Origin of the sequence: Thermocoleostomius sinensis A174, assembly GCF_026802175.1 — a bacterium.
Lineage (GTDB): Bacteria > Cyanobacteriota > Cyanobacteriia > Elainellales > Elainellaceae > Thermocoleostomius > Thermocoleostomius sinensis.
On the sequence record NZ_CP113797.1, the window covers coordinates 4379763 to 4610448 of the forward strand.

Annotated in this window: 190 protein-coding genes, 2 tRNA genes, 4 pseudogenes and 2 riboswitches (2 of these 198 only partly in view); of the genes and pseudogenes, 103 read left to right on the forward strand and 93 right to left on the reverse strand. The window is 48.6% G+C overall.

The annotated features are described in order from the left end of the window. Nucleotides 1-245, reverse strand: the start of a protein-coding gene (locus OXH18_RS18900) for a sigma-70 family RNA polymerase sigma factor (RefSeq protein ID WP_268608914.1). Its footprint begins 403 nt before the window's first position; 245 of the gene's 648 nt are visible here — the first part of the coding sequence; it begins with the start codon at nucleotides 243-245; the stop codon falls past the left edge of the window. Between the two features lie 134 nt (nucleotides 246-379). Here OXH18_RS18900 and OXH18_RS18905 point away from each other — a divergent pair, with 134 nt between their 5' ends. Continuing rightward, the gene (locus OXH18_RS18905; protein WP_268608916.1) at nucleotides 380-853 is read left to right on the forward strand and encodes a hypothetical protein; all 474 of its coding nucleotides are present in this window, start codon (nucleotides 380-382) and stop codon (nucleotides 851-853) included. A gap of 401 nt (nucleotides 854-1254) precedes the next feature. Here OXH18_RS18905 and OXH18_RS18910 read toward each other — a convergent pair whose 3' ends face one another. Further along, nucleotides 1255-1719: a hypothetical protein gene (locus tag OXH18_RS18910; protein ID WP_268608919.1), complete on the reverse strand. Its 465-nt coding sequence runs from the start codon at nucleotides 1717-1719 to the stop codon at nucleotides 1255-1257. After that, the gene (locus OXH18_RS18915) at nucleotides 1712-2605 is read right to left on the reverse strand and encodes a pirin family protein (RefSeq protein ID WP_268608921.1); all 894 of its coding nucleotides are present in this window, start codon (nucleotides 2603-2605) and stop codon (nucleotides 1712-1714) included. Before OXH18_RS18915 ends, OXH18_RS18910 begins: the two co-directional genes overlap by 8 nt. A 142-nt stretch (nucleotides 2606-2747) precedes the next feature. On the opposite strand from OXH18_RS18915, the gene OXH18_RS18920 reads away from it, so the two are divergent. Beyond that, complete coding sequence (locus OXH18_RS18920) at nucleotides 2748-3314, forward strand: PadR family transcriptional regulator (protein ID WP_268608924.1); 567 nt, start codon at nucleotides 2748-2750, stop codon at nucleotides 3312-3314. Nucleotides 3315-3673: 359 nt separating this feature from the next. Here the strand turns inward: OXH18_RS18920 and OXH18_RS18925 are convergent, their stop codons facing one another. Further along, nucleotides 3674-3871 (reverse strand): hypothetical protein, encoded by a 198-nt coding sequence (locus OXH18_RS18925; protein ID WP_268608926.1) that lies wholly within the window; start codon nucleotides 3869-3871, stop codon nucleotides 3674-3676. Between the two features lie 809 nt (nucleotides 3872-4680). Here OXH18_RS18925 and OXH18_RS18930 point away from each other — a divergent pair. Further along, nucleotides 4681-5475 carry a phosphatase PAP2 family protein gene (locus tag OXH18_RS18930; protein WP_268608928.1) on the forward strand — a complete coding sequence of 265 codons (795 nt, stop codon included), beginning with the start codon at nucleotides 4681-4683 and terminating at the stop codon, nucleotides 5473-5475. On the opposite strand, the gene OXH18_RS18935 is transcribed toward OXH18_RS18930, so the two are convergent. After that, nucleotides 5448-7259, reverse strand: a complete 1812-nt coding sequence (locus OXH18_RS18935) for an ABC transporter ATP-binding protein/permease (RefSeq protein WP_268608930.1) — start codon at nucleotides 7257-7259, stop codon at nucleotides 5448-5450. The two genes, OXH18_RS18930 and OXH18_RS18935, sit on opposite strands and share 28 nt — an antisense overlap. A gap of 484 nt (nucleotides 7260-7743) precedes the next feature. Between OXH18_RS18935 and OXH18_RS18940 the strand changes: the two genes are divergently transcribed. The 5 genes from OXH18_RS18940 (at nucleotide 7744) to OXH18_RS18960 (ending at nucleotide 12614) form a co-directional block, all read left to right on the forward strand. Continuing rightward, nucleotides 7744-8103 (forward strand): STAS domain-containing protein, encoded by a 360-nt coding sequence (locus OXH18_RS18940; RefSeq protein WP_268608932.1) that lies wholly within the window; start codon nucleotides 7744-7746, stop codon nucleotides 8101-8103. A gap of 182 nt (nucleotides 8104-8285) precedes the next feature. Beyond that, on the forward strand, nucleotides 8286-8999 hold the full coding sequence (locus OXH18_RS18945; protein ID WP_268608933.1) for a cyanoexosortase B system-associated protein: 714 nt from the start codon (nucleotides 8286-8288) through the stop codon (nucleotides 8997-8999). A 15-nt stretch (nucleotides 9000-9014) separates the two neighbouring features. Further along, the gene (locus OXH18_RS18950; RefSeq protein WP_268608935.1) at nucleotides 9015-10253 is read left to right on the forward strand and encodes a polysaccharide biosynthesis/export family protein; all 1239 of its coding nucleotides are present in this window, start codon (nucleotides 9015-9017) and stop codon (nucleotides 10251-10253) included. Nucleotides 10254-10267: 14 nt separating this feature from the next. Then, nucleotides 10268-10402: a hypothetical protein gene (locus OXH18_RS18955; protein ID WP_268608937.1), complete on the forward strand. Its 135-nt coding sequence runs from the start codon at nucleotides 10268-10270 to the stop codon at nucleotides 10400-10402. Continuing rightward, the gene (locus OXH18_RS18960; RefSeq protein WP_268608939.1) at nucleotides 10383-12614 is read left to right on the forward strand and encodes a GumC family protein; all 2232 of its coding nucleotides are present in this window, start codon (nucleotides 10383-10385) and stop codon (nucleotides 12612-12614) included. Before OXH18_RS18955 ends, OXH18_RS18960 begins: the two co-directional genes overlap by 20 nt. Before the next feature lie 123 nt (nucleotides 12615-12737). Here OXH18_RS18960 and OXH18_RS18965 read toward each other — a convergent pair whose 3' ends face one another. After that, nucleotides 12738-14312 (reverse strand): mechanosensitive ion channel family protein, encoded by a 1575-nt coding sequence (locus OXH18_RS18965; protein WP_268608940.1) that lies wholly within the window; start codon nucleotides 14310-14312, stop codon nucleotides 12738-12740. A 133-nt stretch (nucleotides 14313-14445) separates the two neighbouring features. Next, complete coding sequence (locus OXH18_RS18970) at nucleotides 14446-14805, reverse strand: DUF4359 domain-containing protein (RefSeq protein ID WP_268608942.1); 360 nt, start codon at nucleotides 14803-14805, stop codon at nucleotides 14446-14448. A gap of 668 nt (nucleotides 14806-15473) precedes the next feature. On the opposite strand from OXH18_RS18970, the gene OXH18_RS18975 reads away from it, so the two are divergent. From OXH18_RS18975 to OXH18_RS18990, 4 genes are all read left to right on the forward strand, one after another. Next, the gene (locus OXH18_RS18975; RefSeq protein ID WP_268608944.1) at nucleotides 15474-19100 is read left to right on the forward strand and encodes a hypothetical protein; all 3627 of its coding nucleotides are present in this window, start codon (nucleotides 15474-15476) and stop codon (nucleotides 19098-19100) included. 475 nt (nucleotides 19101-19575) lie between these two features. After that, nucleotides 19576-20931 carry a nicotinate phosphoribosyltransferase gene (locus OXH18_RS18980; protein ID WP_268608946.1) on the forward strand — a complete coding sequence of 452 codons (1356 nt, stop codon included), beginning with the start codon at nucleotides 19576-19578 and terminating at the stop codon, nucleotides 20929-20931. Nucleotides 20932-20991: 60 nt separating this feature from the next. After that, nucleotides 20992-21606 (forward strand): nicotinate-nucleotide adenylyltransferase, encoded by a 615-nt coding sequence (locus tag OXH18_RS18985; RefSeq protein ID WP_268608948.1) that lies wholly within the window; start codon nucleotides 20992-20994, stop codon nucleotides 21604-21606. Beyond that, nucleotides 21552-22298 (forward strand): NUDIX hydrolase, encoded by a 747-nt coding sequence (locus tag OXH18_RS18990; protein ID WP_268608950.1) that lies wholly within the window; start codon nucleotides 21552-21554, stop codon nucleotides 22296-22298. Before OXH18_RS18985 ends, OXH18_RS18990 begins: the two co-directional genes overlap by 55 nt. 88 nt (nucleotides 22299-22386) lie before the next feature. Here the strand turns inward: OXH18_RS18990 and OXH18_RS18995 are convergent, their stop codons facing one another. The 3 genes from OXH18_RS18995 to OXH18_RS19005 form a co-directional block, all read right to left on the reverse strand. Next, nucleotides 22387-23406 carry a PAS domain-containing protein gene (locus tag OXH18_RS18995; protein WP_268608952.1) on the reverse strand — a complete coding sequence of 340 codons (1020 nt, stop codon included), beginning with the start codon at nucleotides 23404-23406 and terminating at the stop codon, nucleotides 22387-22389. 649 nt (nucleotides 23407-24055) lie between these two features. Then, nucleotides 24056-26206, reverse strand: a complete 2151-nt coding sequence (gene glyS / locus OXH18_RS19000; protein WP_268608954.1) for a glycine--tRNA ligase subunit beta — start codon at nucleotides 26204-26206, stop codon at nucleotides 24056-24058. Nucleotides 26207-26395: 189 nt separating this feature from the next. Beyond that, entirely contained in the window at nucleotides 26396-26734 is a 339-nt protein-coding gene (locus OXH18_RS19005) for a Dethiobiotin synthetase (protein WP_268608955.1), read from the reverse strand. Between the two features lie 128 nt (nucleotides 26735-26862). Here OXH18_RS19005 and OXH18_RS19010 point away from each other — a divergent pair, with 128 nt between their 5' ends. The 6 genes from OXH18_RS19010 (at nucleotide 26863) to OXH18_RS19035 (ending at nucleotide 34307) form a co-directional block, all read left to right on the forward strand. After that, the gene (locus OXH18_RS19010; protein WP_268608957.1) at nucleotides 26863-27120 is read left to right on the forward strand and encodes a hypothetical protein; all 258 of its coding nucleotides are present in this window, start codon (nucleotides 26863-26865) and stop codon (nucleotides 27118-27120) included. Nucleotides 27121-27135: 15 nt separating this feature from the next. Beyond that, nucleotides 27136-28317: a DegT/DnrJ/EryC1/StrS family aminotransferase gene (locus OXH18_RS19015; RefSeq protein ID WP_268608959.1), complete on the forward strand. Its 1182-nt coding sequence runs from the start codon at nucleotides 27136-27138 to the stop codon at nucleotides 28315-28317. A gap of 147 nt (nucleotides 28318-28464) precedes the next feature. Beyond that, the gene (gene crtB, locus OXH18_RS19020; RefSeq protein ID WP_268608962.1) at nucleotides 28465-29409 is read left to right on the forward strand and encodes a cyanoexosortase B; all 945 of its coding nucleotides are present in this window, start codon (nucleotides 28465-28467) and stop codon (nucleotides 29407-29409) included. A 36-nt stretch (nucleotides 29410-29445) separates the two neighbouring features. Then, the gene (locus tag OXH18_RS19025) at nucleotides 29446-30036 is read left to right on the forward strand and encodes a Maf family protein (protein ID WP_268608964.1); all 591 of its coding nucleotides are present in this window, start codon (nucleotides 29446-29448) and stop codon (nucleotides 30034-30036) included. Between the two features lie 462 nt (nucleotides 30037-30498). Next, nucleotides 30499-32547 (forward strand): elongation factor G, encoded by a 2049-nt coding sequence (locus OXH18_RS19030; protein WP_268613216.1) that lies wholly within the window; start codon nucleotides 30499-30501, stop codon nucleotides 32545-32547. A gap of 143 nt (nucleotides 32548-32690) precedes the next feature. After that, on the forward strand, nucleotides 32691-34307 hold the full coding sequence (locus tag OXH18_RS19035) for a serine/threonine protein kinase (RefSeq protein WP_268608966.1): 1617 nt from the start codon (nucleotides 32691-32693) through the stop codon (nucleotides 34305-34307). A gap of 2 nt (nucleotides 34308-34309) precedes the next feature. On the opposite strand, the gene OXH18_RS19040 is transcribed toward OXH18_RS19035, so the two are convergent. Together OXH18_RS19040 and OXH18_RS19045 are read right to left on the reverse strand one after the other, a co-directional pair. Beyond that, nucleotides 34310-35335 (reverse strand): zinc-dependent alcohol dehydrogenase, encoded by a 1026-nt coding sequence (locus OXH18_RS19040; protein ID WP_268608968.1) that lies wholly within the window; start codon nucleotides 35333-35335, stop codon nucleotides 34310-34312. A 65-nt stretch (nucleotides 35336-35400) separates the two neighbouring features. Then, entirely contained in the window at nucleotides 35401-36927 is a 1527-nt protein-coding gene (locus OXH18_RS19045; protein WP_268608969.1) for a phospholipid carrier-dependent glycosyltransferase, read from the reverse strand. 349 nt (nucleotides 36928-37276) lie between these two features. Here OXH18_RS19045 and htpG point away from each other — a divergent pair, with 349 nt between their 5' ends. The 4 genes from htpG to OXH18_RS19065 all read left to right on the forward strand — a co-directional run bounded on the left by htpG (nucleotide 37277) and on the right by OXH18_RS19065 (nucleotide 42367). Beyond that, nucleotides 37277-39289 carry a molecular chaperone HtpG gene (gene htpG / locus OXH18_RS19050; RefSeq protein ID WP_268608971.1) on the forward strand — a complete coding sequence of 671 codons (2013 nt, stop codon included), beginning with the start codon at nucleotides 37277-37279 and terminating at the stop codon, nucleotides 39287-39289. A 215-nt stretch (nucleotides 39290-39504) separates the two neighbouring features. Then, nucleotides 39505-39576, forward strand: a tRNA-Gly gene (locus tag OXH18_RS19055). Between the two features lie 1105 nt (nucleotides 39577-40681). Beyond that, a complete protein-coding gene (locus tag OXH18_RS19060) occupies nucleotides 40682-41092 on the forward strand; it encodes a hypothetical protein (RefSeq protein ID WP_268608973.1) in 411 nt (136 codons plus the stop codon). 12 nt (nucleotides 41093-41104) lie between these two features. After that, complete coding sequence (locus OXH18_RS19065) at nucleotides 41105-42367, forward strand: glutamate-5-semialdehyde dehydrogenase (protein ID WP_390904398.1); 1263 nt, start codon at nucleotides 41105-41107, stop codon at nucleotides 42365-42367. A 27-nt stretch (nucleotides 42368-42394) separates the two neighbouring features. On the opposite strand, the gene OXH18_RS19070 is transcribed toward OXH18_RS19065, so the two are convergent. From OXH18_RS19070 to OXH18_RS19080, 3 genes are all read right to left on the reverse strand, one after another. After that, the gene (locus tag OXH18_RS19070) at nucleotides 42395-42898 is read right to left on the reverse strand and encodes a hypothetical protein (RefSeq protein ID WP_268608976.1); all 504 of its coding nucleotides are present in this window, start codon (nucleotides 42896-42898) and stop codon (nucleotides 42395-42397) included. A 256-nt stretch (nucleotides 42899-43154) separates the two neighbouring features. Continuing rightward, a complete protein-coding gene (locus OXH18_RS19075; RefSeq protein ID WP_268608978.1) occupies nucleotides 43155-43976 on the reverse strand; it encodes an acyl-CoA desaturase in 822 nt (273 codons plus the stop codon). Nucleotides 43977-44025: 49 nt separating this feature from the next. After that, a complete protein-coding gene (locus OXH18_RS19080) occupies nucleotides 44026-44841 on the reverse strand; it encodes an acyl-CoA desaturase (protein WP_268608979.1) in 816 nt (271 codons plus the stop codon). Nucleotides 44842-45074: 233 nt separating this feature from the next. Here OXH18_RS19080 and OXH18_RS19085 point away from each other — a divergent pair, with 233 nt between their 5' ends. Next, nucleotides 45075-46391 carry a methionine gamma-lyase family protein gene (locus OXH18_RS19085; RefSeq protein ID WP_268608980.1) on the forward strand — a complete coding sequence of 439 codons (1317 nt, stop codon included), beginning with the start codon at nucleotides 45075-45077 and terminating at the stop codon, nucleotides 46389-46391. Here the strand turns inward: OXH18_RS19085 and OXH18_RS19090 are convergent. Both OXH18_RS19090 and rsgA read right to left on the reverse strand, forming a co-directional pair. After that, nucleotides 46371-46703 (reverse strand): DUF7693 family protein, encoded by a 333-nt coding sequence (locus OXH18_RS19090; protein ID WP_268608982.1) that lies wholly within the window; start codon nucleotides 46701-46703, stop codon nucleotides 46371-46373. The two genes, OXH18_RS19085 and OXH18_RS19090, sit on opposite strands and share 21 nt — an antisense overlap. A gap of 4 nt (nucleotides 46704-46707) precedes the next feature. After that, nucleotides 46708-47811 carry a ribosome small subunit-dependent GTPase A gene (gene rsgA / locus OXH18_RS19095; RefSeq protein ID WP_268608984.1) on the reverse strand — a complete coding sequence of 368 codons (1104 nt, stop codon included), beginning with the start codon at nucleotides 47809-47811 and terminating at the stop codon, nucleotides 46708-46710. A 454-nt stretch (nucleotides 47812-48265) separates the two neighbouring features. Between rsgA and OXH18_RS19100 the strand changes: the two genes are divergently transcribed. Together OXH18_RS19100 and OXH18_RS19105 are read left to right on the forward strand one after the other, a co-directional pair. Beyond that, entirely contained in the window at nucleotides 48266-48445 is a 180-nt protein-coding gene (locus OXH18_RS19100) for a hypothetical protein (protein ID WP_268608986.1), read from the forward strand. A gap of 293 nt (nucleotides 48446-48738) precedes the next feature. Further along, on the forward strand, nucleotides 48739-50574 hold the full coding sequence (locus tag OXH18_RS19105; protein ID WP_268608988.1) for an aspartate kinase: 1836 nt from the start codon (nucleotides 48739-48741) through the stop codon (nucleotides 50572-50574). Nucleotides 50575-50608: 34 nt separating this feature from the next. Here OXH18_RS19105 and OXH18_RS19110 read toward each other — a convergent pair whose 3' ends face one another. From OXH18_RS19110 to OXH18_RS19160, 11 genes are all read right to left on the reverse strand, one after another. Further along, the gene (locus OXH18_RS19110) at nucleotides 50609-51403 is read right to left on the reverse strand and encodes an SDR family oxidoreductase (RefSeq protein ID WP_268608990.1); all 795 of its coding nucleotides are present in this window, start codon (nucleotides 51401-51403) and stop codon (nucleotides 50609-50611) included. 54 nt (nucleotides 51404-51457) lie between these two features. Next, on the reverse strand, nucleotides 51458-52285 hold the full coding sequence (locus OXH18_RS19115) for a sulfite exporter TauE/SafE family protein (protein WP_268608992.1): 828 nt from the start codon (nucleotides 52283-52285) through the stop codon (nucleotides 51458-51460). A 214-nt stretch (nucleotides 52286-52499) separates the two neighbouring features. Then, complete coding sequence (locus tag OXH18_RS19120) at nucleotides 52500-53960, reverse strand: class I adenylate-forming enzyme family protein (protein ID WP_268608994.1); 1461 nt, start codon at nucleotides 53958-53960, stop codon at nucleotides 52500-52502. 94 nt (nucleotides 53961-54054) lie between these two features. After that, the gene (locus OXH18_RS19125) at nucleotides 54055-55080 is read right to left on the reverse strand and encodes a beta-ketoacyl synthase N-terminal-like domain-containing protein (protein WP_268608996.1); all 1026 of its coding nucleotides are present in this window, start codon (nucleotides 55078-55080) and stop codon (nucleotides 54055-54057) included. Continuing rightward, on the reverse strand, nucleotides 55055-56263 hold the full coding sequence (locus OXH18_RS19130) for a beta-ketoacyl-[acyl-carrier-protein] synthase family protein (protein ID WP_268608998.1): 1209 nt from the start codon (nucleotides 56261-56263) through the stop codon (nucleotides 55055-55057). Before OXH18_RS19130 ends, OXH18_RS19125 begins: the two co-directional genes overlap by 26 nt. 80 nt (nucleotides 56264-56343) lie before the next feature. Next, complete coding sequence (locus OXH18_RS19135; RefSeq protein WP_268609000.1) at nucleotides 56344-56601, reverse strand: acyl carrier protein; 258 nt, start codon at nucleotides 56599-56601, stop codon at nucleotides 56344-56346. A gap of 32 nt (nucleotides 56602-56633) precedes the next feature. Next, nucleotides 56634-57083, reverse strand: coding sequence for a hotdog family protein (locus tag OXH18_RS19140; protein ID WP_268609002.1), 450 nt, complete (start codon nucleotides 57081-57083; stop codon nucleotides 56634-56636). Nucleotides 57084-57834: 751 nt separating this feature from the next. Next, on the reverse strand, nucleotides 57835-58497 hold the full coding sequence (locus OXH18_RS19145; RefSeq protein WP_268609004.1) for a chemotaxis protein CheW: 663 nt from the start codon (nucleotides 58495-58497) through the stop codon (nucleotides 57835-57837). Between the two features lie 11 nt (nucleotides 58498-58508). Next, on the reverse strand, nucleotides 58509-58874 hold the full coding sequence (locus OXH18_RS19150) for a response regulator transcription factor (protein WP_268609006.1): 366 nt from the start codon (nucleotides 58872-58874) through the stop codon (nucleotides 58509-58511). A 175-nt stretch (nucleotides 58875-59049) separates the two neighbouring features. Further along, the gene (locus tag OXH18_RS19155; RefSeq protein ID WP_268609008.1) at nucleotides 59050-60213 is read right to left on the reverse strand and encodes a response regulator; all 1164 of its coding nucleotides are present in this window, start codon (nucleotides 60211-60213) and stop codon (nucleotides 59050-59052) included. Between the two features lie 80 nt (nucleotides 60214-60293). Continuing rightward, nucleotides 60294-62693 carry a tetratricopeptide repeat protein gene (locus OXH18_RS19160; protein ID WP_268609010.1) on the reverse strand — a complete coding sequence of 800 codons (2400 nt, stop codon included), beginning with the start codon at nucleotides 62691-62693 and terminating at the stop codon, nucleotides 60294-60296. A gap of 399 nt (nucleotides 62694-63092) precedes the next feature. Between OXH18_RS19160 and OXH18_RS19165 the strand changes: the two genes are divergently transcribed. From OXH18_RS19165 to OXH18_RS19190, 6 genes are all read left to right on the forward strand, one after another. Then, nucleotides 63093-64967 (forward strand): AAA family ATPase, encoded by a 1875-nt coding sequence (locus OXH18_RS19165; RefSeq protein WP_268609011.1) that lies wholly within the window; start codon nucleotides 63093-63095, stop codon nucleotides 64965-64967. Between the two features lie 111 nt (nucleotides 64968-65078). Continuing rightward, entirely contained in the window at nucleotides 65079-65297 is a 219-nt protein-coding gene (gene gvpA, locus OXH18_RS19170) for a gas vesicle structural protein GvpA (protein WP_268609013.1), read from the forward strand. Between the two features lie 62 nt (nucleotides 65298-65359). Continuing rightward, on the forward strand, nucleotides 65360-65695 hold the full coding sequence (locus tag OXH18_RS19175) for a gas vesicle protein (protein WP_268609015.1): 336 nt from the start codon (nucleotides 65360-65362) through the stop codon (nucleotides 65693-65695). A 122-nt stretch (nucleotides 65696-65817) separates the two neighbouring features. Then, entirely contained in the window at nucleotides 65818-66294 is a 477-nt protein-coding gene (locus OXH18_RS19180) for a gas vesicle protein K (protein ID WP_315874761.1), read from the forward strand. 4 nt (nucleotides 66295-66298) lie between these two features. Further along, nucleotides 66299-67039, forward strand: a complete 741-nt coding sequence (gvpF, locus tag OXH18_RS19185) for a gas vesicle protein GvpF (RefSeq protein ID WP_268609020.1) — start codon at nucleotides 66299-66301, stop codon at nucleotides 67037-67039. 4 nt (nucleotides 67040-67043) lie between these two features. Then, complete coding sequence (locus OXH18_RS19190; RefSeq protein WP_268609026.1) at nucleotides 67044-67283, forward strand: gas vesicle protein GvpG; 240 nt, start codon at nucleotides 67044-67046, stop codon at nucleotides 67281-67283. Between the two features lie 38 nt (nucleotides 67284-67321). On the opposite strand, the gene OXH18_RS19195 is transcribed toward OXH18_RS19190, so the two are convergent. Then, nucleotides 67322-67756, reverse strand: a complete 435-nt coding sequence (locus OXH18_RS19195; protein ID WP_268609028.1) for an SRPBCC domain-containing protein — start codon at nucleotides 67754-67756, stop codon at nucleotides 67322-67324. Between the two features lie 205 nt (nucleotides 67757-67961). Here OXH18_RS19195 and OXH18_RS19200 point away from each other — a divergent pair, with 205 nt between their 5' ends. The 4 genes from OXH18_RS19200 (at nucleotide 67962) to OXH18_RS19215 (ending at nucleotide 71947) form a co-directional block, all read left to right on the forward strand. Next, nucleotides 67962-69353 (forward strand): NAD-dependent malic enzyme, encoded by a 1392-nt coding sequence (locus OXH18_RS19200; RefSeq protein ID WP_268609030.1) that lies wholly within the window; start codon nucleotides 67962-67964, stop codon nucleotides 69351-69353. Nucleotides 69354-69443: 90 nt separating this feature from the next. Then, a complete protein-coding gene (locus OXH18_RS19205; protein ID WP_268609032.1) occupies nucleotides 69444-69668 on the forward strand; it encodes a hypothetical protein in 225 nt (74 codons plus the stop codon). Between the two features lie 673 nt (nucleotides 69669-70341). Then, nucleotides 70342-71298 (forward strand): RNA polymerase sigma factor, RpoD/SigA family, encoded by a 957-nt coding sequence (locus OXH18_RS19210; protein WP_268609034.1) that lies wholly within the window; start codon nucleotides 70342-70344, stop codon nucleotides 71296-71298. 199 nt (nucleotides 71299-71497) lie between these two features. Further along, nucleotides 71498-71947, forward strand: coding sequence for a thiol-disulfide oxidoreductase DCC family protein (locus OXH18_RS19215; protein ID WP_268609037.1), 450 nt, complete (start codon nucleotides 71498-71500; stop codon nucleotides 71945-71947). Between the two features lie 90 nt (nucleotides 71948-72037). Here the strand turns inward: OXH18_RS19215 and OXH18_RS19220 are convergent, their stop codons facing one another. Beyond that, the gene (locus tag OXH18_RS19220) at nucleotides 72038-73018 is read right to left on the reverse strand and encodes an ABC transporter ATP-binding protein (protein WP_268609039.1); all 981 of its coding nucleotides are present in this window, start codon (nucleotides 73016-73018) and stop codon (nucleotides 72038-72040) included. Nucleotides 73019-73199: 181 nt separating this feature from the next. Between OXH18_RS19220 and OXH18_RS19225 the strand changes: the two genes are divergently transcribed. After that, nucleotides 73200-73592 (forward strand): hypothetical protein, encoded by a 393-nt coding sequence (locus OXH18_RS19225; protein WP_268609041.1) that lies wholly within the window; start codon nucleotides 73200-73202, stop codon nucleotides 73590-73592. A gap of 41 nt (nucleotides 73593-73633) precedes the next feature. On the opposite strand, the gene OXH18_RS19230 is transcribed toward OXH18_RS19225, so the two are convergent. The 3 genes from OXH18_RS19230 to OXH18_RS19240 form a co-directional block, all read right to left on the reverse strand. Further along, nucleotides 73634-74701 (reverse strand): LOG family protein, encoded by a 1068-nt coding sequence (locus OXH18_RS19230; RefSeq protein ID WP_268609043.1) that lies wholly within the window; start codon nucleotides 74699-74701, stop codon nucleotides 73634-73636. 284 nt (nucleotides 74702-74985) lie between these two features. Then, nucleotides 74986-75309 (reverse strand): thioredoxin, encoded by a 324-nt coding sequence (gene trxA, locus OXH18_RS19235; RefSeq protein ID WP_268609045.1) that lies wholly within the window; start codon nucleotides 75307-75309, stop codon nucleotides 74986-74988. Nucleotides 75310-75945: 636 nt separating this feature from the next. Next, entirely contained in the window at nucleotides 75946-77109 is a 1164-nt protein-coding gene (locus OXH18_RS19240) for a GuaB3 family IMP dehydrogenase-related protein (protein ID WP_268609046.1), read from the reverse strand. Between the two features lie 178 nt (nucleotides 77110-77287). Here OXH18_RS19240 and OXH18_RS19245 point away from each other — a divergent pair, with 178 nt between their 5' ends. Further along, entirely contained in the window at nucleotides 77288-78175 is an 888-nt protein-coding gene (locus tag OXH18_RS19245) for an SPFH domain-containing protein (protein ID WP_268609048.1), read from the forward strand. After that, complete coding sequence (locus tag OXH18_RS19250) at nucleotides 78172-78360, forward strand: ribbon-helix-helix domain-containing protein (RefSeq protein ID WP_268609050.1); 189 nt, start codon at nucleotides 78172-78174, stop codon at nucleotides 78358-78360. Before OXH18_RS19245 ends, OXH18_RS19250 begins: the two co-directional genes overlap by 4 nt. A 145-nt stretch (nucleotides 78361-78505) precedes the next feature. Here OXH18_RS19250 and OXH18_RS19255 read toward each other — a convergent pair whose 3' ends face one another. Both OXH18_RS19255 and OXH18_RS19260 read right to left on the reverse strand, forming a co-directional pair. Next, complete coding sequence (locus OXH18_RS19255) at nucleotides 78506-79270, reverse strand: anti-sigma factor (RefSeq protein WP_268609051.1); 765 nt, start codon at nucleotides 79268-79270, stop codon at nucleotides 78506-78508. Nucleotides 79271-79313: 43 nt separating this feature from the next. Beyond that, nucleotides 79314-79901, reverse strand: coding sequence for a sigma-70 family RNA polymerase sigma factor (locus OXH18_RS19260; protein WP_268609053.1), 588 nt, complete (start codon nucleotides 79899-79901; stop codon nucleotides 79314-79316). 244 nt (nucleotides 79902-80145) lie between these two features. Between OXH18_RS19260 and OXH18_RS19265 the strand changes: the two genes are divergently transcribed. Further along, on the forward strand, nucleotides 80146-80808 hold the full coding sequence (locus tag OXH18_RS19265) for a ferritin-like domain-containing protein (protein ID WP_268609055.1): 663 nt from the start codon (nucleotides 80146-80148) through the stop codon (nucleotides 80806-80808). Nucleotides 80809-81237: 429 nt separating this feature from the next. After that, nucleotides 81238-83205 (forward strand): sulfite reductase, ferredoxin dependent, encoded by a 1968-nt coding sequence (sir, locus tag OXH18_RS19270; RefSeq protein WP_268609057.1) that lies wholly within the window; start codon nucleotides 81238-81240, stop codon nucleotides 83203-83205. Nucleotides 83206-83340: 135 nt separating this feature from the next. Here sir and OXH18_RS19275 read toward each other — a convergent pair whose 3' ends face one another. From OXH18_RS19275 to OXH18_RS19290, 4 genes are all read right to left on the reverse strand, one after another. Further along, nucleotides 83341-83958 carry a hypothetical protein gene (locus OXH18_RS19275; protein WP_268609059.1) on the reverse strand — a complete coding sequence of 206 codons (618 nt, stop codon included), beginning with the start codon at nucleotides 83956-83958 and terminating at the stop codon, nucleotides 83341-83343. A 46-nt stretch (nucleotides 83959-84004) separates the two neighbouring features. Next, a complete protein-coding gene (pyrF, locus tag OXH18_RS19280) occupies nucleotides 84005-84730 on the reverse strand; it encodes an orotidine-5'-phosphate decarboxylase (protein WP_268609061.1) in 726 nt (241 codons plus the stop codon). Next, on the reverse strand, nucleotides 84730-85164 hold the full coding sequence (locus tag OXH18_RS19285) for a hypothetical protein (protein WP_268609063.1): 435 nt from the start codon (nucleotides 85162-85164) through the stop codon (nucleotides 84730-84732). Before OXH18_RS19285 ends, pyrF begins: the two co-directional genes overlap by 1 nt. A gap of 521 nt (nucleotides 85165-85685) precedes the next feature. Then, nucleotides 85686-89576: a DUF4347 domain-containing protein gene (locus OXH18_RS19290; RefSeq protein WP_268609066.1), complete on the reverse strand. Its 3891-nt coding sequence runs from the start codon at nucleotides 89574-89576 to the stop codon at nucleotides 85686-85688. Nucleotides 89577-89943: 367 nt separating this feature from the next. On the opposite strand from OXH18_RS19290, the gene OXH18_RS19295 reads away from it, so the two are divergent. The 5 genes from OXH18_RS19295 to OXH18_RS19315 all read left to right on the forward strand — a co-directional run bounded on the left by OXH18_RS19295 (nucleotide 89944) and on the right by OXH18_RS19315 (nucleotide 96131). After that, a complete protein-coding gene (locus OXH18_RS19295) occupies nucleotides 89944-91371 on the forward strand; it encodes an ATP-binding protein (protein WP_390904399.1) in 1428 nt (475 codons plus the stop codon). Between the two features lie 48 nt (nucleotides 91372-91419). Next, complete coding sequence (locus OXH18_RS19300; RefSeq protein WP_268609070.1) at nucleotides 91420-92643, forward strand: metallophosphoesterase family protein; 1224 nt, start codon at nucleotides 91420-91422, stop codon at nucleotides 92641-92643. 297 nt (nucleotides 92644-92940) lie between these two features. After that, nucleotides 92941-94167 carry a cation:proton antiporter gene (locus OXH18_RS19305; protein WP_268609071.1) on the forward strand — a complete coding sequence of 409 codons (1227 nt, stop codon included), beginning with the start codon at nucleotides 92941-92943 and terminating at the stop codon, nucleotides 94165-94167. A 106-nt stretch (nucleotides 94168-94273) separates the two neighbouring features. After that, nucleotides 94274-95107: an aldo/keto reductase gene (locus OXH18_RS19310; protein ID WP_315874606.1), complete on the forward strand. Its 834-nt coding sequence runs from the start codon at nucleotides 94274-94276 to the stop codon at nucleotides 95105-95107. A 133-nt stretch (nucleotides 95108-95240) separates the two neighbouring features. Then, entirely contained in the window at nucleotides 95241-96131 is an 891-nt protein-coding gene (locus tag OXH18_RS19315) for an ABC transporter permease (protein ID WP_268609075.1), read from the forward strand. A 69-nt stretch (nucleotides 96132-96200) separates the two neighbouring features. On the opposite strand, the pseudogene OXH18_RS25625 reads toward OXH18_RS19315, so the two are convergent. Continuing rightward, a pseudogene (locus OXH18_RS25625) lies at nucleotides 96201-96605 on the reverse strand (DUF4912 domain-containing protein); the annotation flags it as partial. A gap of 837 nt (nucleotides 96606-97442) precedes the next feature. Next, a pseudogene (locus OXH18_RS19325) lies at nucleotides 97443-100118 on the reverse strand (DUF4912 domain-containing protein); the annotation flags it as partial. A gap of 185 nt (nucleotides 100119-100303) precedes the next feature. On the opposite strand from OXH18_RS19325, the gene OXH18_RS19330 reads away from it, so the two are divergent. Further along, nucleotides 100304-100747, forward strand: coding sequence for a pre-16S rRNA-processing nuclease YqgF (locus OXH18_RS19330; protein ID WP_268609077.1), 444 nt, complete (start codon nucleotides 100304-100306; stop codon nucleotides 100745-100747). Between the two features lie 118 nt (nucleotides 100748-100865). Here OXH18_RS19330 and OXH18_RS19335 read toward each other — a convergent pair whose 3' ends face one another. Then, nucleotides 100866-103154 (reverse strand): glycosyltransferase, encoded by a 2289-nt coding sequence (locus OXH18_RS19335; RefSeq protein ID WP_268609079.1) that lies wholly within the window; start codon nucleotides 103152-103154, stop codon nucleotides 100866-100868. Nucleotides 103155-104095: 941 nt separating this feature from the next. On the opposite strand from OXH18_RS19335, the gene OXH18_RS19340 reads away from it, so the two are divergent. Further along, the gene (locus OXH18_RS19340; protein WP_268609081.1) at nucleotides 104096-104839 is read left to right on the forward strand and encodes a DUF4079 domain-containing protein; all 744 of its coding nucleotides are present in this window, start codon (nucleotides 104096-104098) and stop codon (nucleotides 104837-104839) included. Nucleotides 104840-104896: 57 nt separating this feature from the next. Here the strand turns inward: OXH18_RS19340 and OXH18_RS19345 are convergent, their stop codons facing one another. The 3 genes from OXH18_RS19345 to psb32 all read right to left on the reverse strand — a co-directional run bounded on the left by OXH18_RS19345 (nucleotide 104897) and on the right by psb32 (nucleotide 107634). Then, nucleotides 104897-105760: a class I SAM-dependent methyltransferase gene (locus OXH18_RS19345; protein ID WP_315874607.1), complete on the reverse strand. Its 864-nt coding sequence runs from the start codon at nucleotides 105758-105760 to the stop codon at nucleotides 104897-104899. Between the two features lie 175 nt (nucleotides 105761-105935). Beyond that, nucleotides 105936-106388, reverse strand: a complete 453-nt coding sequence (locus OXH18_RS19350; RefSeq protein ID WP_268609085.1) for a hypothetical protein — start codon at nucleotides 106386-106388, stop codon at nucleotides 105936-105938. Between the two features lie 649 nt (nucleotides 106389-107037). Then, nucleotides 107038-107634 (reverse strand): photosystem II repair protein Psb32, encoded by a 597-nt coding sequence (gene psb32, locus OXH18_RS19355; protein WP_268609087.1) that lies wholly within the window; start codon nucleotides 107632-107634, stop codon nucleotides 107038-107040. Nucleotides 107635-108093: 459 nt separating this feature from the next. Here psb32 and OXH18_RS19360 point away from each other — a divergent pair, with 459 nt between their 5' ends. The 3 genes from OXH18_RS19360 to OXH18_RS19370 all read left to right on the forward strand — a co-directional run bounded on the left by OXH18_RS19360 (nucleotide 108094) and on the right by OXH18_RS19370 (nucleotide 112567). Further along, entirely contained in the window at nucleotides 108094-108684 is a 591-nt protein-coding gene (locus OXH18_RS19360) for a DUF3038 domain-containing protein (RefSeq protein WP_268609089.1), read from the forward strand. Between the two features lie 292 nt (nucleotides 108685-108976). Then, nucleotides 108977-110425 (forward strand): DUF4335 domain-containing protein, encoded by a 1449-nt coding sequence (locus OXH18_RS19365; RefSeq protein WP_268609100.1) that lies wholly within the window; start codon nucleotides 108977-108979, stop codon nucleotides 110423-110425. A gap of 153 nt (nucleotides 110426-110578) precedes the next feature. Next, on the forward strand, nucleotides 110579-112567 hold the full coding sequence (locus OXH18_RS19370; protein WP_268609102.1) for a protein-arginine deiminase family protein: 1989 nt from the start codon (nucleotides 110579-110581) through the stop codon (nucleotides 112565-112567). A gap of 34 nt (nucleotides 112568-112601) precedes the next feature. Here OXH18_RS19370 and OXH18_RS19375 read toward each other — a convergent pair whose 3' ends face one another. The 4 genes from OXH18_RS19375 to OXH18_RS19390 all read right to left on the reverse strand — a co-directional run bounded on the left by OXH18_RS19375 (nucleotide 112602) and on the right by OXH18_RS19390 (nucleotide 117860). Next, complete coding sequence (locus OXH18_RS19375) at nucleotides 112602-113564, reverse strand: isopenicillin N synthase family dioxygenase (protein ID WP_268609104.1); 963 nt, start codon at nucleotides 113562-113564, stop codon at nucleotides 112602-112604. 213 nt (nucleotides 113565-113777) lie between these two features. After that, on the reverse strand, nucleotides 113778-115532 hold the full coding sequence (locus OXH18_RS19380) for a ribonuclease J (RefSeq protein ID WP_268609106.1): 1755 nt from the start codon (nucleotides 115530-115532) through the stop codon (nucleotides 113778-113780). Between the two features lie 235 nt (nucleotides 115533-115767). Next, nucleotides 115768-116661, reverse strand: a complete 894-nt coding sequence (dapA, locus tag OXH18_RS19385; RefSeq protein WP_268609108.1) for a 4-hydroxy-tetrahydrodipicolinate synthase — start codon at nucleotides 116659-116661, stop codon at nucleotides 115768-115770. Nucleotides 116662-116810: 149 nt separating this feature from the next. After that, nucleotides 116811-117860, reverse strand: a complete 1050-nt coding sequence (locus tag OXH18_RS19390; RefSeq protein ID WP_268609110.1) for an aspartate-semialdehyde dehydrogenase — start codon at nucleotides 117858-117860, stop codon at nucleotides 116811-116813. Nucleotides 117861-118523: 663 nt separating this feature from the next. On the opposite strand from OXH18_RS19390, the pseudogene tig reads away from it, so the two are divergent. The 7 genes and pseudogenes from tig to OXH18_RS19425 all read left to right on the forward strand — a co-directional run. After that, nucleotides 118524-119915: pseudogene (gene tig / locus OXH18_RS19395) on the forward strand (trigger factor); the annotation flags it as partial. Nucleotides 119916-120434: 519 nt separating this feature from the next. Beyond that, on the forward strand, nucleotides 120435-121085 hold the full coding sequence (gene clpP / locus OXH18_RS19400; RefSeq protein ID WP_290428467.1) for an ATP-dependent Clp endopeptidase proteolytic subunit ClpP: 651 nt from the start codon (nucleotides 120435-120437) through the stop codon (nucleotides 121083-121085). A 9-nt stretch (nucleotides 121086-121094) separates the two neighbouring features. Continuing rightward, nucleotides 121095-122438 carry an ATP-dependent protease ATP-binding subunit ClpX gene (clpX, locus tag OXH18_RS19405; protein ID WP_268609114.1) on the forward strand — a complete coding sequence of 448 codons (1344 nt, stop codon included), beginning with the start codon at nucleotides 121095-121097 and terminating at the stop codon, nucleotides 122436-122438. Nucleotides 122439-122516: 78 nt separating this feature from the next. Then, nucleotides 122517-123419 (forward strand): alpha/beta fold hydrolase, encoded by a 903-nt coding sequence (locus tag OXH18_RS19410; RefSeq protein WP_268609116.1) that lies wholly within the window; start codon nucleotides 122517-122519, stop codon nucleotides 123417-123419. 68 nt (nucleotides 123420-123487) lie between these two features. Beyond that, nucleotides 123488-124222, forward strand: a complete 735-nt coding sequence (locus tag OXH18_RS19415) for an HAD family hydrolase (RefSeq protein ID WP_268609117.1) — start codon at nucleotides 123488-123490, stop codon at nucleotides 124220-124222. Further along, nucleotides 124213-124285 (forward strand) — tRNA-Ala (locus tag OXH18_RS19420). The genes OXH18_RS19415 and OXH18_RS19420 overlap by 10 nt, the downstream gene beginning before the upstream one ends. A 388-nt stretch (nucleotides 124286-124673) precedes the next feature. Continuing rightward, nucleotides 124674-126089, forward strand: coding sequence for an MFS transporter (locus OXH18_RS19425; RefSeq protein ID WP_268609118.1), 1416 nt, complete (start codon nucleotides 124674-124676; stop codon nucleotides 126087-126089). A gap of 377 nt (nucleotides 126090-126466) precedes the next feature. Here the strand turns inward: OXH18_RS19425 and cutA are convergent, their stop codons facing one another. The 4 genes from cutA to ndhL form a co-directional block, all read right to left on the reverse strand. Beyond that, nucleotides 126467-126817 carry a divalent-cation tolerance protein CutA gene (cutA, locus tag OXH18_RS19430; RefSeq protein ID WP_268609119.1) on the reverse strand — a complete coding sequence of 117 codons (351 nt, stop codon included), beginning with the start codon at nucleotides 126815-126817 and terminating at the stop codon, nucleotides 126467-126469. Between the two features lie 115 nt (nucleotides 126818-126932). After that, nucleotides 126933-127730 (reverse strand): tryptophan synthase subunit alpha, encoded by a 798-nt coding sequence (gene trpA / locus OXH18_RS19435; protein WP_268609121.1) that lies wholly within the window; start codon nucleotides 127728-127730, stop codon nucleotides 126933-126935. Next, nucleotides 127730-128068 carry a DUF3007 family protein gene (locus OXH18_RS19440; protein WP_268609122.1) on the reverse strand — a complete coding sequence of 113 codons (339 nt, stop codon included), beginning with the start codon at nucleotides 128066-128068 and terminating at the stop codon, nucleotides 127730-127732. The genes trpA and OXH18_RS19440 overlap by 1 nt, the downstream gene beginning before the upstream one ends. A gap of 6 nt (nucleotides 128069-128074) precedes the next feature. Further along, complete coding sequence (gene ndhL / locus OXH18_RS19445; RefSeq protein WP_268609123.1) at nucleotides 128075-128308, reverse strand: NAD(P)H-quinone oxidoreductase subunit L; 234 nt, start codon at nucleotides 128306-128308, stop codon at nucleotides 128075-128077. A gap of 292 nt (nucleotides 128309-128600) precedes the next feature. Here ndhL and OXH18_RS19450 point away from each other — a divergent pair, with 292 nt between their 5' ends. After that, on the forward strand, nucleotides 128601-128777 hold the full coding sequence (locus OXH18_RS19450) for a hypothetical protein (RefSeq protein WP_268609124.1): 177 nt from the start codon (nucleotides 128601-128603) through the stop codon (nucleotides 128775-128777). 301 nt (nucleotides 128778-129078) lie between these two features. Continuing rightward, nucleotides 129079-129671 (forward strand): annotated as a pseudogene (locus OXH18_RS19455) (HD domain-containing protein). 95 nt (nucleotides 129672-129766) lie between these two features. Here the strand turns inward: OXH18_RS19455 and OXH18_RS19460 are convergent. The 4 genes from OXH18_RS19460 to rpsU form a co-directional block, all read right to left on the reverse strand. Further along, nucleotides 129767-130996, reverse strand: coding sequence for a DUF445 domain-containing protein (locus OXH18_RS19460; protein ID WP_268609126.1), 1230 nt, complete (start codon nucleotides 130994-130996; stop codon nucleotides 129767-129769). Nucleotides 130997-131232: 236 nt separating this feature from the next. Then, the gene (gene ubiE, locus OXH18_RS19465) at nucleotides 131233-131937 is read right to left on the reverse strand and encodes a bifunctional demethylmenaquinone methyltransferase/2-methoxy-6-polyprenyl-1,4-benzoquinol methylase UbiE (protein ID WP_268609127.1); all 705 of its coding nucleotides are present in this window, start codon (nucleotides 131935-131937) and stop codon (nucleotides 131233-131235) included. A 61-nt stretch (nucleotides 131938-131998) separates the two neighbouring features. Beyond that, nucleotides 131999-132964, reverse strand: a complete 966-nt coding sequence (locus tag OXH18_RS19470) for a response regulator (RefSeq protein ID WP_268609128.1) — start codon at nucleotides 132962-132964, stop codon at nucleotides 131999-132001. 401 nt (nucleotides 132965-133365) lie between these two features. Continuing rightward, nucleotides 133366-133545 (reverse strand): 30S ribosomal protein S21, encoded by a 180-nt coding sequence (rpsU, locus tag OXH18_RS19475; protein ID WP_058881784.1) that lies wholly within the window; start codon nucleotides 133543-133545, stop codon nucleotides 133366-133368. A 199-nt stretch (nucleotides 133546-133744) separates the two neighbouring features. Here rpsU and OXH18_RS19480 point away from each other — a divergent pair, with 199 nt between their 5' ends. Then, nucleotides 133745-135130, forward strand: coding sequence for a UDP-N-acetylmuramoyl-tripeptide--D-alanyl-D-alanine ligase (locus OXH18_RS19480; RefSeq protein ID WP_268609129.1), 1386 nt, complete (start codon nucleotides 133745-133747; stop codon nucleotides 135128-135130). A 67-nt stretch (nucleotides 135131-135197) separates the two neighbouring features. Here the strand turns inward: OXH18_RS19480 and OXH18_RS19485 are convergent, their stop codons facing one another. Then, complete coding sequence (locus OXH18_RS19485) at nucleotides 135198-135815, reverse strand: class I SAM-dependent methyltransferase (protein ID WP_315874764.1); 618 nt, start codon at nucleotides 135813-135815, stop codon at nucleotides 135198-135200. 355 nt (nucleotides 135816-136170) lie between these two features. Between OXH18_RS19485 and OXH18_RS19490 the strand changes: the two genes are divergently transcribed. From OXH18_RS19490 to OXH18_RS19515, 6 genes are all read left to right on the forward strand, one after another. Beyond that, nucleotides 136171-137706 (forward strand): NupC/NupG family nucleoside CNT transporter, encoded by a 1536-nt coding sequence (locus OXH18_RS19490; RefSeq protein WP_268609131.1) that lies wholly within the window; start codon nucleotides 136171-136173, stop codon nucleotides 137704-137706. A 158-nt stretch (nucleotides 137707-137864) separates the two neighbouring features. Then, nucleotides 137865-138152: a hypothetical protein gene (locus OXH18_RS19495; protein ID WP_268609132.1), complete on the forward strand. Its 288-nt coding sequence runs from the start codon at nucleotides 137865-137867 to the stop codon at nucleotides 138150-138152. A 257-nt stretch (nucleotides 138153-138409) separates the two neighbouring features. After that, nucleotides 138410-139324, forward strand: a complete 915-nt coding sequence (locus OXH18_RS19500) for a branched-chain amino acid transaminase (protein ID WP_268609133.1) — start codon at nucleotides 138410-138412, stop codon at nucleotides 139322-139324. A 45-nt stretch (nucleotides 139325-139369) separates the two neighbouring features. Next, a complete protein-coding gene (locus OXH18_RS19505; protein WP_268609134.1) occupies nucleotides 139370-139699 on the forward strand; it encodes a four helix bundle protein in 330 nt (109 codons plus the stop codon). Between the two features lie 276 nt (nucleotides 139700-139975). Next, on the forward strand, nucleotides 139976-140173 hold the full coding sequence (locus tag OXH18_RS19510) for a hypothetical protein (protein WP_268609135.1): 198 nt from the start codon (nucleotides 139976-139978) through the stop codon (nucleotides 140171-140173). Nucleotides 140174-140271: 98 nt separating this feature from the next. Next, the gene (locus OXH18_RS19515; RefSeq protein WP_268609136.1) at nucleotides 140272-140751 is read left to right on the forward strand and encodes a Tic20 family protein; all 480 of its coding nucleotides are present in this window, start codon (nucleotides 140272-140274) and stop codon (nucleotides 140749-140751) included. Between the two features lie 47 nt (nucleotides 140752-140798). Here the strand turns inward: OXH18_RS19515 and OXH18_RS19520 are convergent, their stop codons facing one another. Continuing rightward, nucleotides 140799-141632 carry a fumarylacetoacetate hydrolase family protein gene (locus OXH18_RS19520; RefSeq protein WP_268609137.1) on the reverse strand — a complete coding sequence of 278 codons (834 nt, stop codon included), beginning with the start codon at nucleotides 141630-141632 and terminating at the stop codon, nucleotides 140799-140801. Between the two features lie 145 nt (nucleotides 141633-141777). On the opposite strand from OXH18_RS19520, the gene rpsF reads away from it, so the two are divergent. Further along, nucleotides 141778-142092 (forward strand): 30S ribosomal protein S6, encoded by a 315-nt coding sequence (gene rpsF / locus OXH18_RS19525; RefSeq protein ID WP_268609138.1) that lies wholly within the window; start codon nucleotides 141778-141780, stop codon nucleotides 142090-142092. A 538-nt stretch (nucleotides 142093-142630) separates the two neighbouring features. Here the strand turns inward: rpsF and OXH18_RS19530 are convergent. After that, nucleotides 142631-142864, reverse strand: a complete 234-nt coding sequence (locus OXH18_RS19530) for a photosystem II protein, Psb35-related (protein WP_268613218.1) — start codon at nucleotides 142862-142864, stop codon at nucleotides 142631-142633. Nucleotides 142865-143071: 207 nt separating this feature from the next. Here OXH18_RS19530 and OXH18_RS19535 point away from each other — a divergent pair, with 207 nt between their 5' ends. From OXH18_RS19535 to OXH18_RS19550, 4 genes are all read left to right on the forward strand, one after another. Next, a complete protein-coding gene (locus OXH18_RS19535; RefSeq protein WP_268609139.1) occupies nucleotides 143072-143887 on the forward strand; it encodes a 16S rRNA (uracil(1498)-N(3))-methyltransferase in 816 nt (271 codons plus the stop codon). A 168-nt stretch (nucleotides 143888-144055) separates the two neighbouring features. Then, nucleotides 144056-145141 carry a tetratricopeptide repeat protein gene (locus OXH18_RS19540; RefSeq protein WP_268609140.1) on the forward strand — a complete coding sequence of 362 codons (1086 nt, stop codon included), beginning with the start codon at nucleotides 144056-144058 and terminating at the stop codon, nucleotides 145139-145141. Nucleotides 145142-145301: 160 nt separating this feature from the next. Next, nucleotides 145302-145901 (forward strand): thylakoid membrane photosystem I accumulation factor, encoded by a 600-nt coding sequence (locus tag OXH18_RS19545; RefSeq protein ID WP_268609141.1) that lies wholly within the window; start codon nucleotides 145302-145304, stop codon nucleotides 145899-145901. 40 nt (nucleotides 145902-145941) lie between these two features. Further along, nucleotides 145942-146643, forward strand: coding sequence for an HAD family hydrolase (locus OXH18_RS19550; RefSeq protein WP_268609142.1), 702 nt, complete (start codon nucleotides 145942-145944; stop codon nucleotides 146641-146643). Here the strand turns inward: OXH18_RS19550 and OXH18_RS19555 are convergent. Continuing rightward, entirely contained in the window at nucleotides 146633-146887 is a 255-nt protein-coding gene (locus tag OXH18_RS19555; protein WP_268609143.1) for a hypothetical protein, read from the reverse strand. The two genes, OXH18_RS19550 and OXH18_RS19555, sit on opposite strands and share 11 nt — an antisense overlap. 439 nt (nucleotides 146888-147326) lie before the next feature. Here OXH18_RS19555 and OXH18_RS19560 point away from each other — a divergent pair, with 439 nt between their 5' ends. From OXH18_RS19560 to thiC, 3 genes are all read left to right on the forward strand, one after another. Next, entirely contained in the window at nucleotides 147327-148355 is a 1029-nt protein-coding gene (locus OXH18_RS19560) for an aspartate carbamoyltransferase catalytic subunit (protein ID WP_268609144.1), read from the forward strand. 100 nt (nucleotides 148356-148455) lie between these two features. Beyond that, entirely contained in the window at nucleotides 148456-153435 is a 4980-nt protein-coding gene (locus OXH18_RS19565; protein ID WP_268609145.1) for a two-partner secretion domain-containing protein, read from the forward strand. Nucleotides 153436-153576: 141 nt separating this feature from the next. Continuing rightward, a riboswitch (TPP riboswitch) is annotated at nucleotides 153577-153676 on the forward strand. Between the two features lie 6 nt (nucleotides 153677-153682). Further along, on the forward strand, nucleotides 153683-155041 hold the full coding sequence (gene thiC, locus OXH18_RS19570) for a phosphomethylpyrimidine synthase ThiC (protein ID WP_268609146.1): 1359 nt from the start codon (nucleotides 153683-153685) through the stop codon (nucleotides 155039-155041). A gap of 89 nt (nucleotides 155042-155130) precedes the next feature. Here thiC and OXH18_RS19575 read toward each other — a convergent pair whose 3' ends face one another. Then, entirely contained in the window at nucleotides 155131-155853 is a 723-nt protein-coding gene (locus OXH18_RS19575; RefSeq protein ID WP_268609147.1) for an amino acid ABC transporter ATP-binding protein, read from the reverse strand. Beyond that, entirely contained in the window at nucleotides 155846-156409 is a 564-nt protein-coding gene (locus OXH18_RS19580) for an amino acid ABC transporter permease (RefSeq protein ID WP_268609148.1), read from the reverse strand. The genes OXH18_RS19575 and OXH18_RS19580 overlap by 8 nt, the downstream gene beginning before the upstream one ends. A gap of 48 nt (nucleotides 156410-156457) precedes the next feature. Here OXH18_RS19580 and OXH18_RS19585 point away from each other — a divergent pair, with 48 nt between their 5' ends. Continuing rightward, nucleotides 156458-157249 (forward strand): IS5 family transposase, encoded by a 792-nt coding sequence (locus OXH18_RS19585; protein ID WP_268607476.1) that lies wholly within the window; start codon nucleotides 156458-156460, stop codon nucleotides 157247-157249. 525 nt (nucleotides 157250-157774) lie between these two features. On the opposite strand, the gene OXH18_RS19590 is transcribed toward OXH18_RS19585, so the two are convergent. The 3 genes from OXH18_RS19590 to OXH18_RS19600 form a co-directional block, all read right to left on the reverse strand. Further along, nucleotides 157775-158578, reverse strand: a complete 804-nt coding sequence (locus OXH18_RS19590; RefSeq protein WP_268609149.1) for a transporter substrate-binding domain-containing protein — start codon at nucleotides 158576-158578, stop codon at nucleotides 157775-157777. 501 nt (nucleotides 158579-159079) lie between these two features. Next, nucleotides 159080-160186, reverse strand: coding sequence for a Gfo/Idh/MocA family protein (locus tag OXH18_RS19595; RefSeq protein WP_268609150.1), 1107 nt, complete (start codon nucleotides 160184-160186; stop codon nucleotides 159080-159082). A gap of 81 nt (nucleotides 160187-160267) precedes the next feature. Then, nucleotides 160268-160798, reverse strand: a complete 531-nt coding sequence (locus OXH18_RS19600) for a hypothetical protein (RefSeq protein WP_268609151.1) — start codon at nucleotides 160796-160798, stop codon at nucleotides 160268-160270. A gap of 235 nt (nucleotides 160799-161033) precedes the next feature. On the opposite strand from OXH18_RS19600, the gene OXH18_RS19605 reads away from it, so the two are divergent. The 6 genes from OXH18_RS19605 to OXH18_RS19630 all read left to right on the forward strand — a co-directional run bounded on the left by OXH18_RS19605 (nucleotide 161034) and on the right by OXH18_RS19630 (nucleotide 167813). Beyond that, nucleotides 161034-161840 carry an ABC transporter permease gene (locus OXH18_RS19605; RefSeq protein WP_268609152.1) on the forward strand — a complete coding sequence of 269 codons (807 nt, stop codon included), beginning with the start codon at nucleotides 161034-161036 and terminating at the stop codon, nucleotides 161838-161840. 63 nt (nucleotides 161841-161903) lie between these two features. Next, a complete protein-coding gene (locus OXH18_RS19610) occupies nucleotides 161904-162998 on the forward strand; it encodes an ABC transporter ATP-binding protein (protein ID WP_268609153.1) in 1095 nt (364 codons plus the stop codon). Nucleotides 162999-163569: 571 nt separating this feature from the next. Then, nucleotides 163570-163953 carry a hypothetical protein gene (locus tag OXH18_RS19615; protein ID WP_268609154.1) on the forward strand — a complete coding sequence of 128 codons (384 nt, stop codon included), beginning with the start codon at nucleotides 163570-163572 and terminating at the stop codon, nucleotides 163951-163953. Between the two features lie 139 nt (nucleotides 163954-164092). Then, nucleotides 164093-164695, forward strand: a complete 603-nt coding sequence (locus tag OXH18_RS19620) for a glutathione S-transferase family protein (RefSeq protein ID WP_268609155.1) — start codon at nucleotides 164093-164095, stop codon at nucleotides 164693-164695. A 547-nt stretch (nucleotides 164696-165242) separates the two neighbouring features. Next, entirely contained in the window at nucleotides 165243-166952 is a 1710-nt protein-coding gene (gene ureC / locus OXH18_RS19625; protein ID WP_268609156.1) for an urease subunit alpha, read from the forward strand. Between the two features lie 105 nt (nucleotides 166953-167057). Next, nucleotides 167058-167813, forward strand: coding sequence for a lipoate--protein ligase family protein (locus OXH18_RS19630; protein ID WP_268609157.1), 756 nt, complete (start codon nucleotides 167058-167060; stop codon nucleotides 167811-167813). A gap of 56 nt (nucleotides 167814-167869) precedes the next feature. Here the strand turns inward: OXH18_RS19630 and OXH18_RS19635 are convergent, their stop codons facing one another. Further along, on the reverse strand, nucleotides 167870-169207 hold the full coding sequence (locus OXH18_RS19635) for an ArsB/NhaD family transporter (RefSeq protein ID WP_268609158.1): 1338 nt from the start codon (nucleotides 169205-169207) through the stop codon (nucleotides 167870-167872). Between the two features lie 248 nt (nucleotides 169208-169455). Next, nucleotides 169456-169630, reverse strand: a riboswitch (cyclic di-AMP (ydaO/yuaA leader). Between the two features lie 141 nt (nucleotides 169631-169771). Here OXH18_RS19635 and OXH18_RS19640 point away from each other — a divergent pair. Next, the gene (locus tag OXH18_RS19640; protein WP_268609159.1) at nucleotides 169772-171202 is read left to right on the forward strand and encodes a cryptochrome/photolyase family protein; all 1431 of its coding nucleotides are present in this window, start codon (nucleotides 169772-169774) and stop codon (nucleotides 171200-171202) included. Here the strand turns inward: OXH18_RS19640 and OXH18_RS19645 are convergent, their stop codons facing one another. From OXH18_RS19645 to OXH18_RS19665, 5 genes are all read right to left on the reverse strand, one after another. Continuing rightward, nucleotides 171203-171652, reverse strand: coding sequence for a hypothetical protein (locus tag OXH18_RS19645; protein WP_268609160.1), 450 nt, complete (start codon nucleotides 171650-171652; stop codon nucleotides 171203-171205). A gap of 184 nt (nucleotides 171653-171836) precedes the next feature. After that, nucleotides 171837-173954: an FHA domain-containing protein gene (locus OXH18_RS19650; RefSeq protein WP_268609161.1), complete on the reverse strand. Its 2118-nt coding sequence runs from the start codon at nucleotides 173952-173954 to the stop codon at nucleotides 171837-171839. Between the two features lie 420 nt (nucleotides 173955-174374). Continuing rightward, a complete protein-coding gene (locus OXH18_RS19655; RefSeq protein ID WP_268609162.1) occupies nucleotides 174375-174908 on the reverse strand; it encodes an FHA domain-containing protein in 534 nt (177 codons plus the stop codon). Nucleotides 174909-175018: 110 nt separating this feature from the next. Next, on the reverse strand, nucleotides 175019-175210 hold the full coding sequence (locus OXH18_RS19660; protein ID WP_268609163.1) for a hypothetical protein: 192 nt from the start codon (nucleotides 175208-175210) through the stop codon (nucleotides 175019-175021). Between the two features lie 41 nt (nucleotides 175211-175251). Next, nucleotides 175252-175977: a Bax inhibitor-1/YccA family protein gene (locus OXH18_RS19665; RefSeq protein ID WP_268609164.1), complete on the reverse strand. Its 726-nt coding sequence runs from the start codon at nucleotides 175975-175977 to the stop codon at nucleotides 175252-175254. A gap of 354 nt (nucleotides 175978-176331) precedes the next feature. On the opposite strand from OXH18_RS19665, the gene OXH18_RS19670 reads away from it, so the two are divergent. Beyond that, a complete protein-coding gene (locus OXH18_RS19670; protein ID WP_268609165.1) occupies nucleotides 176332-177117 on the forward strand; it encodes an RNA polymerase sigma factor SigF in 786 nt (261 codons plus the stop codon). Nucleotides 177118-177193: 76 nt separating this feature from the next. Here the strand turns inward: OXH18_RS19670 and OXH18_RS19675 are convergent, their stop codons facing one another. Further along, nucleotides 177194-178177, reverse strand: a complete 984-nt coding sequence (locus OXH18_RS19675; RefSeq protein ID WP_268609166.1) for a CHAD domain-containing protein — start codon at nucleotides 178175-178177, stop codon at nucleotides 177194-177196. Nucleotides 178178-178578: 401 nt separating this feature from the next. Between OXH18_RS19675 and OXH18_RS19680 the strand changes: the two genes are divergently transcribed. The 5 genes from OXH18_RS19680 to OXH18_RS19700 all read left to right on the forward strand — a co-directional run bounded on the left by OXH18_RS19680 (nucleotide 178579) and on the right by OXH18_RS19700 (nucleotide 185047). After that, on the forward strand, nucleotides 178579-180381 hold the full coding sequence (locus OXH18_RS19680; RefSeq protein ID WP_268609167.1) for a polysaccharide deacetylase family protein: 1803 nt from the start codon (nucleotides 178579-178581) through the stop codon (nucleotides 180379-180381). Continuing rightward, on the forward strand, nucleotides 180378-181319 hold the full coding sequence (locus tag OXH18_RS19685; protein ID WP_268609168.1) for a M15 family metallopeptidase: 942 nt from the start codon (nucleotides 180378-180380) through the stop codon (nucleotides 181317-181319). The genes OXH18_RS19680 and OXH18_RS19685 overlap by 4 nt, the downstream gene beginning before the upstream one ends. 421 nt (nucleotides 181320-181740) lie before the next feature. Further along, on the forward strand, nucleotides 181741-182424 hold the full coding sequence (locus OXH18_RS19690; RefSeq protein WP_268609169.1) for a hypothetical protein: 684 nt from the start codon (nucleotides 181741-181743) through the stop codon (nucleotides 182422-182424). Between the two features lie 41 nt (nucleotides 182425-182465). Further along, nucleotides 182466-183113, forward strand: coding sequence for a response regulator transcription factor (locus OXH18_RS19695; RefSeq protein ID WP_268609170.1), 648 nt, complete (start codon nucleotides 182466-182468; stop codon nucleotides 183111-183113). A gap of 29 nt (nucleotides 183114-183142) precedes the next feature. After that, nucleotides 183143-185047 carry a sensor histidine kinase gene (locus tag OXH18_RS19700; protein ID WP_268609171.1) on the forward strand — a complete coding sequence of 635 codons (1905 nt, stop codon included), beginning with the start codon at nucleotides 183143-183145 and terminating at the stop codon, nucleotides 185045-185047. Nucleotides 185048-185071: 24 nt separating this feature from the next. Here the strand turns inward: OXH18_RS19700 and OXH18_RS19705 are convergent, their stop codons facing one another. Both OXH18_RS19705 and OXH18_RS19710 read right to left on the reverse strand, forming a co-directional pair. Further along, a complete protein-coding gene (locus tag OXH18_RS19705) occupies nucleotides 185072-186850 on the reverse strand; it encodes a DUF3352 domain-containing protein (RefSeq protein ID WP_268609172.1) in 1779 nt (592 codons plus the stop codon). 146 nt (nucleotides 186851-186996) lie between these two features. Continuing rightward, on the reverse strand, nucleotides 186997-188562 hold the full coding sequence (locus OXH18_RS19710) for a DEAD/DEAH box helicase family protein (RefSeq protein WP_268609173.1): 1566 nt from the start codon (nucleotides 188560-188562) through the stop codon (nucleotides 186997-186999). Nucleotides 188563-188872: 310 nt separating this feature from the next. Here OXH18_RS19710 and OXH18_RS19715 point away from each other — a divergent pair, with 310 nt between their 5' ends. Next, a complete protein-coding gene (locus tag OXH18_RS19715) occupies nucleotides 188873-189430 on the forward strand; it encodes a DUF2267 domain-containing protein (protein WP_268609174.1) in 558 nt (185 codons plus the stop codon). Nucleotides 189431-189669: 239 nt separating this feature from the next. After that, nucleotides 189670-191631 carry a tRNA uridine-5-carboxymethylaminomethyl(34) synthesis enzyme MnmG gene (gene mnmG, locus OXH18_RS19720; RefSeq protein ID WP_290428418.1) on the forward strand — a complete coding sequence of 654 codons (1962 nt, stop codon included), beginning with the start codon at nucleotides 189670-189672 and terminating at the stop codon, nucleotides 191629-191631. 71 nt (nucleotides 191632-191702) lie between these two features. On the opposite strand, the gene OXH18_RS19725 is transcribed toward mnmG, so the two are convergent. The 6 genes from OXH18_RS19725 to OXH18_RS19750 all read right to left on the reverse strand — a co-directional run bounded on the left by OXH18_RS19725 (nucleotide 191703) and on the right by OXH18_RS19750 (nucleotide 195822). Further along, a complete protein-coding gene (locus tag OXH18_RS19725) occupies nucleotides 191703-192209 on the reverse strand; it encodes a cell division protein SepF (protein ID WP_268609175.1) in 507 nt (168 codons plus the stop codon). Nucleotides 192210-192352: 143 nt separating this feature from the next. Next, on the reverse strand, nucleotides 192353-192910 hold the full coding sequence (locus tag OXH18_RS19730; protein ID WP_268609176.1) for an NUDIX hydrolase: 558 nt from the start codon (nucleotides 192908-192910) through the stop codon (nucleotides 192353-192355). Between the two features lie 37 nt (nucleotides 192911-192947). Continuing rightward, nucleotides 192948-193478, reverse strand: a complete 531-nt coding sequence (gene folK / locus OXH18_RS19735; protein ID WP_268609177.1) for a 2-amino-4-hydroxy-6-hydroxymethyldihydropteridine diphosphokinase — start codon at nucleotides 193476-193478, stop codon at nucleotides 192948-192950. After that, complete coding sequence (locus OXH18_RS19740; RefSeq protein WP_268609178.1) at nucleotides 193459-193698, reverse strand: 2Fe-2S iron-sulfur cluster-binding protein; 240 nt, start codon at nucleotides 193696-193698, stop codon at nucleotides 193459-193461. Before OXH18_RS19740 ends, folK begins: the two co-directional genes overlap by 20 nt. A 10-nt stretch (nucleotides 193699-193708) precedes the next feature. Beyond that, nucleotides 193709-195214 carry a cobyric acid synthase CobQ gene (gene cobQ / locus OXH18_RS19745; protein ID WP_268609179.1) on the reverse strand — a complete coding sequence of 502 codons (1506 nt, stop codon included), beginning with the start codon at nucleotides 195212-195214 and terminating at the stop codon, nucleotides 193709-193711. Between the two features lie 197 nt (nucleotides 195215-195411). Next, nucleotides 195412-195822 (reverse strand): Npun_F0494 family protein, encoded by a 411-nt coding sequence (locus OXH18_RS19750; protein ID WP_268609180.1) that lies wholly within the window; start codon nucleotides 195820-195822, stop codon nucleotides 195412-195414. A 363-nt stretch (nucleotides 195823-196185) separates the two neighbouring features. Here OXH18_RS19750 and OXH18_RS19755 point away from each other — a divergent pair, with 363 nt between their 5' ends. The 4 genes from OXH18_RS19755 (at nucleotide 196186) to OXH18_RS19770 (ending at nucleotide 201495) form a co-directional block, all read left to right on the forward strand. Next, nucleotides 196186-196659 carry a bis(5'-nucleosyl)-tetraphosphatase gene (locus OXH18_RS19755; protein ID WP_268609181.1) on the forward strand — a complete coding sequence of 158 codons (474 nt, stop codon included), beginning with the start codon at nucleotides 196186-196188 and terminating at the stop codon, nucleotides 196657-196659. A gap of 89 nt (nucleotides 196660-196748) precedes the next feature. Continuing rightward, nucleotides 196749-197747 carry a DUF6929 family protein gene (locus OXH18_RS19760; protein ID WP_268609182.1) on the forward strand — a complete coding sequence of 333 codons (999 nt, stop codon included), beginning with the start codon at nucleotides 196749-196751 and terminating at the stop codon, nucleotides 197745-197747. Nucleotides 197748-198386: 639 nt separating this feature from the next. Next, nucleotides 198387-199988: an NAD(P)H-quinone oxidoreductase subunit 4 gene (locus OXH18_RS19765; RefSeq protein WP_268613220.1), complete on the forward strand. Its 1602-nt coding sequence runs from the start codon at nucleotides 198387-198389 to the stop codon at nucleotides 199986-199988. A gap of 283 nt (nucleotides 199989-200271) precedes the next feature. Beyond that, on the forward strand, nucleotides 200272-201495 hold the full coding sequence (locus OXH18_RS19770) for a DUF790 family protein (protein ID WP_268609183.1): 1224 nt from the start codon (nucleotides 200272-200274) through the stop codon (nucleotides 201493-201495). Nucleotides 201496-201572: 77 nt separating this feature from the next. Here OXH18_RS19770 and OXH18_RS19775 read toward each other — a convergent pair whose 3' ends face one another. Next, nucleotides 201573-204101, reverse strand: coding sequence for an EAL domain-containing protein (locus OXH18_RS19775; RefSeq protein ID WP_268609184.1), 2529 nt, complete (start codon nucleotides 204099-204101; stop codon nucleotides 201573-201575). A 366-nt stretch (nucleotides 204102-204467) separates the two neighbouring features. Then, on the reverse strand, nucleotides 204468-205280 hold the full coding sequence (locus OXH18_RS19780; RefSeq protein ID WP_268609185.1) for an N-acetylmannosamine-6-phosphate 2-epimerase: 813 nt from the start codon (nucleotides 205278-205280) through the stop codon (nucleotides 204468-204470). A 197-nt stretch (nucleotides 205281-205477) separates the two neighbouring features. Here OXH18_RS19780 and OXH18_RS19785 point away from each other — a divergent pair, with 197 nt between their 5' ends. The 5 genes from OXH18_RS19785 to OXH18_RS19805 all read left to right on the forward strand — a co-directional run bounded on the left by OXH18_RS19785 (nucleotide 205478) and on the right by OXH18_RS19805 (nucleotide 210858). Further along, nucleotides 205478-206527 (forward strand): glucokinase, encoded by a 1050-nt coding sequence (locus tag OXH18_RS19785; protein ID WP_268609186.1) that lies wholly within the window; start codon nucleotides 205478-205480, stop codon nucleotides 206525-206527. A 139-nt stretch (nucleotides 206528-206666) separates the two neighbouring features. Then, nucleotides 206667-207119 (forward strand): type II 3-dehydroquinate dehydratase, encoded by a 453-nt coding sequence (gene aroQ, locus OXH18_RS19790; RefSeq protein WP_268609187.1) that lies wholly within the window; start codon nucleotides 206667-206669, stop codon nucleotides 207117-207119. A gap of 119 nt (nucleotides 207120-207238) precedes the next feature. Further along, nucleotides 207239-208759 carry a circularly permuted type 2 ATP-grasp protein gene (locus tag OXH18_RS19795; protein ID WP_268609188.1) on the forward strand — a complete coding sequence of 507 codons (1521 nt, stop codon included), beginning with the start codon at nucleotides 207239-207241 and terminating at the stop codon, nucleotides 208757-208759. 138 nt (nucleotides 208760-208897) lie between these two features. Further along, nucleotides 208898-209848, forward strand: coding sequence for an alpha-E domain-containing protein (locus tag OXH18_RS19800; protein WP_268609189.1), 951 nt, complete (start codon nucleotides 208898-208900; stop codon nucleotides 209846-209848). Between the two features lie 128 nt (nucleotides 209849-209976). Continuing rightward, nucleotides 209977-210858, forward strand: coding sequence for a transglutaminase family protein (locus OXH18_RS19805; protein WP_268609190.1), 882 nt, complete (start codon nucleotides 209977-209979; stop codon nucleotides 210856-210858). 74 nt (nucleotides 210859-210932) lie between these two features. On the opposite strand, the gene OXH18_RS19810 is transcribed toward OXH18_RS19805, so the two are convergent. After that, nucleotides 210933-212930, reverse strand: a complete 1998-nt coding sequence (locus OXH18_RS19810) for a protein kinase domain-containing protein (RefSeq protein WP_268609191.1) — start codon at nucleotides 212928-212930, stop codon at nucleotides 210933-210935. 314 nt (nucleotides 212931-213244) lie between these two features. Between OXH18_RS19810 and OXH18_RS19815 the strand changes: the two genes are divergently transcribed. The 3 genes from OXH18_RS19815 to OXH18_RS19825 all read left to right on the forward strand — a co-directional run bounded on the left by OXH18_RS19815 (nucleotide 213245) and on the right by OXH18_RS19825 (nucleotide 216075). Next, nucleotides 213245-213604: a hypothetical protein gene (locus tag OXH18_RS19815; RefSeq protein WP_268609192.1), complete on the forward strand. Its 360-nt coding sequence runs from the start codon at nucleotides 213245-213247 to the stop codon at nucleotides 213602-213604. Nucleotides 213605-213795: 191 nt separating this feature from the next. Next, complete coding sequence (locus OXH18_RS19820) at nucleotides 213796-214167, forward strand: rhodanese-like domain-containing protein (RefSeq protein ID WP_268609193.1); 372 nt, start codon at nucleotides 213796-213798, stop codon at nucleotides 214165-214167. Nucleotides 214168-214299: 132 nt separating this feature from the next. After that, nucleotides 214300-216075 (forward strand): ABC transporter substrate-binding protein, encoded by a 1776-nt coding sequence (locus tag OXH18_RS19825; RefSeq protein ID WP_268609194.1) that lies wholly within the window; start codon nucleotides 214300-214302, stop codon nucleotides 216073-216075. 113 nt (nucleotides 216076-216188) lie between these two features. Here the strand turns inward: OXH18_RS19825 and OXH18_RS19830 are convergent, their stop codons facing one another. From OXH18_RS19830 to OXH18_RS19865, 8 genes are all read right to left on the reverse strand, one after another. Further along, the gene (locus OXH18_RS19830) at nucleotides 216189-216719 is read right to left on the reverse strand and encodes a DUF4231 domain-containing protein (RefSeq protein ID WP_268609195.1); all 531 of its coding nucleotides are present in this window, start codon (nucleotides 216717-216719) and stop codon (nucleotides 216189-216191) included. Between the two features lie 349 nt (nucleotides 216720-217068). Next, nucleotides 217069-218373: a sensor histidine kinase gene (locus OXH18_RS19835; protein ID WP_268609196.1), complete on the reverse strand. Its 1305-nt coding sequence runs from the start codon at nucleotides 218371-218373 to the stop codon at nucleotides 217069-217071. An 82-nt stretch (nucleotides 218374-218455) separates the two neighbouring features. After that, nucleotides 218456-220282 (reverse strand): two-component system response regulator, encoded by a 1827-nt coding sequence (locus OXH18_RS19840; protein ID WP_268609197.1) that lies wholly within the window; start codon nucleotides 220280-220282, stop codon nucleotides 218456-218458. Next, nucleotides 220279-223641 carry an MHYT domain-containing protein gene (locus OXH18_RS19845; RefSeq protein WP_268609198.1) on the reverse strand — a complete coding sequence of 1121 codons (3363 nt, stop codon included), beginning with the start codon at nucleotides 223639-223641 and terminating at the stop codon, nucleotides 220279-220281. Before OXH18_RS19845 ends, OXH18_RS19840 begins: the two co-directional genes overlap by 4 nt. A 73-nt stretch (nucleotides 223642-223714) precedes the next feature. Further along, on the reverse strand, nucleotides 223715-224878 hold the full coding sequence (locus OXH18_RS19850) for a phage tail protein (RefSeq protein ID WP_268609199.1): 1164 nt from the start codon (nucleotides 224876-224878) through the stop codon (nucleotides 223715-223717). Between the two features lie 216 nt (nucleotides 224879-225094). Then, a complete protein-coding gene (locus tag OXH18_RS19855; protein WP_268609200.1) occupies nucleotides 225095-227407 on the reverse strand; it encodes a putative baseplate assembly protein in 2313 nt (770 codons plus the stop codon). A 2-nt stretch (nucleotides 227408-227409) separates the two neighbouring features. Then, entirely contained in the window at nucleotides 227410-227826 is a 417-nt protein-coding gene (locus OXH18_RS19860; RefSeq protein ID WP_268609201.1) for a GPW/gp25 family protein, read from the reverse strand. A 753-nt stretch (nucleotides 227827-228579) separates the two neighbouring features. Further along, nucleotides 228580-229515, reverse strand: a complete 936-nt coding sequence (locus OXH18_RS19865; protein ID WP_268609202.1) for an amino acid ABC transporter substrate-binding protein — start codon at nucleotides 229513-229515, stop codon at nucleotides 228580-228582. A 145-nt stretch (nucleotides 229516-229660) separates the two neighbouring features. Between OXH18_RS19865 and rnc the strand changes: the two genes are divergently transcribed. Next, nucleotides 229661-230341, forward strand: coding sequence for a ribonuclease III (gene rnc, locus OXH18_RS19870; protein WP_268609203.1), 681 nt, complete (start codon nucleotides 229661-229663; stop codon nucleotides 230339-230341). A 203-nt stretch (nucleotides 230342-230544) separates the two neighbouring features. Here rnc and petD read toward each other — a convergent pair whose 3' ends face one another. Beyond that, nucleotides 230545-230686, reverse strand: the 3' end of a protein-coding gene (petD, locus tag OXH18_RS19875; protein ID WP_268609204.1) for a cytochrome b6-f complex subunit IV. 341 nt of this gene lie beyond the right edge of the window; only the last 142 of its 483 coding nucleotides appear in the window; its start codon lies off the right edge, out of view; it ends in the stop codon at nucleotides 230545-230547.

A 230686-nucleotide genomic window follows, 5' to 3' on the forward strand; every position in this document is an offset into this window, starting at 1 on the left:
CACGTTGCCACACTGCCCTGATTGGGGTCATACTTTGCACCCGTCTTGCCCTCGCAGACATTCTGACAAAAATATACCCAAGTTTGTTGCAAGGCATCGGCATAGTAGGGGGAACTGTCTTTCCATAACTTCCGTACCACCAACCGAATCACTTGGGTCAGGGCCCGTTGTCGCTTCAGGCTTCCCGGGGGATGACTACAGGCTTCTATGACTAACTGCCGCAACTGTTCATCAAACTCGCTCATTGGAACCTCAAACCAAAAAGTTCAATTATTTTTTATGAATACGATCCTGAATTTGTTAATGTCCGTTAGAATGAAGCATCCAGTGAACTGTTTAGTTTCTTTACCTTTGATTGAATATTGAGGAATTAACCATTATGCCACCGACCAAGGGCAGATCTGCTGCTAAGTCTACTACTCGATCGACCACGAAATCTACACGAGGCGGCAAGCGCACCACCAAAGCAGAACAGCCAGTTTCGTCCGAAGAACCAACGACTGTTGTCACCGAAGAGGTAGCAGACACCACCGCCACTCCCACAAGAGCACGCTCTCGAAGCACCAAGGCTGTGTCTCAAGCCTCATTGAGTGCCGCAAAATCAGCCCTTGAGTCGGTTCCTGTGAAAGAAACCCAATCGCTGAATCTGCTGCAAACGATCGCCCAACTCCAGTCCAGCATTGAAGGAGCCTTAGACAAAGGCTATACTCATGCAGAAGTTGCAGAAATGCTGGGCAGCCAAGGCATCGAAATCAGTGGTTCCACCCTTAAACGCTATCTTAGCGTCAGTAAACCTGCCAGCGCCAAACGAGGTGGCGGTCGTCGTGGTTCGCGTAAATCATCAGCCAAGTAGACCCACTAATCGAAAAAACCAAGGCCCGATCGTCGCGAGTGATGCAGCCGTGATCGAGCCTTGAATCGAGTTGGTACGAAAGCACTACCTAGTCACCCGGCAATGGTTGTGAAGACCTCTCCCCTCCTCTCCCTCAATTCTTCTGCCAAAGGGCGAGGAACTCTAATCTGGCTCCTCTACTCCCTGCTTGGAGGAAGTGATTAACCCGGCAATTTGATCTTGCATTCCGCCCCCCTCATCCCCCAGCCCCTGCTCCCAGAAAAGAAGAAGGGAAGCCGGATCGGAAGTCCCTCTCCCAGAGATTGAGGGATTTAGGGTGAGGGCAGATGTCATGACAACAGTTGCCGGGTTAATAGGATGGTGATTGAGGTAATCATCCATCCACTCATCTACTTGTTCATCTAGCCTTGCTTCACCGTAAGCAGTGGCACAATATCTGCATGAGCCAATACTGCATCTGGATTGCGCTGTAGAGATAGATGATACTTGGTCCCAAATTCAGGAGGATCTGGGGAAAGAATTAACTGACGAATGCGATCAATCAAGGACTCAATCTCCTCGGAGGCGATCGGCTCATCGGTTCTCAAGGTTTCATCGATTTGCACAATCAACTCAGACAGCGGGTGCAACCAAGCAAACTGCTCATGGTGAATCACTAATTGAAGCAATTCGCCACTATTAGCAACTCGTCCACGCACTTGTTCATACGTGAGCCGTTCTCCATCTAGCAATACACGATGAAGCCTTAATAGGGCTGTGCGTAGGGACTGTAACTGTTGACGGACAGCGGATGAAAGCAATGTTCCAGTATAAGATTGGGCTGTACGCCAGGATCTGTGCGATCGAGCGGTTGAAGGCTTAAACATGAATTGTACCCATCCTTCCGTGGCGGTAATCTTCAATGGCTTGGACAATTTCAGCGTTGGTGTTCATCACAAACGGGCCATAGCGCACGATCGGTTCATTTAGCGGTACGCCCGCAATCAACAATACATTCAACTCAGTGTGACTTGCTGCTGGATTAGCAATCGTGACTGTATCACCATTGGAGGCAAACAGCACCATCTTGCCATCCCCAGCCAGTTCTTGATCGACTCCAAAGCGTCCCTCTCCGTCTAAGACGTAGGCAAATGCATTGTAGTGACTAGGGATGGGTTGAATGATCGTCGCACCCGGTTGTAGTGTCCAATGTAAATAGACAATTGGCGTTCGCGTTTCAATGACGGCTTTGGCTCCTAAGGCTTCTCCAGCAATCACTTTAACGGTGGCTAAGCCATCTTCTGTTTGAACGGTGGGAATACGATCGGCAGCAATGTCTTGATAGTGTGGGGCGATCATTTTGTCGCGTTGGGGTAAGTTCACCCACAATTGAAGTCCGTGCAAATGTCCACCCGTGCGGACAAAATCGGAGGCTGGCATTTCCGAGTGCACCACACCGGCCCCAGCCGTCATCCATTGCACATCTCCGGGGCCCAGTTTCCCAGTGTGCCCCTGAGAATCTTTGTGCTCTAACTGACCCGCAAGCAAATAGGTCACGGTTTCAAATCCACGATGTGGATGATCAGGAGCGCCTTTGGCTTCACCGGGCTTGAGGTCAACTGGGCCCAATTCATCCAATAGCAAAAAGGGATCGAACTCCGAGAAGCTGCTTTTTGGAAAGGGACGGCGAACAATAAATCCTGCCCCTTCCATCGTCTCAACGCTGCTAACTGTTCCAGCCACCGTGCGACCGAGTTGCATTGGCGTGGTCATGACGTTCCTCCTAGGTTACTTCTAGCGGAGTGATCCTTGATGAATCCTTTCCCATATATGACTAATCATATATTAGCCAGTTCAGTTATAAAATTGATTAACGATACGGCTCTCCTACCCTTATCGAGACGGAAAACTAGCCATGTCCCTTGCTCATGTGATTTTAGGGCTGCTGCAACAACAGCAACGCACAGGTTATGACCTCAAAACCGAGTGTTTCAACCAAACGATCGCCCATCTTTGGCCAGCCGACCAAGCCCAAATCTATCGCACCCTTGACAAGCTGGAGTCTCAAGAGTGGATTACCTGTCAAGTCGAAATTCAAATCGATCGCCCCAATCGCAAAGTGTACAGTCTGACTGCTGCCGGGGAAGCTGAACTACAACGGTGGTTACAGACACCTCAGCCATTAACACCCGGGCGCGATCCTCAACTGATTCAGCTATATTTTGCCGGACAGTTACCTGAGGCGACGATCGCAAAAATTCTACAGCAACAATTGAGTGCCCATCGCCAAAAGCTAGCTGAATGCGAGGCTATCGCGTCTCGATCAGAGGTTCCTCGTCTTGTAACCGATGCGCAACTGTGCGCTCGTCAACACTCGATACAGCAACTAGTTTTAGATTGGCTGGTTCAGCGGGAACGAGCACAGATTTTCTGGCTAGAAACCCTACTCGATCGGTTCAATCAGTCTTCCTCTGGTTCATAACCTGGCTGACTGGAATCTCGTTATGAAGCCCTCACTCAAAGGCTGGTTGGCAAATATTTTTGTGATCTGTTTCAACGGTGATTCCTCACCGAGTTCATGAAAAAGGGAGCGTTGCTGCATCGAGTAATGAACCGCACGATCGGCTCTCTCTACTAAGCAGAGCAAGAATAGACAAACTAGCTCTTGCTTCCTTGGGCAGAAGAACAGAAACTGCGGACCCTTACCTAGATTCAGCAACGCTCAGAGAGCGACTGCAATGGAACGTGTAAATAGGCAGATCGGGTAGATTGGATCAACATGCAATCGCTAAACATACACCCCTACCCGCGTTTGGCGACGATCGCATCGCTAATTCCACCTTAATCTGACGTTACCGGATTTGCGTAGTGTTCAACGATAAATTGCTTTAAATGAGGTTGTTCGGGATTTAATCCTAGTTCTTCTGCTTTAGACAGAACTTGCTCTAAGGTAAATCCCTCTTGAATTGCCGTTGCCACTAGCGCGATCGCACTGGCTCTCATCATCGTACCACTGTCACCTAACATTGGCTTGACCACGTTAACACCTCCGGTCTGCACTCATGATTTGGGTAGCATTGATTTGAACTAACTGAGAGAAACGATGTCGCTCAGTTTCCCGAGTAATTTTTGAACCTACAGCAATTTGCGGCTGGATGCAATGCGGTTTTTCGGTAGATACTTAATCACACAAAGCTTCTCCGTATATTTGAAGCTAAAACGTGCTCAATTCCTGAACTAAAAAGAATTACCTGATAGATCAACTCGATATTCTAGTATAAATTACTTCAATAAGCTTGCCCATAGCCAAGCGTTTATTTGAGGGCTTTGACCCCTCACCCATCATTCTCCTTCGTTTACACAGGGTATACGAACCTAAAGAATAAATTCGTTTCCAACAGAGAAGTCTGAACTAGTGCCAGTGATATCACCTCTTTGGCTTTATGGATGTCTCTAAATATCCCTCTGGTCAGCATCTCTAATTTGTCACTTGTTTCCGTTGATTCAGATGAACTCGATTATTTGAATGTGATTTGAATCATCGTTCAGAAGTAAGTAATCAAATTCAAACCAGTGTTTTTTAATATCAAATTTAAATTGAGAACGTGACAGAGCGGGTAAGGGCGATTCACGAATCGTTCTTACGAGTGGTTCATCTGTTGCGAAGAATTGTTTCAAGCAGCGTAGGTCTGCACTTCCTGACAATGCTGTTAAGGCAAGTATTTTAATTGGCCCTATCAACCAACTGCGAACTCCGGTCTTGGCAGTTTGTAATACACCTTTACTTAAGGCTGAAATGTCACAATGAGCAGAGTACCCGTAGCAGTAGTGTCATCACCCATCGGAAAATGCTTGAATTTGTTTGGCAGCAATTTTGGAAGCGATTAAAAACCTTTACAGATTTTGGCAAGCGTTGGTGGGCTGGACACGGACAATTTCTACTGGTTCTGTTTTTGGGAGTTTACGTACCACTTTCGATTTTTGGGCTATTGGCAGTCAAAATCTGGCAGCACGAGGGGGGACTGAATTGGGATGTGACAATCATGTTAGCAATTCACCAAACTGCCCAGTCTGACCTCGATCGGGTGGCGTCCCTACTGACAAACTTTGGTACAAAGTGGGGGGTATTTCCAGGCAGTGTTCTAGTCGCGTTGATCCTCTTGAGTGTCCGACGCTGGCGATCGCTCCTCTATTTTTTAGTGACTGTGCTGGGTGGTGGTACTATCAATCGACTGGAAAAAGCATGGCTGCATCGGGTTCGCCCTACCCTCTGGGACTATGCTCCCGTTCCTGATTTTTCCTTTCCCAGTGGTCATGCCATGTCTAGCATGGTGTTTGTGGCTGCCTTAGTGATTCTAATGTGGGGCAGTCGTTGGCGGTGGTTGATCGTGGCAATGGGCGGCGTTTTTGTGGTGACAATCGGGTGGACACGGGTTTACCTGGGCGTTCACTATCCCAGCGATATCATCGCGGGTTGGATGATGGCGATCGCCTGGGCTGTGTTGGTCAGCATTGTCGTCAAACCACAACTAACAGCCGCTAATCCGCAAGAAGATGCGATTGACCAGTCTAATTCTCCGCCTTCCGCTCAGCATGAAGTAAATTCAGCTAACCACTACGACAGTTCCAGCAATTCTGTTTGACCTTGCTCTGGCGGTTGCAGCGTAACCTCATCACGACGTTTGAGTTGCCAAGCTTTGTCCTGAGCCAGTTCCAAAACTGCTTGATGATAGTGTGCTAATGTTGCTCGATGTCCCACGCTCAGAAACGTTGTGCCCATTGCTTGCAGGTGTTGGTATAAGCGTTCCTCGTTGTTTAGATCTAGGGCACTAGTGGCTTCATCAAGAATGGCATAATTCGGTTTGTTGAGCAGCAGTCGAGCAAAGGTGAGCCGCTGTTGTTCACCCAGCGACAGCACATCACCCCAGTCTTGCTGAGCATCAAAGCCGCCAAAGCGTTCATCCAAATCGGCTAGGTTTACCTGTTCCAGCACTTGTTTTAAGTACTGCTCGTCTACATCTAAGTCAGTATGAGGATAAAGCAGTTGATCGCGCAAAGTGCCCAACACCATATAGGGACGTTGTGGCAGAAACAGAATTTGTTCTAGCGGAGGACGAATAATTGTGCCGCTGCCCGCCTTCCACAGTCCTGCGATCGCCCGCAACAACGAACTTTTACCGCAACCACTGGGACCCATCACCAACAATCCTTCGCCATTAGACAACGTCATCGACAAATCCTCGATGAGGACACGCTGATATTCTGGAGTTTGCAACGTCAGATGTTCCACTGCCAAACGTTGTTCAGTTGTATTTTCTAAATCAGTTTGTTCGATCGTTTGAATCACAGATGGTTGCACAGATAGATTCTCTTGAGAATCATCCGATCGCTGGTTAGCTGAAGAAGTAGAGCCTTTTGTAGATTCCTCTAGGAAGGTTGCAAAACTGTACAACCGATTGATTCCGGCTCCAAATGTAGTCAGAGCTTGGAAACGAGCCACTACCACATTGAGCGAGAAAAACACCCGTACAAAGGCTCCTTGGGCTTCACTAACCTTACCAACTTCTATATCTCCAGCAAAAATTGCCGGTGCTACAACCAAGGCTGGAAGAATAAATGGAATAAATTCGTATGCATTCGTTAATCCATTCAAACCGAGTTCCCACACCAGTAGCCGCTTGACATTATCAAACACATCTAGAAATCGTTGCTTGACCTGGTTTGCTTCGCGGTCTTCTCCTCGATAAAAGGCGATCGCCTCGGCATTTTCGCGCACGCGCACTAAACTAAAACGGAAATCGGCCTCTCGTTTCAATTGTTCAAAATTCAGCCGTACAAGTGGCTTACCAAACACGATCGTTGTCACCAGTGTGCCAATCAACGCGTATAACACCAGAAACAACACTAGCGGTCTAGAAATGCCCCACAGAACACCGCTGAAGGCAATCACTGCTAGAACAGATTCCACCAACACCAGCAGAAACGCCAGTGATTCTTGGGTGAAACTGCGCACATCTTCAGCAATGCGCTGATCGGGATTATCGATTTCAGCGTTGAGATGTTGCAAGTTGTAATAGGCTCGATCGCGAAAATAATTATCTAGGAACCGATGGGTCAACCAACGCCGCCATTGTAAACTGAGACGATCGCGCAAATAGTTATAGCCCGCCAAAAGGGGGGCATAAACAATCAGCACGCCAAGAAAAATGATCACTGTTTGCCAAAATCGGGATTCATCTTGGGCAGAAAGCGCTGAAATTAGCACTCCCCGCTTATTATTGAGCACCACGCTTAAGCCAGTATATGCCAGTAAACACAGCACTACCCCCAACAAAAACCCTCGGGCCTGCCACTTTTCATCGCTAAACCAATAGGACTTGGCGATCGTCCAAAATTGTTGCAGTACATTGAAATTGAACCGATCCATCAATCTACGTTCCTTTTGCGTTGCTTCTAATCGGGTTTGAATATCAACGTTGGATATCAACAGCAGTTTTGGCTTGTCCAACGGCTTGTCTAACAGCGACTTCCCCATCGTTTACTGTAAAAGCATTTACACCCAAGCTTAGTCTGTCATTAGACACAGAAGGCAGAGATTTCCACGGTTAGGATGAGATGACAAAAGCTAACGTTCAAACTCCAGGCTACATCTTCTGGTTTTCTCTCGGGCCATGTAGAGAACGGCTCTAGTTATGGGCATCCTAATAGGGTAATCAGGGATTGACCTAGGCAAAACCGGGCGGATGTTTCAGGTGAATCGGGTGCAATGCAATGGAGCTTCAAGGCGATGAAGACTTGAGGCAGAAGAACCTAGCGGGAACCCACCCGATCGATCGCTCACCCCTGATTTCCGTCCTGTTTATTCCATTGACTCAATCATCTGTAAGTCCCAGGGGAGGATAACAATCCACATGGAACAGACCATACATCAAGCTCAGGATGGCAAAACCGTAATCGTTCTTACTCCTACAGGGCGACTGGACATTACAACCGCGTGGCAATTTCGCCTAAAACTACAGGACTGTATTTCCAAAATAAGCCCTCACGTTGTTGTGAATTTGGGGCAGGTTAATTTTATCGATAGCTCTGGGTTAACCTCGTTGGTTGCAGGCATGCGCGATGCCGACAAAGTTAGCGGCAGCTTTCGCATTTGTAATGTTCATCCCGAAGCTCGGTTAGTCTTTGAGGTCACCATGATGGACTCGGTGTTTGAAATTTTTGAAACCGAGGATGAAGCCTTGGAGGGAGTGCCTCGCGAAATCATGACCTGATCTCTAAACCTATGCTAGTTGAAAGAGATAGGAAAGGACTAACTTGTTGAAACGGCTAACGAAATTTAGATAGCTCCTTACTTGGCTTCTTGCGTGGCTGATACTGTAACAGCCTCCGCTCCAGTAACTTTAATTTCTACAGAATTATTTTCCACACTCAAGCCGTGATTTGTTCTAATCTAATGCAACGATCGCCACGCTACAAACTCCTGCTAGTGATGCTTATTTTGGCGATTGCGGTCGCCAAGGTGATTCCTAACTATGGCAGCGGAAATTGGACATGGAGCCACCGTCCTGCATTAGAACCCATTCAAACCCTCAAAATTATTCAGCAACAAGGATTAGCGATACCAGGCTGGCAGACGTTGGAACAACAGGTTGGGGAAGTGGGTGGGCACAAGTGGTCGATGCAAACCCTGACCCCTGATGCTGCAAACAAGACACCACAGCCCTTCATGCTCTTGATGTTGCGACCCCAAACCTGGCACCGCGATTTACCACAGGTAGATTGGATGGACATCCACGGTGCACGCGGTTGGACAGAAGATTCTCAAAGACGCCTAACCTTCACAGTGACAGCAATCAACGATCGATCCTTCCAACCGCCGATTCGAGTCAACGCCCGGTTTTTTCGAGGCTGGGATCGAGAGCGCACCTATGCAGTGCTCCAATGGTATGCCTGGCCAACCGGAGGCAATGCATCTCCCAGTCATTGGTTTTGGGTCGATCAAGCGTCACAGTGGCACAATCGCCAGCGTACTCCTTGGGTTGCCGTTAGCCTATTGATTCCAATGCAACCGTTGGGCAACCTTGAAAGCACCCAATCACAAGCGATCTCGTTGGGGCAACTTGTACAAGCTACCCTCACGCAAGCCCTTCTCTCTCACTCCTTGTAACTCCTACTCTTCCTCATGTTCCCCCCGTATCAACGCTACTCTCGGTTCTGGAGCCTATTCCTGGCGCACCTCTATGTCACTTGGTCTAGCTTGCCGCTTGCCTTGGGGCTGTGGTTAATGCAGGGAGCCGCGTTTTCGCCAACCTTCGGGCAACCTTTGGTGCCTGCACCGCCATCAACTCGCCAGCTTTTAGAAGAAGCTAGAGAACGACTGCTCGATCGCGAGGGGGCACCGCCTCATGAAGGAAACTCAAGCGAATCCCAGCATCAGCAGTCCGCAACAGAGTTCGATCGCTATCGTTTAGGACCGGGCGACTCAATTTTTGTCAACGTGCTACGATTTGCCGATTTATCCTTCCAAGGAACACTGGATTTGTCGGGAAATGTGCTGGTGCCACTGGTCGGCACGATGAATTTTCAAGGAATGACCGTAGAGCAGGCGCGAGAACAAATTCGGGCGGCCCTCGATCGCTACATTGTGAATCCGCAGGTAGATGTCATCTTAATTGCGCAGCGACCTGTGCAAGTCACGCTCTTGGGTGAAGTCGTGCGTCCAGGCTTGTATCCATTACCGGCTCCTCAGCTTTCAACAGCCATCATTGCGGCTGGAGGATCTACAGGATTTGCCGATTTGCGCACAGTCCGCATCCGTCGATCGCTGCCCAACGGGTCTACCGTGGAACAGGATTTTGATTTATTTACCCCGCTGCAAACGGCTACCGAAATTCCGGATGTGCAGCTAGCGGATGGCGATATTATCATTGTGCCGACCCTGACGGCGGAAGATCGCCAAACTTACGATCGCACCTTAGTAGCACGGTCAACGCTGGCTCAGCCCCAAATCAATGTGCGCTATTTGAACTATGCAGCCGGAAAAGGAGGGGTCATTAGCAATTTGGTCTTGCCCAACGGCAGCAGTTTTGTAGATGCGATTGCGGCCATTTCACCTGGTTTAGATGCTGCTGATATGCACAACATTGCCCTGATTCGCTTTGATCTACAGCAAGGGCAAGCCGTGGCACAAGAACTCGATGGCAAAGACGCTTTTATGGGTGACACGTCACAGAACCCTATGTTGGAAAACAATGATGTCATTGTAATCGGGCGCAACTTTGTAGCGCGGCTGACGTATTTTCTCAACACCTTCACGCAACCATTTCGCGATGTTTTAGGCTTTCTGCTGTTCTTTGATTCGTTAACCACCACAGCAACCAACTTATTTAGACCCGCAGGTGGTTCAAGAGAGTCTGAATAACCACAGACATGGGCATGGCAGGAAAACAGGCGATCGATCGCTCACTGCTGCTGGGTAACTTAACTATGAGTCAGCACGATGAGTCGGCGAAGCCCCACTTGACGAATTCCTCTCTTTTCCTTTCCGCCTATGGTTCCACCGATTGTTAAACGCTACTTGATTGCCCTCGATCGCCACAAATGGGTTGGATTAGCTAGCTTGATTGGCGTAACCGGAATTTCCGGCATCATGGCACTTCTGCAACCGCCTCCCTCTGTCACCTTTGTTGCCCAAGGCATTTTGGCGTACAGCGCTCCACCGGAAACGTTTTCTGCTACTGGAAACGCCATTCAGCAACAGGCTCAGGCGGTGACGAAGGAAGCATTGCTATCGGATGCGGTGTTAGAGAATGCATCACAACAACTGGCAGTGCAGGAAATCGATCGATCGCCTAAAGTTCTGCAACAGCGCTCGAAAGTGGTGACGAATAATCCGGGAACCGGAGAAGCAGGGGCGGGAGCGGCTCTATTGCGCGTGTCGGTTGCCTATTCAGACAGCAATGAAGAAGTCGCTAAGGCAGTGGTCAAGGCGTTGATGGAAGCTATGATTGAACAAAGCCGTCAGTTCAATAGCCAGCAACTTGATCGCATTTTGGCTAACCTCAACCAACTCTTGCCCAAAGTTTCGCAAGAACTGGAAGTGGCAGAACGTCAGCTAGAAGAATTTATCCGCTTGGAAGGAACGGCTTTACAAGCGGCACGCAGTGGAGCTTTAGTGAATTCAATTACTGCCAGTCAGCAACAGCAGCGAGAGCTACGCCTGAACCTAGCCGGGATTGATGCCCAACTCAGTAGTTTGCAAAATCGACTGGGATTGACCCCCGATCAAGCCTATGCCTTTTCTGCTTTGAGCGCTGATCCAATTATTGCTGACCTGCGATCGCAAATTTACCAAGCCGAAGCGCAACAAGATTTACTCCGCAAAACCTTGCGCCCCGATCATCCTGCAATGGTGGAGTTGCAAAATCAACTGGATACCTTCGAGCAGTTACTCCAAGCGCGGGTTACAGAAGTGATAGGCAGTGGACAAGCGGCCCCCTTGGTTGCCTTCGATGTTATTCGTCAGGCCAGCAGTCTTGACCCGGCACGGCAACAATTAGCCGCAACGCTAGTCAGTTTGCAAACGCAGCGTGATTCCTTGCGCGAACAATTAATGAATATTGTGCGATCAGAACAGGAATTACGCCAAGAATATGCCAGAATTCCGGATCAGCAATTGGAACAACAGCGATTACAACAGCAGGTGTCGCTGAAGCGATCATTTTATGACCAAATTCAAGCACGTTTAGCCGATGTGCGATTGGCTCAAGAAGAAACAGTGGGTAGTTTAGTTGTTGCGCAATCCCCGCAGGTCGAAGCTCAGCCCTCGACCGGACCCAATAGTCTGGTGATTCTGCTGATTGGTGGTTTCATGGGGCTAGGGGTCAGTGGTGGCTTGATATTTCTGTTGGGGTCACTTGACTCAACACTGCATACCCTAGAAGATGTGCAATCTACTCTGCGTCAGCAAGATGTGCCAATCCTGGGATTGTTGCCCCTGTTGCCCGAAGCGGGTTCTGATGACATTGCTCCGCCCTTACTGCCCGTTATTGAAGCGGTCAATTCACCCTATATTGATGCTTATGAACGACTGCGCGGCAACTTACAACGCGCCAGTGGTGGCAGACTGTTGAAATTGCTTATTGTCACTAGCACGATCGCCGCTGAAGGCAAATCAACCGTGGCATACAATTTGGCCATTGCTTCGGCTAGAGCAGGCAAACGCACCTTACTAATTGAAAGTAACTTACGATCGGCCTCGCAATCTGCATCACTGCATGTAAGCCTCGATCCAGGCAGGATGCTGGAACCTTTGCGCTACTACGGCAATTTGATTGACTGTGTGCAATTATCGCCGATCGAAAACCTGTACCTTGTGCCTAGTGTTGGGCCGCAGCAACACGCGGCGGCCATTATTGACTCCAGCGAAATGCGGCGATTATTGGACGATGGGCGCGGACGATTTGATCTAGTCATTCTAGATACACCAGCCCTGAGCCGTTATAACGATGCGCTGCTATTAGAACCCCAAACCGATGGGCTGCTACTGGTAACGCGGCCGGGCTATAGCGAGGAAACCGTGCTCAATGAAGCCATGCAGGAATTGATTGATTCTGAGCAGATTAAGTTTATTGGTGCGGTGATCAATGGCATAGATGGACTGATGCAACCATTGCCGCTGGAACAGCATCTAGAACCCTATGAGGTTGACCATCATAGCGATACGAACTGCCACCATAGAGAGAGTGAACTCATCTCGAAAAGATTGATGAATTTTGGTTAGTACTCAGTTGGTATGGTCATATTAGAATGGTGCAAGCTATTAAAGTACGGTCAACTCATCAAAGATTAAGTTTCTGAAATTAGGATTCCGCATAACTTTAGAAAAGTCGCACATGGCGTTAGCCTACTTCATTTCGATCGATTGCACTAAGGCAATTTCTTGTTGATCAAAGGCAAACTTTAACCTGCCGCGTAGCAATCGCTGAATGTTCAAATGCTTACCTGGTTTTACTTTAGTTAGAGTGCGAAGAACTAAATTTTCCTCACCAAAATTTTCTAATCCATCAACATAGGTTGGCTCTAAAACATCTAGTGACTCAAGCTTTAGTTGTTGTCCCACCTCTTCAATAATTTGATAAACCCGATCGAGATTAATGTGATGGGGAACGGGAACTTCTACTTTTGCATAGATATATTGCTTGGAGTAGTTTACCACAGATCCCACTTCGCCGTTGCGGATAATTTGCAATTGCCCATCGGGGTGACGAATGTGTGTTGTTCGTAGCTCGATCGCTTCAACAACTCCTTCGACAGTTCTCTCCTCTATTCGTCCTGTTTCAATATAATCTCCTACCAAGTAATAGTTTTCAAACAGGATAAAAAAACCTGAAACAATATCATTAATTAGATTTTGTGCGCCAAATCCGATTGCCAATCCTAAAATTCCTGCTCCTGCTAAGATTGGAGTTGGATCAATTTGTATAAGTTTTAACACAGCAAGGACGGCTGTGAAATAAACTGTATATTTCAAAAAACTTTTAAACAATGGAATAATTGTTAGTCGTCGCTTTCGTTGTAAATCACTCAGGTTCTCTGTCTGTAAAACTAAATCCTCTAAAATGATATTTCCAAACTCAACTACAACACCACTTAGAAAATAAATAGCGATAATTTGAACGATTTCATCTGCATAAGCAACAATCCAAGCGATGAATTCAATATCTTGAACAACTAGTGTTGCAATGCCCACGTACAGAACATATTCCAAACATTTTTTGAGGGCAGGAACAAGATGGCGGAACCGTTCGTAATAGCGCAGTATATTATCTAGGTTAGAGAATTGTGCACTCAAAGCATCTAGGGTATCAATCAAGGCAGAAATCACTTTAACAACTAACCGCCCTACAGAGATAGCCAAGTATGCCTTCAAAATTACCCATAGGTATCTAGAAATAATGCTAGGTAGTTGCAGGAATTGAGCACAAAGAAGAATCGCAAATAGCCAAGCGCTATTCGTCAGGGCCTTTTTCAAAGCAGAAAAGAATGCAGCAATGCTGTCATCGTTTGCCTTAATCCGATCGTAGTTTTTGGCAAATTCACATGCCCAATCTAACAACCTATGCAAATAGGGAATGCTCAGTTTAACCAGCAACAGCAATAGCAAGCATTTGGTGATAGCAACGGCTAGTCCAGTCCATACAGTGGTTGGAATGCTTTGGAGCAAACCAAGCTGATAGTCCAAAACACTCTTGCCCTGATAAATTAGCGCACCATTAACAGCAACGACTAGAAGGCATAACCCAATACATGTAACGAGTAAAATCAGTCCTGCATTTTGGCGTAGAGCGGCTAGTTGAGCAGACTTATTGGGCAACACTTTAGTTGCTATGGTGGTTGTTGCAATGCCAATTAGCCAATTCAACACCGAGAAGGTGAGAATGAGAGTCGCAACCTCAGCAAGCGTTAGGAGAATATCCACGATCGTTTAAACAGCATATTGTGAACCTTAGAGGTGAGAATCATATCGCACGACGGTGCCAACTGTTGGTTCTTGCCGAAACAGTCGAGGCAAATTATGCCCTCTTGACTGTTAAACTTGCTAGCTGAACGTCCTAACTACTCAAGTTAATTTCGCCAGCTTCTGCATCCCGTGGTAGTGAAGACTCTAATTCAATGAAATGACCGCCTACCCCTAAACTGACATCCCGAACCAGAGGTGAATCAACTAGATAGATGCTGAACAACCAGTAATTGCGACGGCGGACATACTGATCAACCACCCATTGTCCAGAGGGACGAGGCAGCGCCCGAATCGTAGTGCAAGCGGCTTGAACCGCTGGAGGGCGATCGGCTTGGCGGCAGGTTTTATAGACCACATAATCTCGATAATCTTTGCGCGTAGGATTAGTGAGAATCGCGATCGCCATTAGCCCAACTGTGACGATTCCAGCTTTGACTATCGTCCTAACCACAATCATGCTCCTTGCTTTGAGTAGCCGATAAATCTGAATCGATTCGGTAGCGGAGTTAGTTGGATGGTAAGCAGATCTTTCCCTAAATTGGGTTTCTTAAACGGGAAGTTCTGGCTATTCCTGGTGTTTTCAACCTAGACATTGACTTCTTTCGATCAAAAAATAAAGAATTTGCGAAGATTGCGGCAGGATTTGCTCCTGTTGCAGATAGAGGTGTACGATGATAGCCTGTGGTCTATTCTGATGATGTAGATATCTAGCTGGGTCGTTTTTTCAGTTCTCACCGATAGAAAAGCGGCATTACTCAGACAGGAGACATAGCCTCCTCAAAGCCACGTGTGCTTGTTCCAAACAATGCCGCCACCTAGGTCATTCCGTCTATCGCTAAACGGTAATTCAGATTTTACATAGTCAATCTCTAGCGCTGGCTTAGAATGGCGCAGGATTAAGCTACACTCGTGACCCAAAAACAACCAGAACTGAGATTCTCTAGGTATTAAGAAATACCGAAAATAGAGAAGTCTTCCTATTTTTGTGATTTAAGCTACAAAGTGCCTGGGACTCTCTGGTTGAAATAGATGACATAACTGTTGATCCTCATGCTCATCTGATGGAACTTAAAGAATTATTAAGTCCTGAGCAGTTTTTTAGGTTTTCGGGTGCTTTGCATGGAAAACGAGAAAGGTAAGCGGCGAACTGATAAGTTTAAAGAGCACGATGAATGCCGCACGCGAGAATTGTATGTCTATTTAGTTGGGACGCTGGCTCGCGGCAATCGGGATGGTCGTAAGGAAATGGAAGAAGCATTTGGGGGACGCAACTTCTTCGAAAAACTTAGCGATGATAAACCCGGAACTATTGCTACTGGTGAGTTGGCTCACCATCTAGCACAACTGAAACAGTTCTTTGAGAAAACTAGAAGAACCAAACCCAAGCCCAGTGACGTAGGCTCACCCAGAATATTGACTTCACAAGAAATTCAACTGGCGTTTCTGAAGTTGATTGAATTAACGCCCAATGAGCGAGAACAGCTTGGTTTAACTCATAGTGATGAACAATTGCTGATGCAGCAGGCTTTGCTTCACATATGGGGAGAACAAGATCAACAAGATTATGAACAAATTTTACGGTTTTATAATGCTTCAATCGGACTATCATTTGACAGCAATGAACCACTAAGAAGTTACACGGATGAAGACCTGCAAGAAACGGTTCAAGATATTGCATTAAAGCATTTAGGTTATGTTGAATCTAAACAGGGAGAAGCTAGGCAAAGCCACCATGCCGATCGCAATGCTACCATCCGAAAGATCATCGATGAGTATCGCTTAGTAAGTTTAGTAAAGAGTGAAATCAACCGCATTATATTGAAAGTGGGGGTAGGCCAAATTCGTTTACCCAACATTCAAGGGCGACAGGACTATGGACGAAAATATCTACCACGTGAGTTCATCAAACGATTAACTAAAACAGTAATTGATAATGAGCTATTGAATCAGGAATTTCCTGTTTTTATTAAAGCAGTAGCTATTCAAGAATGCGGGCCTTTCCCACTAACTGTTTCTGTACAACATCACGATCAAGATGAAATATCTAACCAGAATGAACTGGGACTAGATCATGCATCTCTTAATGGAGATCTGTTGGAACTCGATCGATATGAACTCGATCGCGAAGAAGAAGAAGACTATAACCATTGTGCTGACATTGCGACACAATATGCCTATCGAGTCACGATTGATTTTTATGTCCGTATTCGCCGCAATAGCCTCAGCAAAAAATTTCCAGAAGTTTATGAGGAATTAAAGCGCGACGATGAAGAACCCGATTTTGAACGCATCATTTTCTCTCTTACTAGTACCGGCATCGGTGGTTCTCTCTCTCACATCACTAAAGTAATCAATCACGCCGTTCTTAATGATATCAGCGTTGATCCACCTGCTAGAACGTCTAGACAAGCAAAAGGATGTGTGGTCAATCTGCGCAAAGACTATTTCACGATTGCCCATGATGTCTTAATTGAACATCACTTTCCCCGCAGCAATGTGTCCTCGCCAGTCTGGTCGCATAGCCTTGTCATGCTGTGTAAAAACGAAGTACTCGGCAAAGTGATGGATTCAAGCCGATGGGCAGGCAAACTGTTTCACTATACCGATATGTCCTTTGGCGATCGGGTGGGATGGGGCGACTACTGCGGATTTGATGGCTTGCTATGTGGAGCAAATGCTGCCCTACAAGCTCGATTACGGGCAATTCGATATACCGGTATTGGTGCACCTGATTATGTTCAAGCTCTCTACAACCGGATTGAACGTACCTATCTGCTGGAAACTGCACAATCTTACGTTACTTCGTATCCATTCTCGTCCTTTGCTCAGGAAAGCGCTTTACACATTACTTTTCTGCGAGATCTGAATCGCTCGCTCACTGATGACGATCCATATACGTTCTTCAAAGCTTATTTGAAAATGGCAGAGACGTTTCTTAATGAAGGTATTTATCGCGTTGCCTGGATATATTTAGAAAAAGTATCCAATGTTTTATCTAGAAGTACAGACTGGCATGATTATTTTGGTAAAACAAAATCAAATGTCAGTTCTTTTAGGGTGTTTTCAGGTTCGCTGATTGTTAGTTATACGCTTTGCTTAGCACACTATTTCATGCTGGTAGACAGCAAAGCAGAAGCACAAGAAATCGCTGCCCATGGAGCCAGCCCGTTTTTGCCTTTTAAGATTGCTTGGGAACGAGAAGACCCTCTTACCTGGAATCGAGATGAAACACAACTACATCAAAGTTTGATTCGGCGATCGTGGCAAGCACTGGAAGCAGCCGAAAAACATCTATCCATTCGGCTAGCAAAATACTTTATTATCAACGAAGAATCACAAGGTACGTTTCATCCTCACTACAAACTACTGGCACAGATCTATTTTCTAAGAGCAAAACTGTTCATCTTTTTTCCAGGGGATGTTCCAGCTAATTCAGACTTCTATACCCCTCCAACCGACGATGTTAGCAGCATGCAAGACCGGGTTTCGAGCGCCAAAGAATCTGTGATTCATGCCAATCGTCTTTACTTAATGGAAAAAGCTAGATTGTATGCTGCTAGTGATGGTGATAGTGAAAGCTACGCTTGTTATACAGCATGGCAGTGTTGGATCTACCTAATGGCTGCTTTTGTGTCAGGAGGAGTTCCGATTAAAACAATTGGTAGTTTTCAACAAACCAAACTGTCACCCTCTGATTGTCGGCGTTGGGGGCGTCAACTCCGGGATGATGCACTGCTGGCGTATGCCGAAACAGGACGGCGCTGTTACCTAAAGATTAAAGAAAAAAGCGGAGTTTCAAGAACTCTATACGAACAACGCCGGGTACGTTATGCAGAATATGGCGATGTACCAATTGAAGTAATTCCACCTTTACGGGAAACCTATAAAGAAGGCGGCTCACGGGTTGTTGGTCAAGGTGATAACAGATTGCTGGAATTGGATATGTCGGTTTTGGCGTTGGGAAGAGCACAGCTAGGAGCGAGCAGTCATCAGGATGCAGGCAGTGTTGTCTATTTGTTTGGGCCTAATGCTTGTTATCTATTTTTTGCCCGTGCTATGTATCGCTTGTGTAGTGATGATCTCTATGAGTTTAGTCCGTCCGATTGCTCTTCGCCTCCTCTAGCAGAAACCGTGTCGGACTGGGACACCAAGTTTGAAGAAGCTTACCGGTTGTTTAACTATGCTTGGGCGATCGCCGACGATGGTGGAGAAATTGCAGAAATTTCAGCGGCTGGTACCATATCTAGTCTAGAAAACCCGCATCACGGATTTGGTATCATTCGACCATTTGCCGTAGCTGGTTCAGAAACATTAGAAGCATTCAACGAAGTGGCAGCCATTCGCGATTTATATCCTTTAAGAATCAGCGGTATCGCCGATTTAGGTCGAATTTTTGCGGCTGGTTGCGCACTGTTGCGGCTATATACACAAACTGACGCATTAGAACGGCAAAAGCGCAAAGCTGAAATTCAGTGGTTGCTTAGTGATCTTCAACGGGAAGAACACTGTCAGCACTTAAACACCTTCCAAGTGCAAAACAGAGAGGCAGGGTTGTTGAATGGACAAAAGCGGTATAACGGTTATTTAACTCACTATTTGAATCAGTGTCGGCAATTTTTGCAGCATGAATGCCTGACTGCTGAACAACTAGAACGTGATGAAGTGAACGATCGTGCTACCCTGCAAATCGAGAAACGACAAGAAATCTTCAAGCAATTATTTGATGCATTTCAATTCAGTGCGTAACTTAGAAAAACTTACCTTATACGCTTTTGAACGAATTGAGATCTAGAGAATTGACTTAATTAAGCCCCAACTAACCTGAGTCATTATTTAGTTGATTTCAATAAAACAGAAGTTTACATACTTTTGTGCCTTGCCCTATCTGGCTCAGTTTACCGTTACAAACGCCATTTTTCGGCAAATTTCTTGGTCTTAAGGTCCCTGAGGATACCTTAGAAGCGATCTTGCCCATTTCTTCAGTCACGATCAAATAGTTAAAGACACTTTCCTTTTCATTTTGGTGAAAGCAACTATAATAAAGCAACTATAATTAAGAACAAAGCGATTGCTATTTGCTTTCCACGAACTATAAACCGAATGAATACTCATTGTTAAACACCCATCCTTAGAAGCTGTCCATTCACCGGGGAATTTCTACCATCGCCTGTCTATTTGTTTCATTCTTTCTTTAGTGCAACTGCCGATCGTCGAGCGACCTATGGAAGAGACACTGCTCCTCTGTCCACAAGACTATAGCCTCCTAACCGATCTCTATCAACTGACAATGGCTGCTTGCTATGTGGGGGAAGGGCTTGATCAGCGTCAGGCTAGCTTCGAATTATTTACCCGTCGGTTGCCACAGGGATTTGGCTATCTGGTTGCAATGGGACTGGCGCAAGCTCTGGAATACCTGGAACAATTTCGTTTCAATGCTGAACAAATTGCTGCTCTGCAAGCCACCGAAATTTTTGACCATGTGCCTAGCCAATTTTGGGATTTACTAGGCACGGCTGAGTTTACTGGCGATGTTTGGGCTGTACCGGAGGGAACGATTGTCTATGCCAACGAGCCACTGCTGCGAATTGAAGCCCCCCTGTGGCAAGCGCAAATTGTGGAAACCTATCTGCTCAATACCCTAAATTACCAAACCCTCATTGCCACCAAAGCAGCCCGACTGCGTGATGTTGCCGGAGAAGCTACGCTGCTAGAATTTGGTACTCGTCGTGCCTTTAGTCCACAAGCATCTTTATGGGCCGCCCGCGCCGCCCTAGCGGGTGGGTTAGATGCCACCTCGAATGTCCTAGCTGCCCTCAAATTGGGACAGGTTCCTAGTGGCACGATGGCCCATGCCTTGGTCATGGCCCTCTCCGCTCTAGAAGGTGGCGAAGACGAGTCCTTTACTGCCTTTCACCGCTATTTTCCAGGAGCCGCACTGCTAATTGACACCTACGATACCATTGCTGCCGCCAAACGATTGGCAGAACACGTCCGATCGGGTGAAATGACGATCAAAGCCGTTCGTTTAGATTCGGGCGATCTCGTTTCCCTCTCTCAACAGGTGCGACACTTGTTGCCAGAGGTGTTAATTGTGGCCAGCGGCGATCTCGATGAGTACGAAATCGATCGCCTCCAAACCGCCGGAGCCACAATCGACAGCTATGGACTGGGAACCAAACTGGTGACGGGCGCTCCGGTCAATGGTGTATACAAGCTAGTTGAAATTGACCAAATTCCTGTCATGAAAGCCTCCAGCGGCAAAGTAACCTATCCAGGGCGCAAGCAAATTTTTCGGCGCTACCAGCAAGACCAACTAGCAGGCGATCGCTTGGGATTAATTCACGAACCCCCTCAGCCCAACGAAACCCCTCTCTTGCAACTCGTCATGAAGCAAGGTCAACGGCTTCAACCGCCTGAACCCCTCCGCATCATTGCCGACCGCACCCGTACCGCCGTCAGCCGTCAACCTCCTGCCATTCGTCGCCTCCATCAACCCGCTACCTTGCAACCCGCCATCTCAGCAGACCTGCAAACCCTGACAGAGCACACGCACGCAAGGTTCAAGTCCAACGGCTAAAAATTTTCGATTCCCCGCTCCTGCTTTCCGCTTCCTATCCCCCAACTCCTACTCCACCCTATGACTTCGATCGCTCTATTTGGTACTAGCGCTGATCCGCCTACAGCTGGACATCAATCGATTCTGGCGTGGCTGTCAGATCAGTTTGACGAAGTGGCTGTCTGGGCATCCGATAATCCATTTAAGTCCCATCAGACACCACTGGAACATCGGGCTGCAATGTTGCAACTTCTAATCGAGGATATTTATCCACCTCGGCATAATATTCATCTTCGTCCAGAGATGAGTAGCCCTCGATCGCTCATCACAGTTGAGCGGGCCAAGCAACAATGGCCAGAGTCTACGCTAACCTTAGTGATTGGAGCCGATTTAGTGGCTCAACTTCCTCAGTGGTATCGCGTAGAAGACCTGCTGCAACAGGTCAATCTATTGATTGTGCCGCGATCGGGGTATCCCCTGACAAACTCTGACTTGCAGCCATTACAGCAACAGGGAGCTACTGTAGAGATTGCCAATCTTTCGGTTCCGGCCGTATCCTCTACAGCGTATCGTGAAGAGGGAGATTCAGAGATCGTCACTCCTCCAGTTGAGGCATACATTCATCGGGAGCAACTGTACGAATGCCAGGACGCACCCAAAAAAAGCTGGTTGATTCAGCGCCGCAACGCATCCTAGCGGATTTCAAAGTGGGCGTAGACAATGTCATCTTCTCCGTAGACACGGATCAAAATCGTTTGCTGGTGCTGCTGGTGATGCGCCATGAAGAACCCTGCATTGGTCAGTGGAGTTTGCCAGGAACCTTGGTTCGTCAAGGAGAATCGTTGGAAGATGCCGCTTATCGGGTCTTGTCTGAGAAAATTCGGGTTGAAAATTTATATTTGGAACAGCTTTATACGTTTGGTGGGCCCGATCGCGATCCACGCGAAGCCTCGACAAGTTATGGTGTGCGCTATCTTTCAGTCAGTCACTTTGCCCTAGTGCGCTATGTGGAAGCCGAATTAATTGCCGATGGCGTCAGCGGTATTGCTTGGTATCCGATGCATCAAGTCCCTAAACTAGCGTTTGATCATAACCAAATTTTGGAATATGGCTATCGCCGCTTGCGCAACAAGTTGGAATATAGCCCCGTTGCCTTTGAAGTGTTACCAGAATTGTTTACACTCAACGATCTCTATCAGCTCTACACCACAGTACTAGGAGACAACTTCTCGGATTATTCCAACTTTCGATCGCGGTTACTAAAACTTGGGTTTCTCCAAGATACGGGTGTAAAAGTATCGCGTGGGGCCGGACGCCCCGCTACCCTCTATCGGTTTGATGCTAACGCATTTGCGCCATTCAAAGATAAACCCTTAGTTTTTATCTAATTAGTTTTTATCTAATTCATCTAGCTTATCTCAAGAAGCAGTAGCACCATGCCCCAAACTAATCTAGCTAGAACAACAAAGACAGGTGTCAATCGTCCTCGCCGCAAGAGCACTGGATGTCTGTAGATTGCTCTGATATGTCTTCAAGATCTTCTGATGTGTCTTCAAGATCTATCGGATTTGCTGCTGTGTTCATGGCTTTGGCAAGGGCCGCTTCCAAGTGTCGCAGTTGTGCTTCAACTCTTTGCTGCTCAGTGATATCTCGAACAAAGCTTTGCACCGCTAACTTGCCTTCATATTCAACCATGTGGCAACTAAATTCCGCTGGAACGCCTTTACCAGTTTTGTGTCGCTGTTGATGCTCAAAAGTGACGCTGCCTGTTGTTTGTAATTCTTGCAAAATCTCTTCTCGACGATCGTCAGCTAAAGGCATCATGACATCATTCATAGTCAGTTGCAACAGTTCTTGGCGAGTATATCCCAAGCGTCTAGAAGCTTTCTGATTCACGCTGAAAATACGTTGCGTTGCTAGCTCAGCAATAAAAATGGAATCGTTCGCTAACTCAAAGACATTATGGTAATTTTTCTCAGCTACTTGAAGTGCTAGATCACTTTGTCTTTGCCGAGTAATATCCTTAGCAACACAGATAACGGCATCAATTTCATGATTGATACCGTAAATTGGGTTTAAGCTATACTCAAATACTTTATTTTCGTGGTTGGCTGAAATCGTAAATTCAGCATAAATAGCTTGCCCGTTTGCAAACACTTGCTCACAATTAGAAGCAAAGTCTCCCAAAAAGAAATAATCAATCTCTTGTAAAGTCTTACCTAAAAAAAAATGTCGTTCAGCTTTTAATACGCGCCGACTAACAGAATTCGTATAAGTAAATCGCAATCTGCGATCGAGGATAAGGATCATATCTGAGCTAGCAGATAGAATTTGATCCAATAGCCCGGTTTGATAAGTAAGCTGTGCTAGCAAATCATGCTGAGGCTCTGGAGCCGAGTACTCGGATGTTTGGAGTCGGACAAGATCTTGGTGAACTATTTCACGAATGGGCAGTAAGTCTGTAGAAAGTTCGGTAGATAAATCCGCCGCTGCCATAGATGGGTTTGTGGAGGGCAAATTTGTAATTGGATGTGTCGTTGCTGCAAAGAGCGAATGGTAACCAGCGCCGGACCGCTGTAAATTGTCCACCTGTTCCGATAGCTGACTGAGTTGGCTTGCTAACTGGTGAACTTGTTGTTGCAATCGATCGATCGCGGAGTTGGAAGCTGGCGGTGCCACCCCATAACAGGTTGTCAACGCATTCAGAACAACCGCCGTTCGATTACTGCCTGTTGCCTGAGCTTGAGCTTCAATGATCTTGATGACTTCTTCTGAAAAACGGAATGTTATCGTTCTGCTAGACATCGACAATGGGTGCAAGGAGGACGCTGAGAAGTGAACTGTGACTTTTTGTAACTAAGTGATTAAACTTAGATTCAATCATAGATGAACCAGCATTGATCGGCTAGAAAAAAGACACTATTCACGAATTTTCTGCTGAATTTTTCACAATTTTCCGATTTTTTATTTTAGCAGTCACTTATTATTAATTTACGCCATGTATGACTGCTTTATGTGCAACTATCTGTCCCTCACTTCCCCGATTTGGGGGAGGAGAGAGCTAGAAGCAGTGACTCGATGGGGGTAAGCTATCTATCGCTGTTCCAATTTCGGTTAACTTGCAGCGTTTTGCAATCTTGATAGCTTATGGTTTCACGATCGCCCCAAAATCCGCCAGCACGCGAGCGTGGTTGCGCAACAGCCCCAGTAAGTTGAGACGATTGCGCCGAATATCTGGGTTTTCATCCATCACCAACACGCTTTGTGGCCCATCAAAAAACTGACTAACCACCGGAGCAATGGCTGACAGTGCCTCGACCAATGTTTGATAATCGCGATCGGTTTGGGCGGCTTGGGTTTGGGGAACCAATTCAACCAATGCCTCATAAAACGCTTGTTCTGATTGGCTTTGAAATAAGTTTGTTTCAATGATGGTAGCCGGGTCGAGTTGAACAGTGTCTAAGCTTCCTTGAGCAGCTAGGCGGGATGAACGGTTAATCGTTTCGTAAATCGAATCCAGCATGTGGTTGTCTCGAATCGATTGTAGAAACTGCGCTCGATCGCGCACATCCAGCAAATCTTGCAACGCACGTTCTGCGTACTCCCGATCGTTTTCGCCCAAGACAGCGTGAATCAAGTCGTAATCAATGCCCCGTTCTTGTAACAAAACTCGAACCCGTTGCAGAAAGAAATCTTGGAGTTGCATTTGTAGATCAGCTTGGCTTTCTGCCTTCGCGTGGGTTGCTACAAAATCGGCGATAACCTGATGAAGCAAGCGATCGAGGTTAATGGGCAACTCTGCACTCCAGGTAATGTTCACAATGGCATTGGCGGCTCGTCGTAGTGCAAACGGATCAGAAGACCCGCTGGGAATCATACCCAGACTGAAAATACTCACCAACGTATCGAGGCGATCGGCCAACCCTACTACTTGGCCTGCTAGGGTTTTGGGTAGTTGATCGGTGGCTCCGCGCGGTAAATAATGCTCCACAATTGCAGTAGCTACATCGGTGGTTTCACCGCTGCTGAGGGCATATTTTTCGCCCATAACACCTTGCAGTTCGGGAAACTCCCCGACCATTTGTGTCACCAAGTCTGCCTTACATAACAGCGCAGCGCGTTGAATAGTAGTGCGGTTGGCCTCGCTCACCTGAAGTTGATCAGCTAAGCGACTGGCAATACTGACAATGCGATCGACCTTTTCGCGCACCGATCCCAGATCTTCCTGAAACGTGACTGTTTCCAAGCGGGGCAGGTAACTTTCTAGAGGCTGCTTGCGATCGACATCAAAAAAGTATTTGCCGTCTGACAGCCGGGCCCGAATCACCCGCTGATTTCCGGCTGCAATTATGTCCGCTTTGGTAGGGTCGCCGTTCGAAATGGTAATGAAGTAGGGCAAGAGGTCGGTTGTCCCTTCAGCCTTTAATACCGGGAAATAGCGCTGATGGCTTTCCATTTCAGTGACAATCACTTCCGTCGGTAGCTCCAAAAAAGCCCGATCGAATTTCCCAATTACCGCAGAGGGCCATTCCACTAGATTTGTGACTTCATCGAGTAAGTCAGGCGAAATAGCAGCATAGCCTCCTACCGAGGCGGCAGCGGCCCGGGCTTGCGTTTCAATCTCGGCTTGGCGGCGTGCCGGATCAACTTCCACGCAGGCGGCTTTCATGCAGTTGAGATACTCAGCGGCTGAGGGAATTTGAACCGGATCAGGATGTAACACCCGATGCCCTCTTGATATCCGATCGCTGACGCATTGTTCAGAGCCGTTCGCCAGCGAGATGGGCAACACGATCTCATCTAGGAGTGTCACCAGCCAGCGAATGGGACGAGAAAACCGCAAATCTCCATCTCCCCATCGCATGAAGCGCTTTCCTTCTAGGCCAAAAATCCAGCTTGGCACTAGTTCAGATAAGATATCTGCGGTCGATCGCCCCGCAATTTTCTGTCGAACAAAGACAAACTCTCCCTTGTCGGTACTGCGAACGGTCAGATCGGCAACACTGACGCTTCGCGATCGGGCAAATCCTTCCGCAGCTTTGGTGGGCTTCCCATCTTTAAATGCAGCTTGGGCGGCTGGGCCTTTGATTTCTTCTTCACGGTCGGGTTGGCGCTCTGGCAGTCCTGTGATCAGCACAGCTAGGCGGCGCGGTGTTCCGTAGACCTCGAGGGTATCTAGCGAGAGGAAACCCTCTGCTAGACTAGCAGGAATGCGCGATCGCCACTGCTGCAACGCGCTACTGACAAAACTTGCCGGTAATTCCTCCGTTCCAACTTCTAACAAAAATGTCGCCATACCGCACCAGCTTTACCCTTTATCGCCAACGATACATTACCAACCATTTCATCATCAAAAAATCGACCGACACCTCAAGGGTTGCGGCTAACCTTCAACAGTGTACCTTGCATTGACAAACTTGCATGGACTCAGCGTAGGACATTTCATCGTGCGATGGCTTCAGCCTTACCTAACACCACATCCAGCTTAACTGCCATTGCCCGCAAAGATTTTCTTCACAGCCTCGGCAAGGCTGAACAACTCTTCCTCTAACCCGGCTGGCCATTGCACTCCGCGAGCTTGTCCACGCTGAAACTGCTGCTGAGTTTCGATCGCCAATACATACAGCGCATAAACCAGTTGACGTTCCAAAATCTCGGTTCCTTGCAGTGCTTCAAAGACCACATCTAATGCTTGTAACAACGTTGACAGTTGAGTGGGCAGGGGTGGGTATCCTTGACGTAGCCGAATCAACAGTGCTTCAGTATCGGTTTCTTCAGGATTGCCTTGTTGCATCAAAAAACTGCGGGCAGTCTCGTAGTTCATGTCGATTTCAGGAAGGTAGGGTGCATCGAGCTATTGCTTTGACCTATCGCTTTAGCTCAAAAGTCGATGGTTAAGCAGCGTTTCAGGGTTCAGCTAAGGTAATACCGCAAAATTCCTGGGTTTGGCGAGTGGTTCAGAATTTGCAACTTTGGAAAAAATTGTCCCAACTTGAGCTATCGCAAGGGCAGGTGCTGTGCTGGCATGGACGACGGCTATGCGTCAACGCTGGCTATACTTCCCGTTTCGATCGCTTTACAGACTCTTCATCGCTGCATGTGTTCCAATCAACCGCAAATTACCCATTACTAGAAATAGCCCCTACCTGCCTGTTGCCTTGGTTCTCAAACTGTTGTTCTCAAGCTGTTGTTCTCAAACTGTTTTGTTAATGGGTCTTTTTAGGTATGAACAGCGATCTAGCTACTATTCCATTTGTTGACCTTTCCTTTCAGCATCAGTCCATTCAATCGCAGCTAGATGAAGCAATTCAGTGCGTCATGCAACGCGGCGATTTTGTCCTGGGGCAAGCCGTGACCGCATTCGAGCAGGCATTTGCTCAGGCCTGTGGAGCCGCGCATGGCGTAGGGGTGGCCTGCGGAACCGATGCGATCGCCTTGGGGCTGCAAGCCTGTGGCATTGGAACAGGGGATGAAGTGATTTTGCCCGCCAATACCTTTGTGGCGACGTTGATCGGCGTTCTGCGGACGGGGGCAACGCCTGTTTTAGTCGATTGTGATCCGCAAACTGCATTGATCGATTTAGCCGCCGCCGAACGAGCAATCACACCTAAAACACGGGCAATTGTACCGGTGCACCTCTACGGACAACTAGTGTCTCCAGCCCAACTGCGCGATTTGTCCACAACTTATAACTTGCTGATCTTTGAAGATGCTGCTCAAGCCCACTTGGCTGAACGAGAAGGACAACGGGCCGGGTCGATCGGCATTGGAGCCGCGTTTAGCTTCTATCCCAGCAAGAACTTGGGCGCATTTGGAGATGGGGGGATGGTAGTTGTGCAAGACGAAATCATTGCCCAAACCCTACGATCGCTGCGAAACTATGGCGCATCCCGCAAATACTTTCATACCGACTACGGCACGAATAGTCGCCTGGATACCTTGCAAGCCGCTATCTTGCAAACGAAGTTGCCTCATTTAGTAGGTTGGAATTGCGATCGCTTTCACATTGCCCAACATTACGACACGTTATTAGAACCCCTCAGCGACTTTGGCATTTTCCCGATCGAGAATCACAGTGGCAGTGGACACGTGTACCATCTCTACGTCATTCGCGTGACAGATTTGTGCCCGATCGATCGCCAAACGTTGCAAAGTGAACTAGAGCAACACCGCATTCAAACTGGCATTCACTACCCGCTGCCCTGCCATCTGCAACCCGCCTTCAAACAGCTTGGCTATGCCGCCGGAGCCTTTCCCTACGCAGAAACCCTCTGTCAAGAAATCTTGTCTCTACCGATGTACCCCGGACTGAGCGATCGGCAAATCGAACAAGTGGTAGACACAATTACCTGCGTTGTTACTGCGGCGCAGTCTAAGGTGCTGTCTGATGTAGTGAAGGTGGCGTGATCGGGGAATCGGGAGTCGAGAATCGGGAGTCGGGAGATGGGGGAGAGGATTTTTAACTTTAGTTATTCTGAATATCCTTCTCTTTCCATCTTTCATCCTTGCTTTTGGGCACTCTAGCAAATAACCCTTCATCCGCTTTTCCCAATTATGCGAATCAAGCACCGATCGCCGATCGCCTGGCAGAGCTTTTTTCCAGAACTAGTGCTTTTGAGTTTATGGACGGGTTTGTATGCGCCGCTGCTGTTGTATTGGTGTGATGGATGGATAAATAAAACCATCAGCATTGAACATGAATATTTTAGTCACGGGCTGTTGGGGCTACCGTTTGCGGGTTACATCGCTTGGGAGCGGCGGCAATCATGGCAGAAACTGTCGAATGTGGTAAAGGCGTGGGAGGCGATCGTAGGCTTAGCACTGTGGCTTGGAAGTTTGGTACTGTATTTTGGCACTCTGCCCGATCTCGTTAACTTATCGTTGCCAATTGGGTTGATGGGGCTGTGCTTATGGCTAAAGGGATGGGCAGGTCTACGGTTGCAAGCGTTTCCGCTGTTGCTCGTCTTTCTGGCCACTCCGAATCAGGTTCCCTACCTGTTGGCTCCCTACACGCTACCGCTGCAACAGTTTATTGCAGGAACGGCTGGATTTCTGCTGATGCAGTTTGGTATGGACATTCAAGTGGAGCAAATCTATCTGTTTGTCAACGATCGCATTGTGGAAGTAGCCCCCTATTGTGCTGGTTTAAAAATGCTGTTCACCAGTCTTTACGTAGGGCTAATCATGCTGTATTGGACGGGTGTTTGGCGATCACAAGTCAAATCAACTATTTTTATAGCTGGGATTGTTTTAATAAGCGTCGCAGCCAACATCATTCGCAATACTCTGCTGACGTACCTACATGGAACCAAACGGAATGTACTGTTTCATTGGTTACATGACAGTTGGGGCGGCGATCTTTATTCAGCCGCAATGTTGTTTTTTTTAATTCTCGTACTGAGATGTATTGAATTCTGGAATTTGGAGTCATCAGAGATAGAATCCTTTGGTATTGAACTAGAACAAGAGGGTAGTGAAGCATCGGGAGAACTGTTATAAAGACGATCGGAGTTTATTATCCTCAGTCGTCTGACTATGGACTTGCCCCCTTTTGTTCTAGCGTCGGCCTCTCCGGCACGGCAACGGTTGCTACATGCGGCTGGCATCAAACCGATTGTCTGTCCCAGTGATTTTGATGAGTCGCAGGTCAAAATTAATGATCCGAACACCTTGGTACAAATTTTGGCTCATGGCAAAGCTGAAACCGTCGCTCCTCGCTTTCGTGAAGCTCTTATTTTGGGTTGCGATTCGGTGTTGGTGTTGAACAATCAAATCTATGGCAAACCTGCCAATGCCACAGAAGCTATCCGGCGGTGGCAGCAAATGCGCGGCCAAGTCGGCGATTTGTACACCGGACATGTGCTAATTGATCAAATACAACACACGGTGCTGATGCGCTGTCAAATTACGCAGGTTCATTTCGGCTGGGTCAGCGATCGCCAAATTGCGGCGTATGTTGCCACTGGTGAGCCGCTAGTCTGTGCAGGCAGTTTTGCCCTAGAAGGTCGAGGTGGATTATTTGTCGAGAAGTTAGAGGGGTGTCATACCAATGTGATTGGTCTGAGCCTACCTTTGCTGCGGCAAATGCTGGATGAGTTGGGCTACGATGTCACAAGCGTTTGGTAGCATTAAATTCAAATGTTACTTGTGACTGTTACTTGTTCGCATTTGTCTTTCAAAGTCGTCAAACTTGGTTTAACCCCGTTAATCAGTTCTGGTTTACAAACCATAAATTTAGGCAAAGAAACTTAGCTAAATAAATTTTCTTAACTCTGCTCTCCGCTTAGGTTATGTCCAGGTTAATCTAGGGTTTATGCAGTAGAAATCGCATAATTTAATGAATGCGATCGAGTTTGAAATCGGCATACAGCGTTCACCCCTCAAGCAATGAGTCGTTCCTTCTACTCTACAAATCTGTCAATTTAAGGTCGAAAATTGCAACGCCAAAAACTGATTGCTTTGTCTTAGAAAGCTGGCTGCCGAAGCACTTGCATTGTTAGCAGTTAGGAATTGCTGTAATGAGTTACTGCAACAGTTTCGTTGTACTTTTTTCTGACGCAAACGTTTGACAAAGAGGTGAAAGCCATTATGAGTGAAAAAGGCTTTTCTGGCTCACGAAATGTGGCGATCGTGGGACCCTATCTAAGTGGTAAAACAACCTTGCTAGAGAGTATTTTATCGGTGACTGGAGCCATCTCTCGCAAAGGCAGGGTCGTAGATGGGAATACCGTGGGTGATGCATCTCCGGAAGCCCGCGATCGCCAGATGACAGTGGAAGTGAATGCCGCTAGTACCGAGTACGGCGGCATTTGTTTTACATTTCTCGACTGTCCAGGGTCGGTGGAATTTGCGCAAGAAACCTACAATGCCCTAGTTGGTGTTGATGCAGCGGTAATTGTGTGTGAACCGGATGCCGATCGGGTGCTGACCTTGACGCCCCTGTTTCAATTTCTAGATGACTGGGAAATTCCCCATCTGATTTTTATCAACAAGATGGATCGCACGCGGGCCCAGTTTGCAGAGATTTTGCAAGCGCTGAAAACTATCTCCAGTCGTCCGCTCGTTCCCCATCAATACCCCATTTGGCAAGGCGAGACGCTAACAGGCTTTATCGATCTGATTACGGAACAAGCCTATCAATATCATCCGGGTGCGCCGGCCGACCCCATTCCTCTGCCTGAATCCTTAAGAGAGCAAGAACACGCTGCACGTGCAGAAATGTTGGAAACGTTGGCAGATTTTGATGATCATCTTCTAGAGGAACTGCTAGAAGATATTGAGCCACCCCAGGAAGAAATTCTGCAAGATTTGAAGAAAGATTTAGGAGCCGATTTAATCGTTCCGGTGCTGATTGGCATTGCCGAGCAAGATTATGGAGTGCGCCCCTTGTTGGAGGCGTTGGTGCGAGAAGCGCCCGAACCCAGTGTCACGGTCGATCGACGCGGCATTTTGTCGGATAGCGCTACGCCTGTGGCTCAAGTCCTGAAAACCTATTGCACTCAGCAGGGCGGCAAGCTCTCCTTGGTGCGGGTGTGGCAAGGAACCTTAACCGATGGGACAGTACTGAATGGGGTGCGGACAGGCGGAATTTATCAGCTATCGGGACAACAGCAGCAAAGCTTAACCGAAGCCAAAGCGGGGGCGATCGTCGCGCTGGCTCGTATGGAGGGTATCAAAACCGGAGAAACCTTGAGTTCCGATCAGCAATTAGCTGACTCGCTACCCAAAGCGGAATCGTTAACGCCCGTGTATGCGCTGGCCATTACGCCAGAGAAGCGCAGCGATGAGGTGAAGTTGAGCAGTGCTCTGGGCAAACTAGTCGAAGAAGATCCGTCCCTGGTTTGGGAGCAGCACGGTGATACCCATGAAGTGATTTTGTGGGGACAAGGCGAAATTCATATTCAGGTGGCGCTTGATCGCCTGCGTCGCAAGTATGGCTTGCCGATGTCTACTCACTTGCCGCAAGTCCCCTACAAGGAAACCATTCGCCGCACGGCCAGCAATATTCACGGTCGCTACAAGCGGCAAAGTGGTGGTCACGGGCAGTTTGGCGATGTCTATATTGACATCAAACCACAGCCACGGGGGGCAGGCTTCAGCTTCAGCGAAACAATTGTTGGTGGTGTGGTGCCCAAGCAATACATTCCAGGGGTAGAAACTGGGGTGCGCGAGTATTTAGCGCACGGGCCCTTGGGCTTCCCCGTAGTGGATGTGGCCGTCACCCTGATTAACGGCTCCTATCATACGGTTGATAGCTCTGAGCAAGCCTTTAAGCAGGCGGCTCGCTTGGCTATGCAAGAAGGTATGAGCAAGTGCGAACCCAGCTTGCTGGAACCCGTGCTAGCAGTCACCATTTCCGTTCCGACTGACTTTACCTCGGGCGTGCTGCGGCTTGTTACTGGACGGCGGGGACAAGTATTGGGCTATGAAGCGAAACCTCACTGGAACGGGTGGGATGATGTGCAAGCTTATTTGCCGCAAGCCGAAATGCAAGACCTGATTGTGGAATTACGATCGCTGACCTTTGGCGTTGGCACGTTCCGATGGCAATTCGATCATCTGCAAGAAGTGCCTGATAAAGTAGCTGAGCGACTTCTAGCGACGATCGGAACTGGCAACGGCAACGGGCACAGCTAATCTGGACAAGACGAAGAATAGGAGTGGATGGGTGGATGAGCCAACCTCTACCCCATTCACTCAAACTCCTTCCCCCCGATTGGAAACTTTTACCGACCCAAATTCGTCTACTGTCTTGCCCTGATTTTGTCTAAATGGTGTGCATGGCATTCCCGGTCGGTAGAAGTCTTCAGAGCGGAAAATACATCCTGGACCAGGAGTTGGGACAGGGTGGGTTTGGTGTGACTTACACGGCAACTCATCAGGCGTTGGGTCAGGTGGTGGTGATTAAAACCATGAACTCCGCCCTGCGTTATGACCCCAAATTTCCCAATTTTCAGCGCCAGTTTCAAGACGAAGCGCGGAGATTAGCCAGGTTTTCGCATCCCAACATTGTTCGCGTTACAGACTTTTTTATTGAGGAAGGGCTGCCCTATATCGTCATGGATTTCATTCCAGGGCAGACGTTGCGAACGCTAGTAATTCCTCACAATCCTTTGCCTGAATCGATCGCCCTCCAATATATTCGACAGGTGGCGGAAGCGCTGAAAGTGGTACATCACCAGGGCTTGCTGCACCGAGATGTGAAGCCGCAAAACATTATCCTGCGGCAGGGCACTCAGGAAGTGGTGCTAATTGATTTTGGCATCGCTCGCGAGTTCACAATGGGTGCAACTCAGACCCATACGGGTATTTTATCGGCAGGCTATGCGCCGATCGAGCAATACTTACCCAAAGCCAAGCGCACTCCTGCAACGGATGTATACGGTTTAGCGGCAACCCTATACACCCTGCTAACAGCGGAAGTGCCAGTGCCTGCCACGTTGCGTCATCGTCAGCCGCTGCCCGAACCGCGAGAACTACAGTCGAGCCTCAGCCCCAAAGTCAATCAGGCGGTGCTGCATGGCATGGCTTTGGAGCCGGAACAACGCCCGCAGACAATCGAGGCTTGGCTGAATTTGTTGCCTTCCGATCAGGGGGGGCGATCGAATGCTTCGCCGCCCATACCAGCATCGGTGACGATGCCAACGCTAGCGGTAGCACCGCGACCACCGAAACTACGAGTCACTGAAACAGCCGCGTTGCCTGTGAGTCCAATGGCAGCCAACGCAGCACCCGATGGTTCGATGGAGGCAATCGGTTACCATTCGGCGGCTCGTCCCAATCAGCATCCTGTTTTAGCTCCACGTCAGCGCTATCGATCGGGGTTGGTGGCCAGTGCCACTGCCCTAGCGCTATTGGTGCCATTGGGCGTTGGCAGTTGGTTACTGAGTCAACCCTCTGAAACGAACTCCGAGCCAGACATCATTACGCCGACTGAGCCGAGCCAGCGCTCGAACTCAGACTTGTTGCCATTGCCACCAGATAACGTAGAACCAACGGCTCCCACTACTTCAGATGCCACGCCTTCTCCCGACGCGATCGCCACGCCTAGCCCCAGCCCCATTCCTTCACCAACCGAGTCTCCTGATGCAACCGCGAATGACGCCATCGATGCAACGCAAGACTCAACCGAACCAGGCGTGATCGATACATTGCCTCCCGCCAATGTTCCTATGACGGAAGGGGTGGATTCGTCCCCAGAGTCTTTAGAAGGTCTTGGCTCGGACGTGCCTTTGCCGGATGGATCGTCTCCGGCTAGTTCTGCACCCATCTTGACACCCGCTGTGCCAGAAAATACTGATGTCAACAGCAATCCGGAGGAGCGGGTGAGTCGCGGTCGCAGAAGTGGAAGCGATCGAGAACCACCCAGACGGGACAAAAAGCCCAAGGACAAGTGAAGCTAGGGCTGCATCGCTACTTTGATGACCTTGCGATCGCGCATATCGTAAAACACCTGCTCCAGGTTTTTCAGCGGTTGGTGATCGCTAATTAGCAACTTAAACGGCAACGTACCGCTCGCCAGCAACTCCAGCGCCGCTCGAACATACTGGGGGGTGCTGTGAAACACGCCTTTTAGGGTCAGTTCGCTGTAGTGCAACTGCTCGGTGCTGACGGTGATTGTGGTGTCGCGTGGGCAGCCGCCAAACAGGTTAACCGTCGCTCCAGGACGAGCACAGGCGATCGCCATTTCCCACACAGCCGGCAAGCCAGTTGCTTCTATCACCACATCGGCTCCCCAGCCATCCGTTAATGCTTTTACCTGGGCTGGAATATCGGCAAGGCGATGATAGTTGAAGGTTTTCGCTACACCAAACTGCTCGCCAATTTCTAAGCGGCGATCGCTGCCGCCAAACAAAAACACCTCGGCTCCTTGGCGTACCAATTCTCCGGCAAACATCAGCCCAATGGCACCATCCCCCAACAGTGCCACCCGATCGCTCGGTTTCACATTCGATCGCGCCGCTCCATGCAGCACACAGGCCAGTGGTTCGGTCATTGCGGCCAGGGCGTCTGATAGGTGATCGGGAATATGCAGCAGATTGTGTTGGACAATGGGTGCAGGAATCTTCAGATACTCAGCAAATGTACCGTTGTTAAAGCTGAGATGGGTACAGAGGGAATATTCCTGCTTTTGGCAAAAGAAACAGGTCATGCAAGGAGCCGAATTGTTGGCCACTACCCGATCGCCCACTTGCCAACCCGTCACCCCTTCTCCGACCGCTGCGATCGTCCCGGCCGCCTCATGACCAAACGGGGTCGGCGGCTTCAGCATCTTCGCATGTCCGCCTCTGCGCCAGACCTTCAAATCAGTGCCGCAGGTGGTAGCGGCTCCGACTCGAATCACCACCTCACCTGGAGCCGGAACTGGGGTTGCGATCTGCTCTAAGCGTAAATCTTCTTTGCCGTACAATACTGCTGCTAACACGATGCCTTTTCCTTCTCGAACCCCTTGATTCTAAGGGATCTTGACGATTGAGAGTTTAAAACTGGCTACACCCAAGACGGCAGCCATCGTCGCATCTGCAACTCCGATGGAGTTAAGGGCAGTCCTAAATAAATAGGCATCCAAAAGGCAAACGCCAATAGCACCAGGACTACGATCGCAGTTGCCATCACTTTGCGCAGTTGTGATGAACTCCAGAACCAGCGATCGGTGATGAGGGCCAGAGACAGCACCGCAAAAACTAGAGACCCCATGTAGTGATAGATGAAAACGCAACGGGTGACTTTTGCCCACGGTAACAGATTGGCGGCCCAATTGATTAGTAAGTAAAGCGCTACCCAATCAAAAGCTCTGATGGGCTGGATGCGATCGGATGGTGCACCAGCGGCGTTTTGCCCCAGTTGCCCCAGTCTTCCCAGTCGCTGCCCAAACCGCTGAACCGTCAATATCGTCAGTAGTCCGATCGCCACTGTAGATAACCACCACAGGAAAGGATTACCCATGGCATGAACATCGTAGATGATGGCAGCCGCGTTGACAGGGGTAGGCGGGCCAATCACAGGGGGTGGTTCTTGCGGGGCATGGGCAATTTGGTAAAAATAGGCGATCGGGCGCAGCATTAGTGGCCAGGTGTACCACAAGGAACAGTAGGGATGGGCATCTAATCCCCCTACCCGACCGTGATAGTCGAGTGTTTGCAGTTGCAGCGTCCAGAAACTATTGCCATCAAGCTGCATGTAGGGAATCCAGCTTGCGTAATAGGTGAACGCGGGAATTAGGGCAAAACAAATGAGAATATGCCCCAGATGAAGCTGGTGCAAGTTGTTGAGCGGAAAGGGCGATCGGCGTAAGGTCGGTGTGGCTGCTTTCGGCGTGCGGACTTTCTCGATCCAGTGCCAAACCCAATAACTAATCCAAATGGCGTAAGCTCCTAACAAAAAGCCCAAGCCGTTCCACTTAATCGAAGCGGCAGCGCCGAACCCCACTCCCGCCAAGCTCAACCACAACCACTGTTGCCAGCCGATCGCTCGCAGCGCTAACAGAAACCCAAGGTGGCCTAACAGCCCAAAGCTAACCAGGTAGACATTATTAAGGGCATAGCGCGATTCCACCAAATATAGCCCATCCGCCGCCATTAGTAATCCAGCTAGGAGGGCAAAGCTGCGACGGTGACTCAATAGGTAAGCAATCCCTGCGACAAGTAGGGGAATGATCGATCCTGTGAACGCATTGAGCCAGCGATAGCTGAAGGTAGATAAAAACAAGCCAGACAAGCCATTTTTAAGACTGTCATCCACCCACGGCAGCACTTGACTGATCCATTGACCGCTCCAAATGCCGATCGCCACGATATAAGTACTCAGGGGTGGATGTCCGGTGAAAATTAGTTCCCCCTTCAGAAAGTGGCTAGCAAAGCGTGCATAATACACCTCATCAAATACCAGCGTATTGAAGCGACTGAGACCCCAAAACCGCAGCGCCAGCGAGATTAAAAAGATTCCCACCATGCCACACCAGAACAGCAGTGGAGACAAATCAGGATATTTCGAGGGGCGAGGAGCGATCGACGGCATAGCGTTCACTAAACGTTACGCAACTACAAACGCCCTAATACTAAACCAAGGAATCGGAACCGTGGGCTAGTTCATCTAAACTAGTGACAAAACCAGTGACAAAGCCGATTAATCTGGACAGAGGAGTGCAGCCGTGATTGAATGATAAACCTTGTATCGCCCTCATCCCAATCTCTCCCCCCAAGTAGACTGTGCTTGTTAACCAGAGTAGGGAAATCCGATCGTCCCTAGCGGAAATCTTTACTGACTACAATGAAAGCGATCGCCTAAGCTTGGGCTTAATATCACTGTTAGCGGTAGGGCTAGCGGTCAAGATTTAGTGTTCTTCTCGTCATCCGTTGCAGTAACTATGACAACGATTCTAGAACAGGGCAATATTTCGATTCATACCGAGAATATTTTCCCCATTATCAAAAAATGGCTGTATTCCGATCACGAAATTTTTCTGCGCGAGTTAATCTCGAATGCAGTGGATGCCATCAAAAAATTAAAGATGGTATCTCGCACGGGCGAATATGCTGGCGATACGGGCGAACCGGAAATTACGATCGCGATCGACAAAGATAAAAAAACGTTGTCCGTTTCCGATAATGGTATTGGCATGACGGCCGACGAGGTGAAGAAATATATTAACCAGGTGGCTTTTTCTAGTGCCGAAGAATTTGTTCAGAAGTATAAAAGTACGCCAGACGAACAGATTATCGGTCATTTTGGCTTAGGGTTCTATTCGTCCTTTATGGTGGCGTCGCGGGTCGAGGTGGATACGCTGTCCTATCAAGCGGGGGCCCAGGCAGTCCATTGGTCTTGCGATGGTTCCACGCAGTTTGAACTGACAGAATCCGATCGCACCGATCGCGGTACAACGGTCACGTTGACCTTGATGGACGAGGAGTTGGACTATCTAGAGCCATACCGCATCAAGCAGTTGGTGACAAAATACTGCGATTTCATGCCCTTCCCAATCAAATTTGAGGGAGAGCAAATTAATAAGCAGAAAGCTCCTTGGAAAGAATCGCCCAGTTCCCTCAGCCAGGAAGACTATCTAGAGTTTTATCGCTATCTTTATCCGTTTCAGGAAGATCCGCTGCTGTGGGTACACCTCAACACCGACTATCCTTTCGTCGTTAACGGCATTCTCTACTTCCCCAAGCTGAAGCCAGATGTGGATGTTACGAAGGGGCAAATCAAGTTGTTCTGCAATCAGGTGTTTGTCAGCGACAACTGTGAAGAAGTGATTCCTCGCTTTCTCATGCCGTTGCGAGGAGTCATTGACAGCACCGATATTCCCCTGAATGTATCGCGCAGTTTCTTGCAGAACGATCGCACCGTGCGCAAAATTGCCGATTACATTGCCAAGAAAGTTGGCGATCGGCTGAAAGAGCTATATCGAGACGATCGGGAGCAGTACATTCGCGGCTGGCAAGACTTGGGCACGTTTGTTAAGTTCGGCTCCATGAACGATGACAAGTTCAAGAAGCAGGTTGAAGATATCTTAATCTACCGCACCACCTATGAGGGAGTGGGGAATCGGGAATCGGGAGTTGGAGAAACTGAACTCCCTGCGGTACAGGTACAGTCTGAAGAGGGCGACGTATGGCAAGATGTGAGGCCATCGGAGTCACCATCATCTGGCTCTGCTACCCTGGACGGCAAAACCTACACCACGCTGAAGGAATACCTGGAGCGCAACAAAGAGCGTCACGAGAATCGCGTTTACTATTGTACCGATGCGGCGTCGCAAGCTACGTATGTAGAACTGCACAAGAGCCAGGGCTTGGAAGTGTTGTTCATGGATTCCTTTATTGACTCACACTTCATCAGCTTCTTGGAGCGGGAATATTCTGATGTGAAGTTTTCGCGAGTGGATGCTGATCTCGACGATACGCTAATTGATAAAGATCAAGCGACTGAGATTGTCGATCCCACCACCAACAAAACCCGCAGTGAAGTCATCAAGGAATTGTTCACGACCGCATTGAACAAACCAAAAGTGACCATTCGCACCGAAGCCCTAAAGTCTGACAATGCCGAGGCGGCTCCTCCGGCGATCGTCCTCCTTCCCGAAACCCTACGGCGGATGCGCGAAATGAATGCCTTGTTGATGCAACAAGCTGTGGAATTTCCCGAAGAGCATACGCTATTAGTCAATACCTCACACCCGCTGATTCAAAACTTAATCAACATCAGCAAAGGCAGCGTGGTGCAAACTAGTGGCCCGTCTCCTTCGGCAGAGTTGGCAACCCTCATTTGCCAACATGTTTACGACTTGGCGCTGATGGCTCAGAAAGGCTTTGATGCCGATGGTATGAAGGCGTTTGTAGAGCGATCGAACCAGGTGTTGACGCGGTTAACGCAGAGCTGAAGATTGATTGGGAGGTTGAAGATTCGGGATAGATGGCTTGCCGTGAGCGGCTCAGTCGAACGGCAGATGGAGAAGATGGGGAAGCATTTTCCCCAAGGTTCCTCTATTCTCCGCCTCCCACCTCCCACCAACCAGCTTTGTCCTTTCAAATCAGTTGACTTAAACTAGTTGACAAAACTAGAGAACTTTGACACCATAGAAATTGCGCGATTTTCGCGGGTGTAGCTCAGTGGTAGAGCGCAACCTTGCCAAGGTTGATGTCGTGGGTTCGAATCCCATCACCCGCTTCTTAAGGTCTTAGAGAATTTTCAGGTGGGGTGGGTATTTCACCGTGCTCCCTTCGAGCACTGGTCAGTAGCTCAAGCCATAATCGAGGGGTTGTCTGTTGGGAGAAGAGTTTGGAGATGAGGGCAGCTCCGACGTAAATTCAGCAACGCCAGAAATTAGATAGGTATGGAGTGAGGCGATTGTGGTAGTCGAGTGTAGCTTTACTAATTAACTTGTGAGTCTTTAGCTGAGTAGGTTAGGGTAGGTTATTCACTCGAATCGCTTGATTATTCCATAGCAAAGTGATAGCCTCAGGAATCGAGGCTATCTTTTTCTCTGTGAAAGGTAGTCATCGCATCAACATCAACCTAGAAGCTAAATTCTAGGACGCTGATTAGGGAAGTGACCAGCAACCCTAACCAGCTAACCTTAAACCGGAGCGTGACCGGTCTAAGGCTAGAAGAGATTATCTCATCTAGCTGACAGATCCTGCTGCAATGGTGAATCGAATTTGGCTTCTAGTTTCCTCATCTGAAACTAGGAGTTTTCACTATGGCTGACTTCATTGATATTCCATCGGGAGACGCACGATCGGTCAGAAGCAAGCGCCGCGCCGTCAAAATCTTGATGATTGGACAACCCGAAGACGTAGCGGCTGAGATTGCCCACCTGTATCACTGTGGCTACGGTCGGTGGAAAACTGGTCGCGGGCCTTGCCCTATGCCCAGATTCAACAAGCCACGGTGCGAGAACCCGGAGAGATTATGCGGATTTACAAGCGCTATGTCGATCGGTAGGAGGTAAGCGGGAATCGAGAATCGGGAGTTGGGAGTCGGAAATCGGGGTTGGCTGGTCGCGTTCACCACCTATCTATACAGGCTATACACGTCTGTCCATGTCTGATTCACCCGACTCCCTGCCCTCAATTTGCTTTTGAAAAGAGTGTTAACAATCACCGCTGTGATCCTGGTTTAAGCTACATTGGGAGGTATGAGAACTCAAACAAGTAGTTTAGTTCTGAGTGGCGATTACAGGTTCTAATCTGGAAAGCTGCAAGACCGATCGACTCGTTCTTTGTCTTTTCTGCGTCTTCCAAGCTAGATTCACCTAATCTTATTGCTGACTGTGCAATCTCAGAAACTTCAAAAAATTGATTTTAATCAAGAATATCCTTGCCCCTGTCGCCGTCGGGGACGCTTGACGCCGATCGCCCTCACTGAAGCCTTCGGCTGTAATCGCTGTCAGCAAATTTTTGTGGTGCAAGATAATGGGTATGTGATTGAACAGCTTTCAACCAATTATCCTTACAAGCGGGCGTGGCGTTGGACAGGCAATCAATGGAATATTGCCCACTCCAGTCTAGGACGTGGCTATCTGCCTCTAACGCTGGTTACCATTTTTGTGCTGGTTTTCTTGCTGCTGCTGACAACGCTTCAATCGCCTTTAAGCAACAGTGTGACGTTTCGGGTGATTGCAGCACTGGTGCTGTCTATGATGCTAGTCTTAATGCTATGGCTAGTTTGTAGACGTTATTAGTCACCCCCAGGTATCTTGACTTCTTCACCTGATCTGATTACCGTTGCCCAACGTGCTCTACATTCTTCGGCTGTTTTAGCAGCCGTGAAAGGAGGAGAGCGCAGTCGGGCTTTACAGTTTATGTCCGAGTCTCTGCGCGAGCGACAGGACGATATTTTAGAGGCCAATACCCTAGATCTGGAGGTGAGCCGCGAGATGGCCGTTCCAGAGTTGATCCTAGACTGGCTGAAGCTCACCCCTGAACGGTTGCAAACGGCTGGGCAAATCTTGCAACGATTGGCAGAGCTTTCTGATCCAATTCAGCAGGTGATGAATGTGCCATCTTATCAGGTAGATGAATGCCATACCTACTATCAATTGATGCCGTTGGGCGTAATTGCGCTAGTGTATGAATCGTTTCCAGAATTAGGGGCGATCGCAGCGGGGTTGTGTGTACGCAGCGGCAACAGTTTAATTCTGCGGGGTGGTCCAGAAGCGAGTCACTCGAATCAGGCGATTGTGGATACGCTGCAATTGGCGTTGGAAGATGCAGGGTTGCCAGTCGGCTGTCTGCAACTGTTGTCGGCTGATCAGGGGGATGTGATTCGAGACGTGGTGACGCTGGATCGTTATATCAATCTGGTGATTCCCTATGGACGATCGAGCTTGGTGCAGCAGGTGATTCGACAAGCTACGGCTCCGGTCTTGAAAACGGCGATCGGCAATTGCTATCTATACTGGTCTCCGTCTGGCGGCTTGGATATTGCCCGTTGGATGATTTTAGATAGCCACCTCAGTGAACCTGATGCGGTCAATGCGATCGAAAAAGTGTTGATACACCGGGATCACAGTATGGCCGCTTTAAAAACCCTCTGGAATAGCTTGAAAGAAAAAGGCTTTAAGCTGCGAGGAGATGAGGTGCTGCTGACGGAATTTCCTGAGGTGTTTACGGCAGGTGTGGACGATGCTGAATGGGGGCAAGCTTATCTGAACGATACGATCGCCTTCAAGGTGGTAGACAAACTGGAAACGGCCATTAGCTGGATCAACCAACACAGCAGCGGCCATGCTGATTGTCTGGCCACCGAATCGTATCAAGAGAGCCGCCAGTTTGCCTTGGGCGTCAACAGTTCCATGACCTATATCAACGCCTCTCCGCGCTTCTATCGCAACCCCAAACGCGGCAGCCCGATCGCCTTGGGCATGTCGAACCAAAAGGGGCATCGTCGTGGGTTGATTAGTCTAGAAGCCCTAACGACGATGAAGCATATTGTGCAAGGAAACGGAGGGTATTAGTTGGTAGCTAGTTGCAAACAGACCAATCTATTGACACAAATCGGCTGTCCACTCGTCTGAACCACGCCCCGGCTGGCATTTGTTTTGTTGCGTCACTCGCACAAGCTGCCAAGTTGGTTGCCCTTGCGTACTTGCCACAGGTTCAAATTCATAGCGGGTACGAATGGCCCGAACCGAGTCATCTGGTAGCCCGCGCACTACTGATTCCACCACCGCCCGATCGGGTGCAGAATAGGTGACTTTAAGTTGCTCAGACCCGACCAACTCGCCTGAAAATTGCCGCAACTGAAACGCCATCGCCAACGGATCGGGGCCGGGTTCCGGCAAGGCAATGTTTTCAACCACACGATAGTCTTCAGCCGATTCTGGATCAGGATCGGCCGCGGCGTCTTCGTCAACGGACTGAGCGATCGAGTCGTTGGTGTCAATCGCATCTGTGCGAGTTGTAGTCTCCGGTTGGCTGCATCCAACTAGGCCAATCAGTGCAGTAGCGGTGAGTATCACAGTGAGACCACGCGATCGTTTAATCATAAAAATTTTCCTCGATGAAATTTGAATAGGGGTGACTAGAGTAAAATCAGCACTCCAGAACATTAAAGACTTTTAGAGAACAAACTTGGTTCCAGCCTTGGAGGCAGCATAAGTTGAACTGCCCATTACCAGATCTGTAAGGTCAATTCGAGGAATTGGTGTAAGCTCCAGAGAAAAATCAACAAAAAAGCGGGTGTGACAATCGCACCCACTTTTGCTAATTAGATCTGCTAATTAGATCAATCTATGCAATCAGCTAGGCTTGTTTATCCTCGACTAACTTCACCTTTTGCGCCAAGCCCAAAAATTGAAGGACGCGAACCATCATCCAAGTGGCGTCAATTTCCCACCACTTCAAGCCGTGACGCGCCGAATACTGATAAGCATGGTGGTTGTTGTGCCAGCCCTCGCCATAGGTTAGCAACGCTACCCACCAGCAGTTTGTGGAACGATCGCCCGATTCGTAGGTGCGATAGCCAAACTTATGCGTAGCGCTGTTAACCAACCAGGTGCAGTGGTAGACCAACACCAGCCGCACAAACACGCCCCAAACCACGAACGGCCAGCCACCAATTAAATACAGAAGAATGGCAAAGACCACTTGAATGGGGAAAAAGTAGTTTTCCATGAACTGGTAGAACCGATCGTCTTTAATATCCTTGGTGAAGCGATCGACTTCCTTTTCAGCCGGAACCTCATAGAGCATCCATCCCATGTGGCTCCACCAAAAGCCTTTACCTGAATCATGGTGATCCACGGTTTGATCGGAGTGAAGGTGATGGTGACGATGTAGCCCTACCCACCAGATGGGGCCCCCCTGCATTGACAGTGTGCCGCAAAACACTAGGAAATATTCCAGCCATTTGGGTGTTTGAAAACTGCGGTGAGTTACCAGTCGGTGCCAACCGAGTGTAATGCCCAGTCCGCCCGTCACCCAGTGCAAGAAAAGCGCTAGCCCTACGGCGGCCCAGCTAAAGTTGCTGGGCAAAAGAGCAAACAGTGCTCCAATGTGGAGAACAGTCATCACCACAATGACAGTCCAGTCTAAGGGAAGTTTGTTTGAGGTTGCGATAGTCATTCCTAATCTCAATATGAAATTTGCAAACAATCCAGATCGTTAATGGGTTTTACGATTTCTCCACGAGCTTAACTTTTCGGGCTAAGCCCAGCGCTTGCAGGATGCGAATCATCATCCAAGTGGCGTCAATTTCCCACCACTTCAAGCCGTGACGCGCAGAGTACTGAAAGGTGTGATGGTTGTTGTGCCAACCCTCGCCGTAGCTGAGTAGGGCCACCCACCAACAGTTCGTCGAACGATCGTTCGAGTCATAAGTCCGATAGCCAAACTTATGGGTGGCGCTATTGACCAGCCAAGTGGAATGGTAAACCAGCACCAGCCGCACAAACACGCCCCAAATCAAAAATGGCAGGCCGCCGATGAGATAGAGCAATCCGGCAAACACCAATTGCACGTGAAAGAAGTATTTGTCTAGAAATTGATACAAGCGATCGTCTTTAATATCTTGGGTGAACCGGGGAATTTCGTGTTCAACGGGAACCTTGTGGAACATCCAAAACAAGTGGCTCCACCAAAACCCTTTGGTAGAGTCGTGATGATCAACATCTTGATCTGAGTACAAATGGTGGTGGCGGTGCAGTCCTACCCACCAAATGGGCCCCCCTTGCATCGCCAATGTGCCACAGAATACGAGAAGATATTCTAGCCATTTGGGTGTTTGAAAGCTGCGGTGGGTTAATAGCCGATGCCAACCTAAAGTAATGCCGACGCCAGCAGTTAGCCAGTGCAGAAACAAAGCTAGCCCGACCGCCGCCCAACTAAACGTGCTAGGTAGGAAAGCTAGCAGTGCTCCTAGGTGAATAATCACGAGCGCGATGATGGTAGACCACATCAATGGGGGTTTAGGTGATGTTGCAATTGTCATTCAAGTATCTCAATGGGAACAGGTAGCCCGATCTGCGCGACAATTAAGTTCCGCACATTCGCCGAGTTTGGAACCAGGTTTGGGCAAAGGGTAGGTTGCTAGGTTCGATCGGCTGGGCAACGTTGCACAACTTAAACCTAGATGAGTAAAAGTTTCAACCATTCAAGCACCAAACTTTCTGTTTTTGATTGTCGTCATACGGTCATCTCTCTAAAGAGGAGTACGGATTAATAATGAGCAGCATTGAGCGGCTTCAGCAGGCAGAACAGGCACTATTTCAGATTTTTTCTGGTATTGACTCTCAGGTCAAGAAAAACTTACGACGAGTGCTGACTGCATTCCAGACGCATCAGGTCGGCGTCCACCATTTTACCAGTGTAAGTGGCTATGGACATGATGATTTAGGTCGGGAAATTCTCGATCGCGTGTTTGCCGATGTTATGGGGGCAGAAGCCGCGATTGTGCGCGTTCAATTTGTCTCAGGCACCCATGCCATTACCTCTGCATTGTTTGGAGTCTTGCGTCCCGGCGATGAAATGCTGGCAGTGGCAGGTGCTCCGTATGACACGTTGGAAGAAGTAATTGGACTGCGTGGGCACAATCAGGGTTCCTTAAAGGACTTTGGCATTCGCTATCGCCAACTAGAGTTAACCAAAGACGGAGAAATTGATTGGCAAGTTTTGTCACAAGCGGTGCGCTCGGATACTCGCTTGGTTCATATTCAACGATCGTGTGGTTATTCGTGGCGACCTAGCCTCTCCATCATAGACATTGAAAAGATAGTTCACCTGGTAAAACAACAAAATCCAGATACAGTTTGTTTTGTGGATAACTGCTATGGCGAGTTTGTAGAAGACCAAGAACCCACCGCCGTTGGCGCAGATTTGATGGCGGGGTCGTTGATTAAAAATCCGGGGGGAACGATCGTCACCGCAGGTGGGTATGTGGCAGGGCGAGCCGATTTAGTGGAAAAGGCAGCCGCACGACTCACCGCTCCGGGCATTGGCAGCGCAGGAGGAGCTACCTTTGACCAAAATCGGCTGCTGTTTCAAGGGCTTTTCCTTGCCCCACAAATGGTAGGCGAAGCGATGAAGGGCAATCATTTAACGGCCTATGTGTTCCACGAATTAGGGTATCCGGTGAATCCGCTTCCGTTGTCCCCACGTCGCGATGTGATTCAAGCCATTCAGCTTGGTTCTCCCGAAAAAATTATTGCCTTTTGTCGAGCCATTCAAGCCCATTCGCCGATCGGCGCGTACCTCAGCCCGGTTCCAGCACAGATGCCAGGGTATGAAAGCGACCTGGTCATGGCAGGCGGCACCTTCATCGACGGCAGTACCTCAGAATTTTCTGCTGATGGCCCGCTACGAGAGCCATATGTGGTGTTTTGTCAGGGCGGCACCCACTGGACACACGTGGCGATCGCGTTGGAAGCGGCGATTGAGGCGATCGGGGAGAATCAGGGGGAGTCTGGAGTCGGGAACAGAAGCGGGGAAGAAGGAATGAATGAGGACGATCAGGAGGTTTTTTTACGCCGTTGCGGCTCTTAATTTAGATGCGATCGCTACTTGTTCTACCTTGGTTAATAAGCTAATGGGTTCTTCGCCCTGAGCGTACCATTCCTCAAAATCTCCGACGCGATTGTCTGGTGTCACGACGGAATCGACATAATCCAATTCATCACAATCGTTAAAAATCACGACGCGATAGCCGTTGATGTCAAATTCTACATTTCCGGCATAAACCTGCTGCCAACTGCAACTCGGCGCAACCAATCGAGCCGCAACTTCGCCCCGTCCCACTTGCCGCAACAGATCAGCAATTTCCTGTCCCCTTACTTGAAGCTTGATTTTTTGAGTCATTTTCCTACCTCCCCATCTCCCCATCTCCCCATCTCCCTCGATAATGCTGTCGCTGTGCTTTGTGAATTTTTTTCCACTTGGCTTTCTCAAGCTGCTGGGCCCGATCGTCTTGCTTGCGCGCCAAATACGCCAACTCTTGGTTGAGCTTGCGATAGTTAAGAAGTCGGGAAGGATCAAGCAGACCTTGATCGATCGCCCCCTGCACAGCACAGCCCGGCTCCTCCTCATGCTGACAATCACGAAACCGACACTGCTCAGCCAGCGTTCTAATATCCGTGAAGGTGGTTTGCAGACTTTCTTCTCCTGCCCATACCTGAAGCTCTCGCATCCCGGGTGTATCAATCAGCAGGCTGCCATTGGGCAAACACAGCAACGATCGCTGGGTGGTGGTGTGTCGTCCCCGACTGTCTCCTGAGCGCACCGCTTGCACCACTTGCCGATTTTCGCCCAAAAGTTGATTGGTGATGGTCGATTTTCCAACGCCAGAGGAGCCAAGCAGCGCGATTGTCTGACCCGGTTGCAGGTGAGACGTAAGTTGCTCGAGTCCTTGTTGGTGCAGAGCACTGAGTACGGCGATCGGTACACTAAGGGCGAGGTTCTTCACTTGCCATATACAGTGCTCTAGATTTGGGCACTGGTCTGCTTTGTTAAGCACGATCACTGGACTGGCTCCGCTGTTCCACGCCAGAAGCAAATAGCGTTCTAGGCGACGTAAATTGAAGTCACCGTCTAGCCCGGATACCAGAAACACCGTATCCACATTGGCAGCGACTAACTGAGCCTCGGTTTTTCCACCGACTGTCTTTCGCAAGAATTGGCTTTTGCGTGGCAATACATGATGAATGGTGGCGGGTGAATGGGTCTTACTAAGCTGAATCACTACCCAATCACCAACGGTTGGAAAGGCGTGCCACTGCGTCGCTTGATGGCGAAACTTGCCGCTGATCTCTGCCTGTTGTTCCCCGAATTCCGTGTAAAGTGTATACCTGCCGCGATGCTCGATCGCCACTCGCCCGATCGTGTATTCCGTTTCAGTATCCTGCTTCTTGGCATACTGATTGAAACTGCTAGCAAAAAACTTGCTCCAGCCGAATTGCTGTAAATTCATTGCAAATGTTCCTCAGGGTGAATCTCTAGCTCGATCGAGGTTCACAGAGGCAGCAAGATCAAGCGTCCAAGGCAAGTTTCCACCAGGGAATTACCGATGTGGCAGATCTGAGGCTAGTCCTCTGTCACCTCGCGAAGTTGTCTGTGAAGAATTGGGATAATGTAGCGCTGTGCACAACCGACTCAGTCATCATCAAGTCCTCCTATTTCATTGCAATGTTGTGGCGTAATGGGTAACTGGTGATGGGTCATGGGTCATAGCCATGGACACTACAGCAATTGTTCATGACTCGTTAGTAACGACCCATTAGCGATTACCTCTAGCAATTCCCTACCAGCAGACTTGAACTTAAACAAGCTTGCTACTACGATTATACTACACAGATGCTACAAGATCTACTCATTTCGGGAACTGCTTCAGAACATCACTGCCGGAGTATCAAGTTCACCATCAAATGTCGGACGATTGGGACAGGATTGGGGTTCTCACCACGCACATCAACTTTAGCAATGTGGCGCTGCTGACAGAGGTTCTCGATCGCACATTGATTAGTCAGCAAGCTTTTCTAGCGCCGTACATAGCAGGATTTATCCAAGCCTTTCAGCAATCGCAAGAGCAATTTGTAGTGGAGTAGTGGAGTAGTTGCTCCAGAGTAGAGCACTCGCTCTATTCGCGGCATTCATCCCAAATGAATCCGAGGTTTTACCCGACTCGACGCTCCCTTGAGCAGGGCAAAACCTCTTAGAAAAGATTATGTTCACAAGAAGGGCTATGATACAACTGCTTGTGATTAAGTATGGTTAAGCTTAACCGCAGATTTGTCAGAAGGGCTGCGATCGTTGCGAGAGTTTGATACTTTTAATAGGTTGTAAGGTTTGATAGCCATCGGTCATTAGCTGCAACGGCGATGGCGGAGGGTGAAGCAGTATGGCGCTAATTGTTCAAAAGTATGGTGGTACGTCGGTTGGCTCGGTTGAGCGCATTCAGGCAGTCGCTCAACGGGTGAAGCGATCGGTTCAGGAGGGACACTCGATTGTGGTGGTGGTGTCGGCAATGGGCAAAACCACCGATGGGTTGGTGAAGCTGGCGTATGATATTTCGCCCAATCCTAACCGTCGCGAGATGGATATGCTGCTTTCGACAGGTGAGCAAGTGTCGATCGCGCTGCTCAGTATGGCGCTTCAGGAATTAGGACAACCCGCTATTTCTATGACTGGGGCACAGGTTGGCATTGTCACAGAAGCAGAGCATACTCGCGCCCGGATTCTTAGCATTGACCCCGATCGGGTGCAGCGCCATTTGCAGGACGGCAAGGTGGTTGTGGTGGCTGGATTTCAAGGAATTTCTAGCCTGTCTGACTTAGAAATTACAACGCTAGGGCGAGGGGGGTCTGATACCTCGGCTGTGGCCCTAGCTGCCGCTCTCCAAGCCGATCTTTGCGAAATCTATACCGATGTTCCAGGGATTCTTACCACCGATCCGCGCCTCGTGCCCGATGCTCAGTTAATGACGGAAATTACCTCCGATGAAATGCTGGAGTTGGCTAGTTTGGGAGCTAAGGTGTTACATCCGCGTGCGGTGGAAATTGCCCGCAACTATGGTGTCACCCTGGTGGTGCGCTCTAGTTGGACGGATGATCCGGGCACAAAGGTAATCTCGCCAATCCCGCAACCGCGCCCGCTACAAGGCTTGGAAATTGCTCATCCAGTGGATGCGGTTGAATTTGATACCGATCAAGCCAAAGTGGCCATGCTACGAGTGCCCGATCGCCCCGGCATTGCCGCTCGCTTATTTGGTGAGATTGCTCTGCAAAACCTAGATGTGGATTTGATCATCCAATCGATTCACGAGGGCAACAGCAACGATATTGCCTTTACCGTCACGAAGAACTCGCTGAACCGAGCCGAAGCGGTGGCTGCCGCCATTGCCCCTGCTTTACGCAGTCATCCTCATCCCAGTTCAGGTGAAGCTGAAGTCATGGTGGAACGGCAGATGGCTAAAGTCAGCATTGTGGGGGCTGGCATGATTGGTCGGCCTGGTGTTGCCGCTCAAATGTTTGAAACCCTAGCGGAGGCTGGCGTTAACATTCAGATGATCTCTACCTCGGAGGTAAAAGTTAGTTGCGCGATCGATGCAGATGATTGCGATCGAGCCATTGCCGCTCTGTGCAACGTGTTTAACGTCAGCCGTTCACCTTTGCGGGGGCAACCGTCCACCGTTCCTGAACAATCCTCTCTCTCTCTCTCTCCTTCCATTCCTCCGGTTCGTGGAGCGGCCCTCGACCTCAAACAAGCCCGGCTTGCCATTCGTCATGTGCCCGATCGCCCTGGTATGGCCGCCCGAATCTTTCGCCACTTGGCCGATCGCAACATCAGTGTTGACATGATCATTCAGTCACAGCGCTGCCGTTTAGTTAATGGATTGACTACTCGCGATATTGCTTTCACAGTGGCTCAAGCGGATGCTAAAGATGCTCAGATGTTTCTTGAGCAAGCTGCTACTGAATTGGGCTATGGCGAAGTAGTAGTTGATGAGGCGATCGCCAAAGTCAGCATTGTTGGCACGGGTATGGTCGGTCGTCCTGGTATTGCGGCTCGTATGTTTGATGCGTTGGCCAAACAGCAAATAAATATTCAGATGATTGCGACCTCTGAAATCAAAGTCAGTTGCATTGTGGCAGAGGCAGACGGCGTTCGGGCGTTGCAAGCCGTTCACACCGCCTTTGATTTGTCAGGCAACGAACAGATTGTTGTGCCTGCATGAAGCTGGCATGGTTCCCACCTTAGTCAGCCAAAGGCTACATACCCGGAGTAAACCCGCCATCGATCAAAATTTCAGTTCCCGTGATTGAAGCAGCAAGGTCAGATACCAAAAATACTGTCATTGCGGCAATGTGATCGGGATCAACCAATCGCCCAAGCGGAATTGACTGTACTAACTCCGCCTTCGCGTCTTCCAAGCTAATGCCCCGTGCTTGAGAATTCTTCTCGGCGAGATGATTGGCGCGATCGGTGGCGGTAAAGCCAGGTGAAATGGCACTGATACGAATATTGTAGCGAGCGAGTTCTTTGGAAACGCCGCGTGTGAAGTTAAGCAAGGCGGCGTTTGACATACCGCCTGGGAGAAAGTTTGCACCTGGCGTTCGTCCAGCCGAGCCAATGATATTGACAATGCGCCCGTCCTGCCGCTCGATCATGCTTGGCACAACCGCTTTGACCAAGCGGATATAGCCCAGCGGTTTCAGATTCCAGGTGTCTAGATAGGCGCTGTCATCAAGATCTAGAAACGAACCCACCCGAGGCGCACCTGCATTGTTAATTAAAATATCAATGTGCCCGAACTGGTGCAACACAGTAGACACAAGCTGCTCAGCGCTTTCGGTTTGGGTCAGATCGGCTGGAACGGCAATCACCTTAGCAGGCACACTGGCGCAAGCGTGAATCCTTTGTACGGCTTGCTCCAGTTTGCTTGGATCACGAGCCACGATCGCCAAATTCACCCCCTCTTGATAAAGTGCCTTGGCGCAGGCCAAACCGATACCTGCACTGCCTCCTGTGACAATTGCTACTTTGCCTGATAAATTAAAATCCATACCTGTAGACCTTAAGTGAAAGCTTAAACTCGATCGACTGTAGTTGGAATAAGGTTAGCCCCCATAATAGAGATTCCAAGCCTTCCAAAAAAGATAGATAGACAGTGCTACTACCAATGTATTAAAGGCAAAACTGACCGTTTTGTCCGGCAGTTTGGGCAAGAAGCGAGTTCCCATTTGAGCACCTAAAAACCCACCAATACCCAGAAGCAGCCCTGGAAGCAGCAAAACATTTCCTCGGCTTGCGTGGCTAGCTGAAGCAGATAGGGATGTGATAATGTTAACGCCGACACTGGTTTGGATGGCCAGCTTGATACTTTCTTCCAAGATCAACATTTGCAGCGGCACCAGCAGCGTCCCCGATCCGCCGCCAACCATACCAGCAAAGAACCCAGCCACAGTTCCAGTGGCGATGCGCTTGACAACATTCGATCGAACCCAACCCGGCACGGTTTGTTCCGCGTACTTCTTAGCATAGATTAGCGAATCTTTCGCGTACTGTTTGGTGCGCTGAATCAGCTGCTTTCGCAATTTAACTAAATAAGTCAACAGCAGCATAATCGAGCCGAAAAGGATGAGCAAAACATGGGGAGCAACTTGGCTCACGGCGTAAGCGCTAATCTGAGTCGTAATCAGAGCCGGCATTCCAATCAACACGACTCGTTGGACGCTGAAATAGCCCATCCGAGAATTTTGGATACTGCCAGAGATGGAAATAATAGCAACGGCTAAACAACTCGTTCCTAGAGCTTGAATCGGCGTATAGTCCAATGCAATCAGTAGAGGTACGCACAGCACTCCACCGCCAGCCCCTAAAAGCCCCGCTAGAATGCCCGAAAGCAGACCTCCTACTGCCAGAATTAATTCATGTGGTAGATTCATAGGTCAATGAAAAGGGATGCACCGAAATCATAAACAGGTAGAGTTTGAAGAATAACTGTTGAACGCAACAGAGATTCCAACGAACACAAGCGACATAAAGACTCAATTTAGATTTAACTCATCATCAATCTGTGAAACTCATCAGAAACACGCATTGTAGCTATTCATTGCTACTCAAAGTTAATCAACCCGAGTCTGCACCCCTTGTTCAATATCAAGAAATACAATTCAAGCAAGATTTCATCAAAGCGGCTCGATCGACCTTGCCCGTTGCATTCTTAGGAATTACATCGACAAAATGCACCCGTTTTGGAACTTTGATCTGATCTAAGCGATCGCGTAATCGTTTTAGCGTTTCGGTTTCTATGCCATTGCCGTTATGAACAACAAAGGCATGGGGAACTTCACCGCGCTTGCGATCGGGCACAGCCAGCACTGCCGCTTCCAGTACCCACGGAATCTCGTACAATGCCGCTTCAATTTCGGCTGGGCTAATATTCACACCTCCTGAGATGATCAGATCTTTTTTGCGACCCTGCAAACGAATGAAGCCGTCTGCGGTGAGGGTGGCCAAGTCACCTGTTTTCAACCATCCCGCCTCCCATACATTCGCTACACTTTCTCCGTAATAGCCCAGCATTTGCCATGGCGATTTCACCTGAAGTTCACCGATACCTTCCTGATTAGGATCAGCAATTCGAACGGAAGTTTGATCCAGGGGTAGTCCAACTGTGTCCCACAACGATTCATCAACCTGGTCAACTGCTAAGGTTGAAACACGCGGTCCGGCTTCGCTTAAACCATAGGTGACATAAATATGCTGATTCACGAAAAAATCTCTATATTGTTTAAGCTGCTTAATAGAAACTGGAGCCGAACCGATCGAAATACGCTTTAGATTGGACGAGTGAAATAGCTCGTACTCAAAATTACGAACGATCGCATCTAAAACAGCGGGCACAAAAGATGTATAGCTCACAGCATAGGTTTGAATCATGTGGCTGATTGTCTGTGGCAAGGAATCACGTCCAGCAATGAACGTCGCTTCTAACCCAAGGACTGAACCAATGTGAGCGGACAGCGTAAACACATGATAGAAGGGGAGACAGCTTAGAATTCGATCGTTGTGGCTCAATCCTAGTGATTTGGCATGAGCTTTAGCGTTTTGCAACATTCGAGTAAACTGAAGCACAATCCGCTTAGGTAGGGCAGTTGTTCCCGACGTCGCACACATCAGCTTAGCATCGCCAGCAATGCGATTGATGGGTTCGAAATCACTACCCCGCGTTACCACCGTCTGAATGAGATGAAGCGTAATCGGTTTGACTCTCGCATTCACAATCAAGTCAAAACTACTATCGTCGCAAATGGCCGCTTGGCAATTGAGTCCAATCGTTTTGCCCTGATATTCTTGTAACTTGCAGGTAGGCTGAATTGGATAAGGAATTTTGCCGGCTGCCATGATGCCAAGCAAAATTAAGACAAATTCGGCTGAGTTTGATAAAAGCATGGGCACAATGGTTTGATCGCCAGGAACCCAACGCCGGATTGAGTGAGCCACGATCGCAATGTAATCAGCCGATTGGGCATAGGTATATACGCCCGCATCATCTTCTACAAACGGTTTATGAGCGAGACGAGTTTTCCAATCTGTCAGCAAAATTCCATCTGTCATCACTGCTACCCCATTTTCCTCAAATCACATGCCATTTGACGTTGATCTCAATCTGTTTAGCAAGATTTTTTTGATCTAAAATTTACGGTTGACTTCATGTTTGTTGTAGTAGCAGCATACTGATACTGCCGTGTCGATCGGCCGAGCCAATGGCAACACGCTTAGGTATGTCTTTTGCCTGAGTGGGATCACTCAATCCAATCAATCCAATCATCTCCAAAAGTTTTAGTAGAGTCGTCGCGCCAAACACGTCGTAGGGGACAGTCTGCGTAGCAGCGGTTGTGTAAACATGGACGACATCTTCGCAACCAAGAATGATTGAGTCGATAGCCTGGGACTGGTAGCCAAGCGCAACGATAAACGCCTGCATAGCGTCCAGCGGAGTAGCCGTATCGTAAGCTTGCTGATATCCAATGACTTGATAGGAGCCTGGATGGATGGATGTTGATTGGCTGTCCTTTTCAATCAACAGCGCAACAGATCCTTCGATTGCGGCAATGTAATCTGTACCGGCACAGGTTTTGTGTTTCTTCCGCAGAGAGCGGGCTTCGGATAGTCCTTCTCCAGCCGCAACAATATAGGGAGCCGGGCGATCGGACACCAGGACTTTCCGAACAGCATAAATCAACGCATCGATGCCACTCCGATAGCCAGAACTGACGACGGTGCTTTCTCCAAGTAGCTGAAACATTAGGCTGGCTTGCCCAGCAATTACATTACAACCGCGATTGGGATAAGCCTTCGGGTTTAGCGATCGGGGAGTCAACATGGCCTCGCGCACCACTTCATCTTGCGAGTGCAGCGCTCCATCCGAACCTACCACAAGACATACGTCGGTATTGGAATACCGCTCCAATAGTTGGGTATCATCCAGCAGAATTTTGATGGCAGCGGCAATTAATTTAGAGGATCGATCGTGAAACCGCAATCCCTTTTTACCGATATAGGTACTCAAATCAAATGACACTTGGGTAGAGCCGCCAAGATTGATAACCTGATTCGATGAGGCCCTGGATACATTCGTTGCGATTAAAGCCCGATGACTAAACAAACAATCCGGTTTAATCGCGGCAAAGCCAGAGAGGATGACTTTGTTAGTCAGCTTTACTGAATACGACACTCGAATTAGATCCTCCAAAGCCAAAGGAATTGTTCATACAACGAACCACATCAGCAACCCTGGATTGATTTATCACGTAATCCAAATCACACTCGCAATCGAATTCTTCGTAATTCATTGTGGGAGGAACTTGTCCTTGGTCTAGAACACAACAACACCACACTGCTTCCAAGGCAGAAGCCGCGAGTAAGCCGTGCCCATGCAGCGATTTTGTACTACTCACCATCAACCGATCAGCATATTTGCCAAAGACCCGACGGATGCTGAGGGTTTCTAATCGATCGTTTTGAAACGTGCCAGTGCCGTGGGCATTGATGTACTGAATAGCATCTGGTGATAGCTGAGATTGTTCGAGTGCTCGCTGCATTGCCAATGCCATGCCCACACCATCGGGATGAGGCGACATCATATCGTAAGCGTCGCAACTGGTACCGTAGCCCTCCATCACAATAGTGGGAGAGATGCCACGCGAGCGAGCATGATCTTCGCGTTCTAAAACTAAGATTCCGGCCCCATCTCCTAGCATGACACCCGAGCGATTGGCCGAAAATGGACGACAGGTATCTTGGCTAATTCCCTGAAACTGATGAAACCCAACTAGTGCCGATTTGAACATGTTGCAGCCTCCTCCCACGATCGCCACATCTACTTCACCACTGCGAATTAGATCGGCTCCGGCGGCAATGGCATGGTTGCCCGATGCACAGGCATTGCTCAACACCAATCCTGGACCAGCGGCTCCAGTGCGCTGCCGAATGGCTCGCAGGCAATACTCTGGATCTGCTAAGGCGACAAGGTCCGGATCAACAACCGCCTCTGTGTCGGCCAAAGCGATCGCCAGTTCTTCTAAACTGTGTGATTCCAAGGTGGTGATGGCGATTCCTACGCGCAGTTGCCTGAGATCAGTGCCAAGGTTGGACTGGGCAAGGGCTTCCTCCATTGCCAGTAGGGTGAATTGAGTGGCATAGGCCTGGGGATGTAAATCAGACCAGTCACTACTCCAGGTAATGCTTTCACCAATTTCAGCAATCTGTTTTTGAGTAAAATAGCTGTCACTCAAATCCAACCTTGTGGCAGCTTGATAGATAGGTTGCCCTTGCAGTAATCCTGAGAACGATGTCCTTGCACCCGCACCATAGGGCGTAACCGCGCCGTATCCAGACACACAAACAGTTGTGCTCATGGCAATCGTCCTTCATGACAGCAAATAATAACAGCAGACCGCGATCGCGTGGATTCACTCCGTCATTTTCTTTGATCAAACTAGCCAACCGAAACTTGCGCGGTTGTGGTTGTGTGTTCAGCAATCCAGCGCGCTAAAGAATCAACCGTTGTGGCGTTAGAGAAAACTTCAATGGGCACAGCTACTCCAAATTTTTTCTCGATGGCTACGGTTAGCTCCACAAAATCGATCGACGCCATACCCAGATCGCTAACCAGATCAGCCTGATCATCAATCGGTTCATCCCATTCCATGATGTCGGCAATTGTACCTTTCAATGTTTCAGCAATAGGATTCATGATTTAGATCCCTCAATCATCATTTAGATAACTTAAGTTTGCGATTTCTGTACCATCACTTCCGCTCTAGGCTTTGATGACAGAGAGCCGGAAGCCTTGGCATAGGCTTCACCATTTGAATTCACGCATACTCCTTCAAACAGGAGCACGTTCTGAACGAAACGCTCGCACGTCAGAGTGAATACTACTTGATATCCCTCAAAGATAGGTTTGAGGAATTTAATCTTGATGCCACCGGCAAAGAACAAACTCATTTGCGGATCAAAGTGTCGATCGTGCTCGTAAAACATCAGCATCGCACCTTGAAAAAAACATTGAATAATACTGACTCCTGGGAAATGATCATTGAGGAGCCACTCGGGGTTATTAACCTCCACACTGTAAGCAACCGTACCTGGATCTGCGGTAACATCGCTCACAAAAATTTCTTTCGCGAACGGACGCAGCTTTGCTTCCACATCGCTTTGTGTAATCACTTGCAATCGAAATTTACCTCGTAAGGATAACTGAATAAACAGATTCCAGCACGACAATGGACGGATCAAGGAGATCCTAAATTACCGAGTCGCAACATCGCGTTCACTTAAGAATCTTAAGTAATTGGGAACAAAGCTGACTAAAATCTTGTACGTTTCAATCTAACCGATGGATGTCTGTTTGCCATCCATATCTGTCATTTTATGAGAACATTCTCATGATTCAGAGCCAAAGCAGTTTAACAGAATCATCGAGTCGTAGATTCTGATTCATTTGCTCGATAAAGAGTTGAATTCTGACACAATTGCTGTTCACAGGCAGAGCACTCCCATAAAATTAGGCTGACGCAGCCGACATCATCACAGAAAACACAGCAACTAGCCCGTTGCTTACAACCTAGCCATCAAACCGCTTGACTGTTAAGGGCTAACACAGCAAAACTACCGACGATTCGATCGCCAAGTTGTTAAAAAATAAAGCAAAAGATAGTGAAAACCAGACATACCAAGCACCTAATCAATCTTTCGCGTTATTTCCTAACAAACCCGGCGCTCCTAACCTTCATTTTTATACCGAACTGCAAAAGCTTTGTAAAGTTAATTGTGAACTTTATAGGAAATTTATAAACGTAGGCAGTTTCCTGATGAAAGCTGGATAAAGTCATGGCTCTCATCCTTACTTTGAATGAGAGCCATTGTCAGTGATTAAGATCCTAGCCTATACGATTCTAATCTATGCAGGTATTGCTTGATACAGTTAACTCAATAATGTGCTACGGGGCATTGCCGCCACGATCGCCTCTCCGTCTAGCACTGCTAACATGTCATCATTCGACTTCCACCAGTAGCCTTGCAAAAATTGAGCCATCTGGGATGAAACGGTAAAAGGTGGCAGTTGTTGAAGGACAGCCGGATCGCACCATTCCACTTCACCAATTCGATCGACCACTAATCCAAGCAGATAGCTTTTGTTTTTGACAGTCGCGACTGGATGCTTAGCGTAGCGACGGTCTTGAACACGCAAGAGAACCGCGGACTGAGTAGATCTGTGAGTTGCTTGAGCATACCACGGTGTTAACCCACACAAATGCCCTAGATCTACCATCCAAAGAATGTCTCCGCGCCAATTGTAAGCTCCCATGACCCAAGCAGGCATATGAGGAACGGGGACAATTTGAGCGCTGGGAATGGATAGCACCTCCACCAGTTGATGAAGTGGCAACAGCACTGGCGTACTGGGCACAAGTTGTAAGCGCAAAAATTGTTCACCAATGGGGACAGACGCTTCTGTCGGGGCATTCGAGGACAATGTTGGTGGTAGCCAACTGTCTGACTGATAAGCCTCGGCGGCAGTAGACAACTGAGAATTCGATTGAGAATTCGAGGCAGAAAGGGACTCAGAAAAAAAGGACTCAGACATGAGTTCAAAGCTTATCGATTGATTAGTTGTCGAATGGTTTGCACGAGTTCATCCTGATCCACAGGCTTAGCTAGGTAAGCGTCAGCTCCTTGCTTCAATCCCCAAAATCGATCCATTTGGCTTCCTTTTGTCGAACAAATCACAATTGGAATGTGACTCGTTTCTGCTTCTGTCTTAAGCTTGCGGCAGACTTCAAACCCGCTACAGCCAGGTAAGACGACATCCAACACCACCACGTCAGGTTTTTGTTTGGTAATTGTGGCGATCGCTTCCTCACCACTTTGAGCAATTAAAACATTGATACCACTCTCTTGAAGGCACCGTACAAAAATTTGCAAATCGGTCATTGAATCTTCAACAATTAGGGCAGTACTCATGGCAGTAATCTCACAAACAACATATCAACGATTAGATGGCCTTTTTCTGTGAATGAATTCAGCGAATTAGCTAATTGATTTAGAAAACTAATTCGATAAAATCAAACAACAATTTGCTAAACAAATAGTAACAAAAATAGAAATAAATAGTTGCTTTAGTCTTTATTATTTACCGCTAATTCTTGTTGAATTGACTATCTTGTTGGCTTGCTGTTGCCGAATAGGTTGAGACAGACTGATTCAAATATTTATGAATCACTCCAAGTACAACTTCTGCATTTAATGGTTTACTTAAAAAATCAGAAGCTTGAACAATATTAGAACGCAGACGATTGGCAAATCCATCATTTCCAGTCAAGATTACGATAGGAGTATGGCGAAAACAGGAAAGCTTTCGTAACTGTTCGCAAAGTTCATATCCATTCATGTGTGGCATCATCAAATCCAAAAAAATCAGATCTGGTTTTCGGGCTAGTAAAATACCGATCGCTCGCAGTGCGTCTGCAACTCCAATGAATTCATATCCCGCCGAAGTTAATAGTTCTTCCATCATCTGACGCACCATTGGGCTGTCATCCACACAGGCAATCAGCGCTTGGGCAGGGGCGATCGGTGATGCTGGCTCAGGTTGATTACGACGACTAGCAGGAGCCGGTAAATCGGCAATGTCAATGAGTTCAATCCAGCCCATTTCTATATAAACTCGCAGTGATGCAGCAATTTCGATCGGATCTCGTTGCAACTCTACTGCCAAATCGCGAAGGGTGTGTTGTCCGTTCAGCCAGCGAGACAACCGTTGATAAAACTGAGTTGAGCTTTGACGATTAAACTTGTCGGATTGTCGAATAACAGGCGACTGATTCGGAGAATAGTTTTGTAGCTTGGCTGCCTGCCAGCCCACCCACAATTGCTGAGCCACTGCAAGCATCTCTGCAATATCAAACACATCTAGCAGGGGTATTATGGTACTGTCTTGATAAATTTGCGCTGTTACGTCTTTGGCTTGCATCAAATCAAATAAGACTTCGGTAATTGCCGATCGAATGACATTGATTGCTTGTTCACGATGAAGATCTTGACGCTGAAGCCACAAGTTCAGCAGCGCATATTCCCAACAGAGAGGCAGTTGCGTTTCGTCCAAGGCCGCCAGACTGATTTGCCAAGCTAAACGATAGGTAGGAATAGGGCGACAATAAGCCACTAGATTTCTGCGCCATCGTCGAACGGAATGCACCCCGCCTGTGGCATAAACAAGACATCCCTGAGAGAGATACAGCGTCCATTTTTGCCCCGATAAATCACTACAAATCAGTTGCCCGTTGAACTTTAGCTGACTCAAATTTCTCAGAAATTGGATGTGTCTCAAACGAATAAACCTCTACCGTTGAACAGAACTATCTACTGCATTCAATTCATTTCTCAAGATGCGATCGAGGTTGTTTCTTCGATCATCGTTGCTGGCACAATGCCAAATTCTGTTCCGATGTCCGGATCAACTGCCAGTAATTGACGCAGTTTCGCTAATTGCTTCAAAGCTTTTTGAGCATTGTTGGCGTTACCACGCGCTTCAAAGAGGGCTGCTGCGTGCTCTAGATCTGCTATGGCTCCCTGAATATTGTCCACTTTCTGCCACGCTAAGCCTCGATAGTAGCGAGCTACTGCTGAGTCAGGCGTTAGCTCAATGGTTTCAGTGTAGTCAGCGATCGCTTCCTGATGATTGTCAAGCTTCTGCCAGGTCATAGCGCGATAGAAGTGGGCGATCGCACAATCTGGTTGAATGTGAATGGCGTGGTTGTAATCGCTAATGGCGCGATCAAGATCGCCCTGTTCAGAATAAATAAACGCACGATTGCAATAGGCTGCCACCTGATCAGGATGCCGTGCAATTGAAGCGGTAAAATCAGCGATTGCCGCCGTGCGATTGCCACAGTCGTAGTAGGCTAGCCCCCGATAGTTGTAAGTGATGGCATCATCAGGATTCATGCCAAGTATGTGAGTATAGTCGGCAATGGCTCCCAATTTATCGCCCAAGTCATAGCGAGTCACCGCCCGATTCCAATAAGCGTCTAGATCAGTAGCTTCCAAGGTCGGCTGATCATAGCGCTGAACTAACCGGTCGATCATTTCCGGATCGCGGGTGCGCAGCTTTAACTGTAATTCAGGAATCTGAGTCGCGGTTTGCAGTGTTTCTGTAATGCCCAATACGGCCATTGTGCGATCGGACACCAGGAAATTCTCGGTTGTTCCTAAAATCTTGAACTGGAACCGATCGGGATAGGCTTGCTTCAGCCCCAGCAATCGCCGCAACGAATCTTGCAGTGGATCGGAAGGATTTGTATCTGCCATCCAACCACGCTGCATTTTGCCCAAAAAGCGGTTGACGTTGCGATCGACCTGATGACACCACCCCATATCAAGACGGCGATCGGACTGCAAGTAAGCCTCTAACTTCTCAATCAACGCTTGATCTAACGAGCAATGGGGCGACCACGGCCAAATGATAATCAGGCGCTGATGCGTCTGGTCTAGTGCATCACTCAAGATCGAAGAGCCTAGCAGTTCTGGCGAATCAGTAGCATCCGCTTGAAGCAAACTAGCATCGAATACCAACTCAGATTTCGGAGCCGTTGGCAGCGATCGTAATCGTAGGTTAATATACTCCAACTCTTGCTGTACCACTTGCCGTACTCGCGTTTTGAAGGTGTTGAGCACGTTTTCGGTAGCGGGCAGCCGTTTGGACAAGTCTCGAAGTTGGCGTTGCAGGGCCGCTATATCCTGTGCAGGCGGCAGGTCCTGCATCTGGACTTGCAATTGGCGCTGCTGGTCAGCCAATTTGTCGGCAAACAATTGCACTGATTCCAGTTGCGATCGAACGCGGCTTAAGTAAGCAATGGCAACTTCCTGGAGGTTGGGATAAAAATTGGATTCTTCAGAATGCTGGGCATCTTCATCTGTGGAATGTCGATCGGCCGAAGCAAGTGTCCCTAGTCGGAAGTTAGCCATTTCCATTGCTTGCAACAATTCCCGCAGGGCTTCTTGCTGTCGCTGAACATCTTGCACCTCTTCCGTCAACGACACCAGGTCTTGCTTGGGAGCCAGTTCGGCAATCAGCTTGGTAATTTCATTCATATCCTGTCGGATCGAACTGATATCCGCCGGCGGTGGCAACTGACGAAATTCGCGATCGAGGCGCGACAGTTGCTCTTGTAACAAGGTGAAATTGGGCTGAGTTTGGCTCGTCAAGGTTTCCAGCCCTCTTTGTACCTGAGTCACCTCCAAGTTAAGTTGCCGGATCAATGCTTCTAGGTGTGCAACACGGGCGGAGTCGGTTCCTTGGGCCAATTCTTCGTGCAATTGCTCGAATCCTGCCATGATTAAGGTGTAGCGCTCGCCCAAAAACTGTAGATCTTGGCGAATGGTGTTAAATCCCTGCTCCTCTAACGTCACCAATCGTCGATGCAGTTCCCCTTGCACCAGAGCAACTTCCGCAAACAATTCCTCAGACAGTTCTCGGTTTTGCTGCATCATGCTTTTTTTCAACCGATGAATTGTCTCCGGCGACGGCAATGCCGCAATCTGTTGCTTCATCAGCCGGACTTCCAGGGTGAAGCGATCGTTGAACTCGGACAGCACAGTCTGTCCGTGCTGACGATTGTTGTGGTTTTCTCGACTGCGGTTTAAAGCGCCTAAGGCCAGGGCTAGGGTGAGTGGAGCCACCGCATAGGAGGCTTGATTGAGAACGATCGAGGCAACTGCGCCAACCCCTGAGCCAAGCAATGACGCATTTTCCAGATGTTTAAACCAGGGATTTTTCTTCATTTCTAGCCAACAAGATGATGGGTTTGAACAACCGGGGGCTGTAACATGTGGACACAGAAGGACACACCGCCAAACGATGCAACTCAGAAAAACAAGGACGATCGTGAGACGCTCTTTAGCTTGAGATTCTCTCTATATCGACTTTTCTTAAACTTGTTTGGCAATCAGGAAAACTATCATAAACTCACATAAGTCTTCATTATTTTCACCGCCGCCTCATCCTCATCACTGGCGATGGGGTGCATCCAAACAGAGGCAGCCTTCACCCTAAACCCCGCTCCCAATGCTAGGAGATGAAATCCGATCGCCCTGGCATTGTTACTGCACACTCGCCTTTTCTTTGTTAGTAGGAATTTTCCTTAGGGATGACTAGATTAATGAGTAAGTAACAATGCAGCCATGAGCGAGTTATTTAAAGGACTTGAGCAGTTAATCGAGTTGGCAAAAGCATTAGAAGAAAAAGCAGAAACCGGAGAAATCAAGACCGACGTTAAAACCGACGTGCAGTTTCGTGCTCGATCGCAGAGCAATATTCCTCGTTCAACCATTTCCTACTCAGGTAGCACTCGTCGAACCACCCGGGTTCCATCCAACTCAAACGGCTCACCAGGTGGTGCCTCTTCAGCAACGGATAATGGCCCAATCGTCACACCCACGGCCACACCCCCTACCTCAGTCTCACTTCAACACGTAGGCGGACTACAGGCTGTCTTACAAGAACTTCGAGAATTAGTAGAACTTCCCCTCAAGCGATCGGATTTGTTGGCTCAATTGGGGCTTGAACCAACGCGAGGCGTGCTGTTGGTGGGGCCACCAGGAACGGGAAAAACGTTAACCGCGCGGGCATTGGCTGAAGCGTTAGGCGTCAACTTTATCGCAATCGTGGGACCTGAAGTCATCGGCAAATATTATGGAGAAGCTGAAGCACGATTACGCAATTTGTTTGAGAAAGCCGCCAACGCTGCCCCTTGTATTGTGTTTATTGATGAAATTGATAGCCTGGCACCCGATCGCACCAAAGTTGAAGGCGAAGTCGAAAAACGGCTAGTGGCTCAGCTTCTTAGCTTAATGGATGGGTTTACGTCCATCAACGGCGTGATTGTGCTGGCGGCCACCAATCGGCCACATCATCTCGATCCAGCTTTGCGGCGTCCTGGACGGTTCGATCGCGAAGTGCAGTTTCAAGTTCCCGATCGCGATGGTCGTTGGGAGATTTTGAACATTCAAACCCGCGATATGCCCTTAGATGCATCGGTAGATTTGGCAACCATTGCAGATTTAGCAGTCGGCATGGTAGGAGCCGATTTGAAAGCCCTCTGCCAAACAGCAGCTTACACGGCATTACGTCGCCAAGTCCCCGATCTGCAAACCACCGACACAACCTCGCTCACAGTTAGCCACGCAGATTTTCAGCAAGCACTCAAAACAATCAAACCACCGGTGCTGCGATCGGTACAGGTAGAAACCCCGGCGGTAGCATGGGAAGAAATTGGCGGGCTAGAAACCATCAAACAGATTTTGCAAGAATCTGTTGAAGGAGCGCTGCTCTACCCAGAACTCTATCGGCATACGGGGGCTAAGACACCTCGCGGTATTTTGCTATCCGGGCCACCCGGAACCGGAAAAACGCTGCTTGCCAAAGCCGTTGCTTCACAAGCCCAAGCTAACTTCATTGCTGTCAATGGACCGGAACTGATCAGTAAATGGGTAGGAGCGGCAGAACAAGCCGTGCGAGAACTCTTTACCAAAGCGCGACAGACGGCTCCATGTGTCATTTTTGTCGATGAAATCGATACCCTAGCTCCAGCACGCGGACAGTTCCAAGGCGACTCTGGCATCAGCGATCGACTAGTTGGACAACTGCTGACCGAACTCGATGGGCTACAAGACTCTACTAATGTGTTGTTGATTGCCGCTACCAATCGCCCGGAAGTCCTTGATTCGGCCCTGTTACGGGCAGGACGCCTCGACTTGCATATCCCAGTAGACTTACCTCATGAGTCTAGCCGCTTGGCTATCTTGCGAGTTCACAACTGCGATCGACCGCTGGAAAATGCTGAGCCAGAGCAAGTTAATCTCCACTATTGGGCCCAGCAAACCGAAGGCTGGAACGGAGCGGATTTAGCTTTGCTGAGCAACCAAGCCGCCCTCGAAGCAGTCCGTCGATTTCGCCAGCAGAGACAACCTGACGACCTCTCATCTCTTCGGATTACGCACCATGACTTTGCCATCGCCTATGACCTGCTCAGCCGCCAAAAAGGGCACACCGAATAATCTGCTATCGATTCGAGGATTGGTGGACTAGCAATTTGTTAGAACCTAGGAAAAAACGGGCAAGCTTGAGATAGTTCCATATCGTTTACTCCTTAAAAAAGGTAATAAATTATGGCAGTTGAAAAAGTAAACTCGTCTTCTAGCCTAGCTGAAGTCGTCGATCGCATTCTGGACAAAGGGATTGTGATTGATGCCTGGGTTCGGGTTTCGTTGGTTGGCATTGAACTACTAGCTGTAGAAGCCCGTGTGGTAATTGCCTCGGTTGAAACATATTTGAAGTATGCAGAAGCGGTTGGGCTAACGGCTCAAGCAGCAGTTCCAGCAGCATAAACGGCGTTGTAGGATGGGCGCATGGGCCCACCCTACAGCTTTCTGGTTTCTAAGGAAATATTATGACCATTGCGGCTCAGAATCGATCGCCCATTCCCACAGCCACCGCCGGATCAACCCTGGCAGATGTTCTAGAACGAGTATTAGACAAAGGCATTGTCATCGCTGGTGATATTTCGGTTTCGGTTGGTTCTACTGAACTGCTCAGTATTCGGATTCGGCTCCTGATTTCGTCTGTAGATAAAGCTAAGGAAATCGGTATCAATTGGTGGGAAACCGATCCAGCACTGAGTAGCCAAGCTCGCCAGTTACAAGAAAATCAGCAGCTTCACCGTCGAATTGAACAGCTAGAACAGGAATTACAATTACTAAAATCGGAACAAAAAATAGACGAATAATTGAATGAGGAAGACATCATTTTTGCAACTTTAAACCTCTACAGTCTTGAAAAGATACTATTTTGAAGATCTAGTTATAAATCATCATGGCTGACACTATTTCCAGGTTTGATAGCGTTTCAATGACTCCAATCTGTCCAGCAGCGAGACAAGCAGGATTGGCTTCCTTGGTGCTGACCGTAGTAGAATTGGTGCGCCAACTCATGGAAGCGCAAGTGATCCGTCGGATGGAAGCAGGGCAACTAAGTGATACAGACCTCGATCGCGCCTCAGAAAGTTTGCAAACTCTGCAAGATCAAGTTGTGCGGCTCTGCGAGATTTTCAATATTGATCCAGCCGATTTGAACCTGGACTTGGGCGACATCGGAACGCTACTTCCAAAGTCTGGTGGTTATTACCCTGGCGAAACTTCCACAACCCCTACTGTTTTAGAATTGCTTGATCGTTTGTTGCACACGGGCGTGGTTCTTGACGGCAGTGTCGATCTGGGTCTGGCGCAATTAAACCTGATTCATGCCAAGCTACGACTGGTGCTGACATCGAAACCGCTTGAATTATATTCACTCGATTGCAACAGCATTCTTCAGAAAGGATATTAGCACTATGGCGTCTGGACTGTATCTTTATGGTATCTTTCCCGCTCCTGGGCCACACAATTTACAGATCACTGGCTTAGATCAACAAAGGGTTTGCGATCGAGAAATAGATGGGTTTGTGTTTCTTTATTCCGAAGCTCAACAAGAGCGCTATTCAGCTAGCCGTAAAAATTTATTGGGCCATGAGCAGGTTCTAGAATATGCAATGCAGCAAGGTTTTCGCACTCTCTTACCCCTACAATTTGGATTGATTATTGAAAACTGGAAGATAGTCAAACAACAATTGATTACTCCCAAACGGCAAGAGTTATATCAACTGTTTACTAAGCTAACCGGGCGACGAGAAGTAAGCATCAAATTATTTTGGGACTTCAAGCAAGAACTTAATTTTTTGATGCAAGAAGATCAAGCAGTACGAATTGAACGCGATCGCCTAGAAGGGAAAAACCTAAGTATAGAAGAAATTATTAGAATTGGACAATCAATTGAACGCGCTATGGAGCAACGTAAGCAAGAAATTATTACCACTGTTCAACATACTTTGAATCCGCTTGCAATTGAACTGGCAGAAAACCGTCTCCTGACAGATGCCATGATTTATAACGCTGCTTATCTCATTCCATGGGATGCAGAAACTCGATTTAGTGAACAAGTAGAAACGATCGATCGACAGTTTGAGCATCGTCTGCTGATCCGCTATAACAACTTCACTGCTCCATTCAATTTTGCACATCTAGATCAGAACTAGAACAATGTTTTTCGATCTCATATTTTCACCTATTACATTACCTGTGAATGGAATTGCCTGGATTAGTGAAAAGATTTTAGAACAAACGGGTTCTCATCTTAACGATCGAGAACAGTTACAAAAACAATTGCTTGCCTTGCAACTTGCCTTTGATTTAGGCGAAATCGATGAAGCTGTATTCGAAGCTAAAGAAGAGGAACTGCTATTAGCGATTCAAGCGCTTGAAGAGCAACCCAATTCATAGAGTCGTATTAAGCCCCAAAGATAATCAAAAATAGGCGCTTACGCTTGTTCCACATACCGCTTCAGTTGGCGCGCCATGCGGCGTAGTCCTTGCTGTTCGTCTTGCCGCAAGAAAGGTAAAAACAGAACCGTCATTGGGCCCGAAAGCCGTTCCTGATGAATGTATTTCGTGCGATTTTGCCCAATTTCTTGAAGCTCAAACTGATGTTCGCTGCGAAATCCTGGAGCCGTATAAATCCAGCGCAAGCAAACGTTAGGTTGCAAAAATAAGATACGAGGCTCAAATTCCGTTTCAGCCTCTGCACTGACCCGTTTCAGCGACAATTGCACGGTGTGACCTTGCTTGAAAGGCATCTCTGGATTGCGATCGTACAAAAAAGTATTCCAGTGCAACCACTTCTCCTTATGCACAAGTGCTTGCCAGACAAGCGACTTAGCAGCTTGAATTTCAATTTCAGTATATAGACTCGGCATACAGTACAGAGCACAAAACCAATGCAAATAGTACCCATTCCTTCATTATTCCCCATCCCTCACTCCCTACTTCCTACTTCCCATTCCCCAATTGGTGCAACCGAGTACAGTTGCGGCAAACACCCTTTTCTATACTGAGGCAATGGCAAGCGCTAAGATTTTAGGGTTTGTTACAAAATGTTTGCTGGAGAGCAGTCATAAATTTATGGTCAGTCTGACGCCCAATCCTAGTTTTAGTTTGACGATTCGACTACAACTTCCCAACACAGCAGGGATGTTAGCCCCAGTTGTGCAAGCGATCGCCGATGCTGGTGGTAATATCGGTCAGATTGATCTGATTGAGCAGAGCCGCAAAACCTTGATTCGCGATATTACTGTGGATGCTTTCAGTACTGAGCACGCAGGAGCCATCGTTGAAGCCGTCAAAGCGTTGACTGATATTGTGATTCTTGATGTGTACGATCGCACGTTTACATTGCATCGAGGCGGTAAAATTAGCGTACAAAGCAAAATTCCGCTGAAAAGCCAGGCTGATTTAGCGATGGCCTATACTCCGGGCGTTGGCAGAATTTGTACAGCTATTGCTGAAAATCCCCATGAGGTTTATTCCCTCACTATCAAGAGCAACACTGTAGCGATCGTCACCGACGGCAGCGCCGTACTGGGATTGGGCAATTTGGGGGCGACTGGAGCATTGCCAGTGATGGAGGGGAAAGCCATGCTATTTAAAGAGTTCGCTGGAGTAGATGCCTTTCCCATCTGCTTGGCTACCCAAGACACCGATGCCATTGTGGAAACAGTCAAAAACATTGCGCCTGTGTTTGGTGGTATCAACTTGGAAGACATCAGTGCTCCCCGTTGTTTTGAAATTGAAGCACGATTGCAACGCGAATTAGACATTCCCATCTTCCACGACGATCAACATGGAACGGCGATTGTATCTCTGGCTGCGCTGATGAATGCGCTCAAACTGGTTAAAAAATCAATAGATGAAATTCAAATTGTCATTAATGGAGCCGGGGCAGCTGGCTTAGCCATTGCTCGTCTGCTACGCAAAGCTGGAGTTAACACAATCATTCTGTGCGATTCTCGCGGAATTTTGTCTACTACCCGTCCGGATTTGAACCCCCAGAAACAAGAATTTGCTGTCGAGCAAAGCGGTTCCTTGGCGGATGCAATGGTAGGGGCTGATGTGTTTATGGGAGTGAGTGCACCAGGCGTAGTAACTCCAGCCATGATAAAAGCGATGGCGCGAGACCCGATCGTCTTCGCTATGGCCAACCCGATTCCTGAAATTCAACCGGAATTGGTGGCTACCGATGTAGCTGTGATGGCCACAGGTCGCAGTGATTACCCTAATCAAATCAACAACGTGTTGGCGTTTCCAGGTATCTTTCGAGGAGCGCTTGACTGCCGCGCTAAAACCATGACCACTACGATGTTTTTAGAAGCCGCTTCGGCGATTGCCTCATTGGTTAACACCACAGATCTAGATAAAGAGCATATCATTCCATCGGTGTTTGATGAGCGTGTTGCTCCTACGGTGGCTAGTGCGGTACAGCGAGCAGCGCGGACTGACGGTGTGGCAGACGATTAGAAATTTCTGCAAATTCAACCTAATCGACTTTTGCCTAGGATAAAGTTGGGAAGCAACATAGCCCGATTTACCTTCTTTAGGCAAAATTTCATGGATTGGATTGTGCTGATAGCGGCGCTGATTGTCATGTTCTTAGTCCTTGGCTTTGTTGGTCAAGCGATCAAGTCGGCAATCAGTACCGCCATTCTAATCGCGATCTTGCTCTTAGTGTTGCAAGTTGTGTTCGGCATTAGCCCCACTGAGCTATGGCAAGAAATCTCGAACGTTGGGCAATCTCTGTGGCGCAATCTTCCCCGTGGGTTCAACTATCGCTAGTCCACCTCATCGGCGATCGGGCACGACGTAGGAAGTGAACACATCTGAGCGATTGAGAAAAGAGCCAATTGAGAAAATCGATCGCACTCTTGTAGTAGCATTCATCACATTGAGTAACGCAACTTTGTAAAGCTTAGAGAAGCTGACGATCTGAGTAGATGCTCTCGCTTTGTTCTTAAGGCTGACTTTAGTTAATTTGTTCTCCAGGATGCATTCAAATTTAGGAACTCCGGCTATTCTGTTTCTACCGCTGGAACTTGCCATCTAGATTTGATTGTGAGCAAGTGTGACAAACAAGTTAATTAATGTTACGATTCTTAGAAAGTCAAATCCAATCTTCAATCAAGAGTAGGAGTGATATATTCCTACTGTTTTTTGCTTAATCAACCAGAGTGCTCAATCTGCAGTTCACTTAACCAAATGTCTTGACCTGACGCCTCCAAGTAGCTGGCTATTCTCAGCTTCTAGTCGATTGCTCTGCATGGGACAGTGCATTTGAACGCTGTTATCTCTATATATGTTGTTTGTGTTGATTGCTTCCTCACAGCAATATACAACTCCTTCTTTGGCTAGAAGGTTTCTTCAGCCACAACAAGTAAGCTAGAATTCTAGCCCTTGTAAAACTAGTACAATTGTCCTAAGCTAAGGTTCTCCTAGTTTACCGCTCAGTGATATGAAAGCCACTCAAACCTCTGCTGATATGGTACGAGCCTATCTACGAGAGATCGGTCGTGTCCCTCTGTTGACCCATGAACAAGAAATTCTCTTTGGCAAGCAAGTGCAACGCCTTAGTTCTTTGAAAGATATTCGTGAAGCTTTGAGCGATCGATTGGGGCGTGATCCAAGTTCAGAGGAGTGGGCTAAAGCGGCTCAAATCTCCATAATAGAACTGCAAGAAGCTTTGGCGGAGGGCGAACGAGCCAAGCGTAAGATGGTAGAAGCAAATCTGCGCTTAGTGGTATCGGTTGCTAAGAAGTATATCAAGCGCAATGTTGATCTCCTAGATTTGATTCAAGAGGGAACGATTGGGATGCAACGCGGGGTCGAAAAGTTTGATCCGACTAAGGGCTATCGGTTTTCCACCTATGCGTATTGGTGGATTCGTCAAGCTATTACTCGCGCCATCGCTGAGAAAGGTCGCACAATTCGACTTCCTATTCACATTACTGAGAAATTAAATAAGATCAAAAAGACACAGCGACAGTTAGCTCAGCAGTTGGGACGGACAGCGACAGCGGCTGAGCTGGCGGCTGAGTTGGATTTAACGCCTAAGCAAGTGCGCGAGTACTTGGAGCGGGCCCGACTACCGTTGTCTTTAGATCTGCGCGTGGGTGATAATCAAGATACTGAGTTGGGAGAGCTATTAGAAGATACTGGCCCGTCTCCAGAGGATTTTGCGGCTCAGTCTTCCCTCCGCGCTGAAATTGCTGAATTGATGGCAGAACTCACACCTCAGCAGCGGCAAGTGCTTTCTATGCGGTTCGGTCTTGAGGATGGCCAGGCACTGACCCTAGCCAAAATTGGTGATCGACTCAACATTAGCCGCGAACGGGTGCGACAAATTGAACGAGAAGCATTGACAAAACTACGCAAGCGTCGTGCTGACATTCGTGAATATTTAGCCAGCTAACAGCCCCTTTCCTCCCCAAGCTTATTCTCGAGCGCAATTAATCTGGATGGAGACTTATGTTTGAGCACGGTCAATCGATCGTGCTTTACCGCATCAACAGAGCAAAAGCGGATTACAGGTCGTTTGGTTATCGTAGGGCTATGATCAGTAACGCGATGATCGACGCAAGCAACCTCCAACGAACAAGATCTAGAAAGCAATGGCTGAACCAAACTTGTATCACGTCATCTATGACGGCAACTGTAATCTTTGTGTCAACCTAGTTCGATTGCTCGAAACGCTCGATCGTGGGCAGCGGTTCACCTATACCCCCATGCAGGATCAGGCAACGCTGGATCGATTCAATATCACGCCTGAAGATTGTGAGCGCGGTATGATTTTAATTGATGCGAAGTCTCCTCGCCAACGATGGCAGGGCAGCGAAGCGGCGGAAAAAATTGGGCAAATTCTCCCGATGGGCGCTATTTTTGTCAATGCCTACCGATCGCTACCCGGTCTGAAGCAAATTGGCGATCGGGTCTATGAACAGATGCGTGATAATCGCTATGCGTGGTTTGGTCAACGCGCCATAACCTATCGATCGATCTATACCCAATCGGCTCATAACTGTGATATGGAAGCCTGCGATCGCTACTTTTCAGAGAGCTAGCAATGATTTCTGCTTCTTTTTGCCCGTTTCCTGCAACTTTTGCCACCAACGTGTTCTACCGGTAATGTTGCCCTAGACCCCATCTACCGACTACAAGGTGCCGGTTTGAAATACCTTCCCAATTACTTCTTCGATCGGCGGGTCGGTGACAGTTAAATCCACAACATCAAGATCCGATAGCAATCGCGCAATCGTTTGGGTTAGCTTTTCCTGCGGCACGATGAACTGCGCCATACGTCCGGTTACTTCTCCGAGTTGACCATAGGATTGTAGTTGTTCGGGCGATCGAGCTTCCCCTAGTTCAACGGTTACTTCACGGCAAGGAGCAAACCGCTCCAGCAAGCCCTCTAGGCTACCGTCGTAAATTAATTGCCCTGCATAAATGACCAGCACCCGCTGACAGAGAGCCGTGATATCTGCCATATAGTGGCTAGTGAGCAATACAGTAGCTTGATAACGCTGGTTATACTCCTTGAGAAATTCCCGCACACTGACCTGCGCGTTAACATCCAGTCCCAAAGTCGGTTCGTCTAGAAACAAGACCGAAGGGCGATGCACGAGAGCCGCCAAGAGTTCAGCTTTCATGCGCTCTCCCAGCGACAACTTGCGGACGGGCTGCGTTAACTTGTCAGTAATAGACAGCATTTCACCCAGTTCACTCACCCGATGTCGAAACTCGCGATCGGGAATGCCATACACCGCCGCATTGATCCGCAGCGAGTCCAGAGTGGGTAAATCCCAGAGCAACTGCTGCTTTTGCCCCATGACTAGCGTAATGGTTTGCAGAAATTCTGATTTTCGCTGAAAGGGTACTTGTCCTGCTACCATCACGCGCCCACTAGAGGGATACACCAAACCCGTCAACATCTTCAATGTGGTGGTTTTGCCAGCCCCATTCGGCCCTAAAAAACCAACCACCTCACCTGCGTCAATTTGAAATGAAACAGATTGAACGGCGGCTACCGATCGATAGGTGCGGCGAAAAAAATGTAGTAAGGTTCCAGCCAGCGTTGGTTCTTTAACAGCGACCGGATAAACCTTGCTTAGGTTCTCAACGGTGATGATGGGCATTTGGGTTTGAGAGTGGGGAGTAAGGAATGGGGAGTCGGGAGTTGGGAAGACTTCACAGGTTCTTCATAGGATTGCTATAGCGTTGAACTGAGATTCTCTTTTGTTGAGGACAAGATCTAGGCTGATGCAATCATAGAGCTTCTACTAACCGCTTTGCCCGATGCTGTGGAGGGAAATAACGATGATTTGGCGCTATGTATTGGCGTGGATTCCCATGATCGCTATTGGCATCATAAACGGTATCGTTCGAGAATTAATCTATGGAAACTATCTGAGTGAGTTACGTGCCCATCAGGTTTCAACGCTACTTGGCATTGGGCTATTGGGCGGGTATATTTGGTTGATCACGCGCTGGTGGAGCTTTAAATCCGCCCATCAGGCGATCGTCATTGGGCTAATTTGGCTGGGGCTAACAATCGTGTTTGAATTGACCTTTGGACATTTCATTGCAGGCTATTCATGGAAGCGGCTGCTTAGTGACTATAACATTCTGGCAGGGCGAGTCTGGCTTCTCGTCCTCCTCTGGATTGCCATTGCACCGTGGCTGTTTACCGTGCTTAAGAAACCTTCTTGAGCATCCCCTAGACGCAACACTTCCCCATTCCACTCCCGACTTTACTTTTGTTCAGGATGCGTCGTTTCAGGCTTCTTGCACCCCACTTGGTTGATCTCTCGAATCATCTGATAAAGCCGACCATGATCGCGTTGGTTAAAGTGCAACACCAACCGAAACAGATCGTCAGTTTTGCTGTGGTGTTCTTCGGGTAGGGTTTTGGTTTGTTGAATGTGCCCGTCGATCAAGAGATCGCGGTAATTCTGGTTCAGATATTCAATATCAGCCGGGGTCAGTTCAGTCTTCAGCCGTAAAATCAAGTACTCGCCAACATAGCGGCTAGAGTGAAAAACCCGATAGAAACTGGCGATCTCCTCGCAGGCCACATCCACCCGATCGGTAATGGTATACAAGTACAAATCGTCAGGGCTAATCAACCCAGTTTTCAGCAAGTTATGACGCAGGTGTGCATCCCAGCTTTGCCAATAGTCTGACCCTGGTTTGTCAATCAATACCAGCGGCAGCAGAGCTGTTTTTCCAGTCTGCATCAGGGTTAAACACTCAAACGCTTCATCTTGCGTGCCAAAGCCACCAGGAAACAGCGCCAAGGCATCAGTTTCGCGCAAAAAGAACAGCTTGCGGGTGAAGAAATACTTAAAATCAATCAGCTTGGGATCGCCCTCAATAAATGGATTCGAGCCTTGCTCAAAGGGAAGCTGTATGTTTAACCCAAAGGATTTGTCTGCTCCTGCCCCTTCATTGCCAGCTTGCATGATACCTGGGCCGCCCCCTGTCATCACCATAAATCCCATTTCGACGACTGCCCGAGCAAACTCGACAGCCATCTGATACGTTGGATCGGCAGGGGCTGTGCGGGCTGACCCAAAAATGGTAATTTTGCGTACGTGACGATAAGGATAAAAGACGCGGAATGCTCGTTCCATGTCTTGCAGCGAGGCATTCAAGATCTTCCAGTCTAGGCGATCGGCTTCTACCTCTGCCATACGAACTAGAGTGGTCAAAGCCTGTTGAATCAAAGGTCCGTGCTCCATATTGGGCAACTGACTCAGCAGTTGAGCCACTTCGGCTTGAAAACTCTCCAGACTGGACGATGAGGATGAAAAGCTCATGGACATACCTGAACTGGCAGCATCCTATTCTACCCAGATTTAAGAGGTATCCGCTTAAGAATTCTTTTAGGAATTGCGGTATCAAACAAAATGCCCCAATTACAGAACGGTTGGGGCGAAGTAAGCGGCTAAGCTGTGCCGTTTAAGGAAACCTTAAAACAATTGCGATTCAGTTCAACGCGCCTGATTGTCCTTGACAATTGTCCTTAACATCGATAAGCCAATCAGAACAGCTTCAGGAGGTGCTCCTGGCTGCATATGCCCACTTACAGACGACGGTGCGACTAGAGATACTTCTCTAATGTGCTAGCTAAAGTGGTCTTTGGCACAGCACCCACCACCATATCCACTCGCTGCCCTTCTTTGAAGATCATGAGTGTGGGAATGCTGCGAATGCCATATCGACTCGCAACGTTAGGATTTTCGTCGGTGTTGACTTTGACAACTTTGACCTGACCAGCGTACTGCTCGGCAATTTCATCGACAACTGGTGCAACCATCCGGCAGGGGCCACACCAAGGGGCCCAGAAATCGACTAGAACCGGAACGTTGCTCTCAAGAACTTCTTGATCAAAGGTTGAATCTGTAACTTGTGCGGCTGCTGACATGCCCGAAAACCCTTGCCTATGTTGTTTGACAAAATCTTACCATAGCGAAAAGTCATGCTTCAGGCTACTTGCTCGATACAATCGGTCACAATTGTAAATGGAAGGTATCGAGAAACCACATCATTCTAGCTTTAAACACTGATTGGCAAGGGTTTCAGCCTCGATCGCCCAGGAAATTTAAGCTTTATAAACGATCGCCCTAGTTTTCGAACATTGCATTACTATCGCAGGTAGCGTGAGGAGAAGTGAAGTCTAGGAGTTGAGACCGTGGGTCGAGCGGTTGTGTAGAGGCAAACCATCTCTGCACAGCAATTAAGTTAACAGCAATTCAATGTTAGGGGCGCGATCGATTGATAAATATTGAAAATTGATAGAACAGAAGTATGCAGGTCAATATCACGCTCAACAGATTGCTCTGACGTCGTTCCCTAAAGTCGTTCCCTAAAGAGGAACCGCCTGAACAGCAGTCCAGGCGGAGTGTGGTGTGAGGAGTGAACGGAAACATGCGTCTCCGCTATCTTCATTGTAACGACACTTATGGTTTTTCGCTTACTTTACCGTGGGCTGTCAATGAACTTATTTGAAGACAAGCCAAAGCTTGAGCGACTTCTACCGACCTTCAGACAAGGTTCTCGTTTACTTACCCATTCCTAACTGTTGAGCTTTCTGGTAAACCTTGCCTTCGGTAAGTAGCGATGGGGCAATCACAACTTCAACTTGTTGCATTTCGCGAATATTTTTTGCCCCTAACGTTCCCATACTCGTCTGCAACGCTCCTAGTAAGTTGTGCGTGCCATCGTCGAGTTGGGCTGGGCCGCGCAAAATCTGCTCGATCGTCCCCGTTGTTCCCACCCGAATCCGAGTACCTCGTGGCAAAACTGGACTAGGCGTAGCCATGCCCCAGTGAAACCCGCGACCGGGTGCTTCAGCGGCTCGAGCGATCGGTGATCCAATCATCACCGCATCGGCTCCACAGGCAATACATTTGCAGATATCGCCACCCGTGATTAAACCACCATCGGCAATTACCGGGACATATCTGCCTGTTTCTTGGTAGTAGTCTTCCCGTGCCGCCGCACAATCGGCTACGGCCGTTGCTTGGGGAATACCAACGCCTAGCACCCCACGAGACGTGCAGGCGGCTCCCGGACCAATTCCCACTAAAACAGCGGCGGCTCCAGCTTTCATCAAATTCAGCGTGACTTCATAAGTCACACAATTGCCTAACACGACTGGCATCGGCATTTCTTGGCAAAATTGCACCAAATCGAGGGGAGTAATCGACTCTGGCGAAAGGTGTGCAGTTGAAACCACAGTGGCTTGAATGAAGAATAGATCGGCGTCCGCTTCAGCAACAGCCGTACCGTACTTGGCAGCCCCAACGGGAGTAGCACTGACGGCGGCAATGCCCCCCTGCTGTTTCATTTCCCGAATGCGTTGCTTCACCAATTCTGGTTTGATCGGTTCAGCGTAGAGTTGCTGCATCAGCGGCACAAATTCGTCTTTGTTCACCGAGGCAATGCGATCGAGCACGGGATTGGGATCATCGTATCGGGTTTGAATTCCTTCTAAATTCAAGACTCCCAAGGCTCCTAATTGAGCCAGCCTTGCTGCCATTCCCACATCCACCACGCCATCCATCGCACTGGCAATGATGGGAATTTCGCGTTCAATGCCGCCGATCGTCCATCGAGTATCTGCTAGAGATGGGTCGAGGGTCCGCTGTCCTGGTACAAGCGCAATTTCGTCAATACCATACGCCCTACGGGCAGACTTGCCCCTACCAATTTGAATGTCCACGCTGCTTCCTTCCAACGACTTAATAAAGCTAGACTATCAAATCTGGAGAAGAAGAGAACTGAGGTCGAGCGATCTTCATCCATCGCTAGACAAATTTTTTGTTAATTTTTGCAATATTTTTGATATCACTTCAATATAATTTTGCTACTTTTTTGAAGTCATCTATTTCATCATTCCTATGAACTCCATTCGAGAAAAGGCTGCCTGGAGCGTTGGCGGTTTTCGTATCGTTCCGTTGGTGGTGTTGCTGTTGACAACGGGAGGAAGCTTGATCATTAGTTCGGTTACGCTCGATCGCATTGTGGCTCCTGCTACCTTGGGAATTGGCGTGGCCATTGTGCTGGGGGCAGTTTTGCTGTTTCAAGGGTTCTTTTTGGTGCAGCCCAATCAAGCGCAAGTTCTGGTGTTCCTGGGGCGATATGTGGGTAGCGTGCGAGAACCTGGGTTTTATTGGACATTGCCGCTGCTGATACAACAACGCCTGATTTCCCTGCGAGTGCGCAACTTCAATAGCGAAAAACTTAAAGTCAACGATGCTCAGGGTAGCCCGATCGAAATTGCAGCCGTGGTGGTGTGGCGAGTTGTGGACTCGGCCAAAGCCATTTTTGATGTGGAAAGCTACAGTGAGTTTGTGGCGATTCAAAGTGAAACGGCGATTCGATCGCTGGCCAGCCGCTATTCCTATGACATTTATGACTTAGAGACCCAATCGCTGCGCGGCAATCCCGATGAAGTCGCAGATGTGCTGAAACACGAGGTGCAAACACGGCTAGAAGTGGCGGGTGTGGAAGTGGTTGATGCCCGTATTACCCATTTGGCCTATGCACCAGAGATTGCCCAGGCGATGCTGCGGCGTCAACAAGCCGTAGCGGTGATTGCTGCCAAAGAACGAATTGTGGAAGGTGCGATGGGAATGGTGGAGATGGCGCTACATCGCTTGAGTGAACAACGAGTTGTAGATCTTGATGAAGAGCGCAAAGCTGCCATGGTGAATAACTTACTGGTTGCTTTAGTGTCTGAAAGTGCAACTCAACCCATTATCAATACAGGTACGCTATACACGTGAAGGAGAAGAAACGGTTTTTACTGCGGCTTGATCCAGAGTTATATGCGGTGCTGGAAAAATGGGCCGCCGATGAGCTTCGCAGTGTCAATGCTCAGGTTGAATTTCTATTAAAGGAAGCGGTACAACGAGCCGGACGATCGAAAGACAAGCTCGATACCCCCACAAATTCCGATCAATTAAAATAGCGAGCAGAATAGCGAGCGTTACGACCTCCTTGCTTTGGCTGTCAGTCTAATCCTCATCCCCCAACTCCTGCTCCCAAACGGAGAGAAGGCGGATGGATTGAATCCCTTGCTCTTTGGGAAAAGAATTTAGGGTGAGTACGTGAGGCTATCCATCACTCCTCAGCACTAGTGGCCCTGCCGGAACAGGCGGTGCGGCTGTAGATTCAGCCGTGATCAGCATTTGTGAGACATTTGCGCTACAGGCATTGGTGGGCATCTTCCATTGTGCGGTGCTTTGGCTAGACGGCAGATTAAATTCACCACAATAGACGGGTTGTGTGTCTCCATCTGCCAGCGCCCAGAGACGATATGCTTCACCCGTTGGCAAGGGGGGCAGGTTTTGTACTAACACGATCGCGCTCTGATTGTCTGGATCGACCACCAAGCGACCACGGGCATCACGGGCATTTTCCGTTCCCTGTAGCGCAAATACTTGAGCATTTGGCTGTTGCAGTGAGGCAATAATGGCATCATTCGATCGAATCGTCTGCCGCAACCGATAATTATCGATCGCCAACGCCAGCACCAAAACAGCCGCCACGGCTCCTCCCATGCGGACAAGTGAAAATCGAGAAGATGCTTTGTAGGGTGAATGCACTCGGTGATTCGTATCTCCCGATCGGACTGCCTCAAGCAGATTGTCTCGTAGCGACGGTGGCAGTTTAGGGTCAGGCAAGGCATAAGGAACCAGGTTCAACACAGCTTGAAAGCGATCGAGTTCAACTATAAGGGCGGGGTGGGTATTAAGTAGCTGCTGTAATTCCTCTGCCTCGTCGGAACTCAAATTGCCGAGGGCATACCCTGCCATTAACTCTTGCCAGTATTCAGGCCACTGTTCAGACCCGTATTCAGGATGTGAGGAATGAGTCATTGGGACATGGGGGATAAAGGAAAACGGACGTGAGCAACACCTACTACACACAGTCTTGCAAAATCTTTCGCAATTTGAGTAACCCTTGACGCGATCGAGTTTTGACAGTGCCAAGGGGCATATTTAACCGTTGTGCAATTTCTGATTGGCTGAGTCCTTCATAGTAGGCAATTTGCAAGATTTCTCGTTCCGCTTCGGGAAGTTGGGCCAGGGCATGACGCACACGTTCCGATCGTTCGCTGATTGATGCCTGTTCCAACGGAGTAGACGAGGAAAGCTCTTCTCGGGTTAAGCCTTTCCAGCGTTGCAGAAATCGAAAGCCAGTGTTGCGCGATCGCAACTTATCAATGGAACGAGAACGGGTCATGGTCATGAGAAAGCTGCTTAAAGAGCCACGACTGGGGTCATAGGTTTGACGATGCCACAGCGATAGAAAGACTTCCTGCGCCACGTCCTCTGCTTCTTCAGTGTTAGACAGAATCCGCAGCGCCAGCCCATAAACCAATTTGGCGTAGCGATCGTAAAGCACACCTAATGCCTCAATCTGTCCTTGCCGCATGGCTTGGACAAGGTCGCGATCGGTGACGCTGAAATGATCTACAGGTTCAGGGATGGGAGAGTCTGATGTCATGCGCTTTAAAGAACCGCACTGGGGAAAATTGTTCGAGACAACCATCATCTCCTCTAGCCTACCGTCTTTCAAAGGTCTCTTTAGAAACTACGCAACAGTCTTTAAATTGGATCGGGTTAAGCATCACAAAAACAATGCTTTTAAACAAATTCTTAAACAAATTCAACCCCAAATCCGATCGATCGAGTTCAGCGTATATCCCTGTAGTTCAACGATGATTCATTGATTAGTACAGGAGACACTGATGAATAATCCGATTCTGTTCACTGGCGCATCCTCTCGTCGTTCTAGGTCTTTATCTCGGCGGCATGTCCTTGCGGGTGGAGTGATAGCTGGAATTTCTACGGCGATCGGCACTTCTGTCTTTAAACCACGACCCGTCCATGCCAGTGATGCAGCGGCCAACGATGCTGAAATCCTCAATACAGCCCTCTATTATGAACATCAGGCAATTTGGGCCTATTCATTTGCGGCTGGAGCTTTGAGTGATACCGAAGTTGGCAGAGCGGTCAAAGCTTTGGCATTGCGCAATCAAGCCGACCACATGGCCCACCGAGACACGTTGGCTAGTGTCATTGAAAGCTTGGGTGAAACGCCAGTTGAACCAGAAAATGAATATGATTTATCTGCTTATATTGAACGCGGTGAAGGCAATATTGATTCGGATGTCAACATTGCCAAACTGGCGTTAGCTCTAGAAACCGATGCCGCCATTGCCTATGCCAGCGAAGTTGCCCGTCTCAAAACTCCAGCATTAGTCACGGCTGGAGCGAGTATTGGTTCCACCGAAGCCTCCCATGCCACCGCTATCCGAGCCGCCTTTGTTGCTTTAGGGGTTGATATTGATTATGTTCCAGCTGCGTTTGTTAGCAGCGATACTCGCGATGCTTGGATATTAAAGGTTTAGCTACTGGTTCAATTGATCTTAAAGTTAGAAAAGTTAGAGAGTTATCGTAGCTTGAGGGGCGATCGATTGGTTCGCCCCTTCAGATCATTTGTGCAAAACACCTTCACGTAAGTATCACAAAGGGCGGATAGATTTACTGATCTCACGGGTTTCAACAGAAATTCAGGAATTTATTCCGAACGTCGTCGATCGTCACCACCAGAAATCGTTATTAATTTGTATTAATTTTTCAGCATGGCAACCGTTAGAGAGATACAAATCGAAACTTTTTCTAACGATGCGCTGCACTTGAAGTGAAGGGTGCAATGCTAGAATCAAATGTGTTCCTAGTATTTACCCCTATTCCGACCGAAATACCGGAAATGAAATGGTGTTTTTCAGCAGGTCGGTTGCTTTTTTGTTTCAGTTTGCCTAGTTCTTAAGGTTGTGATGGTTACTACTCCTACCCCTCCCCCTACCACCCCAAAAGTCTCTAAAGTTGAAGGCATCAAGGAGCGCAGTCAACAGTTGCGCCAGCCTGTTGCGACCGAGATTTTGCAAGATACCACCCATTTCAGCGAAGATGGGCTTCAGATCCTTAAATTTCATGGTTCCTACCAACAGGATAACCGCGACAATCGCGTCAAAGGGCAGGAAAAAGACTATCAGTTTATGCTGCGAACGCGCAATCCAGGAGGATATGTGCCGTCGCAACTGTATCTGGCGCTCGATCGCCTAGCCGATCAGTACGGTAATCACACCCTTAGAGCGACAACACGTCAAGGATTTCAACTGCATGGGGTGCTAAAGAAAAACCTGAAGACAGTGTTGGCTGAAGTCATTCGTAACCTGGGATCAACACTGGGGGCATGTGGCGATCTGAACCGAAATGTGATGGCTCCTCCGGCTCCGTTTAAGAACCGCCCAGAATACCAGTACGCAATGGAGTATGCCAACAATATTGCAGATCTGTTGACGCCGCAAACGGGAGCTTATTACGAAATTTGGCTAGACGGTGAAAAAGCAATTTCAGCAGAACCCAAGCCAGAGGTAATGGCGGCTCTGCGACGCAACGGCAATGGCACGATTTTTCACAACCATGAAGAACCGATCTATGGCAATCACTATATGCCGCGCAAGTTTAAATGTTGTGTAACCGTGCCCGGCGATAACTCGGTCGATCTGTTCTCTCAAGATGTCAGCTTGGTGGTCATTACCAACGAGCAGGGGGATTTACAAGGCTTTAACGTTTATGCAGGTGGCGGTTTAGGGCGTACCCACAACAATGAGGAAACCTTCGCCCGCATTGCTGACCCAATCGGCTATGTGGAAAAAACAGATGTGTATGATTTGGTGAAGGCGATCGTTGCCACCCAGCGAGATTATGGCGATCGGTACAATCGTCGTCATGCTCGTATGAAGTACTTACTGCACGATTGGGGGGTAGACAAATTCCGTCAAACTGTAGAAGGCTATTTTGGTAAGTCCCTTCAACCTATGCAGCCCACCCTTCCCTTCAAGTACGAAGACTTTTTAGGTTGGCATGAGCAGGGAGACGGCAAGCTGTTTCTAGGTATTTCTGTGCAAAACGGGCGCATCAAAGACGAGGGGACGTTGCAGTTGAAAACGGCGCTGCGCGAAATTGTGGAAACCTACTCGCTACCGATGTTCCTAACACCCAATCACAATGTCATTGTGGCTGAGATTGACCCAGCGCAAAAAGATGCGATTCAAGCAATTCTCGATCGCTGTGGCGTGCAAAAAGAGACAGAAATTGACCCATTGGTGCGCTATGCGATGGCTTGTCCGGCCCTGCCCACCTGTGGACTGGCGGTGACAGAATCTGAACGGGCGATTCCAGCGATTCTCAATCGCCTTCGGCTTTTGCTTGACAAAGTAGGTTTGCCACAAGAGCATTTTGTGACACGCATGACGGGCTGTCCCAATGGTTGTGCGCGTCCATATCTAGCTGAGTTGGGTTTTGTAGGGCAGAAACCAGGCTGCTATCAGCTTTGGCTTGGAGCCGATCCCAATCAAACCCGGCTGTCTGAACCCTATTTAGACAGTATGCCGATCGAAAATTTGGAAACAACCCTCGAACCGTTGTTTGTGTTCTTTAAGCAACAGCGACAACCGGGTGAAAGCTTTGGAGATTTCTGCCATCGAGTTGGCTTTGAATCCTTGCGCAATTTTGCTACAACCTATGTACCTGAGGCGGTGATGCTTGATGTAACCCCCCTTGAGGTGACTGCGCCTGAGGCTGCCACCATCGCTGCCACCATGACGAAATCACGTCATCGCATTGGTGTCCGCAACGAAGTTTACGATCGCCTAAAAGCCGCATCGATTAAGCAAGGCAAGCCCATGAGTGAAATCGTGAACGCAGCCCTGGAAGTCTATTTGCAGTCGCTCGAATAGGCCGACACAATCTTTACGAAGAGCAATATGCCAAGGGCATGATCCAATTGTGCCCTTTGTCTGTGCCCTTTTTCATTTTTCACTGCTGTGGTTAGGAGCATCTACTTGGTGTTCTCATCCGTTGTCATGCCTTTATCAAGGGGCAGTAATGCGTCCAGCCTGACAATCTCTAAGCCACAGCCGAATCGCTTGAGCAATCACCCCCTGACTGGCATCCTGGGGCGGGGTAGGTGGTTCGTTGGCTGGTACATCGCCGATCGCTGAAAACAACAAAACAAATTGCCAGCCTGCTGCCGTTCGGGTCAAAAATAACCAGTGATACTGCTGCAAGTTCACGATTGCATTAGATACATATTGGCGCTCGAGGGTCGTGAAAAAGATTTGCTGCGTCGTATTATCCTGTTGCGGCCATTGACGAGCAGTCAATTCGATCGCCTCATATTCCGGTTGTCCAGCCACAATGATCGTACCAGGAAGATTGCGAGTGATGCGGAACTCGCGGCTATAGGCGCGTTGGCTGACCCGATTGGCATAGCTGGGCAAATCCCGCAACAGAAGCGGTATCAAGGTGTCTAACTGCTCAGGACAAGCAATGGGAGGGCGGATGAACTCAGCGTCTTCAGCCGAGCGCCAGGCCATTGGTTCTAGATTGGGCAGCACGGCTAGAGTAGGCGAGCAGCGTAAAACCATCACCAACCCTAACCCAATCGCTCGTCCCCAACGCCTCACCTGACCTTCCACTGATTTATTCATCCACTGATTTATTCATCCACTGATTTATTCATCCACGCATCCACCTCTACCCCAACTCCTCACAAATGCGATCGAACGCGGCAACTGGATCGGGTGATGCAGTAATGGGGCGACCAATCACCAAATAATCAGCCCCGGCTTCGAGGGCAGCGGCGGGTGTCAGCGATCGTTGTTGATCGCCTGTTTCGGCCCACTTGGGCCGTACACCTGGACAAACGAGCACAAACTCTGGCCCCAGACTGTTGCGCAACTGTTTGACTTCTTGAGGCGAGCAGACAGCCCCCGCCAATCCGCTTTCCTGCGCCAACAACGCCATTTGTAGCGCATAGTCGGTTAGTTCTAGCGGAACCTTTAATTCAAATGCCAAGGCCCGCGCCGTCAAGCTAGTGAGGAGAGTAATCGCAATTACCCTGGGAGGTTGTATCCCGATTGCGGCTGCCCCTTCGATCGCGGCTGTTTGGGCCGCCTTTAGCGCTATCTCACCGGCAACAGCATGTACTGTTAGCAGGTCTACCCCATAGCCTGCTGCCGATCGACATGCTCCTGCCATCGTGTTGGGAATGTCGTGAAACTTCAGATCTAAAAAGATGCGTTTTTGGCGCTGTTTCAGGATCTTTAGAATCTGAGGCCCTGCACCAACAAATAGCTCCAAGCCTACCTTCCAAAAGGTGACGGTGGGCAGACGATCGAGCCATTCTAGGGCAGTGGCCTCGGTTGAGACGTCTAGGGGAACAATGATGCGATCGACTGGGCACATAGAGGTAGCAACCATTAGAAAACATAAACGCCGCCGCTGGTATCAATGCGGATGGCTGTGCTTCCAGGAATATCACTGCGAGCTTGTGCCACCACTACTTGCACTACGTTATCTTCTACCGTAACGTAGAGGCTCAGTCCAATGTTTTGCTGTTCCGCAGAGGCTAAAAAGTTGATGGGTAAGGGCAAGTAGCTAGTTTGAGTACTCCCAAACGTAACGCGACTATTTGGTAATACGCGACGATCGTCGGTTGGAGGTTGGGTCAAGCGGCAAGTAATGGGCACGCCACCAGCGTTCAGCACCTCAATTTGAATTGGACGGCTTGGATCAACCGACGCCACAGGCTGAACCGCCGATTGAGCTAAATCGATCGAACGATGCATTGGCATCGCTGTAACAACCAGCGGTGCGAGCGCTACACTCGCGACGGTTAGAGCACAAAAAGACATAGAATAACAGTTCACACACCATCTCCTCAACGCGAAAGAGAAATCAATAAATTTGTTGAATTTGTTACCTTAACTGTCTGTACAACCCTGTCAGACAATAAGGCTGAAATCCAGCGAAGATCTCTCCATGAGAAATTTATACACCCGATCGTCCTCGATCGCGTAGTACCAGCCCCACAAATACCAAAATTGTCAGCAGTAGCGATCCGGCTAAGGCCAGCAAAACAGATGTCCAGGTGAGTTCCATGGTTTAGTATGACTCCATGAATACAGCAATCAAATTGGCTTTCAGCCTATCAACAAATCAAATTTCAAGGGATGAACGGAATTAACCGAGCATTGTTTATTCTTGCAGTTCGATACTCTGCTTGTCATGCAGTTGGGCATCGTTCAGCCCACAATCGCTGTCGAATCTCACAGCCTTAGAAAACGTAGCCAAATAGTAATTTTATTGTTGTTGATTGTTTGTTTAACATCTCTAGAAGCACAATCAAGAAATCTATAAGAAAGTGTGTAGAAATTTAAATGAAATAATTGTTGACTGTTAGCACCCCTGCATGGCTGTCTCCCGGTTTGAATTGAATACCAGTGACATCAATCACAAGGTCACGATTCACCGACATTCCTGCATTTTTGTCATTCACTGACAAATAAGTACGATTTTTCCACTTGAAGAAAACGGCTTCGTTGCTCTGCAAGCGCTGGCTGCCAGCTTGCCGCTGATTCTTATCGGCATAGGCTGCCTTCGTTGCGTTTATCAAAGTCTTACCGTTGACCTTGCCAGCATGAAATAGCCCTTGGGGACGGCTCCTAGAACCTAAATAGTTATCAGCAAGCTGACACTTATCTTGCTGCAACGCTTTGAAGTCCTTGACGCGATCGGGACCGTCTACCAAAGAAGATGCATGAGAAAATACAAACCGATCCTTGCCAGGTCCACCCTTGAGAAAATCTTCTCCGATGCCGCCAATCAACACATCGTTCCCCACACCGCCGATTAACTGATCGTTGCCTTGTCCACCATCCAATCGATCGTGACCGCGTTCGCCCAGTAACCGATCGCCGCAGTCCAACCCAATGAGGGAATCATCACCATCGCTGCCTAACAACGTATCGCGATCGGTCGTGCCCACTAATACATCCGCTGCGGGGGTGCCCCGGCGGAAAATGCCCGGATCGCAGGCATCGACTGTTGCTAAATTCGTCCAGCGTTCTGCTAGATTGGCAATGAGGGGATTGCCAGCCGCGTCTGTAATCCCACTATCGCCCGCTGTCAACGAGAGAACATAGGTTCCTTTCTGATTTGTGAGTGTTTTGATGTGTCCCAGTGTCCAGCTAATCCCACCATCTGTAGATAAAGTAGCGCGGCGCAAATCGACGGCTCGGCCATTGCGAGTCAAGCGTAGATCTGTCAGATCAAACCCCTTCACCGCTTCACCAAATTCGATCGTCAGGGCGTTCACCTTATCACGACGAGGATTGGGAGCAACATTAACCATTCTGGCGATGGGATTGGTTTTATCAACGCGATAGACTTGTCCAATGAAATTTCCGTTTGCAATTCCCCGTCCACCCAACGGTGTTCCCAACGAATTCAGAATGGAATCATTGTCTTTGAGATTTAAGCCGATCGTGCCATCTCCTCGACCTGTATTGACTTGAATGGTATAGAATTTACTGTTAACGCGAGTAACAGAACTAATACTAGCACCAGTTACACCATTGGTAACTAATTCAAAATCTGCTGCATTGACACGGCTTACATTCTCACTAAAAACAGCGGTAAACGTAACCATCGCGGCATTAGTTGGGCTTCTTTCTAATCGATTGATTTCAATGACTCTCGGTGGTGTTTTATTGATGGTATAGGTTTGTCCAACAAAGTTACCGTTATTGAGTCCTGTGCTACCCAATGCGGCATTGATACCATTGCGAATGGAGTCATTATCAATCAGATTTAATTGAAGGGTGCCGTTGCCAGTTCCGGTATTAACTCGCACATTGTAATTGCTGCCACTACCCGTCACCGACGCAATACTTGCGCCAGAGACGCCGACGGTATTCAGTGCAAAATCACTAATGTCTACTCCCGTCACTGCCTGCGAGAATGATACGGCGTAGTCGATCGTACCTGCGGCTGTAGGATTGAGGTGAACTCGGTTAATGCCCGTGACGATCGGCGCAAATTTGATAATGTTATAAGTCTGTCCGGCGAAATTGCCGTTATCTACTCCGCGTCCGCCCAACGGTACACCCAGCAGATTTCGCACTGTGTCGTTATCTTTCAGATCAAGACGAATCGAGCCATCGTTGCTGCCCGTATTCACCAACACGGTATAGGTACGGCTATCGACCTGCTGAATGGCTGTCAGACTCGCGCTTCTGACACCCGTTGTCGTCAAGGTGAAATCATTGAGATCCACTCCCATGACATCTTGATCAAATCGCACAGTGTAGGCAACACTGCTGGCATGGGTGGGATTGGTTCCGGCAGCAGCGATCGACACTACATTCGGTGGCGTTTTATCAATACTGTAGGTTTCGCCCGTCAGAAAAGTACCATTGCCCGTTCCGGTTCCACCCAGCGCAACCCCGCGACTGTTCCTGATCGAGTCATTGTCAACTAACGTCAACCCAAGTTGTCCGTTGCCCGTTCCTGTGTTTACCGTGACATCATAGGTTTTGTTGTTGACCTTCTGAATAGACGTAACACTTGCCCCTAAAATTCCAGTGACGGCAACACCAAAGTCCTGCAAATCAACACCTGTGACATCTTGGTCAAAAATAACGCTGAACACGACCGTATCATTGGCGCTGAGGCTGGGGCCCTTGCGATGAATCGCAAAAACGGCTGGCGGCGTTTTGTCCACGTTGTAGGTTTCTCCGGGTTTGTTGCCGTTTCCGGTGCCTGTGCCGCCTAGAGGTACTTCACTGCTGCTGCTTTTGATTGAATCGTTGTCCTTTAGATCTAAGCGCAGATCGCCTCGCCCAGTTCCCGTACTAACTTCAACGGTGTAAATCCTGCCGCTGCCTGACACCGACAAAATTCCGGCGTTGACGATAGTGGCATCGGCTCCAAGCCGAAGCTCAAAATCTGTCCGATCGACACCGCTCACTTCTTGATCAAACGTCACCACATAACTGACCACATCCGCCGCCGTTTCTCTAGGCTGGGCCCGGGCGATTGACACCACACTGGGCGGAACCACTACATTCAGCGATCCGTAGATGTTATTGTCATCGCCAGCAACCCCTGTGGCATGGCTAGCCGTGTTTTGATCAAACGTGGGAGTGCGCTCAGCAATCACCGTTCCGCCATCGATAAAAATGGCTCCTCCTTTGCCCAGTCCTTGCCGACCATTCGTTTGGCCTTCGCCGCCCAACCCTGCCGCCGCCGAGTTATTTTTGAAGCTGCTGCTGCTAATGCGTAACGAACCACCACTGATATAAACCGCACCGCCTTCTCCATTGCCACCCCTTCCACCAGTGCCCGTCAAACTGCCGCCGCCTTGCCCACCGATCGCTTGATTATGTCTGAACGTGACATTCACCAGCGTAACGTTGCCGCTTTGGATACGCAGTCCACCACCTCGCCCCATCCCTCCATTGCCGCCAGTGGCAGATGTGCCAGTGGTTCCATTGCTGCCTTGCGCCAGACCATTAGCGATTGTCAGGCGAGTAAAGCGCACGCGGCCATTGCCCGCATCTACATAAAAGACACGATAGAGATCAGAACCACTGATCGTGGCATCGCCTACAAACTCGATATTGCTGGTAATGGTGGGTAATGCCCCTTCCAGAAAAACATTGCCGTTAATTTGAATAATGGCATCTCCGTCCGTGGCGTTGGCTTGCTCGATCGCCTCGTATAGTTCCTGGTAGCTGGTAACGTTGAAGCTATTGAGCGTTCCGGGATAGGTAGCAACGGCAGACGGGGATAGAGCGAGTGAGGTTTCGATCGCTCCCGTCGTGTACTCTAGATGCCAATTGCCGCCGCGCTCAGTACTGCCAGTCCGATCGATCGACGCCGCTACATCCATTGCTGTTAGTTGGCCTAACCGCTGCACAAAAGCCTGTCCTGAACCTGCCGCCACATCACAGCCATATAGCAACAGATCGGCATCAGCCGCCAGAGACTTTGACCACTGTCGCAGATAAGTATCGTAATAGCTGAGATTGCCAGCACTTAACGTTGTTGCACCTAACTGTATATGCCCTGCTTGTCCATGAGAGATAATCTGAATGCTGCTCAGATTATTGAAATGAACTAAGCTCTGACTAATTTGAATAACGCCATCGGTCTCAGGATACAGAATAATAATCTGCGCATCCTTTTCATGTTCTTGAATTAGATGTTGATAGTTATCAAGATTAGCATCAACAAAAATCAGCCTAGAGATAGGAGAGTTCATAGCAAATGCATGGAGGGCTACAGAAGGCTTAAAGACATAGAAAATTGAATCAATCTATCTCAACTAAGGAGAGCTTAGAATGGTAATTCTTTAAAAAATTTAGAACAATTATGTTGAAGCAGAAGAAAAATTGCTCTCGAGAAAATATACCCCCAAAGTAAAAAAATCTTGCATTAGTTGCAGAAAACCTAGTGTAAGTACATGGGAAAGGTCTAAATGAAAAACAGCGAATTGCTACATAGAATTCCCAAATTTTGACAGGAAACGATCGCCCTTCTGAATTCATGGGCACTCTAACAAGGTAGTCATCCCAATATAGTTATCCCAGAGCGTTCAACCTGTGGATTCGTTTTTACCCATCATGCCCATGCCACCTGCCAAACAATCTCATGCTCCCCTACCAATGCCATCGGTGTCTGAAGTGGGTCAGCCAGAATTAAGATTAGAGTCCACGTTGGCAGACTTGCGACTTTATCACTTCCAAATTGAACCGCACTATACTGGCATGGAAGTTCTTCAGGTGTTTGAGCGCTATTCTGCGTTGCCAGGAGTTGTGTTGCATGAATGCGGTCAATTTTTGGGCATGGTGTCACGAACGCAACTACTAGAGTTTCTAATTCGCCCACAAGGAGAGTTATTCATTTCCCAGCCAATGTCTGTGTTGCACAGGTATGTTCCTACCTATCGCCTAGTATTGCCAGAGCACACATCCATTTTGGTGGCGGCACAGTTAGCACTGCGACGATCGCTTCTGCATCAAAGTGAGCCAATTGTTGTGATGAAGAACTCTGTGAATGAGTTCCCCCACTATTACTTACTGGATATTCACGAACTGAATATCGCTTACTGGCAAATTCGCGGTATTGAAACTCAAGTGCGGTATGAACGATCGCAAATGCAAATGATTCAGTCTGAAAAGATGGCCAGCCTCGGCCGATTGGTAGACGGAGTAGCGCACGAAATTCTAGACCCCGTTAGCTTTATTTGGGGAAATTTGGTGCACCTTTCTGCCTACACAAACCAAATCATGCAGCTTGTTAGCACCTACGAGCAAGAATTTTCCGAATTGCCACCCACGATTCAAACGTTACATCACGAAATCGAACTGGATTATTTGCGCCACGACATTCCGCAAACGATCGCCAGCATTCGCACTGGGGCCGAGCGGCTGAGGAAACTGGCAACGAGTTTGCAGAATTTTTGTCATATTGATGATGTGTATCCAAAACCCGCTGATTTGCACGAGCATTTGGACGGTATTGTGCTACTGCTCAAGAGCCGCCTATTGGGTGAAATTGAGATTGTTAAACGCTATGGTCATTTACCACCCGTCAGTTGCTATGCCGGGCAACTCAACCAGGTGTTTATGAACATTTTGACCAATGCGGTGAATGCTCTGTTGAATCAAGTAATACGACAAGAACTGGCTAGAGACTTTGGTCATGACTCGATTGCAACATCACCCAATGAAGTTGCTTCAAAGCCACAGATTATTATCACGACCCAAGTCCGGTCTGTTTCTGCTCACGGTTCCGCTGCTAGTTCGATCGTTCGTTGGGCGTCTGTTTGTATTGCCGATAACGGCCCGGGACTGTCGGCTGAAAAACGTCAGCAACTGATGGATTCATTCTCCGTTGAAAATCGGGCAGACACAGAGACCAGCTTAGCCGTGAGTTACCAGATTGTCACAGCCAAGCATGGTGGGCAGTTTCATATTCGATCGCCCTTACGCCAAACTTCCACTGAACAGATTGCGATCGGCACTGAATTTGAAATCCTGCTGCCGCTGATGTAATACCATACAAAGTTGAGTCAACGACGTTTTGGTGAGGTCTAGAGCACTATGCATTTCTGGCGATCGGCTCCTCGAACCTTAATCAGCTTGTTGTGTGGATTATGTCTTGTGTTGATACTACACGCCTGCAACTCCAGCAAAGTGTCGCAATCCTCAACATTGACTTCAACCTCATCCACGGTTCCGTCACCCCAATCTCCTGTATCTCCCTTACCAACAAGCAAACCGATCGCCGCTAGTGACACGGCAGAAAATACAACCGAGGGATTGTATAACCCTTCTCGGGGTGATGTTCGCTTTGTGGTGATTAGCGATCTCAACAGCGCCTATGGTTCCACCGATTATGAACCAGAAGTAGATCGGGCGATCGCTCTGCTGCCAGCGTGGCAACCCGATGTAGTGTTGTGCAGTGGTGACATGATTGCTGGACAAAATTTATCTCTTTCTTCCGACCAAATTCGCGCTATGTGGGCGGCCTTTGATCAGCATGTAGCGGCTCCATTACGGCAGTCTGGCGTTCCGTTTGGATTTACGATCGGCAATCATGATGCGTCGGGTGCTCAAAGCAGCGGTGGCAGTTTCTTGTTTCAGCAAGAGCGAGACTTAGCAAGGGAATACTGGAACGAGCCAACCCATGATCCGGGTATCCAGTTTATCGATCGCGATGAATTCCCTTTTTACTACACCTTTGAGTTTGGTGATGTGTTTGTGATGGTGTGGGATGGATCTGCCGCAACTATTCCCCCTGAAAAGCTAGACTGGGTCGAAACTACCCTCACTAGCCCCCAAGCTCGACAGGCTAAACTGCGAATTCTATTGGGGCATTTGCCTCTTTATGCGGTGGCAGTGGGTCGAGATGCGCCAGGTGAAGTTCTCAATAGTGCTGATCAACTGCGAGCAATGCTTGAACGCCATCATGTTCACACCTACATCAGTGGCCACCACCATGCCTACTATCCGGCTCACAAAGGCAATTTGCAACTACTCCACACAGGCTTGCTGGGGTCAGGGCCACGCCCTCTAATCGACAGTGATGTGCCGTCTCCCAAAACGGTAACGGTGGTTGATATCCACTTCAACGCGCCCGATCGAACTACCTACACCACTTACGATATGCAAACCCTGCAACCGCTTGAACTCGATCGCCTCCCGCGCTTTTTGGCAGGACACAATGGCATGGTGCTGCGCCGCGATGTAACAATGGAAGATCTTTCTGCGACCGAGCGAGCGATTTGTGAACAACGGCTTAGCCGCGAACAGTGTTTAGCTTAACGAACTGTCTTCATGTCGTGATCTTTGGATAGCTATTAGTTATTAACCCAGCAATATTTGCTCTTGCCTTCCGGACCTCCCTCATCCCCCAGCCCTTGCTCCCAGAAAAAGAGAAGGGGAGCCGGGTCGGAAGTTCCTCACCCAGAGGGCAAGGGATTGAGAGTGAGCACAGATGTCGTGACAACAGTTGCCGGGTTAATATCTCCTTTGAAAGAGGTGAATCATCTCGTAAACTTCTTATTCTTGAGAAGCTGAAATGCGCACAATCAATTATTTTTGCTTCCTAATAACACCCTTGTGGATACTCATATTCTTAACCTGCTGGTTATCAGTCTGCTCCTGCTTGTCGTTACGCTTGGTTCAGGCTGGATCTCGCGTTTACCGTTATCCTATGCTTTGATCTACCTAGGAGTCGGTTTACTTTTAAGCCCCTATGGGTTGAATTTGATCCAACTACGTCCTGATGCTGAGTTTTTGGAACGGTTAACGGAATTTGTTGTTTTAGTGTCGCTATTTAGCTGCGGACTGAAGATGAATCGTCCGTTGCGATGGGGAGCTTGGAATTCAACTGTACGGTTAATTGGGCTATTAATGCCAATTTCAATTATTGCGATCGCCGCGGTGGGTCATTGGGGCTTGGGGCTTGGCTGGGGAGAAGGCATCCTTTTGGGAGCTATTTTAGCCCCTACTGATCCAGTCTTGGCGTCTGAAGTGCAGTTAACGCATCCAGAAGATCTGGACGAATTGCGGTTCGGACTCACTTCGGAAGGAGGACTCAACGATGCCTTAGCCTTTCCCTTTGTCTATTTCGGTCTACATGCCCTGGAAGATAGCAACTGGGAGAATTGGCTGAAACAGTGGGTCGCGGTGGATTTAATTTGGGCGATCGCCGCTGGGTTGGTGATGGGTATTGTAGTGGCCAGAGGTATAGTCTGGATTGATAAACGCCTCCAGACATTTCGACCCGCTGATGTCCTCATGGAGGATTTTGTTGCCCTCGGCATTATTTTAGCGACCTATGCTCTAACTGAACTGGTTCATGGCTATGGATTTGTGGCTGTATTTGTGGCTGGAATTGTGGCACAACGCAGCTACCGCAATCCAGAAAAACACCTAAGCCAGCTAGAGTTTACAGAACGCATTGAAAAACTGCTGGAAGTAGGCACAATTTTGTTGCTTGGGTCACTATTGCGAGTTGAACCGATGTTGCGATTTGCCATCCCGTCTGTGCTCGTGGCCGGAACCTTGATTGTCTTGATTCGCCCCTTAGGAACCTGGATTAGTACCATTGGAGCCAACTATCATCCAGCCCGGCGGTGGCTATTCGGCTGGTTTGGTATTCGTGGGGTAGGGTCACTTTATTATTTGTCCTATGCGCTAGGTGCAGGCTTGGAAGGTCAAACTGGTGAACTAATTGCTTGGGTCACTTATACAACCGTGGCTATCTCTGTGATCATTCATGGCATTAGTTCTACCCCTCTTATGAACTGGTATGAACGCCATGTTAGCCACCTTCGAGCCTAAGTTGGGAGAATGCTGTTTTTGATTTCAAAATTTTCAGTTCCAAAATTCTTGAATTTGTTACGGTTGGATTGCAATTAATCGAGATCTCGCTAATCTTAAAAAGCATATGAGAACGCTTGATTTACCATCTGGGCACTCGATACCTGTACTTGGATTAGGTACATGGCGTATGGGCGAAAATTCCAACCAAAGACACGCTGAAGTGATGGCGTTGCGATATGGGTTGGAATTAGGTATGACCTTGATCGATACCGCTGAAATGTATGGAGAAGGTGGGGCGGAAACTATAGTTGCTGAAGCCATCGCGAATCGTCGCTCCTCCGTATTTCTGGTTAGTAAGGTGTATCCGCACAATGCTTCCCGCCAAGGGGCGATCGCCGCTTGTGAACGTAGTCTCAAACGCTTAAAAACTGACTATCTAGACTTATATTTACTGCATTGGCGTGGAGCTATCCCACTTGCAGACACACTGGCAGCCTTTCAAACGCTTAAACAGACAGGCAAGATTCGTGACTATGGTGTCAGTAACTTCGATGTCACAGATTTAGAGACAGCTAATCATCTCGCTGGAGGTGATGCGATCGCTACGAATCAAGTCCTCTATAATCTAATGCGGCGGGGAATTGAGTGGGACGTGTTGCCATGGTGTCGGCAGCGGCAGATGCCAGTGATGGCTTATTCTCCAATTGAGCAAGGGCGATTGCTGAACAACCGATCGCTGCAAGCGATCGCGCAAGATCGAGGGGTGACTCCGGCACAAGTGGCGATTGCTTGGCTCTTGCAACAGAATGGTGTTGTTGTCATCCCTAAGGCGAGTACGTTGACCCACGTTGAACAAAATCGAGCCGCCCTAGATTTGCAGCTTTCTGCCGATGAGCTAGCTGCCCTAGATGTAGCTTTTCCGCCACCCACTCAACCGACATCGTTGGAAATGCTGTGAGCGATTCACCCAGCCTTCGCCCTTGCGCCATTGGTGAAGTCATAAGCTTCACCCCTTGCTTCCAGAACCCTGATATTTGGATATTTGCGCTGCGCGCCCAACCCAATGTCCCATCGTCACTGGAAACTCTAATATGACTGTTATCACTCCACCGCTCCAACGTCGCACTCGTTCTCAAACAGGTCTGTATGCCACATTGTTACCACCGCTGCTGTGGATGACGCTACTGTACTTTGTGCCGCTCGCCCTGCTCATCTCCTACAGCGTTTGGCGGCTAGAGGCGTTTGATATTGTCAAAGAGTTCAGCTTGGTCAATTTTCGCACTATTGTGACGAACACCGCCTATCGTACAATCATCCTTCGCACGGTACTGACCGCACTGGGCGTGACGGCGATCGATGCCTTGCTTGCTATTCCCCTCGGCTACTTTATTGGGTACTATGCAGGGCGCTATCGCAGTCTGTTAACGCTGCTTGTCATTCTGCCACTATGGTCTAGCTATTTAGTGCGGGTGTTTGCCTGGAAAATTATCCTGGGCTACAACGGGGTGTTGAACACAGCCTTGATATCACTCGGTATTTTGCAACAGCCTAGTTCGGTGTTTTTATATAATCAATTCTCTACCATGCTAACGTTTGTGCATGTGTGGCTTCCGTTCATGATTTTGCCCGTAATAACAGCCTTCGAGCGCTTGCCCCGAACCCTATTAGAGGCCTCTGCTGATCTGAATGCGGCTCCACTGACCACTTTTCGCCGTGTCACCTTACCGCTAATTATGCCGGGAGTGCTCGCTGGTTCAATCAGTGTCTTTGCTTTAACAATGGGTGATTTCATTACACCCAGCTTGGTTGGCAGTCCCAGTGGCATCATGTTAGGAAACGTGATTTCCTCGCAGTTTGGCGTTTCGTACAATTGGCCGCTGGGAGCCGCTTTTGCGCTGGTAGTGATGCTGATCGTTTTTGCTGGATTGGCGATCGTTTTACGCCGAGGTGGGCTAAATAGAGGTGGGCTAAATAATTTATAGCGAGCAGGGCGTTTCGCGAAACCACTTGACGAGATTCATCCGATTGGCAACGCCCCTATCCTGACTCCTCTATCTCCACTCTTCGATTGCTTCATCTTTGGTGTTAGTGTTGCGGGTCGGAGTTTCTCGATTGAAGTCCATCCGGACCGATCGCCTTTGTTCGCCATCGGCGGCAATCGCTAAAATCGGGTAATTAATATCGCCATCGGGAAACGCTACTTGGAAGCGGAAGGTTCCGTCCGGGCTAAGTTTAATTTCACGATCGCCGATCATAACTGTGGCATCCGGTTCGGTTGCACCGTGCACAATTAATTCTGCATTGGCCACCAACCAAAACTTGCGCGGACGCATCGGCGGCATCGAGGCGCTAAACCCAATGCCCGACATGCCGACACCGGACATTGTCAAGCCCATCCCTACGCCGGACATCCCCACGCCAGACATCGTGGGGATACTGTACGGACCAACACCCGACATACCGATACCAGACAAGGTAGGAATACTGTACAGTCCCACTCCGGACATACCGATGCCTGACATCGTGAGTCCTATTCCCGACAGAGTAGACAAGCTCATCATGCCGACACCCGACATGCCGATACCAGACAGGGTAGGAATACTGTACAGTCCCACTCCAGAGAGGTTTGACAGTCCCACACCCGACATGCCAGTAACACCGGACATGCTGTACATGCTGATACCAGACATCATCCCTATACCAGACAGACCCATTCCCGATGCAGTTAAACCCATACCCACCTCTGACAGTCCAATGCCAGACATGGTAGGTAGGGATATCATGCCCACCCCAGACATTCCGATGCCAGAGAGGGTTACACCAGGAACTCCAACTAGTCCGGCCCCAGACATTCCGATGCCAGAGAGGGTACTGATGGCAGCACCCGATATCTCACTCATACCAATACCCGACATGCCTGTGACACCAATACCAGACATGCTTACAACACTAATGCCAGACATACCCATGACACCCGCACCGGACATCATGCCAACGCCAGATTCTGTCATCGATGACAGTCCAGATACCGAGTAGGAACTGATAGCTCGCTCGGGTACCTGCTGCATTGAACCAAACAGCGATCCGGTAATGCGCTGCTCTTCAGCCGCTTTTACCAAGTTGAAAATTCGATCGTAGACGGGGTTACGGGAAGAGGTTGGTTGAGCTGGAAAAGATAGTTCTAATAGGGTTTGTCCTTGCAACTCGTCTTCCCAATTGACGGTGATGAATTGTTCATCTAACCAGTCCGCCGGATAAACAGGTGGGATGCGCGTTGGATTCGATCGCGCCATCATAAGCCATTGGCCATCGGTAGCAAGATAACCAATTTCAACAATGTAATCCCGATCGCTGACTGGAACCGGAATATACCAGTCTCGCGCCAATTCCTCACAGTCATACTGCTGTACTCCATGAGGACGCTGTTCGTCGAGATCAATACCAGTAACATCGTAAAGCCGCAAGGCTAACCGGGTGCCACCCTGCTGCCGAATAGCTTCTTTATGGGTATTGGGGACATCCCAATAGGTGTAAGCCCAGTTGGGATCACGAGGCAGCAAGAAAATTTGACTTTCGCCATAACCGTTGGGCAGGTCAGGTAAGGTGGTATCTACATCTGCCAATGCCTCGCCGTGCAAGTCCGATTGCCCCACATCGAATTTGACGGCCTCTACCGCTTCTTGGTGACCATCCGCTAAATCAATTGGGTCTGGAGCGGAGGATACCACCCGAACAGGCGCAGACCGAGCCAGCAGCAACCATGCGTCGGTTTCTGTGAAATAGCCAATTTCAGCAATGTAGTCTCGATCGACGTGAGGTAGTGGAACAAGGCGATCGGTATCGGTTTCGCGGCAAGAGAACTGTTGTAAACTGTGGGGCGTTTGCCGATCTGGATCAAGCCCTGTCACATCGCAAACCCTGAGCGTGTAATAGAGGCCGCCTTGTTGCCGAGCAATTTCCTGATTTTCACTCGGAACATCCCAAGTGACATGGGCTTGCTGTGGTCCTTGCAAACGCAGGGTGATGTAGTTCGGGGAGTGAGACAGCGCCGGTTGGGGTAAGGTATCACGGGTAAGCGCTATGCCTGGCAATGCACTTCCAGTTACCAAACCTGGATCAATCGGCGTTTCGGATGATGGGGCAGCACCTAGATCTGCTGAGAGAGGTTCAGGTGAAGGCTCGGTTGGGATTGGTTCTGGTAGCGAACTGATGCGAGGCATCCGAATCGGGGCCGATCGAGCCAGTAAATGCCACTGATTAGCATCAGTGAGGTAGCCAATCTCAGCTAGGTAATCCCGCTCGCTCTGCAAATTGGCAATGTGTCGATCGGTATCGGTGTCGGCACAGGCAAACTCTTGAATGCTGTGGGGCGGATGTTGTTCTAAATCAATATCAGTGACATCTAAAATCCGCAGTAAGTAGCGGCTATCTCCCTGTGGGCGCAAAAGTGCCTGATTTTCTTCCGATGTTTCCCAGTAGGCGTAAGCTTGGCTGGTTGTGCGCGGAGTCAGAATAATGCGATTGGGGCGACGGCGGCCGGCCATGCCTGCCAACGCTGCTCCACCCACCAACATTCCACCCGCCACGGCTGCATCGCTAATTGCCGGGGAAATAGTGGCATCGACTGGAGGAACGGCTGTGGACGGCGTTGGAACAGATGGAGGGATGGGTTCTTGAATCGCTGTGCGATCGGCGGAAATGACTGTCCCTGTGCGCTCAGCCAGCGTGGGTTCCGCAGGCAATGTTGCATCGGTTGAGGGAACCGATGGCGGTGGTTCTTCTACAGCCGTACCTCGACGACCACGTAGCCACCACCACAGCAACGGAATGCCCAGTAGCGGGAGCAGCAGCCACCACCAAGGATTGGACTGGCGATCGGTAGTGGTAGGAGTTGCACCTGTTGCCGCAGGGGAATCGACTGGGGAAACCGGGTCTGGAGTTGCGGTAGTATCTGCGGGGGGGACAGCTACAGGAGCATCTGGACTGGGGGAGACTACCACCGGGGCATCCTCACTGGGAACAGTGGGAACATCGGTGTCTATGGCGGCGGCAGGGGGAGCGGTCGTCGGTATAGTTGGACTCAATAGCGCGATTGTCCCGGCTCCAGCGGCGGCAACGGCATCCAGTCCGCTCGCGTTGGTTAGAAATCCCAGAAACGCGGCAACGGCAGGACTAGGTTCTCCTCGGTAAACGTAGATGAGAGGTTGGGAATAGGGATAGCGGGGATCGGTGGGCAAGGTTTGGTGCATGGGGATAATTCGCACCCCTGGGCGATCGATCACCTGGTTGGCAGCCACATAGCTAATACCATCAGTTCCCAATTCACTCACGATTGCATCCGCAGAATCCTCGGTGAGTTGCACGGCTGTATCTCCCGTTGCAAACGGTGCATTTTGAAACACCGGATAGCGGGGAAAAGCTTGGCGCGTGTCGCTGTCTTCGGGATGGTCAATTAGGCGAATTGGCCCTGGTTCTCCGCCCACTTCTGACCAATCCGTGATTTCCCCTCGAAAGATTTGGGCAAATTGCTCAAAGGTTAGATCGCCATCAAAGGAATTACCTTCGCCAACAATGATGGCAATTTTGCTGCGTCCCACTGAAACTTCTGTCAGGCCTTGGGCTTTTTCTGCGTCGGTCAGCGGTCGCCCAATCGCCACCAAGTCAACTGTGCCATCTAATAGCGATCGCAGAGCAGCCGTAGAGCCATTGTAGTCAACTTCAACCGTTGTCCCAGCGTATTGCTCTTCAAAGCGCTGCTGCACAGATTGGTTGACGGCTGCCATACTATTGGAGCCATCAATACGAATCGTGGTCCCCTCTGTCACCGTATCAGGCAGGGGAAACGTGGGTGATGCCGACTGCGCCAGAATAGGGTTAGCTCCGAAGAACGCCGCTGTTGGCCGGGGGGCAACCGCAAAAGCAAACAGTAAAGCCAGTGCAACAACCGAGGAACCTTTGGTATATAACATCGTGTAAAGCTTTTAGTAAACCAACCCTAACTTACGTTAATTTTTGCAAAAGACGAGCTAATTATAAACTGCGCGTCAAGGGGGGATGTCAGTATCAAGCGCAACAAGTGGCAAATATCTAGACAACCTACCATCGATTGTCTAAAGTCTAGGCTAAGTCTCCAAGACGAAATGACCCCATGCAAATGTCTTCCCTTAACTCCCTTTCCAATTCACCTGACCAACCCGTCATTCTAGGATTCGATCCGGGACGCCAAAAGTGTGGGTTGGCAATCATGGGACTCGATCGCGGCCTATACTACCATCAGGTGATTCCGGCACAAGACGCCATTGCCACTATTCAAACCCTGCGGCAAACTTTTCCCATTTCTTTGCTGGTGATGGGGAATCAAACTAGCGCCAAAGAATGGAAGCAAAAACTCGATACAGAACTGAGCGATCCGCTGCGAATTATTTTGGTCGATGAACGCTATAGTTCCCTGGAAGCTCGCGATCGCTATTGGCAAATGTTTCCGCCACGAGGATTAGTGCGCCTATTGCCCCAAGGCATTCGTACCCCCCCCCGCCCGATCGATGATATTGTGGCGATTTTGTTAATCGAGCGCTATTTAGAGCGGTTGACGAACTAGAGAGAGGAGTCACGGCTCTGGACTCTGCTTGTTAGCACGCTTCTGCTCGCGGCTCTGCCAGAATCAACCGCCTCTTGCTCCTCTCGAGGGATACTATGCAATTTCCTGACCAGACCTGTTAGACCTGTGCTACAGATACCGCACTGACATCAATGTGGCGATCGAACAACACACGTGGCCTAAGCAAGATGCGAAATAGGAGCCAGAGAGATTGAAATTCATTAGGCGTGCAGCGACTTTTCCACTGCCCCGGACGACAGAATAGCATTTCTGTTAGTTGTCGCTGCTGCAATAAATTCATAGGTTCAAACATAATCCGCACCGTGGGAAATTCTCCATCAAACCCGCTGCGAACGACTTCTCCTTGCAAATGCAAGCCATTTTCTTGTATTTCTAGGCAAACGGGTAAGGTCTCTTCAGGAGCTAAGCGCGGGAACCCTGCCTGCGTTAAGGCAAGTTCTGCCCCGACTTCCGACATCATGGTAGTGATGCCATAGAAAGTATGTTCACTCGTGTCCAGTACCGTTAGTTTTACGGTTCGCTGCAAATTAAACCACTCGTAGGGGCTAGGACGGGGCACATCCAGCAAAATCAACAGCGCGATGCCAATCATAATCAAGTTGTAGGCGCTCCAGATCCAGCCCAATCCAATTCCTTTGATCTGTACGGCGATATCTGGAGGAACCGTTTCTGCCCAAGCGCCTTTAATCATACAGTTGCCCACGTTCACCCAGAGGCTCACCGCCGTTGCGACAAACAGTGCTAACAGGGGCCAAGCCAAATTCCAGTTGAAGGAAAACCGATCGCTGGCGGTTCCTTTGGGTGTCACCTTAAAGCCCCTCGAGAAAGGATTGAGCATGACTTGAATCACGGTCAACGCGAGGGGAAAGGCCAACACCAACGAATAGATATCAGAGAGTAAAGCCGATCGCGATCGATAGTTGAGCCAAGAGAAAACCGCAAGCTGTACTAGATAATAGGGCAAGAAGAAATACAGTAACTCGGCGGCGGTGGCTCGTAGGGGAATCACCCCCAAGAACGAATAGGCCAACGGCATCAGCAAAAAGCCAACCCGCGAAAGGCTAGTAAACCAGTGCAGTAATCCTTCTAAGTGGGCCAAGCGTTGCAGAAAATTCAGCCCTGGAATGGTCAGCGGATTTGCTTTAATGAAAAATGCTTGGAGCGTGCCTCGGGCCCAGCGCAATCGCTGTAACGCATGAGCCGCTATGTTTTCGGCAGCCAGTCCGGCGCTAAGCTTCTCATCGAGGTAAATCAACCGATAGCCTTGAGCCGTCAGGCGAATTCCGGTGAAGTAGTCTTCGCTGAGGGAATCGGTGACAAACCCACCCGTTGCTTCCAGGGCGCTACGCCGCACGACAAAGGAAGTCCCAGAGCAAATCACACTGCCTGCGCCATCGCGAATCGGTTGAATTTGCCGATAGAACACTTCTTCTTCAGGAGTAAGGATGTTTTCGAGACCCAAATTGCGGGCGATCGGGTCGGCGTTGTAGAAAGTTTGTGGCGTTTGCACCAACGCGACTTGTGGATCTTGAAAAAAGCCGATCGTTCGGGTTAGGAAGTTTCGCGTGGGCACAAAGTCCGCATCAAACACCACAATCAATTCACCATCGGTTTGAGCAATGGCATGATTCAAATTTCCCGCTTTAGCAAAGCGATTATCCGGTCGAGTACGATATTCGCAGCCTAACTCTGCTGCTAGCGCTTCAATTTCCGGACGGCGGGTGTCGTCCAGCAAATAAATGGTTTTGAAAGGATAGTCGATCGCCTGACAACCGATAATGGTACGACGCAAAATGAATGCGGGTTCATTGTAGGTGGGGATCATGACATCCACCGTAGGCGTGAAGCGCTTTTCGACGACATCCATTGCCAACCAGTCGGCCTCGCGACGGCGATCGCGCACCCGCAACATCAAGAACAGTTGGATGCTTGTACTTGTCAGCATCAACAATTCCATGAAAAACAGCCCCAAACTGAACAGTCCGTTTATCGGGGTATTGAGGTTTAAAGTTGAGAGCGATCGCCACAAAAAATAGCGCAGAGTCAGCGCTAGCAGAATTCCCACAACAACAAAACGCGACCAAGCACGCGGTTGGGGCGACACCTTCATCACCACCAACACAATTACAAACAACATCACCGTTGGTACTAGTAAGTAGGCCCCAGCTACCAAAGGCACTTCTAACCACAGCGGTGGGTTGGACTGTAGTTGATTCAGTTGATTAAAGATGCGACTGATGGTTCCTTGTCCGGTGAACCAGGCAGCAACGATCGCCCCTGCCAGCAACACAACTCCTAGCAAAACCACGGTTGCAACTTGTGGTCGAAACAGGGGGCGCTTGGACGCCTTCACACCTTGGGTCTCTAAAGGAGAAGTTGTGGTCATCTCATGCCTCACAGCGTACCTGATGTTTACGGATTGCAGATTGGATATCTGGATTCATGCCTAGATTGATACTTGACCTCTATCACCACCAAGTGGTTATCACCAGCTTATTGCTATCTGACATAAAGGATAGCCAACCTAACTTATAGATGTCTGCCTTTTAAAAGCGACCAACCATTTTGGCTTTGTTAATGTCTAGTATTTAGGCAGACTAGATTCAAAATAAGAATCTAATTTAAGTACGGATTAAATTTACCAATGCGAAGATTTTAAGAATTATTAACACCTGCGTTTAGGAAAAACTCATTCTATTTCTCACTCAAGGATTTATGGTATTTAATCAGAAATCTTCTGTTATTTTGTTTACCAATTTCGACGAATAGAGCGTGAGCAACGCTACGATCGTTGTTCCCATCGCTGACTATGATATTGAGGCAGGATGGTTCGGCGATATCTGTTGGGTTAGCTTTAACAGTCGTATTCAACTCTAGTGTGTCAACAGAAGCTGTGAGTGTAATGGGTTTAAATCACTGAAACATAAATCAGCGATTCGGCAATTAATGCTCTATTTATCCACAAGTCATTGGCTTCCCTCCTCTAGTTGTTTTCTTGCTTTTATTCCTCAACCTTCAATCAAGCTAATGAGTGCAACATCCAACTTTGACGTTCGATCGAATTTACAATGTAATGCCTAAATCAATCATTAATGGAGCAGCCTTAATAAGGTCGTGATGGATGAGTTTATAAACGTGAGTGTTAGGTCATGAAAGTCAGATGTTGAGTACAACAGTTTCCGTTATCGCACCATGCTCAGGCTACGAATCTAGTGAACTCGATTTAGGCAACAACAGTAACAACGTGGTGTAGTCGGTTCCTCTATTCAGAGGTGGTAATGCGAAATCCGTAACTTTATTACGATCAAAGACCCCGGAGAGATTTACATGAGTGCTACAGATATTACTGGGTTAATTCATCCTACGATCGCCGTTGCCCTAATTTTTCCATTACTGGGAATTGTGGCTTACTTTGCTTGGCAAACCCGTCAACGCCGGTTGCAGGCTAAAGCAACCGGTAAAAGCAAAATCCCCCCGACTGTCGGACCAGAGCATTTAAGAATTGGGCGTTGGTTTAGTAATGCTGTTGTGCTATTGACGCTGATTGGCTTAGCTCATCCCATTTTCACCAAGATGGCTAGCAATGACGTTTGGTCTCAAGAACCAACCCGTGCTTGGTTTGTGGTGCTGCTATTTGGGTTGACGATCGCTTCGCTGGTCTTGCTGAATCGAGCCAAACCCAAACTATGGCGAGGGGTGTTCGCCACTTTGACTGGGATGGGGCTTGTAATTTTAGGCTGCCAACCCGAAGTGTTTCGGCGCGGGTTTGAATGGTACGTGTCACACTACTACTACGGCATGACTGCTGCTCTACTGATGGTGTTTTCGCTGGCGATGTTTCCAGATATCTACCAAGATCGATCGAACCGTTGGCGGACTGTTCACATTGTGCTCAACAGCATTGCGTTCCTTCTGTTTTTGGGACAAGGCTTCACTGGAACTCGAGATCTGTTGGAAATTCCCTTAAGCTGGCAACAGCCTTATATCGAACAGCTTTACATCAACAACTGCCAAACCCAAGACTGTGTGGTGCAACCCGTTCCTGCTGAGTCAGAAACAGCAGAGCCTTAGAAGGGTAAAGGGTAAAAGAAGAGAGCACAGTGCTCTCTTATCCTTTATCTTTATCTTTTACCCCATTGCCCACTGTTCTGCTATCGTGCTCGCTTCTGGCTCAACCATTACAAACGATCGCGGTAAGGGTTTCATGCCACGGGTGACTTGATTCGTCCAAAAAACGTCTTCAGTGCGAATACTCTCAAAACCTGCCGCTCCCATCCAAGCATCCACACTACCTGCCGCATAGTCTTTGATGTATGGCTCTTCAAAGATCTCGGTAAGCCAATCAGCCCAGCGCAGGGTTGACTGATTGCCATCCAGAATCAACACCTCCCCACCCACGCTCAATAACCGAAAACATTCTTGCAAAATTCGGCAAGAAACCGCAGGCGGGGTTTCGTGGAAAAGTAACGAGGCCGTGACTAAATCAAAGCTGGCATCAGGAAAGCCTGTCTGTTCAGCGTTGCCCTGCTGAAACTGAATATCCAGTTTTGCTTGCGTTGCCTTTTCGTCGGCAACCACCAGCATATAGGGCGATAAATCCAATCCCACCACTTCAGCGTTCGGAAAAGCTTGTTTCAGCCGCAGCGTCATCGAACCTGTACCACAGCCCAAATCAAGAATGCGCCTGGGGCGGCAGCGAATTCGATCAATTAGTCCTTGGCGTACCCATTCTTCGTTAGGAGGCAGCACATATTTTGTCACCGGATCATAAGTAACAGCCGCATCAGGGTTCAGATAGCCTTGCGTGATGCCGTGGAAGGCTTGGGTTTGATAGTAGGCAGGATAGGTAAAATTGGGCAATCGAAACCGATCGGCTTCTTGTTCCCAGTCCTTACTGTGGCGATATTGCAGTAAGGCATCTCGATCCATAAGAAATTGACTGAAAAGAGGCGCTAGAAATCGTTCAAAGAGAGTATCCTTCTGCACAGCCATATGATCCCGATGATCCACTTCAATAGCATTGATGACGTTATGCTAGCGATCGAATCGGCAGTTTGGGGAGGGGGCGCGACAAATTTGGGAAGAACGCCTGTACGCAAATCCCTCTACCTGTAAAGCAGCAGAGGGATCAGTTTGCGTTTAGACCTCGTTTAGAGCTATGGCGGGGCTAGTCAATAAAGCCCATCAACGTTTCGCTATCGTCAATTTCGTTTGAAGCGATTGGACGACCACCCGGAAGCAAGCTTGCTTGCAGCAGCGTTGGATCACTCACCACAATCGGACGACCAGCAAAGTCGCTGCGGACAGTAATTTCACTGGCAAAAATCGGACGATTGCCAGCATAGCTGACAACTTCTAAGGGGCTGGCCAGAATCGGGCGATTATTCAAAATTGTGCCAAAAACCTCTAAATTACTAGAAGCAATAGGACGCAACCCAGCTACTGCATAGCTGCTGACCTCAATACTGGCTTTTGCTTGATTAGCATTTGCCAGAGACAATCCCGATTCGGTAGACTTCTTGCTGCCATTATCAGACTTACCGTTTTCGGACTTCGGGGATTGAGTCGAAGCCACCTTGGTCGCTTCACCATTATTCGACACTTTCTCTTGATCAGCCATCACGTCCTCCTACTTACATCGCATCCGTAACCACTGCATCCATCATCCAATCTGTAGACCTACAGGAAGCTTACGACCTCACAACTGAACCGCCTAAATCTTGGGAAACAGCGATCACTGCAACAAGTATGGTATCTATTGAAGCTACCACCCTAGACTACATCAATCACCTACATCAATTCCCCAGAATCGTAAACGACTATAACGCCCTCTATAAAATTTGGTTATTGAGTAATGAGGAATCTTAGAAAGAACAAACTATGGGTAACATTATAGGCGCTAAATGGTCTAGCTCAACCCAGAATAAATGCGAGAAATGATAGGGATCTTTTAAGGGTTCGATTAGATATATTTCATTTCGGTTGATTGAAAAAATCTATTGCAATAGATTGCAACATTTTGAAATCTTCTCAAACGTACAAGCTATTGAGAGTGTTTGGCTCGACCGTTAGTTCCATAGGCGGTGAGCGATAGCAACTGGCAAGAGACGTGGCGATGGCTCTATCTCCTGCGGCGGCATGGCTAAACTTGCTCCATCAGAGTCATAGGAGAGCGTCCTAGGGAGATAGTCCTAGCACCTTTGAAGATCAAGTGCAGAGCGAGCGGCAGCAACCCTGGGTAAACTTGAGGCGGTCTCTAGGCAGATGATTTAAGACTGGAAAGCTTGATACAAAAAGTAGGTGGCCATCGGCACAATGGTTGCAATGGCAAGCAACACAACGACTACAATTGTGGCGCTTCTATCATTCGTTTCCTCGGCTTTGGCAAAGGTCCCCTCGGTTTGAATATCTACCTCAACCACGGGCGGGCCAGGATCGGGTTGTCCAGATAATACCGCCACCAATCGATCGCTCGCGTCTAGAAAAGCTTGGTTATACTTATTGCCGTTACGTAGTGGTACCATCACCGTTTCTTGAGCGACACTTTCAGCCGTTTCTGGCGACAACCTGTCTTGCACTGCATTACCAATGTGAATAGCGGCGCTGTTCGTTACATTATCTAGGACTAGCAAGACTTGGTTTGCTTGAGCATCAGGGGTAGAAAACCAGCGATCGAACAATTTGTCGGTGAAGCTTTGAACAGTCTCACCGTAATCTAAGCGGTGAATGGTGACAAGCCGCACTTCACGTCCCGTAGTTTGAGCGAGGTTGGCTAATTCTGCGTTAATTTCATTCTCGGTCAATCTGCTTAAGATATCGGCCTGATCAATCACCCAGGTTGAATCTCCTGCATTCAAGGCGGGCATGTTATAGATTCCAGTAGCGTTGGCTGAAGTAGTGCCCAGCAACCAGAGTTGTAAGGTTAGTATGAACCCGACAATGGGAATTAGTAGCGATCGAAAAGAAGTTTTCCGATTTAATATCTGGCTCAGGTGGTGTATCATCCTACGCAATCCAATACTTTTTTTCAAAATACTACAGGTCATGCTCCAAATCGAGTCGCCATCCGTAATTGCCGCCAGATTGCTGTTCTATGTTGCCTTGTTCTATAAGTTTTATTGATGAATTAGATAAATACAGATGTCAAAGTCTCCGAACAGTAGGACGGCAAGGCAGTTTCGGTGAACTGATAGGGATTCGATCAGGGGTTAGGGTTGCTCTGATCACTGCTCTCAATCAGGGAAACTTGACCAAAAACCTGCTCGTCTTGTTTCAAGACTTGTAACTGCTCCACCAAAGTCCGCTGAATTTCCTATCCTGAAACTATGCCTTCCACCATTAAGCCAGATCCACCAAAGCCTGCCTGGGAAGAGTTGACCCTTGCCAGTCAACTTGATTCGACTCAGCTTGATAACATCAAAGCTCAGTTGGACTTGGTTCTTCTTGCCCTGGAAGCCTTGGCGAATGTTGGTTCCGATGCGATCCTTCAGGCAGCCGCAGCCCTCAATTTGACCAACATTGTGGCCGATCGAGTTTCGCTGTGGCGGCTGCGCCAATCGAGTCCGTTACGGCGGGGGCAAGGACGAAAACGCTTAGACGTGGAAGAAGCACGAGCGCTGGTGTTAATTATTTGTCACTTGGCTAGGCAGCATCAGGAGCTGATTCGTCGGGCGGTTGCTTTGCTGGAGCAATTAACTGAGCAGAATCGAGAGCCGCATCAAGCAGCCCTCCTGGGAGATTTCCTCGACACCTTCAGCAATACCTATCAGGAGCGCATGGAAGATGGCGAAAGCGTATCTCCAGAGCAATTGACCCACTTAGCCCTAAAACTGCTGATTGATTTACTGTTTTATAGCGCTTCTAACGGATCTCGTCGTTTGTGGTTAGCGCTGCTCGATCGATCCATGCGAAGTTAGTTTGGAGTTAGGAATTAGAAATTAGGGATTCGCGGTAGATCTGTTTCGATCTCGTCCGTCCCATCCGGTCCAAGAATTCGCGATGATTTGTTTTTAAGGTAAATCTCGTTCTGTAAAAGTATTCAAAAAAAGCTGGTTTCTAGCCTGGTTCCTTGTGATGGTTGATTGTCTTACGCCTCTGTCTTCTTTAACATCGAATGGCGACCTTCCAAGCTCTATTGCTGAATCCTCGTTCCTATCTTCCATGCTCGCTTAGATTCCCCCTTGATCCTTAACCTGGTTACTTTTGCTCATGGCTACATCCGTTCTACGTCGATATACGCCTCCAACCTGTACGCTGGAAATTGCTGCGACGGGTTCAGTATTGTCTCGTTGGACGGATCGCACGGTTCTTAAAAACCTGCGGTTCCAACTCAGTTTTGATGATCCAAAGCTGCCCCTCGATCAACAAACTATTGTTACAGGCAATCGACAGCAGTTAGAAGCGCTGTGCGAAGCAGTAGAAACCTACGTTCAGTCGTTGTTGAATCAAGCGTCTAGCCCATTTAACATACTGTTAGCGCAAGCTTCGCGACAGGAAAGCAGCACGATGGCTGCGACTGAATTCGAGACAGCAAAATTGCCTTCGCCACCCACCAGCGCGGCAACAGCGGGAATTTACCTCAAACCTAAAGGCAGGCTTACCCATGATTTGTGCTTGGGTTCTCTGGCTCGACACGAAGGACAGGGGATGGTTCGTTTATCGACCCTCCAGCTATTTGACCTAGCGAATGCCCTCGACGAGTACCGCACCGAGTCCTTAACGTTACCGTCTCTGGGGCGTCCAGCATGGTTGCGATCGCCCGCAGGTTGGGCAAGAGTAGCCGCCGTGGTGGTACTAGCGCTTGGAGCAACCGGAGCCGTCACTAAGTTTGTTCTAGATATAGCGGCTCCAGGATCTCAAGTGGTTGCTGAGAGTGGTGATCGTGAGGTCGATATTAGCACTGCCCAGCGATCGGCCCCTGATTCGACTCTCAGGACGCTTCCTTCCCCCGGCATTGCCTCGTCTGATCTAAAACTTGATCCGTTGTTTCCTCCCAAACCACCTGTGGGTGCCATTCAACCGGAACCCGTGCCATCGGAAGCAACCGTTGGTTTACCTCCGACGGGTGTAACTACTGCCCCTCCTCCTGCTAGTGGAGTAGAGTCCTCTCCACCCACCGTAGAAGTTCCAGTAGCTGCCTCTTCAGATCCTAGTCAGGTAGTGGTTGTGCCTTCACCAACGGGTGATCTGTCTAGCGATTCACCCACCTCTCCGTTTGTAGATATTCCCCCCGAAGCTCTATCTTCGGCAGCCGTGTCACCGATCGCCACAGGCGAGGCCCGTTCAGTCGAACCAACTACCATCACGGATGTAACTCAAACTGGAACGAGTGCCAATCCGCAAATTGCGACAAACCGCAGTACGGCCTTCGATAGCGTCCCTCAAATTGCAGAAGTGAGAGAGTACTTTTCGCGCACTTGGGAACCTCCCACTGAGCTAACGCAGACACTGGAATATCGACTGGTGTTGAATACAGATGGCACCATTCAACGCATTATTCCGTTGGGAGAGGCCTCTGAGCGGTTTGTCGATCGCACTAGTATGCCCCTGATGGGCGATCCGTTCGTAACGCCCTTACAGGACATTCCACAACTGCAAGTCCGGTTGGTGCTGAGTCCAGATGGCCGGGTTCAGGCATTTCCCGATGGTCAACTATAGCGATCACGGACAATCACGCCTGGTTAGCTAGCCGTGATGCGATCGGGCAAGATTGAGTAAAGTCACATCCTGTTTTTTCAATTAAGGAAGATGTACTTACGAGAATAAGTGTGAGATTCTAAGACGGGTGCTCTGAACTCATAATTAAATTCTATGAGAAGTTTATTTCTGGAACCCTCGGAAAAGCTTGCCTCTCCTCAAGCAGTCAATGGAAGCTATGACGATATTTTAGTTGTTGGTCAGCCACTGCTAATCTCTTTAGCTGATTTGGCTCCCAAAAAGGAGGCAAGGGTTCGTCTGAAGGTATGGGGAGAAATCGAGGTTTATTCAGAAGCAAATCACCTGATTGACCCGCAAAGCTTGATTTCTGTTCAGGAATTCCCCAGAATTAAGCTTCTAGCTAGAACTTTTAGCGATCGGCCAAACGATCGTTGTTTGGAAATCACGTTTCAAGATCATGCGAATCATCCCTTGTGCCAAGTTCAACTGAAACTAACTTGCCTTCGGCTTTGTTTAGATGTAGATGCCGATCGCGATGGAATCGTTGATGACAATCATCCTGGCAAAGGAGAGTGGCACTGGGGCGCGAATGGACACGGCGCGATCTTGATGGTCACGACCGATCGTGATCATGTTCATTCTGACAGCCAGTATGACGGACGCATGAACGGGCTTTTGGACCTTAAAGATGCTAGTTTTATGATTATTCGGAGGGTTGGTTTCAAACACCTACCTTCTGACTACGAAATTTACTTATCTGTTAGTCACGAAACCGCTAAACGAATTTGTATTTATAGCGAGTTAGAAAGAGCAGGCTATGAGCTAATCGGGCCAAGGCGAGCAAGAGCAAAAATTAGAGAAACCGATCGAGATATTCTCCTAGCCGTGAAGGGATTAAGTTATCCGGATGTGGATTTCAACGGGTTAGTTGAAATCTCGTTAGATCTGGTAAAAAGTGGAGAAACCATTCATAGCGATCGCGTCGTGTTTCGAGTCGCTCCATGGATGATGACTCCAAACACCTTGTCTCCTATTACTGTATTTGTGTCTCGACTATCGAAGGGAAAGAACGAAGCATTCATTGAGGATTTAAGAAAAGTCGTCAGCAAAGCAGATGCACAACTTGATCCAGTGCCCTATGAGTATCACCACGATGATCCTTGGATGCGAGACGAAATTGAAATTGGATACACTCAAGCCCCAGGAAAGTATATTCACGTTGTTCTAGATTCGCCCCGCGATCGTGGATTAGATCACCTCACGAAACGGCAACTGATCGGCAGTGATTTTGGGTATGTAATTCGCAAAAGTCGTCATTCGGCTACGAAATTAGATTCCTTCGGCAATTTAGAAGTTTCTCCACCAGTGACAGTCAAAGGCATTCATTATCCGTTTGGTCGCCTAATCTTTGGTGGAACCCGTCCAGAAATTATCGCAAATCCGCGTCGCAAGTTGAAAGTCTTGCGAGATTTCTTCTTTGCTCAAAAAATTCAGGCTCCTATTGAAATCTTCTCTGATTGGCTCAGTGTAGGTCACATTGATGAATTTATGAGCTTTGTCCCTGCACCAAATCCTCACGGATTTAAACTCGTTCTTACTAGTCCTGCCAAGTGTTATGACTTGCTGAGAAGGTTGCGCCACGAAGGTCACGATCGGGCAATCTTGCGGCAGGGAAAGCAGCTTTACAACCAACCTGCCGACATCAGTGTAGCAGAGGTGCTTGACAATGAAGATTTAGCTCATCATAATCAGCGCTGTCAAGAGCATATCGATTGGAACCGTGAGGTATTGAAACAGGAATTAGGGTTGGACGAAGAAGATATCATCGATTTGCCCAGCTTGTTTCAACGGGATGAAAACGGACGAGCAGAAACCTTCTTCCCGAACATGGTTAATATGCTCGTTCTCAAGCAACATCTTGCGATTCCCAAGCCCTTTGGACCTGAAGTAAATGGTCAATGCCAATTTGAAGCGTATGTTAGAGGGGTTTTAGAACCTTTGGGCTTATTCTGTCACTTTATCGATGATTGGGAACCCTATTTTCGAGGTGGTGGAGAAATTCATTGTGGAACGAACACTGGCCGACAACCCTTCCCTCAAAAATGGTGGGAGATCGAACCAACATTTTTGGAGTGTTCCTAATTGTTCCTAACTAATTGTTCCTAACTAATTGTTCCTAATAAGTTGCCTGCAAGCGGCTGAGCAAATACTCACCAGAGGTAATGGGGGCATAGCGGGGTGGGTTGTCTGCGCTTAGACAACTTGGAAAGCAAACAATTTCCGCCTCGGCATCCGGTTGGCAAAAGAAAGCAATCGAATAGCGATCGCGTCTTGCTGCCTCACCTTGGGGCAAAGCTACCCGATGTTTGGTAGAGCAGAACACATCATTGCTCCAGCGCTGCATCAAATCTCCAGTATTAACGAGAATGGCACCGGGTATGGCTGGAGCCGGAACCCAGTCTCCACTGGCAGTTTGCACTTCTAAGCCGCCTACGTCATCTTGAAACAGCAATGTCAATGAACCGTAATCGGAATGAGCACCCGCTCGAATCTGTCCAGGCTTGGGCACAGCCGCAAGCGGAGGATAATGCAACAGCCGCAAGGTAAAGTCCTGAGTGTGATGCTTCTCGACAATGTAGAACTCTGGCATGTTAAGGGCGATCGCAAAAGCTTGAAAGAGGCGATTGACTACCACTGCGCACTCGTCAAAAAAATGGCAAATTGTGTTTTTAAACAAAGGAAGATCCGCTGGCCAACGGTTAACCACCAGTGGCGGATTGACAGATTCCACTTCGGCTTCAGCCCGTTCCTTGCCCACGTTAAAGGCTTCTTTCAAGTCCCCCGGTTTTGTTTGGTCGAGGTGTTCGCGCTCCATGCCCACATAGCCGCGATTGCTAACTTCATTCGACCAGGCAATTTTCTGCTTAGTAGCAACGGGTAAGGCAAAAAACGCCCGCGATTGCTCAAAGGTCCGATCGATCACTCCCGGGTCAATGCCATGATGGGTCAAATAAAGAAACCCCACCTGATGACAAGCCTGATAAATTTCCTGGGCAACTTGGCGTTTGCTTGCCGCATCCCCTTGAACAAACGGGGCAACGTTGATAATGGGCAGCTCGATCGATTCATTCCCTAGCATGGCAACCCTCCGTCGTTTTCTGAGTAGGAGAATCTTTATTTATTGAGCACTATCCGCCGAATCAGTAGATTGTCTCAAGCGATTAACCGCGTGGGGTACTGCTGGCGTCAGCGTCACCGCTTGCCTCGATAGACAACTCTCCGTACTGCTTACCAAAAAGAGCGGGATTCTCCCGCTCTTTGATTCATCAAAATAGGTTACTCTAGGAAGCCGTTAGGAGGCAACTTTGGCAGTCGATCGTCGCCGACCACTAGCAACAGGCGGTTCTATGGGGGTTTGCAACAAGAACACTAGGGATGGATTGTTTTGCAATTCCCGCCGCAGCAGTCGCCGCAGTTCCATTTCAATATCCGATTGCAGCCTCGGCCAATTCAACTCACTCAGGTTATCAAGCGCTTGGGTGAGTTCTGCCCAACGACTACTGACTACCAGTTCAATCGTTTGGGCGATCGTCGCCTCTAATTTTGCCCGATCAATATTGGTTGCAACACCCCGCAGATGTACCTGGGGCTTCGATATTAATTCACCGCTCCAGCCCAAAGTCGCTGCTATAGTGACAACTCCCTCCTCTGCCAAATGTTGCCGTTCTTTCAATACCCGTTCATTTACAACTCCCGAATGAGCCGCATCTACTAATTCAATTCCAGAAGGGACTTTATCAACAACCCGAATTGAATCACGGGTTAGCTCAACCACATCCCCGTTATTAATCACCACCATATTTTCAGCCGGAACCCCCATACTCTGGGCTGTCTCGGCATGTTTCACTAACATGCGATGCTCGCCATGAACAGGGAGAAAGAATTTGGGTTTGGTCAGGGCCAGCATCAGCTTTTGATCTTCCTGGGAGCCATGTCCGGATACGTGAATGCCCTTATCGCGGCCATAGATCACCTTGGCGCCCTGCATCATGAGCTTGTCGATCGTATTCACTACGGCGATGGTGTTACCTGGAATGGGGTTGGCTGAAAAGATCACCGTATCGCCCTCACGGATTTTGACTTGCCGGTGTTCTTGGCGGGCAATGCGTGACATGGCAGCCATCGGTTCCCCCTGAGAACCTGTTGAGAGAATTAACACTTGCTCATCGGGCAACTTATTAACCATGTTGAGCGGCACGAATAGATCATCATCGCATTTGATGTAGCCCAGATTGCGAGCATGGGCAATCACATTCAACATCGATCGTCCCAACACCGAAACCACACGCTTGTGCTTCTTGGCTAATTCCAAAATCATATTGACTCGATGCACCGATGAGGCAAAGGTCGTAACAAAAACTCGCCCTGGTGCTTGGGCAATCGCGCGATCGAGATTTGGAAAGACCGATCGTTCTGATGGTGTAAAACCAGGCACTTCTGCATTGGTTGAGTCACTAATTAAGCACAACACTCCTTTCTCGCCGTGTTCGGCTAATCGCTGCAAATCAAAGCGCTCACCATCCACAGGGGTGTGATCGACCTTAAAGTCTCCCGTATGGATCACTACCCCCACAGGCGTATGAATCGCCACTGAAAAGCTATCAGCCATTGAATGGGTATTGCGAATATATTCCACTAAAAACGACGACCCAACCCGCACCATATCGCGAGGGCCAACGGTTCTCAGTTCAGTTCGATCGCCCACACCGGCCTCTTCCAACTTGTCTTGCAACAGCGACATGGCTAGACGCGGGCCATAGATCACTGGAATATCAAACTGCTTAAGATGAAAGGGAATCCCGCCAATATGGTCTTCATGACCGTGGGTGACAATCATACCCTTGATTTTGTGGCGATTTTCACGCAGGTAGCTCGTGTCGGGTAAAACAACTTGGATACCGTGCATTCCATCGGTTGGGAAGGCCAGTCCCGCATCAAGCAGCACAATTTCGTCGTTGTATTCAAAGACGCAGGTATTTTTTCCAATTTCATGAAGCCCACCGAGAGGAATAATCTTCAATGAATTTGAGGAAGCGTTTTGACTCATGTGTATCCTTTGTGTTGATGTTTTTCCGTGAAGAAAAGATTAAAGATCTGAAATAGTGGTTGAAAATGAAAAATTCAGTCCATTCAATCGAGTTCAAGACCAGTTAAGACTTGGGTGCGTCTGAGGGAAGTCACTCAATCCGCCTTAAACCCGGCTTATTTAGTTGTCAGAAAATCTATAAAGCTAAACACTCACTTAAAGCTGACTGGGGCGACGCAAACAAACCGTTGGGACTTCATGGGGCTTCTATCAGTCCCAATTCAGACATCGCCGCTTGCAACGTGCGATCGTATCCAGAATCCTCGTCTATTAGCGGCAAGCGAGTGGCTCCAACCTGCCAGCCTTGCAACCGTAGAGCTGCTTTCACAGGAATAGGGTTGGTGGTAATGAATAGGGCTTTGAATAGTGGAAATAAGGCGATATGAATCTTTGCCGCAAGCTGGGGCTGTCCTTGCTCAAAGGCTTGAATCATCTGCTGTAATCGATCTCCAACCAGATGACTGGCTACACTTACGACCCCTTTTGCTCCCACTGCCAGCATGGGCAGCGTTAGAGAATCATCGCCAGAGTAGATCGTAAATTCGGCTGGTGTTAACCGTCGAATCTGGCTAACTTGATCCAAATTACCACTGGCCTCCTTGACGGCAACAATATTGGGAATTTCAGCTAAACGAGCGATCGTTTCAGGTAGCAGATTTTGCCCAGTTCGCCCTGGAATGTTATAGAGCATTAAGGGCAAGTCTGAACTAGCGGCTGCAACGGCTTGGAAGTGCCGATACAAGCCTGCTTGGGGAGGTTTATTGTAATACGGAACGACTTGTAGCGTTCCATCTAATCCTAGTTTATCGGCTTTTTGGGTTGCTGCGATCGCCTCCTGGGTTGAATTAGAACCTGTCCCAGCAATGACTTTTGCTTTACCTGCCACGGCTCGCTGCACCACACGAAACAGTTCGTACTCTTCGTCCCAGCTTAGGGTGGGCGATTCCCCTGTAGTACCGCAGACAACCAGTGTATCGGTACCGTGCGCTGCTAAATGATCAGCCAAAGCTTCTGCCACCTCATAATTGACCCGTCCGTCTGTTTGAAACGGCGTAACCATGGCAGTCAGAACACGTCCAAAATCAGTCACAACTCAACTAACTCCTCACTATGATGGGGTGAGAGACGGAGAGCGGAAAGCCTAGATATCTCAGTGTCTAGCGCTGTCTATAAAATTGGCAGATGCTAGCTAGAGCATTGTTCAACGCATCACCCGTTTCCTTAAACTCTCCTCTCTGCCTACGCCTGCACACTAACAGGTTGCTTCGCAGAACGAATCAAATTTTGCTGAACGAGTAATTCTGCAATCTGCACAGCATTAAGCGCTGCACCCTTACGAATTTGATCGCCACTCAACCACAGTTCCAACCCAGTAGGGTTTGAAATATCTTGACGAATTCGCCCAACCAAGACCGCGTCCTGCCCACTCGCTTCAATTGGCATAGGAAAATGATTGGTCTTCCAGTCTTCCACAAGTTTGACACCAGGAGCTTGACCGAGAATCTCCCTTGCTTGCTCAACGTCAAACGGCGCATCAAAATCTAGGTTAACGGCTTCTGAATGGGCCCGTAGGACGGGAACCCGTACACAGGTTGCCGTAATTCGCAGATCAGGAACCCCAAAAATTTTGCGAGTCTCATTGACCATCTTCATCTCTTCCTCGCAATAGCCCAGATCATTCAGCGCAGAATTGTGAGGGAAAACGTTAAAGGCGATCGGGTGTGGAAAAATCTCAGGCCGTGGAGCTTGCCCATTCAGTATTGCCTGTGCCTGATTTTTCAACTCTTCCATAGCCCGTGCCCCCGCCCCACTGGACGACTGATAACTAGCAGCGACAATGCGACGAACAGGCTGAACCTGATGCAGGGGATACACCGCCACATTCATTAAAATGGTTGTGCAGTTCGGATTGGCAATAATTCCCTGGTGGGCCGCTGCCGCTTCAGGGTTCACCTCTGGAACGACTAGGGGTACGGTAGGGTCCATGCGAAAGGCGCTGGAGTTGTCAATCATGACCGCCCCTGCCTCCACAATCTTAGTCGCCCAGGCTTTCGACACCGAACCACCCGCTGAGGCGAGGACGATATCTACATCATCGAATGCTTGATCGTGAACGGCCTCGATCGGCAACGCTTCATCTTGGAACGGCAACCGCTGCCCAGCCGATTTGGCGGAAGCCAGTAGCTTAAGACCAGACAACGGAAACGATCGTTCCGCTAACAGAGTTAATAGTTCGGTTCCAACGGCACCCGTTGCGCCTAAAATGGCGACTCGATAGGACTGAGGCAAGCGAATTTCCTCCAAATAAGATTTATTAAGATTGGTGAATTTGATGAATTAGTACTTAATTTTTGTTGCTGCAAGCGATGGGGATTATCTATCCTTCTTTGAACCTACATCATTGAACTAGGGTTTCAGTCAAGTCGGAAACGTAGCTTCATCCTTTATCACTCATTCCATAAAGTTGGGTTGCTATCCGTGTTCGTTTTCAATCTTTTTTAATGATGGCACTAGGCTCGTTAACCAAACTCAGCAACTAAGAAGCATAGGTCAATCATAGGTAGAACATTGTGGGTAGAACAATTAATAAATTCACAATTAATAAATCAAAGGTTTATAACTGCATATTGAATAACACAATGTTAAAAATTAAGCTAGCTTGGTCAGAGGTCAGCATTGCCTTGCTGCCGTCTTGTTGCCGTCTTGTTGTCGGCACATAACCTCGCTTCTCTAGCGGGGTTACCATTTACTTCACTGACCATCTGTTAAAACTCAATAGCAGCAATGAACCAATCATAGCGGACTTCTTCAGATTTGCTGATCCTTCCCCAAGATTCAGTCAGGATCAGTTACCATAGCTAATTGCGACAAAGTTAAGAGGGTCAATGCTGTCAGGACCCTTGTGACATCTGCGAGCAAAGCACGTTTAACCGTTACGAGACAAGAGATGCGATGAAAGTTACCCAGGAAAAGTTACCCGCAAGCCAAATCGGACTAGAAATTGAAGTGACGCCTGAGATGTCCAGGCAAGCCTATGAAAAAACTCTACAGGAGTTTACTCGGTATGCCAATATTCCTGGGTTCCGCAAAGGCAAAGTTCCCCGTCAGGTGTTAATTCAGCGGTTTGGCTCGACCCGCATCAAAGCTGCCGCCCTCGAGGATTTGATTCAAGATACGCTAAAGAAAGCCGTTGAGCAGGAAAATCTAGAGACGATCGGGCAGTTTGAATTGCGATCGTCCTTTGATGATTTAATCAACCAATTTGCTCCGGGTGAAGCAATTACTTTCTCCGCGGCGATTGATGTCCCCCCACAAGCTACGCTCAAGCAATATACCGGGTTGCAAGTGCAGGCTGAGGAAGTGAAATACGACCCTGAGCGGGTAGATTCGGTACTGGAAGACTATCGCAAGCGATCGGCTACGCTAGTTCCGGTGGAAGGGCGATCGGCTCAGATGGGTGATATTGCTACTGTTGATTTTTCCGGACGCATGACCGAAGCTCCAGAGGGAGAAGAACCCGCTGAAATTCCTGGCGGCAGCGCGCAGGATTTTGAAGTGGAATTGGCCGAAGGACGCTTTATTCCTGGCTTTATCGATGGCATTGTGGGCATGAACCCAGGGGAAACCAAGGAAATTTCGGCAACGTTTCCGTCTGAATATCCCCAGCCAGAGTTGGCCGGTCAGCCCGCTGTCTTTACAGTGACGCTAAAGGAACTAAAGGAACGGGAGCTTCCCGATCTGGATGATGACTTTGCGCAGGAGATCAGCGAATTTGAAACCCTAGCCGAGTTGCGAGAATCACTGGAAAAGCGCTATCGCGAAGAAGCTGAGGAGAAAACTAAAGCCAATAAGCAGGAAGCATTACTGACTGAACTAGTGAAGCACCTAGAGGTCGAGCTTCCTGAAACTCTGGTGAAGCGCGAGGTGGATTTTTCAATCACACAGACGGCAATGCGCCTCAGCGAACAAGGGCTAGATATCAAGAAAGCCTTTACTAATGATGTCATATCTGCATTGCGGCAACAGGCCCGTCCCGAAGCGATTACCCGGCTTCAGCGCACCATGGCGTTGGGTGAGGTGGCAAAACAAGAGTCGATTCAGGTAGCGCCAGAGGAACTAGAGGCGAAGGTCAACGAAATTTTGGGAGAATACTCTGGACAAGATATTGACGTCGAGCGGCTGCGGCAAGTAGTGGAAGAAGACTTGCTGAAGGACAAAATTCTGGGCTGGTTGGAAGAACATGGAACGGTGGAGTTGGTTCCAGAGGGAACGTTGAAGCCAGAAGCAGAAGCTGCACTGGAGACAGCCCTGACGGATGTTGACGCTGCATCAAACCCGCTCGAGCCTGGTGATGGGGTGGACTTAGAAGCTACGGATGCTGAAGAAGGTGATGCGATCGAGGCTCAACCCACAGAAGTGACGGTCGATGCCATTGAAGTGGACGCTACCCCCGTTGATACGGCAGCAGCTAACTCCGATGCGGCAGCGATGCCAGAGTCATCTGATTCGGAAACCTCGTCCAAAGCGGCTTCCGGTGGAACTGGCAAGCGATCGAAGAAGGGAAAATCATAATCCCAGCGGAGTCAAAGAAAGTAGGGGCAGGGGGCGGTTCCCTGCCGACCATACCGACGCATGAGTACGCATGAGTCATAATAAAGATCAAAGGAAAGCGCTCAAATTTGCTAAGTTAGTCCATAATCTATTCTGAATCCGAGTGCGCTAAAGTTCGTCTGCATTTTTTGCCAATTTGACGCCTTCCGCCCAATCTCTGAGTTCATTTCTCCTATGCTGTTTTCTCAGTCTTTGCCTTTGCCTTTGTTTAGTGCTCGATCGTCGCAGATTCAATCGCTCCACTCTTACGATATGGAAATGGTTCCGTCTCGGCTGTCGCCTACGGCGGTGATTCCGATGGTAGTAGAACAATCAGGTCGTGGAGAACGCGCCTTTGATATCTACTCGCGCTTGCTGCGAGAACGGATCATCTTTTTAGGAACAGCGATTGATGATACGGTCGCTGATTCGATCGTGGCTCAACTGCTGTTCCTAGATGCAGAAGAGCCAGAAAAAGATATCCAACTTTACATCAATTCTCCGGGCGGTTCTGTGACGGCAGGAATGGCTATCTATGATACCATTCAGCAGGTTCGTCCCGACGTTGCAACAATTTGTTATGGAATTGCCGCCAGCATGGGAGCTTTTTTATTAGCTAGCGGTACGAAGGGCAAACGCTTGTCGCTTCCTAGTTCTCGCATCATGATTCACCAACCATTGGGAGGGGCACAAGGGCAAGCGGTGGATATTGAGATCCAAGCGCGAGAAATTCTGTATCATAAGCGCACTCTCAACGAATTGTTGGCTTATCATACAGGACAGCCACTTGAAAAAATTGAGGCTGATACTGAGCGTGACTTCTATATGTCGGCAGAGGAAGCGAAAAACTACGGTTTAATTGACCAGGTGGTATCGCGCCAACCTTTGCCTATGCCAGGGCAGTCTGTTACCGCAGTCAAGTAAGGGGCAAATATGTCTAAATATGACTCCCATCTCAAGTGTTCATTCTGTGGTAAATCCCAAGAGCAAGTCCGCAAGTTAATTGCTGGACCTGGGGTTTACATCTGTGACGAATGTGTTGATCTCTGCAATGAAATCTTAGATGAGGAGTTATTTGACTCTAGCTCATCGGTTCCACAACCCTCGGCTCGTCGCGAACATCAGCCCGAAAAACGACAGGTGCGTGCGTCTGGGCTGTCAATGAATCAAATTCCCAAGCCACGTGAGATCAAAAAACACCTCGATGACCATGTAATTGGGCAAGATGAAGCTAAGAAGATTTTGTCGGTGGCAGTCTACAACCACTACAAACGCTTAGCTTATGCGCAGTCGAAAAACGGTGGCAAAGCTGGAGAAGACGCGATCGAACTACAAAAGTCCAACATTTTGCTGATTGGCCCTACAGGTTGTGGCAAAACACTACTGGCACAGACGTTGGCAGAGCTATTGGATGTTCCCTTTGCGGTTGCTGATGCCACTACCCTGACTGAAGCGGGGTACGTAGGCGAAGATGTTGAAAATATCCTGCTGCGGTTGCTGCAAGTGGCCGATTTGGATGTCGAGGCAGCCCAGCGCGGCATCATCTACATTGATGAAATTGATAAAATTGCCCGCAAGAGCGAAAACCCTTCGATTACCCGCGATGTTTCCGGTGAAGGAGTGCAGCAGGCTCTCCTAAAAATGCTGGAAGGAACCGTTGCCAATGTTCCTCCTCAGGGTGGACGCAAGCATCCCTACCAAGACTGCATCCAAATTGACACCAGCAACATTCTGTTTATCTGTGGAGGAGCCTTTGTCGGGCTAGAGAAGGCGGTAGAACAGCGCACTGGCAAAAAATCAATGGGCTTTGTTCAACCCGGTGAAATGCATCAGCCCAAAGAAAAGCGAACATCCGATGTGTTGAAACATCTGGAGCCGGATGATTTGGTGAAGTTCGGCATGATTCCAGAGTTCATTGGGCGAGTGCCCGTCATTGCGATGGTCGAGCCGCTTGACGAAGACGCCCTAGCTGCCATCTTAACTGAGCCGCGCAACGCCCTAGTGAAGCAGTATCAAAAGCTGATGCGGATGGACAATGTACAGTTGGAATTCAAGCCAGATGCTGTGCGGGCGATCGCTAAGGAAGCCTACCGTCGTAAGACAGGGGCTAGAGCTTTGCGCAGCATTGTTGAAGAGCTAATGCTGGATGTGATGTACGAACTACCATCTCGCAAAGATGTCACCCGTTGCTCGATCACACGCGAAATGGTGGAAAAACGATCGACTGCCGAACTGTTAATGCATCCTTCATCACTGCCTAAACCGGAATCTGCCTAGTTTAGTGATGTGGCTGCCAACTATCTCGTCATCGATCCAATCCTCAGCCCTTAACTCTTGATCTCCCTGCCCTGACCAATGCCCTACATTTCTATTCGGGGTGTGCCTCACTATTACGAATGGGTCAGCACCTCGGAGCGATTATCGACGGATTTAAAGCCTGGTTCAGATAAACCTGTTTTGGTATTTTTGCACGGCTGGGCCGGATCAACCCGCTATTGGCAAAGTACAGCGGCGGCGCTAAGCGATCGATTCGATTGCCTACTTTACGATTTGCGAGGGTTTGGTAAATCTTTGCTGCCGCGCCCAATTCCGCCCGATGTGGCAGGCTTAGGCTATGAGCTAGATAGTTATGCCGATGATCTGGCACTGTTTCTAGATGCCTTGAGTATTCCTCAGGTTTACCTCAATGCCCATTCGACTGGCTCGTCGATTGCCGTTCTGTTCTTGAATCGATATGCTCAACGGGTTAAACGTGCCGTTCTAACGTGCAGCGGCGTATTTGAATATGACGAGAAGGCGTTTAAGTCCTTTCATCGCTTTGGGGGCTACGTCGTTGGCTTCCGTCCGAATTGGCTGGTTAGAATTCCCGGCATCGATCGGATGTTTATGGCCAGGTTCTTGCGGCGCTCAATTCCAAAAACAGCACGAATTGCATTTCTAGAAGACTTTTTAACGGCAGATTATGAAGCTGCCTTGGGGACGGTATATACCGCCGTCAGCGAACGAGCCGCTTTGGAAATGCCCCAGGAATTTGCCAACATTTGTGTTCCGACCCTGCTGATTTCAGGAGAATACGACAAAATCATTCCGGTGGCGCTTGGAGAGGCGGCGGCAGTCCTCAACGAGCGAATTGAGCATGTCATCATTCCCAATACGGCGCACTTCCCCATGTTGGAAGATACAGAAACCTATTTAAATCTAGTTAGAGCTTTTTTAGGTGTGGAACAACCCGTTACAGGAGCATCAGAGGCGGTATAATCCTCGCTAGATTGAGGCCGCGATCGCGACCAGTTTGATCGCGCCAAGTACTGTGCCCGTGAGCTTCCATGTCCCTGAAAGCGGTTTTGTTTGATTTCAATGGTGTCATTATTAACGACGAAGCCTTACACGAAAAACTGATTGAACAACTTTTGGTCGAGGAAAACCTCCGGATTAAACCCGGCGAATATCGAGAGGTTTGCTTAGGGCGCAGCGATCGGGCTTGTTTAACAGATCTGCTGACTCGTCGCGGTCGTGTGGTGACAGACACCTATTTAACCAACCTGATTGAGCGCAAGTCTCGCGCCTATCAACAAGAACTGGCAACGCTTGAAACGTTGCCTTCATACCCGGGTTTGACTGAGTTGATGACACAGCTTCAAGCCGCACACATAGTAATGGGAGTAGTGAGTGGGGCGGTCCGGTCAGAAGTTGAGTATGTATTAGCTCACCTCAATCTCCGAGAATTCTTTACGGTGATTGTGGCAGGAGATGATATCCAAGGCAGCAAACCCGACCCCGAAGGCTATTTGCTCGCGGTGACACAGTTGAGACAACATAGTCCTGCCTCACAGCTACAACCGTGCGAATGCTTAGCGATCGAGGATACATTGAGGGGCATTACAGCCGCCAAACAAGCCGGAATGCAGGTTGTAGGAGTTGCCAATACCTATCCGTTCCATATGATGCAACGCTACGCTAACTGGGCGGTTGACTATCTGTCCGATCTTGAACTCGATCGCATTCAAGCTGTCTTTGCCGAGGAACAGAATGTTAGAATGAAACCCGTTGAGGGGAGTTAGCGCAGTTGGTAGCGCGTCGCGATCGCACCGCGAAGGTCAGGAGTTCGAATCTCCTACTCTCCATGAAGCTAAATCACGCAGTGTTCAAACGGCTTGATCTCAAGGATCGAGTAATGATTCTCAACCGAGATTCGCTCACTGGATAGAGTTGCCATCCCACTAGAATCTTTCTCTAGGTAGGATGGATTTTGAAAAAAAACGAGTTGACTAATTAAAAGCAGGCGTTGCTGAACAGAGGTATGATTCTCGGGCTGGCGCTTCTTGCAGCCCTCACTCTACCCCTCTCGCAAAAGAAAGGGAACGACAAGTCTGGCTCCCTGCTCCCAAGGGAGAAGGGTTGGAGATGAGGGCAATTCACCTCTGCATTCAGCAACGCATAAACGCAAACGCTCTCAGTACAACTTCTTTGCATGTTTGCATTTGCCCATTCGCAATCCATGCATTCATATCTATGATGACGACGAATTTGAGCCAGCGATCTTTGAGCCACCCCATCACGCTACTGACCCGTCTTGCCTATGGTGTCGGGGACTTTGGACCCTCGATGGCCGGCAATACCTTAATGGTATTCTTCTTCTTTTTTTTAACCACAGTGGCAGGGTTATCACCCGATCGAGCCGGACTAATTTTATGCCTCAGTCAAGGTTGGAGCGCGGTCAGCACCCTGTGCATTGGAGCCTTGAGCGATCGCACTCAAAGTTCATGGGGACGCCGGCGAATTTGGTTATTGAGCAGTGCTCCAATCTTGGGCTTGAGTTTCTGGCTCCATTGGTGGGTACCACCAGGCGGTGAATGGTTGCGCTTTAGCTACTTTTTGCTGATGGCGCTGCTGTTTCAAACGGCCGGAAACGCCTTCACAATTCCCTATGGAGCGCTACTGACTGACCTGAGCGATCGTCATGATGAACATATTCGCCTCAATGGCTTTCGGTTTGGCTTTTCTCTGAGTGGTTGCATTCTGTCGCTACTGCTCGCCCAAGGCATGGATCGCTGGATCAGTCAGCCACAACAACGGGTGTTTAACTTGGGATTAATTGGTGCGATCGTCATTGTTCTATCTATTTTGAGTTGCTGCTGGGGCGTAACAGAGGCACCGAGTATCCATTCACAAGTTCAGCCAAGGAATGAATCTCCCCAACAAGCGCTACAAACGTGGTGGCAATTGCTCTACAACCGTCCCTTGCTCCTGCTAGCCGGGATTTATGCAGGGTCTTGGCTAGCGTTGCAGATTACACCTACCCTTTTGCCCTATTTCATTGTGTATTGTCTGCAACGAGACTCGTCGGCAATTCCACAACTGGTTTTGCTGATGCAAGGAACGGCATTGGCAACGCTATTTCTATGGGAGCGATTGAGCCAAGCGATTGGCAAGCGATTGGTATTTTGGGCAGGCACAAGCCTATGGATCTTAGCTGCGCTGCAACTGCTTGATTTACGTCCGGGTCAAACGAGCCTGCTGTATATGCTGTCTGTCTTAATTGGATTCGGCATGTCTACGGTTTACCTCATTCCTTTGTCCCTCCTACCAGAAGTGGCAGCGATAGACGAGCAGCATACTGGAAACCGTCGAGAAGGATTGCTGTACAGCGTTCTGGTATTTCTGCAAAAAATCGCGTTGGCGATCGGGCTACTGTTCGTTGGTCAAGTGCTGGCATCGGCCGATTTTCAACAGGCAGTTCCGGGTCCAATTCAACTAGTTCAACCCACTTCCGCGTTGGCAATGATACGAGCACTGACGGCTTTCATTCCAGTCCTGTCATTGCTCGCAAGTCTCTGGCTAATGAGTTTGTATGAGGCTTGTCCTAGTTTGTCAATGCAAAAGCAACTGCGACTACAACTTGTCAGAGTCAGCAGCCAATCTAAATGATACGGAAATACTCCTTTTTGGGGTGTAGTGATTCATAGATAGGTTACTAGGCGTTGGGCTGCTGCTATCCCCCTAAATGGGTAGCCTATCTGGGGGATGTGTAATTCATACTCTCAGAGCAAACTAATAGATAGGAGGACAAAACCATGAAAAACAACGCGACTAATTCTGCTAACGTCGATACATTCACAGCTGGGCTGTTCTTTGACTCTAGCCTTCCCATCATCAGCTTCTTGCTGTTGATCCTTCTGATTGCTTGAATCTATCGAGACAACCACGGGTCACAAACAGTGAGCAAGATGGGTTTGTTCACCAGCTCTACTTGTGTTTCAGCAACTTGAGATTGCCTCAAAGCCTTTAGTTGACCTTTTTAAACACTAGTTTTGTACTTGCTCAGTTACCCACTGCAAATAAGTTTGTGTACCGTAAAGAATGGGCACTGCAATAATTTCTGGAACCTCGTATGAATGTAATGATTGCACCTTCGCTTCTATGTCTTGGAATCGATCGAGGTTAGTTTTGATAATTAATTGTACCTCTTCATCACGCTGAATTGTTCCGTTCCAGGTGTAAATTGAGTGGACAGGCAAGAGATTGACACAGGCAGCCAATTTTGACTGAATCAAAGCATCTGCAATTGTCTCTGCTTCGGCTTTGGAGCCAGCTGTCACTAAAACAATTCCGTAATTTTCTTCGTAGTTCTTTGGGTCTGAAGTAGATTGGCTCATAGGCTACTCCATAATTTGATCTCGCTGGTTCGATCTCACCATATCTTTCGTCAGATCAGCAGATATAGGTATTCAGATAGACATTTGAACTATTTGTGCTGCTCGGTCTTGCTAACTATTCCAGAATTGCTGCCTTGAGAGACCGACAAAATGTTTCGATTGCTTGCAAGCCTTGATCGGGTGAACCTTCCGCTAGACGCTTAACAAAAGCACTGCCTACAATTACTGCATCGGCCCCCCATTCCATTACTTGTTTTGCCTGACTAGGTTGAGAAATGCCAAATCCAACCCCAATCGGTTTATCAGTAACACTGTGCAACTCGGTCAACAGCGTTTGTACTCGCGATTCAATTTGCGATCGCATTCCGGTTACACCTGTAACGCTGACTAAATAGATAAAGCCTTGGCTCTGCTGAGCGATCGCTTCAATCCGCTGTTTAGGAGACGTGGGAGCCACCAGCAATATCACTTCAATTCCAGAATGCTTAGCAGCTGTCAATACAGCATCGACTTCTTCTAGAGGCAGATCAGGAATGACTAAACCACTAGCTCCGGCCGCTGCAATTTGCTGCATGAAGGTCGAAATGCCACGATTGATGATGGGATTGTAATAGGTGAACAAAATGATCGGGGCTTGCAGATGAGGGCTAACGGTTTTAAGCATTTCTAACACTTGCTCTAGGCGTGTACCCCGTTGTAAAGCCCGCGTAGCCGCTGCTTGAATCACAGGGCCATCTGCCAAGGGATCAGAATAGGGGACTCCTAATTCAATTAAGTCTGCGCCACTGCGATCGAGCAGGTGTAACGCCTGAGCCGTTGTCTCCAAATCTGGGTCGCCAGCCGTAATAAACGGAATTAAGGCACATTGTCCCCGATCGCGCAGTGTTTCAATTTGCTTCCCAACAGAACCCATTACTTTCCTGATTCCTCACCCATCATACGTTGCTTCTCCTGTTTCTCCTGTTCAACCTCTGCCTGGAGGGCTTCAAGTTCTTCGGGCGACATTTCTTCGAGGCGGCGACGGAGAACAGCCTCTTCGTATTCTTCTAGCTGTTGGTTATAAGTCATATTTCTGGTGAGTACCCGAGTTAAGTAGGTGGCAACCCAGCCAATCAGCCCACCTAGAAAAATGACTTGGCTCCAAATTCCGGCGTTGAGATCGTCTAGGCCCACCAACTTCAGAATCACGTAAATGATTCCGCCCGCTGCAAACACACCGATACCAATGCCAATTACATCAATCCGTCGCATAATGACTTAGCTCATCTGCCGAGGCTGCGGACGGAAGTTGAGAAATGGGCTGAGCAGCAGCAATCCAGGGAATAGCAAAAACACCATGAAGTACATCAGCACCCGCTCAATCGATCGAGCCGTGTACCAGCGCTGCTTTAAATAGAGAAACAACAGAGCCGGTAGCACGACTAGGTAGATTCCACCGATCGCTACATACAAGAGAACTACCAGAAGAGAAGTAGAGGATAGAGCTTCCATAGAAACAGTCGAAATGCTTAGTGATCCTTTACATCTTACCGTTTTCAGTCCATCCCCACTAGCGCGATCGACTTTTTCTATTGCCTGATTTGATGCCACGAGCACAGTGCCCTACAGGGAGGCAAAGAGTGGTATTCTCGCAGGTCATCTCACCCTTTACAAAAATTTCAACTTTAATTCGTGGAACTGAGCGAAATCGATGGGACTGCCGTTGAAGTCTATTACAGAAAGCAAGCAAACGGGTGCAACCCCTCAATAAACCACCAAGATTTTGCTCAAGGAGTTCTTAACTATGACATTGCACTACTACTTCCACGAATTCCACACCGGTCGTCAGTCGATTGTTCATCACTTCGGTACGAATCGTGTTGCTGCCTTTGCTAGCCACCGTCAGTTGGAAAAGCAAGGCAAGAAGCTCAGTGCTGTGCAAATTAAGAAATCAGGACATACCAAGACAAAGGCAGCTTAATTTCTCCTCATATCGGCTTGTCTTTTGCAGATGTTTTGTCAAACGAATCGGCTGGTCGCCTGAGACTGCTTCTCTACAGTTTTAGTGTTCCTTACTGAAACACCTCTCGCCAGCGCTGGCAAATCGACCGAGTATTATTGAGCCTTCTTTATATCGCTTTTGTATCCCTCTGATTGATTGCATGGGTTCTGGAATGCTATGGTGCTGAACTGGGTTTCAAAACCATGCACTAGCGCTAGAGTTGAGTTAGCAATACGCTCTAAATGGCATTTTTATGATCTCTCAGGTAACTCAGCAGGCGATGCAATCTACCGATCGCTTGGCTCAACAAATTGCATTTATTTTAGAAATCGATCGCCTCAAGCAAATCTTACGGCAGACTTGCTAACCGATAGTTCCCGGAGAGAAAACAGCGCCGAACACTCGTGGCATATTGCTTTGATGGCAATGGTGTTGTCGGAATATGCTCCGGCTGGAACCGATTTGTTTCGGGCAGTAAAAATGCTGCTGATTCATGATCTGGTTGAAATCGATGCAGGCGATACGTTCTGCTTTGATGTGCAAGGCAACCAGTCTAAAGCTGAACGGGAACAGCGAGCCGCCGATCGTCTGTTTGGGCTTCTCCCCAGCGAGCAGGGACAAGAATTATGTCAGCTTTGGAATGAATTTGAGGCTCAGAAGACTGTCACTGCCCAATTTGCCACCGCTCTCGATCGTATTCAGCCTTTACTGCACAATCGACAAACCCAAGGGGGAACTTGGCGCATTCACAGTATTACCCGCGATCAGGTAATACAACGAATGCAGCCGATCGCCAGTGGTGCTCCTGAGCTGTGGGAATTTGTACAGCAAACGATTGAAACCTGTGTGGCAGCAGGGTATCTGAAAGGATAACGGATAAAACTAACGGTAGGAACAGCGCCACTGGTTCTATTAATTCTGTTAACTGGGTCTATTAGTAGAGGCAGCACCTGCCTATCTGCGCCTGCCTACCGCAGTAGTAATGTCACAGTCTGAATCAAGCCGATGACAAATCCCAAGATGCCACCCAAGTTGACGATCGCTTGTAATTCGTTGCGAACGATGCCTTGGATAGCCATTTCTAAATCTCTAGCAGAGGTGGCTTGCACACGATTAATAATCACTTGATCAATATTAAGAATTGGAATGACTTGCGCAACGAGTGATTCCAGATCACGTTCAAGGTAGCGCTCTAAAATCAGCGCTAATTCTTGGCTGACGGGTTCTAGGGAATTGGTGACAGCCGCCGAAGTACGCAACCGATTTAACAACAAATTGGCAACATTGTTCCAGTCGATCGAATCAGTTAAGCCTTGCAAAACCTCTGATCCTTTTTCTTGTAAATAGGTGCGTACGCTGTCACGCATGGTTTTTCGCAATTGCCGCACGGTGGAAATGGGCAAATTTTGCAAAGATAGGTTCAGCAATATTTCTGTCAGTCGATCTTGAATGCCCAAAGATTTAATCAATTCGGCAATCCGGGCGTTGCTTTCCTCACGCTCGTCCAAGCAGTAGGTGCGGAGTCGCGTTAAGGCATTGCGCAATCCAAACAAATTGGCTACAACCCAATAGGTGCCGCTGGTGCGCTCTCGGAACCCTTCATCGATGATACGAATATTGCGATCGGTCAGAAAATCTACAATCGCCGATCGAATCACATCCGGTGGCACAACAACGTCCAAGAGCCATTGAGAAAGCTGCTGAGCCTGTGCTTCTGTTAATTGCAGTTCCAATAAAACTTGATCAAAGATTTGGTTGAGTTGAGCTTCTAAAAAGTCATCACGCCGCGCCAGAACTTTAATCAATCGCGGCAACGATTGTCCTAGTAAATCCTTCAAAATATTAGCAACAACCTGGGTCGCTTTGGCTTGATTTGCTCCCTGTACCTGTTCCAGGGTCAGTTTTAATAGCCACAAAATTGCGGCTTGAGTGCGATCGGTTTGTAGTAGTTTTCGCGCCAAGTTTTGCAGTTCTTCGGGCGTCAGCAACGACCCCATAATGGTGTCGGAAATTCGCTTGGCCAAGCGTTCCTGATTACTAGGGATCAATCCAGGGGTGAACGGCAGTCGTCGCCCAGCAACATAAAGTGGACGGTATGGGCGAAACAGCATTTTGATGGCGATGTCATTTGTGAAGTAACCAATGATGCCACCAATGATAGGAGGAGCAATTAAAATCCAGATGCTATAGAGATCCAAGGCAGTTGAAGATTGGAGGTTGGCAATTGGTGATTAGGAAGGATTGAGAAAAGAACAAAGGGAGCCTATCACGTGTGTCGCCCTCACCCTCAATCCCTCTTCCCAAGGGCGAGGGACTTCGATCCGGCTCCCCTTCTCCCTACTTGAGAGAAGAGGTTGGGGGATAAGAATCAGGCTTGAAAATGTGGCAGGCTCCCAAAACGAACGATTAGAACCGAATTCCTAACCCCCAATTTCTATTTTGTCGCAACCAGTACGCCCATCATGCCGTTGGCGATCGGGTAATGAATGACATGGGAAAAGCCAGCGGTTTGGGCCAGGGTGATCTGTTGTGCTCCTATGGGAAACCGATCGAGGCTAGGGGCAATATAGGCATAATCCTCGCGCAACCCCATGCGTTCGGACAAGGGCACAACGATTGCTTCAAGATACCATTGCTGAAAGGCTTGAGCCACAGCACTATCAGGACGATGAAAATCCAAAATAGCAACCGTTGCGCCGGGTTTTAACACACGATGCAATTCCTTGAGGCTAGCGGGGATATCTACGACATTGCGTAGTCCATAGCCCATTGTGGCGGCATCAAAAAAATTGGCGTCGAAGGGTAAATGCAACGCATCCGCCTCGATCCAAGTGATGGCAGGTTGCTGAAATGGCAGGGTACGCTGGCGAGCGATCGCTAGCTGAGCCGGTGCAAAATCAACGCCGTACACTTTTCCACTTGACCCAACCCGCTTTGCCAACAAACGTGCTAAATCGCCGCTGCCACAGCACACATCTAGACAGGTGCCCCCAAGGACTGGCTGGCTCCACTTTACAGCCATTTGTTTCCACACACGATGCAACCCCAAACTCAGCCAATCATTGAGTTGGTCGTAGGCGGGTGCAATGCGATCGAACAACGCCTGAATCTCTTGGGACGACGTTGAAGTTAATTTCACAGAAAAATGCAACTTGTTGAGTACTACACGTCGATCCTACACGTCAATCATGCTAGTTGATTTATACTCCAACTGTTTGTTGACGCTTGCAGGTCAAAACAATGCCAAGCTGCTGTGCCGATAGGTGAATGGTATGTAGTTCGTCTTCAGACAAAGCATGGGGTCGTTGCCATTGCAGAGAGAGCACTGCCAAGGTTTCAGATTGAAAAGTAATTGGAACGATCAGATGGGCCTGAATACCAGTGTCAAGATAATGGGGAATATCAGCCAACGCTGGATTAGAAGCAACATTGACGGCAACCTGCATGGTCTGGGAAGCGATCGCTGTTTGTACCAGTGGATCGAGTGCAAGCCAATTAGTGAGAGTGCCATTGGCACTATAGATTCCTACTGTTCCTAAGGTTGTACCTGTTACCAGTTGCAAGATGCATCCATCGGTTAAAAACACAGCCCCATAGGCATCTGCAATAGTTTGTAGACAGGTTTCGAGGGTGAATCCTGCGTGGGCTGTTTGCACGATCGTTTGCAACAGCATGGTTTGCGCTTGGGCCCGACGCAGTTCCTCGGTGCGTTGTTTGAGGAGATCATAGGTTTCAACCGCGCGTTGCACCACAGATTTCAGTTCACTGGGGTCCCACGGTTTTGTGATATATTTATAAACCTGTCCAGAGTTAATTGCTTCGACTAGATCCTCTACATCGGTGAAGCCGGTCAGAATGATGCGCATCGTGTCTGGAAATGTAGGAACAGTTTTGCTGAGAAACTCAGTTCCTTTCATTTCAGGCATTCGCTGATCCGAGATAATGACAGCAACTTCGCCTTCCGCCGCCAAAATTTCCAGTGCCACAACTCCACTTTCGGCTCGCAAGACGATGAAATCGCGGCGAAAGGTGCGATACAGCAAGTCCAGATTGTCGGGTTCATCATCCACAACCAACATTTTTGGCTTTTTGGGACGTTCCAGACTCATGAACTGACGGCTGATTGTGTCCAGATTATTGTCAACATTGTCGATCGGATTGCTCATGGCACAAGGCTCCTCGGGCTGATCTAGAGAGTAGAAGACGCTGTTGCTGACCAAGATCTGACCAATGCAAAGCTCAGAATTGGGGTCTCCCTCCCTAGTTTTGACACTTTTCCGTCTGTTCTAACCCTAGCGCTCACGAAATCCGATGCAATCCTTCAAGGACCACTGTATTGATAGACGCCTTTGAACGCCTTTTGCGTAAATTCTGGGAACTACACAACGCGAATCGGCTGTGTTATGCAACCCGATCGCGTTGAAACGATTCAAGTCAAGAAAAAGTAAACCGGGGGCATGTCTTAATATGCCCCTACCTGTAGGCTCGATCTTCAATAAGGTTTTAAGAAGCGGCTAAAACCCTAGGTTTATGGCTGGCTCGAATGAACCTGACTATTTCGATTTGTTTAGCGGAACCGACGTTTGCGGCGAGCCATAATTGCTTTACGCTTGCGTTTCTCTAACGGAGTTTCAAAATGGCGATGACTCTTCACGTCAGCCAAAATTCCAGCCTTTGAAACTTGCCGTTTAAACCGACGCAGTGCTGATTCAATTCCTTCGTTTTCTCCGAGGACCACTTGGGTCATTGCTTTCAGTCTCCTTTTCTACCTTGTCTAGAGTTAATTGAATTAACAGGTCGAACCCTAATATAAAACACTCGATGGATATTTTAAAAAATTCCAAGCACCATCTGCAACGTCATGAAAGGTTGTTTGATAAGAGCTACGTTTGATCGACCCAGAGGGAGTATCATGGCTGCTAATCGAATGTAACGATTTCGGTTTCATGGCTTGTTCTGTTTCCCTAAGTCAGCTTGTTTCGCGATTGTCCGCACACTCATATTTGGCAGATTCTTATCTGCAAACGGTCGCCACTGGCATTAATACTGATACCCGTCACCTTCAGCCGGGTGACGTGTTTGTGGCCCTTCGCGGCGATCGATTTGATGGGCATCAGTTTGTGACTCAAGCAATTGCGCAGGGCGCTGTAGCAGCCATTGTCGATCACAGCTTTAGTGAGACAATAACCCTGAATGAGACAGCAAACCTGCCGATTTTAAGCGTAGACAATACGCTGACAGCCTATCAAACAATTGCGCAGTGGTGGCGATCGCAGTTCACCATGCCGGTGATTGCCGTGACAGGTTCGGTAGGTAAAACTACCACAAAGGAATTGATTAGTGCCGTTTTGTCTACACAAGGTCACGTTTTAAAGTCGCAGGCTAACTTCAACAACGAAATTGGCGTTCCCAAAACCCTGCTAGAACTAGACACCACCCACAACTTTGCGGTAGTGGAAATGGGAATGCGCGGCATGGGCGAAATTTCGCTGCTCAGCCAAATTGCCCGTCCTGATATTGCGGTCATTACCAATGTAGGGACGGCCCATATTGGGCGTCTAGGGTCAGAGCAGGCGATCGCAGAGGCCAAGTGTGAACTGTTGCGCGAAATGCCAGCCGCCAGCGTAGCCGTTCTCAACTATGACAACAGTCGGTTAATGGAAACAGCAGCGCGAGTTTGGCAGGGAAAAACAATTACCTATGGATTAGAGGGCGGCGATTTACAAGGCAAATTGCTGGATGCAATGACGCTGCAAGTAGAAGATGTAACTCTGCCGTTACCACTTCCGGGACGGCACAATGCCTTCAATTACTTAGCCGCGCTAGCAGTAGCCAAGGTGCTCCAGATCGACTGGTCGCCACTGATGCAGGGTTTGTCGATCGAATTACCACAAGGACGGGCCCGGCGCTATGCTCTCCCTAACGACATTGTGCTGCTGGACGAGACCTACAATGCTGGGTTGGAATCGATGACTGCTGCTCTACAGTTGTTGGCAGACACTCCTGCCAAACGTCGCATTGCCGTGCTGGGCACAATGAAAGAACTGGGCGATCGATCGATCGCCTTCCACCAGCAGGTAGGGGCACTGGTGCAGCAGTTGAACTTGGATGGGCTGCTGATTTTGGCAGATGCAGCAGAAAGCCAAGCACTGGCTGAAGGAGCCTGGCCGCTGGCGGCTGAACAGTTCTCTCATCCCGATGCAGTGGTACAACGCTTAACGGCATTGATGCAACCGGGCGATCGGATTTTATTCAAAGCCTCCCGTGCCGTAGGATTAGATCAAGTCGTAGATCGCATCCGCACGCACCCACAAAACCAAGACCTTGGGTAGAGGGAGAAATCGGCTACATTCAACCCACTTGTTCCCTAATAGGAACTGACTCAGTAGGTTTGTCCAATTAGGCGACTTTAGTAGCAATGCCCTGATAGAGATATCCAAGAAATTTCGGGGTTTTATCGGCGTAAAATTCCTTCAAGCTTACAGAGGAAAATTGATTCTCCACTAATTGCCGAATATTACGGTTGAGGTGACAGCCATCGGCAATGATAGTTTGTAACGGATTCAACCGATTTTGCCATGCTTGTACTTGCGGATCGCGGCTTAAGCCATGCTCAATAAAGAAGAAACGTCCGCCTGGTTTCAACACCCGATGAATCTCCTGGAGGGCTTGATCAATGTTTGCGATGCTGCATAACGTCCAAGTGCTGACAACGCTATCAAATGTGCCGTCGGACATAGGTAAGTGCTCACCATTGAGTACACGATGATCAACTGTAATAGATGAGGTATTGATTCGTTTTTGTGCTAACTTGTGAACGCCAGGATTTGCATCGATCGCCACAAGTTTGTGAATGTGTTCTGGATAGTACGAGAGATTTAAACCTGTTCCAAATCCAATTTCCAGCACGTCACCCTCTACCTCTGCCAAAACCGTCCGACGGTAGTTAGCAAAGGATTGATCTGACATTGACCAATCTAATAAATATGGGAAGATCCGTTGTGAATAGAAGCCCATCATACCCTCCGAGCACGGTTTGCTATGCCTAGTATGGCGGATGAAGCTGATAGATGTTCTACATGAAAGAATCGGTTGAAGCTATCGCTATGGCACTTACCTGCATCAAACATTAAAGGTTAGAAACAGATTTCGCGGTAAGTGTTCCCAAGCTTTAGATTTGAGTTATTCTCTGTAGATGGAAAATAATAGAATGAGTTGGCGCTAGCCTCAAGATAAGCGTGGTAGATCAGTTTTGCAACATCTGCTTTGTCTTTGCAAAATCTTTCAAGCACCAGTCGCCATCGGTTTCCCCTCGCACTCGTTTACTTAAATTTCGTCAACTAAGGATGCACAGCTTATGGGATTCCTCAACATGATTTCCTTGATTGGAATTTTTGGGTTGTGTGCGATCGCCTGGCTGTTTTCCGAGAATCGCGACCCGAAGTATTTTCCTTGGCGGGTGGTGATGTTGGGGCTTTTGTTTCAATTTGCAATTGGTTTCGTTGTATTTGTGCTACCGCAACTGATCCCGCAAGTACGAGATCTCTTAATAGGGCTAGGCAGCTTCTTAAATCTCGTGTTTGAGGCAGCCGATGCAGGAGCACGGTTTGTATTTGGCAGAAACCTTGTTCCCTTTCCAGGGCAAGACACTTTCTTTTTATCGCCTCTACCTCCCGGTACAGATAGCTGTACCGCTGACAGTGCTGGTCAAGTAGTTCCAGGTTTTTGTGGCATTCGCTTGGGTTATATCTATGCGTTTCGAGCTTTGCCAGCCATCATTTTTGTAAGCGGATTGGTGGCCTTACTGTACCGACTAGGAGTAATTCAAGGGCTAGTTCGCTTGTTTGCTGCACTGTTTCATCGCTCAATGCACTTGAGTGGTGCAGAATCCTTGAGTGGTGTGACGAATATATTTTTGGGAATTGAGGCGGCGATTGTGATTAAACCTTACCTGCCTAGAATGACCCGAAGCGAGCTATGCGCTGTGCTTGCCTGTTGTTTCGGCACAGCGACTTCCGCTACATTACCGGCTTATGTAGGTTTATTGCAACCAATCTTTCCCAATGTGTCTGTGCATCTAATTGCCGCCTCTATCATGGCAATTCCTGCTTGCTTTTTGTTGTCTAAAATCCTAGTTCCAGAGACAGCCCAGCCCTCAGCAGATTGGAAGGCGAAACCTGTTGTCACTGAGTCTGCTTGGATCGATCGACCCGATCGTTCAACTTTTGTGACTGAACCAGTGGCGGAACCAATGGATACAACAATCGATACAACAACTGTTGATTTGCCAGACGCGACGATTCCAGAGATATCCATTCGCCAACCCACTCCTACCGAAGCCGCGATCGAAGGGGCGATTGAGGGCGTAAAAATCGCGGCGGCGATCGTCGCTGGACTCATAATGGTATTGGGATTAACCTATTTTGTGGTTCAACTGGCTAACTGGCTGGCCACCTTGCCAAACCCCGTAGGTGGATGGTTTAGACTTGTGAGTCTTCCCAACATTCTAGGGGCGTTGTCGCTGCCCTTTACAGTTTTGACTGGGGTATCCTTGCGCTGGGAAGAACTGTGGCAATGTTCGTTGTTGTTGGGGCGACGGCTGCTGGAGACGGCGATCGTTCCCTATCAATCGGTGACTGTATCTGTGATATCGGGCAGTAACACCTTTAGCGATCGAGCCGTGCTGTTGCTGAGCTATGCCTTGTCTGGGTTTGCCCATCTAGCATATTGGGGAATTGTAGTCGGCGGGGTGTTTGCCCTACTGCCATGGCGCCGCAAAGAAGTGATTGGATTGTGCTGGAAAGCGCTGCTGGCTGGTGCTTTGGCCACTTACATGATTGCCTGCGTTGCTGGATTTTTTGATGGAATTTTTGGAACGAGTACGCTCAATCTTTTGGGCAAATCCTGAGTTCACAATCGTATTGAAAGCTCGGCAACGCCACCAGCTACGCTAGAATTTATTTTTTTGTAGAAAATCAGGGGTAGGCTGTCTGTGCCCGGAACAATGGATTAGGAGCGAATGCGTCCCGGTCAAGTTCTGCACCGCTCCTATGTCCTCCTGATCCTATGCGGAGATTTTCTATTATGCCGTATCGCGATTCTCTAAAGCGATGGGTGGTTGTGCGGTTTGTTTCAGCCACCGATCGAGTTCCTGTGGCTCGCTTTGTCAAATTTTCTGATGCCGAAGGACATGCCCACACGCTCAATCGCCAGCATCCAGCCGATCGCTATTTGGTGATGTTCGATCCTAAAGGACTACCCGATGTGAATGCGCTTGCACCAGAGCTTTCAGACCTGCCTCCACCTCCTGATTTCACCGAATCATCTACCTGGCATTCCCTTGAGGCACTCTAGCGATCGCTAGAAGACGGGTTGAGCAAGAAACACTGAAAACGTGTTCGTTCCAAGTCTGAAAGTTGGATTCCAGATCCTGGGAGGGGCGTTTTACGAAACGCCCTCAGCCTATCTTTGCTTCCCCTTCAGGTTTCACCCGCCTCACAGTCCGCAGCATTTCCTCATCGATCGCATAAAGAATGAAGGGACTCGGAAGCAGGTGTGTGATAATGCTAGTCAGTCTTAAATGCAGGATGAGTCCATAGAGGGTTGTCAGAATGCACAACTTTTTACCATTCGCTTATTTCGAGGGTCAGTTTATTCCATTTGAAAGTGCCAAACTTTCGATTGCAACCCATGCGCTTCACTATGGCACAGGGGCATTTGGCGGGTTAAGAGGCATTCCAGATCCTCAACATCCGCATCAAATTTTGTTATTTCGACTCGATCGCCACTGCAAACGGCTCAGCGATAGTGCCCGGTTTCTTCAGTTTGACTTGCCCGCTAGCACAATTGAATCTATCATTGTCGAATTTGTTAAAAAGAATCAACCCACCACATCGTTTTACATCCGCCCTTTTGTCTATACTTCTGATTTAGGAATTGCTCCCCGGTTGCACAATGTGGCTAAAGATTTCTTTGTATACGGGCTGGAACTTGGAGATTATTTGTCGCCGGAGGGGGTTAGCTGTCGGATTAGTTCTTGGTATCGTCAGGAAGATCGAAGCCTGCCGTTGCGTGGCAAAATTAGCGGTGCTTACATCACCTCATCGTTGGCCAAAACCGAAGCGGTCGGGGCTGGGTTTGATGAAGCCATTTTGATGAATGCTCAAGGCAAGGTCAGCGAGGCGTCGGGCATGAATGTGTTTATTGTTCGCCATGGGCAAATTATCACCCCTGGATATGAGCAAGACATTCTGGAAGGGATTACCCGCGATAGTATCTTAACAGTAGCACGGGATTTAGGCATTCCTGTGGTTGAACGTCCGATCGATAAATCGGAACTGTTGATTGCCGATGAAGTGTTTCTGAGCGGAACCGCTGCGAAGGTGACACCCGTGCGGCGCATCGAAAACTACGAGTTGCCGTCCCATCGACCGATTACTGACAAGCTACGCGAGAAGCTCACCGCTATCACCGAGAACCGCGATCCGCAGTATCAAGCCTGGGTATCAGTTGTGTCCCTGTCCTAGTCTTTGTACTTACACATCCAGCCTCTTGCACACACAAAAGGAAGCATGGAGGAGAACGTCCTTCAAACTAAGAGCTTTGAATTTGCGATCGGCGTGATTCGGCTCTATCGAAAACTGCAAGCCCGACAAGAATTTGTACTATCTCCCCACATCTTGAGGAGCGGTACTGGTATTGGTATGAAATTAGAACAAGCCAGCGCCGAGCGGGATCACCAGAAATTCCTGGAGAAGCTGGCAGCCGTCATGAACGAAGCTAGAGAGGCCAAGTATTGGCTACGATTGTTGCAAGAATCTAAGCTTACGGACGTAGATGTGAGTCGAGAATTGCAGCAAATTGAAGCCATCATTCAACAACTTGACAACTATGAAACTTGACAACTACGACGGCTATTTAGATCATGACTTCAACGCGAGGAAGTGAAGAAGTGCGTAGGGAAGAAACTCGCTCCATTAATCTAGCAACTTTCAATTCGTTGAAAATTGTAACCAATCGATCGCAATGGCTGTCTATGATACTTTTGCCTCTGGACTCAGCTATTAAGCTATGCATACAATTTCCCATTTGTTTGGAATTCATAACCTAGAATGGGCTTACTGAGATCACTCGATGGGATCAATGGGTAGGGGCAACAACCTACTAGAGGTGATGCGATGCTTGTCGTTCTACTAGATAATCAACTCTGTTCTCCTCATCAAGTTTGTCAAACCTGCTTAATGGCTGACCAAAACGGTCAACCTCGGTGGCATCAAGGGCAACTCCGCTGTGGGCGTGCCCTCCGAAAACTCACCGATGATATGCCCGAACAATTTGAGTGTCAGATGGGATTTCGGATCGCCCACATTGAGTAGGGCTTGAGTTGAATGAGAAGATTGCAACGGAATCGAAGCGAGTACGCTATTCTAGGCATTAGTAATGCAGTGATCAATGCCGTTCTGGAGAATCCAACATGACTTGGCGCAGTACCACAACTCCTGCCGATCGGGTTTTTGCCTGCCTACCCTATCTGTTGCCGCTACTAGACAGCCTCGAGTTTTCCCAACCCTTTTTTAATCAGTTTCCAGCCCTGCTGCCGTTGCTGCTACCGCTTCAACCGCTGCTGGCTATCTATCGAGGCGTTCCATTTGTGGGACTGATTATTTTCTTTGCTCTGTTTCTGTTGGTAGTTCGCAACGAGCGCATTAGTCACTTTATTCGCTTCAACACTATGCAGGCAATTCTCCTCGATATTGTGCTAATTCTGTGCAGCATCATTGTTCGACTCGTTTTACAGCAAGTTTTAGGCGGTGGGCTGTTCCTAGAAACAATCTTTAATGTCATCTTCCTGGGAACCTTAGTGGCTGTTATTTACTCGGTGATTCAATCGGCGCTAGGGCGCTATGCCGAGATTCCAACGCTTTCAGAAGCGGTTTATATGCAAGTGCGCTAGTTCCTTTCGATATTTACTCCTTTCGCTATCTACCCCTTCGTTTTCAGCTACAGGCTTGTTTCCTCGGCGCTTTCAGATTCCAACGGCGGATCTGGAAGCGCTGTTGGCTTTCTTAAGGTCACGACATTCTTCAGTGACCCAATCCCTTCAATTTCTACCCGCACCCGATCGCCTACATGCAGTTCACCGACCCCTTCGGGCGTTCCCGTCAGCACTACATCGCCTGGCAATAACGTCATAATATGGCTAATGTAGGATACCAGCACATCGGGAGCAAAGACCATTTCTTCGATCGAAGCCGATTGCACGGGCACCGCCTCATCATTGAGAAAGGTTTGCAACCGTGCCCCAGCGCTGACCTCGCGCACAATCCATGGTCCCAATGGACAGAAGGTATCAAAACTTTTGGCTCGTGTCCACTGTGCATCTTTGCGTTGCAGATCTCGTGCGGTGACATCGTTGGCAATGGTGTAGCCCCAAATCTTAGAGCGGGCTTCTTCAGGCGTACAATCAATGCACCGATCGCCAATGATCAGCGCCAGTTCTCCTTCATAATCCACCCGTTTTGACTGCGGTGGATACAAAATGGTGGCATCAGGAGCCGTGATACTCGTAGACGGCTTGATAAACAACAGCGGCTCTTCGGGAACCATACCACCCATCTCTGAGGCATGACGGGCATAATTTTTGCCAACCGCCACAATTTTAGAAGGCGCACAAGGAGCCAACAAATGGTAATCATTGGGTAGCAGTTCTTCATCTGTTGGTTGCCCTTTCATCCAGGGAGGAGCATCCAACACTTGCACTCGCCGATCGAGGTGCAGGAGACCATAATAAAGCTGCCCTGTTGCTGTTTGAATTCGGACGTACCGTTGCGCCATAGATAGAGTGGGTTAACCTGGTATATGATTGTAATTCCTTGCCTCTTACCAAAGATCTCCTAAAATCGAAACCTCCAGGAAAATTCTGGTTCGATCTGAAAAGGTTTTTGGTGCAGCGGCCTGATGTCCACAAGGAGAAAATTTCATGCCACAGTACGAAACAATGTACATTCTGCGTCCTGATTTAGGAGACGACCAGACCGATCAAGCGATCGGTAAATACCAAACCATTTTGCTGGAACAAGGCGCTCAGAACCTGGAAACGCAGCATCGCGGTCGCCGTCGTCTTGCTTACGAAATTAAAAAGCAACGTGAGGGCATTTACATTCAAATGAATTACAGTGGCAGTGGTGCTGCTGTTGCCGCAATGGAACGAGCCATGCGCCTGAGCGACGAAGTGATTCGCTATCTTACCATTAAGTTGGAAGATACAGCCAATCAAGTTGGGGCTGAAGCTTAGCAGGACAGCACGGCTAAACTTTTGGCGTGGCTGCATCGAGAGAACCCCTTGGGTGCATTCCATTTTCGTATTGGTGTGGTTGTAACAGCCCTCATCCCCCTGCCTCTTCTCCCAACCTTGGGGGAAGGGGAGCGAGAGAAAAATGACTCGGGCGCAAGCGAAGCCAATTCTTCTGGCTCTAAGTTCCTCGTCTAGCCTTGAGAACGGGATTGAGGGCGGGGCTTGCACAACTGGGAGGCACCTGAACTCCTTTCTCTAAAGTGCCCTCTCTTTGTCCCTGCGCATTTTACGCCCTCATCCTCCAATCCCTTGCTCGCACCAGTAAGGGGAAGAAGTGTCCGGTTCCCTTTGCTATTTTCAGTATGGCTAACCAGTTGCTCGACTGTGAGTTACCCGCAAGATAGGGGTAGAAAAATCCCCCAGTGGGTATCGCACTAGGGGACTTATCTATTAGAGGATCGCATTAAAACTAGATCGGATTGAATTGGATTGATCGGGTTACCAGTTCCACGGCTGGGTCTGCTGATCGAGCGCTCAATTATGCATCGGGCAGCATCCGGCTGGAATAGGCATCCATTTGGTATGCCGGAACCCGGGCACTGTAATCGGTTTCAACCCCCGTAACCGACTTTGCCAGTTGTTCAAAGGAACTCGATCGCCAATTACGCTCGTGAATTGGCTTGGTTTGCTCGCCGCGAAAATAGGCTTGGGTTCCAATGATGGCAGCCGCCGCCCAGCCAACTACAAACAGTGCAATTAAAAGCGTCAACATCATTCCTACCTCCCTTGCTGTAAATCTTGAATGTAAATCTCGAACCGCCGCTCAGCTACTCCCAATAGCTGAGGAAGTTCCTCATAAAAACTCTCTACAGATCGCTGTGCGTTCTTGTAACTTTATGTGAATAAATATAACAATATTTGTAACGAAATCGCAATAGCCATTGCAAGATTTTTGAAATAGTGGTAATTGAAATTAGTTATGAATCCGTTTCAGCGGCTTGTAGTAGCGCCCGGGCAAATGGCGGGCAATCAGGTTGACCTTACTCCTGCACAGCAGCACTATTTAAGCCGAGTTTTGCGGCTGCGACCAGGCGATCGATTCATTGCCATGGATGGGCATGGGCAATGGTGGCTAGTGGCTTTGACCGAAAATGCAGCGCAGGGGCAAGTTCTGACGACGATCGCGGTGGCAACTGAACTGCCAATCACTGTCACGTTGTTAATTGCCATGCCCAAAACCGGCTTGGATGATGTCGTGCGGCAAGCCACTGAATTAGGCGTTTCTCAAATAGTGCCGATTCACAGCGCTCGCACCGTCTTGAACCCTAGCCCTCAAAAGATCGATCGTTGGCAGCGTATTGCTCAAGAAGCCGCTGAACAATCAGAACGCCAAGTGGTTCCAGTCATCACGGCTCCTCTTGTGTGGTCAGACGCTCTGCAAACGTGGAACACCCGCCAGTCTATTTGCTACATATGCCAAGCGCGGGATCACCATCCTCACCTGCTGACCTGTTTGGAGGAAGCGCGGAATCAGCGGTTGGGGGGTGGGGGATGGAAAGATGAACTTTCTGCAACACAAGCGCCGCAACCATCTCGTCCTATTCTGGCGATCTCGCTAGCTACTGGACCTGAAGGTGGTTGGACTGAATCAGAACTTGCCGTGGCTATCGATGCTGGCTATCAACCCGTTTCGTTAGGCGATCGGATTCTGCGGGCGGTCACGGCTCCTCTTGTTGGCTTAAGCTTAATTGCCTCCGTATTTGAAGCGGAGCGTGGCAACGGAGAACAAGGATAGGATGAGTCCGCGTGACTGTGGCAATGGCGAGAAGCGTGTTGAGCAGAACTGCACCCTATTTGACTGATTTTTAGGTGAATTGGGTATCTTCAGAGTTTAGCTGGGTTGCTCATGGCGCAGCCCATCCACTTCCCACTCCCGATCCCTGACTTCCAATTTCCCAAGTTCATGCTCCACCAAATTGCCGCTGCACTCGATCGCCAAGACTACCGAACAGCCGTGCAATTGTTAAAACAGCTACGGCAGCAATCACCCGAAAGCCCTTGGGTAGTGCTGTTCACGGCTCGGCTTCAGGAGGAAACTGGCAAGCCGGAGGCGGCTGAAGCACTCTATCGCCAACTTCTGCGGCAAGCACCCAGTTCTAAGGTAATGGCTCAAGCTAGGCAAGGGTTGCATCGACTAGCAGCGATCGGACAAGCCCAGCGACAACAGGTAAGGGCTGAGGTAGTAGCTGATCCCTCGAATGCGGGCGTTGGGTGCTTGGTGCTTGAACCCGTTTCTCCGGAACGCAAACGAGCGGCGGCACAACAGTTTGGGCAAATCATGAACCTCGATGCTTACACCGCGCGATTGCTGCTGCCTAGCCGAGGTTGGCGATTGTACCGCACAGGTCGTTTTGCTGAACTGCAAAACTATGGTCGGGCATTGCGTCAAGCTGGATTATCTGTATTCTGGGTAGCGCTGGCAGAGCTTCAAGCGATTCGAGTGTTTCGCGTCCAGTCCTTTCAAACGATCGATCGTCAGGGCACAATCCTCTGTCAGGATGAGTCCAATCAGATGGGGTTGCTGACATTTGCCTGGTCTGAGGTAGCAGCACGGGTAGAGGGCAGGCTACCAATTTTTGAGGATGTGGTGGATGTAGGAGCTTACCACACGCTAATACGCAAAGAACAAACACAGGATTTCGTGCAATTGTTGGATTTACACCTACCGCAACGCCACTGCATTGTGCGGCTATGCGATCGAAGCTATCAGTTTCAGCAAGGGCTTGAGTTTGAGCCGCTTACCCAAGCCCCGTCATCCCTAATTACAACCCGCCTTCGCTGGAACCGTTTGCTTAGAACTCTGGACGATCGACTCCCATCGGTATCAGTTTGGTCAGATTTCCCGATCTTTGCTGATTCTGCCCTTGAACATCTAGATTTGATCAAAGGCTTCTCATCCCACATTGATGTGTTTCGTAAAGCCCCTACAAACTGGGACTCTGCATTTCACCTATACAGTGCGCTGGCCTTTGCCTATCGCCATTGCTAAGCTATGCCTTTTGTTGGTGAAAGACATCATGCGGATGACCGATGAGCAGGGCGATCGTTCCCTTTAGAGGCAACTTTAAAAAAGCGATGCCCCTCTTACCGGAGGTTGCAGAATGTTTCAAAATAGCATCAGCATCTCTAGCAGGTTCAAGTTAGCTGTTATGACCTTTCTCCAATTCTTTTTCCGATTCTTCATCTCGCTCTTACACGGTTGGCGTCCGACGATCGCGCGTCTGCTGGTGCTGGTGTTAGGGCTAAGCTGTGTCCTAATGGGTGCTGCTCCAGCTTGGGCGGGGTTAAATGACGATCATTACGATGGCAATATTTTTGCGCTGTATGCTGGTAACGGGTCGCTGTTTCCGCCGCGCGTTACTCTGGCAGAATCGCTGCAACGCGACAAGCCCGTTGTTTTGGCATTTTTCATCGATGATAGCCGTGACTGTAAACTATACGCCTCGGTGCTGTCACAGATCGATGCGTTTTATGGTCGTGCCGCCAACCTGATTCCCGTCAATGCCGATACTATTCTGCCCAATTCGACCTACTCGCCTACCGAGCCAGGTTATTACTACAAAGGGTTCGTTCCTCAAACAGTGATTCTTGACCAATCGGGACAAGTCGTTTTTGATGAGATTGGCAATATTGCCTATGAGCAAGCAGATGATGTACTGCGGGAGGTGTTTGATTTGTTGCCGCGATCGGAATCCGTTGAATTGAAGCGGCGGCCGATTAACGAATTCAACACAGAGTTAGTGAATTAGATTACTCTCTTCCATTTCTTTCTTTATTAAGTGTTCCAAGATGCTGCGGATTATCACAGATTTCGACGGCCCAATCATGGACGTATCTGAACGGTACTATCAGGTTTATCAGTTTTGTCTTGATCAGGTACGCGATCCAGATCAACCCGTACATCGGCTCAGCAAAGCTGAATTTTGGCGGTTGAAACGGGCCCAAGTTCCCGAACGCCGCATTGGTAAAATCTCTGAACTCCACGATGACCAAGCCGCAGAGTTTGCCCGCCTGCGTCGCCAAACGGTGCACACATTGCCCTACTTAATTTATGACACCCTGATTCCCGGCGCAGTTGCAGCCTTGGAACGCCTTCAGCAATTGGGAGTTGAGCTAGCAACAATGACCATGCGACGCACCCGCGAACTGGATGCCGCTTTAACACAATACGATTTAGGAAAATTCTTTCATCCCGATCGCCGCTATTGCCTCAGCAATGACTATCTCAAAACCAATGACATAGATGACAAAACCTGGCTGATGGGTAAAGCATTAGCCGAAATGCCCCCGGCTCAGGAAACTTGGATGATTGGCGATACCGAAGCAGATATTCTGGCGGCTAAAGCTCACGCTATTCCTGTGATTGCGGTGCTGTCTGGTATTCGTAATCGCGAGTGTTTAGCGGTTCATGCCCCAGATGCGATTGTGGCAGATCTGAATGAAGCGGTTGATATGGTGTTGCAAAAGTCTGCCCTCGTTGCTAGCTTGTAACGGCTGTTGGGCAATCAGTTGATTGGGGCAGCCCTGACTGCTTAGTTTGCCGCTCAATCTGTTCGATCGCCAGCGGCATGTTCAGTTTCTCCGCAAGCTGCTGTACCTGTCGCACAAACTCATTTGTGTTGGACACAGTAGGGTCTTGCTTGAATTGCTGATATGCTTTGCGAGATTGCTCTTGAACTTGCGTTGATAACTCAGTGAACATCTGGCGAAATTGAGCAGTTGTCCGAGCTTTCACAACGTTTCTGGATCTAGTTCCTAAGTTTTGCCTGGAAGTCTCTCTGCAAGAAACTTGTGGCACAACGACGTGCTGACCCTAAGTTGCTTTAAGTGCTTCAAGTACAATAGAAAAAGAGGTGTCGCACCTGAAAAACTAGGGAGTGATAGGGGGTGATCGTGCCCCTTGAACAGCTTAAAGTTGAAGTGCGGGCACTTTCAAAAACTCTCAAGTGTTTTGTTGACGTGATGATTTAAGTAATTAAGATAAGACGGCAAAATAAAACAAGAAACCACAGATATATGAGCAAAGAAGTCGAAAAGTGTGATGAAGCCATAAATACTAATTAAATGACCACCAATTAACCTGTTAAGATTCCTTCTGAAGTTGCACTTAAATGAGTTCTGAAATCTTTTCGGTGACAAAGTTGTATATCATCCACTAGCAGCGCAAGAACTGAATGACCAACACAACCTGGAATCGTCATCATGTTATTTCGTTAGCCGATTTTCAACCGGAAGAATACGACACGGTTCTGCAAACGGCGGCCAGTTTTCAAGAAGTCCTGTCTCGACGCACTAAGCGTGTCCCTGCCTTGCAAGGACAGGTGATTGCCAATTTGTTTTTTGAATCTTCAACCCGCACTCGCAGCAGCTTTGAACTGGCAGCCAAGCGCCTCTCAGCTGATACCCTCAACTTTGCACCCGGTACGTCTTCCCTAACCAAAGGCGAAACTATCCTGGATACAGCCAAAACCTATCTGGCGATGGGAACTGATATCATGGTGATTCGCCATCGTGAGGCCGGTGTGCCACTGGCGATCGCCAACGAAATGGATCGATTGCAAACAAGAGTGGGCGTGTTTAATGCCGGAGATGGACAGCACGAACATCCGTCTCAAGCTCTGCTCGATCTGTTCACTCTCTGTACTCTAATTGATGCAGAAAAGCCGCGACTGTCGTTGTTGAAAGGTAAAAAAATTGCGATCGTCGGAGATATTCTGCATTCACGAGTGGCACGATCGAACATCTGGAGCCTCACAGCCAGTGGCGCAGAAGTTCACCTCGCCGCCCCCCCTACTCTATTACCTAAGTGGTTTGCCGATTTCGTCACTGAACCTATTCAATCAACCCAACCTTCAACCTCCAACTCCCAACTCCCCCGAAAACTCTTCCTACACTGGAGCTTGGAGCCTGCCCTCAAAGATGCCGATGTGGTGATGACACTGCGGCTGCAACGCGAGCGGATGACGCAACACCTATTGCCTAGCCTGCGGGAATATCATCAACGCTACGGTATCACCAAAGAGCGATTGCAACTCTGTAAACCCGATGTCAAAGTCATGCACCCTGGCCCAACAAATCGCGGCGTAGAAATTAGCTCTGATCTGATGGATGATCCTCAGTTCAGCCTAATTTCGCAGCAAGTGACAAGCGGAGTGGCCGTACGCATGGCGTTACTTTACTTAATGAGCACGGGCAAAATGTAGGAATCTGTTGATTCTGCATTAAATCTTAAGATTTTCTCTCTAGCTATCAACAGTGATTTCAGCGATATTTGGCTATGTTGCTGTCATGGTGGGTAGAATCATGAGAATCTGGGGCGATCGGTTCATTCGGCTAGGATTCACCGGGGTTTTGACGGTTGCAGGATTGGTAGTTTGGAATTGGTACAGTTCAGCGATCGCCCAAAGCCGGCCTGAAGCAGATGAGACCCTGGGAACTGAGTCATCGCAAGTCAGAGATTTTAATGATGCCATTGACCTGATCGAAGGCGGTGCAACCCGCGATCGCAACCTCTTTCACAGTTTTCGAGAGTTTAATATTGGTGCTGGACGACGAGCCTATTTCATTCACCAGTTGGGTATCGATAATATCTTCTCGCGAGTTACAGGCGGAAATCCCTCTCAAATTGATGGCGTATTGGGAACACGACTGCTTGAAAATGGCGCGTTTGTCAATTCTGATGCGAATCTATTTTTGATTAACCCCAACGGTATCATCTTTGGTGCAGGCGCACGGCTAGATATTGGTGGTTCGTTTGCTGCTACCACCGCTAATGGCATTCAATTTGGCGATCGAGGGTTCTTTAGTGCCACCAATCCTGAAGCGCCATCTCAGTTATTGACCGTTGATCCGTCTGCGTTTTTCTTTAATCAGCTTCAAACTGGAAGTATTGTCAATCAAGCCACTATTCTTCCAGGACAAACAACAGGCGGTTTACAAGTCCCTCAAGGTGAAAGCTTGCTGCTAGTAGGTGGCGAAGTGCGCTTGGAAAGTGGACGAATGGATGCTCCTGGTGGTCGTATTGGATTGGCAAGTGTGGCAACTACAGGAACAGTTAACTTAGGCGAAGATTTTAGCCTCAGTATTGCGAATAATACAGCCCGCGCAGATATGCTGTTTGGCACTGGAGCCATTGTGGATGTGACAGCCGCTGGAGGTGGAGACATTGCTATTTATGCAAGAGATGTGAGGTTGCTAGGCAGTAGTGCTCTTCTCGCTGGCATTAGTGCTGCTTCAGATTCCGAGACCAACATAGCAGGCGATATTTTGATCGATGCCACTGGCTTGGTACGGCTAGCTGAGCCTATTTCTACATCTTCCCCAAATCGTATTGCCAATCTTGTGAATTTAGATGGAATAGGAACAGGTGGAGATGTGGTGATTCGGGCAAATTCGCTGGAACTTGTGGGCAATTCTCAAATTGGTGCACTGACAGGGGGACGAGGGGACGCTGGGCGTGTAACGGTTCGGGTAGAGGACAGTGTTTCTCTCTCAGGAATCAATAGTGGACTAGTAAGTGGCGTTAATCAGTTTGCGGTGGGTGATGGTGCGTTGATTGATATTCAAGCTCGATCGCTTTCTCTTTCTGATAGTGCTCAAATCATTACCTCCACCATTGGGCAAGGCAATGCCGGGGAAATTCAGATTATTGTGGATGACGACATCTCTCTCAGCGGTGGCTCGTTGATTCGGTCAGATTCCGTTGGCCAAGGCAATGCTGGAATGATTAGGCTAACAGCCGGAGATACTATCACCCTGACAGGTGTCGGGACTAATGGAGTTGCCAGCCAAATACAAAGTAATATTTTCCCATCGCTACCATCTAGTTCAGCCGCCTCTCCTCGAATGGGAGGTGATATTCGGCTTAGAGCTAGGAATTTGATTGCAACCGCTGGAGGTAACATATCGGCTAGCACATTCAGCCGTGGTAACGCAGGCAATCTCACCTTTGAAGTGGATGAACGCCTAGCTTTCTCAGGTATCAGCACGAATGGAATTGTCAGTGGCGCGTTCAGCAATGTCGAAAATGGTGGCGTCGGCGACAGTGAAGGTATCAATATCCGGGCCGGTTCGCTCTCCCTCAGTGACGGAGCATCCATTCAAACAGTTGTGCGGCAAGAACAACCTGGTGTTGCGGCTGGACGTGGAACCGCAGGCGATGTCGTCCTTCGTGTGGATGGCGATGTACGAATTGATGGTAACGAGCGATCGGGGCCAGGCTTTTCATTCCTTTCCTCAATCGACAGTAGCTTGGGAGGCGGTGCATCTGGCAGCGGCGGCTCGATCGATATTGCAGCCGGATCTCTGTTGCTGCTTAATGGAGGATCACTGAATGCTGCCACCTTTGGTAACGGCGATGCTGGCAGTGTTCGAGTTGATGCCAATACGATTCGGTTGGAAGGTCTCAGCACTGGAGGTCGATCGAGCGCTATCTTCAGCAGTGTAGAACCCGGAGCCGTGGGTGATGGGGGGATGATCGATATTACGGCTGATACTTTAACCATGCGCGATGGGGCTGAGTTACAGACGATCGTGCGGCAAGCAGGTTCTATCCCAGGTAGAACAGGAGAGTTTCCAGCAGGACAGGGAAACGCCGGGGATATTCTGCTGAGGGTCTCTGGCAGCACAATTCTGGATGGCACGGTCAATAATCGGGCAACTCAAATCATTAGTTCATTGGGTACAGGAACCGTTGGAGAAGGTGGCTCCATCTTGATCACAACCGGAGACTTGCGGCTATTGAATGGCGCAGACTTGTCTGCTGGAACCTCTGGGCGGGGCAACGCTGGAGATGTAATCATCCGCGCGAACAACATCCGTCTTGAAGGAGCCGTGGCTGACCCTAGCGCGATCTTCAGCACCGTGGAAGCTGGGGCGGAAGGGGATGGTGGCACGATTGACATAATTGCCAACCGCTTGACTATGCGGAACGGAACAGGCATCTTAACAACTGTCCGACCCGCTTCAGGTTCTCCAGCGGCAGGACGTGGCAATGCAGGCGATATTTTGATTGATGTATCAGGGGATATTGTTTTGGATGGCGTTACCGGTTTCATTCCTACGCAAATTAATAGCACCCTGAGCACCGGAGCAAGGGGCCGTGCGGGCGAGATTAGGATCGAAACCGGATCACTGGCTCTCACCAACGGAGCCAGACTCATCACGAGTACGTCTGGCTCTGGTAATGCAGGTAGAATTACGATCGACGCTGACAGTAATATAAACCTCTCTGGTTTCAGCGAAACTGGCTTCTTCAGTGGTATCTTCAGCACGATCGAGAATGGTGGTGTCGGCAACAGCGACGGCATTGAAATCACAGCCGGGTCGCTGCGGCTGAATCGGGCTGCTACAATTCAGAGTCTTGTTAGGCAGACACAAGGCGAATTTACGGCTGGAGAAGGCAGGGCAGGCAATATCACGATTCGCGTCGATGGCGATGTGCGCATTGATGGTACTGAACAAATTGTGCAAGGCAATCCGTTCATTGCTCAAATCAATAGTAGTTTAGGGGCTGGAGCCTCCGGACGCGGTGGTAATATATTCCTTGACGCAGGATCGTTGTCGCTGCTTAATGGTGCGTCCATCACAGCCAGCACCTTTGGCACAGGCAATGCTGGACGCATCACAATCGACGTAGATGATATTGTGAGCTTAACGGGTGAGAACATTGTCAATTTAAACGGTAATAATTTCTTGCAACAAAGCAATATCGCTACACTAGTGGCGTCTGGAGCCGAGGGTAATGCTGGGCGTATTCGCATTACAGCAAGGTTATTGAATTTAGATGACTTTAGCTTTATTTCCAGTAGCACGGGCGGGCGAGGGAATGCTGGTAACATTAGCATTCGGGTAGACGACACTATTCAGCTAGAGGAGTCGAGCAACATTGCTAGCGGTGTGGGGGCAGGAGGACGCGGTAGAGGTGGCGATATCACGCTACGAGGACGATCGCTAACTTTGAGGGATGGTAGCCAAGTAGGAGCATTTCTGTTTCGTGAACAATTTGGCACAGCAGGAGGACGCGGGCGGGGCGGTACAATTACTATCAACGCGACTGACTTTGTAGAAATTGCGGGTGTGGGTAGGCGTCAACTGCCTATTGTCTACTTTCCGAGGACTGACGTTACTGTTCTCACTCGTGGCTTCTCTAGCGGGCTATTCACCAACTCGGAGCGGGGTGCATCGGGCCAGGCAGGAGACATTACAGTAAACACCCGCGATTTTCGCATTTCGGGTGGTGGGATAGTGGTAGCTAGCACCTTTAACGATGGTGATGGTGGCGATATTGTTATCAATGCCGATCGTTTCACAGCCCGTAATGGCGGGCAAATTGTTACCAACACTCGCAGCAGTGGTACAGCAGGTTCTATTACGTTGAATGTGTCCGATCGCGTCACAATTACAGGCAGTGACCCAACTCTGAATCGACGACGGACCCAAATTCGGGAAATTCTATCGCAGCCAGGACAGAGCGATCGAGCCAGCGATATTTTACTGGGTTTAGGAAATAGAAGTGGATTGTTTGTCAATGCTGATGAAAATGCAACTGGGAATGCAGGTGAGATTTTAATTGACACGAACAATCTAACCATGCGTGATAGTGCTATCATTTCGGCGGTAGCAACTGGTCGAGATGCGGGCAACATTGACATCACGGCCAACACGGTTGAACTGCGCAACAATAGCGACATTCGCACCAATGTCACTGGAGAGGGCGATGGCGGCAACATCACGATCGATGGCAATTATGTTGTGGCACTGGGAGACAGTGATATCCTTGCCTATTCTGGCGGTGGTTCCGGCGGCAACATCACCCTTCCTGCATTTTTTGGTGAGGGGTATGTTGAACCCGATCGCGATCCGGACGCATCTCTCAGCTTGAATGAGTTGAATGCCCTAGACGGCAACGATCGCGTGGATGTCAATGCTAGTGGCCGTGTTCGTTCGGGAACCATCACCACTCCTGATACCAGTGCCATTCAAAATAGCCTTGCTGAATTGCCCAATACGGCGATTGATACCGATGCGCTACTGGCCAATAGTTGTGTAGTACGCGATCAAGATCAAGTTGGCACGTTTATTATTACCGGTCCGGGTGGTTTACCCGAACGCCCTGGTGATCAGGCTCCGTCTGCTTATCCCACTGCCCCAGTGCGATCTATTCCTGATGAACCCGATGAGCACCATGATCACTCCTGGCAGCCCGGTGACCCGATCGTAGAACCCCAGGGAGCCTATCAACTGGCTGACGGGCGCATGGTGTTGAGTCGAGAATGTCAGTAAGCCAGCTTGTGAATTGTCCGCCAGCCACTTTCCGCTTTGCTCAATCAGCAACGGGTAGTGCTGCATGGCAAACTAGGGGCTGTCCATATAACTTTATTTTGCGAAGGGTAAGGACGATCGAGCAAAGGATGATACGATGGGCAGACAAGCTAGGGGTGCCTGAGGCTTATCCAGGCTGAGATTACACCCTTAACACCTGAGTCCGGCTAATACCGGCGGAGGGAAGCTGTTTATCTGGAGAATTACCATGCGAACAAGTTGGCTCGTCCAGCGTCGGGGTCATGCAAATGTGACCCAAATGCACTATGCGCGACAGGGAATCATTACCGAAGAAATGAATTATGTGGCGAAGCGAGAAGAACTGTTGCCTGAATTCATACGCGATGAAGTGGCACGGGGACGGATGATTATTCCGGCTAACCTCAACCATCCCAATTTGGAACCGATGTGTATCGGTATTGCTGCGCGGTGTAAAGTTAATGCCAATATTGGTGCATCACCGAATTCATCAAATGTTGAACAAGAACTGGAAAAACTGCGGCTGGCGGTGAAGTATGGAGCCGATACCGTGATGGATCTGTCTACGGGCGGCGGCAATCTCGATGCCATTCGCACAGCGATTATTCAAGCATCCCCTGTACCGATCGGTACGGTTCCAGTCTATCAAGCGTTGGAACGTGTACATGGCAAGGTGGAGAAATTAACACCGGATGATTTTCTGCATGTGATTGAAAGTCACGCCAATCAAGGTGTGGACTATATGACGATCCATGCGGGCATTCTAATTGAACACCTGCCTCTAGTGAAAAATCGTATTACCGGAATTGTGTCTCGCGGTGGCGGAATTTTGGCGCGATGGATGTTGCATCATCATCAGCAAAATCCGCTTTATACTCATTTTCGCGACATTATTGAGATCTTCAAGCGCTATGATGTCTCGTTTAGCTTGGGAGATTCGCTACGACCGGGCTGTCTACACGATGCGACGGATGCGGCTCAGCTAGCGGAATTAAAAACGCTTGGGCAATTAACTCGAACGGCGTGGCAACATGACGTGCAGGTGATGGTAGAGGGCCCTGGACATCTACCGATCGATCACATTGAGTTCAACGTGCGTAAACAGATGGAGGAGTGCTCGGAGGCTCCGTTCTATGTGTTAGGACCGCTTGTAACCGATATTGCTCCAGGCTATGATCACATCACCTCGGCGATCGGGGCGGCACTGGCAGGTTGGTATGGTACAGCGATGTTGTGTTATGTCACGCCCAAGGAACATTTGGGCTTACCCAATGCTGAAGATGTGCGCAATGGATTGATTGCCTATAAAATTGCGGCCCACGCGGCTGATATCGCTAGACATCGCAGTGGAGCCAGAACTCGCGATGATGAGCTATCTCGTGCTCGCTATAACTTTGATTGGAATCGTCAGTTTGCTCTTTCCCTAGACCCCGATCGCGCTAGAGAATATCATGACGAAACCTTGCCAGCCGATATTTACAAAACGGCTGAGTTCTGCTCAATGTGTGGGCCGCAATTCTGTCCGATGCAAACCAAAGTTGATGCAGATGCTCTCACAGAATTAGAAACGTTCTTGGCACGTACTTGAAGTGAGCACTGAACGATCGGTTGTGGAAGATCAGGTTTAACAGGTTGGGCTTAAAGGGTCAGACGTTGCATCTGCCCTTTAGCTCCTCCCTACAGCACTTTCTCTAAAAACTGGCAGGCGCGTTCGCTGCGCGGATTTGAGAAGAATTCAGCAGGCGGTGCGTCTTCAGCAATTTTGCCACCATCAAGAAAAATGATGCGATCGGCCACTTCCCGGGCAAAACCCATTTCGTGGGTGACGATTGCCATCGTGATCCCAGTTTGCGCCAGTCCTTTCATCACCTCCAGCACCTCTTTCACCATTTCGGGGTCTAGGGCTGAGGTTGGTTCATCAAACAACATCACTTGGGGTTGCATAGCCAAAGCCCGGGCGATCGCTACCCGTTGTTTTTGTCCACCCGACAGCCGCGACGGGTAGACCTCAGCCTTTTCGGCTAAGCCCACCTGTTCCAGCCGCTTCATACCCTCTTCCCTCGCTTCTGCCTTGCTTAACTTCTTCACCTTGATGGGGGCATAGGTAACGTTATCCAGCACCGTCATGTGTGGAAACAGATTGAAGTGCTGAAACACCATACCCATGTTTTGCCGAACTTTCTTGATATCGGTTTTGGGATTGGTCATTTCTATATCGCCGATATAAACTCGCCCTCGCGTCGGCACTTCCAGCAAATTTAGACAGCGCAAAAATGTCGATTTGCCGCAGCCTGATGGGCCGATAATGGCAACAACTTGCCCCTTTTTGATTTCGGTTGAAATGTCTTTAAGAACATCCAACCTTCCAAACGATTTAGATAAAAATTCAGTTCTAATCACTTTTCCGTATCCTCCGTTCAAATCGCTGTGCTAACCAAGTAAAACCCGTGACCATGACGTAATAAACTAACCCCACAATAATTAATGGTTCAAAGTAAATGAACTTTTCGGCTGCCACAATTTGACCACGTCGCATTAGGTCTAATGCGCCAACCGTGGAAACCAGAGACGAGTCTTTCAAAAGTGCGATACTTTCATTGACAAGAGCAGGCAAAATGTTCTTAAACGCTTGAGGCAGTACGATATCCCACATCATCATGGTATATGGAACACCCATGGTTAGGGCAGCCTCTCGTTGTCCTTTGTCTACTCCTAAAATTCCTCCTCGAATGGTTTCTGAGTTATAAGCTGCCGAGTTTAAAGAGAAAGTAATAACACCGGCAATAAAGGGAGGAATTGACCAGCCAATTAACTGAGGAGTTGCAAAATAAATGATTGCCAATTGTAAGATTAGCGGTGTTCCTCGAAAAACAGATGTATAGAAATCAGCAAACCACTTCAGCGGTTTAATATTAGAGGGTGTTTGAGAAGCCAGGAAGGTCGTAAAAAAGCTCACTCAGTGTAGGCTGCGAATAGCAAATATCTACAGCCCTGAGTGAGTCAGATGAGTAAAGCATATCCCAGTAACCTAACCCGCGCCCAATATGAGGTTTTGAGTGAATTAATTCCAGCAGCAAAGCCAGGTGGTCGTCCTCGCAGCGTTGACCTGTGGGAGGTGCTCAATGCCATGCTCTATGTTCTGGTTGAAGGCTGTCGTTGGCGTTCTTTACCTGGTGATTTCCCAGCCTGGCAGACGGTGTACACGTACTTCCGCAACTGGCGATTGGACGGCACCTGGATTTCCATTCATGACCAGTTGCACCAGTGGGTTCGCATCGATGCGCAACGCTATCCTAGTCCATCAGAAGCGATCATCGATAGCCAAAGCATCAAGAGTGCAGCAGGAGTTCATCAACAAGTTGGCTTTGATGGAGGCAAGCTGATTACAGGACGCAAACGATTTTTAACGGTGGATACGTTAGGACTGGTTTTGCGGGTGTTTGTGAGTGCGGCAAACCTGGGGGAACGCGAAGGGGGCAAACGTGTCCTCAAACGAGTCAAACGGATGAAGAAAAAGGTTTCACGCTTAATCACCATTTGGGTAGACGGCGGGTTCGATGGCGCCCCTTTTCTGATGTGGGTGATGGATGTTTGTCGTTGGATTGTGCAAGTTGTACTGCGACCTGAGCAAACCAAAGGCTTTAGCTTGCTCAAAAAGAGGTGGGTGGTAGAACGAACTTTTGGTTGGCTAATGGGATGCAGACGGTTGGTCAGAGACTATGAATTATTACCAGAGACATCAGAAACCTTGATCTACCTTGCCATGATTCGGATTATGGTGAGGCGGTTGGCATAAATTTGACACCTCAAATCTTTTCAAACACCCTCTTAGAAATTTTGAAAACAGATAAAATCGTTCCCCAAGTAAAGCCAAAGATTGCAGAAACAATTGTGAACGAAAGTGTTGTAAAAATACCGCCTAAGATGAAAGGAATGTTGGGTCGTATCTGGTTAAAACCGGATAAGAAGCCTGTTTGCGCGAATAAGTAAGAAGTGCTGAGAGACTCTCCTAGAACGTCCAACGTCATGCCTGATGGGTTCCTCAATGGTTAAATGGTTGAGCTTGTCAAATTTTATTTAAGGCTAGTTATTTTACAGTGTTTGAAGTTTTTATACCATTCTCTCAGTGCCAGTTTTTTATGGTTGCTCTATTAGCGCATTCGTAATACATTAACCGTGGTGTCTCAACTGCTAAATGCAACAATAACTAAGAAAAGCCAGGCTTCTGTACCGCGATCGATCGAGAAGCCTGGAATTAGCGCAGATCAAAGACGTGTAAAGAAACGAATGTCTAAAAATTTGATCCACAAATTTGATCCACCTAACTAGCAGCTTCTTGCCCAGCCGCTGGAGAATTCTCGCCAAACCACTTGTTGACTAGTTCCTCCATTGTGCCGTTTTGCTGCATTTCTCGGAGAACGGTATTGAACTCATCTCGTAGTTCAGAGCCTTTAGGAAAAGCGATCGCCGAACCCGCTTCACCTGCGGTGGGAATTTCAGTAAATTGTAGATCAGGGTTATTGGCGACAAAGCCGCTGGCAACGGTGTCTTCAATAATTAACGCATCTACCCGACCCGCCTTCAACTCCTGAATCATTTCGCTGATGCGGTTTAGGGATTTGACATTCGCGCCTTGAATTTCTTTTGCAGCTCCCTCTTGAATCGAACCAAGCTGCACCCCAACGGTTTTACCATTCAAACTCTCGGTTGTGGTGAGATCGCTGCCCTGTCTAGAAACGATTGTGTTTTTTGCCTCGTAGTAGATATCTGAGAAATCTACGTTTTGCTTACGCTCTTCGGTAGGGGTCATGCCCGCCATCACAAAGTCGGCACGGTTGGCTTGCAGGGCTGGAATTAAGCCGTTGAAGTCAATGTTTTGAATTTCCAACTCATAGCCAAGTTCATTGGTAATATATTCAGCGATGTCAACATCAAACCCAATGATCTCTTGACTGCCGCTAGCAGAATCCACAAACTCGTAGGGAGGATAGTCTGCCGAGGTGGCCATCACCAACCTTCTGCCGCCTTCTCCAGCCGTTGGACTACCGGAATTGCCACAAGCGGCTACAGTTACCGCTAAAACGGCAGATAGAGCACTCGTAAACAAAAAATTGCGTCGTTTCATTGCTATCATCAACTACTTAAAAACTGAATAACTGATATTAGTTCAGCAACAGGCTGCACTGTAGAAACACTGGTTTTAATCTCAGTTTTTGATCGAGACTTGATATAACTGGATATCGATCAATTTCGAGAACCAATAAGCTTCTTCAATCCGCTGCGTTTCTGCAAGTGTTTAATCGCTCCCAAGCAGCCCAGTGCAAGGATAAAGGGATCTGGGTAGCGGAACTGTAACTTGTGAGACTGTTGAACTGAAGCTCGCTCTTCGTTTCCTACTTTTTGATTTTTATGCAGAGGGGGTGCACCAAACTTCATCACAAAGAGTGAGGTTTTTCTCACTAATGGGTGATCTTTTCGGGTGAATATCAAGGTGATGAGGGAATAATGACAGGTTAGTCAACCGTGGAGGCAATTGCATTCGGTCTCCGCCGTTTCCAGATCTAGCAGCGATTACAGCGGCGCAAGTCCTTCAGACTAGCAGTTCCATATCGGGGTAACTGAGCTTTCAACCGAGTAAAGTATCCAGAGCAGGTACATCCACCCACGCTGCGGTTTCATGTGATTGATGGGTCAAATCCATCAATAGTTGCGAATAGACTCCCTCTCGCAAAGAAGGTGCAGATGCTTGGCCCTGCTCAATGCTCTCTACCCAGCGATCGACCACACGAATGAATGGTGCTAGGCGACCATCCGTATAGGTTTGGGGAAATTGCAGGCGTGCTGGAATTTCTAGCTCTGTCAGTGGGTTACCCTGTTGACTGCCCCATAACCGAAAGCCATGCACGTAATCTTTTTGGTTATCGCTACCTAAAATCAGCGTGCCCCGATCGCCGTACACCTCTACCCAATGTCCGCGTCCTTGATAGGTGACAGCACTGAGGGCGGCTTGGCAGGGCGTCCCCTCGTCTAGTTCCATCAATAGCGTACAGGTATCATCGGCATCAACAGGCTTAAATTCACCTGTCAGAGGATCGGGACGAGACGAAATTGTAGTACTAAGACGTCCGCACAGCCGCTTGATGGGGGCAAACAGCCAAGGAATGTAGTCAAATAAATGAGAGCCGATCGCGCCTAGAGCGCCACCACCCTGATCCTTGCGGGCATACCAGTTCCAGGAACGAGTGGCATCAGCACGACTAGACACTAGCCAATCAATCTTAACCAGTCGTTTTTGACCGACATAACCTTCGGCTAACAGGTCTGCTAATCGCTGCCAAGCGGGAACAAAGCGAAACTCAAAATCCAGCGCCGTGCTTACTTTCTGAGTTTGAGCGAGGTGATACAATTCAATAGCTTCCTCTACATTGAGCGCGGTTGGTTTTTCTAGCAGTAGGTGCTTACCCGCTTGCAGGGCTGCTTTGGCTTGTTCGTAGTGCAAAAACGGCGGCGTGCTGATGCTGACAGCCTGTACCTCTGGCAACGCCAGTACCTCTGCCAACGACTGACAGGCATGGGGAATCTGATGCGTTGCGGCAATCGATCGGGCTTTGTCTAAATCGCGATGGTAAACTGCCACAACCTCTGTTTTGTGATGAAGCTGTAATCCGGGGATGTGGATTTTTTGACCAAAGCCAGTCCCCATTACCGCTACCCCGATCGTTGATTGAGTCATAACCTCTGCGCAACAGACGATCGTTCTTCATGTTACCTGAGAGTGGGATCGAGATAGCGATAACTTCAAAGCCCTATAGGGTTAACTGCCCCCAAACGTGCGTTGTCCTGCGGGCGGAAACCGCTCTGGCCAAGTTTCTGGGTCTGTCACTGTATAGCGAATGGGATTTTCACAGCTTGCAACGTTTTGATTATTCGCACATGCCCAACTACCCGGTTCTAGGGGAACTCTCAATCTCGGTGGTTCGCTGTACTCGGGACCAGGATTGTTCTCACTCGCCCAGCTTTCAGACACATTCCGTTTTGGATTTTCGCAAACCGGGTTAGGATTGTTCTCACAGGCAAAGGAACCAGGCTCAGGGGGCGGTTCTACAGACGTTCCCGTTGGTACTGGGGCGGGCGCTGGAGCGGCATCGGGGGAGATTCCAGGTGTTACCTCTTCAGGAGCAGGCATTGTTTCTTCAGGAGCAGGGTCTACCTCTTCTGGCAGTGGCTCGCCGGTGGCTTGTGCTATTGCCGACGTTGGTGCGGTGCCAATTGAGACCAAACTAGCGCTTAAAATACCCGCTGAAACGAGAAAAGCTTTGGAAAGGATAGATAGATTAAACGTCATAAATACCTCTAAATGGAGGATTAAATGCAGAAATTTATTGTTTTAGAGCGTAGACCATTCAAAAGCTTCCTCTATCCTGCTAAAGATAGAAGTTAGTCGCGTTTGCCCAAGTTGATAGGGTTTGACGTTCGCTTGCAACCGCCTATCCTACGCAAATGACACTGCACCAAGTGACCCGTCATCCCGCAGGATCAGAAGTAGACCGATCGACCAATCGATAGGAGTTATTCACCGTGTGAGTAATGTTGTACAGACAAACCCTTCAACCTCTTCAAAGCCTTGGCTATTGATTGGTTGGTCAGTGGCAGTGTATGCCTTTTTATATCTGCCGATCGCCGTACTAGTGCTGATGAGTTTCAACCAGTCTGCTATTTTGTCGTTACCCTTCAAAGGCATAACACTGGATTGGTACAGCCTGACGCTTCGCGATCGATCGATTCAGCAAGCCTTGATCAATTCCTTGAAAGTAGCCAGCAGTGCCACCATTGTTGCCACGCTGTTTGGGCTATTGGCAGCCTTTGCCATCTATCGCTATCAATTTTTTGGTAAAAATGCCTTTCGCATTGCCTTGAATTTACCAATTTTGTTGCCCGGAGTTGTAACAGGCGTGGCGATGCTGGCCTACTTTTCTGATTTAGGATTGGAGTTATCTCTAGCAACGGTGATTTTGGGTCATGCTGTGTTTGGTATCCCGGTTGCTTTAGGTCCGATTCTGACTCGCCTCGCTCAATTTCCCCGCAGCTTGGAAGAAGCTGCCTATGATTTGGGTGCAACCCCTAGCCAAGTGTTTCGAGATGTAATTTTTCCTTACATCCGTAGCGCTGTGGTGTCGGGGGCCCTGTTGGCGTTTACGTTGTCGTTTGATGAAGTGGTCGTAACAATTTTCCTCACTGGTCGGGACAATACGTTACCAATGGAAATCTGGGGGCGGTTACGCACCGACATCACCCCTGAAATTGCTGCTGTTGCCGCGTTGGTGCTAATTGCCAGTGGCGCGATCGTCGGTTTAAGTCAATGGACAAACAGAACGGCTGAAGGATGAGGAATGAGAACACTCTAGATACAGATCAAGGTGATTGTGCACGTAAAGACGAGGAATAGGGGGATGAAAGAAACGAGCATTGTGTATTTGGATCAGGTCAGCAAAATTTATCCCTCAACCAATGGTGATGTCTATGCTGTGCGGGATGTGACGATCGATGTGCAGCCTGGAGAGTTCTATTCGCTGCTGGGATCAAGTGGCTCTGGAAAAACGACGACACTGCGGTTAATTGGCGGGTTTGAAATTCCTGAATACGGTCGGGTTCATATTAGTGGAGATGAAGTGACGACCTTGCCACCCTATCGCCGCAATGTGCATACGGTGTTCCAAAACTATGCGCTGTTTCCACACATGAGCGTGTTTCAAAATATTGCCTATTCGTTGACTTTGGCTAAGGTTCCGCGTGAGGAAATTGGGGCACGGGTAGCAGAAGCATTGCGCATGTTTCGTATTGAAAATTTGGGCGATCGGCGTCCGGCTCAACTTTCGGGAGGACAACAACAACGGGTGGCGCTAGCGCGGGCGTTGATCAATCGTCCCAAGGTGCTGCTATTGGATGAACCACTCTCGGCGCTAGATGCCAAAATTCGTGATGAGGTGCGGCAAGAATTGCGCCAGTTGCAAAAACAAATTGATCTTACGTTCATCTATGTGACGCATGATCAAGAAGAAGCCTTGGCGCTGAGCGATCGGATTGCGGTGATGCACAATGGCCGCGTAGAGCAAATTGGCACGCCCAAGCAGATTTACAATTATCCGGCCTCGCCGTTTGTGGCGCAGTTTATCGGTAAAGCTAATTTTTTAACGGGAAAGGTTGTGGATAATTCCTCAGAGGTGGTTCATGTGGACATGCAGGGCATGGTGATTCGAGCAATGGCTCCCAACGATCGCCCCATCGTGGGAGAGACGGTCACGGTAATGATTCGTCCAGAGCGTTTCAAACTGGGGAATCAGACTGCTGATAACCAAGTCGCTGATAACCAAGTTGTCGGAAAGCCTGTCCGCGTCACCTATGTAGGGCAACTGATAGAAGTTCAACTAGAAACGACGATCGGACTACTCACAGTGATGCAACTGAGTAATGATGGCATCAATGAAACCGAAGACCAACGGCTGACCTGGAATGCAATAGATGGTATTGTGATTCCGTCTATGTGATGGTTGGCTTAATCACTCACCCCTCCGACTTGCCAATAAAAATCGACCTGCGGCTTGCAAATCTCGGCGCAGCATTCGCCCTCCCTCATCCCCCAAACTCTTCTCTCAAGCGGGGAGCAGGGGGGGCAGATCGAAGTTCCTCGTCCATAGGGCAAGAGATTGAGGGTGAGGGCGCAAAGGGGACAGGTACACCGCTGCATCGAAGTAGTCAATCAATTATTACTCGCCTAGTTTAAATTTGCATATCACCCGAACAGTCAGTATTCTTACAAACGAAGTAACCAAGATGCTTTACTAGTAAAGCACTAGGTGCTTGTTCTAATTCGTTTGAGTGAATTCCCTGTGCTATGAACTCCATAGCACTCCATTAAACTATCAAGGTAGAGTGCATTCATTTATGGTAGAGATACTAAAAGCCCCAATACATGAGGACATATCCAAACAACATCCGATCGAGTTTGCTGAACCATCGTGTCCTTTGCAAACTCTAAACTTAAGCGCAGGAGAGTTATCCACTAATCGATGCACTTGTGTACGCTTAGATTGGGAAGATTTGCGCTGCTTTGAAGTAGTGAATCATCAATTTCAACAGTGGGAAGTAATGTTTGACAATGCGATCGCACTGCGTCCGTCTAATCCTGCTTATCCGGCATATTCCGGTGTCATGGTAATCATGGGAGCGCCCCAAGACGGCTGGATTGCAGCTACATTTCTGCGTCCGGTACAATTTGTCAGCAGCTTTGTTACTAGCTCACGGCGCACAATCCTTACCGCTTTTGATAAGCATCATAAACCCATTGCCCAAGTGGAAACGCCGGGTGCTAATTTAGCCCATGCTGATGCAGGACGTTCTCCTAATGTGCAGCTAAGTATCGCGATCCCTAATATTCACCGTGTCATGTTTCACACCTTCAATGGACATCTGACGCTGGATGATTTTTGTTTTGGATTTTAGTGAAATCGTTTGCTTTGCCGATCGATAATCTGTAATTCTCGTGACGATTCATTTTGTTCAACAGTGACATGAATTCATTGCATTGACAGCTTGATCGACTGTGGCATGATCAAACGGTTTCTAGTGCAAACACCGAGCGATGTACAAACTTTACGACTTTCTGCCATCGGGAAATGGTTACAAGGTGCGGTTGCTGTTGGCGCAATTGGGGATTGCCTTTGAGCGGATCGAGATTGATATTTTGCAGGGCGAATCTCGCACTCCGGAATTTTTAGAGAAAAATCCCAACGGTCGTATTCCCGTTTTGGAACTGGAACCGGGCGTGTATCTGTCTGAATCGAATGCCATTTTGGTTTATCTCGGTCAGGGCACAAACTTTTTGCCTATCGATCGTCTCGAGTATGCGCGTGTCATGCAGTGGATGTGTTTTGAGCAATATAGCCACGAGCCGTACATTGCCACCTCGCGGTTTTGGCTTCAGCACAATATGGCCAATCAGTACCGCAAGGAATTACTGCAAAAACAAGCTCCTGGCTATGCTGCATTAGGCGTGATGGAACAACGGTTAGTTAATCACCCATTTCTAGTGGCCGATCGCTATACTCTTGCTGATATTGCTCTCTATGCCTATACTCATGTGGCGGACGAAGGCGGATTTAGCTTAGAAAACTTTCCGGGCATTCGCGCCTGGATCGATCGGGTGCAAGCACAACCGCAGCATATTCCTATCACGCAAGAATAATTAGGCGATCGCTTTTGCTGTATTGCCCCTCTGTCTCCACAAAACAGTGTTAGTGTGGAAACCATCTCCGACTAAAACTCTAATGATTACCGTTGGGATCACCAAAGCAATTACAAATCTCACCCAGGCTCATGCAAAATTGGGTATTTCGCCTAGACAAACGAACCACTCGTAAGGGCGAATCGCGAATTGCCCTTACCCGATCTGCTCTCCCCATTATTGAAAACCGTGGGTTTTATTGATCTGCCCTACCAAGTCCGAGATGAAAAATGCGTTCGCTTTGAGATAGAAGATGGCAATGCCCAACTCGATGGATTATATTGATGCTCTGGTTATCCATGATCACGAATCTTAAAACGTCTGGTTAGCCCATAGCCGACCATCCTAAACTTTTCAGTGAATTCGGATGTCTTAGCTACTCTCTGTGGTACGCTCTGCTGATTAGATCATGGGTATGTGCAAGAATTGAGCACCTGGAGCGGGCGATCGCGGATTGCCCTGCCATAGAAGCGATACCCTAGGGATGATGTGTGATTGAGGGAGTGCTATGAGTTATAGGATGGATCGCCGAGCCTATGCCGAAACCTTTGGCCCCACCGTGGGCGATCGGGTGCGGTTAGCCGACACAAATTTGATCATTGAGGTGGAGCAAGACTACACCACTTATGGTGACGAGGTGAAATTTGGTGGTGGCAAGGTGATCCGAGATGGCATGGGGCAGTCGCCCATTTCCCGTGAAGGTGGAGCGGTGGATGTGGTGATTACCAATGCGCTGATCCTGGATTGGTGGGGGGTGGTCAAAGCCGATGTGGGGATCAAAAACGGCAAGATTTGTGGCATTGGTAAGGCGGGCAATCCGTATATTCAGGACAATGTGACGATCGTGATTGGCCCCGCCACAGAGGCGATCGCGGGTGAAGGCATGATCCTCACCGCAGGTGGCATTGATGCGCATATTCACATGATTTGTCCCCAGCAAATTGAAACGGCGATTGCGTCGGGGGTTACTACTATGATTGGCGGTGGTACAGGTCCCGCCACCGGAACTAACGCCACAACTTGTACACCAGGTGCGTGGAATATTCATCGCATGCTGCAAGCAGCCGATGCGTTTCCGGTCAACATTGGTTTTCTGGGTAAAGGCAACAGTGCGCAGGCGGTGGGACTAGAAGAACAGGTAGAAGCGGGGGTCATTGGACTCAAGTTGCACGAAGATTGGGGTACAACTCCAGCAGCGATCGATACCTGCCTCAGTGTGGCGGATGCATATGATATTCAAGTGGCAATTCACACCGATACCCTCAATGAATCGGGGTTTGTGGAAGATACGATCGCGGCTTTCAAACATCGCTGTATTCACACTTACCACACCGAAGGAGCCGGAGGTGGTCACGCACCTGACATCATCAAAGTTTGTGGTGAACTAAATGTCTTGCCCTCATCGACTAATCCTACTCGTCCCTACACGGTGAATACTCTGGAAGAACATTTGGATATGCTGATGGTCTGTCACCACCTCGATCGCGGTATTCCCGAAGATGTGGCCTTTGCTGAATCGCGCATTCGTCGAGAAACGATCGCCGCTGAAGATATCTTGCACGACTTAGGAGCCTTCAGCATGATTTCGTCAGATTCACAGGCTATGGGTCGGGTGGGAGAAGTGATTCTGCGCACCTGGCAAACGGCTCATAAAATGAAAGACCAGCGCGGCGCGTTGCCGGACGATAGCGATCGCCATGATAATCTACGGGCAAAACGCTACATCGCTAAATATACAATCAACCCGGCGATTACACACGGTATTGCTGACCATGTGGGGTCGATCGAAGTCGGTAAACTGGCGGATCTCTGCCTCTGGAAACCCGCCTTCTTTGGCGTTAAGCCGGAACTGGTAATTAAAGGTGGACTCATTGCCTGGGCCCAGATGGGCGATGCCAATGCCAGCATCCCCACCCCACAACCTGTCCATATGCGCCCGATGTTCGGCAGCTACAGCGGAGCCATGCACAGCACCTCGCTCACCTTTGTTTCAAAATCGGCTCTAAAAGCAGGGATTGCTGACAAGCTGAAGTTGCAAAAAAAAGTAGTGGCGGTGGGGGGAATTCGCAAAATTACCAAAAAAGACATGAAACTAAATGATTTGCTGCCACAAATTGAGGTGAATCCTGAAACCTATGAGGTGCGGGCAGATGGCGAACTGTTGACTTGTGAACCGGCAACGGTGTTGCCAATGGCACAGCGGTATTTCTTGTTTTAGGAGAGGCTTCACAATGTTTCGACTATGCCTCAAACTACCTCCCTAACCCTAGGAACCGAAGCTCTCGAAGTCCTCCAACGTTGAGGGATTTATGGAGGTACTCTCATGAATTATTCAATCTGGCGCTACATTCCCCCGATCGCGGCTTCTGGTGCTGTGCAAATGGCTGTGGATGTATGGTTGTTGGAACAACATCGCCAAGGCAACCATCCGCCTACTCTGCGGTTTTACACCTGGAAGCCGATCGCCCTTTCTTTAGGTCATCATCAGCGGCGCTATCCTGATGCTTGGCGAAACCTAAGCTGGCAAGGACAGCCGATCGAGTTGGTGCGGCGGCCCAGTGGCGGACGGGCAGTGTTGCATCAAGGCGAGCTTACCTATGCTGTGATCACGTCTGGCATTCCGGGGACGCGCCTGCAAGCCTATCGGCAGATTTGCCAATTTTTGATTCAGGGCTGGCGAGCGATTGGCATAGACCTGCATTACGGAGAGGCGGGGCGCGGCTATATTCACAACCCCAATTGCTTTGACACAGCCACCAGCGCGGATTTGGTGACAACAGACGGGATTAAGTTAATTGGCAGTGCCCAACTACGACGAGATACCGTCATTTTGCAGCATGGCTCCATGCAGCTTATGCCCGATCCGACTCTGTTTCGTCAGGTGTTTGGCGTAGAGATACAGCCGATCGCTCTGCCCAATCACTTGAAGCAAAATCTGCATCACCAGGTGATCCAAGCGCTACTAGATGCGGCTTGTACCTGCTTTGACATTCGGCTTGAAGCTCGACCGCTATCAGAAACCGAATGGGAGAGGATATGCTCGAGTGATTGTGTCAAGCAAGCATCTGCTTCGATCTAACTATCGATTTGCGTAACAGTAGAATGAAGGGAGCGATTGAGAAGATTTGCCGTACTTTATACCAAAAAACGTGCCAACACGTAGATTGCGGCGGCCATCAGTTGCATGATCATAACGGGAATCCCATAGTGTAAGAAGGTTTTGAAGGGGATGCGCCGACCGTGCAATTCAGAAATTCCTGCCGCTACAATATTAGACGATGCCCCAACTAATGTGCCGTTACCGCCCAGAGTTGCCCCAAACATCATGGCATAGAACAGCGGCATTACCTCGGGTGGAAAAGCTCCTTGATAGTCAGCTTGCAGAATTTCGTTACCAGCTAGGCCCACATTGACAATGTATTCTTTCAGTAATGGAACCATTGCCACCACCAGCGGAATATTGGGAATAACGCTAGACAATAACCCGACAAAAAACAGCAGCGCGATCGAGCCTAAGGCAATATTTTGACCCAACACGATCGTCAATAGACCAGACAAGCTGCTAATCACACCTGTTTTACCGAGTGCTCCAATTAACACAAACACACTCATGAAGAAGATCAACGTACTCCAGTCTACATCGCGCAAAATATTGTTGACCGTATCGATTTTGCTGTGATGGGCCAACAGCAGCGCAATGCCGGCTCCCATCAACGCGACAGCGGCCGGGGAAAGAGGAACTGGCAGTGTCTCACCAATAGCAAAGAACAAAAGCACAAAAAACATCAGCACGCCACCGGCTGCCAACACCCCTGGATGATTAATTTTGGGACGCGGCAAATGCTCTAGATCAGCAAGTTGTGTGTTCCAAATAGGGGAAAATAAGGCTGGCAGCAACAACACGATCGTCACGATCGCTACAACCCCGCCTAGGCTTAGACGCCCCAGGTAATCGAGAAAGGTGACATTTACGGCATCCCCTACAATGAAGGTGGCTGGATCGCCCACCAATGTCAAAAGTCCAGCGCTATTCGCCACAAACACCATCAAAATTAGCAATGGCACAAAATCTACGCCAATTTCTTGAGCAATGGGCGGCAACAGTGGAGCCAATAACATTACTGTGGTGGCATTGGGTAAAACGGCGCAAATCGGAGTTGTAATAGCTACGATCGCTAACAGCAGGCGTTTACCGCTGCCCTTAGCCAGCATCACCATTTGGGTTCCCAAATAATCAAAAATTTTAGTAGGTTCAAACGAGCGTACCAGCACCATGACTCCAAAAAATAGTGCCAAGGTAGCATAACTACTGCTGATATAGCCAATCGCCTCTCCTAGAGTAATCACGTTGGCAAACACTAGCAACAACGCACCCAGAAAGGCGGCAATCATCAGGTGAACCCATTCGGTCATCACCAAACCAATCACTCCAATAAAGGTGGCTGTTGCCACAATCGCTTGCCAATTTTCCACAGTCTTTCTCCACAATGGTTTGAGCAGTACAAACAATCGACAGAACAACACCCCTCGGCATGAAAGCGATTGCATCGGCGGAGTCAAGATACAACCGCACCACAGCGTTGAATTGGATAGAGCAATCAGAGCGATCAAGTCATCCTGTGCGTTGTACAGGCCGCAAGACCCGTGTTGTCCTTTCGCTCATATCCTTTGGTTGGGAAGCTGACGAGCGCACCGCATTTGATTGTGAAAATGCTGTCTCTTCAGTCCCTCTCGATGCCTACGGAGTTAGCTGACGGGCGAGGACTGAGAGGTGTCCTTCTTGGAAAGGTTAAAGTACTAAGGCTCAAGGCTAAAAGATTTGATTTATCCTTTGTCCTTCATCCTTTAAAAGATTTGCCCCGAATGTTGGTTCCTCCGCTTCAGCAGGTTCATGGATGGCTCTCAGTTAGTTCCTGCTGAATTAGGCTGACAATACAGTATTTGGTTTGATCCATCCTATCACCCGCTCTCGTGGTCGGCAATCTTCTACAATGGCAGCGAGTAGGCCGAATGAACGGACGTTGAGCGAAAAATGGCATGGCTGATCTAATTTTGTTTTGGCACCGTCGCGATTTGCGCATCTGTGACAATGTAGGGCTAGCCGCGGCTAGACAACACAGCACTAGGGTAGTGGGCGTGTTTTGCCTCGATCCTGGCATCTTAAAAGGGGATGATGTGGCAGCGGTTCGAGTGACTTATATGATGGGCAGCCTCCAAGCGCTTGCAGAAAACTATGCTCAGGTAGGCAGCCAGCTTTTGGTGTTGCAAGGATCGCCAGCCCAACAAATTCCAGCGTTGGCACAGACGTTACAAGCACAAGCGGTTTTTTGGAACAAGGATGTAGAACCCTATGCCAGAGACCGCGATCGCACGGTGGCAGATGCTCTGAAACAGGCAGGCATTGAAGTGCAAGCCTTTTGGGATCAATTACTTCACGCTCCTAGAGAAATATTAACGGGGACGGGTGCACCTTATACGGTATTCACTCCCTTTTGGCGCAATTGGCGCAGTCGGGGGAAATCGGCTCCTGCACCCAATTTAGAGAGTGCCGAGGGTTTGACGGAGGCTGAACAAGACCAAGCCAAACAGACAGGCTGCATTCCATTACCTTCGGCGAAGGACTTGGGGTTTGGGTGGGATAATGAGTTGCCCCTCTTACCTGGAACACAAGCGGCTCACGATCGCCTAGAAGAATTTTGTGACCAATCCATCGACGAATATCGAGAACGGCGGAACTTTCCGTCGGTGCGTGGTACGTCACAACTGAGCGCGGCGCTCAAATTTGGTACGATTGGCATCCGCAGTGTATGGGCAGCAACAGAAATGGCCCTGTCCGAGTGTCGTAGTGATGAAGCTCGCGATAACATTCATACCTGGCAACAAGAATTATGTTGGCGCGAATTTTATCAACATGCTATGTACTGCTTCCCAGAACTGGCGGAGGGGGCGTACCGCGATCCAATGAAGGATTTTCCCTTTATCAACAACCCAGAACACTTTCAAGCGTGGTGTGACGGTCAAACTGGGTATCCGATCGTTGATGCTGCCATGCGTCAGATGAATCAGATTGGCTGGATGCACAACCGCTGTCGGATGATTGTTGCCAGTTTTCTCACCAAAGATTTGATCACTGATTACCGTTTAGGTGAAAAGTATTTTGCACAACGGCTAATTGATTGGGATTTATCCGCTAACAACGGTGGTTGGCAATGGAGCGCTTCTAGTGGCATGGACCCAAAACCTCTGCGAATTTTTAATCCTGCTAGTCAGGCCCAAAAGTTTGATCCAGAAGGTGAATATATTCGCGAATGGGTTCCGGAATTGCGGAGTCTGGATACAGAACAATTGGTGACTGGGAAAATTTCTCAGGAGGAACGCGATCGCTGCAACTATCCTGTGCCGATTGTTGATCACAAACAACAACAGAACCGCTTCAAAGACCTGTATCAACAACAAAAAACCAAGTAATCAGTAAACCCTGCGCCATTTACCAATCCATTCACCGCCGCGAAACCGCCAGCGAGGAAACAGTAACCGCATAATTACCCAAGAAGCCAAATAAGTAGAGATCCATACAGCACCATAGTGTAGAACAAAGGTTCCTAGGTTAAAGTGGCTGCCATCAATGAATGGTAGCACGTTCAATCGGACCAAAATTGCCAGCAACACGCCCTCAGCAATGCCCGCTAGCAACTGAAATGCCCCTGGCCAGTCGTGATCCCACATAAACTTCTGCAAGAAGTTATAGAGAATGTCCCAAAGCAGCCCGAACAGAGCCACATAAAACAGCACCCAATAGTAGGATGTGCCAGGTTCTGTACCCAATAATCCTGATGCAAATTTCCAAGTTGTAATCAGTCCAATTGTAGCTAGAAGAAAGATGCGAGTTTGCCAACGGCCAAACAGTGTAGGGGTCATAGGTGTAAGGTTTTGGTGAATAGGTTTTAACGGGAAGTCGGTAATGGGTAAGCAATGATGGGTAATGGAACGAGAATTAATAATAAAAACGGAAGTGAGAGCAGACGATGCTACTTCTTGAATCGATCGATCAACAATCAACAATCAGCAATTATTAATTATCAATTACCAATTACTAACCCCTCTATGGCGATACATTCAACGCCCATTTACACCACTGCCACAGAGAACCAATGCCTTCTAAGTAGCGAATTTTAGGTGCTCTGGCAGCAGCGAGGGACTCGGCCGATCGATGGGCAGCATATTGCAATCCCAAGAAGGTATCGACAGGAGCATACGGCCCGCCCAATGTGATCACTCCTGCTGCATACATGCGTCCACGATTGTTGCGCATTTTCTTGATTTCAAAATCATTCTCAACGTGCAAGCGCATCTGTGGATTCAGGTCTAGGTTGTAGTGATCGATGAGATCGCGCAGTAGGGGATTCTCGCGTGGGTCTGACACCAACCCGGTACAGTCAATCACAAAATCAGCTTCGATGCGTTCGACCCCTTCATAGCCGCGACTCTTAATATAGGTAACAGGTTGCCCTTTCTCGTTTTGGTCTACTTTGTCAACCTGACCAAACTTGATGGTGTACCACCCTTCTTTTAAGCCTTCTTTGACGGTTTTGCGCCAATTTCCTCGGCTAGCGGTGGTCGTGCCACCCCAAGCTTCCAGTAACTCTCGTCGCCGCAATGGATCGGCTGATTCCAGCTTAGCCCGCATGTCTCCGCCCCAGGTTCCTTTGGGCCAGTTAAAGGGTTGAAATTCCCAGTGATTTTCCACAAACCGCTTGGCAAAGCCAAACCGATTACCAGATTTTGGCGTGCGGCTGAGATGAATGACCGAAATACGCGGATTCTCTTTACGCGCCTTATAAAGCCGATCCATTACCTGTGAACCAACAATACCAAAACCGCGTACAACCACAGTTCCACCAAATTTCTCTAGATGTTCGTATACATGATCATGGGGTTCATAACCATGTACTACGGTTTTTACATCTCCCGTTCGCTGCCGATATTCTTGTAAATCATTCAAGAGTTTAATAGCAGGATACCCCGTAGAAAGATGAATGTACTTGGCAATCAAAAATCGGTAATCAGACGATAGCAATTGAGGTGAGCCGGCAATGGGCGGTTTGGTCGCAGAATAGGCAATCACATAGCGTCCATCTTCGGTTTTGCGAATGCTGCGAACGCTGCCATATTGCACGACTCGATCCCAGCCAATTCGCTCGGCTTCGCGATCCATCGAGGTAAAAACATTGTCGGCGATCGGCGTATAGGTATCGGCAAACGCTGGTTCAGCAAATACTTGCCACAGATGGGAAAGAGCCGACGGAAACCGTGCTGAAAACACTTCTCGCCATGCCTCCCGCAGCGCATAGCCTGGCCAACCCCAGACGTTATCAGGACAGGAATCCGAACCCGATCGAATGCGCTTATAGCGAGGAATTTGGCAATTGCGCAGCAGCGCTTCATAGCGAGCATAGGGCTTTTCGGGACGCAACGTTAAGACTCGAATTTGATCAGATCGCACTCCGCAAATGCGAATCATATCTACCCAAACAAATGAACCCATGCCGCCACCGATCGCCGCATAATCAATTTCTTCGACTGGATAGCCTGTTGCATGAAGGGCATTGATCGACACATGCTCTGCTGCAAACACATCCGCTGGCGGAAATGGGCGGCGTGTAATACCAGGGGGACGGGTGGGGCGAACGGGCTGGGACTCCAGTTGATCGGTTTCTGGATCAAAAATTAACGTCGAGGAACTGAGGTTGGCGCTAACTGGTGGTTCTGCGGGCGCACCCGTTGAGCGTATTGCATCTTCGAGTTCATCGGCTGAAACAATGTCTGTTTGAGGACTGAAAACGATCGTCGATGAGGAACTCAACCGGGTTGCATTGGGGTCTTCGGCTTCCAGCATTTGGACTGTGATGTGATACGTGCCAATCCGAATCGTATCTCCCGGGTGTAAGGGGCGTCGTTCTCCCACAATTCGTTCATTATTGAGAACCGTCCCGTTGGTGCTGCGATCTTCCAAAATGGCTTGACCCGCTACTTCAAAGATCAATGCGTGATATCGCGAAATCTCATGATTTGTATCTAACAAAACGATGTGATGCACGGGTTGATCATCGAGAATGCGCGGCAGTTGTGCCAATTCACGCCCAAAGGCGATCGGCAACGGAGAAACTCGCTGCTGGGGTTCTTCGGTAACTGGATCATCCCAAGTCAGTTGCAGTTGCATAAACCCAAATCTCCTGTTATCAAGTACGAATGAACCAGAAAAAACTAATCAATGCTGGTTCTATTGGCTGTTAGTGGATGCAATCAGTAAACCCGATTGAAACCTAGGGATACCTCTGTTTGCCTACTTGCTCGAACGATCGCTTCCATCAAACTATGCAGCCATTGGTGATGCAGATGCTTGAAAAATGAATACGGAGGTGAATCCTACACAATTCCTGCCTTAGGCAAGGAAGTAGCTAACTAGTTGCTCATTGTCTCCGCACTAGCCTCCGTGGTTTAACCAACCGTTTAACCAACTATGTATTCTAAAAACTGCGCTCTTGAAAACTGGCTATCACTGATCGCTCGAGTTTGTCAAATAATTGACACTTGAAGCGTTACAATTCGATGCTTTTATTTACCATGTAGCCTCGTAGCCTCACACCTCAGCTACCGGATAAACGAGTGTTGCTCCTTGCATGACGTAGCCACAAATGTCGCAGTTTAATTTGTCATAGGTCAGCGGGTGATAGTGCGGAGTTCTGGGATTGCCGCATACTCGTTGATAGATAGGCACGGCAGGTGGTTCAACCGGGACTGGTTGTGTATCAATAGATTTCACCTGTAGCGCCATTCGACCCAACCGAATTTGGCTGCCTACGTGGAGTGGAACCTCTTCCATCACCACTTTTTGTCCATCTACAACCACGGGATTCGGACGTTTAGGTGGCTGACGATCGCGCGTTAAATTACGCAAATAGAATTGATGGTGCTCTGGGTTGAAGAAGATTTCAATGTGTAACCCAGAGACGGTTTTTTCAATGGTGGGATCAGGATGCTTGATGACCACATCACACATCGTCGCATCGCGTCCCACTCGAATCGTTCCGGGGTTTTTAGTCGATTGTTGCAATGAGACGGTTTGCGAAAGATGCTGATCCGCGGCTGCCCATTCAAGAGTTAACTGTTGCATGGCCACAAGGTTTGCGATCGGCTAGTAAATTTTTCTAGAAATGACTACAGCCATACGGATGATCATTTCGCATTTTGGATGCAAAAGAACGACGGGAGGTTACCTCCCAGTCACAGAGCATTAAGCATAAACTGCATCGTAACCTGCTGTTGTGAAGCGCTTGAGGAAGTGACTGCCGATCGCATTCCTCGTTCTAATTTATCTACTGGTCTATAGCCTAATCCGGATTGATGAAGAAATAAGCTGGTTGTGGGACAAAAAATAGGGCGACCACTCGATCGCCCTTTCACCATATCAGACATGCTAAACAGTCTGGTGAATTAACTAGTTGCTCGACCAAAGGCTAATCGCGGTTGAAGGCAATCAGCAACCGCAAGATAAACACAAACAAATTGATGTAAGTCAAATACATCGACAACGCGGCTGGAAGATACTGGTCATCTCGATAAACCCGTGGCAGCACATAAAAATCAACCACAGCGGCTCCGGCAAACAGCAATGTGCCCATGCCCGAAATAGCAATTTCTAGAAACGTGGGAGTGAACACCCCAAATAGCGCAAAGAGTAATTGCGCCACCAAAACCACCAGTAGCGCTATGATACCCAAGCGCACGGTTTGCGCCAGCGCCATGCCATCCTTGTCGGACAGATTTGAACCAATTTGCCGACCTAGGATAAAGGCAATGCCACAGCCGAGGGCTGCGACACCAATGCCCTGTAGCCCCACCCCCGACGTGTCTAGAGCTACGTAAACAATTCCACTGAGCGTATATCCAGACAACAGACTATAGGTTGCTAACAACGGCAGCGCTACGCTGTTGTTGCCTTTTTCAGCGATACCGCGAGCGACAAAGAATAGGACTAGCTGAAGGATTAACGCCCCAATGAAGGTGGGCATAAACAAGGCTGGATTTGCGTCGATGATCCGTACTCCAGCATAAGTACCTAGAGCAGTCAGAACGAGTCCGCCGCCCAAAAACGGTAACGCATTGGCAATTACGTTAGGTCCAACTAACGCTTGCCCTTGTGCTTGCCGAATCGCTTCTCGAAAATTACTCGTGTTGCTCATAAGCTTCCTTTGTTAAGGGTCATTACAAATGGCTATCGTTCACCGATCGCTATGGCTCAAGTCTAGCGTAGGTGTTGTTGAAGGCGTCATGGGCAAAGTGAACCACGACTGAATAACGAACTCAGCGACAGACTGGGGGCACCACCCTCCGAGCAGCTAATTCGTTGTGGGTTCTTCTAGTCCCATCGATAGTTTTCCCAGTGTTGACATCGATTAGCCTCTTCCACGTAGCACTCCCGTGTTTCTGCTGATACTTGCGTAGCCCTTGCTTTCCATTCCCGTAAAAAAACGATGGTTACAGCCGCCTCGATCTACAGAAAATGAGCCTAACCCTGGATACAAGGTAATTCTTCGATGACGGCTACTCAATCTTCTCTTCGATCGCACAGTCTGGAATTGTTAATCGCCTATCAACAATCACCGTCTGTTGCACTGCGCAACAAGTTGGTACGGCTCAACGCCGGTTTAGTCCGTAAAATTGCCCATCGTGTCAGCTATCAATGTGCCGAACCATACGAAGATCTAGAACAGATTGGTTATTTAGGTCTGATTCGAGCCATCGAGCGATTTGACCCCACCCAAGGGTGCGCCTTCAGTTCCTTCGCCGTCCCCTACATTCGCGGTGAAATGCTGCATTTTCTACGAGATCGGGGCAGTTCCATCAAAGTTCCCCGGCGTTGGCAAGATATGCAGAAAGAAGGGCAAAAAATTCGAGCCGAACTGGCAAAACAGTCCGGCCGTCCACCTCAAGACGATGAAATTGCTGCGCGTTTGGGCGTTTGTGTGCATGAATGGCGCGAAATTAAGATGGCCACTAAAAACCGACTGCCGCTGAGCTTAGATGCCACGGTTTGCCAGCAGGTTGATTCCACCATTACTCTTGGTGAAACTCTACCAGACGTGCATTATCAACATCTCCAGCGCTTAGAAGAAGATCGGCAGCAACTACAGCACGCCCTCAATCAACTGGAAAGCAAAACTAGAGCCGCGATCGAGTTTGTGTTCTTCAGCGACTTGTCCCGTAAGGAAGTTGCAGAGCGGATCGGCGTCAGTCCTATGACCGTAACCCGTCGTATTCAACGTGGTCTCGAACAAATGGTGGCATTTCTACAACCTCAGTCGTTGCAAACCGATCCCTGACGTGAAGTACAGATGTCTTTGTTGAGAACCCCTTCACGAATTCAATTAGTTGCAATACTGATTGCAGTTCAGAAAATTAGTTGGAATCTGCGGCGTTCGATTTCAGTAACTCTGGATGAACTCGAGTCGATCGACTGGTGGGCTGCAAGAGCAGTTCGTGCAAATGATAGCGGAAGCCCTCGTCCAAATAGGTTTGGCGCGTGTCTTCCCAATTTGCCAAGGCCTCTGCTTGTTGTTGCCGAATCTTTGCTTGTAACTCTGGCAGTGTGGATTTACGCCCCAGTTCCTCTGCTAGTAGTGCTTGCAGGATTTGAGTATCTTGGAATGTACCCAAATTGTCTTGAATTTGCTTAATGTCTTGCACCCAATTGTAGAACTCATCTCCATAGAAGGGCACAAAAAATTCGGTTTGGTAGCGCACATGCTTACAGAGTTTTCTGAGATCATGCAGTACCTCGGCATTTTCTTCAGAAATCTGGTCGGTCGGGATGAGCCAGCCAGGATGTAAACATAGCTCAGATAGCAAGGGGCTGAGCACATCCGGCAAGACTAACCCGATCGGCAGTTGCGCTACATCGGTAAATTTGGGGGTTTCAATCCAGTCTACATAGGACTTGTGGATGCGCTCAAACTCTCCATTTAGTACCGCTTTCATCCGAGCAAATGCAATTTTGCGGCGATTGATCAGCACCTTCAACACTTGCTCCAGCTTCTTTTGTTCTCGTTGGTTCAAACCTGGAAGATAGTCATCTTGAAGACTGGCTGTTTGCACATCCAGATCGCGGACTTCGCCGAGCACTCTAGCCAAATCGCGCAGTTGTTTAGCATTTGCAGACTTCGGTAAGCAAACAGCATTTTCAAATATCTGTAGCGCCGTTCGCAGCCGCCGCGTTCCTACCCGCATTTGGTGCAAGTGTTCTGTTTCCTTATCGGCTAAAACTCCCTTTTTTCGCTTCACAACCCGCTTAAATTGGTCCGTAATGACCTGCTGAGCAAACTCACCAAGCGTCAGAGTGTGTGGGTCTACTTTTGCAACTGCCCCTTTCTGTGTGCTTGCCATAGGCTTAAGTCGGAATATACAACCTGAAATTTCTAGCAATGGCTGTTTGCTAAACGAAGCAGAATAAGCAGGCTAACACAATCCTGCTGTGTGCTGTCGTGTCTCTGTGCAAACATTTGCTGAGTAAATAATCCTAACTCAGAATTGATTCAACTTGCATCCCCTGGGGGAGCTAACCCAACCGTTTCCCTATTGCTGATGGACTATTTCCCACTTTTAGCATCCAGTGTCGTCTACAAGACCTGACAATTGCTCAAAAATCGGCTACATCTAGCAGCGTTAGATCTTTTTTTACCACTAGCAATTAACTCATTCCTATGAAGTTGCCCCACTGGGTCGGTCTTCTACGGTTACGGTGCCGCTGTTCCCGATCCTTCTTGCTGCATTCAGTAGGCCTATCGATGACGATCGCGGCGCTTCCAGTGTTTGTTTTATCGCCCAAGTCTGTCTTGGCAAACGTGGTGCAACAACCTGTTTCTAGCCCGGTGTTGCCTTGTCCAGTTGGTCAGTTGGCAACTGCATCCTTGACGGCTGGAGCACCGTCTAGTCGAGTGGTGTATCCGTCAAACGTTAGCACACTGGTTGAGTCTGTCTTGCCGGGATTAGAACCATTATTTTCCGCTCGTCCTTTTCCGTTGATTCACGAACAAGCGCGCCTGTCCCGCGTTCCTGTGATCATGTATCACGATATTCTGCCCACAAAAGAAGTATTTTTCGATGTCACTCCGGAGGAATTGGAAGCTCATTTTCAACTCATTCAAGCGGCTGGTTTGACACCGATCGGTCTCGATCAATTAGTGGAACACCTGTCTACGGGACGACAATTGCCTGCTAAACCGATCGTTTTGTCGTTTGACGATGGTTATGCCGGTCACTATACCCATGTGTTTCCGCTACTGAAACAGTATGGCTATCCGGCAGTGTTTGCGATTTATCCATCGAAAGTGGGTCGCGGTTTTGGGCGATCGAGCTTAACGTGGGAGCAACTACGGGAAATGGTCGCTGATCCACTAGTGACGATTGCCTCGCACAGCATTACCCATCCCCCCGACCTGCGTGAACTGTCTGATGCTGAATTACGCCACGAAATCGTGGAATCGAAACGCATCTTGGAAACAGAACTGGGGCAGCCGATCGATCATTTTGTGTATCCCGAGGGTAAGTATGATGAGCGGGTGGCGCGTTGGGTTCAGCAATCTGGGTATCACTCGGCACTGACGATGAATGATGAGGACAATCGCTTTGCCGGACAGTCAGCGGACTTGCTGAGCGTCGATCGCATTGGGCAATCTCAGTTAGAGATGATTCTGGATTCGGTCTATGGTGGGCCACCGTTGTTGTCTGTAGGACAGTCTTTTAACTTTAACAATGCCATTCAACTGCATCGCCAGACCGTTGATGCGGTACCGCTGATTTTTGCTTCCGGTGGTCAACCCACCACGGTTCATGCTGATAGCCGTTATCAAGTTTGGGAGATTATGAAAACAACAAAGGCGATTGCGGCAGTGGATGGTGGATTTTTTTCGTTGGAGTTTTTAGATTCTAACGATATGATTGGGCCTGTTTACAGCCAAAGCACCCAACAGTTTGTTCCGGCTAATGCAGCCGAGAACCGCAGCATTCAGGGGCGTCCGCTGGTGCTCATTGGTTCTAGCCGAGTGGAGTTTATTCCTTATGATCCAACGAAACACAATACGCTGAGGGGAATCCGGGCCGAAATGCCTGAAGTAACAGATGCGTTTGTGGCGGCCGCGTGGCTAGTGAAAAATGGGCAGCCGCGATCGCCTCATACCTTTAAGAACTTGTTTGATTTTGATGCCGCTCGCGATCGAGCCTTTTGGGGCATTGATCAGGCAGGTCAACCTGTAGTAGGTGTTTCCGGCGATTATGTGGATTCGGTATCTCTAGGCAACGCTCTCAGCCAAGTGGGGCTACGCGATGCCGTAATGCTAGATTCTGGCGCCAGTGCGTCACTGGCTTACGAGGGGCAATCTTTAATGAGCTATGAGCCTCGCCCTGTGCCCCATGTTGTCGCTCTGTTGCCGCCGCCGGAGGTGCTTCCCCGTGTGAATCTGGCTCCGTCTCAAGAGAGTTTATCTGGTCGGGCGGCTTGTGCCACTGTGTCTAAGCAATCTCTGTCTGAGCAATCTTTATCTGAGCAACCTGTATCTCAACCATCTGACAAAGGAGTGAACGTCGAGTGACCCTGAAACCTGATTCTTTTCAACCCGCGTCGCGTAAGAAAATCAATGTCTGGATTAAAACTCCTAGGCGGCTACACTGGGTTAGGTTAGGGATCAGGGGGATTCGGCAAGCACTATTTTGTGACTTTAACGGTGGGCAACGGCGATCGTGGACAACGAGAACCCGGTTGAAGGTATGGCACATTGGACTCGTGTTTTGGCTGGGGGTGCTCACTGCCATAGTGCAGTCGGCCTTGTTGCAGATAGTCAGCCCAGATACGGCTCAACGGCTGCATCAAGCTACATCCGAGATTGTACAAGTGCTAGAGCCGACGGCATGGCTTCCAACCCCGATCGACATGCCTAAAGCGATGGCTGGGCTGGCACAACTGGAAATTCGATCGTACAATGCCAATTTTGCCTATCTGGGGCACTTGCCCTATGACAAACCCTCTGCCGATCAATTGGTTCCATTCCCTAGCGAGCCGCCCTATATGACTCGAGCAGGCGAAACGCTACATCAAGAGGCGGTGGCAGCCCTGAAAACCATGATGACAGCCGCACAGCAGGAAGGAATTTTTCTGTTTCTCGTGTCTGGCTTTCGAGATTTATCGACGCAACATTTGTTATTCCAAGCCCGAACAGCCGCACTGGGGTCCGAAGCAGCGGCAGCTAAGGCGGTGGCTCCTCCTGGATACAGTGAGCATCATACAGGTTATGCGATCGATTTAGCGGATGGGCTAAACGATTTTCGGGATTTTGAGCATACGGCTGCTTTCGCTTGGATGACGACTCATGCCCACGAATATGGCTTTGAGCTATCTTTTCCGCCCGGAAATCCTCAAGGAGTCGATTATGAACCTTGGCATTGGCGGTTTGTTGGATCGCCCACGGCTTTAGACATCTTTGCCACTGCAAGAGAGAAATTGGGAAAGAATGAATTTCAAACGGACAACTAGTCAAAGGCACTGATGAGCCGCAATGCCGACATAAGTGCGGGCGTGTTTTTCGATGCAGAGTGGGTTCCGGTGAATGCGGCGCCTCGAACTCTGACAACAATTTTGACCTGTGCGGTTTTCGGTTCAGGAATCCTTATTCAATATTCAATCTATTGAACCGGTGTCAATCGATTGTTGTTTGTTGATGTTCCAATGTTAGTGGCACACATGATTCTGCCTAATTTCTCTAGATAAGAAATTGCAGTTTTCGGCAAAGTACCCGGCACTTTTACGCCAGCAACCTCGTACAAAAGGTAAATGCGATCGGCGATCGTTCCTTCTATAGTTTGAATATGCTCATCGTTTGCCCCCACGATGCATCTACCAAAGCCCCTAGCAAGTCGATGGTTTAATGTAACTCGTGATACTGGTTTTTTGCGTCATGCTATTACTTTGGTCTGTAGTCTCCTATTTGGAGATGCAACATGCGTTGCAGTGGTGGTTTAAGCGTCAGTCTGCTCAGCTTTCGTCTGAGTCAGAGCAAATTCACAACGGTTTGTTGCAAGAGGTGTTTGCGATTCGTCGCAGTCTGGAATTGTCCTTAATTGAGGAAACGGGTGTTTCGCTAAACCAGGGGCACGATTGGCTACACAAAGCGGAAAAGCTGCACCAATCACTTGAGCAACTAAGTGATACCTTGTCGCCGCCGTTTTTGTCTGAAAGCTTGCCGTTGGCCATGCAGTGTATGCTGGCGCGACAACGAAACCAGTCGGGGTTAAACCTGGAGGTGACGTTGCCGTCCCAGTGGAACGATGCATCATCAGAACGTAATCGCATCATTTTGATGGTTCTAGATGAGTTGCTGAAGTTGGCTCTGCCCAAGGCGGCGATCGAAGCAACCCAGCGAATTGGTCTGAGTGCTGACGAAACCACAGGCGAATTAACGGTTGAACTGACTTATCCAGATCTGCAAACTCTCACCAGCCTGATGCAAACAAAAGAGTTGAAGTATCTCTGTTGCTGTTTTCAATGTTTAGCCCCTGGACGGTGTATATGTCAAAAAGAGAATCTTACGGTAATTTGGCGGTTCCGTTGGAGGTTACAAGAAGCTTATCCGTTACAGTGAAGGATAAACGGACAAAACCGGATACTGGTACATCAGCGCCCATGAAACTCACTATCGTTGTCATTGATGATCATGAACTTGTTCTAGATGGAACGGTCAGCACATTACGGCAAAAATATCCAGACGCCACGGTGTTCACTGCTGACACGAAACAATCGGGGCAAGATATGGTTAACAGTACGCATCCAGACCTGGTAGTTGTAGATTTATCGATACCCGAAACCGTTGAGGAAGTGGCACGGGTTGACACGGGAATTGAATTATTAAAAAACTTAATGCAAAAGCATCCCACCCTCAATATTGTGGTGCAAAGCGCCAATGTGCGACCGTTGGTGCGCTTGAAGCCGATGATTGATGATCACGAAGGTGGATTTACCATTGCTGATAAAAATCTGCGTCGAGATGAAATGCTCAAGAAAGTAAGCATGGCGATCGACGGCGGACGATATTTACCGAAGGAAATGAAATTAGGCTTGGAAGTGAAGCCAGAATGGTTAGAAGTATTGCGCTTGGCTTTTCAAGAAGGGTTGCAAGATAAAGCGATCGCCAAACGCATGAATTTATCCGAAAGAACAGTACGACACTATTGGACAAAACTGCAAGATGCCCTAAGCGTTTATCCCGAAGATGATCAAAACTTGCGAATTCAGGTAGAAATCCGGGCACGGGAAGAAGGATTAATTGATTAAACCCAGATCAATCAGCATAAAACAAAGTTGTGAAACGTTACACCTGGGAAGCCATTCGGAAAGAACTAATACTTTGGCGAATTGGAGCGCTGCCAGGGCTATTGGTTATTGGTCTCGTAGTTTTATTGCGCTTGACGGGTTCGTTACAGCAAATGGAATGGTGGTCGCTTGATCATCTCTTGCGATCGCGTCCCAACGAACCCACCGACGATCGAGTCTTAATTGTTGGCATCGATGAAGCGGACATCAATGAAGTTGGCGTCCATCCCATTCCCGATCAGCAACTGGCCGCTCTGCTCAAAAAACTGCAAACCTATCAACCAGCGGCGATCGGCATTGATATTGTGCGCGATTTACCGATTAAACCCGGTGAAGCCGAGCTAGAGCAAGTCTTTCAAACCCATAACAATATTATCGGGATTGAGAAAGTTCTACCCGATGACATTGGCGCTACGATCGACCCACCCCGAGGGTTGCCGCCCCAGCAGGTGGGCTTTGCCGATGTGGTATTGGATCAAGATAGCTCCATGCGACGCAGTTTGCTGGGCACCCCCACCAAAACCGGAGATTATCAGTTTTCGCTGGCGTTGCGCTTGGCTTGGCTTTACCTAGATCGATATGGCTGTCAACTGGCGAATGGGGTGCAAGATATCGAGGCGTTGAGTTTTTGCTCAGTGGAACTGCGACGGTTTCAACCCAACGACGGAGGATATATTCATGCCGATGCCCGTGGCAACCAGATATTGATTAACTATCGCTCTGGCGAACAGCCTTTCCGTCGGGTATCGATGATACAGGTGTTGCGGGGAGAGGTGGCAGAAGACTGGATTCGCGATCGCGTGATTCTCATAGGCGTCACAGCTACGAGCGGGCGCGATATGGTCAAGTCAGAAGCGGTCGATCACAATACCTCCGGCTTGATCTTTGGCATTGAAACCCATGCCCATGTTACCAGTCAAATCATCAGTATGGTGTTGGACGATCGACCCGCACTGATGGTGTGGAGCGACGGTTGGGATTATGTTTGGATTATTGGCTGGGGTCTTTTAGGAATTTTGTTTGGACGAATTTTTACGTCACCCGTGAAAACATTGCTAGGGTTGGGAATTGCGGTGGCTCTGCTGTTTGGCATTTCCTATACGGCGTTAGTGATGGGGTGGTGGTTGCCGATCGTGCCAGCGGCAATGGTGCTGGTGTTAAATGGAGCCGGACTGACAGCCTCGCTGTTTTATCGCTATCAGCAAGACCTGAAAGCCCGCATTCAAGATCGCCAGCAAGTCATCGATCAAACCTTTGATGCCATTCACAACGGCCCTCTGCAAACCCTAGCTCGCCTGTTGCGCAATACCCAGGAACAAGTACCACTCGAGCAATTGCACGCTGATTTGGAACGATTGAACCAAGAACTGCGATCGGTCTATGAGGCGGTGCAGCAAGAGTCCTTACCCCAAAGCAAAACTCTGTATCTTTGCAATGGGGCAAACTTAAACCTGCAACACGCTACCCACGAACTGCTGCATGAAGTCTATCGCAACACCATGACACGCAGTTTCCCTTGTTTCAAAACCGTCAAAGCAAAAATTGTCTCGTTTGAACATATCGACGACCGACCGCTGAGTTTAGAACAAAAGCGAGGTCTGTGCCGTTTTTTGGAAGAAGCCCTATGCAATGCTGGCAAATATGCGACGGGAATGACCCGGCTTGAAGTGGTTTGTAAACCCGAAAATCATTGGATTGTGGTGCGCGTCGTGGATAACGGCTTAGGGATAGAGGGTGGATCAGACGGGCAGATGAGTCCTTCGGGCGGTCGAGGTACGCGCCAAGCTAAACAGTTAGCCCGACAATTAAATGGAATGTTCCGCCGATCGCCCAATCGCCCCAAAGGAACCATCTGTGAAATCAGTTATCCTATGAACAAGCTGTGGTTTCGCTAGTTCTCACAAAGCCTTATCTCTCCCCTATTCCTCTTTTTCAACAACCGACGGCAGCGGCCCGACCGTTCTGTCCGATCGCGGCATCAACACCCGCACATCATGGCGTGTCGTGCGATTGTCTTGCACTGATGTTGTCAGTCCGATCGCTCGAATAGCGCTGAGGGTTTGGCGATTGGAGTCTGGTAAAGCCGGAAGCGGCAGGCTGATGTTGGGGTTCACCAACTGATCTACCGCCAGAAAGAAGTGCCCACTCGCAGCTTCTAAATCCGTTGCGGTCGCGCTTTGAAATAAACTACTGGTTGCTAAAGGGGTGTCGGGGGCGGGGGCCACGGCTTCCGCCACACCGGGGCCAACTGCCACGTAAACAATATTGCCGTCTAGCCAGCCACGAGTGACGGTGAGAGAGGCAAAGGGCGATGTCCAAGTCATTACAGGCTGTCCTTCTACTTGCGCTTCCTGCACTTGCCAACCGTTGCGCTCTTGCATGACTTGATCGAGCTTATTAAATGTTTCATCGGCCGCTTTGCGATCGCTGGCTTGAATCAGCAGCAGCACACCTGCGGTCGTCACCGCGTTATCGGCTGGAGCCGGAGCCGACAGCAACGACAGGGCAAATTCGCCGTCTGTCCACGGAATTACCTCCTGATCCCAATCTAAGCCTGTAAAGTTGCGGAAAGCTTGGCGAATGGTATCTGGACTCCAAACGCGCCGTTGTAACGTTGATGGTGTCACGTCTGAAGCAGGCACGGGTTCCGAATAGTTTTCCCAAAACTCCTTCAGGTTATCGCCCGATGCCATCAATACTGTCTGATTGGGCAGCAACACTGGCATTCGTTCGGCGCTGTTTTGTACCTTCAACCGCAACCGACTGTTGGGTGCCACCCAAGTCGTTCCTCGAAAGCGAACCCCATCCGACTCTAGCGTCATTGCCGACGCTATCCCTTGATTAGTTTGCAGCAAACTCAATAACTGAGGTGGAATGGGCTGATTGGGGTTGCTGGAGGTAAATTCTGTGGCGGCTGGCACATTGACATATAGCCGCATGAAGGGATTAGTCACGGTTTCGCGCAGTTGACTAAAAGCCCGCCCATAGTCGGAATTTTGGGCGACCGACGCTCTGCCCTTGAGCGTATCAATCACTCGCTCGATCGATTGAGCATCCCCAGATACGACCAAAAAGCGATTGTCTATTAAGGTTGCCGCATAATCTAGCTGAGTTTGACCATGTACTTCTCGAATCGTCTCGCCCTTATACTCTCGATCGACCCACTCTTGCTCAGCAGTAACATTAGGGGAACTCAGAAAGCGTTGTGCTCGATCGACATCGGCAATCGGCAAAATCATCACAGCCGATCGATCGAATTCAAGGGTATTGGGTGTGCGGTAGGGACGAACCACCTTGTTGCTAGCATCCTCGTCCATTGTTGGGGGGGGCAAAAACGCCACTGTGATCTCTTCGCCAACCCAAGGACGAATATCGCGCTGATAATCAATGCCGTTAGCCGTAAACAAGCGATCGCGCCAAGTTGCTAGCCCCCGATCAAACGAGGCTTGAGAATCGGTCGTGCCATACTGCCGCAGCCGCCGCCATTGCCCCTCGTCACTGGTAAACGAAAGACTCATGGCTGTCTCTTGTGGCAAGGCATCTGCCCCCGTAGGCAGTTCTGAAAGCGGCGTGCGTTGCAGCAGCCACCAAGCCGTTGCCCCACCTGCCATCAGCGCCAATGCTGTTCCTACCGTTAGCAATAAGGTTGGTTTCTTTTTCCACATCACAGTCACAGCCGATCGCCTAGATTTTGCCATCTAGATTTTGCCATCTAGATTTTGCCATCACTGATTGACTATAGACGATCGTGTTAGTTTCGGGACAAGTTTCTAGGCAATGTAATCGATCGTTATGGAACGAAAGCAAGATCAGATCTGACAGTCAACGGGGTTTCAGAATTTCTTTAGAATAGCGATTGCCATTCATCCAGTCCAAATTCCTGCTGAAACTCATCGATTACCCAGGAAATAGACTTGCCTTGCCGCTGAGCTTGGGCCATCAGGTAAGTCCGATAGGACACCTTATCGTCGATCGACGGATTATCCCCAAAGATCGCACCCTGACACCAAGATGGGTCTGGTAGGCGACCAAACTTTTCGTAAAACTTGTGCTTAATCCAATTGAGCGACTCGCCATCGCGAAACATCTTGCGGCGTTGTGCCCGGTAAAACTCAATCATCGGCAACTGTTGCTGATGTTCACTCAGCACTTCAACCAGTTCCTCAGCACAGACTTGTGGCTCGCTGGGCCAGCAATAGCCACACTCGGGGCACTGCATTATAAAACCCCACACCAAGCGGTTGCAGTGCGGACATTGCTTGGCGGGAGACACTTCGTTGCTACCCGGCTCGCGCTTGGTTGGCAAATAGTAGGATTTAATATCTTCTGGAAACCCCAGTCGCTGCAAGTTTCCCGCTTGATCTAAAATAATTCCATATTGCTTTCCCGTATCGGGTGAAATTCGCATCACTCGACCAATTTGCTGTTGGTGCAACGCGCGTGATTGAGTAGGTCGCAACAGCATTCCTACTTCAACACTGGGTTCATCAAACCCAATGCTGATAACATTACACGAAGTTAAAACTTGTAATTGATTGGTAGCCAGCGCTTTGTATAACTTTTGTCGTTCTTTAATGGGGGTACTGCCATCCACCACATCCGCAGCAATGCCAATCGCATTAAAGGCATCGGCTACATGTCGAGCATGTTCAACATCAATGCAAAAGGCGATCGCTCGTTTTCCAGACACGAGACGCTGATATTCCTCAACAATGCGCTGTACCAGTTCCGGTCGATCGCAAGCATTTTTGAGATCGCGTTCGTCAAAATCTCCGGCGATCGTTCGTACATCTGATAAATCTACTTGCCCATCTTTATCAACACCGAAGTATTTCATTGGAGCTAAATAGCCCATACGCTGCAACTGCCAGGGCACTGGAGAGGCAACAAACGTTTGCATGTGGTCCCCTAATTGCTCGCGTCCTAAGCGGTAGGGCGTGGCAGTCAGGGCCAAGTGAATCGATCGAGGATGCGTTTCGTAGATGAGCGTTTGACCAATTTGGCTAAAAACCGTCGTGTGTCCCTCGTCAAACAAAATCACTTTAGCAGGCCAACTGCGCCACCAGTCCCGTTGTGCCATCGTTTGAATACTAGCAATTTGAATCGGAGCGGTTGGATCTTCTTGCCATCCGGCTTTAATAAACCCACAGCGCAGCCCAAAGGCTTGCATCTTGCGATAGGTTTGCCCCACCAGCACATCCAAATGCACCAGGAACATGAGTTGCATTCCACGTGCAACCAGATCGGCACAAATCTTTCCGGCGATGATTGTTTTTCCAGCTCCTGTTCCGGCAATGATGGCGATGCGACGGTGTCCTTGTCCTAACTTGATATAGAGGTCTTTGACCAACTTAAGCTGATACGGACGGAGTGTAGGCGGTTGCCCCGTTGAAGATAGCTCTGAACGCATCGCGACTGAAGATGAAAGACAAGATAGGAACCAAAATTCTAACGTATTCTGCATAAACTCGCGTGTCACCTTGAGCAAGTTATGCAAGCAAGTTATGAGCTTGGCAATTCTGCTAGACATCAATCCCATGTGGGTCTAACTTTTGGTTAGAATCATTTCCGCAGATCTCAGACTAGGGGATCATGCTGAAACCAAGCATTTAAGGCAATGTTATTTACAGCGTATCACGGCTGAGCAATTCACTGGCAAAGATTGTAGACATTGCCAGAGCAACGTGAGTGTAGTGATGTGGAAGACCTAGGAGAGACCTATGCCGGATGAAATTAAAAATAAAAGTCTACCAGAAATTGATCCAACGGAGGTTGAAGATTCCAGGACAGTGATTGCGGATGAACATCGATCGTTTCTGGAAAAAGTCATGGTGCAAGGAGGCTTTGCAGACCCCTATGATGCTAGGGACTTTACCGAAGTGGTGTTTCGAGTGATGCGCGACTTAATGACCACAGAAACGGCAGATCGAGTTGAATCGGAACTGCACGAAGAAGCGATGCAGACCAAAGAAAAGGCATTGCAAATGGAAGTTGCAGAGTTATGGAAAGATACAAACCCGATCGTTGGTTTGCTGAGCCGGGTTCGTCCACCATGGCAAGGTCCAGGGATTTTTAAGATTGATTCCGATCGCTTCTTCTTCCGGGTTGCTAATGAAGGTGGATTAGAACGTGGGTTTGAAAATGAAGACGCCGATCGCAAGCGAGCCGTAAGAGCCGTTTTCGCAGCCACCAAAGATGAACTCTCTGAAGAGCGAATTCAAGAAATTGCTGGTTGGTTACCTGAGAACGGTGTGCGCGAACTTTGGCTAGAAGCCTAGTCAAGGCATAGATCAAGCTGATACAAACTGTACACAACTGTAGATAAGGTTCAAGATAAGGTTCAGGAGCGTATCTCTTGTTCAGGGAGATACGCTATGGACTTTGAAGGGACGAAGTGATATTTAGGTGAGACTGGTCAGCAGTCAACGAGCTAGCTGATCTGTCCGCAAAGCAATCACGGTCAAAGGGGCAATGCGATTAAAATAGAAGACTGAACCCCTTGCGATCGCCTGCTGCTATGACTATGCCTAATTCTCAATCTGACAACCGAGTTGACTTCCAAGACGAATTTGATGTGGTCGTCGTGGGAGCAGGACATTCTGGTTGCGAGGCAGCCCTAGCAGCGGCTCGGTTGGGCTGCAAGACATTGATGTTAACGCTGAATCTAGACAAAATTGCCTGGCAACCGTGCAACCCAGCCGTGGGTGGCCCAGCAAAATCCCAACTGACCCATGAGGTGGATGCCTTGGGCGGTGAAATTGGCAAAATGGCCGATCGCACGTATCTACAAAAGCGGGTTCTCAACATTTCACGCGGGCCAGCAGTTTGGGCCTTACGGGCGCAAACCGATAAGCGGGAATACGCTGCCATCATGAAGCAGATCGTTGAGAATCAAGCGAACCTAACTGTGCGCGAAAGCATGGCCACGGATTTGATTCTGGGTAAAAATGATGACGTGATTGGGGTGCAAACCTACTTTGGCGTCGCGTTTGCTTGCAAAGCGGTAATTTTGACCACTGGCACATTTTTGGGCGGGCGCATCTGGGTGGGCAACAAGTCAATGGAAGCTGGACGCGCTGGAGAATTCGCGGCGGTTGGGCTAACCGACACCCTGAACCGATTAGGATTTGAAACAGGACGCTTGAAAACTGGAACCCCTGCCCGGGTAGACAAGCGATCGGTCGATTACAGCCAAATGGAACGGCAACCCGGTGATCCGGATGTACGCTGGTTCAGCTTTGATCCGGACGTATGGGTTGAGCGAGAGCAACTGTGTTGTTATCTAACTCGCACTACTGCTGAAACCCATCGTTTGATCCGCGAGAATTTGCACTTATCGCCAGTGTATGGCGGCTGGGTTGATGCCAAAGGCCCGCGCTATTGCCCTAGTATTGAAGACAAAATTGTGCGGTTTGCTGACAAGGAATCGCACCAGATTTTCATTGAGCCAGAAGGTCGCGATATTCCTGAACTCTATATCCAGGGATTTTCCACCGGACTGCCAGAAACCTTGCAGTTACAGATGTTGCGCACCCTGCCCGGCATGGAAAAGTGCATTATGCTGCGTCCTGCCTATGCAGTGGAATATGATTACCTGCCTGCTACCCAGTGTTATCCCACATTAATGACGAAGAAGGTAGAGGGATTATTTTGTGCAGGGCAAGTGAACGGGACAACAGGCTATGAAGAAGCGGCCGCGCAAGGGCTTGTGGCTGGCATTAATGCCGTGCGGTTTGTGCAAGGACAAGAGATGTTAGTGTTTCCGCGTGAGCAAAGCTACATCGGTACACTCATTGACGATCTCTGCACCAAAGATTTGCGTGAACCCTATCGCATGTTGACCTCCCGATCGGAATATCGCTTGCTGTTACGATCGGACAATGCCGATCAACGGTTGACGCCTATGGGCCGTGAAATTGGATTGATCGACGATCGGCGTTGGCTGTTGTTTCAACAGAAGCAAGCTAACATTGCCGCTGAAAAGGAACGGCTACATATCACTCGCGTTAAAGAGCATGATGCACTAGGGCAGCAAATTGTCGCTGATACGCAACAAGCAATCAAAGGATCTGTGACGTTGGCAGATTTATTGCGTCGTCCTGGGTTTCACTATGTCAATCTCGATCGCTACGGGTTGGGTAATACTGATCTGTCCCGCGAAGAGCGAGAAGGCGCAGAAATTGATATTAAGTATGCGGGCTATTTACAACGGCAGCAAAACCAAATCGATCAAATTGCCCGCCAAGCAAACCGTCTGTTGCCAGCCGATTTGGACTATATGGCGATCGATACCCTCTCAAAAGAATCTCGTGAGAAACTGGCAAAGGTCAAACCGCTCACGGTGGGTCAGGCGGCTCGCATTGGCGGCGTCAATCCAGCCGATGTCAATGCGCTGTTGTTATATCTAGAAATTCGATCGCGCCAAGGATTCCCAGTAGTTTCGGTTCCAGACGACCACGCTGAACCCGTTTCCCGATAGTGTCTGCATCCAGTTCCTGAATCCGTTCACTTAGTTGGGGGCCACATTCAGCATGGCTCTGATTGAAACCGTCAAAACCGCGCATCAAACTCTCGCTGGGGCTGGGGACGCGGGGACATCTCCCAAGGTGAAGGGGGCATTTCAAAGGGGGGCGGAGATGGTGGGAGTTCTGGCTCTGGAGACTGATGTTGGCTAATTTGCACAAAATTTGGCGTGAATAGAAACACGTTCTCATCAATTTGCCGTTGATGACCATCAATTGCAAACGCACCCCCAGCGACATAATCTGCACATCGTTGCGCCTGTTCAATTTCAATATAATTTAAGTTAAGAATCACGGCTTTGCGCTCTCGCAGCGCCGTTACGGCCTCTGGAATTTCTTCAAATGATCGCGGCTGCATTAACACAACTTCCATCATCAATCCTGGTAGCCCAATGACATTACCCGACGAAGCCCGACGGCGAGGTGGCGGGTCATCCAGATACACCTCCTCAGAGGGTGGGTCCTCTTCGTAATAGTATTCTTCGTATTCCTCGTTTAGCCCCAGGGCATCTCGTAGACGACGGAAGAGACTCATGGCTAGCTCAATCTTCTAAGTAGATCGCTTGTTCTATGCCCTTATTCTAAACCGAATTTCTAGGACTGGATAACAATGTCACGTTCGTTTGCACCTATATGTAGTTTCTATCTAGTCTATTTACACCCACATTTAGTTTTTGTTTAAATTTCCAAGTTCAAAAATGGACGGGCCAGCATAAAACTAGAGATCGATTTTGCATCAATCGGCTCGCCCTGCAAGATTGCTTGTTCTAGTGCTTGGGGGGTCATCAGTACCACTTCAATATCTTCGTCTTCATCTTGTCCGGGTGGTGTTTCTAGCTGCTCTAAGTCTTCGGCTAAGAATGCATAGATGATTTCATCGGAATAGCCAGGAGCCAAGAAAAACTTCCCAAGCGATCGCCACTGATGTGCCCGATAGCCCGTTTCTTCTTCAATCTCTCGTTTGATCGTAGTAGCCGGATCTTCATTCGGTTCTACAGTGCCGGCGGGAAATTCGAGTAGACGTCCCTGGGCAGCAAAGCGATATTGTCGCACTAATACTAGTTTGCCATCTGGGGTAACAGGAATCGCCAAGGCTCCTCCTGGATGTCGAACACATTCCCAATCTCCCTCGGCTCCATTGGGCAAGCGCAATCGAATCACTTCATAGTTGAACTTTCGACCACGGTAAAGCAGTTTTTGTTTAATCAGTTGGGGGGGTTCAGGTCCAAATGGCATAGTTGAGAAAGATGAAGGATTGCGTTGCCAGACGGTTTCATTCGTTTTCTAACGAATAGAGTTTGACTCCTGACCAGTCTACCTGGTGGGCAAGCATTGCGATCGTTTGCCCTGAAACAGGGTCAACCCAATCGGGAGCAATATCCAAAAGCGGAACCAGCACAAATGCCCGCTGAGTCATGCTTGGATGAGGAATAGTGAGACCAGGTTGCTTCAAAATCAGGTCATCAAATAATAACAAATCTAGATCGAGCGATCGCGGCCCCCAGCGCTCTCGGCGTATCCGGCCAAAGCTAGCTTCAATCGCAAGCATTGCCGTCATTAGGGTGGGTGGATCAAGCGTAGTTGAGAGTAGGGCACAGGCGTTGAGAATATCTGGCTGTGGTGGACCAATGGCCACAGTTTGATAAACGGGCGAGCAGGCGTTGAGGGCAATCCCCGGAGTTTCATCCAGCCGTTGCAAGGCCGATTGCACAATGGTATGGGAATCCCCAATATTACTGCCTAGGGCGATCGCCGCTTGATGCACCTTGGCTGCATCAGAATCGCTACCACGTGGGATCGACATATAAATTAACCGTGAATTTGGGTTGCCCAGGAGGAACTGTGCTAATGCAGGCACAAATAATTTCCCCATCGTCAAGTTCCACTTCACAGGCGTGACAAAAGCCAATCAAACAGCCTGTCGGAATCGAAAGTCCTGCTCGATCGGCCACTTGTAAGAGTGGCTCCCCAATTTCTGCCTCGATGATCACGTCGTCTGGTAGGAAACGAACCTCGATACTCATAATGTTGTACTTACCTAGCCGGTTGCTTATCCAGCGATTGCAGAATCTGGTTTAAGTCTAAATGTTTCACCATTTCATCGGCTAACGTATTTAATAACGCTTCCCGCTGTTCTCGATAATTGGAAATTCCTGTCGGCAGCGACTTCAACCCACGCTGTTGTCGCAAGCGGTTTAGCCAAGCTCGTCGCCACGGGCCATTGTCAAAAATACCGTGTAAATAGGTACCCCAAATTGATTGAGTGATATCTACAACGCCCAGATTCGTATCTTCAAACAGTGGTTTATAGATCGGTTCACCGTCGCCTTCATTAAAGACAATATGGCTACGTCCTTGGTGAATTTCATAGCCACCAACGGGCAATCCAACTTGGGGATAGTTTGACGTAACCAGTCGCTGCCGTGCCACCTTTTGCGGCGTAATGACAGTTTTCAGCGGCACCAGACCTAAGCCCTTATAGCGCCCCTCTTGCCCCTCCAAGCCTTCTGGATCAGCAAGGACTTTGCCCATCATTTGAAACCCACCGCAAATACCCAAGACTGTGCCACCTGCGGCAACATAGTCTTGAATCTCCTCAGCCATGCCGCTGCGCTGTAGGGCAACTAAATCGGCGATCGTGGTTTTGGAACCGGGTAATATGACAGCATCTGGGTAGCCTAGACTTTCTTTAAGGCTGACATATTTAACATTGACCGTGGGTTCCGATTCCAGCGGGTCAAAATCTGTAAAGTTGGAAATGCGGGGCAAGCGAATCACAGCGATGGTCAAATCGCCCTGTTTTTTTTGGGGGGGGCGATCGAACAACGACAGGGAATCTTCGGCAGGAAAGGCATGGTCTAACCAGGGAACCACCCCAATTACCGGAATTCCAGTGCGGTCTTGTAGCCAATCAATGCCGGGTTGCAGAATCGATCGTTGCCCACGAAATTTGTTGATGACCACCCCTTGAATCAGTTGCCGTTCCTCTGGTTCCAATAGTTCTAGCGTGCCCACAACTTGCGCGAAGGCACCGCCTCGTTCAATATCAACCACTAACAGGCTGGGGGCATTTAGGTAACGAGCGACCCGCATATTGGTCAAGTCCCGGTGTTTCAGGTTGATTTCAGCCGGACTACCTGCCCCTTCGCAGACCAACAAATCAAACTCTTCGTTCAGTCGTTGCAATGACTCTTCGATCGCCTGCCAGCCTGTTTCAAAGAATTGTTCGTAATACTCAGAAGCTCCTGCTCGCCCCGCCACGCGCCCTTTGATAATGACCTGCGACGTAGAGTCACCCTGAGGTTTCAGCAGAATCGGATTCATTTCAACCCGGGGGGCAATGCCGGCAGCCCAGGCTTGAATCGCTTGGGCATGGCCAATTTCTCCTCCAGTGGCGGTGACATAGGAATTCAGCGCCATATTTTGCCCTTTAAATGGAGCCACTCGCCAGCCCCGCCGGCTCAAAATTCGACAGAGCGCAGTGGTTAAGAGGGACTTTCCCACATGGGACATCGTGCCCACGACCATGATGGCTTTCATTTAGAACCTCCCAGAACCATACGCTCTATGACACTCACACTTAGAATTGCCAGATCTATGAAATCCCTGCGGTTGAAACCACTTCGGTGGAAAATGTATTGCAACTTGACTTCTCAACTTCAGTACTTCTTCACGACTTCTTCAACAGCTTGTTCATTGCGATCGAGCTTATTCTTCACTTGCTACATTCACGGCTGTTATTGCAACCAGCTTGGCAATCGTAGCCAACGATTGAGAGCGTTGACCAGCCGATCGCGCCGTGAAGCTGGCGGTATATCCGATTGCTGCCATTTTTCGACAAGCTGATGCCCTAATGGAGTTAAACGAAAACTGCTGGTAATGCCTTGCCCATCTACCTCTCGCCGCAATAATCCGACTTGAATCAACCACAGAAGCTCATTTTCTACTGCCAACTCTGACATCGCTCGCGTGGTGTAGCCAACTTGCAACCCCATTTTGCCAGCGATCGTTCTCAGTTCTACACTTTGGTGGCGCATCGTGCGAAATAGCAAAAGCTGAAAAGGTGCACAGCGCAGGGCCCGCTCTGCCCGCTCCATCGTCGTAGAGGTGTAGCGAATTGGCTGGGTCAATTTGGGAGTTTGGGTCATTTCTCGCGTTTGATGCTAGGTTCGACGAACAGCTAAAACAGTTGAATGCAGATTTGGATGCAGTACTCAGGCTTTGAACAACACAAGTGGGATCAACAGGGAACTGTCGGAGAGCAGCTAGCTTGAACGAATCTTGAACGAATCTTGATAGAGTACTGCTCCCGATCATAAAGGGTTTCCCCAATTACGGGAAAATCTACCGATTCCATGTTAGTTCATTCAATTTCTTTTAAAGTGCTTTGGCTTTATGATTTGATACTTCAAAATTGTTTTTTTGTGGGCATTGCTGCTCAGTGAGACAATCCTCACTGCGGATCGTGGCTTTTAAGCATCATAATTTTTTAAGAAGTGTGGAGAATGATCATGACCGATCACGCACGTGTTCATACCAACAGCGTGTTCAACGACGAAGCATTTGGCATTGTGCCGATCGATCGGCGAAGCAACGGTGATCACTTTTTGCTGATTCAACATCATGCAGGACATTGGGGGTTTCCCAAAGGTCATGCCGAAGCCGAAGAATCGCCACAAGTAGCAGCCTGCCGAGAATTTGAAGAAGAAACAGGTATTCAAGACTATACATTGCTTCCAGTTTCTTTTACTGAAAAATATTGCTTTATAGAGTCAGGACGCACGATTGAGAAAACGGTTGTATACTTTCCAGCTTTTGTGCGATCAAATGCCGTGATTTGCCAAGCTAAAGAAATTCGCGATTTCGCCTGGTTGACCTATGAGGCAGCACTAGAAAAGCTGACCTTTGCGCAGGCAAGACAGCTACTAACTGCTGTGAGGCACTATCTGGTAGAGCAGGAAGATCTAAAAGATCTAATTGATTGAGCAACTCAAGCACCCATCCGTTCAGATGTCTCTTACCTCAGTCCTAGCATTGTGAGCGCTATTAAAGCAATCGAAGGAGCAACCAAGCAGTGAGTGAATCATTCGTTCCAGTCATTCATCCGGTAAGAGATCCCAGTTTGCGGGCGATCGTGCTCCGAAGTGTCCCACTTTTCTATCGTGAAGGTGCAGATCCGACACTCGATCGTCCACCTCATGTTCGGGCAGGCTCTAGCTTAAGCTGGTTCGGCGATCGGCTGGCTCTGGTTCAAGATGATGCTAACTTTTTAGCACTCATTGATCCCCAAAGTTTGGCAGTCGAAGCCATAACATTACCGTCTGGAGAAGCAGGACTGCGCCAGTTTGACGATCAACGCGGCAACAAACGATTCAAACTAGATCTGGAAGCTTGCACCACAATTTCTACAGCGAATGAAGAGGTTTTTCTGGCATTTGGATCAGGATCAACACCCCAACGAGAACAAATTTTGACAGTATATACGGCTGACCCTTCTTGCTTGAGGTTACAATCAGCAGCGGCACTTTACGATCATCTCAGACAGTGTGCTGCGTTTTCTGGAAGTGAACTTAATGTTGAAGGGGCAATTTTTCAAGCGGGTTACATTCGACTCTTTAACCGTGGCAATGGCGCACCTAAAAACGCACTACTGCCAGTCAACGCAACGGGCGATATAAACTGGGAGGAACTCGCGGCTTACTTAGAGGCTCCAGAGCAGCAACAGCCACCTGATCTGCAAAACATCCGCCAGTATGATTTGGGCAGGTTGAACGGACTAGCTCTGACGTTTACAGATGCCACCGTTGCGCAGCAAGGAATTCTGTTTTCAGCCGCCGCCGAAGACTCACCCGATGTCACTGCCGATGGCATAGTCAGCGGCTCAGCGATCGGCATTTTGGGCGATCGTCCGCGCTGGATTGAACTCCGTACACCGAACGGGGATTTGTTCATGGGGAAGGTTGAAGGGCTTTGCCCAACTCAAGATTCACATCGGCTGTTGATTGTGACGGATGCCGATGATCCAACTTTGCCCTGTGAACTGTGTGAGGTTGAACTGGCTGGAGATTGGTAGGTACGGTAGCGGTCCAGATTTATCCTTGCCATACAAAAAATCTGTATATGACCGGAATACTCCTCGCTTGAATTGTAAACATATGTATAAATAGACTGCGTGAATACTTCCGAGCTAGTTTAAGTTGAAACTCGCTCGCTCACTGCTGTAAGTTCCTCTGAAAACAAGCTTCCTAGAACATTATCTATGCTTTATCTAGCAAAATTCCTCTTAAAGAAACAGAAGAATTTGCAGGTTTCAGTTAACTTAACTTAACATAGTGGGGTATTCTAGTTATAGAAGCAGATAGGTACATATTCCTACTGCTTCTCTATGGGTACACCTTCAGGTACATCTTCTAATTGATGTGGAGATGGCTTGGTCTGTTAAGCCAAACGTCTATGGGAGAGTTGGGGGGTTACAACCTCTTAGTCTTAGGATGATTCATCTCAGGATTAACTGGTTCAGTTGCCACTTGCGTTGCTCGCATCTTGTCTCAATCAAGCACAAGACTGCCCAGCATCGAGCCTCCCGCCCCAAATATCGGTGCACTTCGTTGCAGGCTGAGCGACAGGTTGTTTTCAGATGGCTTAACTCGACTTGGTTAACTCAACACAACCTCAGTCCTTGTTCTTCGTTCTCTACGGGTAGGCTCTCATGATGAGTACGCAATTTCCCTGGCTAACTGTTCTAATTGTATTTCCACTACTGGCGGCGCTGCCAATCGCTTTTCTTCCGGACAAAGAAGGCAAAACCATTCGCTCCTACGCACTTGGAGCTTCGCTAATAGAATTTGCCGCGATCGTCTATGCCTTCTGGCAACACTACAATTTCAACGATCCTAGTTTTCAGTTAGTTGAAAATTTCGCTTGGGTTCCTCAAATTGGCTTGAATTGGTCATTGGCGGTTGATGGGTTGTCGATGCCGCTTGTGATTTTATCTGGGCTGGTTACAACGCTGGCGGTTTTTGCCTCTTGGAAAGTAACTTACCGCCCGCGCTTGTTCTACTCGCTGATGCTGATCCTCTACAGTGCACAGATTGGCGTGTTCGTGGCGCAGGATTTACTCTTGTTCTTCTTTATGTGGGAACTGGAGCTTGTCCCGGTATATCTGCTGATTGCCACTTGGGGAGGTCAACGCCGCCAATATGCTGCAACTAAGTTCATCCTGTATACGGCGATCGGCTCTGTATTCATTTTAATTGCTGCATTGGCAATGGCCTTCTATGGCGACAATGTGACGTTCAGCCTCTACGAATTAGGACTGAAGCACTACTCCTTGGGCTTTGAAGTGGCCATGTATGCAGCCTTCCTCATTGCCTTTGGGGTCAAGCTGCCCATTTTCCCCTTCCATACTTGGCTACCGGATGCTCACAGTGAAGCGCCTGCTTCTGTCTCCATGGTGTTAGCAGGTGTATTGCTGAAGATGGCAGGTTATGCCTTAATTCGCTTCAATATTGAGATGTTGCCTAACGCGCATGTTTATTTCGCTCCAGCGTTGGCAGTTTTGGGAGCAGTCGGTGTGATCTACGCTTCGTTGACGGCATTTGCTCAAACAAACTTAAAGCGACGCTTGGCTTACTCGTCGATCGCTCATATGGGGTTTGTCCTCATCGGTATTGCATCGTTCACGGATTTGGGTATGAGCGGCGCGGTGCTGCAAATGGTCTCCCACGGGTTAATCGCCTCTAGCCTGTTCTTCCTGTCGGGTGTGGCCTATGAACGGACGCATACGCTGATGATGGATCGCATGGGTGGTATGGCTAAACAAATGCCGACGGTGTTTGCTCTGTTCACTGCTGGAGCAATGGCGTCTTTGGCCCTGCCGGGAATGAGCGGCTTTGTAGGTGAGTTGGCTGTATTCCTGGGCTTCGCTACTAGCGACGCCTACAGCACCACTTTCAAGGCGGTGATTGTTTTGCTAGCAGCGGTTGGTGTGATTTTATCACCCATTTATTTGCTCTCGATGTTACGAGTGGTCTTCTATGGCAAAACCACCGAAGAGTCTGCCAAGTTTGAACTAACCGACGCCAACCCGCGAGAGGCATTTATTGCGCTCTGCCTACTGGTTCCCATCATTGGGATTGGACTCTATCCAAAGTTAACGACTCAAACCTATGATGTGAAGACGGTGGCGGTAACGGCGGAGGCTCGTAGTTCCTTACCTCTGGTGGCCGAGCAACCGTTCCACCTAACTCTTCCCCTTACGGCTCCCTCTGTGTTTGCTAGCGAAACGAAAGAGCTATCAAGCATTGTGAAATAGCTGAGGCAGCATTGATGGAGTATCTTGGATGATCGATCGATACAAGCGATACAAATAGGACGGTAGTGAAGGTAGCAATTGCTGCACTCGTCAACTCATCAGTTCAGGGTCTAGAGTTCTAGACCCTTTTTAGTGTTCAATGCCCTCTTCCTCTTCATAATTGTCATAGCTCCAGTTTCCTTTCCCATTTGGCAAGATGATATCGGCCAAATTTTGATGCTTAGGTACAGTGCAGCCTATCATAGGGGTGTTATGACTAACGCAATACAACCCGTGGATTGCAATGCTGCCAACTGATCTGTTGATTCATCGGCAGAATGGAGAAGAGATTGTTCCTAAATATTTGCCAATTACCCAAAAAAGCGTGGCAATCGCCGCAGACTTGATCCATTTATTTCAACAGTGTCACGGAAAAACTCAGGGCGAACTAGAGCAACGGCTCCGAGAACTGGAAGGAACCAGCACTGACTATCGCATCAAACGTGGACTGGCGCATCTATTGCGTAGCGAAACCTTCAGCAAATTTGAAATTGTCAGCCCATTAGAACCACAATTGCTGAGACAGCGGGTGTTTGCCCTCTCTGCCCGCGCCGCTCCTCTGCCGCAAACGGCGCCAAACACCTTAAAAACGATCGCCGCGCAACTGAGCCAAGAACTACAGCAAGAGATTTTTTCTGAACAAATTCGCACCGGGCTGTATGCTGATTTAGACGAAAACAAAATTTTGACACAGTTCGATGCCCCCAATCCTGAAGCCTTGCTGCATCGCTATAATTTGTCGCAGGTACAAGGAATTTTCTATCGTGCTAGTCAGATTTGCATCAATGCCCACCGCAATGATCCGGGTGAATATAAGCTACTGTTTCGCTACCTAAAACTCTTTGGACTGATGACCTACATTGAAGGGGATGCCGATCATGGCTTCACGATTTCGATCGATGGCCCTACCAGTTTATTCAAGCCCAGTACTCGTTATGGGCTTGACATTGCTAAGCTCATTCCAGCCTTACTGCACGTTTCCAAATGGAGCCTTGTGGCTGATTTACAACTACGCGATTCCTATAGCAAAACCAATAGAACGGGTCGTTTCACCTTGGATTCTCAGTGCAATTTGGTGACGCACTATCCCCCTGGTAAACCCTACGACAGCTTGTTGGAATCTGCTTTTGTCGATCGCTGGCAGTCCACAAAAACTGAATGGCGCTTAGAAAGGGAAGTCGATTTAATTCCCATTCCCGGCAGTGTCATGATTCCCGATTTCCGCGTAGTGCATCCTGATGGTCGATCGTTTTTGCTGGAAATTGTGGGCTACTGGCGACCGGAATATTTGCGCAAGAAATTTTCACAAGTGCGGCAGTCAGGATGCTCTAATTTAATTTTGGCGATTTCAGAACGCTTGAATTTGGAAAAAGCGGGTGTGCACGTTAGGAACTGCCCTGCTCAGGTGATTTGGTTCAAGGATAAGCTGTTACCGAAGGCGGTTCTGGCGGTGTTGGATGGGAAGTAGGGGAGAGGAAGTAGGAAGAGCGTTGCACAACTTGGAATGTATCCAAAGAGACTCCACGAAGGTGGCTGTAGACTTGACTACGGTATTAACGAGGGACATCCATCGGCTTTATCGTCTATCACTTTACCAATCAACTGGGTGGCCATTTCGACCCCTACAGGTTTACAGAACAAATAGCCTTGTGCCTGATCACAGTAAAGCGCCTTTAGTTGGACTAACTGTTTTTGGGTTTCGACTCCTTCTGCAATCACTTCCATGCCTAAATTCCATGCCAAGGTAATGATAGTCCGAACAATGGCCAGTTGTTCACCATCGGTATCAATCTTGCTGGTAAACGATCGATCAATCTTCAGGGTGTCGATGGGAAAGCGATGCAAATAACTAAGCGACGAATAGCCTGTGCCAAAATCATCAATGGCTAAACCAATACCTAGATCTTGTAATTGAGTCAGTGTCGTAATCGCTGCCTCGGCGTTTTCCATCAATACACTTTCAGTAATTTCAAGTTTTAGATAGCGGGCTTCTAGTTGCGTTTCCTGCAAAATTTGATGGATTTCATCAATCAATTGAGGAGTAAATTGTTTGCTCGATAAATTGACATTAATTGTGAGAGTCAGGTCTGGGTGCTGTTGACGCCACTGCTGCATTTGACGACAAGCTGCTTGTAATACCCAATGCCCAATGGGAACAATGAATCCAGTTTCTTCGGCGATCGCGATAAAGTCACCAGGAGCAACGATGCCACGTTTGGGATGCTGCCAACGCAATAGGGCTTCAAATCCAACAATCTGTTGATTTCTTAACGACACAATGGGCTGATAATGGAGTAACAGTTCCTGCCGTTCCACTGTTCGGCGCAAATCGGTTTCTAGCTGCAACATTGCCACGGCCTGCGTATGCATATTGATATTGAAGATTTCCGATCGCCCTCGCCCTTTTTCTTTGGCTCGATACATTGCTGTATCTGCATCTCGCAGTAATTCTTCAGGACGAGTGTAGCTCCGATTGCCATAGGCAATGCCAATACTGGCAGCCGTGAAGACTTCGTGACCTTCTAAGTTAAACGAGAGTGATAATTCTTTGTGAATTTTTTCTGCAAAAGCAATGACACTTAATTGACTGCTAATTTTTTCTAGCAGAATCACAAACTCATCTCCACCTAACCGTGCCAAGGTATCTGACGAACGTAAGCACTGAGACAACCGCTTGGTAATGGCAATCAACAACTGATCGCCTAGCATATGACCTAAACTATCGTTAATGACTTTAAAGCGATCGAGATCGATAAAAAGAATTGCAAACTGTCCTGATCCAGCTTGAGTACGTTGAATGGCATGACGCAAGCGCTCAATTAATAGTACCCGGTTAGGTAATCCAGTAAGCGTATCGTGTAGCGCATCATGCACTAACTTGGCTTCGGCTTGTTTCCAGGCTGTGACATCGGTTTGCGAACCGGCCACTCGACTCGGCTTTCCCAATGCATCTTGAACAGCGGCTCCTCGCGTCAGCATCCAACGATATCGCCCGTCTTGGTGCAAAATACGATATTCGGTTTCAAAATGAGTTGTTAGCCCACTGAGATGATCGCTGAGTTGTTGTTTAACCCACTGCAAATCTTGAGGATGAATGCGACCAATCCACTCTTCAATGCTGTTCTGAATTTCATGGTCTTGATAGCCCAACATTGCTTTCCAGCGAGAAGAGAAATAAACTTCATTGGTTTTTAAGTTCCAGTCCCAGATGCCATCATTAGCTCCTTTTACAGCTAGGGCATAGCGTTCTTCACTATCACGGAGGGCCGCTTCAGCACGGATGCGATCGGAAATATCAAACTGTAACCCAATGAAACTGATTAAGTTGCCGTACTCATCAAAGACCGGATTAATGGTCAGTTCATTCCAAAACGGCGTGCCATCTTTGCGATAGTTGAGAATGACGCAGGTGATCGGGCGAACGTGAGCAACGGCTTCGCGAATTTGCTGAATCACCCGTGGTTCACTATCGACGCCTTGAAGCAGGCGGCAATTTTGTCCCACAATTTCGCGGCTAGTATATCCAGTCAAGGTGGTGAAGGCAGCATTGATAAACATCACCGGATTATCCGGTTGCTTGGCATCCGTAATTACCACCCCTGTACTGATATTGGCAACAGCCAATGCCAATTGCTCTTTGTCTTGTAAAGCTTGACGTAGTTGACTCAGCGTATAGGAATGCTGAATGGCATATCGAATCGATCGTTCTAGAACCGAAGCTGTGATTTCCCCTTTCATCAGATAATCGGCGGCTCCGGCTTGCATAGCGGCTACATCAACCGGAGGATCGTCTTGCTCTGTCAGTAGAATCATTGGAGGTTGATTGCGTGGAACGTGATGAAACTGCTGCATGGCTTCGCGCAACAGATCAAGTCCGTTGTATGGCCCCAAGCGGTAATCAATTAAATAAACATCATGGTGACGTTGCGCAATTTCTGCCAGCGCTTGATCATAAGATAGAACCCAATCAAGCTGAAACGTTTCCCCTTTAATCTCAGAAAGCAGACTGTGCATGAGAACATAATCATCCTCATCCTCATCCACCAACAGTACTCTGATTACGGGATACAGCATAACCCCATGCACTCTATCGAATCGATTGAAATGGTTGGCAACTAAGGAATTTACCTAATTAGCGATCGGCGTTTGACGATTTAGCTGGTACCACAACTAACTGCAAGGGAACGAACTTGAAAACATTATTGAAGAGACAGCGCTTACCACCGTGAACTGAGATTTACTTATAGTTCCCTCAAATTCAACGAATGGCTAAGCTGTCTGAAAAAGAAAGCAGTCAACCACCTAATTGGAGTAGTTAATTGGGCAAAGTGAGTAGAGGTTGAAACGTGAAGATAGGGGGTATGGTTAGAAGGAATTGCAAGGAATTGACGTCACGAATTCAGCAATGTCTGAAAAGTCTGACCTGATTGATCCCATCAATTACTCGATCGCGGCTAGCGCTGCACAATAGGCTTGCACTTGGGCATCAATGCCTGTAATGGCTGTACCTACCACCACGGCATAGGCTCCTAGTTCGATCGCCCGTTGGGCCAGAGCCGGAGACGCAATACCACCTTCACAGATGACCGGAACGGTTAATGTCTGCACCATTTGCTGCAATAGATCAAATCCGGGGGGGGAATACGGTTGTGTTTGGGACGTATAGCCATACAGGGTTGTACCAACCAAATCAGCCCCTGCTTCTACGGCAGCGATCGCAGACTCTAGAGTATCCACATCAGCCATAACAGGTTTGCCTAATTGTTGGTGAATTTGAGCAATTAAGCCAGCAACAGTTTCTTCACCCGGTCGCGGCCTTGAGGTTGCATCGATGGCTATGATGTCGGCTCCGGCTTCGGCGATGGCTTTAGCATGGTGAAATTGGGGCGTAATGTAGACTTCAAAGCCAGGTATTTGTTGCTTCCATAACCCAATGATGGGAACATCAACCTGTTGCCGCACAGCTTGTACATGAATGGGGGTATCAATCCGAACGCCCACTGCTCCTCGTTTAACAGCCGTAAGGGCTAACGCTGCAATCATGGCTGGGTCATGCAGGGGAGAATCGACGGGCGCTTGACAAGAGACCACCAATCCTTGCTGTAAGGCTGCTATTGACACCGATCGCGTCGATCGTGATGGTGCCCACACGTCATCAAGACGGGAATTGTTAGCATGAGAATGCTTGGAATAGGAATTAAGCTCTGATTCCATTGCCATAATCGCTTGCCTTCTGCCTGGTGGAATGTCCAATGCTGCATAAACTAATGCTGCATAAAGTATCTGCCTTTAACATGCCTATAGATAGATACAATTGCACTCAAAAATTAATCAATACTTTATCAATCTTTGTCAAGATTGTTTGAGAAAACCAAACAGGCTAGGCGGAAGCGATGGCTTAATTCAGACTAGGAAAAAGCAAACTTGTTCATTGATGTGCGCTAAATAACATGACACAACTATTGGCAGGAGATACAGGCGGAACGAAGACAATCCTTCTACTAGCTGAAGCCGAGGAGACAGGTGACAAAATTCAATTGAAACCACTTTATGAATCTCGCTATGTAAGCGCCGAATTTCCTGATTTAGTGCCGATGGTGCGGTCGTTCCTAGAGTCTGCGGCTGAAGCGATCGGTCAAACCCCAGCGCCACACAAAGCTTGCTTTTCGATTGCAGGGCCGGTTGTGGATAATACCTGTACGCTCACAAACCTATCGTGGTTACTGGATGGCGATCGCATTCGCGACGATTTAGGCTTGAAGCAAGTGCGGTTGATGAATGATTTTGTAGCAGTTGGATATGGCATTGAAGGGCTGGCGCCAGAAGATGTACATACACTGCAAGCGGGTGAACCCAAGGCTGACGCTCCGATCGCCATTATTGGGGCAGGAACAGGACTAGGGCAAGGTTTCTTGATTCATCAAGACGGGCGCTATCGGGTATACCCGACTGAGGGCGGACATACTGACTTTGCGCCTCGTAACGAACTGGAATTTCAACTGCTGAAGTATCTACGAGACAAGCTCAGTATTAATCGAATCTCAGTGGAACGGGTGGTGTCTGGGATGGGCATTGTCGCTATCTATCAATTTCTGCGCGATCGACAAGTCACCGGCGAGTCGCCCGATATTGCAGAAGTAGTACGCACCTGGGAACGAGAGGCTGGCAAAACTGAGAAAACGGTTGATCCTGGGGCGGTGATTGGGACAGCGGCGGCTGAAGGACGCGATCGACTCTGCAAGGAAACGATGGAACTCTTTGCCGATTTGTATGGAGCAGAAGCTGGAAATTTAGCGCTGAAACTGTTGCCCTTTGGTGGGCTGTATATTGCAGGCGGAATTGCTGCCAAAAACCTGCCTCTACTAAAATCTGGGTGCTTTTTAAGAGCCATGTCAGATAAAGGCAGGATGCGACCCTTGATGGAGCGCATTCCTGTACACGTCATTCTGAATCAAAATGTGGGTCTGCTAGGAGCGGCTTTGAGTGCGGCACGGTTATAAAAGGTTATAAAAGGAAATTCTTCTAGGATGGCAAGGCCTCTCCTTTGAGGGGCTTCTCCCGTACAACAGGTGTAGTGTCTAAAGTTGTAGTGTCAATGGTATCCTTCGTTTCAGTGCGTTGTTTGAGAGTGGATCTATTTTGCTCAGCATTCTCGTGTTACATGGCCCCAATCTCAATCTGTTGGGCAAGCGTGAACCCGGCGTATATGGAATTGAAACCCTAGCGGACATCAACCAGTCCCTTGAAGGTGACGCTCGATCGCTCCAGGTGCAGCTTGTCACCTATCAATCCAACCACGAAGGCGCACTCGTTGATGCCATCCACGCAGCGCTTGGTACACATCAAGGCATTTTAATTAATCCCGGAGCCTATACCCACACCAGCGTGGCGATTCGCGATGCCATTGCTGCCGTGGACTTGCCCACCGTGGAAGTTCACCTCAGCAATGTCTATCGCCGTGAGTCGTTCCGCCACCATTCCTATATTGCCCCGGTGGCGATCGGGCAAATCAGCGGCTTTGGCTTAGAGAGCTATCGATTGGGGTTACGTGGATTGGTGCAGTATCTTAGACAGCAGAACGCCAAACGCTAGGAAACGGTCTAGTCGTTTGTATCTTGAGCTACAGCCTGCTTGCCAACCAGCGACTATTGATTAGGTAGTAATCAGGTTAGCCTGTATTATGACAGTCGTACTCGTATTCCGGTTGAAGCGTGCAATTTGAACAGTACAACCCCGGCGAATTTTACGATGAACTCTTCGTTGCTCAAGGAAAACCTCGCCCTGAGGCCGCCCTGCTGATCGATCGCATCAACTCCCTGTCGATCGAGGAACTTCAGCAACGACAAAAGGCTGCCCAGCAAGCACTGTTCAAACTGGGTGTCACGTTTAATGTTTATAGCGACGACCAAGGAACCGAGCGAATTCTTCCCTTTGACATCATTCCCCGCATTCTGCCAGCCCAGGAATGGGAACAGTTAGAGCGGGGACTGAAGCAGCGGATTCACGCCTTGAATTTGTTCCTGACCGATATTTACGGCGATCAAAAAATTATCCAAGATGGTGTGATTCCCGCAGAATTGATTCAGTCTGCCTCTGGTTTTTTAAAACCGTGTATGGGGCTGAAGCCATCCCAAGGCATATGGTGTCACATTACCGGAACTGATTTAGTTCGCGATGGAGATGGACAGTGGTACGTACTAGAAGACAATTTACGCTGCCCGTCGGGGGTGTCCTATGTGTTGGAAAACCGCCGGGTGATGAAAAGCACCTTTCCGATCGTGTTTAATCAAATGGCGATCATGCCCGTAGATGACTACGCCAGCAAATTGCTTGATACCCTGCTGGATTTGGCTCCCTCCGGCTTGCCCGACCCAACTGTGGTGGTGTTGACCCCCGGTATCTACAATTCCGCCTACTTCGAGCATTCCTTCCTGGCCCAACAGATGGGCGTAGAACTGGTAGAAGGGCGCGATCTTGTCATCGCCGATGGGTATTTGCAAATGCGCACCACCAAAGGCTTGAAGCGGGTTGATGTCATCTATCGCCGCGTTGACGACGAATTTATCGATCCGCTGGCCTTTCGCCCTGATTCGTTGCTGGGCATTCCCGGACTGATGGAGGTGTACCGGGCTGGGCGGGTGGCGATCGCCAATGCCTTGGGAACGGGTGTTGCCGACGATAAAGTCATCTATGCTTATGTGCCTCAGATGATCAAGTATTATCTAGGCGAAGAGCAACTCTTGCCCAACGTACCGACCTATCTCTGCTGGGAACCTGAGCAACAAGACTATGTGCTGTCTCATCTGGATCAACTCGTGGTGAAATCCGCCAGCGAATCCGGCGGCTATGGCATGTTAGTTGGGCCGCACGCCACTCCTGACCAACGCGCCGACTTTGCCGATCGCATCACAGCCAACCCACGCAACTATATCGCCCAACCCACCTTGAAACTATCGCGAGTTCCTACCCTGCTGGGCGATCGATTAGAACCGTGCCACGTTGATTTGCGTCCCTATATTCTCTACGGCAAAGACGATATCTACATCAATCCCGGTGGACTGACCCGCGTAGCCATGCGCAAAGGCTCCCTCGTGGTCAACTCCTCGCAAGGCGGTGGCAGCAAAGATACCTGGGTTGTGGCGCAAAACTTGATACAGATGCAGACCCTACTGCAAGGGCAAAGCCAAATTCAGTCGCAGCATGGACAGACTCAATCACAAACGCAATCTTGAACTGAGTTGAATTTAGGTAAATTTGTTTGTCGATGGTAATTGGTAATTGGTGACAGCCATCCGTTTGACAATCACTCCCTTGGTCTCCCTCGATTCCCGACTCCCGACCCCCAACTCCCTATATCCCAACCTCCAACCATGCTAAGTCGCGTTGCAGATTCCATCTACTGGCTAAATCGCTATATTGAACGAGCCGAAAATATTGCTCGGTTTGTAGATGTTAACTTGAACCTACTGCTAGACTCTCCACCGGGCATACAGCAACAGTGGGAACCCCTGATTCGTACTACGGGCGATCTGCCGCTGTTCAAAGAACGCTACGGTGAACCGACAATCGATAACGTGATTCAATTTCTCACCTTTGATAAAGAGTATCCCAATTCCATTCTTTCCTGCCTCACCGCTGCCCGTGAGAATGCTCGATCGGTACGAGAAATCATCTCGTCTGAAATGTGGGAGCAGGTTAACACGTTTTATCATCAGGTCAAAGATGTAGTCAGCACTCAGCACTTTTCCAACCTGCCCGACTTTTTTGCTCAGGTAAAACTCTCTAGTCATCTGTTTGCAGGTGTCATGGATGCCACGATGTCCCACAATGAAGCCTGGCACTTTGGGCAACTGGGGCGGCTAATTGAACGAGCCGACAAAACCACACGTATCCTGGATGTGAAGTATTTTATTCTGCTGCCGTCGGTGCAGGACGTGGGCACTGCGCTCGACGAATTACAGTGGATTGCCTTACTCAAATCCGCCAGTGCCTACGAGATGTATCGTAAATGCCAGCATCGCATCAGTCCACAAACCGTCGCCGCATTTCTGATTCTCGATCGCGAATTTCCGCGATCGATCCAATTCTGTCTCCTACAAGCTGAAGCCTCGCTACATCAAATTACCGGAACTACTGCTGGGTTGTGGACCAATCCCGCTGAACGGACCCTAGGTAAATTGCGTTCTGAACTGGATTTCATCACGATCGAAGAAATTATCCAATCTGGGTTACACGAATTCTTAGACCAAATTCAAAGTCAGCTTAATCTAGTTGGCAATAAAATCTTTGAAACCTTCTTTGCCTTGCAAACAGCTTCTTAGTCAAGATAAAGGATGAAAAGAAAGGATGACAGATGAAAAATAAGAAGTTGAGATTGATACTTTAGCCCTGAGCCTTCCTGCCTACTCCCCATTCTCTATTCCCCATTCCCTATTCCACCCCCACTTTCGTGCACTATCAAATCACCCACCGCATTATCTATACCTACGATCGCCCGGTGCTGTTAGCCCCACATTCAATTCGGATGCAGCCGCGCTGCGATGTGACGCAAAGGTTGCACCAGTTTTCACTGACGATTGAGCCAGAGCCGAAACGCTCGGTAGACAATCTAGATCTGGATGGTAATGCGGTGACACGGGTCTGGTTTCCCGATGAGCCAATCACGAGTTTGACAATCGAAGCAATGTCCCAGGTAGAAACCCGGCGCACCAATCCGTTTGATTATCTGCTAGAACCATGGGCGGTGCGGTTGCCCATCGATTATCCGGTGTCGTTGCTCGATCGCTTACACCCCTATCTGACGGGTCAGTTTTCCAGATTGTCAGGGGGGGGTGATTCGGCCGCCGTGCAACTGGCGCAAGAAGTATGGGAAGCTACATCGGGCAACGTGGTGTCGTTTTTGTCGGAATTAGCCGATCGAATTTACACCCAATGCGGATATCGGTTGCGCGACAATGGCGATGCTTTGCCAGCAGGGATCACCTGGCGGCAGAAATCGGGTTCCTGTCGTGATTATGCCGTGCTGTTTACAGAGGTTTGTCGTGCTGTGGGGTTGGCGGCTCGCTTCGTCAGCGGTTATCAAGAAGGCGATGTAGAGAGTGACGATCGCCATTTGCACGCTTGGACAGAAGTGTACTTACCGGGAGCGGGTTGGCGTGGCTATGATCCAACTCAAGGACTGGCAACAGCGGATGCTCACATTGCACTGGTAGCATGTCCAACGTCTCATCAAACTGCTCCCGTGTCGGGCACTCTGAAACAAGCGGCAGGGGTGTCTTCGCAAATGCGCTATAACCTAAAGATTACGAAAATCGATGGTGAAACTGGATAGGTTGGAAGCACTGACTGAACGCACTGACTGAACATTTACTGCTTTGTTCATCTGCCTGGTGTGCCCCAAGCAGGTTAAGTACTTGTTTCAGAATCACCCGATCGTCGAATTAACCACACCATCACCCCACCTGTCACGAGACCACTGACTAGTCCGGCAATGCCACCAATCAGCCAAAACGTATTCGGAGCCAAACGCAGCCCGATCGCCCAACCAATGAAATCGGATAAAGCTTTGGCTAGAATCCACCAGCCTGCTCGCGGTAGTTTAAGTCGCAGCATCAACCATTGAGCAATGCCAGGTAAAATCCCCATCGCTACAAAAGCGATCGGAAATGAAGCGGCGATGGCAAAACTGAGGGCAGTGGCGAGCATCGTCGCTAGAATCCAACCGCCAATAGCACTCACCCAGCGGCGCAGCACGACCCACTGCACAACTCCGGTGCAGCCACCGATAGCAGTCCCTGCAATCAAGTTGCTCAAACCCTGAGTGGGTACATACAGCCCTGCGCCAATGGCAGTTGCAAGAGCAGTCCCCATCGCCCAAGGAAGCCACACCTGTTGCAACAGTTTGGCGTTGCCAGGGGACGATCGCCGGACAGGTTGTTCCACTGCTGCAACCAGCGGATCGGAGTTAGCGTTGTTTGAATAAGCAGGTGGAGTCTGAGCAATATTTTGGGGCAGATTAGGAACTCCATAAGACGGTACGACTGGTTCTTGTCGATAGGGTGGCAGAACAGGGGGCGGTGGGTTGGGAACAGGGGGGAGGTTAACCGGGTTGAGCGATCCAATCGCTGCTTTTCGAGTAGGCGACTCATCAGGGGGTGGGGTAGGTTGTCCTAAACTCCGCGCATAGTTGCTGGGATATTGCTTTACACCAATATCGGTTACCCGCAATTCTACGTGCCCAAGCTGTAACACACTACCTTGATTTAGGACACGCTCCCCGTGGGGTAACGATCGGCCATCCACCAGCGGCGGGTTGGTGTCCCGTAAGTTGCGCACATAGAAATGTTGATCGTCTGCGTTAAAAAATATCTCAACATGTAGCCCTGACACCGTAATGTCGGATAGGACAATATCGCAGCGAGCCGGGTCACGCCCAATGCGAATACTACCTGGCTGTCGAGATGGTTGACGTGGATGAATCAGGCGGCTGTGGGGTAAACCCGCATCGTACCATTCCAAGGTTAGTTCATGCAGCAATTCTGGCGGAGCGATCGGCCCAGCCACTGGGGTTGGATCAAACCCGTGGGCCAACTGTTGAACCGCTTGCAAAGCTTCCGTGGCAGTTTGGTAGCGCTGGCGAGCGTTATATCGCGTTAGGTGCGTCAAAATGTGAATTAATCCTGGCGAAATTGGCACTAAATGCTGCCAACGGGCTTCTCCAGTCACACTGTCATCCTCAAACCGAGTCGGATGTAACCCAGTCAACGCTTGAATTGCAATCATGCCCAAAGCATAGAGATCACTACTAGGTCTGGGTTTACCACGTGCCTGTTCCATGGGCATATACCCGATTGTGCCAATGCGAGTTCCCGGAGCCACAGCGCTAAATTCGCCAGAACCGTCAGGTTGAATACGGACTTGTTTAATGGCACCAAAATCAATCAAAATTAGCTTACCGTCACGTTTGCGGCGAATGATATTGGCGGGTTTGATATCTCGATGAATCACCCCCTGTGCATGGACAAATGACAACACCGTCAGCACTTCTTCCAACAGTTGAATCACTGGCTCTTCCGTCCAAAGCTGTCCTAACTCTGCCTCGAGAGTATGTCCCTCCACAAATTCTTGTACTAGATAAAATTCATCGCCTTCGGTGAAGTAGGCCAATAATCGGGGGATCTGATCATGATCGCCCAACTTTGCTAGCGCTTCGGCTTCACGGTTAAACAATTGCCGTGCTTTTTCTACATGAGCAGGGTTTGTGCTGGCAGATTTAAGCTGTTTGACAACACAAGCAGGCTGTCCAGGAATGCGAGTATCCTGGGCCAGATAGGTTTCCCCAAAGCCACCAGAACTCAAGCTATGGGTAATTAAGTATCGCCGATCGAGAAGCTGACCAATCATCAGATGGTTGACCCCAAGTTCCAATTAGAACCCCGGGTTTTAAATAGTGGCACTAGTCTATGGTATTCTCCTCTCCTCTGCTAGTACCTGCAATTCAAAAAAATCTCGTAAATTTCCTAGAAGAAGGGTAATGCCATGCTGCACAACGTGTCCTTTCACAAGTCCTTGTTAAGCAACGGACGGAGACCGATCGCAAATCTACTGCAATGAGTACAAGCAAATTCGCGAAACTTTCGATTGATCAGAACGGTCTTAACAACAAGCAAGGGAGCATTCAGCAATTGCACCCAAGGTAGACGAGGAGAGAAGAACCAATGCTGCAACGCTTTATCATCATTGGGCTAATGGGATTGGTCTTGAGTGTAACTGCCTGCGATCGATTGTCTCAGCTAGAACACCTAGAGCAAGGCAATCGGGTGTCTCCTCTTCCCCCAACCATGCCGCAGAGTTCAGCCGTTGAGAATGCCATCAAAGAAACCGTGATTCGAGACAACGCCCTCAAAGCACCAACCGAGGATGCCCTGACAGGAAGCGCCATAGAAAACGCAGCCTCCAACGTTGTTTCATCACCGTCACTCGAAGAAGCATGGCTGCCCGAATTTCAAGAAACTCCTTCGGCGCAACTCAAAGCGGATTTAAAAGAGCAAGCGAGACGAGTCAAACAAACTCCGTAACAGGAAGTCTCCTGTGAAAATCTTTATGATCTATATCAGATGGAGGCTAGACAATCATGCATAGTTTTGTCTACGGCTCAGACAGTATAAGTCGTAACTTTAGTAAAGCCTTTCTCAACAAAAGTTTGCAAGTTTTAATCATCCTTGTTAGATTGCAGGAGAACCCGTTCTTTCCTCTCCTGTGAATGCGTATGCGCTTTGGTTTTATTCCAGTTCCATCTCCATTAACATCGCGATCGCGCGTCTATGAATTGAAGGCCCGTTTAGACTGGGGTGAACCTGCCCTAACGATCATTGACATCCGTAGCCGGTGCGAGTTTAATCACAGCCACATCATGGGCGCTATCAACATGCCTATGAATGAATTGGTTGAACGTGCGCTGGTGAGTTTGGAGCTTGTTCGCGATATCTATGTCTATGGCGATACAGACGAAGAAGCGGCAGCGGCGGCGGCCAAGCTGCGATCGGCTGGGTTTTTGAATGTGTCTGAAATTCAGGGTGGATTACCCGTTTGGAAAGCCTATGGCTATCCCACCGAATCAGGCATTGCTCGCGTTGGTTAACCGTTAAGCTCGCTGGCGTTCCATTGGTGCGGTAGTTTGAAAGCATTTTCTGGCGTCGCTGGTCAATCGTCGCTGCAAAACCTAAGATCAGAAATCACACGACCCCATCGATCGAACGGAAACGAAATAGTGATGAGCAAGAACCGTCGTCGGCTAAGCTTCCTGTTAATGGGTGTACTGACCTGGGTAGCTGCCTTTGCCTTGTCTGCCTGTCGTCCGATGTTGATGAGCACAGCGGCCGAACCCCCTTTGGCCTTTAGCGTCATCAGCGACCCCAAAACCTTTAACTATGTCGTCAGCAACGAAGCTTCCAATGTCTTCAGTTATATCTATGAAGGGCTGGTTACGGAAGATGGCCTGACGGGTGAAATAATTCCAGCCTTGGCAGAATCGTGGGAGCAATCGCCCGATGGGTTGCAGATTGTCTTTACATTGCGCGAAGGGTTGCGTTGGTCCGATGGAGAACCGCTGACTGCCGATGATGTGGTGTTTACCTACAACGATCTTTACTTTAACGAAGCCATTCCGACGGCGATTCGCGATATTTTGCGAATTGGTGAATCTGGAGCGTTACCGACGGTGCAAAAGCTAGACGATCGCCGTATTCAGTTTTCTACTCCAGAACCCTTCGCTCCGTTTTTACGTAACACCGGACTAGCCATTTTGCCGGCTCATGCTCTACGAGACTCTGTGAATCAAACCGATGCCCAGGGCAATCTTTTGTTCCTTTCCAAATGGGGGACAGATACAAACCCTGCTGAGGTAGTGTGCAATGGCTTATATCAGCTAGAAAGCTTCAGCCCAGGGCAACGGGTAGTGTTTCGGCGGAATCCCTATTACTGGCGCAGGGATGAGCAGGGCAATCCCCAACCTTATATCGATCGCCTGGTGTGGCAAACAGTGGAATCGACCGATAGTGCATTAGTGCAGTTTCGATCAGGCGGACTGGATATTCTCAGCGTTCAGCCTGACTATTTTTCTCTGTTGAAACGAGAAGAAGACCGGGGCGGCTTCAGCATATACAATGGTGGACCGGCATCGGGAACGAATTATCTAGCATTTAACTTGAATCAAGGCAGTCGGGGTGGTAATCCACTCGTTAGTCCGATCAAGTCCCGCTGGTTTAATACGCTGGCCTTTCGGCAAGCCGTTGCCCATGCCATCGATCGACCTCGGATGGTGAACAACATTTTTCGGGGACTGGGCGAGCTACAAAATTCGCCGATCTCTGTACAAAGTCCTTACTTTTTATCACCGGAAGACGGTCTACCTATCTATGACTATGATCCAGAAAGAGCCAAACAGCTTTTACTGGAAGCTGGATTTCAATATGATGCCTTCAATCGTTTACAAGATGCCGAGGGTAACTTAGTGCGCTTCACCCTGATTACTAATTCTGGTAACAAAATTCGTGAAGCTATGGGGGCACAAATCAAAAGCGATTTAGCTCGAATCGGCATTCAGGTTGACTTCACTCCCCTTGCGTTCAATACCGTTGTCGGTAAGCTGCGGGCGTCGTTAGATTGGGAAGCCTGCTTGCTCGGTTTTACAGGGGGAATTGAACCCAACAGTGGGGCAAATGTGTGGCAACCTGATGGAGCGTCCCATCACTTCAACAAAGCGGCACAACCAGGAGAACCGCCGATCGAAGGACGGGTGGTAGCTGACTGGGAAGCCGAAATTGGGCGACTCTACACTGAAGGCGCACGTACCCTAGATGAAGCTCAGCGTAGGGAGATCTATGCCCAGTCTCAGATTATCACCCAAGAGAACTTACCCATGATTTATCTAGTTAATCCGCTTACCTTTTCGGCCGTGCGCGATCGATTACAGCCGATCAAGTTTTCGTCAATCGGGGGTGCCTTGTGGAATCTGTACGAATTGCGGATTCAAGACAGCGCATCCTAGAAAACGGGCTTGCCTCTATAAGCAAGCTTAAGAATGCTGGTAGTACAGCTAGAAGCAAGTTAATCAACGTAAACTTAAGAAAACTTAAGAAATAGTGATCCGTTTATCGCAAACTAACTCGATCGGCGGATCTTCTTCGTCAAGGGATGTTCTGCTGTGCTCTGCCGTTCTGACCAAATATCCATCATGCGTTTAGAAAAATAGCGAATTTGATCTTCTTCGTCCAGCATGGCAGCGTAATCTCCGGCACTTTGCAGATACAGAAATTTTTCAGCTTGCAGTTTTTGCTGAATTCCACGTGATTGTATCCAAATTTTCTGAGCATTTGTTTGACCTAATAAGGTTGTGAACAGCGTTGCCACGCCGCTAAGGGCTGGAACACTCCATTCATAACCTCGCAACCGATCGCTAGTCGCCAATGCTGCCAAAATTGTTGTGGTCAGTGCCAAACCAATTCCAAATAGTTTCAGCCGCTGAAACCCACGTCGATGCTCTGTCGCTTCTTTTTGAAACTGTGTAATCAATCGATCGCATTCTGCCAGTGCATCTTGTTGACGTTGGTGTAACGGGTACTGTAATTCGTTTAGCGAAAGCTGCATCGAGTCTGGCGAATGCGCATTGTTCCTCAATTTATCTCCTAACATACTCTATTCCTAACCAACAAGCAGGATTAATATAATCCTTTATTAGTGATTACGAGATTATTCGGAGAAAACTGGAAGAAATTTTAGCCTTTGCTGTAATGAAACTGATTGCTAGACACCAAACAGAGCTACGGACTACTCTGTTGCGCTAGGAGTCTGTCACCTGTGTAAGTTGCGGCATTTGCCCTCATCCCTCAACTCCTGTTCCTCTATGTCAGAGCAAGGGGAGAAAGACTTTAAAGCTCCTTCTCAAGCTTGGGAGAGGGATTTAGGGCGAGGGCACAAAGGTGATATGTACACGTGGCGCTCTTTGATCGCCGAAGCCAGTATTCCCTATTGCCTAATCGTCCTATGATTCTTGTGGGCTACGGGCTGGAATAACAATCTGAAATTCTGTCCCTTCAGATGCCGTGTGATATGTCAACGTTCCTCCGTGCTTACCCACAACAATTTGATAACTAGTGGGCAATCCCAGTCCTGTTCCCTGTCCAACCGATTTAGTAGTGAAAAATGGTTCAAATAAACGCGCTCGAATCGCTTCCGGAATGCCCAATCCATTATCTTTGATTGAAATTTGAATCATGTCTCGATCGATCACCTTAGTTTCAATCCAGAGCGTGGGTTCATAGGCAACCTGCTTATAGTGTTGACTTGCTACTTCTAGCGCATCAATGGCATTCGACAATAAGTTGAAAAATACCTGATTTAACTGTCTCGCATAACAGGTCACGATCGGCAAATTTCCATAGTGCTTAACTACTTTAATTGAAGTCGTTGCAGAAGTTGTTACTTGAATTGTGAGGCGATGATTCAACAACAATAATGTGCTATCGAGACCATGATGTACATTAACAGGTTTAATATCGGACTCATCAAGATGCGAGAAAATTCGTAGAGCTAAAATGATCGCGCAAATTCGCTCTACTCCAGTTTGCATAGAACCGAACAATTTCTTTAAGTCACATAGCAAAAAATCCAAATCTATCTCATTTATTACTTGTTGAATGGCAGGCGTTGGTTGAGGATATTCTGTTTGATATAGCTTGATGAGCTTTAATAGATCTTGAATATAGTCGCCAGCAGGTGACAGATTACCTGCAATAAAGTTAACGGGATTATTGAATTCATGTGCAATTCCTGCCACAAACTGTCCTAATCCAATCAGTTTTTCTTTTTGAATTAACTGTGCTTGTGTTGTTTTGAGGTGATCTAATGCTTGTCGAAGTTGTTCGTTTTGTACATGCAGTTGTGTTTGCAAATCCTGGATCGTCAATTGATGTTGAATGCGGGCTAATACTTCTTCAATTTGAAATGGTTTTGTGACATAATCGGCTCCGCCAACTTGAAATGCTTTCACTTTATCTAATACATCATCAAGAGCGCTTAAGAAAATGACCGGAATTTGAGCCGTTCGTCGATCGTTTCTCAATTCTTGGCATACTTGATATCCAGACATATCAGGCATATTAATATCCAGTAAAATTAAATCAGGAATGGTTGTACGAATTGCCATAAGCGCCATTTTTCCACTAATAGCTTTGCGAACATGATAGCCTTGTTTTAAGAGTATTGTTGAAAGGACGCGAACATTGTCTGGAATATCGTCCACAACCAAAATATCAGCTTTTAATTCATTATCAATCAGAATGTTCATATTTTCGACAATAAGGGATTTATTAAAAAGATTACGCTAATGTATTTTATTGTTTCTTATCTCTTTGGGCTGATTTTTATGCTTACCAACAAGGATTTTTTATCAATAACTCGTTTGTTTCTGCAATAGATAAAGGTGCCGAGAATAAATATCCTTGTCCTAATTCACAGTTTAAATGCTTCAGAAGCGTCAATTGCTCAAGCGTTTCAATACCTTCGGCGACAACGCTCATTTGCATTGCTCTTGCAATACTAATAATGGCTGGAATTAAGCCAGAGTTTACAGAGGATTTGGTTAATCGTTGAATAAACGATCGGTCAATTTTCAAACTGTCTGCCGGAAAGGCTTGCAAATAACTTAATGACGAATATCCTGTGCCAAAATCATCAATACTAAGATGGATTCTTCGCTTTTTCAATTGCTTTAAGATACTGGTAACAAGCTTCGTATTATTCATGATGTTGCTCTCGGTAATTTCTAACTTTAAATGAAATGGGCTGATCTGCGTTTCAAATAAAATTTGGTCGATTTGTTGAATGAGATTCGTTTGCACAAATTGTCGTGCAGATAGGTTAATGCTGACACTAAATCGCTGATCTACAAGTCCTTGTTGTTGCCAGTTACGTAACTGTTGGCAAGCCGTGCGGATCACCCACTCGCCAATTGAAAGAATTAAACCTGTCTCTTCAGCAATTGGAATAAACTCGATAGGTGAAATGAATCCTTGTTGTGGGTGCTGCCAGCGTAAAAGTGCCTCTAGTCCAGTGATGTGTCCCGTTGTCAGAGAAACGATCGGCTGATAATGCAACACAAATTCCTGTGCCTCCAAAGCCCGACGCATATCGGTTTCAAGTTGCAGCAGACGCAAGACTGCTTCGTGCATCGCCGTATCAAAGACCTGATACTGAGCTTTTCCGAGTGCCTTAGCTCGATACATGGCTGTGTCTGCATCTCGTAACACATGCTCGGATTTTGTATAGCCTGCATGTCCCAAAACAATGCCGACGCTGGCTCCCGTAAATACTTGCCATTGTCTAATCTCAAACGGAGAGGCAAACATATCAAGTAGCATTTGAGCTAATTGAATGGCGCTATCTAGATTTGGCACATTTGGCATTAAAATCGCAAACTCATCACCTCCTAGGCGTGCGATCGTATCTGTCTGTTTCACGTAATGTTGCAAGCGCTGGGCAATGGCAATTAATAATTCATCTCCAACCAAATGTCCTAGAGAATCATTGATGACTTTGAAGCGATCGCAATCTAGAAACAAAACTGCAAACAAATACGAGGAATTGCAACTTGTATGTTTTATTTCTTTATTTAATCGATCGATAAACAACGATCGATTGGGTAAACCGGTAAGAGCGTCATAAAATGCCATTTCCAGTAATTGGGACTGAACTCGCTTGCGTTCAATAATTTCCTGAATGAGTTCTCGATTGAGGTCTTCTAACTGTCGAGTGCGTTCTTCTACTCGCTTCTCTAATTCAGCGTTTAATTGCCGAATATCCCTGCTTCGCTGTCCCAACATCAGTTGAGTTTGAACCCGTGTCAATACTTCTTCAAACTGGAACGGTTTGGTAATGTAGTCTACGGCTCCCAGTTGAAACGCTTTGACTTTATCGAATGTCTCGTTTAGGGCGCTCAGAAAAATGATGGGAATGTCTGCTGTTGCTGGCACTGACTTTAAATGTTGACAAACCTGATATCCATCCATATCTGGCATCATGATATCTAGTAGAATCAAATCAGGAATAACCGTTTGAGCAGCCACAAGCGCTGCTTGTCCACTCAATGCCTTGCGAACAACACAGTCGCTCTGTTTGCTGAGCATGACAGAGAGTAAGCGCAGATTTTCAGGAGTATCATCGACAATTAGAATGTCGGCGGCTGGAAGGTGGTTCACGCTATGGGTTCCTTACGAAGGTTGGTTGATTCCATCAGCGCAATGATTTGAGCAAATTGAAAATTGCGTGCTAATGTCTCCAACACGCTTGCTAGTTTAGATGGAAGAGGAATTTGCTCAATCAGCTTAAAAATGAGGAGATCACTTCCTTGAGAAGCCGCATGGTAGAGTTGTTGTGTCCATTCGGACGGCATCGCTCGGATAGTAGCTTCAATTTCTGTTTGACTATAACTAGTCTGATCAGTATGCGGTGTATGGTCGCAATTTTGAGAAGATGGCGCTTGCCAAGTAGTAATCGAAGGTTGGGATTGAGGTTGCGAATTTAATGCATGATTAGAATTATCTTCTGTATTCCAAGTTGGAATTGTATCGGTATAGAGATAGGTTAACTTTAAATGTTGCTCCATCTTCATCAGTAAATCAGCTTCTTGGAACGGCTTACTCACAAAATCATCGCAACCAGCGGTCAAAATTGACTGACGCTGTTCTTCAAAAGCACTGGCTGTTAAGGCAATGATGATTGTGGGTTGAGGCATTGTCTGTGTTGGAAGCAGTAATCCTTGGGTTGCTTCTTTCTGGCGAATGCACTGAGTGGCTCTATAACCATCCATCACTGGCATTCGTATATCCATCCAGATCAGGTGCGGCTTCCAATCTTCCCACCGTTCAATAGCTTGCTGACCGTTCTCTGCCTCCTCTACCTCAAATCCCAATGAACTCAAGAGCGTCACTAACAACAAACGGTTAGCGGGTTGATCTTCCACTACCAAAACTCGATAGGTAGGCTGATTGGGAGCAAGGCCGATCGCTTTACGGCGCTGGGGTGGTAAATACGCGATCGGAGATGGTTGGGCTGATTGCACATGAATATCAAGGGCAAATGTAGCTCCCTGACCCACAACACTATGAACAGTAATTTCTCCACCCATCAGTGCCACAAATTTTTGACTAATAGCTAACCCCAAGCCAGTTCCTTGTTTGGATTGAAACCCTGATTGAGTTTGCTCAAATGGCTTGAATAGCTGCTTGAGTTCATCGGGGGCAATTCCAGGTCCAGTATCCTTAACTTCAATGTGTAGCTTCAAGGCGGATGCAGCCAATTCTTCATCTATCAAACTGACACGTAGGATAACATGACCTACTTTGGTGAACTTAATAGCATTACCAAGCAGATTAATTAGAATTTGGCGCAATTTACTTTCGTCAGTTTTGATAAATTGTGGTAGGTTGCTAGCATAGATCAGCATCAACTGTAATCCTTTCGATCGAGCGTGAAGCTGAAACATTTCCTCAAGGGAATGCAACAGACGATGCACATCGAACACCGTTTCATGCAGAATTGCGCGTCCTGCTTCAATTTTTGACATTTCCAAAATGTCATTGATTAACCGTAAAAGGTGTTCACCGCTGCGATTAATAATATCGATATACTCCTGATGTTCCCTAGAAAGAGACGAGTCATCATTGAGGAGTTGTGCAAATCCTAAAATTGCATTAAGTGGCGTTCGTAATTCATGACTCATGTTGGCCAAAAATTCACTTTTGGCTCGGTTGGCGGCATCAGCTACTTCTTTGGCTTTGCCCAGTTCTTCCGCTTGTCGCTGGGTTTGACCGAGCAATTCAGCTTGCTGGACAGCAACTCCTAGCTGAGTTCCAATTTGCCGCACAATTTGAATGTCGCTGTCTTGCCACTCACGAGGGGCTGTGTTTTGATAACTGGCTAACAATCCCCACAACTTGTTACTAGAGAAGATCGGAACAATAATGTAGGCTTGCGTTTGAATTTGTTCGAGAAGCTGAATATAGCAAGCCGTAAACCCAGCTTCATAAATATTAGAAACACAGCGATAGCCTTCACCATGGCGATACCGACCTCCTCGCGTTTCTTGAAGGTACGTATCTTGGATAGAGATATCTACCTGATTCAACTTGGCAATGGCGCAGTCTTTTTGCTCGATCGTTCTTTGGTTGAGCATCGAGGCTGTATCAGCGGCGGGAACGAGGGGTTTCCAGCCGGCCACCACCGACTCGGCAACGAATGACCCGCTCCAATCTAGATTAAATCGATACACAGCCACCCGATCGCACTGAATGACTTGCCGAAGTTCGTCGGTTGTTGCCCTAAAAATTGTTTCCAAATCTAGCGTTTGCCGCATTCGTTGAATGACTTTTGCTAAAGCCCGTTCTCGTTCTGCGACTTGCAACAATTCAAGTTCTGCACGTTTCTGTGTTGTGATATCGCTAAAGGTACAGACAACTAATTCGACAGTGCCACGAGTGGTGGCAAACGGTTCAGCATTGACCAAAAGCCAGCGTTTTTCAGAACTGTGCGGAGATACAATTCCCATCATCACATCACGCACAGAGTTACGTTCGGCAATCGATCGCTGGACAGGTAGCTCTTGCAGAGCAAACAAACAGCCATCCTCTCGAAACACCGTCCAGCCTACCCCAAACACCCGAGGAGACTGTTGGCGATCGCTCAAATTAAGCAGTCGTTCGGCCGCTTGATTGCTAATCAAGATCTCAGCCTTGTCGTTTAATAGCAATACACCAACTTGCATCTCGCGGATCAACATGCGGAATCGTTTCTCGCTTTCTTGCAGCATTTGCTGTTGCAGAAACTGGGTAGCGATGCGTTGATCGAATACTGAAATGATTAAGCTGAGAATCAGCAAGATGATGGTTGCAAAACCAATAGCGATTGCTAGAAAGAGTGGATCGATGGAATAGAAAGATGAAACTGTGGGGCGATTGGTTGGCAAGAAATGAGTTGCTGCCATTCCTGTATAGTGCATTCCAGTGATGGCAACGCTCATGACCCCTGCACTTGTCAGTTTTTGCCAAACGATGTGGTTGACTAGGGTTTGGGCCCGAAACGCTAGCCACAGAGCCATAATTGAGGCAACAATTGCGATGCCGATTGAAAGCACCACCAGGTAATGTGTATAGTGAATGTCTGCCTGAAGTTGCATAGCAGCCATTCCTGTATAGTGCATCCAAGCAATGGCAATCCCCATGCAAATTCCTCCCAACAGTAATCGTTCAATTGCATGAGGTTGGCTCAACAACCAAAGGGCTAGTCCAGAAGCGAAAATAGCCCACAACAAAGACAATAGCGTTGGTGAGACCCTATAGCTAACTGACAACGGCAAGTGTAAAGCTAGCATCGAGACAAAATGCATTGACCAAATGCCAACACCGATGACAGTGGCTCCACCAATTAACCATTGCGGTAAGTTCTGTACTTGCTTAATTCGTACCGCCAAATCCATTGCCGTATATGAGGTAAGCAGGGCAATGGCAAATGACAGCGCTACTAAACCAAGATTGTACGATCCTGAAATGTGATGCTCCATATCCCCAGAATTCCCTGAAAAGCATTCACATTAACGCTGCCTTCTGGCATATGACCTCATCCGGTTGGTCTCGCTAGTCGGCTGCTTCTGTAGGCTTGTGGATTGTTAAATCATAGGTGGAGAAAGCAGGTTTTTCTCGATCGATAATTTCTTCAATTAAGTTGCGATCGAGATGCTGTCCATGTTTTAGGCGAAGTTGCACAATGAAGTGATATGGACGACCCCCACCCAGAACCGTATTTGGACCTAAAACAGTATTCAATCCAGTCGAAGACTGACCCAAAACTAATTTAGGAGAAGATTGTCCCAAAACTAATCCATGCTGAGTATCATCGCGAATTTCAATTTGATTGTTGTCCAATCCAGTATAGAGATGCAAATAGGCTTGTAACCCTTTACGAGTGCCGCGCCAGCGATAGAGGGGGATCGCATCATGAATCAGACGCCGCTGTTGCTCAAGGCTCCAGCGTGGATCGATCGGGCACGCAACCCACTGTGCCAGAAAAGGAAGCAAGGCTTCAGGAGCGGTGAGCGGATTGAGATAGGCCCAAAGCGTATCGATCGTCTGCACCACCGGATCAAAAGCTTGCTCGAAGATGCTGAGAAACCGCTTGGTAAAATCATGCGCGCGATAGATTGCAGGTAGGAAATTTTGGTAAGAACTGCGGGGGCGAGCATATAGCTCAATCTCTTGCTGCTTCATCAATTCTAGTGAAGTATCTGACCACTGCATCTTGGCTAACAGCCTGATTTGCACCTGATAGTCTAGTTTGAACGGTTGGATTATCTGACTTGTGGCGAAAGCAGCTTCAAAAAAATCGGCAGGTAACTGAAATCGAATCACTTGTTGGATAGATCGGGTGGGTTCAAGAACCCGATCGGGCTGATTTGCTTCTACCGACTTTGGCGAATTGGATGTTTCAAGCAAAGGCTTGGAATAATTGCACCAGTTGGTTGGAGATAGGAAGTCCCCATGCTGTGGAAAATTTCCCTGCACTTGCAGTTCCCAAACTAAACCATCCTCGTCTTCGTTCTTCACCTCAACCAACAGTTCAGCAGGCTCTCCAGGATACAGAATCAATGATGGACGCTCGAGCGCAGTAACGTTCTCTGCCTTATAAAGCTGTTGGGACTCATACATGTCACTCCACTCAGGTAGCTGCATAGAGATGACAGACATGTTGATCTTAGGCTGAGGGCTAGCGATTTGAGGGGCGCGAAAAGTAGCTTGAGTCATCGCTGTGTTCTTTTATGGCAAAAAGATGAAGAAGGAAAACTATGAAAAAATGCAAAATCAAAAAACAAAGTCTATTTTTATCATTTTTCGGTACTGTATGAGCGGTCGAGAAAGTAGACGCTTAGTCCTAAACTCAGTTGTTAGTTAATTTGTTTGCTTCCAGCTATTTGATGCATTATGTGGCATCAAAGTATTCCTCAGCTAATGTCGTCTTTTTTAATTACAGATATAAATCACATGTTCTCCTGTCTCTTCAGGGTAGTTATCATCTCTCTCTTCAGGGTGGTAATCGTCTTTCCAAGAACAGATAAGATTATCAGCACCGATGCGAATGACGGGTTCTGGAATAATTAGGGGTTCCCACTGCTCCTCAGCAATTTTGCGAGCGCTAAACAGCTTGACAGTTGAAACATAGCGCACACCCTCAATCGCTTGGCACTGGGCAATTACATCCGAGGGATAAACAGGACGCCCCCACTCCCAACCATTGCCATGAATGCCACCAATCACGGGATTAAGAAACTCGAATAGCCTGGTTTGTAGCTGTTCCTTAACCTGAGTTGATTGATTGAGATAATTATCGTGCAGAATGACTTCAACATGAGCTTTGACCCTGATGTAAGTTGGCTGTTCATACTGCACCCGAACGCCTAGTGGTTTGCGATCGTCAATATAGTGTTTTAATGTATCTTTTTGCGTTTCAATGTGCAGAGCAGCATCTGGATTGAGTCCATTCGTGGCAAGGGTTGTGAGGGACTGGTGGCTGCGATCGATATCAGGCACAATCAAGAGCAATACCGTTCCAGGGTTGGTACTGGTATAGTGGCGCAAACAGCGTGCCCGGGCGATAGCAACTGGCGAGCGGATCGCTAAACGCTCGAAGTCTTCAGGTGTAACAGCAGCTTCACGGGTGCGCAACAGTTCAGGAACTCGCATCACTGCTTGAGCCAAAGATTCAGCATCTTTGCCGCCCTCGGCAGCAGAATAGTTGGTGACATTTTTCACATAAGGAATGGCCGTTTTGACAACGGTGAGCCGTTCCGCCTGTACATTGCCGATCGTGCCGCCACCACTGCGATAGCGCCGCATATAAATTTCTGCACCTGGTGGTGGAACTTTGCCGTACTGCTGTTCTAATTCAATGGTGGACGGTGCTGGCGGTATGGAGGATTCTCTTGCAGGGCTGCAATCGGTCACACTGCCCCAAGCTTGCGCGGGTTGCTGAGTGCGATGTTTAAGCCGCTCTGGTTCCTGGACTCGCGGCCCAAATTGCACTGTGCCCGTAATTGCGTCGATTGTATAGTGTAGGTCAGTGGGTTTAGAACTGGAAAAATCCGACACCTCTTGCCAGTCTTCAACGGGGTATCCAGACGACCTGACTTGGATATGTTCCTGCTTGTCCAGATCACGGCTCAGAACCGGAATATTTTGCAGTTGAAACCGCTGTCCTGGTTTACCGTTGCTGATGCCTAGCAGTTCTTCTTCCGCCACCACACAATGACTAGCATTGACAGTTCCGCCAATCGATCGAACTGATAATCCCACAATGGTTGGAGAGACACTATACCCAGGCTGAGATTCTTGAGACTTTCGATATACACAGCGAATCCAGTAGCCGCTGTAACGCTCCTCGTTGTCGCTACTATGAGCTTGAATTGATGTACTGGAAGGCAAACTGACGATCGGCAGCTTTTGCGGCAGATGCAAAATCACATCGGCTCCATCGTTTAGCGGATCGAATCCCTGTTGAGCCACTTCGGCAAAACTGAATCCTTTCGTTTTATCGTTGGCAGGAACTCGAAGAACATCACACCATTTTTCACCATTCCAGGCTTGCCAGTTCAACGGTGGATTGTTGGGGTCAATTCCCGTGCTGCGGGCTGGTTCACCGTAAAACGTTAGCGCAATGACATTTCCTGCCAGTTGCCCCATTGCTTCATCCAAAACTAGGTAGAAGCAGTTGTTGGGTTGCGGAGGGTTTGCAAACAGGGGGCGTTCTTCAACGTTTTCCCCCGACGGCCCTGGATGCGGAAAGGAGGTTTGAAAGTCCTCCTCTGAGGGAAACTTGTTTATATCAGCATTTGGATCAACGTTGGCAGTGATAAATTGCTTAGTGGTCGGAGTTCCAATGGCAAGGTCAGCATCTGTAGTAAATACGATCGCAGCTTCGGTTTCCGATCGAACGGTTGCAACCTCCGTGCCGCTTTTAATCGTGATGGGAAAGGGCTGCGCTTTGCTGAGGTAAAAGGTGAGTTCGGTTCGAGCAGGTTTAGACGGCTGTAGTCGAATTCCCATCAGTTCTAGGAAGGTGACGTAGTTGAGCCGTGGCACTTGATTGAACCGCAGCAACATTTGATCGGTTAACCAGGCGAATAACTCGATGAACGTAATTCCCGGATCACCAGGATTATAATTTGTCCATTCTGGACAATAGCGAGGAATACGCAAGCGACATTCTTCGACCAGATCACGAAAGGTACGATCGTCTAGATTTGATTTGGGAAGTTCGGTCAAAAAATCAAAATCCATGATTATTCCTTGCCTGATTGGAGATAAAAGGGATACACTAAACTGCGCAGGCTATGACTCTGTTTAGGATGATAGAAGATTTCAATTTCAACTTTGCCCTGAGCCGGATCGGGATCAGTCCGAACTTCTTTGAGAACAATGCGCGGTTCCCAGGTTTCGATCGCCTCTTCAATACAAAGCTGAATTTCGAGCAACGTTTGAATGTTGAGAGGTTCAAAGGTTAATTCAGATAGTCGCGACCCAAAAGTGGGGCGATATACTCGCTCGCCCAGTTGCGTTTGTAAAATGATCCGAATCGATTCTTCAATGTTAGTGGTGTCACTGCTGAGTTGAATGCTGCCCTGTGCGTTGACTTGAAGTGGGAAGGCAAATCCAGCGCCAATGTATAGGTTGGGGCGATCGTGGATTAGATCAGTCATGATGGTCTGGTTCCTGAACCTGTTCTAAATGGATTGACTTAAGGCTTAGAAAACTGAACAGAGGGCTTGTGCAATCGATCGCATCGAAGTCCTTCACTTTTTGGGCGAGGGAGTTAGGGGAGAGTCGAGGGATTCACAACTATTACCGGGTGAATAGCTTGTATCAGGTATATCATTTGCAGCAGTTAGATAAAGTCAGGCGATGGTGAGATCTAAAGTTAGATAGCTGATTGACTGACAACACTCGATTGCAGCAGAGGATTTTATACTGAATTTAAAAATAGTATTCACACCAGATCATCCCACCGTCTGCGGCCCCTCCCCCTAGTAACTATCCATGACGCAAAAGTGCGTAGAAGTTTTATAAAGACTGGATTAGCAACATTGGGTGTGAGAGTTTGAATTAAAGTTGTTGAGTAATCTAGACAGGCAACATCATGCGAGATTGGGCACGCTAAGCAATCAAGAGTAATAGCGAACCATTGGGACTGCTGCATCAGCATAGTTGGAGTCGAAATGAGCGTTGTGGCAAGCAGGGAGAACGGCGTAAAAAACAACCTGTGAAAAAGAGACTCAAGGCTGGCTCAATACGTTGACCGCAGCAGAGCAGGGTATTGATGAAACAGTGAGTGTGGTGCAGGTAGGCAATTGAGATTGAGCGCAATCTCAACCGTCCGGCTCGACGAGCAACCTTAAGCGTGCCGGAGCGTCGGTAACAGCTAGAGCGATCGAAAACCCGTTAGGTGTCTCCGATCAATCTCCTCCAATAACTGGTTGAGACTCGCTGGTGGTCGATTCAAGCTCACTTGCGGTGGCTGGTTGGGGTTGATAATACTCGATCGCACGTTGAAAGAAATCAAATAAAGGTTCGCGATCGATCGGCACCGCTCCATCCGTTCCAAACCAGGTGTTGAACATAGAAGTAGCACCTGGCGCATCATTGATTAAATCTTGCATAAACCCGAGCAGCGCTTGATTAACGATTTGCAGAAAATCAGCATTCTCTTTAGGCACAATGCATGCATAGATTTCAGGCTGAATCGGCACAGTTGGCAGAATCTCGTAAGCCTCTGGGTTACCAGTTAATTGTCGCAATCCTGAAAGCAAAATCCCATCACTGACCAATGCATCAATCCGTTGATTATTGAGTGCTTCCAGCCCATCGGTGCGACTATCGAGGACTACATAGCGGGCAATTTGTAAATATCCTTGCACTACTTCAGCATTCGTGCTGCCTCCAATCACACCCACTCGAAACTCTGTCATGTCTTGGCGATCGGTGTCACGCTTCACTAAAAATTGCGTTCCCGTTTTAAAAAACCCCACCGAAAAATCAACTCGCCTAGCTCGACTGGATGTGTAGGTTGTTGTGCTACAGACAATATCCACTTCGTTGTTTTCCACCTTCGAGAAGCGATTGGCTAACGTCACTTCTACTAAATTCAGTTCAATGTCTTTATTCAGTTCTTGTTCCAATTGCTGGTGAATTAATTTCAGCAAATCGACCGAGTAGCCCACCAGTTCACCAGTTTCATCAAAATAGGCAAATGGAGCCGAATCACTGCGAGTTGCGGCCGTCAGGGTGCCAGTGCGCTGAATTCGCTCTAATACGGTTTCAGCCGCTGCGGGGGTCGCCATCAACATTGTGAGACAGCATCCCAAAAGTCCAATGAATTTTTGCTTTAGCATAAGTTAACTGCTGAGCCACAGCGGGCGTTCAATTTCTACAATCTAGGATAGCTGGGTAGACGAATGAGTAGATAGACGGCTGGGTGGATGGATCGGTGAATTAGTTAATCAAACTTTGATAGACAATTTGATAGACAACACTGCAATGGATTATAGGTTCGATTTACCACTGTTTCGCGATCGCACTCTTTTACAACAAGCCCTGACCCACCGCTCCTATGTCAATGAACATCCCAATACAGGAGAGCACAACGAGCGGTTAGAATTCTTAGGCGATGCCGTTCTAAATTTTCTCAGTGGTGAAATTCTTTATAAACGATATCCCCATCAGCCAGAAGGTGCTTTAACGCCTTTACGATCGGCGTTGGTTGACGAAAAGCAACTAGCCAACTTTGCGCTGCTTCTCGAATTGGGCAATCAGTTACGATTGGGACGAGGTGCTGAACGCGACGGTGGTCGCCACAATCAAAATTTGCTCAGTAGTACCTTTGAAGCGGTGATCGGAGCCTATTTTTTAGATACAGGGCCAGAAATTGCCGCCGTCAGAGCCTACGTAGAGCCACTGTTTACAAGTGTTTTAGATAAATGGGATTTGCTCCCCCCCACAGTGAATGCCAAAAGCTGCTTTCAAGAGTGGGCGTTAGCAACCTATGGAGAAAATCCACAGTACGTCATCACTGATCAAACTGGGCCCGATCATGCCAAAGAATTTACAGCGGAAGTGAGACTTGGCGGTTCTAGTTACGGCAAAGGGAAGGGCCGTAGAAAGCAGGATGCTGAAAAACAGGCGGCCGAAGATGCCTTGAGAAACTTAGGATTGTTATAGCAATCTAGCGCTGTGGTAAAAAACAACACCCGAAAAATCTTTCGAAGAGGCTCAACCATCCGCGAAAGATTAATCCGGGCGTTTAATTAATATTGACCTACCCAGTCAAACCAGGTGTTAAACGAACAGGCAATCAATCGAATCGTAGTCAATTCCAGCTAACTGAGCGCTATGGAGTGCTGGAACCACTGATGGAAATACCCTTAGAACAAGCCAAGCGTTAAAGACTTGTCGATGGGGAAGGTTGCACCGATACCGAGCCAGAGCGTCACCACGGTTCCAAACAAGAAGACAGTGGTAGCGACAGGGCGACGAAAGGGATTCTGAAACTTGTTGACGCTTTCA

Coding starts and splice junctions, on each gene's coding strand:
- OXH18_RS18990 (WP_268608950.1), top strand. CDS start 21,552: ATGCCAGGACGCACCCAAAAAAAGCTGGTTGATTCAGCGCCGCAACGC.
- OXH18_RS18905 (WP_268608916.1), top strand. CDS start 380: ATGCCACCGACCAAGGGCAGATCTGCTGCTAAGTCTACTACTCGATCG.
- OXH18_RS19665 (WP_268609164.1), bottom strand. CDS start 175,977: ATGAGCAACACGAGTAATTTTCGAGAAGCGATTCGGCAAGCACAAGGG.
- OXH18_RS19535 (WP_268609139.1), top strand. CDS start 143,072: ATGAATCCGTTTCAGCGGCTTGTAGTAGCGCCCGGGCAAATGGCGGGC.
- OXH18_RS19175 (WP_268609015.1), top strand. CDS start 65,360: ATGACCATTGCGGCTCAGAATCGATCGCCCATTCCCACAGCCACCGCC.
- cutA (WP_268609119.1), bottom strand. CDS start 126,817: ATGAGCCAATCTACTTCAGACCCAAAGAACTACGAAGAAAATTACGGA.
- OXH18_RS19755 (WP_268609181.1), top strand. CDS start 196,186: ATGACCGATCACGCACGTGTTCATACCAACAGCGTGTTCAACGACGAA.
- OXH18_RS19295 (WP_390904399.1), top strand. CDS start 89,944: ATGCCACCTGCCAAACAATCTCATGCTCCCCTACCAATGCCATCGGTG.
- OXH18_RS19340 (WP_268609081.1), top strand. CDS start 104,096: ATGAGTGCTACAGATATTACTGGGTTAATTCATCCTACGATCGCCGTT.
- OXH18_RS19815 (WP_268609192.1), top strand. CDS start 213,245: ATGCTGCAACGCTTTATCATCATTGGGCTAATGGGATTGGTCTTGAGT.
- OXH18_RS19740 (WP_268609178.1), bottom strand. CDS start 193,698: ATGAGTATCGAGGTTCGTTTCCTACCAGACGACGTGATCATCGAGGCA.
- OXH18_RS19260 (WP_268609053.1), bottom strand. CDS start 79,901: ATGACATCAGACTCTCCCATCCCTGAACCTGTAGATCATTTCAGCGTC.
- gvpA (WP_268609013.1), top strand. CDS start 65,079: ATGGCAGTTGAAAAAGTAAACTCGTCTTCTAGCCTAGCTGAAGTCGTC.
- OXH18_RS19520 (WP_268609137.1), bottom strand. CDS start 141,632: ATGGCGCAACGGTACGTCCGAATTCAAACAGCAACAGGGCAGCTTTAT.
- OXH18_RS19470 (WP_268609128.1), bottom strand. CDS start 132,964: ATGAGCAATCCGATCGACAATGTTGACAATAATCTGGACACAATCAGC.
- OXH18_RS19560 (WP_268609144.1), top strand. CDS start 147,327: ATGACCAACACAACCTGGAATCGTCATCATGTTATTTCGTTAGCCGAT.
- OXH18_RS19695 (WP_268609170.1), top strand. CDS start 182,466: ATGAAACTCACTATCGTTGTCATTGATGATCATGAACTTGTTCTAGAT.
- OXH18_RS19845 (WP_268609198.1), bottom strand. CDS start 223,641: ATGGAGCATCACATTTCAGGATCGTACAATCTTGGTTTAGTAGCGCTG.
- OXH18_RS19675 (WP_268609166.1), bottom strand. CDS start 178,177: ATGGCAAGCACACAGAAAGGGGCAGTTGCAAAAGTAGACCCACACACT.
- OXH18_RS19090 (WP_268608982.1), bottom strand. CDS start 46,703: ATGACTCAAAAAATCAAGCTTCAAGTAAGGGGACAGGAAATTGCTGAT.
- OXH18_RS19085 (WP_268608980.1), top strand. CDS start 45,075: ATGAGCAGCATTGAGCGGCTTCAGCAGGCAGAACAGGCACTATTTCAG.
- OXH18_RS19120 (WP_268608994.1), bottom strand. CDS start 53,960: ATGACAGATGGAATTTTGCTGACAGATTGGAAAACTCGTCTCGCTCAT.
- OXH18_RS19545 (WP_268609141.1), top strand. CDS start 145,302: ATGACCTTTCTCCAATTCTTTTTCCGATTCTTCATCTCGCTCTTACAC.
- OXH18_RS19285 (WP_268609063.1), bottom strand. CDS start 85,164: ATGTCTTTTTGTGCTCTAACCGTCGCGAGTGTAGCGCTCGCACCGCTG.
- OXH18_RS19860 (WP_268609201.1), bottom strand. CDS start 227,826: ATGACTGATCTAATCCACGATCGCCCCAACCTATACATTGGCGCTGGA.
- OXH18_RS18985 (WP_268608948.1), top strand. CDS start 20,992: ATGACTTCGATCGCTCTATTTGGTACTAGCGCTGATCCGCCTACAGCT.
- OXH18_RS19485 (WP_315874764.1), bottom strand. CDS start 135,815: ATGGGCTTCTATTCACAACGGATCTTCCCATATTTATTAGATTGGTCA.
- OXH18_RS19835 (WP_268609196.1), bottom strand. CDS start 218,373: ATGAACATTCTGATTGATAATGAATTAAAAGCTGATATTTTGGTTGTG.
- OXH18_RS19450 (WP_268609124.1), top strand. CDS start 128,601: ATGACATTGCACTACTACTTCCACGAATTCCACACCGGTCGTCAGTCG.
- OXH18_RS19360 (WP_268609089.1), top strand. CDS start 108,094: ATGCCTTCCACCATTAAGCCAGATCCACCAAAGCCTGCCTGGGAAGAG.
- OXH18_RS19515 (WP_268609136.1), top strand. CDS start 140,272: ATGACTTGGCGCAGTACCACAACTCCTGCCGATCGGGTTTTTGCCTGC.
- OXH18_RS19315 (WP_268609075.1), top strand. CDS start 95,241: ATGACTGTTATCACTCCACCGCTCCAACGTCGCACTCGTTCTCAAACA.
- rpsU (WP_058881784.1), bottom strand. CDS start 133,545: ATGACCCAAGTGGTCCTCGGAGAAAACGAAGGAATTGAATCAGCACTG.
- OXH18_RS19110 (WP_268608990.1), bottom strand. CDS start 51,403: ATGGATTTTAATTTATCAGGCAAAGTAGCAATTGTCACAGGAGGCAGT.
- OXH18_RS19550 (WP_268609142.1), top strand. CDS start 145,942: ATGCTGCGGATTATCACAGATTTCGACGGCCCAATCATGGACGTATCT.
- OXH18_RS19610 (WP_268609153.1), top strand. CDS start 161,904: ATGAAAGAAACGAGCATTGTGTATTTGGATCAGGTCAGCAAAATTTAT.
- OXH18_RS19310 (WP_315874606.1), top strand. CDS start 94,274: ATGAGAACGCTTGATTTACCATCTGGGCACTCGATACCTGTACTTGGA.
- OXH18_RS18945 (WP_268608933.1), top strand. CDS start 8,286: ATGCAACGATCGCCACGCTACAAACTCCTGCTAGTGATGCTTATTTTG.
- OXH18_RS19775 (WP_268609184.1), bottom strand. CDS start 204,101: ATGCTGTATCCCGTAATCAGAGTACTGTTGGTGGATGAGGATGAGGAT.
- OXH18_RS18980 (WP_268608946.1), top strand. CDS start 19,576: ATGGAAGAGACACTGCTCCTCTGTCCACAAGACTATAGCCTCCTAACC.
- OXH18_RS19810 (WP_268609191.1), bottom strand. CDS start 212,930: ATGATTGGTCAGCTTCTCGATCGGCGATACTTAATTACCCATAGCTTG.
- OXH18_RS19135 (WP_268609000.1), bottom strand. CDS start 56,601: ATGAATCCTATTGCTGAAACATTGAAAGGTACAATTGCCGACATCATG.
- OXH18_RS18940 (WP_268608932.1), top strand. CDS start 7,744: ATGGAACAGACCATACATCAAGCTCAGGATGGCAAAACCGTAATCGTT.
- OXH18_RS19510 (WP_268609135.1), top strand. CDS start 139,976: ATGCTTGTCGTTCTACTAGATAATCAACTCTGTTCTCCTCATCAAGTT.
- OXH18_RS19565 (WP_268609145.1), top strand. CDS start 148,456: ATGAGAATCTGGGGCGATCGGTTCATTCGGCTAGGATTCACCGGGGTT.
- OXH18_RS19785 (WP_268609186.1), top strand. CDS start 205,478: ATGACACAACTATTGGCAGGAGATACAGGCGGAACGAAGACAATCCTT.
- OXH18_RS19335 (WP_268609079.1), bottom strand. CDS start 103,154: ATGACCACAACTTCTCCTTTAGAGACCCAAGGTGTGAAGGCGTCCAAG.
- thiC (WP_268609146.1), top strand. CDS start 153,683: ATGCGAACAAGTTGGCTCGTCCAGCGTCGGGGTCATGCAAATGTGACC.
- clpX (WP_268609114.1), top strand. CDS start 121,095: ATGTCTAAATATGACTCCCATCTCAAGTGTTCATTCTGTGGTAAATCC.
- OXH18_RS19130 (WP_268608998.1), bottom strand. CDS start 56,263: ATGAGCACAACTGTTTGTGTGTCTGGATACGGCGCGGTTACGCCCTAT.
- OXH18_RS19225 (WP_268609041.1), top strand. CDS start 73,200: ATGATTTGGCGCTATGTATTGGCGTGGATTCCCATGATCGCTATTGGC.
- OXH18_RS19590 (WP_268609149.1), bottom strand. CDS start 158,578: ATGAAACGACGCAATTTTTTGTTTACGAGTGCTCTATCTGCCGTTTTA.
- OXH18_RS19350 (WP_268609085.1), bottom strand. CDS start 106,388: ATGGCTGATCAAGAGAAAGTGTCGAATAATGGTGAAGCGACCAAGGTG.
- OXH18_RS18950 (WP_268608935.1), top strand. CDS start 9,015: ATGTTCCCCCCGTATCAACGCTACTCTCGGTTCTGGAGCCTATTCCTG.
- psb32 (WP_268609087.1), bottom strand. CDS start 107,634: ATGCCCGCCTTGAATGCAGGAGATTCAACCTGGGTGATTGATCAGGCC.
- OXH18_RS19800 (WP_268609189.1), top strand. CDS start 208,898: ATGCTAAGTCGCGTTGCAGATTCCATCTACTGGCTAAATCGCTATATT.
- OXH18_RS19220 (WP_268609039.1), bottom strand. CDS start 73,018: ATGCCCATCATCACCGTTGAGAACCTAAGCAAGGTTTATCCGGTCGCT.
- OXH18_RS19595 (WP_268609150.1), bottom strand. CDS start 160,186: ATGACTCAATCAACGATCGGGGTAGCGGTAATGGGGACTGGCTTTGGT.
- OXH18_RS18955 (WP_268608937.1), top strand. CDS start 10,268: ATGGCAGGAAAACAGGCGATCGATCGCTCACTGCTGCTGGGTAACTTA.
- OXH18_RS19825 (WP_268609194.1), top strand. CDS start 214,300: ATGAGCAAGAACCGTCGTCGGCTAAGCTTCCTGTTAATGGGTGTACTG.
- OXH18_RS19210 (WP_268609034.1), top strand. CDS start 70,342: ATGAAAGCCACTCAAACCTCTGCTGATATGGTACGAGCCTATCTACGA.
- OXH18_RS19500 (WP_268609133.1), top strand. CDS start 138,410: ATGCACAACTTTTTACCATTCGCTTATTTCGAGGGTCAGTTTATTCCA.
- OXH18_RS19215 (WP_268609037.1), top strand. CDS start 71,498: ATGGCTGAACCAAACTTGTATCACGTCATCTATGACGGCAACTGTAAT.
- OXH18_RS19425 (WP_268609118.1), top strand. CDS start 124,674: ATGATGACGACGAATTTGAGCCAGCGATCTTTGAGCCACCCCATCACG.
- OXH18_RS19230 (WP_268609043.1), bottom strand. CDS start 74,701: ATGAGCTTTTCATCCTCATCGTCCAGTCTGGAGAGTTTTCAAGCCGAA.
- OXH18_RS19275 (WP_268609059.1), bottom strand. CDS start 83,958: ATGAATAAATCAGTGGAAGGTCAGGTGAGGCGTTGGGGACGAGCGATT.
- OXH18_RS19005 (WP_268608955.1), bottom strand. CDS start 26,734: ATGAACTACGAGACTGCCCGCAGTTTTTTGATGCAACAAGGCAATCCT.
- ureC (WP_268609156.1), top strand. CDS start 165,243: ATGAGTTATAGGATGGATCGCCGAGCCTATGCCGAAACCTTTGGCCCC.
- sir (WP_268609057.1), top strand. CDS start 81,238: ATGGTTACTACTCCTACCCCTCCCCCTACCACCCCAAAAGTCTCTAAA.
- OXH18_RS18935 (WP_268608930.1), bottom strand. CDS start 7,259: ATGGATCGGTTCAATTTCAATGTACTGCAACAATTTTGGACGATCGCC.
- OXH18_RS19345 (WP_315874607.1), bottom strand. CDS start 105,760: ATGGCTGTGCAGAAGGATACTCTCTTTGAACGATTTCTAGCGCCTCTT.
- OXH18_RS19495 (WP_268609132.1), top strand. CDS start 137,865: ATGCGGAGATTTTCTATTATGCCGTATCGCGATTCTCTAAAGCGATGG.
- OXH18_RS19015 (WP_268608959.1), top strand. CDS start 27,136: ATGAACAGCGATCTAGCTACTATTCCATTTGTTGACCTTTCCTTTCAG.
- OXH18_RS19115 (WP_268608992.1), bottom strand. CDS start 52,285: ATGAATCTACCACATGAATTAATTCTGGCAGTAGGAGGTCTGCTTTCG.
- OXH18_RS19370 (WP_268609102.1), top strand. CDS start 110,579: ATGAGAAGTTTATTTCTGGAACCCTCGGAAAAGCTTGCCTCTCCTCAA.
- mnmG (WP_290428418.1), top strand. CDS start 189,670: ATGACTATGCCTAATTCTCAATCTGACAACCGAGTTGACTTCCAAGAC.
- OXH18_RS19180 (WP_315874761.1), top strand. CDS start 65,818: ATGACTCCAATCTGTCCAGCAGCGAGACAAGCAGGATTGGCTTCCTTG.
- htpG (WP_268608971.1), top strand. CDS start 37,277: ATGACAACGATTCTAGAACAGGGCAATATTTCGATTCATACCGAGAAT.
- OXH18_RS19150 (WP_268609006.1), bottom strand. CDS start 58,874: ATGAGTACTGCCCTAATTGTTGAAGATTCAATGACCGATTTGCAAATT.
- OXH18_RS18930 (WP_268608928.1), top strand. CDS start 4,681: ATGCTTGAATTTGTTTGGCAGCAATTTTGGAAGCGATTAAAAACCTTT.
- OXH18_RS19630 (WP_268609157.1), top strand. CDS start 167,058: ATGAATTATTCAATCTGGCGCTACATTCCCCCGATCGCGGCTTCTGGT.
- OXH18_RS19725 (WP_268609175.1), bottom strand. CDS start 192,209: ATGAGTCTCTTCCGTCGTCTACGAGATGCCCTGGGGCTAAACGAGGAA.
- OXH18_RS19600 (WP_268609151.1), bottom strand. CDS start 160,798: ATGACGTTTAATCTATCTATCCTTTCCAAAGCTTTTCTCGTTTCAGCG.
- OXH18_RS19075 (WP_268608978.1), bottom strand. CDS start 43,976: ATGACTATCGCAACCTCAAACAAACTTCCCTTAGACTGGACTGTCATT.
- OXH18_RS19265 (WP_268609055.1), top strand. CDS start 80,146: ATGAATAATCCGATTCTGTTCACTGGCGCATCCTCTCGTCGTTCTAGG.
- OXH18_RS19715 (WP_268609174.1), top strand. CDS start 188,873: ATGCCGGATGAAATTAAAAATAAAAGTCTACCAGAAATTGATCCAACG.
- OXH18_RS19690 (WP_268609169.1), top strand. CDS start 181,741: ATGCTATTACTTTGGTCTGTAGTCTCCTATTTGGAGATGCAACATGCG.
- OXH18_RS19145 (WP_268609004.1), bottom strand. CDS start 58,497: ATGTCTGAGTCCTTTTTTTCTGAGTCCCTTTCTGCCTCGAATTCTCAA.
- OXH18_RS19670 (WP_268609165.1), top strand. CDS start 176,332: ATGACGGCTACTCAATCTTCTCTTCGATCGCACAGTCTGGAATTGTTA.
- OXH18_RS19645 (WP_268609160.1), bottom strand. CDS start 171,652: ATGACCCCTACACTGTTTGGCCGTTGGCAAACTCGCATCTTTCTTCTA.
- OXH18_RS19415 (WP_268609117.1), top strand. CDS start 123,488: ATGTCCCTGAAAGCGGTTTTGTTTGATTTCAATGGTGTCATTATTAAC.
- OXH18_RS18915 (WP_268608921.1), bottom strand. CDS start 2,605: ATGACCACGCCAATGCAACTCGGTCGCACGGTGGCTGGAACAGTTAGC.
- OXH18_RS19750 (WP_268609180.1), bottom strand. CDS start 195,822: ATGACCCAAACTCCCAAATTGACCCAGCCAATTCGCTACACCTCTACG.
- OXH18_RS18975 (WP_268608944.1), top strand. CDS start 15,474: ATGGAAAACGAGAAAGGTAAGCGGCGAACTGATAAGTTTAAAGAGCAC.
- OXH18_RS19100 (WP_268608986.1), top strand. CDS start 48,266: ATGTCGGACGATTGGGACAGGATTGGGGTTCTCACCACGCACATCAAC.
- clpP (WP_290428467.1), top strand. CDS start 120,435: ATGGAAATGGTTCCGTCTCGGCTGTCGCCTACGGCGGTGATTCCGATG.
- glyS (WP_268608954.1), bottom strand. CDS start 26,206: ATGGCGACATTTTTGTTAGAAGTTGGAACGGAGGAATTACCGGCAAGT.
- gvpF (WP_268609020.1), top strand. CDS start 66,299: ATGGCGTCTGGACTGTATCTTTATGGTATCTTTCCCGCTCCTGGGCCA.
- OXH18_RS19160 (WP_268609010.1), bottom strand. CDS start 62,693: ATGAAGAAAAATCCCTGGTTTAAACATCTGGAAAATGCGTCATTGCTT.
- ndhL (WP_268609123.1), bottom strand. CDS start 128,308: ATGGAAGCTCTATCCTCTACTTCTCTTCTGGTAGTTCTCTTGTATGTA.
- rnc (WP_268609203.1), top strand. CDS start 229,661: ATGGATTATAGGTTCGATTTACCACTGTTTCGCGATCGCACTCTTTTA.
- OXH18_RS18995 (WP_268608952.1), bottom strand. CDS start 23,406: ATGGCAGCGGCGGATTTATCTACCGAACTTTCTACAGACTTACTGCCC.
- OXH18_RS19855 (WP_268609200.1), bottom strand. CDS start 227,407: ATGGATTTTGATTTTTTGACCGAACTTCCCAAATCAAATCTAGACGAT.
- OXH18_RS19025 (WP_268608964.1), top strand. CDS start 29,446: ATGGACTTGCCCCCTTTTGTTCTAGCGTCGGCCTCTCCGGCACGGCAA.
- OXH18_RS19765 (WP_268613220.1), top strand. CDS start 198,387: ATGAGTACGCAATTTCCCTGGCTAACTGTTCTAATTGTATTTCCACTA.
- OXH18_RS19200 (WP_268609030.1), top strand. CDS start 67,962: ATGGTCAGTCTGACGCCCAATCCTAGTTTTAGTTTGACGATTCGACTA.
- OXH18_RS19620 (WP_268609155.1), top strand. CDS start 164,093: ATGTACAAACTTTACGACTTTCTGCCATCGGGAAATGGTTACAAGGTG.
- OXH18_RS19820 (WP_268609193.1), top strand. CDS start 213,796: ATGCGCTTTGGTTTTATTCCAGTTCCATCTCCATTAACATCGCGATCG.
- OXH18_RS19190 (WP_268609026.1), top strand. CDS start 67,044: ATGTTTTTCGATCTCATATTTTCACCTATTACATTACCTGTGAATGGA.
- OXH18_RS19830 (WP_268609195.1), bottom strand. CDS start 216,719: ATGTTAGGAGATAAATTGAGGAACAATGCGCATTCGCCAGACTCGATG.
- OXH18_RS19540 (WP_268609140.1), top strand. CDS start 144,056: ATGCTCCACCAAATTGCCGCTGCACTCGATCGCCAAGACTACCGAACA.
- OXH18_RS19205 (WP_268609032.1), top strand. CDS start 69,444: ATGGATTGGATTGTGCTGATAGCGGCGCTGATTGTCATGTTCTTAGTC.
- OXH18_RS19480 (WP_268609129.1), top strand. CDS start 133,745: ATGGCTTGTTCTGTTTCCCTAAGTCAGCTTGTTTCGCGATTGTCCGCA.
- OXH18_RS19440 (WP_268609122.1), bottom strand. CDS start 128,068: ATGCGACGGATTGATGTAATTGGCATTGGTATCGGTGTGTTTGCAGCG.
- OXH18_RS19770 (WP_268609183.1), top strand. CDS start 200,272: ATGCTGCCAACTGATCTGTTGATTCATCGGCAGAATGGAGAAGAGATT.
- OXH18_RS19850 (WP_268609199.1), bottom strand. CDS start 224,878: ATGACTCAAGCTACTTTTCGCGCCCCTCAAATCGCTAGCCCTCAGCCT.
- OXH18_RS19165 (WP_268609011.1), top strand. CDS start 63,093: ATGAGCGAGTTATTTAAAGGACTTGAGCAGTTAATCGAGTTGGCAAAA.
- OXH18_RS19330 (WP_268609077.1), top strand. CDS start 100,304: ATGTCTTCCCTTAACTCCCTTTCCAATTCACCTGACCAACCCGTCATT.
- folK (WP_268609177.1), bottom strand. CDS start 193,478: ATGTCGATCCCACGTGGTAGCGATTCTGATGCAGCCAAGGTGCATCAA.
- OXH18_RS18910 (WP_268608919.1), bottom strand. CDS start 1,719: ATGTTTAAGCCTTCAACCGCTCGATCGCACAGATCCTGGCGTACAGCC.
- rsgA (WP_268608984.1), bottom strand. CDS start 47,811: ATGAATTTACAGCAATTCGGCTGGAGCAAGTTTTTTGCTAGCAGTTTC.
- OXH18_RS19680 (WP_268609167.1), top strand. CDS start 178,579: ATGACGATCGCGGCGCTTCCAGTGTTTGTTTTATCGCCCAAGTCTGTC.
- OXH18_RS19045 (WP_268608969.1), bottom strand. CDS start 36,927: ATGCCGTCGATCGCTCCTCGCCCCTCGAAATATCCTGATTTGTCTCCA.
- OXH18_RS19255 (WP_268609051.1), bottom strand. CDS start 79,270: ATGACTCATTCCTCACATCCTGAATACGGGTCTGAACAGTGGCCTGAA.
- trxA (WP_268609045.1), bottom strand. CDS start 75,309: ATGTCAGCAGCCGCACAAGTTACAGATTCAACCTTTGATCAAGAAGTT.
- pyrF (WP_268609061.1), bottom strand. CDS start 84,730: ATGGTTGCTACCTCTATGTGCCCAGTCGATCGCATCATTGTTCCCCTA.
- OXH18_RS19655 (WP_268609162.1), bottom strand. CDS start 174,908: ATGCAACAGTTAACTCTTGAATGGGCAGCCGCGGATCAGCATCTTTCG.
- OXH18_RS19865 (WP_268609202.1), bottom strand. CDS start 229,515: ATGCTAAAGCAAAAATTCATTGGACTTTTGGGATGCTGTCTCACAATG.
- OXH18_RS19640 (WP_268609159.1), top strand. CDS start 169,772: ATGGCTGATCTAATTTTGTTTTGGCACCGTCGCGATTTGCGCATCTGT.
- OXH18_RS19195 (WP_268609028.1), bottom strand. CDS start 67,756: ATGCCGAGTCTATATACTGAAATTGAAATTCAAGCTGCTAAGTCGCTT.
- OXH18_RS19705 (WP_268609172.1), bottom strand. CDS start 186,850: ATGGCAAAATCTAGGCGATCGGCTGTGACTGTGATGTGGAAAAAGAAA.
- OXH18_RS19660 (WP_268609163.1), bottom strand. CDS start 175,210: ATGTCTGATATGGTGAAAGGGCGATCGAGTGGTCGCCCTATTTTTTGT.
- OXH18_RS19300 (WP_268609070.1), top strand. CDS start 91,420: ATGCATTTCTGGCGATCGGCTCCTCGAACCTTAATCAGCTTGTTGTGT.
- OXH18_RS19650 (WP_268609161.1), bottom strand. CDS start 173,954: ATGCAACTGCAACTGACTTGGGATGATCCAGTTACCGAAGAACCCCAG.
- OXH18_RS19070 (WP_268608976.1), bottom strand. CDS start 42,898: ATGATTAAACGATCGCGTGGTCTCACTGTGATACTCACCGCTACTGCA.
- OXH18_RS19490 (WP_268609131.1), top strand. CDS start 136,171: ATGATTTCCTTGATTGGAATTTTTGGGTTGTGTGCGATCGCCTGGCTG.
- OXH18_RS19245 (WP_268609048.1), top strand. CDS start 77,288: ATGAACTCCATTCGAGAAAAGGCTGCCTGGAGCGTTGGCGGTTTTCGT.
- cobQ (WP_268609179.1), bottom strand. CDS start 195,214: ATGAAAGCCATCATGGTCGTGGGCACGATGTCCCATGTGGGAAAGTCC.
- OXH18_RS19030 (WP_268613216.1), top strand. CDS start 30,499: ATGAGTGAAAAAGGCTTTTCTGGCTCACGAAATGTGGCGATCGTGGGA.
- OXH18_RS19375 (WP_268609104.1), bottom strand. CDS start 113,564: ATGCTAGGGAATGAATCGATCGAGCTGCCCATTATCAACGTTGCCCCG.
- OXH18_RS19530 (WP_268613218.1), bottom strand. CDS start 142,864: ATGTTGACGCTTTTAATTGCACTGTTTGTAGTTGGCTGGGCGGCGGCT.
- OXH18_RS19585 (WP_268607476.1), top strand. CDS start 156,458: ATGAGTAAAGCATATCCCAGTAACCTAACCCGCGCCCAATATGAGGTT.
- OXH18_RS19380 (WP_268609106.1), bottom strand. CDS start 115,532: ATGAGTCAAAACGCTTCCTCAAATTCATTGAAGATTATTCCTCTCGGT.
- trpA (WP_268609121.1), bottom strand. CDS start 127,730: ATGGGTTCTGTTGGGAAGCAAATTGAAACACTGCGCGATCGGGGACAA.
- OXH18_RS19505 (WP_268609134.1), top strand. CDS start 139,370: ATGGAGGAGAACGTCCTTCAAACTAAGAGCTTTGAATTTGCGATCGGC.
- OXH18_RS19710 (WP_268609173.1), bottom strand. CDS start 188,562: ATGCGTTCAGAGCTATCTTCAACGGGGCAACCGCCTACACTCCGTCCG.
- OXH18_RS19035 (WP_268608966.1), top strand. CDS start 32,691: ATGGCATTCCCGGTCGGTAGAAGTCTTCAGAGCGGAAAATACATCCTG.
- OXH18_RS19365 (WP_268609100.1), top strand. CDS start 108,977: ATGGCTACATCCGTTCTACGTCGATATACGCCTCCAACCTGTACGCTG.
- OXH18_RS19290 (WP_268609066.1), bottom strand. CDS start 89,576: ATGAACTCTCCTATCTCTAGGCTGATTTTTGTTGATGCTAATCTTGAT.
- OXH18_RS19410 (WP_268609116.1), top strand. CDS start 122,517: ATGCCCTACATTTCTATTCGGGGTGTGCCTCACTATTACGAATGGGTC.
- OXH18_RS19105 (WP_268608988.1), top strand. CDS start 48,739: ATGGCGCTAATTGTTCAAAAGTATGGTGGTACGTCGGTTGGCTCGGTT.
- rpsF (WP_268609138.1), top strand. CDS start 141,778: ATGCCACAGTACGAAACAATGTACATTCTGCGTCCTGATTTAGGAGAC.
- OXH18_RS19080 (WP_268608979.1), bottom strand. CDS start 44,841: ATGACAATTGCAACATCACCTAAACCCCCATTGATGTGGTCTACCATC.
- OXH18_RS19730 (WP_268609176.1), bottom strand. CDS start 192,910: ATGCCATTTGGACCTGAACCCCCCCAACTGATTAAACAAAAACTGCTT.
- crtB (WP_268608962.1), top strand. CDS start 28,465: ATGCGAATCAAGCACCGATCGCCGATCGCCTGGCAGAGCTTTTTTCCA.
- OXH18_RS18960 (WP_268608939.1), top strand. CDS start 10,383: ATGGTTCCACCGATTGTTAAACGCTACTTGATTGCCCTCGATCGCCAC.
- OXH18_RS18920 (WP_268608924.1), top strand. CDS start 2,748: ATGTCCCTTGCTCATGTGATTTTAGGGCTGCTGCAACAACAGCAACGC.